The sequence below is a fragment of the Methylobacterium sp. XJLW genome, from assembly GCF_003254375.1.
Taxonomy (GTDB): domain Bacteria; phylum Pseudomonadota; class Alphaproteobacteria; order Rhizobiales; family Beijerinckiaceae; genus Methylobacterium; species Methylobacterium fujisawaense.
This window is the reverse complement of record NZ_CP016429.1, coordinates 3,145,900-3,374,717: the sequence shown is the minus strand read 5'-3', so window position 1 is coordinate 3,374,717 and position 228,818 is coordinate 3,145,900. Positions and strand designations below refer to the sequence as shown.

At 68.6% G+C, this 228,818-nt stretch carries 203 protein-coding genes and 6 pseudogenes (2 of these 209 only partly in view); 120 read left to right on the top strand and 89 right to left on the bottom strand.

Annotated elements, in window-relative coordinates:
- Together A3862_RS15610 and A3862_RS15605 are read right to left on the bottom strand one after the other, a co-directional pair.
- Positions 1-419, bottom strand: the beginning of a protein-coding gene (locus A3862_RS15610) for an 8'-apo-carotenoid 13,14-cleaving dioxygenase (protein WP_111473712.1). 1,012 nt of this gene lie to the left of the window's left edge; only the first 419 of its 1,431 coding nucleotides appear in the window; the start codon lies at positions 417-419; its stop codon lies beyond the left edge, outside the window.
- Between the two features lie 99 nt (positions 420-518).
- Complete coding sequence (locus A3862_RS15605; RefSeq protein WP_043758601.1) at positions 519-1,154, bottom strand: NAD(P)-dependent oxidoreductase; 636 nt, start codon at positions 1,152-1,154, stop codon at positions 519-521.
- A 213-nt stretch (positions 1,155-1,367) separates the two neighbouring features.
- Between A3862_RS15605 and A3862_RS15600 the strand changes: the two are divergent.
- The 4 genes and pseudogenes from A3862_RS15600 to A3862_RS15585 form a co-directional block, all read left to right on the top strand.
- Positions 1,368-1,823 (top strand): annotated as a pseudogene (locus A3862_RS15600) (pirin family protein); the annotation flags it as partial.
- A 292-nt stretch (positions 1,824-2,115) separates the two neighbouring features.
- On the top strand, positions 2,116-3,336 hold the full coding sequence (gene oxlT / locus A3862_RS15595; RefSeq protein ID WP_043347292.1) for an oxalate/formate MFS antiporter: 1,221 nt from the start codon (positions 2,116-2,118) through the stop codon (positions 3,334-3,336).
- A 287-nt stretch (positions 3,337-3,623) separates the two neighbouring features.
- Positions 3,624-4,325 (top strand): GntR family transcriptional regulator, encoded by a 702-nt coding sequence (locus A3862_RS15590; protein WP_052083649.1) that lies wholly within the window; start codon positions 3,624-3,626, stop codon positions 4,323-4,325.
- A 27-nt stretch (positions 4,326-4,352) separates the two neighbouring features.
- Complete coding sequence (locus A3862_RS15585; protein WP_043347259.1) at positions 4,353-4,535, top strand: hypothetical protein; 183 nt, start codon at positions 4,353-4,355, stop codon at positions 4,533-4,535.
- A 396-nt stretch (positions 4,536-4,931) separates the two neighbouring features.
- Here the strand turns inward: A3862_RS15585 and A3862_RS31535 are convergent, their stop codons facing one another.
- The 6 genes from A3862_RS31535 to A3862_RS15560 all read right to left on the bottom strand — a co-directional run bounded on the left by A3862_RS31535 (position 4,932) and on the right by A3862_RS15560 (position 9,946).
- Entirely contained in the window at positions 4,932-5,069 is a 138-nt protein-coding gene (locus A3862_RS31535) for a hypothetical protein (RefSeq protein ID WP_164706370.1), read from the bottom strand.
- A gap of 543 nt (positions 5,070-5,612) precedes the next feature.
- A complete protein-coding gene (locus tag A3862_RS15580) occupies positions 5,613-6,779 on the bottom strand; it encodes a M24 family metallopeptidase (RefSeq protein ID WP_043758604.1) in 1,167 nt (388 codons plus the stop codon).
- 26 nt (positions 6,780-6,805) lie between these two features.
- On the bottom strand, positions 6,806-7,486 hold the full coding sequence (locus A3862_RS15575) for a GntR family transcriptional regulator (RefSeq protein WP_043347264.1): 681 nt from the start codon (positions 7,484-7,486) through the stop codon (positions 6,806-6,808).
- 71 nt (positions 7,487-7,557) lie between these two features.
- Positions 7,558-8,355 carry a transporter substrate-binding domain-containing protein gene (locus tag A3862_RS15570; RefSeq protein ID WP_111473711.1) on the bottom strand — a complete coding sequence of 266 codons (798 nt, stop codon included), beginning with the start codon at positions 8,353-8,355 and terminating at the stop codon, positions 7,558-7,560.
- 66 nt (positions 8,356-8,421) lie between these two features.
- Complete coding sequence (locus A3862_RS15565) at positions 8,422-9,105, bottom strand: amino acid ABC transporter permease (RefSeq protein WP_043758610.1); 684 nt, start codon at positions 9,103-9,105, stop codon at positions 8,422-8,424.
- Positions 9,106-9,139: 34 nt separating this feature from the next.
- Positions 9,140-9,946 carry an amino acid ABC transporter ATP-binding protein gene (locus tag A3862_RS15560; RefSeq protein ID WP_111473710.1) on the bottom strand — a complete coding sequence of 269 codons (807 nt, stop codon included), beginning with the start codon at positions 9,944-9,946 and terminating at the stop codon, positions 9,140-9,142.
- 204 nt (positions 9,947-10,150) lie between these two features.
- Here A3862_RS15560 and A3862_RS15555 point away from each other — a divergent pair, with 204 nt between their 5' ends.
- The 6 genes from A3862_RS15555 to A3862_RS15530 are packed head-to-tail and all read left to right on the top strand — an operon-like array spanning position 10,151 to position 14,638.
- The gene (locus tag A3862_RS15555) at positions 10,151-10,378 is read left to right on the top strand and encodes a hypothetical protein (RefSeq protein ID WP_043758614.1); all 228 of its coding nucleotides are present in this window, start codon (positions 10,151-10,153) and stop codon (positions 10,376-10,378) included.
- Entirely contained in the window at positions 10,375-11,631 is a 1,257-nt protein-coding gene (locus tag A3862_RS15550) for a Zn-dependent hydrolase (RefSeq protein ID WP_043758615.1), read from the top strand. Before A3862_RS15555 ends, A3862_RS15550 begins: the two co-directional genes overlap by 4 nt.
- Before the next feature lie 27 nt (positions 11,632-11,658).
- Positions 11,659-12,432, top strand: a complete 774-nt coding sequence (locus tag A3862_RS15545; RefSeq protein WP_043758616.1) for a LamB/YcsF family protein — start codon at positions 11,659-11,661, stop codon at positions 12,430-12,432.
- On the top strand, positions 12,425-13,159 hold the full coding sequence (gene pxpB / locus A3862_RS15540) for a 5-oxoprolinase subunit PxpB (RefSeq protein WP_111473709.1): 735 nt from the start codon (positions 12,425-12,427) through the stop codon (positions 13,157-13,159). Before A3862_RS15545 ends, pxpB begins: the two co-directional genes overlap by 8 nt.
- Entirely contained in the window at positions 13,152-14,186 is a 1,035-nt protein-coding gene (locus A3862_RS15535) for a biotin-dependent carboxyltransferase family protein (protein WP_043758618.1), read from the top strand. Before pxpB ends, A3862_RS15535 begins: the two co-directional genes overlap by 8 nt.
- A gap of 38 nt (positions 14,187-14,224) precedes the next feature.
- Positions 14,225-14,638: a VOC family protein gene (locus A3862_RS15530; protein ID WP_043357614.1), complete on the top strand. Its 414-nt coding sequence runs from the start codon at positions 14,225-14,227 to the stop codon at positions 14,636-14,638.
- 71 nt (positions 14,639-14,709) lie between these two features.
- Here A3862_RS15530 and A3862_RS15525 read toward each other — a convergent pair whose 3' ends face one another.
- The 10 genes from A3862_RS15525 to A3862_RS15480 form a co-directional block, all read right to left on the bottom strand.
- Positions 14,710-16,305 (bottom strand): ABC transporter substrate-binding protein, encoded by a 1,596-nt coding sequence (locus tag A3862_RS15525; RefSeq protein WP_043758622.1) that lies wholly within the window; start codon positions 16,303-16,305, stop codon positions 14,710-14,712.
- Positions 16,306-16,436: 131 nt separating this feature from the next.
- A complete protein-coding gene (locus tag A3862_RS15520; RefSeq protein WP_043758623.1) occupies positions 16,437-17,960 on the bottom strand; it encodes a class I adenylate-forming enzyme family protein in 1,524 nt (507 codons plus the stop codon).
- Positions 17,957-18,769, bottom strand: coding sequence for a VOC family protein (locus A3862_RS15515; protein ID WP_111473708.1), 813 nt, complete (start codon positions 18,767-18,769; stop codon positions 17,957-17,959). The genes A3862_RS15520 and A3862_RS15515 overlap by 4 nt, the downstream gene beginning before the upstream one ends.
- A complete protein-coding gene (locus A3862_RS15510; protein ID WP_043758628.1) occupies positions 18,766-19,185 on the bottom strand; it encodes a PaaI family thioesterase in 420 nt (139 codons plus the stop codon). The genes A3862_RS15515 and A3862_RS15510 overlap by 4 nt, the downstream gene beginning before the upstream one ends.
- Positions 19,186-19,250: 65 nt before the next feature.
- The gene (locus A3862_RS15505; RefSeq protein ID WP_111473707.1) at positions 19,251-20,267 is read right to left on the bottom strand and encodes a quinone oxidoreductase family protein; all 1,017 of its coding nucleotides are present in this window, start codon (positions 20,265-20,267) and stop codon (positions 19,251-19,253) included.
- A gap of 31 nt (positions 20,268-20,298) precedes the next feature.
- Positions 20,299-21,279, bottom strand: a complete 981-nt coding sequence (locus A3862_RS15500) for an ABC transporter substrate-binding protein (protein WP_043354698.1) — start codon at positions 21,277-21,279, stop codon at positions 20,299-20,301.
- Between the two features lie 64 nt (positions 21,280-21,343).
- Positions 21,344-22,159 (bottom strand): ABC transporter permease, encoded by an 816-nt coding sequence (locus tag A3862_RS15495; RefSeq protein WP_051044956.1) that lies wholly within the window; start codon positions 22,157-22,159, stop codon positions 21,344-21,346.
- Entirely contained in the window at positions 22,150-22,920 is a 771-nt protein-coding gene (locus A3862_RS15490; RefSeq protein WP_043758632.1) for an ABC transporter ATP-binding protein, read from the bottom strand. Before A3862_RS15490 ends, A3862_RS15495 begins: the two co-directional genes overlap by 10 nt.
- Entirely contained in the window at positions 22,917-23,693 is a 777-nt protein-coding gene (locus A3862_RS15485) for a GntR family transcriptional regulator (RefSeq protein WP_083936126.1), read from the bottom strand. The genes A3862_RS15490 and A3862_RS15485 overlap by 4 nt, the downstream gene beginning before the upstream one ends.
- 343 nt (positions 23,694-24,036) lie before the next feature.
- On the bottom strand, positions 24,037-24,555 hold the full coding sequence (locus A3862_RS15480; RefSeq protein WP_043758634.1) for a MarR family winged helix-turn-helix transcriptional regulator: 519 nt from the start codon (positions 24,553-24,555) through the stop codon (positions 24,037-24,039).
- A 121-nt stretch (positions 24,556-24,676) separates the two neighbouring features.
- Between A3862_RS15480 and A3862_RS15475 the strand changes: the two genes are divergently transcribed.
- The 11 genes from A3862_RS15475 to A3862_RS15425 all read left to right on the top strand — a co-directional run bounded on the left by A3862_RS15475 (position 24,677) and on the right by A3862_RS15425 (position 36,565).
- Positions 24,677-25,960 carry an amidohydrolase/deacetylase family metallohydrolase gene (locus A3862_RS15475; protein ID WP_043758635.1) on the top strand — a complete coding sequence of 428 codons (1,284 nt, stop codon included), beginning with the start codon at positions 24,677-24,679 and terminating at the stop codon, positions 25,958-25,960.
- Positions 25,961-25,970: 10 nt separating this feature from the next.
- Positions 25,971-26,840, top strand: a complete 870-nt coding sequence (locus A3862_RS15470) for an alpha/beta hydrolase (RefSeq protein WP_043761321.1) — start codon at positions 25,971-25,973, stop codon at positions 26,838-26,840.
- On the top strand, positions 26,837-29,191 hold the full coding sequence (locus A3862_RS15465; protein ID WP_043758636.1) for a xanthine dehydrogenase family protein molybdopterin-binding subunit: 2,355 nt from the start codon (positions 26,837-26,839) through the stop codon (positions 29,189-29,191). Before A3862_RS15470 ends, A3862_RS15465 begins: the two co-directional genes overlap by 4 nt.
- Positions 29,188-30,057: an FAD binding domain-containing protein gene (locus A3862_RS15460; RefSeq protein ID WP_043758637.1), complete on the top strand. Its 870-nt coding sequence runs from the start codon at positions 29,188-29,190 to the stop codon at positions 30,055-30,057. The genes A3862_RS15465 and A3862_RS15460 overlap by 4 nt, the downstream gene beginning before the upstream one ends.
- Positions 30,054-31,253, top strand: coding sequence for a xanthine dehydrogenase family Fe-S subunit (locus A3862_RS15455; protein ID WP_043758638.1), 1,200 nt, complete (start codon positions 30,054-30,056; stop codon positions 31,251-31,253). Before A3862_RS15460 ends, A3862_RS15455 begins: the two co-directional genes overlap by 4 nt.
- Before the next feature lie 34 nt (positions 31,254-31,287).
- Entirely contained in the window at positions 31,288-32,436 is a 1,149-nt protein-coding gene (locus A3862_RS15450; protein ID WP_043758639.1) for an ABC transporter substrate-binding protein, read from the top strand.
- A 397-nt stretch (positions 32,437-32,833) separates the two neighbouring features.
- Positions 32,834-33,706: a branched-chain amino acid ABC transporter permease gene (locus tag A3862_RS15445; protein ID WP_111473706.1), complete on the top strand. Its 873-nt coding sequence runs from the start codon at positions 32,834-32,836 to the stop codon at positions 33,704-33,706.
- The gene (locus A3862_RS15440) at positions 33,703-34,737 is read left to right on the top strand and encodes a branched-chain amino acid ABC transporter permease (RefSeq protein ID WP_043758643.1); all 1,035 of its coding nucleotides are present in this window, start codon (positions 33,703-33,705) and stop codon (positions 34,735-34,737) included. The genes A3862_RS15445 and A3862_RS15440 overlap by 4 nt, the downstream gene beginning before the upstream one ends.
- Positions 34,734-35,549: an ABC transporter ATP-binding protein gene (locus tag A3862_RS15435; RefSeq protein ID WP_043758645.1), complete on the top strand. Its 816-nt coding sequence runs from the start codon at positions 34,734-34,736 to the stop codon at positions 35,547-35,549. The genes A3862_RS15440 and A3862_RS15435 overlap by 4 nt, the downstream gene beginning before the upstream one ends.
- The gene (locus A3862_RS15430) at positions 35,542-36,246 is read left to right on the top strand and encodes an ABC transporter ATP-binding protein (protein ID WP_043347345.1); all 705 of its coding nucleotides are present in this window, start codon (positions 35,542-35,544) and stop codon (positions 36,244-36,246) included. Before A3862_RS15435 ends, A3862_RS15430 begins: the two co-directional genes overlap by 8 nt.
- The gene (locus A3862_RS15425) at positions 36,239-36,565 is read left to right on the top strand and encodes a Rieske (2Fe-2S) protein (RefSeq protein ID WP_081948780.1); all 327 of its coding nucleotides are present in this window, start codon (positions 36,239-36,241) and stop codon (positions 36,563-36,565) included. Before A3862_RS15430 ends, A3862_RS15425 begins: the two co-directional genes overlap by 8 nt.
- A gap of 453 nt (positions 36,566-37,018) precedes the next feature.
- Here A3862_RS15425 and A3862_RS15420 read toward each other — a convergent pair whose 3' ends face one another.
- Positions 37,019-38,305 (bottom strand): hypothetical protein, encoded by a 1,287-nt coding sequence (locus tag A3862_RS15420; protein WP_124262980.1) that lies wholly within the window; start codon positions 38,303-38,305, stop codon positions 37,019-37,021.
- Between the two features lie 290 nt (positions 38,306-38,595).
- Here A3862_RS15420 and A3862_RS15415 point away from each other — a divergent pair, with 290 nt between their 5' ends.
- A complete protein-coding gene (locus A3862_RS15415) occupies positions 38,596-40,113 on the top strand; it encodes a GumC family protein (RefSeq protein WP_158498460.1) in 1,518 nt (505 codons plus the stop codon).
- A 37-nt stretch (positions 40,114-40,150) separates the two neighbouring features.
- Here A3862_RS15415 and A3862_RS32610 read toward each other — a convergent pair.
- Positions 40,151-40,328 (bottom strand): annotated as a pseudogene (locus A3862_RS32610) (IS3 family transposase); the annotation flags it as partial.
- Positions 40,329-40,465: 137 nt separating this feature from the next.
- Complete coding sequence (locus A3862_RS15410) at positions 40,466-41,623, bottom strand: DegT/DnrJ/EryC1/StrS family aminotransferase (RefSeq protein WP_052083650.1); 1,158 nt, start codon at positions 41,621-41,623, stop codon at positions 40,466-40,468.
- A 623-nt stretch (positions 41,624-42,246) separates the two neighbouring features.
- On the opposite strand from A3862_RS15410, the gene A3862_RS31530 reads away from it, so the two are divergent.
- Positions 42,247-42,408, top strand: a complete 162-nt coding sequence (locus tag A3862_RS31530; RefSeq protein WP_159020337.1) for a hypothetical protein — start codon at positions 42,247-42,249, stop codon at positions 42,406-42,408.
- A 430-nt stretch (positions 42,409-42,838) separates the two neighbouring features.
- On the opposite strand, the gene A3862_RS15405 is transcribed toward A3862_RS31530, so the two are convergent.
- From A3862_RS15405 to A3862_RS15380, 6 genes are all read right to left on the bottom strand, one after another.
- On the bottom strand, positions 42,839-43,261 hold the full coding sequence (locus A3862_RS15405) for a GtrA family protein (protein ID WP_051044675.1): 423 nt from the start codon (positions 43,259-43,261) through the stop codon (positions 42,839-42,841).
- A 1-nt stretch (position 43,262) separates the two neighbouring features.
- Positions 43,263-44,759 carry a UbiA family prenyltransferase gene (locus A3862_RS15400; RefSeq protein ID WP_236961290.1) on the bottom strand — a complete coding sequence of 499 codons (1,497 nt, stop codon included), beginning with the start codon at positions 44,757-44,759 and terminating at the stop codon, positions 43,263-43,265.
- 268 nt (positions 44,760-45,027) lie between these two features.
- Positions 45,028-47,436: a WD40/YVTN/BNR-like repeat-containing protein gene (locus A3862_RS15395; RefSeq protein ID WP_205782287.1), complete on the bottom strand. Its 2,409-nt coding sequence runs from the start codon at positions 47,434-47,436 to the stop codon at positions 45,028-45,030.
- A 382-nt stretch (positions 47,437-47,818) separates the two neighbouring features.
- Positions 47,819-48,862 carry a glycosyltransferase family 2 protein gene (locus A3862_RS15390; RefSeq protein WP_236961288.1) on the bottom strand — a complete coding sequence of 348 codons (1,044 nt, stop codon included), beginning with the start codon at positions 48,860-48,862 and terminating at the stop codon, positions 47,819-47,821.
- A gap of 20 nt (positions 48,863-48,882) precedes the next feature.
- Positions 48,883-50,058, bottom strand: a complete 1,176-nt coding sequence (locus tag A3862_RS15385; protein WP_236961286.1) for a glycosyltransferase family 4 protein — start codon at positions 50,056-50,058, stop codon at positions 48,883-48,885.
- Between the two features lie 104 nt (positions 50,059-50,162).
- A complete protein-coding gene (locus A3862_RS15380) occupies positions 50,163-51,047 on the bottom strand; it encodes a WecB/TagA/CpsF family glycosyltransferase (protein ID WP_236961284.1) in 885 nt (294 codons plus the stop codon).
- Between the two features lie 1,393 nt (positions 51,048-52,440).
- Between A3862_RS15380 and A3862_RS15375 the strand changes: the two genes are divergently transcribed.
- Together A3862_RS15375 and A3862_RS15370 are read left to right on the top strand one after the other, a co-directional pair.
- The gene (locus A3862_RS15375) at positions 52,441-53,109 is read left to right on the top strand and encodes a sugar transferase (protein WP_052083651.1); all 669 of its coding nucleotides are present in this window, start codon (positions 52,441-52,443) and stop codon (positions 53,107-53,109) included.
- A 137-nt stretch (positions 53,110-53,246) separates the two neighbouring features.
- Positions 53,247-54,290 (top strand): NAD-dependent epimerase/dehydratase family protein, encoded by a 1,044-nt coding sequence (locus A3862_RS15370; protein ID WP_158498462.1) that lies wholly within the window; start codon positions 53,247-53,249, stop codon positions 54,288-54,290.
- A 1,452-nt stretch (positions 54,291-55,742) separates the two neighbouring features.
- Here the strand turns inward: A3862_RS15370 and A3862_RS31090 are convergent.
- Positions 55,743-56,081 (bottom strand): hypothetical protein, encoded by a 339-nt coding sequence (locus A3862_RS31090; RefSeq protein WP_124262979.1) that lies wholly within the window; start codon positions 56,079-56,081, stop codon positions 55,743-55,745.
- Positions 56,082-56,846: 765 nt separating this feature from the next.
- On the opposite strand from A3862_RS31090, the gene A3862_RS15365 reads away from it, so the two are divergent.
- From A3862_RS15365 to A3862_RS32090, 3 genes are all read left to right on the top strand, one after another.
- Complete coding sequence (locus tag A3862_RS15365) at positions 56,847-58,136, top strand: O-antigen ligase family protein (protein ID WP_100793991.1); 1,290 nt, start codon at positions 56,847-56,849, stop codon at positions 58,134-58,136.
- A gap of 829 nt (positions 58,137-58,965) precedes the next feature.
- A complete protein-coding gene (locus A3862_RS31085; RefSeq protein WP_124262978.1) occupies positions 58,966-60,960 on the top strand; it encodes a hypothetical protein in 1,995 nt (664 codons plus the stop codon).
- A gap of 416 nt (positions 60,961-61,376) precedes the next feature.
- A complete protein-coding gene (locus A3862_RS32090; RefSeq protein ID WP_236962150.1) occupies positions 61,377-61,622 on the top strand; it encodes a hypothetical protein in 246 nt (81 codons plus the stop codon).
- A gap of 1,771 nt (positions 61,623-63,393) precedes the next feature.
- Here A3862_RS32090 and A3862_RS32320 read toward each other — a convergent pair.
- Positions 63,394-64,709: pseudogene (locus A3862_RS32320) on the bottom strand (OmpP1/FadL family transporter).
- Between the two features lie 821 nt (positions 64,710-65,530).
- On the opposite strand from A3862_RS32320, the gene A3862_RS15340 reads away from it, so the two are divergent.
- From A3862_RS15340 to A3862_RS15315, 6 genes are all read left to right on the top strand, one after another.
- Positions 65,531-65,947, top strand: a complete 417-nt coding sequence (locus A3862_RS15340; protein WP_078947327.1) for a MerR family transcriptional regulator — start codon at positions 65,531-65,533, stop codon at positions 65,945-65,947.
- Between the two features lie 196 nt (positions 65,948-66,143).
- The gene (locus tag A3862_RS15335; protein ID WP_111473703.1) at positions 66,144-67,280 is read left to right on the top strand and encodes a thiolase family protein; all 1,137 of its coding nucleotides are present in this window, start codon (positions 66,144-66,146) and stop codon (positions 67,278-67,280) included.
- Entirely contained in the window at positions 67,280-69,601 is a 2,322-nt protein-coding gene (locus A3862_RS15330; RefSeq protein ID WP_111473702.1) for a 3-hydroxyacyl-CoA dehydrogenase/enoyl-CoA hydratase family protein, read from the top strand. The genes A3862_RS15335 and A3862_RS15330 overlap by 1 nt, the downstream gene beginning before the upstream one ends.
- A gap of 5 nt (positions 69,602-69,606) precedes the next feature.
- Complete coding sequence (locus A3862_RS15325; RefSeq protein WP_043758656.1) at positions 69,607-71,397, top strand: acyl-CoA dehydrogenase C-terminal domain-containing protein; 1,791 nt, start codon at positions 69,607-69,609, stop codon at positions 71,395-71,397.
- A 49-nt stretch (positions 71,398-71,446) separates the two neighbouring features.
- Positions 71,447-71,755 carry an SCP2 sterol-binding domain-containing protein gene (locus A3862_RS15320; protein WP_051044774.1) on the top strand — a complete coding sequence of 103 codons (309 nt, stop codon included), beginning with the start codon at positions 71,447-71,449 and terminating at the stop codon, positions 71,753-71,755.
- A gap of 320 nt (positions 71,756-72,075) precedes the next feature.
- On the top strand, positions 72,076-72,639 hold the full coding sequence (locus A3862_RS15315) for a fasciclin domain-containing protein (RefSeq protein ID WP_043758657.1): 564 nt from the start codon (positions 72,076-72,078) through the stop codon (positions 72,637-72,639).
- A 91-nt stretch (positions 72,640-72,730) separates the two neighbouring features.
- Here the strand turns inward: A3862_RS15315 and A3862_RS15310 are convergent, their stop codons facing one another.
- Both A3862_RS15310 and A3862_RS15305 read right to left on the bottom strand, forming a co-directional pair.
- The gene (locus tag A3862_RS15310) at positions 72,731-73,426 is read right to left on the bottom strand and encodes an anti-sigma factor (RefSeq protein WP_043758659.1); all 696 of its coding nucleotides are present in this window, start codon (positions 73,424-73,426) and stop codon (positions 72,731-72,733) included.
- Positions 73,423-73,977 carry a sigma-70 family RNA polymerase sigma factor gene (locus A3862_RS15305; RefSeq protein ID WP_043350396.1) on the bottom strand — a complete coding sequence of 185 codons (555 nt, stop codon included), beginning with the start codon at positions 73,975-73,977 and terminating at the stop codon, positions 73,423-73,425. Before A3862_RS15305 ends, A3862_RS15310 begins: the two co-directional genes overlap by 4 nt.
- A 420-nt stretch (positions 73,978-74,397) precedes the next feature.
- Here A3862_RS15305 and A3862_RS15300 point away from each other — a divergent pair, with 420 nt between their 5' ends.
- From A3862_RS15300 to A3862_RS15285, 4 genes and pseudogenes are all read left to right on the top strand, one after another.
- Positions 74,398-75,051 carry a peroxiredoxin gene (locus A3862_RS15300; RefSeq protein WP_043385835.1) on the top strand — a complete coding sequence of 218 codons (654 nt, stop codon included), beginning with the start codon at positions 74,398-74,400 and terminating at the stop codon, positions 75,049-75,051.
- Positions 75,051-75,332: pseudogene (locus A3862_RS15295) on the top strand (ArsR/SmtB family transcription factor); the annotation flags it as partial. The gene A3862_RS15300 and the pseudogene A3862_RS15295, both read left to right, overlap by 1 nt.
- A 104-nt stretch (positions 75,333-75,436) precedes the next feature.
- Positions 75,437-75,856 carry a YeeE/YedE family protein gene (locus A3862_RS15290; RefSeq protein WP_043385829.1) on the top strand — a complete coding sequence of 140 codons (420 nt, stop codon included), beginning with the start codon at positions 75,437-75,439 and terminating at the stop codon, positions 75,854-75,856.
- Positions 75,853-76,299 carry a YeeE/YedE family protein gene (locus tag A3862_RS15285; protein WP_043758664.1) on the top strand — a complete coding sequence of 149 codons (447 nt, stop codon included), beginning with the start codon at positions 75,853-75,855 and terminating at the stop codon, positions 76,297-76,299. Before A3862_RS15290 ends, A3862_RS15285 begins: the two co-directional genes overlap by 4 nt.
- A 42-nt stretch (positions 76,300-76,341) precedes the next feature.
- Here A3862_RS15285 and A3862_RS15280 read toward each other — a convergent pair whose 3' ends face one another.
- The gene (locus A3862_RS15280) at positions 76,342-78,024 is read right to left on the bottom strand and encodes a bifunctional protein tyrosine phosphatase family protein/NAD(P)/FAD-dependent oxidoreductase (protein ID WP_043761338.1); all 1,683 of its coding nucleotides are present in this window, start codon (positions 78,022-78,024) and stop codon (positions 76,342-76,344) included.
- A gap of 215 nt (positions 78,025-78,239) precedes the next feature.
- On the opposite strand from A3862_RS15280, the gene A3862_RS15275 reads away from it, so the two are divergent.
- Both A3862_RS15275 and A3862_RS15270 read left to right on the top strand, forming a co-directional pair.
- Positions 78,240-79,025 (top strand): sulfite exporter TauE/SafE family protein, encoded by a 786-nt coding sequence (locus A3862_RS15275; RefSeq protein ID WP_043758665.1) that lies wholly within the window; start codon positions 78,240-78,242, stop codon positions 79,023-79,025.
- A gap of 140 nt (positions 79,026-79,165) precedes the next feature.
- Positions 79,166-80,050, top strand: a complete 885-nt coding sequence (locus tag A3862_RS15270; protein ID WP_043758666.1) for an MBL fold metallo-hydrolase — start codon at positions 79,166-79,168, stop codon at positions 80,048-80,050.
- Between the two features lie 88 nt (positions 80,051-80,138).
- Here A3862_RS15270 and A3862_RS15265 read toward each other — a convergent pair whose 3' ends face one another.
- Entirely contained in the window at positions 80,139-80,939 is an 801-nt protein-coding gene (locus A3862_RS15265) for a pentapeptide repeat-containing protein (RefSeq protein WP_043758667.1), read from the bottom strand.
- 185 nt (positions 80,940-81,124) lie between these two features.
- Between A3862_RS15265 and A3862_RS15260 the strand changes: the two genes are divergently transcribed.
- Positions 81,125-81,799: a Crp/Fnr family transcriptional regulator gene (locus A3862_RS15260; protein ID WP_043758669.1), complete on the top strand. Its 675-nt coding sequence runs from the start codon at positions 81,125-81,127 to the stop codon at positions 81,797-81,799.
- A 312-nt stretch (positions 81,800-82,111) separates the two neighbouring features.
- Complete coding sequence (locus A3862_RS31080) at positions 82,112-82,387, top strand: hypothetical protein (protein ID WP_124262977.1); 276 nt, start codon at positions 82,112-82,114, stop codon at positions 82,385-82,387.
- 339 nt (positions 82,388-82,726) lie between these two features.
- Here A3862_RS31080 and A3862_RS31075 read toward each other — a convergent pair whose 3' ends face one another.
- Positions 82,727-83,116, bottom strand: a complete 390-nt coding sequence (locus A3862_RS31075; protein ID WP_124262976.1) for a hypothetical protein — start codon at positions 83,114-83,116, stop codon at positions 82,727-82,729.
- Positions 83,117-83,727: 611 nt separating this feature from the next.
- Here A3862_RS31075 and A3862_RS15250 point away from each other — a divergent pair.
- From A3862_RS15250 to ppk2, 4 genes are all read left to right on the top strand, one after another.
- Entirely contained in the window at positions 83,728-84,342 is a 615-nt protein-coding gene (locus A3862_RS15250) for a hypothetical protein (protein ID WP_335645376.1), read from the top strand.
- Positions 84,343-84,558: 216 nt separating this feature from the next.
- A complete protein-coding gene (locus A3862_RS15245; protein ID WP_111473701.1) occupies positions 84,559-85,677 on the top strand; it encodes an efflux RND transporter periplasmic adaptor subunit in 1,119 nt (372 codons plus the stop codon).
- 4 nt (positions 85,678-85,681) lie between these two features.
- Positions 85,682-88,864 (top strand): efflux RND transporter permease subunit, encoded by a 3,183-nt coding sequence (locus A3862_RS15240; RefSeq protein WP_111473700.1) that lies wholly within the window; start codon positions 85,682-85,684, stop codon positions 88,862-88,864.
- A gap of 43 nt (positions 88,865-88,907) precedes the next feature.
- A complete protein-coding gene (gene ppk2, locus A3862_RS15235; RefSeq protein WP_111473699.1) occupies positions 88,908-89,750 on the top strand; it encodes a polyphosphate kinase 2 in 843 nt (280 codons plus the stop codon).
- On the opposite strand, the gene A3862_RS31825 is transcribed toward ppk2, so the two are convergent.
- The 5 genes from A3862_RS31825 to A3862_RS15210 all read right to left on the bottom strand — a co-directional run bounded on the left by A3862_RS31825 (position 89,702) and on the right by A3862_RS15210 (position 93,478).
- The gene (locus tag A3862_RS31825) at positions 89,702-89,956 is read right to left on the bottom strand and encodes a hypothetical protein (RefSeq protein ID WP_205782285.1); all 255 of its coding nucleotides are present in this window, start codon (positions 89,954-89,956) and stop codon (positions 89,702-89,704) included. The two genes, ppk2 and A3862_RS31825, sit on opposite strands and share 49 nt — an antisense overlap.
- Before the next feature lie 128 nt (positions 89,957-90,084).
- Positions 90,085-90,588 carry a hypothetical protein gene (locus tag A3862_RS15225; RefSeq protein ID WP_075380660.1) on the bottom strand — a complete coding sequence of 168 codons (504 nt, stop codon included), beginning with the start codon at positions 90,586-90,588 and terminating at the stop codon, positions 90,085-90,087.
- Positions 90,589-90,604: 16 nt separating this feature from the next.
- The gene (locus tag A3862_RS15220) at positions 90,605-91,822 is read right to left on the bottom strand and encodes an acetate/propionate family kinase (protein ID WP_111473698.1); all 1,218 of its coding nucleotides are present in this window, start codon (positions 91,820-91,822) and stop codon (positions 90,605-90,607) included.
- A 3-nt stretch (positions 91,823-91,825) separates the two neighbouring features.
- Positions 91,826-92,005: a hypothetical protein gene (locus A3862_RS15215; protein WP_075380662.1), complete on the bottom strand. Its 180-nt coding sequence runs from the start codon at positions 92,003-92,005 to the stop codon at positions 91,826-91,828.
- Positions 92,006-92,065: 60 nt separating this feature from the next.
- Positions 92,066-93,478, bottom strand: a complete 1,413-nt coding sequence (locus A3862_RS15210) for a cation:proton antiporter domain-containing protein (RefSeq protein ID WP_111473697.1) — start codon at positions 93,476-93,478, stop codon at positions 92,066-92,068.
- 444 nt (positions 93,479-93,922) lie between these two features.
- Here A3862_RS15210 and A3862_RS15205 point away from each other — a divergent pair, with 444 nt between their 5' ends.
- Complete coding sequence (locus A3862_RS15205) at positions 93,923-94,288, top strand: hypothetical protein (RefSeq protein WP_043758683.1); 366 nt, start codon at positions 93,923-93,925, stop codon at positions 94,286-94,288.
- A 264-nt stretch (positions 94,289-94,552) separates the two neighbouring features.
- Positions 94,553-94,786 (top strand): hypothetical protein, encoded by a 234-nt coding sequence (locus tag A3862_RS15200; RefSeq protein WP_043385796.1) that lies wholly within the window; start codon positions 94,553-94,555, stop codon positions 94,784-94,786.
- Between the two features lie 769 nt (positions 94,787-95,555).
- Here A3862_RS15200 and A3862_RS15195 read toward each other — a convergent pair.
- Complete coding sequence (locus A3862_RS15195; protein WP_124262975.1) at positions 95,556-95,888, bottom strand: hypothetical protein; 333 nt, start codon at positions 95,886-95,888, stop codon at positions 95,556-95,558.
- Positions 95,889-97,000: 1,112 nt separating this feature from the next.
- Here A3862_RS15195 and A3862_RS15190 point away from each other — a divergent pair.
- The gene (locus tag A3862_RS15190) at positions 97,001-99,145 is read left to right on the top strand and encodes a M48 family metallopeptidase (protein WP_236961276.1); all 2,145 of its coding nucleotides are present in this window, start codon (positions 97,001-97,003) and stop codon (positions 99,143-99,145) included.
- Entirely contained in the window at positions 99,142-99,669 is a 528-nt protein-coding gene (locus A3862_RS15185) for a hypothetical protein (protein WP_236952967.1), read from the top strand. Before A3862_RS15190 ends, A3862_RS15185 begins: the two co-directional genes overlap by 4 nt.
- A gap of 346 nt (positions 99,670-100,015) precedes the next feature.
- Here the strand turns inward: A3862_RS15185 and A3862_RS15180 are convergent, their stop codons facing one another.
- Together A3862_RS15180 and A3862_RS15175 are read right to left on the bottom strand one after the other, a co-directional pair.
- On the bottom strand, positions 100,016-100,570 hold the full coding sequence (locus tag A3862_RS15180) for a glycosyl transferase (RefSeq protein ID WP_236961268.1): 555 nt from the start codon (positions 100,568-100,570) through the stop codon (positions 100,016-100,018).
- 282 nt (positions 100,571-100,852) lie between these two features.
- Complete coding sequence (locus A3862_RS15175; protein ID WP_236961266.1) at positions 100,853-102,202, bottom strand: O-antigen ligase family protein; 1,350 nt, start codon at positions 102,200-102,202, stop codon at positions 100,853-100,855.
- A gap of 418 nt (positions 102,203-102,620) precedes the next feature.
- On the opposite strand from A3862_RS15175, the gene A3862_RS15170 reads away from it, so the two are divergent.
- The 3 genes from A3862_RS15170 to A3862_RS15160 all read left to right on the top strand — a co-directional run bounded on the left by A3862_RS15170 (position 102,621) and on the right by A3862_RS15160 (position 107,485).
- Positions 102,621-103,019 carry a hypothetical protein gene (locus tag A3862_RS15170; protein ID WP_043351879.1) on the top strand — a complete coding sequence of 133 codons (399 nt, stop codon included), beginning with the start codon at positions 102,621-102,623 and terminating at the stop codon, positions 103,017-103,019.
- 193 nt (positions 103,020-103,212) lie between these two features.
- Positions 103,213-104,322, top strand: coding sequence for an efflux RND transporter periplasmic adaptor subunit (locus A3862_RS15165; protein ID WP_205782284.1), 1,110 nt, complete (start codon positions 103,213-103,215; stop codon positions 104,320-104,322).
- Positions 104,315-107,485 carry an efflux RND transporter permease subunit gene (locus A3862_RS15160; RefSeq protein ID WP_111473695.1) on the top strand — a complete coding sequence of 1,057 codons (3,171 nt, stop codon included), beginning with the start codon at positions 104,315-104,317 and terminating at the stop codon, positions 107,483-107,485. Before A3862_RS15165 ends, A3862_RS15160 begins: the two co-directional genes overlap by 8 nt.
- Before the next feature lie 42 nt (positions 107,486-107,527).
- Here the strand turns inward: A3862_RS15160 and A3862_RS15155 are convergent, their stop codons facing one another.
- The 3 genes from A3862_RS15155 to A3862_RS15145 form a co-directional block, all read right to left on the bottom strand.
- Complete coding sequence (locus tag A3862_RS15155) at positions 107,528-108,310, bottom strand: ABC transporter ATP-binding protein (protein WP_043758691.1); 783 nt, start codon at positions 108,308-108,310, stop codon at positions 107,528-107,530.
- A 97-nt stretch (positions 108,311-108,407) separates the two neighbouring features.
- Positions 108,408-109,187: an ABC transporter permease gene (locus tag A3862_RS15150; RefSeq protein ID WP_236952970.1), complete on the bottom strand. Its 780-nt coding sequence runs from the start codon at positions 109,185-109,187 to the stop codon at positions 108,408-108,410.
- A gap of 8 nt (positions 109,188-109,195) precedes the next feature.
- Positions 109,196-110,176 carry an aliphatic sulfonate ABC transporter substrate-binding protein gene (locus tag A3862_RS15145; protein ID WP_205782282.1) on the bottom strand — a complete coding sequence of 327 codons (981 nt, stop codon included), beginning with the start codon at positions 110,174-110,176 and terminating at the stop codon, positions 109,196-109,198.
- An 848-nt stretch (positions 110,177-111,024) separates the two neighbouring features.
- Between A3862_RS15145 and A3862_RS15140 the strand changes: the two genes are divergently transcribed.
- From A3862_RS15140 to A3862_RS15130, 3 genes are all read left to right on the top strand, one after another.
- Complete coding sequence (locus A3862_RS15140; protein ID WP_236952971.1) at positions 111,025-111,552, top strand: DUF4188 domain-containing protein; 528 nt, start codon at positions 111,025-111,027, stop codon at positions 111,550-111,552.
- 147 nt (positions 111,553-111,699) lie between these two features.
- A complete protein-coding gene (locus tag A3862_RS15135; RefSeq protein ID WP_236961256.1) occupies positions 111,700-113,055 on the top strand; it encodes an LLM class flavin-dependent oxidoreductase in 1,356 nt (451 codons plus the stop codon).
- A gap of 147 nt (positions 113,056-113,202) precedes the next feature.
- Positions 113,203-114,693 carry an HWE histidine kinase domain-containing protein gene (locus tag A3862_RS15130; protein WP_043356402.1) on the top strand — a complete coding sequence of 497 codons (1,491 nt, stop codon included), beginning with the start codon at positions 113,203-113,205 and terminating at the stop codon, positions 114,691-114,693.
- A 27-nt stretch (positions 114,694-114,720) separates the two neighbouring features.
- On the opposite strand, the gene A3862_RS15125 is transcribed toward A3862_RS15130, so the two are convergent.
- The 6 genes from A3862_RS15125 to A3862_RS15100 all read right to left on the bottom strand — a co-directional run bounded on the left by A3862_RS15125 (position 114,721) and on the right by A3862_RS15100 (position 121,006).
- Positions 114,721-115,287, bottom strand: a complete 567-nt coding sequence (locus tag A3862_RS15125) for a cytochrome b (protein ID WP_111473694.1) — start codon at positions 115,285-115,287, stop codon at positions 114,721-114,723.
- The gene (locus tag A3862_RS15120) at positions 115,284-116,432 is read right to left on the bottom strand and encodes an acyl-CoA dehydrogenase family protein (protein ID WP_111473693.1); all 1,149 of its coding nucleotides are present in this window, start codon (positions 116,430-116,432) and stop codon (positions 115,284-115,286) included. The genes A3862_RS15125 and A3862_RS15120 overlap by 4 nt, the downstream gene beginning before the upstream one ends.
- 280 nt (positions 116,433-116,712) lie before the next feature.
- Positions 116,713-117,603 carry a LysR family transcriptional regulator gene (locus tag A3862_RS15115; protein WP_111473692.1) on the bottom strand — a complete coding sequence of 297 codons (891 nt, stop codon included), beginning with the start codon at positions 117,601-117,603 and terminating at the stop codon, positions 116,713-116,715.
- A 79-nt stretch (positions 117,604-117,682) separates the two neighbouring features.
- Positions 117,683-118,147, bottom strand: coding sequence for a nuclear transport factor 2 family protein (locus A3862_RS15110; protein ID WP_111473691.1), 465 nt, complete (start codon positions 118,145-118,147; stop codon positions 117,683-117,685).
- Between the two features lie 121 nt (positions 118,148-118,268).
- On the bottom strand, positions 118,269-120,332 hold the full coding sequence (locus A3862_RS15105; protein ID WP_111474348.1) for a 2Fe-2S iron-sulfur cluster-binding protein: 2,064 nt from the start codon (positions 120,330-120,332) through the stop codon (positions 118,269-118,271).
- Between the two features lie 56 nt (positions 120,333-120,388).
- A complete protein-coding gene (locus A3862_RS15100) occupies positions 120,389-121,006 on the bottom strand; it encodes a glutathione S-transferase family protein (protein ID WP_043356393.1) in 618 nt (205 codons plus the stop codon).
- 339 nt (positions 121,007-121,345) lie between these two features.
- Here A3862_RS15100 and uraH point away from each other — a divergent pair, with 339 nt between their 5' ends.
- The 13 genes and pseudogenes from uraH to eutC all read left to right on the top strand — a co-directional run bounded on the left by uraH (position 121,346) and on the right by eutC (position 133,636).
- Positions 121,346-121,699 carry a hydroxyisourate hydrolase gene (uraH, locus tag A3862_RS15095; protein ID WP_043758697.1) on the top strand — a complete coding sequence of 118 codons (354 nt, stop codon included), beginning with the start codon at positions 121,346-121,348 and terminating at the stop codon, positions 121,697-121,699.
- Positions 121,700-121,947: 248 nt separating this feature from the next.
- Positions 121,948-123,102, top strand: a complete 1,155-nt coding sequence (locus A3862_RS15090) for a transporter substrate-binding domain-containing protein (protein WP_043758700.1) — start codon at positions 121,948-121,950, stop codon at positions 123,100-123,102.
- Entirely contained in the window at positions 123,099-123,740 is a 642-nt protein-coding gene (locus A3862_RS15085; RefSeq protein ID WP_043385772.1) for an ANTAR domain-containing response regulator, read from the top strand. The genes A3862_RS15090 and A3862_RS15085 overlap by 4 nt, the downstream gene beginning before the upstream one ends.
- Positions 123,741-123,775: 35 nt before the next feature.
- On the top strand, positions 123,776-125,023 hold the full coding sequence (locus A3862_RS15080) for an urea ABC transporter substrate-binding protein (RefSeq protein ID WP_043385770.1): 1,248 nt from the start codon (positions 123,776-123,778) through the stop codon (positions 125,021-125,023).
- Positions 125,024-125,085: 62 nt separating this feature from the next.
- The gene (locus A3862_RS15075; RefSeq protein ID WP_043356373.1) at positions 125,086-125,958 is read left to right on the top strand and encodes an ABC transporter permease subunit; all 873 of its coding nucleotides are present in this window, start codon (positions 125,086-125,088) and stop codon (positions 125,956-125,958) included.
- 4 nt (positions 125,959-125,962) lie between these two features.
- Positions 125,963-127,027: a branched-chain amino acid ABC transporter permease gene (locus A3862_RS15070; RefSeq protein WP_374701374.1), complete on the top strand. Its 1,065-nt coding sequence runs from the start codon at positions 125,963-125,965 to the stop codon at positions 127,025-127,027.
- Positions 127,024-127,770: an ABC transporter ATP-binding protein gene (locus tag A3862_RS15065; protein WP_075380671.1), complete on the top strand. Its 747-nt coding sequence runs from the start codon at positions 127,024-127,026 to the stop codon at positions 127,768-127,770. Before A3862_RS15070 ends, A3862_RS15065 begins: the two co-directional genes overlap by 4 nt.
- Positions 127,763-128,473: an ABC transporter ATP-binding protein gene (locus A3862_RS15060; RefSeq protein WP_043356375.1), complete on the top strand. Its 711-nt coding sequence runs from the start codon at positions 127,763-127,765 to the stop codon at positions 128,471-128,473. The genes A3862_RS15065 and A3862_RS15060 overlap by 8 nt, the downstream gene beginning before the upstream one ends.
- A 33-nt stretch (positions 128,474-128,506) precedes the next feature.
- Positions 128,507-129,499 (top strand): acetamidase/formamidase family protein, encoded by a 993-nt coding sequence (locus tag A3862_RS15055; RefSeq protein ID WP_111473690.1) that lies wholly within the window; start codon positions 128,507-128,509, stop codon positions 129,497-129,499.
- Positions 129,500-129,520: 21 nt separating this feature from the next.
- Positions 129,521-130,282, top strand: coding sequence for an SDR family NAD(P)-dependent oxidoreductase (locus A3862_RS15050; RefSeq protein ID WP_043352173.1), 762 nt, complete (start codon positions 129,521-129,523; stop codon positions 130,280-130,282).
- A gap of 315 nt (positions 130,283-130,597) precedes the next feature.
- Positions 130,598-131,302, top strand: coding sequence for a L,D-transpeptidase (locus A3862_RS15045; protein WP_043385757.1), 705 nt, complete (start codon positions 130,598-130,600; stop codon positions 131,300-131,302).
- Between the two features lie 140 nt (positions 131,303-131,442).
- Positions 131,443-132,845, top strand: a pseudogene (locus A3862_RS15040) (ethanolamine ammonia-lyase subunit EutB).
- Entirely contained in the window at positions 132,842-133,636 is a 795-nt protein-coding gene (gene eutC / locus A3862_RS15035; RefSeq protein WP_043758707.1) for an ethanolamine ammonia-lyase subunit EutC, read from the top strand. The pseudogene A3862_RS15040 and the gene eutC overlap by 4 nt, the downstream one beginning before the upstream one ends.
- Before the next feature lie 24 nt (positions 133,637-133,660).
- Here the strand turns inward: eutC and A3862_RS15030 are convergent, their stop codons facing one another.
- On the bottom strand, positions 133,661-134,617 hold the full coding sequence (locus A3862_RS15030; RefSeq protein WP_043758709.1) for a GlxA family transcriptional regulator: 957 nt from the start codon (positions 134,615-134,617) through the stop codon (positions 133,661-133,663).
- A gap of 203 nt (positions 134,618-134,820) precedes the next feature.
- On the opposite strand from A3862_RS15030, the gene solA reads away from it, so the two are divergent.
- From solA to A3862_RS15005, 5 genes are all read left to right on the top strand, one after another.
- The gene (solA, locus tag A3862_RS15025) at positions 134,821-135,984 is read left to right on the top strand and encodes an N-methyl-L-tryptophan oxidase (protein WP_043758710.1); all 1,164 of its coding nucleotides are present in this window, start codon (positions 134,821-134,823) and stop codon (positions 135,982-135,984) included.
- Positions 135,985-136,055: 71 nt separating this feature from the next.
- Positions 136,056-136,898, top strand: coding sequence for a transporter substrate-binding domain-containing protein (locus A3862_RS15020; protein ID WP_043758711.1), 843 nt, complete (start codon positions 136,056-136,058; stop codon positions 136,896-136,898).
- A 37-nt stretch (positions 136,899-136,935) separates the two neighbouring features.
- A complete protein-coding gene (locus A3862_RS15015) occupies positions 136,936-137,685 on the top strand; it encodes an amino acid ABC transporter permease (RefSeq protein WP_043758713.1) in 750 nt (249 codons plus the stop codon).
- Positions 137,682-138,533 carry an amino acid ABC transporter permease gene (locus A3862_RS15010; protein ID WP_043389208.1) on the top strand — a complete coding sequence of 284 codons (852 nt, stop codon included), beginning with the start codon at positions 137,682-137,684 and terminating at the stop codon, positions 138,531-138,533. The genes A3862_RS15015 and A3862_RS15010 overlap by 4 nt, the downstream gene beginning before the upstream one ends.
- Before the next feature lie 4 nt (positions 138,534-138,537).
- On the top strand, positions 138,538-139,317 hold the full coding sequence (locus A3862_RS15005; RefSeq protein ID WP_043348798.1) for an amino acid ABC transporter ATP-binding protein: 780 nt from the start codon (positions 138,538-138,540) through the stop codon (positions 139,315-139,317).
- Between the two features lie 27 nt (positions 139,318-139,344).
- On the opposite strand, the gene A3862_RS15000 is transcribed toward A3862_RS15005, so the two are convergent.
- From A3862_RS15000 to A3862_RS14985, 4 genes are read right to left on the bottom strand one after another with little or no spacing between them, the layout of a single operon-like run.
- Positions 139,345-140,235, bottom strand: coding sequence for a polysaccharide deacetylase family protein (locus tag A3862_RS15000; protein ID WP_043758715.1), 891 nt, complete (start codon positions 140,233-140,235; stop codon positions 139,345-139,347).
- 12 nt (positions 140,236-140,247) lie between these two features.
- Positions 140,248-142,716: a branched-chain amino acid ABC transporter ATP-binding protein/permease gene (locus A3862_RS14995; protein ID WP_043758717.1), complete on the bottom strand. Its 2,469-nt coding sequence runs from the start codon at positions 142,714-142,716 to the stop codon at positions 140,248-140,250.
- Positions 142,717-142,720: 4 nt separating this feature from the next.
- The gene (locus A3862_RS14990) at positions 142,721-143,590 is read right to left on the bottom strand and encodes a branched-chain amino acid ABC transporter permease (RefSeq protein ID WP_043758719.1); all 870 of its coding nucleotides are present in this window, start codon (positions 143,588-143,590) and stop codon (positions 142,721-142,723) included.
- Positions 143,591-143,598: 8 nt separating this feature from the next.
- Positions 143,599-144,780: an ABC transporter substrate-binding protein gene (locus tag A3862_RS14985; protein ID WP_043758721.1), complete on the bottom strand. Its 1,182-nt coding sequence runs from the start codon at positions 144,778-144,780 to the stop codon at positions 143,599-143,601.
- Positions 144,781-144,977: 197 nt separating this feature from the next.
- Between A3862_RS14985 and A3862_RS14980 the strand changes: the two genes are divergently transcribed.
- Positions 144,978-145,394 carry a nuclear transport factor 2 family protein gene (locus A3862_RS14980; protein ID WP_043758724.1) on the top strand — a complete coding sequence of 139 codons (417 nt, stop codon included), beginning with the start codon at positions 144,978-144,980 and terminating at the stop codon, positions 145,392-145,394.
- Between the two features lie 10 nt (positions 145,395-145,404).
- Here the strand turns inward: A3862_RS14980 and A3862_RS14975 are convergent, their stop codons facing one another.
- Positions 145,405-146,106, bottom strand: a complete 702-nt coding sequence (locus A3862_RS14975; protein WP_043389194.1) for a GntR family transcriptional regulator — start codon at positions 146,104-146,106, stop codon at positions 145,405-145,407.
- A gap of 609 nt (positions 146,107-146,715) precedes the next feature.
- Here A3862_RS14975 and A3862_RS14970 point away from each other — a divergent pair.
- From A3862_RS14970 to A3862_RS14930, 9 genes and pseudogenes are all read left to right on the top strand, one after another.
- Positions 146,716-147,060, top strand: coding sequence for a hypothetical protein (locus tag A3862_RS14970; RefSeq protein WP_052083653.1), 345 nt, complete (start codon positions 146,716-146,718; stop codon positions 147,058-147,060).
- Positions 147,061-147,646: 586 nt separating this feature from the next.
- Positions 147,647-148,510 (top strand): annotated as a pseudogene (locus A3862_RS14965) (outer membrane protein).
- Positions 148,511-149,014: 504 nt separating this feature from the next.
- The gene (locus tag A3862_RS14960) at positions 149,015-149,908 is read left to right on the top strand and encodes a LysR family transcriptional regulator (RefSeq protein WP_043758727.1); all 894 of its coding nucleotides are present in this window, start codon (positions 149,015-149,017) and stop codon (positions 149,906-149,908) included.
- Positions 149,909-150,067: 159 nt separating this feature from the next.
- The gene (locus A3862_RS14955) at positions 150,068-150,889 is read left to right on the top strand and encodes a putative hydro-lyase (protein ID WP_420845387.1); all 822 of its coding nucleotides are present in this window, start codon (positions 150,068-150,070) and stop codon (positions 150,887-150,889) included.
- A 43-nt stretch (positions 150,890-150,932) separates the two neighbouring features.
- Positions 150,933-152,204 (top strand): MFS transporter, encoded by a 1,272-nt coding sequence (locus A3862_RS14950; protein WP_043758731.1) that lies wholly within the window; start codon positions 150,933-150,935, stop codon positions 152,202-152,204.
- 28 nt (positions 152,205-152,232) lie between these two features.
- The gene (locus A3862_RS14945) at positions 152,233-152,994 is read left to right on the top strand and encodes a 5-oxoprolinase subunit PxpA (RefSeq protein WP_043758733.1); all 762 of its coding nucleotides are present in this window, start codon (positions 152,233-152,235) and stop codon (positions 152,992-152,994) included.
- Positions 152,991-153,722 (top strand): 5-oxoprolinase subunit B family protein, encoded by a 732-nt coding sequence (locus tag A3862_RS14940; protein WP_043758735.1) that lies wholly within the window; start codon positions 152,991-152,993, stop codon positions 153,720-153,722. Before A3862_RS14945 ends, A3862_RS14940 begins: the two co-directional genes overlap by 4 nt.
- A complete protein-coding gene (locus A3862_RS14935) occupies positions 153,722-154,738 on the top strand; it encodes a biotin-dependent carboxyltransferase family protein (protein ID WP_043758737.1) in 1,017 nt (338 codons plus the stop codon). The genes A3862_RS14940 and A3862_RS14935 overlap by 1 nt, the downstream gene beginning before the upstream one ends.
- A gap of 94 nt (positions 154,739-154,832) precedes the next feature.
- On the top strand, positions 154,833-155,621 hold the full coding sequence (locus A3862_RS14930; protein ID WP_043758738.1) for an aldolase: 789 nt from the start codon (positions 154,833-154,835) through the stop codon (positions 155,619-155,621).
- A 7-nt stretch (positions 155,622-155,628) separates the two neighbouring features.
- Here the strand turns inward: A3862_RS14930 and A3862_RS14925 are convergent, their stop codons facing one another.
- Positions 155,629-156,924, bottom strand: a complete 1,296-nt coding sequence (locus tag A3862_RS14925; protein ID WP_111473689.1) for a lytic murein transglycosylase — start codon at positions 156,922-156,924, stop codon at positions 155,629-155,631.
- Between the two features lie 134 nt (positions 156,925-157,058).
- Between A3862_RS14925 and A3862_RS14920 the strand changes: the two genes are divergently transcribed.
- The 3 genes from A3862_RS14920 (at position 157,059) to A3862_RS14910 (ending at position 159,329) form a co-directional block, all read left to right on the top strand.
- On the top strand, positions 157,059-157,553 hold the full coding sequence (locus tag A3862_RS14920) for an SRPBCC family protein (RefSeq protein WP_043758740.1): 495 nt from the start codon (positions 157,059-157,061) through the stop codon (positions 157,551-157,553).
- 139 nt (positions 157,554-157,692) lie between these two features.
- Complete coding sequence (gene pyk, locus A3862_RS14915; RefSeq protein ID WP_043382905.1) at positions 157,693-159,105, top strand: pyruvate kinase; 1,413 nt, start codon at positions 157,693-157,695, stop codon at positions 159,103-159,105.
- Positions 159,106-159,200: 95 nt separating this feature from the next.
- Positions 159,201-159,329 carry a hypothetical protein gene (locus tag A3862_RS14910; RefSeq protein WP_043354815.1) on the top strand — a complete coding sequence of 43 codons (129 nt, stop codon included), beginning with the start codon at positions 159,201-159,203 and terminating at the stop codon, positions 159,327-159,329.
- A gap of 96 nt (positions 159,330-159,425) precedes the next feature.
- On the opposite strand, the gene A3862_RS14905 is transcribed toward A3862_RS14910, so the two are convergent.
- Positions 159,426-160,613: a patatin-like phospholipase family protein gene (locus A3862_RS14905; protein WP_043758741.1), complete on the bottom strand. Its 1,188-nt coding sequence runs from the start codon at positions 160,611-160,613 to the stop codon at positions 159,426-159,428.
- Positions 160,614-161,048: 435 nt separating this feature from the next.
- Here A3862_RS14905 and A3862_RS14900 point away from each other — a divergent pair, with 435 nt between their 5' ends.
- Entirely contained in the window at positions 161,049-161,585 is a 537-nt protein-coding gene (locus A3862_RS14900) for a GcrA family cell cycle regulator (protein WP_043758742.1), read from the top strand.
- 12 nt (positions 161,586-161,597) lie between these two features.
- On the opposite strand, the gene A3862_RS14895 is transcribed toward A3862_RS14900, so the two are convergent.
- Positions 161,598-162,488: a TAXI family TRAP transporter solute-binding subunit gene (locus tag A3862_RS14895; RefSeq protein WP_236962024.1), complete on the bottom strand. Its 891-nt coding sequence runs from the start codon at positions 162,486-162,488 to the stop codon at positions 161,598-161,600.
- 338 nt (positions 162,489-162,826) lie between these two features.
- Here A3862_RS14895 and cysK point away from each other — a divergent pair, with 338 nt between their 5' ends.
- From cysK to A3862_RS31525, 5 genes are all read left to right on the top strand, one after another.
- Positions 162,827-163,801, top strand: a complete 975-nt coding sequence (gene cysK / locus A3862_RS14890) for a cysteine synthase A (RefSeq protein WP_111473687.1) — start codon at positions 162,827-162,829, stop codon at positions 163,799-163,801.
- Positions 163,802-164,105: 304 nt separating this feature from the next.
- Positions 164,106-164,603 carry a hypothetical protein gene (locus A3862_RS14885; protein ID WP_111473686.1) on the top strand — a complete coding sequence of 166 codons (498 nt, stop codon included), beginning with the start codon at positions 164,106-164,108 and terminating at the stop codon, positions 164,601-164,603.
- 91 nt (positions 164,604-164,694) lie between these two features.
- Positions 164,695-164,874, top strand: a complete 180-nt coding sequence (locus A3862_RS14880) for a hypothetical protein (protein WP_043346758.1) — start codon at positions 164,695-164,697, stop codon at positions 164,872-164,874.
- On the top strand, positions 164,874-165,188 hold the full coding sequence (locus A3862_RS14875; protein ID WP_075380696.1) for a hypothetical protein: 315 nt from the start codon (positions 164,874-164,876) through the stop codon (positions 165,186-165,188). Before A3862_RS14880 ends, A3862_RS14875 begins: the two co-directional genes overlap by 1 nt.
- The gene (locus tag A3862_RS31525; protein ID WP_164706369.1) at positions 165,185-165,343 is read left to right on the top strand and encodes a hypothetical protein; all 159 of its coding nucleotides are present in this window, start codon (positions 165,185-165,187) and stop codon (positions 165,341-165,343) included. The genes A3862_RS14875 and A3862_RS31525 overlap by 4 nt, the downstream gene beginning before the upstream one ends.
- 422 nt (positions 165,344-165,765) lie before the next feature.
- Here A3862_RS31525 and typA read toward each other — a convergent pair whose 3' ends face one another.
- Positions 165,766-167,589, bottom strand: coding sequence for a translational GTPase TypA (gene typA, locus A3862_RS14865; RefSeq protein WP_043346753.1), 1,824 nt, complete (start codon positions 167,587-167,589; stop codon positions 165,766-165,768).
- A 429-nt stretch (positions 167,590-168,018) separates the two neighbouring features.
- Here typA and A3862_RS14860 point away from each other — a divergent pair, with 429 nt between their 5' ends.
- Positions 168,019-170,667 carry an ABC transporter transmembrane domain-containing protein gene (locus A3862_RS14860; RefSeq protein WP_111473685.1) on the top strand — a complete coding sequence of 883 codons (2,649 nt, stop codon included), beginning with the start codon at positions 168,019-168,021 and terminating at the stop codon, positions 170,665-170,667.
- A gap of 77 nt (positions 170,668-170,744) precedes the next feature.
- Complete coding sequence (locus A3862_RS14855; protein WP_205782343.1) at positions 170,745-172,181, top strand: cytochrome P450; 1,437 nt, start codon at positions 170,745-170,747, stop codon at positions 172,179-172,181.
- Here the strand turns inward: A3862_RS14855 and A3862_RS14850 are convergent.
- The 5 genes from A3862_RS14850 to minC (A3862_RS14830) form a co-directional block, all read right to left on the bottom strand.
- Positions 172,171-173,055 carry an alpha/beta fold hydrolase gene (locus A3862_RS14850; RefSeq protein WP_111473684.1) on the bottom strand — a complete coding sequence of 295 codons (885 nt, stop codon included), beginning with the start codon at positions 173,053-173,055 and terminating at the stop codon, positions 172,171-172,173. The two genes, A3862_RS14855 and A3862_RS14850, sit on opposite strands and share 11 nt — an antisense overlap.
- Positions 173,056-173,223: 168 nt before the next feature.
- On the bottom strand, positions 173,224-173,565 hold the full coding sequence (gene minE / locus A3862_RS14845; protein ID WP_043346685.1) for a cell division topological specificity factor MinE: 342 nt from the start codon (positions 173,563-173,565) through the stop codon (positions 173,224-173,226).
- Positions 173,562-174,377 (bottom strand): septum site-determining protein MinD, encoded by an 816-nt coding sequence (minD, locus tag A3862_RS14840; protein ID WP_043346690.1) that lies wholly within the window; start codon positions 174,375-174,377, stop codon positions 173,562-173,564. The genes minE and minD overlap by 4 nt, the downstream gene beginning before the upstream one ends.
- Positions 174,378-174,390: 13 nt before the next feature.
- The gene (gene minC / locus A3862_RS14835) at positions 174,391-175,119 is read right to left on the bottom strand and encodes a septum site-determining protein MinC (RefSeq protein WP_111473683.1); all 729 of its coding nucleotides are present in this window, start codon (positions 175,117-175,119) and stop codon (positions 174,391-174,393) included.
- Between the two features lie 198 nt (positions 175,120-175,317).
- A complete protein-coding gene (gene minC / locus A3862_RS14830; RefSeq protein ID WP_075380698.1) occupies positions 175,318-176,082 on the bottom strand; it encodes a septum site-determining protein MinC in 765 nt (254 codons plus the stop codon).
- Positions 176,083-176,197: 115 nt separating this feature from the next.
- On the opposite strand from minC (A3862_RS14830), the gene addA reads away from it, so the two are divergent.
- Positions 176,198-179,695: a double-strand break repair helicase AddA gene (addA, locus tag A3862_RS14825; protein WP_111473682.1), complete on the top strand. Its 3,498-nt coding sequence runs from the start codon at positions 176,198-176,200 to the stop codon at positions 179,693-179,695.
- 204 nt (positions 179,696-179,899) lie between these two features.
- Entirely contained in the window at positions 179,900-180,223 is a 324-nt protein-coding gene (gene trxA, locus A3862_RS14820; protein ID WP_010682902.1) for a thioredoxin, read from the top strand.
- Between the two features lie 120 nt (positions 180,224-180,343).
- Here the strand turns inward: trxA and A3862_RS14815 are convergent, their stop codons facing one another.
- The 4 genes from A3862_RS14815 to trpA all read right to left on the bottom strand — a co-directional run bounded on the left by A3862_RS14815 (position 180,344) and on the right by trpA (position 184,626).
- Positions 180,344-181,243 carry an outer membrane protein gene (locus A3862_RS14815; protein ID WP_043346698.1) on the bottom strand — a complete coding sequence of 300 codons (900 nt, stop codon included), beginning with the start codon at positions 181,241-181,243 and terminating at the stop codon, positions 180,344-180,346.
- 233 nt (positions 181,244-181,476) lie between these two features.
- Positions 181,477-182,802 (bottom strand): bifunctional folylpolyglutamate synthase/dihydrofolate synthase, encoded by a 1,326-nt coding sequence (locus A3862_RS14810; RefSeq protein ID WP_043346700.1) that lies wholly within the window; start codon positions 182,800-182,802, stop codon positions 181,477-181,479.
- A 7-nt stretch (positions 182,803-182,809) separates the two neighbouring features.
- Positions 182,810-183,706, bottom strand: coding sequence for an acetyl-CoA carboxylase, carboxyltransferase subunit beta (gene accD / locus A3862_RS14805; protein WP_043346702.1), 897 nt, complete (start codon positions 183,704-183,706; stop codon positions 182,810-182,812).
- A gap of 80 nt (positions 183,707-183,786) precedes the next feature.
- Complete coding sequence (gene trpA, locus A3862_RS14800) at positions 183,787-184,626, bottom strand: tryptophan synthase subunit alpha (protein WP_043758751.1); 840 nt, start codon at positions 184,624-184,626, stop codon at positions 183,787-183,789.
- Between the two features lie 210 nt (positions 184,627-184,836).
- Between trpA and A3862_RS14795 the strand changes: the two genes are divergently transcribed.
- The 3 genes from A3862_RS14795 (at position 184,837) to A3862_RS14785 (ending at position 189,170) form a co-directional block, all read left to right on the top strand.
- Positions 184,837-185,502, top strand: a complete 666-nt coding sequence (locus tag A3862_RS14795) for an HAD-IA family hydrolase (protein WP_043346706.1) — start codon at positions 184,837-184,839, stop codon at positions 185,500-185,502.
- A 109-nt stretch (positions 185,503-185,611) separates the two neighbouring features.
- Positions 185,612-186,394, top strand: coding sequence for a fumarylacetoacetate hydrolase family protein (locus A3862_RS14790; RefSeq protein WP_043758753.1), 783 nt, complete (start codon positions 185,612-185,614; stop codon positions 186,392-186,394).
- Between the two features lie 103 nt (positions 186,395-186,497).
- Entirely contained in the window at positions 186,498-189,170 is a 2,673-nt protein-coding gene (locus A3862_RS14785) for an MGH1-like glycoside hydrolase domain-containing protein (protein WP_043758755.1), read from the top strand.
- Between the two features lie 39 nt (positions 189,171-189,209).
- On the opposite strand, the gene A3862_RS14780 is transcribed toward A3862_RS14785, so the two are convergent.
- Positions 189,210-189,617: a MucR family transcriptional regulator gene (locus A3862_RS14780; protein WP_043346732.1), complete on the bottom strand. Its 408-nt coding sequence runs from the start codon at positions 189,615-189,617 to the stop codon at positions 189,210-189,212.
- Between the two features lie 302 nt (positions 189,618-189,919).
- On the opposite strand from A3862_RS14780, the gene A3862_RS14775 reads away from it, so the two are divergent.
- Positions 189,920-191,017, top strand: coding sequence for an NAD(P)/FAD-dependent oxidoreductase (locus A3862_RS14775; protein WP_043758756.1), 1,098 nt, complete (start codon positions 189,920-189,922; stop codon positions 191,015-191,017).
- Between the two features lie 4 nt (positions 191,018-191,021).
- On the opposite strand, the gene A3862_RS14770 is transcribed toward A3862_RS14775, so the two are convergent.
- The 7 genes from A3862_RS14770 to A3862_RS14740 form a co-directional block, all read right to left on the bottom strand.
- Complete coding sequence (locus A3862_RS14770) at positions 191,022-191,738, bottom strand: LrgB family protein (protein WP_043346714.1); 717 nt, start codon at positions 191,736-191,738, stop codon at positions 191,022-191,024.
- Between the two features lie 3 nt (positions 191,739-191,741).
- Positions 191,742-192,146: a CidA/LrgA family protein gene (locus A3862_RS14765; protein WP_043346716.1), complete on the bottom strand. Its 405-nt coding sequence runs from the start codon at positions 192,144-192,146 to the stop codon at positions 191,742-191,744.
- A gap of 15 nt (positions 192,147-192,161) precedes the next feature.
- Positions 192,162-192,623, bottom strand: coding sequence for a tellurite resistance TerB family protein (locus A3862_RS14760; RefSeq protein WP_043346719.1), 462 nt, complete (start codon positions 192,621-192,623; stop codon positions 192,162-192,164).
- 114 nt (positions 192,624-192,737) lie between these two features.
- Entirely contained in the window at positions 192,738-193,547 is an 810-nt protein-coding gene (locus tag A3862_RS14755) for a DJ-1/PfpI family protein (RefSeq protein ID WP_043346721.1), read from the bottom strand.
- Positions 193,548-193,563: 16 nt separating this feature from the next.
- A complete protein-coding gene (locus tag A3862_RS14750; RefSeq protein WP_193376697.1) occupies positions 193,564-194,262 on the bottom strand; it encodes a TenA family protein in 699 nt (232 codons plus the stop codon).
- A 3-nt stretch (positions 194,263-194,265) separates the two neighbouring features.
- Positions 194,266-194,940 (bottom strand): response regulator, encoded by a 675-nt coding sequence (locus tag A3862_RS14745; RefSeq protein ID WP_043346723.1) that lies wholly within the window; start codon positions 194,938-194,940, stop codon positions 194,266-194,268.
- The gene (locus A3862_RS14740; RefSeq protein WP_043346735.1) at positions 194,937-196,418 is read right to left on the bottom strand and encodes an ATP-binding protein; all 1,482 of its coding nucleotides are present in this window, start codon (positions 196,416-196,418) and stop codon (positions 194,937-194,939) included. The genes A3862_RS14745 and A3862_RS14740 overlap by 4 nt, the downstream gene beginning before the upstream one ends.
- A 277-nt stretch (positions 196,419-196,695) precedes the next feature.
- On the opposite strand from A3862_RS14740, the gene A3862_RS14735 reads away from it, so the two are divergent.
- On the top strand, positions 196,696-197,565 hold the full coding sequence (locus A3862_RS14735; RefSeq protein WP_043758759.1) for a hypothetical protein: 870 nt from the start codon (positions 196,696-196,698) through the stop codon (positions 197,563-197,565).
- A gap of 54 nt (positions 197,566-197,619) precedes the next feature.
- Here A3862_RS14735 and A3862_RS14730 read toward each other — a convergent pair whose 3' ends face one another.
- Complete coding sequence (locus tag A3862_RS14730; protein ID WP_043382876.1) at positions 197,620-199,371, bottom strand: DEAD/DEAH box helicase; 1,752 nt, start codon at positions 199,369-199,371, stop codon at positions 197,620-197,622.
- A 349-nt stretch (positions 199,372-199,720) separates the two neighbouring features.
- Between A3862_RS14730 and A3862_RS14725 the strand changes: the two genes are divergently transcribed.
- Complete coding sequence (locus tag A3862_RS14725; protein ID WP_043346728.1) at positions 199,721-200,818, top strand: calcium:proton antiporter; 1,098 nt, start codon at positions 199,721-199,723, stop codon at positions 200,816-200,818.
- 133 nt (positions 200,819-200,951) lie between these two features.
- Here A3862_RS14725 and A3862_RS14720 read toward each other — a convergent pair whose 3' ends face one another.
- Positions 200,952-201,701 carry an FAD-binding oxidoreductase gene (locus tag A3862_RS14720; RefSeq protein WP_236962016.1) on the bottom strand — a complete coding sequence of 250 codons (750 nt, stop codon included), beginning with the start codon at positions 201,699-201,701 and terminating at the stop codon, positions 200,952-200,954.
- Complete coding sequence (locus tag A3862_RS14715; protein ID WP_043758763.1) at positions 201,676-202,281, bottom strand: sulfite oxidase-like oxidoreductase; 606 nt, start codon at positions 202,279-202,281, stop codon at positions 201,676-201,678. The genes A3862_RS14720 and A3862_RS14715 overlap by 26 nt, the downstream gene beginning before the upstream one ends.
- Before the next feature lie 159 nt (positions 202,282-202,440).
- On the opposite strand from A3862_RS14715, the gene A3862_RS14710 reads away from it, so the two are divergent.
- Positions 202,441-202,743, top strand: a complete 303-nt coding sequence (locus A3862_RS14710; protein WP_043382873.1) for a hypothetical protein — start codon at positions 202,441-202,443, stop codon at positions 202,741-202,743.
- On the opposite strand, the gene A3862_RS14705 is transcribed toward A3862_RS14710, so the two are convergent.
- The 3 genes from A3862_RS14705 to A3862_RS14695 all read right to left on the bottom strand — a co-directional run bounded on the left by A3862_RS14705 (position 202,713) and on the right by A3862_RS14695 (position 205,314).
- Entirely contained in the window at positions 202,713-203,681 is a 969-nt protein-coding gene (locus A3862_RS14705) for a DMT family transporter (RefSeq protein ID WP_052083654.1), read from the bottom strand. The two genes, A3862_RS14710 and A3862_RS14705, sit on opposite strands and share 31 nt — an antisense overlap.
- Entirely contained in the window at positions 203,678-203,953 is a 276-nt protein-coding gene (gene infA / locus A3862_RS14700; RefSeq protein WP_012320343.1) for a translation initiation factor IF-1, read from the bottom strand. Before infA ends, A3862_RS14705 begins: the two co-directional genes overlap by 4 nt.
- A 224-nt stretch (positions 203,954-204,177) precedes the next feature.
- Entirely contained in the window at positions 204,178-205,314 is a 1,137-nt protein-coding gene (locus tag A3862_RS14695; protein ID WP_043758765.1) for a branched-chain amino acid ABC transporter substrate-binding protein, read from the bottom strand.
- Between the two features lie 202 nt (positions 205,315-205,516).
- On the opposite strand from A3862_RS14695, the gene A3862_RS14690 reads away from it, so the two are divergent.
- The 3 genes from A3862_RS14690 to A3862_RS14680 all read left to right on the top strand — a co-directional run bounded on the left by A3862_RS14690 (position 205,517) and on the right by A3862_RS14680 (position 210,385).
- Positions 205,517-206,722, top strand: coding sequence for an amino acid aminotransferase (locus A3862_RS14690; RefSeq protein ID WP_043761359.1), 1,206 nt, complete (start codon positions 205,517-205,519; stop codon positions 206,720-206,722).
- A gap of 4 nt (positions 206,723-206,726) precedes the next feature.
- The gene (locus A3862_RS14685) at positions 206,727-207,764 is read left to right on the top strand and encodes a hydroxyacid dehydrogenase (RefSeq protein ID WP_111473681.1); all 1,038 of its coding nucleotides are present in this window, start codon (positions 206,727-206,729) and stop codon (positions 207,762-207,764) included.
- A 617-nt stretch (positions 207,765-208,381) separates the two neighbouring features.
- The gene (locus A3862_RS14680) at positions 208,382-210,385 is read left to right on the top strand and encodes a TonB-dependent siderophore receptor (protein WP_111473680.1); all 2,004 of its coding nucleotides are present in this window, start codon (positions 208,382-208,384) and stop codon (positions 210,383-210,385) included.
- Positions 210,386-210,401: 16 nt separating this feature from the next.
- Here A3862_RS14680 and A3862_RS14675 read toward each other — a convergent pair whose 3' ends face one another.
- The 3 genes from A3862_RS14675 to A3862_RS14665 form a co-directional block, all read right to left on the bottom strand.
- Positions 210,402-211,199 carry a hydroxypyruvate isomerase family protein gene (locus A3862_RS14675; protein WP_111473679.1) on the bottom strand — a complete coding sequence of 266 codons (798 nt, stop codon included), beginning with the start codon at positions 211,197-211,199 and terminating at the stop codon, positions 210,402-210,404.
- Between the two features lie 3 nt (positions 211,200-211,202).
- Entirely contained in the window at positions 211,203-211,874 is a 672-nt protein-coding gene (locus A3862_RS14670; RefSeq protein WP_053609490.1) for an aspartate/glutamate racemase family protein, read from the bottom strand.
- Between the two features lie 86 nt (positions 211,875-211,960).
- Positions 211,961-213,001 (bottom strand): LacI family DNA-binding transcriptional regulator, encoded by a 1,041-nt coding sequence (locus tag A3862_RS14665; protein ID WP_043382860.1) that lies wholly within the window; start codon positions 212,999-213,001, stop codon positions 211,961-211,963.
- Positions 213,002-213,224: 223 nt separating this feature from the next.
- On the opposite strand from A3862_RS14665, the gene A3862_RS14660 reads away from it, so the two are divergent.
- The 5 genes from A3862_RS14660 to A3862_RS14640 all read left to right on the top strand — a co-directional run bounded on the left by A3862_RS14660 (position 213,225) and on the right by A3862_RS14640 (position 220,236).
- On the top strand, positions 213,225-214,532 hold the full coding sequence (locus A3862_RS14660; protein WP_111473678.1) for an alpha-hydroxy acid oxidase: 1,308 nt from the start codon (positions 213,225-213,227) through the stop codon (positions 214,530-214,532).
- A gap of 355 nt (positions 214,533-214,887) precedes the next feature.
- Positions 214,888-215,718, top strand: coding sequence for an NAD-dependent epimerase/dehydratase family protein (locus A3862_RS14655; RefSeq protein WP_043758771.1), 831 nt, complete (start codon positions 214,888-214,890; stop codon positions 215,716-215,718).
- 134 nt (positions 215,719-215,852) lie between these two features.
- Entirely contained in the window at positions 215,853-216,554 is a 702-nt protein-coding gene (locus A3862_RS14650; RefSeq protein WP_043354784.1) for a substrate-binding domain-containing protein, read from the top strand.
- A gap of 543 nt (positions 216,555-217,097) precedes the next feature.
- Entirely contained in the window at positions 217,098-218,729 is a 1,632-nt protein-coding gene (locus A3862_RS14645) for an ABC1 kinase family protein (RefSeq protein ID WP_043382852.1), read from the top strand.
- Between the two features lie 265 nt (positions 218,730-218,994).
- A complete protein-coding gene (locus A3862_RS14640) occupies positions 218,995-220,236 on the top strand; it encodes a sensor histidine kinase (protein WP_043382849.1) in 1,242 nt (413 codons plus the stop codon).
- Positions 220,237-220,257: 21 nt separating this feature from the next.
- Here A3862_RS14640 and A3862_RS14635 read toward each other — a convergent pair whose 3' ends face one another.
- Positions 220,258-220,599 carry an Hpt domain-containing protein gene (locus A3862_RS14635; RefSeq protein WP_043354763.1) on the bottom strand — a complete coding sequence of 114 codons (342 nt, stop codon included), beginning with the start codon at positions 220,597-220,599 and terminating at the stop codon, positions 220,258-220,260.
- A 507-nt stretch (positions 220,600-221,106) separates the two neighbouring features.
- Between A3862_RS14635 and A3862_RS14630 the strand changes: the two genes are divergently transcribed.
- From A3862_RS14630 to A3862_RS14595, 8 genes are all read left to right on the top strand, one after another.
- On the top strand, positions 221,107-222,084 hold the full coding sequence (locus A3862_RS14630; RefSeq protein WP_043758773.1) for an ATP-binding cassette domain-containing protein: 978 nt from the start codon (positions 221,107-221,109) through the stop codon (positions 222,082-222,084).
- Positions 222,081-222,404, top strand: coding sequence for a low molecular weight protein tyrosine phosphatase family protein (locus A3862_RS14625; RefSeq protein WP_043758775.1), 324 nt, complete (start codon positions 222,081-222,083; stop codon positions 222,402-222,404). The genes A3862_RS14630 and A3862_RS14625 overlap by 4 nt, the downstream gene beginning before the upstream one ends.
- Positions 222,405-222,596: 192 nt before the next feature.
- A complete protein-coding gene (locus tag A3862_RS14620; protein ID WP_043349166.1) occupies positions 222,597-223,382 on the top strand; it encodes a YfdX family protein in 786 nt (261 codons plus the stop codon).
- A 72-nt stretch (positions 223,383-223,454) separates the two neighbouring features.
- Positions 223,455-223,808 (top strand): hypothetical protein, encoded by a 354-nt coding sequence (locus A3862_RS14615; protein WP_052083656.1) that lies wholly within the window; start codon positions 223,455-223,457, stop codon positions 223,806-223,808.
- 149 nt (positions 223,809-223,957) lie between these two features.
- Positions 223,958-224,161 carry a hypothetical protein gene (locus A3862_RS14610; RefSeq protein WP_043382839.1) on the top strand — a complete coding sequence of 68 codons (204 nt, stop codon included), beginning with the start codon at positions 223,958-223,960 and terminating at the stop codon, positions 224,159-224,161.
- A gap of 237 nt (positions 224,162-224,398) precedes the next feature.
- Entirely contained in the window at positions 224,399-225,862 is a 1,464-nt protein-coding gene (locus A3862_RS14605) for a sensor histidine kinase (protein WP_043758777.1), read from the top strand.
- On the top strand, positions 225,847-227,247 hold the full coding sequence (locus A3862_RS14600) for a sigma-54-dependent transcriptional regulator (RefSeq protein ID WP_111473677.1): 1,401 nt from the start codon (positions 225,847-225,849) through the stop codon (positions 227,245-227,247). Before A3862_RS14605 ends, A3862_RS14600 begins: the two co-directional genes overlap by 16 nt.
- A 147-nt stretch (positions 227,248-227,394) precedes the next feature.
- The gene (locus A3862_RS14595; RefSeq protein ID WP_043758780.1) at positions 227,395-228,714 is read left to right on the top strand and encodes an MFS transporter; all 1,320 of its coding nucleotides are present in this window, start codon (positions 227,395-227,397) and stop codon (positions 228,712-228,714) included.
- Between the two features lie 103 nt (positions 228,715-228,817).
- Here the strand turns inward: A3862_RS14595 and A3862_RS14590 are convergent, their stop codons facing one another.
- Position 228,818, bottom strand: a 1-nt sliver of a protein-coding gene (locus A3862_RS14590) for a hypothetical protein (protein ID WP_043350951.1). The gene runs 218 nt beyond the window's last position; just 1 of its 219 coding nucleotides falls inside the window; its start codon lies off the right edge, out of view; only part of the stop codon is in view: it crosses the right edge, with 1 base visible at position 228,818.

The following is a 228,818-nucleotide window of genomic DNA, read 5'->3' as shown; positions in this document are numbered from 1 at the left end:
ATATCGACGACGTTGGTGTTGACGGTGTCGTTTGCGCCCCGACGCGGGCCGGGTGCGGCGGGCCGACCGAGGGCGGCGGCGGCCGTGCGCGAGCCGATCCACCGATTGCGGTACCACAAGGCTTTGCCATCCTTGATGGCGAGACCGTGCACCATGCCGTCGCCGAGAAACCAGTTGTGACCGCCCGACGCGGGCCGCACGGGGTTCGCGCCCATCTTGAGGTACCGACCGTCGAGCTGGGTCGGTATCGAGCCGATCACGGCGAGATCCTGCAGCGTCAGTTCCTCCCGCATCGGCTCGTGGATGCCGATCACGAAGGGGTTCGGAGTCTTTGGCAGCCGCGCCCGGTTGTAGGCAGCCACCAGTTCGACGCCGCCTTCGAGGACAGCGCGGACGGCGGATCGAATGGGATTTGGCATCGGGAGCAATCCCTTGGGTGCGTCATGGGCAGAGATGCCCTCATGTCGAGGGCGACCCGGCTCCGACGATGCGGAGCGGGTAAGTCTGCGACCTCCGGCCTACCGGACCAGGACGACGGCTTTCCGCTCGTGGGACGGATGGTCGATCTGGGCGACGATGTACCCTGCCACGTCGGCTCGAGAGATCAGGCCGTTTCGCCAGGACGCGGGCTCGGTCAGGACCTTGTAGCGGCCTGTCGCGGCGCCGGGCGTCAGGACGCCGGGCCTGACGAGCGTCCAATCGAGGCTGCTCCTGCGGATGCGCATCTCCTGCGCGTCCTTGTCGTCGTAGGCGCGTCCGAACACCAAACGGAATGGCAGTTGCTGGAGAAGTCCGATCGCATCCCGGCTGTCGCCCGCACCGAAACCGGTGACGGCGATCAGCCGTTTCACCCCGGCGGTCTCCATTGCGGGCACGAGAAGGTTGGTCGCTTCAGAGAACAAGCGGACGGGCCTGATGAGATCCCTGGTCGGTACGCCCAGCGCCTGCACCACGACATCCACGCCATCGAGGGCGGCGGCGACATCGGCCGCATTCACCGCGTCGCCCGTAAACCGTTCCAAGCTCGGATCCGACAGACCGATGCCGGCTGCGGACCGCGCGAAGGCGCGAACACGGTGCCCGGCCGCCAGAGCCGCCTTTGTGGTCTCCAGGCCGATGCCCTTGCTAGCGCCTATGACGAGAACATGTGCCATGCTTGGTTCCTCACCACCGTGGTGTTCGACAAGACCGCATGGCGGGAAGCCGCGCTATGTGGCCCCTTGACCGGGGCCTGTCGGGTCTGAGTGGCCCGAAGGGGGATCGCGCTTGTTCACAGGCCTTTGGCAACGATCGTGGGCGGCCGAACCAGACCGAGAGTATGACGCCATGAGCGGGAGCAAGCTCTGGAACCGCGTTGCCACAATGGGGTGGGCGTCGACGCGACCGAGACGCTCATCAGTCTCCGTGCAAGGGATCGCGGCGGCTTCGAGATTCGACGCGCCGTGCCGGCACCGGATCGCCGCACGGTCCCGCCATGCAGTGTCTTCCACCAAGCCGGCCCCGCCGCACGTCTGACGGGCCAGGGTATCGATGTCTGGCCGCATCCGCAGATCGCTCTCACCACCGTGACCGGCCTCTGCCGCGGCGACGTCCATCGCCGGACCCGCCCCGGGGCCGATCGAGTCATCCGTCCGAGCGCATTGGACTGGATGGTCGCGGGCCGCGGAGTCGCCCATTCGGAGCGCATTACGGCGACGGCGCGCGGCGGGCCGAACAGCCTGTTCGGGATCCGGACTGGGTTCGCTCTGCCGGAGAGCCACGAGGACGCGGCGTCGACCTTCGCGTGTCACGCTGACGAGCCGCCACCGCCGATCGGGATGCACGCGCAGAACCGACTTTTCATCCCGCGCTTTCTACAACAAAAAATGAATTATTTCGCTTGCCATATGATCCTGGCACACAGAATAATGCATGCCGCCAAGTCAATCTCGGAACCCGCGAGATGGTTCCGGCACGGGCAAGCAACCCGCCGACGTGCACGCCAATACTACAGCACGTCGCCGAATGTCAGCGCAGGGACGAGGGAGGAAGCTCATGGCCATGCCAGATGCCGTGCCGGGTACGGCAACGCCCAATACCAATCGATGGCTACAAATTGTGCTTGGCGTGATCTGCATGGTTGCAGCGGCCAACATCCAGTATGCGTGGACGCTGTTCGTCCCCGAGATTCAAAAGACCTTCAACTGGGACCGCGCCGCGATCCAGGTCGCCTTCACGATCTTCGTCGTCGTCCAGACCTGGCTGACACCGATCGAGGGGTACTTCATCGACAAGTACGGTCCCAGCCGCGTCGTCATGTTCGGCGGTCTGATGACGGGCCTGGCCTGGGTCATCAACTCCTACGCCACGAGCTTGAGCGGCTTCTATCTCGGCTCCGTGGCCGGCGGCATCGGCGTCGGCTGCGTCTACGCCACCTGCGTCAACAACGCGCTCAAGTGGTTCCCCGACAAGCGCGGCCTGGCGGTCGGCCTCACGGCGGGCGGCTACGGCGCCGGCTCCGCACTCACCATTCTGCCGATCGCCAAGATGATCGACGGCGGCAATTACGCCCAGGCCTTCTTCATCTTCGGTCTGATCCAGGGCGCGATCATCATGGCCGCCGCCATCGCCATGCGCGCGCCACTCAAGAACCAAGTGCCATTCTCCACCAAGGTTCTGCAGTCACGGCGCGACTACACGCTGGCCGAGGCGCTGCGCACCCCCGTCTTCTATGTGATGCTGCTGATGTTCACCTGCACGGTGACGGGCGGCCTGATGGCGGTGGCCCAGCTCGGCGTGATCGCGCAGGATCTCGGGGTGAAGAACTTCCAGGTCAACCTGTACTTCTTTGCCATGGCGGCGCTGCCCTTTGCGCTGATGCTCGACCGGATCATGAACGGCATCTCGCGCCCGCTCTTCGGCTTCATCTCGGACCGGATCGGACGGGAGAAGACCATGTTCATCGCGTTCGCGATGGAGGGTATCGGCATCGTGGCACTGGGCTATTTCGGTTCCAATCCGTGGGCCTTCGTCATCCTGTCCGGGGTGGTGTTCCTGGCCTGGGGCGAGGTCTACTCGCTGTTCAGCGCCACCGCTGCCGACACGTTCGGCTCCAAGCACATCGGCAAAATCTACGGCGTGCTCTACTGCGCCAAAGGCTTCGCGGCGCTGTTCGTGCCGGTGGGCAACCTGATCATGCAGGCGACCGGCACCTGGGCCACGGTCCTGTATACGGTGGCGAGCATGGACCTGATCGCCGCCTTGCTGGCGATCGCGGTGCTGCGGCCGATGCTCAAGCAGCACCACAAGGCAAACAACGACGCGGCGGCTCCCAAGCTGGCGCTGGCTCACGCCTGAACGTCGGGCTCGGCCACGCCGAGGCCCGGCGAAAGCCTCAAGGCCCCGGCTCCGGAATTCCGGAGCCGGGGTCGTGCTGACCGGCCAAGTTGCGGCATCCGCATGCTATCGCATCTCCGGGACGCATGCGCGTCGCAGACAGCCCGGAACACTCGGGCCTCCAGCCACCATCGCTTCAGGCACCGCTTTCCAGGTCCCCCATTTTGAAGCGGCCTCCCAGGTGCGCTCCGGCGCGTTCCTCGGATTTGATGCCAAGATCGATTTTTCGGCGCTCTCGGAGCTCGACTGTGCTGCAGCCACCTGAGACCTCTTTGGGTCTAATCTCGATCGGACAGACTGTGAGCCTGCGTGAGCAGGCCTACGACCGCATCAAGCGATCGATCCTCGCGATGGATATCTACGACGGATCGGCACAGATCCGGCTGAACGAACACCAGATTGCGCAAGATCTCGGCATCAGCCGAACGCCAGTCCGAGAAGCCCTAACGCTTCTGGAACGGGAGGGCTTCGTAAGCACGGTGCCACGCCGCGGACTCTTCGTGACGCGCAAGACCAAGCGCGAAGTCATCGAGATGATCAGGGTCTGGGCCGCGCTGGAGGGCTCGGCAGCTCATGCCGCCGCCACGCACGCCACGGACGCCGATCTCCGCGACCTGAGCAAAGTCTTCCAGGATTTCGATCCCTCGGCATTGCCTGTTCATTTGACCGCTTATGAGGAAGCCAACCTCGATTTTCACCAGATGATCATCCGTCTCGGCGGCTGTGGATTGATGGTCGAGATGACGACCAACCTGTTCATCCACATGCGGGCGGTTCGATCGGCCTTCCTCCATCGGTCGGGGCGGTATGAAGTCTCGATGCGCGAGCATGCCGCCATCATCACCGCGCTGCAGGAACGCGACGCCGATCAGGCTGCGGTCCTCGTTCGCGATCATGCACTTGGTTTGATCGCCCACGTCGAAGCACATTGGGCGTGGCCAGAAGAATAAGGGACATCTCTGACGGAGGATCGACCCATGCTACCGTCCGTTCAGACCACCGACCTGCTCGGCCTCGGCTTCCTGATCATCGGACTCGTCGGAGCGGGCGTTGCCAGCGCAAGCCGGTCGCCGCGTTTTGCAGAAGAGCCGCGTGAGGAACTCGCGGGCGGAGCGGTGCTTGTGGCGATCCTCGGGCTCGCCTTCGTGCTTGCCGAATGACAGACACAGCGCAAGCAGGATCGGCCTCTTCGCGTGCGGCAGCGAACCAGCCCAGTGCCTCCGACGGTCGATCGGTCCGCTCCCGATGCGTCTGGAGGGCCTTCCGGCGTCTGCGGAGTGAGATGTCCGTCACACCACTTCCGGGACAGACATGCCCTGAAGCGGACGGCGTCTCCGCGCCTCCTGTGGAGACCAACGGTGCTTCGTCGGGGACAAACGCGAACGGCCAGGATCGAGGCGGCTTCCGTGCACGGGCAGCCTCTCGTCCGTTGACGCCCCGGGCATTCGCTGAGGTGGTCACGCAGGCGGGCGAATGAATCCCGGAGCCTCACCTGCCGGCCGAACCGAACTCCGGGACATCCTCAAGCGAGGCCGCGTGACGCGGCCCGTCATGGCTCAGGCCAGGGTCGGGACCGGGCCGGTGAAGCCCGCGGCCGGCTTGTCGCCGTCGAAGTGATTGGCGAGCGCGACCACGACTGCGAAGTTGGCGATGGCGGCAACGGGGAGGAAAGCGAGAGCGGCGAGCAAGGTCATCGGCGGCGTCCTGTTGTGCGGTGCGCAAGAAGCGATATCGCACTGCACGCCTTGTCTGGTATGCCACATACCTCAAACCCGATATGCAGAGATTGCATGAGCAGATCGGGATGAGGGGCGTCTGCCGAGTGCCGTCATGCGAAGCGTCAAGTCGGGGTGACGCAAAGGCGGCCTGTCGAGGCGACAACAGGGGCTCTATTCGCGTTGCGATAACTCGATCATCTGCTTTCATTCCCGCCTCACTTGGCGGTCAGTCGCATCACTGTGAAAGTATAACACGCGGGCTTTTCGTACCAATCTACCCCAAGTCGACGTTGCGGAACGGCCGACGGACAGCCGATTTCGGGATCTGTTCGCGGTAGTCTGCGCGGCCGGCATGGATTGATAGGAGGTTGCCCGCCTTTTCGACCGGTCTTCTCCGAAGCGGCCGTTACACGTTCGGCCAGCCTACGCCATGCTGGATCAGGGTCAGTTCGGTCGCTGACGCTGCAGACGGTCCGACCTCACGTTATGCCCCTACAGAAAGCGATGATGGGGTGAGCCTCACCGCAGCGACAGGGTGCGGGGGAGGTCGGACAGGGGCTCGACCCCTTTGGCGGTGACGATCACGGTCTCCGAGGCGCCGACCGTCCAGGCGCCGTAAGAGCGCAGGGTCGCCGGCAGGTGGAAAACCATGCCGGGCTCGATGGGCCGGTCCTGTCCGGTGAAGAGCGAGAGCAGGCCGCCCTCCCCCCAGTCCGGGGCGAAGGCGACACCCATGGAGTAGCCGATCCGCTTGCGGAAGGCCGGGCCGTAGCCCGCCGCATCGATGATGGCCTGTGCCGCCGCGTGCGGGGCGGCGCAGGGATGGCCGGGGCGGATCGCCGCGAGCGCCGCGTCGAGGGCGCGCAGGGCGCAATCCATCATCCGCAACGCCTCGGCCGGCGGCGGACCGATCCAGACGGTGCGCATCAGCGCTGCGTGGTACCGGGCGTGACTGCCGGCGAGTTCCAGGAAGACGGCGTCGCCCGGCTCCAGCCTGCGGCGCCGCCACGTCATGTGCGGCAGCCCGCTGCGCGGGCCCGACGCGACCAGGGGCTCCATCGCCACGGCTTCGGACCCGGCTGCGATCGCGGCCCCCAGCATGGCGGCGGCGACGGCATTCTCGTCAGTGCCAACCGCGCAGGCGTCGAGTCCTGCGGCGAGCCCGGCCTGCGCGTATCGGGCGGCGGCCCGAATCGCCTCCAGCTCAGCCGCCGACTTCACCGCCCGCAAGGGGGCGAGGAGGCCGGAGCCGTCGGGCAGCGGCCCACTTCCGAGCGCGGCATCGATCCGCCCCGCGAGCAAGGGCGAGACGAACCAGCCGTCCCGCTCCAGGGCCGGCCGGGTGAGTCCGCGCCCGCGCACGAGGGCCGCCAGGGCCTCGGCCGGGTCGGCGCCGTCCGGATAGGCCTGGATGTCGTCGAGCCAAGTGTTGGCGGCCGCGCCCGGCAGTTCGAGCTGCCGGACCAGGAGGGCCGGGTTCCCCTCCACCGGTACGAGGAGGGCCTGGAAGGCGAAGTAGCCCGCCGTCTGGCGGCCGGTCAGCCAGAAGATCGTCTCCGGGCCGGTCACCACGAGGGCGTCGTGGCCGGCCGCCGCGATGGCGGCCCGGGCCGCCGCCTGCCGGGCGGCGAACTCCGCCTCCGGAAAGGCCGCCTCGCGGCCGCGCAGGCCTGTGAATTCGTGCATCGCGCCACCCTCGCCCCAAACTCCGCTCAGACTTCGCTCAGGCGACGGATGATGCCCTGCTTGAAATTCTCGAGATGGGCCGCGATGGCGTCCGCCGCCGCCGCCGCGTCCTTCGCCCGCAGGGCGGCGACCACCGCGAGGTGCTCGCGATGGACCGCCTCGAACCGCTCAGGCATCCGGCTCAGGTTGAACATCTGCGTCTTGAGCCGCAGATCCTTGATCGTCTTGGCGAGGATCGCGTTGTGGCTGTGATCCGCGATCAGGTCGTGGAAGCGCCGGTCGACCTCCCAGTTGCCCGGCGCGTCCGGGTCGCCCGCCGTCAGCAGCGCCTCCATCTGCCGCTGCAGATCCGCCAGCACCGCGTCGGCGATCCGGCCGGTGGCCAGCATGACGCTCTCCCGCTCCAGCAGACGGCGGACATGCAGGATCTCCACCAGTTCGCGCAGGGAGAATTCCTTGACCACGAGCATCCCCCCGGGCTGCCGTTCGATCAGCCCCTCGGTCTCCAGCCGTGACATCGCCTCGCGGGTCGGGGTCCGGGAGATGTCGAGCATCTCGGCGAGGCGGCGCTCGTGCAGCACGGTGCCGGCCGGAAGGTCGCGGCGGACGAGCATGTCGAGCAGCCGGTCGTAGGCCATCTGGCCGAGGCTCTGCTCGCGCCGGGCATTGAGCGCCGTCGTGTACGACGCGGCGTCGAGGGTTTTCATCGTGTCCTCCCGGAGCAGCCGGCCAGGCTGCTCCCCGTTTTCTTCTTCTCCGGCGCCGGCCTCGCGCCCGCCTACATGGCGGGCGTGCGGATCGGCGCCTTCGGGGCCGGGTCATAGCCGATCAACGGCGTGATGAGCTTGGCGTAGGTACCGTCGGCGACCATCTCGGCCAGGGCCTTGTTGACCGCGGCGTGCAGGTTCGGCTTGCCCTTCTTGATGGCGAAGCCCTTCTGGACCGTGCTGAGCGGGGTCTCGATCATCACCAGGGGGAGCTTGCGCGCCTTGATGGCGTAGTTGCCGGCCACCGCATCGTTGATCACCGCGTCGATGTTGCCGCCGACGAGGTCCTGCATGGCGTCCGCGGCGGTCTTGTAGCTTTTTAGGGTGGCGCCGTGCTCCTCGGCGAGCTTGCCGAAGGTCGAGGCCGAGAGCGCGCCGACATTGCGGCCCTTGAGATCCTCCGGCCCCTTGATGCCGGTATCCTTGCGGGTGACGATCCGCGCGCCGGATTCGAGCCAGCCGTCCGCGAAAGCGACCTGCTTCTGCCGGGTGGGAGTGATGTCCATCGATTCGCTGGTGATGTCGTACTGATCGGCCATCAGGCCCACCAGCAGGGCGTCGAACTTGATGTTGACCGGACTGTACGCGAGCCCGAGCCGGCGGCAGACTTCGCGCATCACCCGGACTTCCAGCCCGTCGAGCTCGCCGCTCGGGGTGCGCATGCTGAACGGCGCGAAGGTGCTGTCCGTCGCCACGATCAGCTTGCCGGGCTCAATCAGCTCCAGCTTGCCTTCGGCCGCGCGGGTCACGGGGGCGGCGAGAAGTCCCGCGCAGAGGGCGGCGAGGGCGAGGACGTGGCGACGGTTCATGGTGATCTCCGGTCTCGAGACGGGGCGGGAAGTGTCGGCCGCGGCCCGTCCCGCGGCGGGGGAGGCTCAGGAGAGGCGGGCGTAGCGCCGCTCGAAATAGGCCGAGAGCTGCGACAGGATCGACGTGAGGCCGAGGTAGATCAGCGCCGCCGCGATGTAGAAGTCGAACGGCCGGAAGGTCGTGGCAATCATGAGCTGCGCGTAGAGCGTCAGCTCCACGACCGTGATCGTCGACAGGAGCGAGGTGTTCTTGACCGCCGAGATCGCCTCGTTGGTCAGCGACGGCAGGATCATGCGGAACACCTGCGGCAGGACGATCCGCACCATCATGATCCGCGGGTTCATGCCCAGGGCGAGCGCCGACTCGACCTGACCCCGGGGGATAGCCGCGAGCCCGGCCCGGATCGTCTCGGCCACGTAGGCGCCGCTGCTGACCCCCAGCGCGATGATGCCGGCCGTGATCGGCGAAAGCTTCACCCCTATCTGCGGCATGCCGAAATACACGATGAAGACCTGGATCAGGGTCGGCGTGCCGCGAATGAACCAGACGTAGAAGCTCGCGAGCGCTCGGAAGGGCGCGAAGGACGAGCGCTTGCCCAGCGCACCGAGCAGGCCGCAGACCCAGCTCACCAGGATGCTCGCCACCGTGACGCCGAGCACCACCAGGGTCGCCGAGAGGAAGCCGGGGCCGTAGGTGACGACCTCGTCCGAGAGGGTGAGCCACCATTCCTGCAACGTCGCGACGCTCATCGCTGTCCGATCTCCCCGGTGATGGGCCGGCGGCTCACGCTGTCTGTCCGAGCGCGGCGGGCTGGTGCAGCACGCGCCGGAGGAACTGGCGCAGCCGCTCGCTCCGCGGCGCGCCGATGATTTCGTCGGGCGGACCGTCCTCGGCGATCACGCCGCCGTCGAAGAACAGGGTGCGGGTGCCGACATCCCGGGCGAAGGCCATCTCGTGGGTGACGAGCAGCATCGTCATTCCGTCCGCCGCGAGGGAGCTGATAAGCGCCAGCACCTCGCCCACCAGCTCCGGATCGAGGGCCGAGGTGACCTCGTCGAACAGCATCACCTTGGGCGCCATCGCCAGGGCGCGCACGATCGCCACGCGCTGCTGCTGCCCGCCGGAGAGCTTCGACGGGTAGGCGTGCCGCTTCTCGTAGAGGCCGATGCGCTGGAGCAGCGCCTCCGCCTCCGCGACGGCCTGACGGCGCGGCATCCGCCGCACCCGGATCGGCGCCTCGATGACGTTCTCCAGCACGGTCATGTGCGGCCAGAGATTGTAGCTCTGAAAGACCATGCCGATCCGAGTGCGCAATTCGCAGAGCTGCTGCGGCGTCGGCTGGCGGCGGGCGCCCTGCTCGTAGTCGAAGGCGAAGCGCTCGAAATCCATGAAGCCGGATGTCGGCGTCTCCATGAGGTTCAGGCAGCGCAGGAACGTGCTCTTGCCCGAGCCGCTCGCGCCGATGATCGACACGACCTCGCCCTCGTGGATGTCGAGGGAGATGCCCTTCAGGACCTCGTTGGCGCCGTAACTCTTGTGCAGCTTCCTGATCTTCAGGAGCAAGGGCGCGGCCGTCTCGATCTGAGCCATCGTCAAACCTGATGTTATGGGATCACGCGCCGAATGATTGCTTATACCTGCGCATTATTTGCGCCATTATAACAGATATTTACTCATCAAAACTCTCAAGTTGGGGATTTTATTTCGATTTTGACGCGGTTTTACGTTGCCAAATCCGATACCATGCCTTAGCAGAGCCGGTATACCGCCGGCATTCAAGCGGTATTTTTGAGCATGGCTGCCTCCAACATGGTCATCGAGCCCATGGATCCCGGTATTCCCTGCGCGAGCGCGCCTGGCGCGTGCCTCATTGTTCAGCCGATCGACCGGGTCGGTCCGGCGCCGCGGCGGGCTCCGGCCGCAGAATCCCGGGGCGGCAACGGCCGCGCTCCCGCGATCCGCGCCGAACCGGACGTCGGGGAACGGCAGCTGGACGATGCGCGCACCGGTCAGCCGGCATGACCGGCCTCGCGATCGACCCGGATTTCTGCGCGGCGCTCTTCGCCGAGCTCCTCGGCTTCAGCCAGCACGCACCCGGCGTGACGCGGGCAGCCTACGGCGCTGGCGAGGAGCGCGCACACGCCCTGATGCGGGCCACCGGGCTGGCGCTGGGGCTCACCGCCGAGACCGACGCGGGCGGCAACCTGTTCCTGACGATGGCGGGACGCGACCCGACCCTGGCGCCCTGGATGGTCGGCTCGCACGTCGACACGGTGCCCCACGGGGGCAATTTCGACGGGGCGGCGGGCGTGATCGGCGGCCTCGCGGCCGTGGAGGCCCTGCGCCGGGCGGGCCTCGTGCCGGCGCGTCCCGTGACGGTGGCGGTGTTCAGGGCCGAGGAGAGCGTCTGGTTCCCGGCCTCCTATGTCGGCAGCCGGGCTGCCTTCGGCCTGCTGCCGCCGGAGGTTCTCGACCTGCCCCGCGCCGATACCGGCCGGAGCCTGCGGGACCACATGGCCGACCTCGGCCTGCGTCCGGAGGCGGTGGCGCGGGGCGAGCGGCTCCTCGATCCGGCGCGGATCCACGGCTTCGTGGAGATGCATATCGAGCAGGGACCGGCGCTGGAGGCGGCCGGGAGCCCGGTGGGGTTCGTCACGGCGATCAGCGGCAGCTTCCGCTATCGCAAGGCCGCCTGTTTCGGCCGCTACGGCCATTCCGGCGCCGTGGCGCGGAGCGAGCGCAGCGACGCCGTCTTCGCCCTCGCCGACCTGATCACCGGCCTGGATGCCCTCTGGGGAACGCTGGAGGCGGAGGGCTGCCCGGCCACGATCACGCTGGGCGAGGTCGCCACCGACCCGGTCCAGCACGCCTTCGCCAAGATCCCCGGCGAGGTCCGCTTCTGCCTCGACGTGCGCAGCACCGAGCCGGCCGTGCTGGACCGGGTCGAGGCGGCGCTCGCCGAGCGCGTCGCCGCCATCGAGGCCGCCCGCGGCGTGCGCTTCGTCCTCGGCGAGCGCACCGGCAGCACCCCGGCGCGGATGAGCGCGGCACTCGTCGAGGCCCTGTCGGGCCACGCGCGCCGGCTCGGGATGCCGTTCCGCACGATGGCCAGCGGGGCCGGGCACGACACCGCGACGCTGGCCGGCCAGGGCGTGCCGAGCACGATGATCTTCATCCGCAACCAGAACGGCAGCCACAACCCCGACGAGGCGATGCGGATCGAGGATCTCTGCGCGGCCGCGACCCTGGTGGCCCACCTCGTCGCGGAAGCCTGAACCCCGCGCGCAAGAAAGGATGCACCGATGATCGTCGATCTGAACTGCGACATGGGCGAGGGCTTCGGCGTCTACCGCTTGGGCGACGACGCCGAGATGCTGACCGTGGCGACCTCGGCCAACATCGCCTGCGGCTTCCACGCCGGCGACCCTCTGGTGATGCACGAGACCCTGAGCCGCGCGGCCGCGAACGGCGTGCAGGCCGGCGCCCATCCGAGCTTCCTCGACCTCTGGGGCTTCGGCCGGCGGCCGATTCAGGGCGAGCGCCCGGCCGACATCGAGAAGGCGGTCCTTTACCAAGTCGGCGCCCTCCTGGCCCTGGCGCAGGATGCCGGCTGCCCGGTGCGCCACGTGAAGACCCACGGGGCGATGGGCAACATGGCCAACGAGGATGCCGACCTCGCCCTGGCGGTGGCCCGGGCGATCCGCACCCTCGACCGCGACCTGATCTTCGTGGTCATGCCCGGCCTGGAGACCGAGAAAGCCGGCGAGAAGCTCGGGCTGCCGATCGCGCGGGAGATCTACGCCGACCGGGCATACGCGGATGACGGCACCCTGGTGTCGCGCAAGCTCCCGGGCGCGGTGCTGCACGATCCCGATTCCGTGTCGGAGCGCGTGGCGCGGATGCTAGAGGACGGGGCGATCATCTGCCTGTCCGGGCGGCGCATCCCGACGCGGATCGACACGGTCTGCGTCCACGGCGACACGCCCGGCGCCGTCGCCATGGCGCACCGCCTGCGCGACGACTGCGCCGCCAAGGGGATCGCCCTGCGGCCGATGGCCGAGGTGCTCGGTGTCTGAGCCCGGCTACCGCCTCCTCGATAGCGGCGACCGGGCGCTCACGGTGGAGCTCGGCCGCGCGGTCGACCCCGCGATCAACGCGCAGGTCATCGCCCTCGACACGGCGCTCCGCGGTGCCGGGCGCCCGGGGCTCCTGGAGACCGTGCCGACCTACTGCTCGCTCCTCGTCCTCTACGATCCGGACCTGCTACCCCGGGCCGATCTCGCGGCGCTGATCGCCGCGCACTGGCCGCCCCCGGACGGGGCGACGGGATCGCTGCGCCGCTGGCGGGTGCCGGTCCATTACGGCGGCGCGCACGGCGCCGACCTCGCCGACCTCGCCGCCGGGGCCGGGCTCACCCCGGAGGCGGTGATCGCCCTCCATGCCGGCCGCGACTACCGCGTCTACATGATCGGGTTCGCCCCCGGCTTCGCCTATCTGGGCGGCCTCGATCCCCGGCTCCACGCGAGCCGGCGCACCGATCCGCGGCCCAGGACCCCGGCGGGCAGCGTCTCGATCGGCGGCAACCAGACCGGCGTCTCCCCGCCCCTGGAGCTGCCGAGCGGCTGGCAGCTCATCGGCCGCACGCCCGCGCGCTCCTACGATCCGGCCCGGGCCGAACCGTTCCTGTTCGCGGCCGGCGACCTGATCCGGTTCGAGCCGATCGACCGCGCCGCGTTCGACGCCCTCAGCGAGGCCGCCCGCGCCGGCGAGACCGTCGCGACCCTGGAGCGGATCGATGCCTGAGGGACTGCACGTCATCGCCCCCGGTGTTTCCGCGACCCTGCAGGATGGCGGGCGGCCGGGCTACCTGCGCTACGGCATCTCGGGGTCCGGGGCGATGGATCCAGACCTTCTGGCGCTCGCCAACGGCCTCGTCGGCAACCCGCTCGACGCCGCGGTAATAGAAATGGCGATGGTCGGTCCGACCCTCGTCTGCGAGACGGAGGTCTGCCGCGTCGCCCTCGCCGGGGCACCCTTCGCGATGAGCCTGAACGGCCGCGCCCTCGATCCGTTCACCGCTCACGACCTGCGGCGGGGGGATCGACTCATCCTCGGCGCCCCGCGGGAGGGCCTGCGCGCCTGCCTGGCGGTCGCCGGGGGCTTCGCCGTCGCGCCGATGCTCGGCAGCGTCGCGACGCACACCCGCACCCGTCTCGGCGGCCTCGACGGCAACCCCCTGGCCGCGGGCGACCTGCTGCCCCTCGCGGCGCCCGCGCCCCGCGACCGCCCGCTGACCCTGCCGCCGGCCCACCGGCCGACCTTCGGCGGTCCGATCCGTGTGGTGCTCGGGCCGCAGGCCGACGGCTTCACCGATGAGGGCCTGCGGACCTTCCTGTCCGAACCCTACACCCTCACGGCGCGGGCGGACCGGATGGGCTGCCACCTCGACGGGCCGCCGATCGCCCACGCGGACGGCTTCAACATCGTCTCGGACGGGATCGTGAACGGCTCCATCCAGGTACCCGGCCACGGGCGGCCGCTGATCCTGCTCGCCGACCGGCACACCACCGGCGGCTACCCGAAGATCGCCACGGTGATCTCGGCGGATCTCGGTCGCCTCGCGCAGGTGCGGCCGGGCGAGACGATCCGGTTCGCGGCCGTCGCCGTCGCGGAGGCCCAGGCCATCGCCCGCGCGGCGCGGCGCAGCCTGGACGCGCGGCTGGCGGCGCTGGTGCCGGCCGGCGGCGACGCTCTCGACAGCGCGTTCCTGCTGTCCTGCAACCTCGTCGGCGGCGTCGTCTCGGCGCGCGCCCCGGATCCGGCGCCCTGACAGCGCCACCCCCTCCCCTGCGAAGCAAGAGACCGTCGATGCTCACGCCGTTCCATCTCGCCTACCACGTCACCGATCTCGACGCGGCCCGCCGCTTCTACGGCGGCGTCCTCGGCTGCCAGGAGGGCCGCAGCACCGAGACCTGGGTCGATTTCGACTTCTTCGGCCATCAGCTCTCGCTGCATCTGGGCGAGCCCTTCACCACCACCCGGAGCGGGAAGGTCGGCAATCACACCGTGATGATGCCGCATCTGGGCGTCGTGCTGCCGCTCGAGGCCTGGGAGGCACTCGCCGGCCGCATCGAGGCGGCCGGCATCGCCTTCGACATCCCGCCGGTCGTCCGCTTCGCCGGGGAGCCCGGCGAGCAGCGCACGATGTTCTTCTTCGACCCGAGCGGCAATCCCATCGAGATCAAGGGCTTCCGGGATCTGGCCGCCGTCTTCGCGCACTGAGGCTCAAGCGCACTCCCCGTGGCAACGGCCCGTCGCCGGAGCGGCGACGGGCGGCCGGGGCGCGCCGCCCGTCAGACGCGGCGGGCGTTCCAGAAGACGAACTGGCCGTCGACCACATCCCGGAGATCGCGCCGGAAGGCTGTCCGGTAGAAATACTGGCCGGTCGGCAGGTACGGCACGTCGCGCATCGCCAGCGTCTGCATCCGGGCCGCGATCGTCTTCCGCGCCGCCTGATCCGGCGCCTCGATCCAGGCCTCGCGCAGGCTCTCCAGCTCGGGCAGGTCCGGCCAGCCGAAGAAGCCCTTGGGGCCTCCGCAGCGCAGGACCTGCTCCACGACCGGGTTGGCCATGTCGAGGCCGGTCCAGGTCGTGTTGAAGATGTTCCAGCCGCCCTGGTCCGGGGGCGCCTTGCTGGCGCGGCGCGTGACCAGCGTGCCCCAGTCGGACACGACGTATTGCACGTTCATCCCGAGCCGCTGGAGCAGGTCGTGCATGATCTCGCCGAGGGCGCTGAGCACGGGATTCTCGCTCGTCGACATGAGCACGACGCGCTCGCCCGTGTAGCCGGCGGCCACGAGGTCGCGCTTGGCCTTGGCGAGATCGCGCGGCCGGGTGAGCACGTCGAGCCCGGCATCGGTGGCCATGGCGGTCCCCGGCGTGAACAGGCCGACATCCTTGCGCCACAACTTGGGATCGTCACCGGCCGCCGCCGCCATGAAGTCCGCCTGCGACAGTGCCTCGAGGACCACGCGACGGACCGCGGGCTTGTCGAAGGGCGGATAGAGGTGGTTCATGACGCCGGTGCCGAGATTTCCGAGCGGCGAGGCGAGCTGCGTGGCGATCTGCGGGCTGGCCTGGAGCGTCGGCACGAGATCGCTGATCGGGTTCTCCCACCAGTCGACCTCGCCGTTCTGGAGGGCAGCGGCCGCGGTTCCGGGATCCGGCATGACCTGCCACTCGACCCGCTCGAAATGGACCCGCTTCGGCCCCGCCACCCAGGACACCGGACCGTCGTCGCGGGGCCGGTAATCCGGGTTGCGGTCGTAGACCACGCGGGCGCCGACCAGCCGCTCCTTGGTGTTAAACCGGAACGGCCCGGAGCCGATCAGCTCGGGTATCTGCTGGGCCGGGTCGGTGGCGGCGAGACGCTCGGGCATGATGACGAGCACCGGTGGACCGAGCTTCGCCAGGGTCTCGAGCATCAGCCCATAGGGGCGCTTCAGGCGAATGACGAAGGTCCGGTCGTCCGGGGCCTCCAGGGCGTCGGTGCGGGCCATCAGGGCCTGCCCGAGGCTGTCGCGCTGCGCCCAGCGCCGGATCGACGCGATGCAGTCAGGGCCCCGCACCGGCTCGCCGTCGTGGAACTTCAGTCCTTCGCGCAGCCGGAAAATCCAGCGCCGACCGTCATCCTCGACCGTGTGCCCCTCCACCATCTGCGGCTGCGGCGTGAACTGCGCGTCGAGGCCGTAGAGCTGGTCGAACACCATGAGCGCGTGGTTGCGGGTGACGTAGGCGGTGGTCGTCACCGGATCGACGATGGTCAGGTCGGATTGTGGCACGAAGCGCAGGACGCTCGCCCGGCCGCCCTGGGCCAGGGCCGGGCGGGCCGGCAGGAAGGGGGCGGCGGCCGCGGCGGCGGCACCGCCGAGGAAGGTTCGTCGCAGCATGGAGGTCACTCCTGGCTTTCCGGATCAGGCGGGCGGGGACGGTTGCGCCGGGCGGCGCTTCGCGAGGCAGCCTTCTGCGGGCGCGCATGCCGCGGGAACACAACCTGCAAGCGCCGTTCCGCCCGGGCCGGTCACGGGGCGCGGACGGCCTCTTCGGCGCGCCGGCGCAGGGCCGCGCGGTCGATCTTATTGGTCGAGGCGAGGGGCAGCGCCTCGACGAACCAGACCCGGCGCGGGTGCTGGTAGGCCGGCGCGTGGGCGAGCGCGTGCGCCTTGAGGGCGGCCTCGTCGACGGTGGCGCCGGGCCGGCGGACCACGAAGGCGACGGGCTTGGTACCCTTGATGGAATCCTCCACAGGCACCACGCAGGCCTGGAGCACGTCGGGGTGGCGCTCCAGCACCAGCTCGACCTCGCCGGGGAAGATGTTTTCGCCGCCCGAGACGAACATGTCGTCGGTCCGGCCGAGAAAATAGAAGAACCCGTCGGCGTCGCGGCGGAACACGTCGCCGGTGTCGTAGAATCCGTCCGCGGTGATCGGAACGGGGACGTCCGGCCGGTTGTGGTAGCCGAGCATGATCGCGGGGCTGCGCATCTGCAGAACGCCGGTCTCCGGCGCGTCTGGCCCGTCGAGGCGCACAGCGACCTGGGGATGCGGCGCGCCGACCGACGCGACCGGCGTCGGCAGGCCGTCCGGATGGTCGCCGAACACGACCGGGCCGCCCTCGGTGGTCCCGTAGGCGTTGAGGATGCGGGCGTTCGGCAGGAGTGCGCGGATCTGCCGGGCCAGGGCGTCGTTGACGGGCGCCGAGCCCATCCGCACCGTCCGCACGCCGGTGAGGTCGGCCTCCGCCAGGAGATCCGGCTCCCGCAGCATCATGGCGATCATCGGCGGCACGGCGGTGAGCCACGTGCAGCGATGGCGATCGATCGCCGCAATGTAGGCCCGCGCCTCGAATTGCGGCAGCAGCACCATCGTGGCGCCAGCCGCGCAGACGAGGAGCGCCAGGGCCAGCGCGTTCATGTGGTAGAGCGGGGCCGCGACGAGCAGCCGGTCGTCGCGCAGGTTCGTCTCCGCGGCGCGGGTCCGCGCCACCCAGAGGTGGCTCGCATGGCTCAGTCGGACGCCCTTCGGCCGGCCCGTGGAGCCGGACGTGTAGAGGAACAGGGCCGCCTCGCCGGGCTCCGGCACGATCGGCACGAAGGGTCCGGGATCGAGCCAGGCCGCAAAACCCTCCGGCCCGTCATCGTCGAACCCGGCGATCCGGATATCGGGGTCGAGCCCAGCCAGCATCGCCCGGCGCGGGCGGTCGCAGAGCACGAGCCGCGCCCCGCAATCGGCGAGCACGGCCGCGATCGTGGCCGGCGGGAACTTGTGATTGACCGGGACCGGGACCACGCCGGCCCGCATCGCGCCGAGCAGCGCCGCGACGGTGTCGGGCCGGTTGGCCGAGAGGATCGCGACCCGCGCGCCGCGGGAGATCCCGCCGCGTACGAGGCCGCGGGCGAAGGCGTCGGCCCTGGCATCGAGGCCGGCGCGGGTCATCACCTCGGGCCCGCCCTCGGGGGCGACGCCGATGATGAGTGGCCGGTCCGGCGGCCCGGACCGGTCAACGAGGTCGCCGAGATTGGTCGCACCCGTGGTCGCGCACGTCATAGGGCCGCCCGGCACGCGAGATGGAGGTCGAAGGCCGGCAGCGTCAGATCGGCCGCGTCCGGCCCGTGCCGGACCCAAGTCGCCTCCGGGAGGACGGCCGAGCGGGCTTCGAGGGCGTCGAGGCCGCGAAAGTGCAGGCCGAGGGCGGCGAAACGGGCGGCCGGCCCCGGCACGATCACGATCCGCGTCTCCCCGACCCGGATCGTGAAGCCGGCGCCCACGGCCTCGGCCGGAGCGCCGATCGCGGCCGCGTAGAGGGAAGCGTCGGCCTCCGGCGCCGGGCTCTCGATCGTCAGCGCGTCGATCCCCGAAAAGCCGTTCGGATGGTCGAGCCATTCGGGGCGCCAGACGAGATCCGGGGTCAGGTGCTCGCAATGGTAGAGGCGACCCGCCGGAAACAGGTGTGCCGGCACCCGCACCGTGCGGAATTGGGCCTGTTCCGTGCGGCCGTCGACGGTCACCGGGCGCGAGAAGGCGACGGGCGGACCGGCCGCGAGCCCCACTGCCGCCAGCCGCGCATGGGTCGCGTCGGCGACCCGGCTCGCCACCACGAGCCCGTTCAGGCCGAACGGGCTGTCCAGCACGTCCTGCCGCTGCGGCCCCATTTCGGGCACGCCGACAAGCTCCAGGTAGGGGCCTGCCGTCATCATCAGGTGGTTGATCGAGCCCAGCGAGTGGTGGCCGCGGGGTGTCAGCGAGAAGCCGAGGGCGGCGAACAGGTCCGCCGCCTCGTCCATCCGCCGCAGCACGTTGATCACGACGTGGTCGAGGGCCCCGTCCGCCGGGGCGCCGGGGGGCGGCCCCGTCATTTCGCCAGCGCCGTCATGTAGACGCCGCGGCCGCTCGCGAGCAGGCGCCCCGCGTCGTCGAGGATCTGCGCCTCGGCCACCGAGAGCTGGTTGCCGAACTTCACCACCGTGCCGCGGCAGGTGAGATCGCCCTGCATCGCGGCGCGGTGATAATCGACCCGCAGGTCCACCGTGGGGACGCCACGGCCGGTCTTGGAGACCAGCGCCCAGTCGGCAGTGAGGTCGACGAGCGTCGCCAGGATGCCACCGTGGACGTAGCCTCGCTCGGCGTTGACGACCCATTCGGGCCGCCACGTCGCCTTCAACTCGATCGTGCCCTCGCCGACGGCGACGACGGAGAGGCCGAGCCACTGGTGGAACGGGCCGCGCAGCAGCAGCGCCTCGACCTGCTCCTTGCTGAGGGGGGTGTCGGACATGGCTTCGGGATCTCCTCGGGCGGGGCTGGGGGCGACGACGCGCGGCGGACCGGCCTCGGACGGTGTCAGGGGGTGACGACGATCTTGCCCATGACCTCGCGGTCGCGGATCATCCGCAGGCCCTCGGCGGCCTCTTCGAGGGGCATGACCTTGTCGATGGTCGGCTTCAGCGTGCCGGCCTGGATCATGTCCATCAGCGCCGACAGGTCGTCGTCGTAGAAGCTGTTCGAGCCGATCACCTTGAGCTCGAAGCTCCAGATGTAGCGAAGATCCTCCTTGGGATCGTGTCCCGCGGTCGCTCCGCAGACGAGCAGCGTGCCGCCGCGCTTCAAGCACTTGAGCGAGGGCACCCAGGTGTCGCCGCCGGTGAAGTTGATCACCACGTCGACCCCGCCCTCGTAGGTCCGGCGCTGCGGCTTGCCGTACTGCTGGATCGCCCACTTGGAGAAGTCGGTCTCGCGGTAGTTGACGACGTGGTCGGCGCCGAGCGCCGTCAGCGCCGCCATCTTCTCCGCGCTGCCCGCGCAGGCGATCACCTCGGCGCCGAGCTGCTTGGCCAGCATCACGCAGCCGGTGCCGACGCCGCCGCTGGCGCCCAGGATCAGGACCTTGTCGCCGGCCCTCACGGTGTTGTGGGTGATCAGCATGCGGTGGGCCGTTCCGTAGGCCACCGGCAGGGAGGCGGCATCCGCGTAGCTCACCTCCGGCGGCATCGCGATCAGCTGGCCCGTCGAGACCCGGCAATACTCGGCCATGCCGCCGTCGAGCATCTCGCCCATCAGGCCCTTGGTCTTGTTGAGCGGGTTGACCAGCACCCGGTCGCCGACGCGCCACTTCGCGACGCCCTCGCCGAGCTCGACGATCTGTCCGGCCATGTCGAGGCCGATCACCACCGGCATCGGCACCTTGATGCCGGGCATGCCCTTCACGGTGAATACGTCGTGGTAGTTGAATGAGGACGCGCCGACGCGGATCAGAACCTCGCCCGGGCCGGGGGACGGCTTCGGATAGTCGTTCACCACCTTCAGCGTGTCGATGTCGCCGTGCGCCTCCAGCACGAGCGCCTTCATCATCTCAGCCATCGGGAAAACCCTCTTCTGCAGGTCGGAAAGGCTACGGGATCGTCTTCGACCGCTCGTAGGGGCCGGGAACCAGGGCGGTGTCGGGCAGGCTGCCCTGGACGGCGCCGACCGCCTTGAACACGTCGAATTCGCGCTTCAGCGAGGCGATGTCGGCAGGCTCCAGGCTGACCGTGTAGATGCCGTCCCAGAGACCCGCGTAGGCCGCGGCGTCGGCATCGCTCAGGTTCGCGGCGGCCTTCAGGATCTTGGCCACCCCGGGCTTGTCGGCCTGGCCGAACGCGTAGGCCTTGCGCATCGCGGCCACGACCTTGGCGGGCGCGTCCGGATTCTGGGTCATCCAGGCGTTGCGCATCAGGCCGACGCCGAGGACCGGCGGCGCGTCCTGCTGGGTGAGGCGCTTCCACTCCTCCCGGAAGGTGCCCAGACGGCGCAGCTTGACGTCCGGCAGGAGCGCGAGGGTCACGGTGCGCAGGGCCGCCGCGTCGATGTCCTTCTGGACGAGGAATTGCGCCAGCCGGGAATCGTTGCCGGGCACGGCCTGGTAATCGGCGGGCTTCAGACCGTGATTGGTCTCCAGGATCGCCGCCGCGATGGCGGCGGTGCCGCTGCCCGCGGGCGAAGTGCCGATCTTCTTGGCCCTAAGGTCGGCCATCGTCTTGATCGGCGAGTCCTCAAGGACGACGAAGTCGAGGTCGGCCACCTGCGTCGCCAGGACGATGCTCATCGGCAGGCCGTCGGCGGTCACGCTCAGCGCCGTTCCCGCGCTCGCCGCGATCGCGAAATCGATCGCCCCGGCGGCCATGGCCTTGGTGGGCGCGTTCACGTCCGGAAACTTGACGTATTCGGCCGTCAGCCCCTCCTTCTCCATGAACTTGCCGGCCTCCAGCACGGCGCCGAAGCCGAGGCTGATGCCGGAGCTCCAGTAGCCGATGCGCACCGTCTCGGCGCGCGCGAGGGCGGGCAGGCCGACCGCGCAGAGCGCGGCGACGGCGAGGACGCGGATCCGTTTCAAGGCGTTCTCCAGGGGGTGCAAAGAGAGGACGTGCGACGGGCGTTTCCCCGCGTGGCTTCGGCCGTCACGGCTGCGCCACCTTCTTCCAGGCGAACAGGCGCTGCTCGGCCGGCTTCAGGACGAGCGTCTCGAGTCCGATCATCAGGGCGACCAGGGTGAGGGTCCAGGCGAAGACCTGATCGGTTTGGACGAGGTCCGCCGCCTGCCGCAGGCGGTAGCCGATGCCGCTGCTCGCCCCCAGCGACTCCGCCACGAGCACGACCCGCGCCCCGAAGCCGATGGCGAGACGCGCGCCCGAGAAGAAGGCGGGCAGGATCGTCGGCAGGTAGATCTTGGTCAGCACCTTGTGGCGCGGCATGCGGAAGGTGCGGGCGAGTTCGAGATGCTCGGCGCTGACCGTGCGCGTGCCCTGCCAGACGTTGGTCAGGATCAACGGCATCGCGGTCATGAACACCACGAAGATCGTGGTCCAGTTCGAGAGACCGAACCAGATCAGCGCGAAGATCGCCCAGATCGCCGACGAGACGGTGTTGGTCACCGTCAGCACCGGCTCGAAGAACCGGCCGAGGCGAGGGCTCGCGCCGAGCAGCAGGCCGAGCGGCAGCCCCACCAGGGCCGCGAAGGCGAGGCCCGCGCCGATCCGGCCCAGCGTGATGCCGAGATCGGCGGCGAAACTCGGCGTGGCGACGAGGCCGAGCCAGGCGTGCCAGACCCGCGCGGGGCTCGGCAGGACGAAGCTCGGCGCGTGCAGCGATCCGAGCTGCCACGCGGCCAGCGCCAGGGCGAGGAGGGCGAGCCTCTGGAGGAGCACGCCCGCCCGGCGTCCGGCGCCGGACGTCCGTGTCTGCCGGATCAGGCGCCGCGGGGTCTTCACGAGCATCGCGCGCTCGCGGCGGAGAGGCTGATGCGCAGGCGCCGGACCTCCTCGGCGACCTCCGCCGAGAGGGGGTCGCGGGGATACGGCAGGTCGATCGCCCGGACCGCACCGATCCGGCCCGGACGCGGGTGAAGAACGACCACCTGGCTCGCCAACACCACCGCCTCCTCGACGTCGTGCGTGACGAAGACCAGGGTCATCGCCCGCAGGTCGGCGATGCGCAGCAGCTCCGCGTGCATCTGCGCGCGGATCTCGGGATCGAGCTTCGAGAACGGCTCGTCGAGGAGCAGGATCCGGGGCTCGGTAACGAGGCTGCGCGCGAGCGCCACCCGGCTGCGCATGCCCCCCGACAATTCGTGCGGGTAGGCGTCGCGGAAGGCCTCGAGCCCGACGAGCCGCAGGGTCTCGTCGACCCGCCGCGCCCGCTCCGCCCGGCCCATGCGTCCGGCCTCGAGCCCGAAGGCGACATTCTGGGCGGCCGTGCGCCAGGGCAGCAGCCGGTCCTCCTGGAACATGTAGGTCATCGCCCGCCAGTCGCGGAAGGCGTGTGACGGGATGCCGTCGAGGAGGACGGCCCCCTGATCGGGCTCGACCAGCCCGGCGATCATGTTCAGGAGGGTGCTCTTGCCGCAGCCCGACGCGCCCAGGATCGCGACGATCGCGTGCTGCGGGATCGCGATGTCGATGGCGTCCAGGACGTGGAGCGGCCCGCCCTCGCGCCGGTCGAACCACTTGCTGACATGATCGAGCGCGACGGCGTTCACGGCTCGCCTCCGTCGGCCATCGGCGCCTGCATCGGCGGCTGCACCGGCGCCACCACCGCGGTGTCGCGCAGGCTGGCGATGACCTTCTCCAGGGTCATGTCGCGGAACGTCTCGACGTGGCGGCGCGCCACCAGGGCGGCGCTGTCGGCATCCCCCGCCACGAGATGCTCGATCATCGCGGTGTGGTCGTTCTCGATGTTCGGCCTGACCCCCTGCACGCCGAAGCCGAGGGCGACGAGGCGGGTCATCTCGTCGAGGAGGCCCGACAGGGTCCGGTACAGGCGTCCGTTCCCGGCCGCGGCGGCGATCGCGAGGTGGAAACCCCGGTTGGCCTCCAGGAAGAAGTCGATCTGGTTGCCCATCTCCACCGTGATCTTGCGGCGGCAGGCCTGCTCGAGGCGCTCCAGATGCGCCCGGTTCACGCGGCCGGCGGCGCCCCGGGCCGCGAGGGGCTCGAGCTCCATCCGGAGGGCGAAGACCTCGTCGACATCCTTCACGGTCACCGGGCTGACCCGGTAGCCGTGCCGCGGCATCGAGCTGACGAAGCCTTCCTGGGCCAGGCGCTGCAGCGCGATCCGGCAGCTCGCCTTCCCGATCTCGAACCGCTCCATCACCTCGGCCTCGGTGAAGCGCGTGCCGGGCAGGAGGCGGCAGGCGACGATCTCGCGCCGCATCAGGTCGTAGGCCTGATTGCCCTTGCGCGTGGCGTCGGGGACGGCGAGCACCGTCGCCATCGAGCGAGCCGGCCCGGACCTGTCATCGCGCGTCGTCATGGCCCCTCGCTGTTCGGGCATTGAGGATCCCACAGCATACTGTGAGCAGCTCACCGCACGCAGGACATGTGCCAAGCACGCGTCCGCCCGGCCGCGCCCATTAGGCATTGGTGAGCAGAACGATTGTCGGATGCCGGCATTCGCCCCAGGCTGGGAAGCTCAGATTCGCCGGGTGATCAGCTCAGCACGCCCTGTGGGCATGTCATGCCGTATTTATGCGCAACCGGCGCGCGCTCTGTAAATGAAATACCCGTCCAATTTTCCCGAAGGTATTGGGATAAGGAACCTTTCAAAACTCTTCGACGCAGAACAATCTGTGTCTTCTTTGGGCAGGCGCCGCGCCCTACACGATGTCGGGCTGGCCGCGCCGGTGCTCGTGCCCCGCGATGACGCGGCGCAGGAGCCGGGTCAGGGTGTCCTGCTCCGCCGGGGTGAGGGCCTCGACGGTCAGGGCGTGCGCGGCCCGCGCCGCCGGCTCCATCGCGCTGTGGAGCGCGGCCCCAGCTTCGGTCAGCCGACAGACCTGCGCGCGGCGGTCGAGGGGCGAGGTCGAGCGGCTCACCAGGCCGCGCGCCGCGAGGCGTTTCAGGGCGCCGGTCGTCGTCGTCCGGTCGAGGGCGACCGCGCTCGCGAGGGTCGTCTGATCGGCCTCCTCCAGGTCCCGCAGCAGCGACAGCAGGCTGTACTGCAGCGGAGTGACGCGAAACGCGGCACAGCTCTCCGCGAAAAGGCTGACGTGGATCTGGTGCATGCGGCGGGCGAGGAAGCCCGGGCGCTCGCCCAGGGGCCAGTGCCGCGTGTCCACCGCCCCGTTCGCCTTTGCCGACCCCGCCGCGAATCCGGCGTCCAGGCCCTCATCCATCGTCCGACTCCGCAGAACGGTTCCAGTCTTGGCACGCCGCGTGCAACGCCGGAATACGAAGCATGCTTCGCTTTTGGCAAGGGCGAGGCCGGCGCGCGCCGGCCGGGACCACGAGGTCGACATGGACAATCGCCGCTACGATCTGGTTCTGCGGGGCGGGCGGGTCATCTGCCCGGCCTCCGGCATCGACGGCATCCGCGACGTCGCGGTGCGGGACGGGCGCATCGCCGCCGTGGCGGAGGCGATCCTGCCCTCGGCCGCCGCCGAGGTCATCGACGTCACGGGCAAGCTCGTCCTGCCCGGCATGATCGACACCCACGCCCACGTCTACCAGTACGTCACCGGCCGGTTCGGCCTGAACCCCGACATGGTCGGCGTGCGCTCGGGCGTCACGACGGTGGTGGACCAGGGCGGCCCGTCCTGCATGACCCTGCCGGGCTTCCGCCACTTCATCGCCGAGCGGTCGCAGACGCAGGTGCTCGCCTTCCTGTCGGCCTACCTCGTCGGTGGCCTGGAGGGGCATTTCTACCCGAACCTCTACAGCCCGGACGGCGTCGATATCGACGCGACGGTGAAGTCGGCCACCGAGAACCGCGACCTCGTGCGCGGCATCAAGGGCCATGCCGAGATCGGCGGCTTCGCCCGCTGGGGCATCAAGGTGATGGAGATGGCCGCCGAGATCAGCCGGCGCGCCGACCTGCCGCTCTACGTGCATTTCGGCCAGCTCTGGGGCCTCCCGGAAGTGGGGGCCAACGGCGAGGATGCCGACACCATCGTCGAGCGGGTGATCCCCCTGCTGCGGCCGGGCGACGTGCTGGCCCATCCCTTCACCCGCCACCCGGGCGGCTTCATCAACGAGCAGGGCGAGGTGCACCACATCATCCGCCGGGCCATGGAGGCCGGGCTGAAGGTCGATGTCGGCCACGGGAGCCACTTCTCCTACCGCGTGGCCCGCGCCTCGCTGCCGGCGGGCGTGATCCCCTACACGCTGGGCGCCGACATGCACGGCTACAACACCGAGGTCCCCGAGGTGAAGAAGCCCGCCGGCACCCCGGACGAGCACCACGACGACGAGAACCATCCCTTCCTCGGCCAGGCCCGCTTCAGCCTGACCCAGGCGATGAGCTCGATGATGGCGCTCGGCATCCCGCTGGAGGACGTGGTGCCGATGGTGACGTCGCATCCGGCCGAGATGCTGCGCATGGGCGACCGGATCGGCGCCCTCAAGATCGGATACGCGGCCGACGTCTCGGTGCTGCACGACGACCGCGGCCGCTTCCTGCTGCGCGACAACGAGGACACGCGGGTGATCGCCGACCGCCTGCTGCGCCCGGCCTTCTGCCTGCGCGCGGGGAAGCGATTCGAGGCCGACTCGCCGATCCTGCCCCAGGCGATCGCGGCCTGAGGTGGCGCCGATGCCCGCCATCGTCCTCGACGACCCGACACCGCCGGATCCGCGCCACCGCTGGGACAGCCTGGACGCGGCGGCCCGGGGCGCCTGCTACGACAACAACGCGGGCGTGCCCGACAGCGCCGCGCAGGTCGCGGCCCGCAACGCGGCCTCCGCGACCTACCGGGCCGCGCATCCGGACTGGCTCGACATCCCCTACGCCGCCGGAGCGCGCACGGGCTTCGACCTCTACCCGGCGACGGAGACGGGTGCGCCCTGCCTCGTCTTCGTCCACGGCGGCTACTGGCAGCGCAACGCCCGGGCCGATTTCGCCTGCTTCGCGGAGGGCCTGAACGCGGCCGGCTGGTCCGTGGCGATGCCGGGCTACACGCTGGCACCCGAGGCGAGCCTCACCGGTATCGTCGCCGAGATCGGGGCCGCCCTCGACTGGCTCGCCGTGCACGGACCGGCGCGCGGGATCGGCGGCCTGACGATCCTTGCCGGCTGGTCCGCGGGGGCGCACCTCGCCGCTCTCCATCTCGGACATCCCGCCGTGTCCGCGGTCCTGGCGATCTCCGGCGTCTACGACCTCGCGCCGATCCGCGAGACCTACCTGAACGAGAAGCTCGGGCTGACCGAGGTCGAGATCGAGACGCTGTCGCCCCTGCGGCTGGCGGTCACGCCGAAGCCCATGACGATCGCCTACGGCAGCCGGGAGCTGCCCGCCCTCGTCCACGACGCACGCAACCTCCACGCCCTGCGCAGCGCCGCCCACGCGCCGGGCGCCCTGCTGCCTGTGCCGGGCGCCGACCACTTCTCGATCCTCGACGGATTCCGCCGGCCCGACGGCATCCTGGTCCGGGCCGCGCAGGACCTTCTCGGAGGCGCCCGATGAGCCGCGAGGGCGTCGGGGCCTCCCTGCCCCGCAAGGAGGACGACCGCCTGATGCGCGGGCGCGGCCAGTATGTCGGCGACCTCCGGTTACCGGGCCTGCAGGACGTCGCCTTCGTGCGCAGTCCGATGGCGCATGCCCGGATCCGCGCCATCCACGTGCCGGAAGCCTGCCGCGACCGCGTCTTCACCGCCGCCGACCTCGAAGGGGTGCTGCCGATCCGGGCCGTCTCGGGGCTGCCCGGCTTCAAGGTCTCCGAGCAGCCGGTGCTCGCCACCGGCAAGGTCCGGCAGGTGGGCGAGTTGGTGGCGATGTGCGTCGCCCCGACCCGCGCGGAGGCCGAGGACATCGCCGCCTCCGTAGTGCTCGACCTGGAGGAATTGCCCGCAATCCACGACATGCTGGCCGCGCGCGAGCCGGGCTCCGCCCTCGTCCACGAGCACTGGGGCGACAACGTCTTCCTGGAGACCCTGGTCGACGTCGGCATCGAGAGCGCCCTCGACGCGCCGATCCGGGTCAGCCGCACCATCTCGACGGGGCGGCAATGCATGGCGCCGATCGAGGGCCGCGGCACCGTCGTGCAGCTCGATCACCGCCTCGACCAGCTCGTCGTCCACACCGCGAGCCAGATGCCGCACATCGTGCGCAACGGTCTCTCGGAGTGCCTCGGGATCGAGCAGGGCCGCATTCGCATCGTCTCGCCGGATGTCGGCGGCGGTTTCGGCTACAAGGCCATCCTGCTCGCCGAGGACGTGGCGCTGGCGTGGCTCGCGCTCCGCTGCGGCCACCCGGTCCGCTGGCTGGAGGACCGGCGCGAGCACCTGACCGCCAACGCCAATTGCCGCGAGCACCATTACCGCATCACCGCCTACGCGGAGCGGGACGGGACCCTGCGCGGCATCGACTGCGAGGCAACGGTCGATTCCGGCGCCTACTCGGCCTACCCGTTCTCGGCCTGCCTAGAGGCCGCGCAGGTCGCCAGCATCCTGCCGGGGCCCTACGATTTCCCGGCCTATCGCTGCCGCACGTGGTCGGTGGCGACCAACAAGTGCCCGATCCTGCCGTACCGGGGGGTGGCGCGCACCGGCGTCTGCTTCGCCCTGGAGCTCGTCCTCGACGCCGTCGCCCGCGCGGCCGGGATCCCGCCCGAGGCGGTGCGCGAGAAAAACCTCGTGCGGCCCGGGCAGATGCCGTTCGACAACATCACGAAGAAGCACTTCGACAGCGGCGACTACCCGGAGGCCCTGGCCCGGGCGCTGAAGGCCGTCGACGTGGAGGCGGTCCGCGCCCGCCAGCGTCAGGGCGAGCCGGACGGGCGCCGGATCGGCCTCGGCCTCGCGATCTACTGCGAGCAGGCCGCGCACGGCACCTCGGTCTATTCCGGCTGGGGGATCCCGATGGTGCCCGGCCACGAGCAGGCCAGCGCCCGCCTGACCCCGGACGGCGGCCTGGAGCTGCGGATCGGCGCCCATTCCCACGGCCAGGGCCTGGAGACGACCCTCGCCCAGGTCGCCCACGAGATCCTGGGCGTGCCGGTGGCGCGCACCCGCCTCGTCCACGGCGACACGGCGATGACACCCTACTCCACCGGCTCCTGGGGCTCGCGCGTGATGGTGATGGCCGGCGGCGCGGTCGCGGCGGCCTGCGAGGAACTGCGCGCCCGCGCGGTGCGGATCGGCGCCCACCTGCTCCAGGCGCGGCCCGAGGAGTGCCGCTTCGAAGGTGGCCACGTCGTCGGCCCCACGGGCGACGTCCCGCTCGAGGCCATCGCCCGCACCTGGTACCGGCGCCCGCAGGATCTCGCGCCCGACACCGATCCCGGCGGCCTCGAAGTCACCGCCGGCTACAAGCCGGTGCGCGATTCCGGCACCTTCTCGTACGCGGCGCACGCGGCCGTGGTGGCGGTCGATCCCGATCTCGGAGCGGTGGAGATCCTCGACTACGTCATCGTCGAGGACGGCGGCACGCTGGTGAATCCCCTCGTGGTCGACGGCCAGATCTACGGCGGCCTCGCCCAGGGGATCGGCACGGCGCTGTTCGAGGAGGTGCGCTTCGACGGGCGCGGCCAGCCGCTCGCCTCGACCTTCGCCGACTACCTCCTGCCCGGCGCCGCCGACGTGCCGATGGCGCGCATCGACCACATGGAGACGCCCTCGCCCTACACGCGCTTCGGCCAGAAGGGCATCGGCGAGGGCGGCGCCATCGCGCCCCCGGCGGCGCTGGCCAACGCCGTCAACGACGCGCTGGCGCCGCTGGGCGTCGAGATGCTGCATTCCCCCGTCACCCCCCGACGCATCGTGGAGGCCGTGCTCGCCGCCCGCGCGCCCGCCGACACCGCGCGGGAGGCCGCATGAAGCCCGCACCCTTCGCCTGGGAGCGGCCGGGCAGCCTCGCCGCGCTCCTGGACCGCCTCGCACAGGCCCCCTGCAACGTGAAGCTGATCGCGGGAGGGCAGTCCCTCGGGCCGATGCTGAACCTGCGCCTCGTCGAGCCGGATCTCATCCTCGACATCACCGGCATCCCCGAGCTCCGGGAAGCCCGGGTCGAGGGCGACACGCTCGTCCTCGGGGCCTGCGTGACCCATGCCGACATCGAGGACGGGCGCGTTGCCGACGTCACCGGCGGCGCCCTGCAGCGGGTGGCGTCGGCGATCGCCTACCGGCCGGTGCGCAACCGCGGCACGGTCGGCGGCAGCCTCGTCCACGCCGATCCGGCCGCCGACTGGGTCAGCGCCCTGACGGCCCTCGGTGCCGAGGTCGAGATCGCGGGCCGGAACGGCCGCCGCACCCTGCCGGTGGAGCGCTTCGTCACCGGCGCCCTCGAAGTGGCGCTCGGCGCGGGCGAGATCCTCGTCGCCGTGCGCGTGCCGGCTTTGCCGGCGGACGCCGCCTGGGGCTACGTCAAGCACTGTGCGAAGATCGGCGAGTTCGCCCACGCCATCGGAGCCGTGCGCCTCGAACCCGGCGCGGGCCGGGGCCGGGCCGTGATCGGCGCGGTCGAGGGGCCGCCCGTGCTCCTGGCCGATGCGCGCCCGCTCTTCGGCGGCCGCATCGGCGCCGACTTCGCCGCGCGCTTCGATCCCCGGGTCGCGGATCAGGCCCTGCGGGAGGCCGGGATGGCCGACGCGGTCGAGCGGCACATCCACGTCACCGTCCTCGCCCGCGCGGTGGCGGCGGCCGGGCCCGTTCCCCACGCCAAGCCCCTTCCGGAGGCCGCATGAGCGCCGCGCTGGCCGAACCCGGGGCGTCCCGCATGGCCCTCGCGCTGACGGTGAACGGCCGCGCCGTCCGGGTCGCGGCCGAGCCACGCAGCCATCTCGGCGACGTGCTGCGCGACGGGCTCGACCTCACCGGCACGCATCTGGGCTGCGAGCACGGCATCTGCGGCGCCTGCACGGTGCTGCTCGACGGCGAGCCCGCCCGCGCCTGCCTGACCTTCGCGGGCGCCTGCGCGGGCGCCGCCGTCACCACGATCGAGGGCCTCGACACGGACGCGATCACGGACGAGCTGCGGGCCGCCTTCAACCGCGAGCATGCGCTCCAGTGTGGCTACTGCACGCCCGGGATGCTGGTGGCCGCCCGCGACCTGGTCCTGCGGCTGCCCGAGGCCGACGAGCGGCGGATCCGCGTCGGCCTGTCGGGCAATCTCTGCCGCTGCACCGGCTATGCCGGCATCGTCCGGGCCGTGATGGCGGTGATCGCGGACCGGCGCGGGCGCGGCATCCCCCCGGAGACCGGCGCGGGGCGTGCCCTCGGCCCGGTCGGCGCGCGGGTCGGCGAGGCGATGGTCGCGCCCCTGACTCCGCCGGCCAAGCCCCTCGCCCCGGTCGCGCCCGCCGCGGTGGCGGATCTGTCCGACACCTTTGAGCCGGCTCACAGCTTCACGCAGGCGCTCGACCTCGCGCATCCGCCGGAGGCCGTCTTCGCGCTGCTGGGCGATATCGACGCGGTCGCCGCCTGCCTGCCCGGCGCGGTCCTGACGGCGCGGCCCGCGCCCGACGCCGTGGAGGGCGGCCTGCAGGCGCGGATCGGACCGATCGCCGTGACGTTCCGCGGTCGCGCCCGCCTCACGCGGCAGGAGGCGGCGCGGACCGGCTCGGTCCACGGCGCCGGAACCGACTCCGGCGGCCGCTCGGTCACCGAGGGCCGGATCCGCTACCGGGTCGAGGCTGGACCGGCGCCGGGCACCGCCCGGGTCGCACTCGACGTCGGCTACACCCTGACCGGGCCACTCGCCCAGTTCGGCCGCCCCGGCCTCGTGCGCGACCTCGCCGGCCGCATCGCGGCGGAGTTCGCCCGCAATCTCGATGCCCGGCTCTCGGGCGTAGCGGCCCCGGCCCCCGCCGGCCTCAAGCCGCTCCGCCTGCTCCTCGGCCTCGCCCGCGCGCGCCTCGCGGCGTGGTTCGGCCGCGCCTGATCCCACCCCGCCTCAACGCACTGGAGACACGCGAATGCCCAGCAGGTTCACCCTCACGACCGCGATCCTGCTGGCGCTGACGGCGACGGGCGCCCGGGCGGACGCGATCCGCATCGGCGTCAACGAGCCCCTGACCGGGCCGTTCGCGGCCTCGGGCACCTACGTGGTGAACGGCGCCAAGATCGCCGCCGACGAGATCAACGCCAAGGGCGGCGTCCTCGGCAAGACGCTGGAACTCGTGATCGAGGACAACAAGAGCAACCCGACCGAGGCCGCCGCGGTCGCCGAGAAGCTGATCACCAGCGACAAGACCCCGGTGATGATGGGCGCCTGGGGCTCCAGCCTGACGCTCGCCGTGATGCCCAAGCTCGCGGATTACGAGACGCCGATGCTGGTCGAGACCTCCTCGTCCGGCAAGATCACGACCTCCGGCAACCCTTACGTGTTCCGGATCTCGCCGCCCTCATCGCTGGAGGCCGAGACCTTCGCGCCGATGATCGGCCGCCTCGGGCTGAAGAAGGTCGATTTCCTCGTCCTCAACAACGACTTCGGTCGCGGCGCAGCGACCGATTTCGGCAAGATGCTCAAGGACATGGGCGTCGCGGTCGGCCTCGTCGAGACCATGGACCAGGGCGCGCAGGACATGAGCGCGCAGCTCGCCAAGCTGAAGGCTTCGGATTCCGACACGATCATGATCACGAGCTCGGTCGATCAGCTCGTGCTGCTGTTCAAGCAGATGGCGGCGCTCGGCCTGAAGAAGCGGGTCATCACCACCGGCGGATCGCAGAACCCGGACCAGATCATCGCCCAGGCCGGCGCGGCTGCCGACGGCACGATGCACCTCACGACGTTCCTGCCCTGGTCGCCCGACAGGACGCCGGACCCGAAGGCCACCGAGGCCTTTATCGCCGCGTGGAAGAAGCGCGGCTTCGACTTCGCCGGCGTGACCGAGAGCTTCCGCGGCTACGACGGCATCCGCGCGATCGCCCACGCCATCGAGAAGGCGGGCTCGGCCGATCCGGCCGCGATCACCAAGGCCTTCTGGTCGGTCGACTTCGTCGGGCTCAACGGTCCGATCCGCTTCGCCAAGGCCGGCCCCGCCGGGAAGGAGAGCGGGCAGAGCAAGCCCGACGTCTACCTCATCGAGATCAAGGACGGGAAGGTGATCGTGCCGGCACTGTAGGGCTGCCACCGCGCGCCGTCCCTCCCCCCTCGGCGGGGGCTTACAGAATCACACATCGGGTTCGGCCACGCGGTTTCAGGACCGAGCGCGGGTCCGCTCTCCCGAGCGGGAGAGGGATAGGGTGAGGGACGAGAGCTTTCAGAACGAGGCGCGTCCTGTCGCGCATCGATCGCGCGCTCGATCCGAAGAGTTCTCATCCCTCACCCCAACCCTCTCCCGCACGGGAGAGGGGGCCTGTCGCGCTCTGCCGCCCGCGGCGGTGCAAAACGAAGATGTGTGACCATCGTCGCTGCGGGGGAGGGAGACGCGCAGTGCCGGCTCCCGAATTGGCAACCCGCGTGTCCCCGCACGCAGCGAGGCGCCGGTCGTCCGGCACGCAACCTGCCAGGAGAAGCCCATGAACGAACTGGTCCAGCACCTCGTCAACGCGCTCATCCTCGGCGGTACCTACGCGCTGCTGGGGATCGGCCTGACGCTGATCTTCGGGATCATGAACGTCGTGAACTTCACCCACGGCGCGCTCTACACCGTCGGCGCCTACGTCATGTACCTCGCGGTCGCAGCGCTGGGGCTGAACTTCTTCCTGGCGCTGCCGGTGGCGATCCTCGGCGGCCTCCTGCTCGGGGCCGCGATCGAGCTGGTGCTGCTGCGGCCGTTCCGGGGCTCGGACATCGACACCACCATGCTGGTGATGATCGGCGCCGGGATCATCCTGCAATCGGGCACGCTCTGGACCTTCGGGGGCGTCGCCAAGGCGATCCCCGCGCCCTTCCCCGAGGCGCCGCTGCAGATCGGCCCGGTCTCGGTGTCGTGGCTGCGGCTGTTCGTGCTCGGCGCGGCGCTGACCCTGATCGCCCTCACCTACGCGCTGATCAACCGGACCAGGCTCGGGCTCGCCATGCGCGCCGCCTTCCAGGATTCCGACACGGCGGCGCTGATGGGCGTCGACGTCCGCCGGATCTACACCGCCACCTTCGCGCTGGGCTCGTCGCTCGCCGCGGCCGCCGGCGCGCTCCTCGGTCCCGTCTACGTGGTGTTCCCGCAGATGGGCGGCCTCGCCGAGCTGAAGGCCTTCGCCGTCGTCATCCTGGGCGGGCTCGGCAACGTCACCGGCGCGGCGATCGGCGGCTTCATCCTGGCGCTCGCCGAAGAACTGGGTGCCGGCTACGTCTCCTCCGGCTACCGGGACGCGATGGGCTTCCTGATCATCATCGCGGTCCTGCTCTACAGGCCGACCGGGCTGTTCGCGAAGGCGGAGCGCATCGGATGAACCGGCTTCTCCCCCTCGCCCTGCTCGCCGGCCTCGTCGCCCTGCCCCTGGGTCTCGGCGCCAACCCCTACCTCCTCAACGCGCTGATCGTGACGGGCATCCTGACGATCGGCGCCATGAGCCTGAACCTGCTCCTCGGCTTTACCGGGCAGCTCAGCCTCGGCCACATCGCGTTCTTCGGCATCGGCGCCTATGTCAGCGCGCTGACGAGCCTCGGCTTCGACGTCGATCTCGGGTTCGGCATCCGCGCGGTCCACGAGCCGTGGCCGGCGGTGGCCGGCCTCCTGCTGGCGACGGTGGCGGCGGGCGGCTGCGGCTACCTGATCGGGCGACTCTCCTTCCGGGTGCGGGGCGCCTACTTCGTGATCGTCACGATCTCTTTCGCCGAGGTCGTACGGCTCGTGGCCCTCAACTGGGTCGAGCTAACGCAGGGACCGTTGGCGCTGACCAACATCCCGGCCATCACCCTCGGTCTGCCCGGCCTCGGCATGTGGACCCTGAAGACCAAGCTCCAGAACTACTACCTCGTGCTGGCCGTCGGCACGCTGTGCTGGCTGATCATCGCCCACCTCGTCGGCTCGCGCTTCGGCCGGGCGATGCGGGGCCTCAAGGAGAACGAGTCCCTGGCGCTCTCGGTAGGCATCAACGCCACCCGCACGCTGACCATCGCGGCCGTGATCTCGGCGGCGATGGCCGGCGCGGCCGGCAGCCTCTACGCGCATTACCTGCGGATCATCGATCCTGACGTGTTCCTGTTCGCCACCACGGTCACCATGGTCATCATGGTGGTGGCGGGCGGCAAGGGCAGCCTGATGGGCCCGGTCGTCGGCGGCCTGATCTTCGGTCTGCTGCCGGTGGCGCTCCGCCCGGTCATGGCGCCGGAGGCGCAGTGGATCGTCTACGGCCTCGTGCTGATCGTGATCCTGTTCGTGATGCCGCGGGGCATCGTGCCGGGACTGTCGGCGCTGCTCGGCCGCCGGCAGGTCCGGTCGATCCCGGTCCTCGAAGCCAACCCGGCGGTGCAGCGATGAGCGCGATCCTCTCGGTCGAGCATGTCGGCGTCCGCTTCGGCGGCCTCGTCGCCATCGCCGACCTGCATTTCGACGTCCAGGCCGGCGAGATCGTCAGCCTGATCGGCCCGAACGGGGCTGGCAAGACCACGGCCTTCAACATGATGACGGGCTTCCTCAAGCCCAGCCAGGGCGATGTCCGCTTCCGCGGCACGTCGCTGAAGGGCCTGCCGCCGCACGCGATCACGCGGCTCGGACTCGCCCGCACCTTCCAGCGCACCAGCGTCTTCCCGGACGACACGGTGTTCGACAACGTGATGATCGGCCTGCACCAGATGGGCGCCGCGGCGGGCCGCGCGCCCGTTCTCGACGCGCTCCTCGGCCGCGCGGGGGCCGGCGAGAGGAAACTGCGCGCCCGCGCCGCGGCGCTGCTCGACTGGGTCGGGCTCGCCGGCCGGGCGCAGGAGAAGGCCGGCGCCCTCGCCTACGGGGAGCAGCGCCTCGTCGGCGTGGCGCTGGCGCTCGCCACCGAGCCCGCCATGCTGCTCCTCGACGAGCCGGTCTCGGGGATGAACGCCTCCGAGACGCGGGTCTTCGTGCGCCTGATCCGGCAGATCCGGGAGCGCGGCGTCACCATCCTGCTCGTCGAGCACGACATGCCGATGGTGATGGAGGTCTCCGACCGCATCGTCGTCCTCAATTACGGCCGCCTGATCGCCGAGGGGCCGCCGGACCGGATCCGCAGCGATCCGGCGGTGATCGAGGCCTATCTCGGCCAGGGCAGCGCGGCCCGGCAGGCCGCCGCTGCCGCGCAGGAGGCGGTCCATGCTTGAGATCCGCGACCTCGTCTGCGGCTACGGCCACGTCACGGCGCTCAAGGGGCTCACGATCGACGTGCGCGAGGGCCAACTCGTGGCCCTCGTCGGTGCGAACGGGGCCGGCAAGTCCACGACGCTCCGGGCGATCTCCGGCCTCGTCGCGCCGCGCTCCGGCACGATCCGGTTCGCCGGCCGGGACATCGCGGGGGCGGAGCCCCGCCGGATCCTGGCGGCGGGCATCGCCCATTGCCCGGAGGGCCGGCGCGTCTTCCCGCAGATGACGGTCGCCGAGAACCTCGCCATGGGCGCCTATCTCCGCCGCGACCGGGCGGCGGTCGCGGCGGACCTGACGCGCATCTACGGGGAGTTTCCGCGCCTCGCGGAGCGCCGCGACCAGGCGGCCGGCACGCTGTCGGGCGGCGAGCAGCAGATGCTGGCGATCGGCCGCGCGCTGATGGGGCGCCCGAAGCTCGTGCTGTTCGACGAGCCTTCCCTGGGGCTCGCTCCCAACATCGTCGAGCGGATGTTCTCGGTGATCGGGGCGATCCGCGATGCCGGCACGACCGTGCTACTCGTCGAGCAGAATGCGTTCGCGGCCCTAGAACTCTGCGATTACGCCTACCTGCTCGAAACCGGCCGCATCGTCCTCGCGGGGCGCGGGCAGGACCTCATCGCCGATCCCCACGTGCGGGACGCTTATCTCGGTGGCTGAGACGGACGGGCCAGAGCGGATTTGCCTCGGCCCGCACGACCTTCTCGCCGGGCGGAACTCGGTGGCGATCACCGTCCGAGGATACCATCTGCTTCTCGTGCGCGATGGCGAGCGGATCGTAGCCGCCGAGCGGGCCTGCCCGCACGAGGGGGCAGACTTGTCTCTCGGCCAGTGCGTCGGTGGACGGCTGCTCTGCCCCAGGCATCTCGCCTCTTTCGATCTCCGAGATGGCTCCGTCTCACCGGGCTGGTCGTTTCGTGCCCTTCGCCTGTTCGAGATCGAGTCGGCTTCGGACGGGCTATGGCTCAGGATGAAATGATGTGTCTCGAGCCGTCCCGACGCTGCACGGCGTTCGCGCCGCGCAGGCGCCTCAGCGCGGCAGCCGTGCCCTCCAGCCGCTCTGCGGGTGCCGCGTCCATCTCGCGATCACGCGGGCCGTCGATCCCGTTGCGCACGGTCGGGAGCCTGACGCCGAGATCGGCGGCCGCAGCGCAGCGAGACCGTCCGCTCATCTGAGCAAGACAGACCGCCGCGGCACCAGACTCAAGTGTGGACGGCCTACGCGTTCACGGAAAGCGCTCTCCGGGGCTCCGAGGTGAGTCCACAGTTCATTTGCGGCCCATCCTCGGAATGGTGAAACGGGGCCGGGGCAGGCGTCGTGCCGGGCGCGGCGACCGTCAGCGGCGCAGACCGGCGCGACCCGTGCCGCCCGGGCGCGTCCGGCTGACCACGATGAGCCGTCTGCGGCGGTGATCGCGAAGACTGCACGCGTTCACGGCAACTGCACGTGCGGAGACGCCTGCCTGCCCTTCCAGCGCCAGGCACGCGCGACGCGCCATACAGCCAGCGTGAAGATCGCCTCGCCTGCGAGAACGCCGACCATCGAGTACAGCGGCCCCACCACCCAGACCATGACAACGACGAGGATGACTGAGATTACGGACGAGTAGACGCTTGAGAAAGCCAGCACCCGGAACTGCCCTGCGGCTTGCAGTAAGATGCTTTCCGGGGTGCGGACAAGGCGGAGGCCCATGATCGCCAACCACAGGACAAATGCCTTCTGAACATAAAGCAGATCGTAGTCTTTCGAAAACAGAAGCGAGGGCGCGAAATAGGCAACGATGACGCCGAGGCCCAAGGTTGCGAACCAGCCGCTCATGAGAATGAATCGAAACAGGGACAGCGTGCGATCGACGTCGCTCCATCGCTGTTGGGCGACGAGCCGTGCGAGACGCGGTCTCTCGAATTCTCCGAGGGCGTTCATCAGGATGATGGCCGGCCGGATCAGGAGTGCGCTCGCCGCGAGCGCCGCAAAGGCGACGGCACCCGAGATCAGGGTCACGAAATAAGCATGTGCGTTGCCGGTGGCCTCCGTCGTGACCAGTCCGAGCAGCGACCAGCTCGAATGCTCTTTCCAGACGGCACCATAGCGCGACAATTCTTCGAGGCGGGGCAATCGAAGCTGTTCCGCGAGATGACGAGGCCCGAACGCCAGCAAACCGCCGGCTGCACTGAGCATCAGAAAACCGTAAGCGAAGAGGGGGGAAGCGCTGCCCTGCCACGCGATCAACCCGATGCCGACGCCGAGGACGACGCCGGATACGATATCGGACAGGGCGGCACGTTGCGGCAGGCCGATCGCATACACATAGGCGCGACCGAACCAGCGCAGCATTGTCAGGCTTGCGAATCCTCCGAATAGGGCTGCAGGTAGAATTTTAATCCCGAGAGCAGCACTGAGCGCGGTAATCACCACAAAAACCAATAGTCCGATAATAATATTCACACCAAACAAACACTCGACGGTAGCGGCATCGCGTGTGTTGCTGGCTCTCGCCATCACGACGGGAAGGGGAGCACACAGAAAGGCGCCGGAAAAGCTCATCAGAAATTGTGATGTCACCATAAGGAACGAAAAAGTGCCAAAATCCTTCGGGCTCATCAGATGGACAAGAACGACTGACAGAACGAATTGTGTCGCTGACAGCACCAACGGACCGGATACGGCAAGCATGTAGGGCGCGATGATTTGCACGGCTTGTGCAACGGCGATCTTCATGGAAATATTTCGTTTCCAAACGAGCATTCCAGCACCAATTCAAATATAATACGTCTCGCCTCGAAGGGCGAATAAAGAGCGTTGTTGCAATTCAGGCATGAATCCTGCTAAGGTCACGATATCCTTGAGCACTAGCGATTAAGAGCCGACTTTTGAATGAACGCCTAATCGCAGAAAATATCAAGTCCTTAAAATGGAGTAACGCTCGCAGTAATTTGTGCGCTTTTTAGTTTAGCCGTTGAATCGGCGGCTCGAATATAAATAGAGCGCACGCCAGCAGGATGTCGTTTATGCTGCACGATCAAGACATGAAGCCTTCGATAGGCACGGTGTTGCGATGCATGTGGAAACATAAGGCATTGATGGTCCTGGCGGTGGGCGCCGGTATTGCCCTGTTTTTATCTGCTTATTTGTTGATCGCACCGGTCTATGAAGCATCGACATCGCTTCTTGTCAGTCAAGCTTCGGAGAATATTTCCGATGGCAGCCGGAAGCAGCTTGAGTTGATCACCTCTCAAGCTCGAATCGCGGAAAGCGAGGATGTCGTTCGCGGCGCAATCAATCGCGTCGGGCTCGATAAATTCAAAGGCGTCGGCCTATCCCGCCTTCCCGGATTGGGAGGATGGCTGAGGCAGATCGTCCATGGCCGGCGTGACACAGAGGGAGTAGTCCCGGAGCACGCTGGGGATAAGGACTCCGGCATCTCCGATATCGATCTGGTCGCTTCCGTCCTGAGCCGACGCCTCACGGTGCGGACTGAACCCAATTCCGAGGTCCTGAAAATCTCGTTTCAATACACGGATCCACGTCTGACGGCGGCGTTCGTGAACGCCGTCGCCGAATCGTTCATCGAGCGCCAGATCCGTCTCGCCGATACGCCGGGCGCCATCGATTTCTTTCGCGAGCAGAAAAAGCGATTCAACGAAGAAGTGGAGATGCGCTCCCGACTGTTGGAGCATTTCTCCCGCCGGGAACGAATGTACTCCGTGGAGGATGAGCGAAGCCTGCTTTTGCATCGGGCCAGCGACATTGCGGCGGCTCTGACGGCGACGCGCAGCTCGCTGGTCGATAAACAGGGTCAAAAGGGGGCGCTCGTCGCACAGCTGCGACTTCTCAAGCCGGTGACACAATCTCCGTTCGTGTCGAATCTGGTCGAAAATCTCGGCGGTGACGAGAAAGGTCGGTCGCCGTCACGCGGCCCTTCAGAGAACACGGCCGGCGCGGGCGACCCGCCTTTGTTGATGGTGCGCGTCTATCAGGACTCGATGGTGGCGCTGCTGAAGGTCAATTCCGAGATCGCCGGCCTTCTCGATCTCGTCAAGCAGCAGGAGCAGGAGATCAGCACCGTCAACCGAGACCTGACGACGCTTGTGAGCAAACAGACCGAATTCGAGAGGCTGAAACGCGATGTCGCCCAGGCGACCTTGAATGCGGAACTCTACGCGAAGCGGACCACCGAAGAGCAAATCAATGCCGATCTCAGATCGGCAAAGCTGACGAACATTCGTGTGATTCAGTCGGCGACGACTCCGCTCCGGGCCGTGTTTCCCAACGGGGCTCAATTCCTCGGGCTCGGCGTCGTGTTCGGTCTGATCCTGGGTGCATCGGCGTCCCTGATGCTCGAAATGTACGGCCCGCGACCGGTGTCCGACGCGACGGCCCCGGACGCACCGGCCGCTCCCGGTCGCTTCGCCGCCGCACACGCCTCGACACCCGGCGCGCAGGCCAATGAGCTTCTCCGGAAGGCGGCGGCCTATTTCGCGATGGCCGACCTCAAGCGCCGCGCACGGACGCAGTCGGGATCTTAGAGCGCTGCTCAAGCCTGGGTGATGCCGTTGCCGTGACGGCGACGCTCACTCGGGCCTCTCCGCGAAGATGCCGATGGCCATTCTTGCACGTCGCGCTCCGCGGGCATTCGGTCGCGCATACGACGCGACCGCGCGATCTCGGCAGCCTGATCGGACAGGGACGCAACCGGGCGGGAGGAAGAAGCCCGCATCGATCCTGCCGACCGGGAACGCGGGGCGAGCGCCCGTGCAGCGAGGTACGCTACGGCTTCGCATTGGCCATCGGGCGTGAACGCCCGACTTGTCCCGGCCATCCGACACCGTTGCCGAACAGCTGGAGCACACCCGAGGGATGCGAGACACCGAGGTGTTATCAGAACGCGATCGGTGCAGGCTCGGCGCCCGATAAGCCCGTTGTCGCAATGGAACGCCGCAGGGCCGCGATGACTTCGTCCTGCTCATCCTCACGCAGGCTCGGGTATAGCGGAAGCGAGAGCGTACCTTCGCCCCAGTGCCAGGAGATGGGAAAACGAAGCTGCGCTTGCGCAGTGCGGTACAGGCTCAGCGCGGGAACACAGCGATAGTTCACGGTCGCACCGATCCCGGCCTCGCCGAGAGCATTCAAGACGGCATCCCGCGCCCCGCCCGGAACGTGGATCGGGAACAGATGCCGCGCCGAGACAGCGTCGGCGTCGATGGTCGGCCATTTGAAGGGCGTGCCCGCGAGTGCAGCCTCATACCGTCTGCAGAGACGTTCCCGGATCTGCAGTTGCAGGTCGATCTCAGCGATCTGCGGCTCCAGAAGGACCGCGAGCAAATCCGGGAGGTTGGCCTTCGTCCCCAAGCGGGCGATGTCCCAATGGCGGTAGGTGTGCCCCTCGAAACGCCGGGCCGCGCTCGCCGACATGCCGTGTTGAACGGTCTGAGCCAAGGCATCCGCCAGAGCCAAATCGTTTGTGACGACGGCGCCGCCTTCGCCGCAGGTCACATTCTTGGTCGCGTAGAACGAGAAGATCGCCGCATCGCCGAGCTGGCCCGGACGCCGGCCGTCTCGCGTGCCTTCGAAGCAGTGCGCCGCGTCTTCGATGATTTTGACCGACTCGGGGATCACGGCCCTGAGCGACGGTATATCCACCATCTGGCCATACAGGTGAACCGGGATGACGGCTCTGGTCCTCGTGGTCACCGCCTGCCCTGCCTGGGTCAGGTCCATGAGCAACGTTCGCGCATCAACGTCCACGAAAATCGGTGTCGCTCCAACTTGCCGGACGACATTGGCTGTCGCGGCGAATGTCATGGCAGGAACGATGACCTCGTCGCCCGGTCCGATATCGAGGGCGAGCAAAGTTGCGACCGCGCCCTGCGTCCAGCTTGACGTCAGCTTGGCGCTCCCGACCCCGAAGAAGCGGCGCAGCGTCGTTTCGACCTCCTGGCACCGCGGACCGCTCGTGAGAAAGGGACTCGCGAGAACCGACGCGACACGTTCAGCGTAGCAAGCCGGGAGGGCGTGTCGATAAAATGGGACAGCCATTCAGCTGACCTCGCTGAAGGAGGGTTGTTCGGTATCAGTATACACCGTCCGGGCAGTCGGAATACCGCGCGGTATAACAGATCAAGCCCCCCACGAGACGGCCGTCCGATCGTCTGATCTGCTCTGATGTCTGTCGACGCGCCGCGCGTCAGGCTCGCGCGGGCCGACACGACCGAGGCCGCTTTACGCCTTTGGTCCGGTCGCCACGGGTCGCGGCCCCCTGAGCATACGGCGCACCCGCGGCGCAGAGCCCAAACACGCGCCGACTCAATGAAGGCCCCCGTTGCCTAAGCGGTTCCCCGCAGATGCCATCGGGTTTCTCGCGCGAGGCGATCGCTGCTGCCTTGCTCAAGTCCAAGCTGCGGACAGGAGATCCCGATTGCCGTGCCGGCGGGGACGTCGTTGAGACCGGGGGCCGAGCTCGGCGCCGTCCTCCGTTGCATCGGCTGAGGCGCGACGCGGTCCAGTTCACCGTTCATGAGCGTCGTCGCGATAGGGGTCCGGTGGTCGGCCTTACCGAGGTGCTGCGCTGGCAAATTACTGTTTACGCTTCTGTAACGATTGACGAGGAGAGTTCGCGATCGGCGTGAGCTGGCGATTGCTCCAAGCGAGGATGCCCAGACATGGTCTTTATCATCGCCTCGGCTTTCGCAGCGGCTCTCGTTGCGTTCATCTCCACGATCGGCAGCGGCTTGGTTTTCTCGATCCTCGCGGTCTTCATCTCTGGCAATTGTGCCGCTCTGCTCGCTGGATGCTGGCTCATGCGCCAGCGGGGCGCGGCTTAACGGGATCGGTTGCTAGCGAACCGACCGCTCGACCTCCTGATCGCTCGCGACGCGCAGTACAACCTGGCTGCGCGGCAACGAATCGACCGCCGGTTCCGGGGATAAGCGCGCGGTTCCAGGATCAAGACGACCGCGCCAGCCGAAGCCGCTCAGACCACCGTTCGACACGACGTTGCCGACACCTCAGCGATCGCGAAATCGCGGCGTCTGGCTCGGGTTAGCCGCTGCATCCCCGGCCTTCCGGAACGGAGGACTCCAGGCGGCGCGATTCGACCGGACCGGCGCGGCTTCGGCGGGTCTCGCGCCGCTCCAGCCGACGAACGTGCGCGGCAAGGCGCGAGGGGATGATCCGCGGATGCGCGACAGTCCGTTTTGACGCCGCGCGCGGGAAAGCAGCACGGGGGCATGATCAGCGCTCTCGGAGGAGCATTCAGGCCGTCCTGAAGGTGACCGTCTTGTGTCCAATATAGTTGGCGACGGCACCGGCCATGATACCGATCGCGTGCGCGGCAGGCGCCGCGATCTCTGTAAGGCCGAGCGGCATCAACAGCCCATCGCGTGCGACAATCGCCACCGCCACGGTGACGAGTCCCCCGATCAGATTGACCAGGAGGAACCCCCCGAGTTGCGCGGCAAGGGATCGCGACGAGCCCGGGAAGACGAAGCTGCGGTAGATCAGGAAGCCAATCACCATGCCGAGCGCGGTCGCTGTGGCGACCGCAAGCGCGAACGGCATTACGGTGTTGAACAGGAAGCGTGATGCCCAACTCACGCCCGAGGCGAAGCCGCCCGCGAGCAGAAATCGGACGCGCTGGTCGAGGCGGATGAGGTCCTGCAGGTAGAGCCGCATCATCTCAGACCGAAAAGCCCGCCCAAGCCAGCACGAAGCACATCGCGAGCGCACTGCCGGCCGTCAACGCCAGCCGGTCCGTCAGCGCGAAGACAACCGGATCATCCTGCAGCGTGCCGCGCTGGCACGCGACCCAGATTCGCCCCAGGATGATCGACAGCGCCAGGGGGAAGCCCCAGAGCCATGCCACATCGCCATAGAAGGTCTGCTTGAACGCGTCGTCGATCACGTAGAACACCAAGATCAGGAGCGCGGACGTGCCCGCGGCGACACCGGCGGCCAGCACGAGGGGCAAATCCACTGCCACGTAGCCGCGTCCGTTGATCTGAGCCGCGCCGCGCGCCGTGGCACGGGCGATCTCTGTGTGGCGCTTCGCCAAGGCCAGTGAGGTGAACAGGAACATCGAGAACACGAACAGCCACGGCGAGGCGATGGCCTCCACAGCGGCGGTGCCCACAGCCAACCGAATCGTGAAGAGGCTGGCGAGCGTCAAGGCGTCAAGCAGGACCACCCGCTTGAGATAGAACGAGTAGGCGAGCGTCAGCCCGGTGTAGGCTGCCAGCGTGAGAACCACCTTCGGGCCAGCCAGCGCGCCGAGCAGGAATCCGGCTCCCAGACCGGCCGGCACGGCGGCGAGGCCGTAGACGATCGGAAACTGGCCGCTGGCGAGAGGACGGTTCTTCTTCGACCAATGCCGACGATCGTCCGCCACGTCCCAGATGTCGTTGAGGATGTAGGTCGCCGAGGCGATCAGGCAGAGCGCCACGAAGCTGATCGCGAGCGACCCGAGGGCGGACGGGTCGAGGAAGCGGTTGGCCAGGACTGCGGGCACGAGAACAAGCGCATTCTTGGCCCATTGATGGGACCGCATGCTCTTGAGGAGCAGGCGACCATAGGGCGGGCGCCGGAAGACGCCGGCGACGTCGGCCGCTCTGCCGGCCGCGCGCTCCACCCCCGGGGAGGCGCCGACCACGATCGCCTGCCGGGCGGCATGCCACACCGGCAGATCGGCGCGGCTGTCGCCCGCATAGTCGAAGCCGAGCGGGAAACGGCGGGCTAGCTCAGCCGCTTTGGCGGACCCTTTCAGATTCGTCTGCCCGTCGCTGGCGATGACGCTGCTGATGAACGGGAAGCGGCGGGCGATCTGGGAGGCCGTCACATTGTCGGTGGCGGTCGACATGTGAATCGGCCGGCCTCCCTTGGCCTCGGCCTCTGCGAAGGCGACCAGCTCGGGGTTTTCCGGCAGCGCCTCGATGTCGAGCGTGACAGCCTGGGCCATGCGCCGCTTCAGGTGGGCGCGGCCGCCCATGGCCCAGTAGAGCATGCGCAGGACGTTCAGCGGATCGGCCCGCACCAACGCAAGCGCCTTCTCGTAGAGGACATCAGTCCGCAGGAGCGTTCCATCGAGATCGAGGATGAGGGGAACCTCGCGAGACCCGAGTTTCGGCCAAGCCGGGTGCCGAACGGCCTCGCCCCCCGAAGCGATGTGCCCTGACAGCAAGGACCCGGCTCCCAAGCTCGTAGACCGACCATACTGAATCCGGCGGGTGAGATCGTGCAGAACAGATCGCATCATCACAGATCGAAAGCTCCGCTACCGATTTGAACAGGGCCACCTCAATCAGGACTGCTGAATTGCCGAGATCCATGTCCGGCTGGTCAGGTCCCGACTAAGATGACGATTTCCCAGCCGGAGACTCATTGCCGGAGTCGCCACAGCGCCGATCTTCGGGGCCACACGGGGACCGGAGAGGCCGCGTTCGCGGGTCTCAGCGCAGCGAAAAGCATTCTGCGTCCTCTCCGAATGCGTAGGGCTTCGCTTTGCAGTCGGCCGGTTCCCCGACCAGGAAACCGGACCCCATGTAACCCACGTAGACACGGCCGAAATGATCGGTGTCGGCGCCGAGAACAGTGACCTGATCCAAGCTGCCGACGGGGAAAGCCCCTATCTTCGTCCAATTCTCACCTTCATCAATCGATCGCCAGAATCCATATTCGCCATTCAGCCGACCGGATAAGAAAATTGTAGGATAACCTGCCTGATTAGGTCGACCAAAAGCGATATCATCCACTTGGCTGACACCGCGGATCGAGGTCCAGGTTTCCCCGCCGTCGCGGCTGCGCCTCAGGGGCGTCCCCGTTGCGTACGGGATGCCCGACGTGAAGAAGAGCTCGCCCGGTCGACCTGGCACGGCGCGGAGCTTCGCGGCGTACCCGGTGTTCGGCGCGATCTCACCCTTGAAGACGTGGCGCCAAGTCTCGCCACCGTCGCCCGTCCGCCAAAGCCCTTGGAGCCGCTGATTCGCCCCCTCCCCACTGTGGACGAGATAGAAGACGCCGGGCCGCGTGCCGTCCGCCGTGAGTGTCTTCCGCGACAGGTATATGTGCGGATGTGAGCCCGTGAACGGAAGGGACTCGCCGCTCAGTACCACCCGTCGCCAGCTTCGGCCGAGATCTTTCGTGTAGAACGGAGCGCGGTTATAGGTCGGCTCCCAGACGATGTTGTTGGTGTCGCCGGCCGAGACCGCGATCGTACCGAACGCCATGCGCCAGGGGTCCTCGGGACGGGTCCCCGGCGGGGTCGGAAGCGCGGCGAATTTGGTCCAGCTGTCGCCGCCATCCAAGCTGTACCCGGCCAGCACGGCATCGCCGTCTTCCGAGCAGCAGGACGTTCGGGTATCGGACGCATTCGTCACGACGAATCGCGGATTGGCGGGTGTCAGCGCCACTTGCTGTGCTGCGATCAGCACACGCTCTTTCGGACCGTATGACGTTGAGTACGCCGTCAGGTCCCGCTTGACGTGAATACCGAAATCCCAGACCGCAAACAGCGGGGCCTGCCCTGGGGCTTGGTTGACGTCGTTCGCGACGAGCTCCTCAATCCCCCGGGTCTGGCTGACCCACGTCACAGTCCGCGAAGAGTCGGAGAGGTCGGCGTAGAACACGCCCATGCCTGCGCCAGCCCAGAGCCGATCCTTCTTCACAGGATCGAACATGATACGGCTCATGGCGAAGTAGGACGCATTGCTGACGCGAAGCCATGGCGGGTCGCCGGACCCGACCCGGGACTCATGCGCCAGTCGTGTCCACAACCGTCCTCCGTCATTCGATCGGAACACCGTCCCGCTTTGATCGATGACGAGGATGCGTGAATCGTCCGGGTCGATCGCCACGGCTGCGAAGGGCAGACTCGGCAGGCCTCCGTTGGATGTAAGGCTCTGCCATGCACCCCCGCGATAACGCCAAGCCATTCGTGTCTCGCGATCGACACCGAAGAAGGTCCCGTCGCGCGCGAAGGCGCCCTGCGTCAGAAGCGACGGCCCGCCCTGCCCGTCTGATGCCAGACGGGAAAAGCTTCGGCCGCCGTCGGACGAGGCGAAAAGGCCGTTTCCGGCCGACATCGCCCAGACGCGCCCTGCGACTTGGCCGCCCGGTTTCTCGAACCACGTGATGATGCCGGGGCTCTGATGGCCGTCCTGAGCCGGGCGTAGATCAATCGCCGGAGGCACGGTCGGGACGCGTGACCACGTCACGCCGCCGTCATCGGTACGCCAGAGACCATCGGCCGGAGTTCCGAAGAGCGCAACGTCCGGACGCACAGGGTCGACCGAAATGAACGGCCCGTAATTGCGGAACTCGCTATTCGGATCGAAGCCATGCTCGAACGGAGCTGTCGATGAGGCGGCGAATGACCGCCCTCCATCCCGCGAGGTAAGGACCCTTCCCTTCAGAGCCAGATAGATCCGGCGCGCGTCGGACGGGGCAACGACGACCTCGTACACCCCCTCGTTGAGCCCGTTCTGAACGTGAAACGTCGACGGCATCGACGCGGTGGTCACCAATTGGACCCACCGATTGGCCGTGTCGCTCCAGATATAAGCTCCGTACACATCCGCTCTGACGACGCGCGTCGACCCGCTGGCATCAGATGAGTATCCGGTTATGAATCCACCGCCGCCGATCTTCACCGGCCGCCAGAGATAGGTCTCCGCACGAGCGACGGGCAGCACCACGAGCCCCCAAAGCAACAGGGCGAAACCGCGTAACGACACGGACAGCGACAGGCGCATCATCGACGAGCGTCCCTGATCGAACGGCCGACCGAGCCTCCACATGCGATGCGCGACCAAAGATCGCCCGGTCATCTTCGGGTCCGCAAGACCGAGTTCAGCCAGCATCAACTCAACCAACATTGGCTGGAACCATGAACCCTAGTGCAGCTACGGACCGCCAATTGACCCGATCCCAGCACCACACAGGGATTTGCCAGACCTGTCGGTCGCCGATCGATCCGCACCCGCGCCTTCCGGAGAGCATCGCGGTGTTCGGCCGCATCGCGAATTGAACCGAAGCGAACAATTGGCCTACCCCTGATTCAGTTATGGTCAGGACGCCCACAATCAGCCTCGCCTTCCATTTTTCTCGATTTCCGAAATACAAACTCAAGCACTTAAACACAGCCATCGAGATAACGGCCAAGGCTTTTAGATCCACGTCTTGCGCGAATGAGACATCAAGCCCGAATTTTGCCAATATCAGCAACTGTGACTTGCCATTTATTCAACCCCTGATGATCACCGCCTCCAATCGTTCCGTCGGCGATCGGCGCGATGCGGCGAACCCCGCAAAAAAGCCAATTGCAACCGTGTTCCACGCCACGAACGAGTATAGCCCGGCTTGCACTGAGCCGCGCCGCAGCATGAGAAACAGCACGGGTAGGACAATCGCCACGAGCAGGTATGCGAGGTAATGCCAGTCTGAGACCGCCAAGACCGTCAATGTGAGGATTGCGGCCCACCAGATCACGACGACAGCGCATGTCCAAAACTGCGTAAGTTTAGAAAGCGCTTGCCGACTGCGAGGCCGGGCGAGGATCGCCCGAGAAACTTGGCCCACGCCGTTCGCGTAGCCAGATAGAAATCGAGCCCGCAGGAGCTTATAGCTTTCTGACGTATGCCCATAATGCACGACGGCAGGAACATCGAGCCGGGTGAGTTTCCAGCCATCCGCAATCAATCGCGAAGCGAGCTCAAATTCTTCAAATGATTTCAAATTTCGGTCTGCGAAATACCCGCTCTGCTTTACCGCCGAGACGCGATAAAGCCCCCCACAATCGAGACGGTCGATCAGACGAGGGTAATAAGCGCATCTCCTTTCCGCATTGATTTTCCGTGTGCGGAATTCATGGTTCTCGACATTCGCCTCTTCGACACGGCCCCCGACCCCGGCGAAATCCGGATGCGTCTCCAAAAATGGTATCGCACACGGCAGGAATGAAGGATCGATCTCCATATCACCGTCGAGAAGGTAGAAGAACTCTCCGCGGGCGAACATATACGCGAGTTGGGCACCAGCGCCGCACGAGCGCTCGGCTGGATTCGCCAATTGGACGATCTTTACGTCGTACCGCAACGCAATCTCCAGCGTACCGTCCGTGGATCCGCTATCAGCGATCAAGACTTCACCACCGTACGGAGCGGCGGCCTCAAGCGCAGTTTCGATCGCCCGCCCGATCCGGGCGGCCTCATTGAAAACCTTAATCCCGATTGTAAGCTTCATTGCCAATTCCGTATCGAAGGACTCTTTTGGACGAACGTCACCCATTCCTCGGCCAAAAACCGACGTTAAGACACAAGATCCTCGTAGAGTGACATGGTTTTATCGAATGAAAGTGCTGCCGCGATATGTCTTGATCGCAAAGCCATGTCCTCATAATATTCATGATCAAAATACAATCGGTCAATCGATCGGGCCAAACTACGCGCATCGTCGATATCAACTGAAATGCCGCAGTGTCGGCCGATTTCGTCAGTTATAAATTCCAATTGAACTGGGATATTCGAAACGACAAGCGGCAACCCAAGTTTGGCCGCTTCGATGAGTGCGAGGCTATGGCCTTCGAAGCGACTCATCTGCACGAAGACATCGGCCGCCGCGAGCATGCGAAGTGCATCTTTGCGGCCCATGAGTCCGAGAAATTTTACCCGATCCGTTACACCGAGGCAGTCAGCCAGTGACCGCAGTCTCGTCTCCTCAGGTCCATGCCCTATGATGCTCACAATCACGTTTGGCATGTACAACGCCGCTTTGATCAAGACGTCGTAATTCTTTTGCGCTGAGAGGCGGCCGAGGCTTATAACGCGAAAAGGGGCATCACCCCCGATGCGCGGTTGCCTCATCCGGAACAATTCCGAAAGATGCTGCTCGATCGCAGGAGAAAGCGCGTTGCTGATGACCCGCTGCTTTGATCGCAACCACCCCCGCCCCCGGTGATACGACGTCGCGACCGTCTTCGAGACACTGACTGACGCCGAGACGTTCGGCGGCACAGAGGCATATCGATCAAGCCAATTCATAGGCCATTTCAACGTATTCGCAGGCGTATGATGCGATGTGATAGCTCGAATGCGCCGGTAGGAAAGCAAAGCCGCCGCGGGCACCAATAGGTTTGTGGCAGGCATCGCTGTCACGACACAATCTGGCGTATCCTTTCTGAAGAGCAGAACAAGATCTCTGACCAAGCAGAGAAGACGGCGCATCGATCGTGGCCTCTCAGAGACCACGTGGTGCCAAGGGACGCGTTCATCGCCAGCCATCGATGTGTCGGCACTCGGCCAAAGCGCGATGAGACGTGTTCGAAATCCCTTAGCCGCCAATCCAGCAGCCAGATCGCTCCACAGCTCACCGACACCACCGGATGACGAATGGTTGGCAAAAAAGTAAACGGTCGGCTGCGACCGTATCGAGGCTTTCCGTACGGAACGCTGGATCGGCTCCGTCAACGATACCGCAGCGCACATCCCAATCCGCCTCATTGATTGTCACCTAGCCCGGCACCTGAGCATGGATCCGGTTTTCTGTAATTAGTCCACAATCAATATTCGGATATAGATAAGATATGATATCATTTTAGTACAACTGGTCCACGATAGATCGGATCGTCGTACGTTTTGGTCAAAAGATAAAATAATGCGACGGGGTTAGACCATAAATAGCGAAACAATAATCGTCTCGGCTCCTGATAAATCCTGTAAAGCCACTCAAGACCGATATCTTGCATCCATCGCGGCGCTCGCGGAACGTCCTCAGCGATGTGATCGAAGAGCCCGCCGCAGGTTCTGATCCAGGCCAAACCGCCCAGTTTCTTCTGCCATGAACAAGCGATCTCTTCCTGCATCGGACTGCCTAGACCGAGCCATAAGACCTGCGCTCCTGTGCGGAGTATCTCAGAACAGATCTCATCCTCGTCGGCGCGATTGAAATACCCGTCGCGGCACCCAACCACCTGTAGATTCGGAAAAATCAGCTTCAACTTTTGCGATGCACGCAAAGCCACCTCAGGCTTTCCGCCCAGAAAATAAAAACGTATGCACTTCTGGGATGCTAGATCGGCGCAATCATGAATGAGATCAGTCGTCGCCACCCGCTCGGGCAAGGGACTTCGACAGAACAGGCGCGACGCAAAGACGAGCGATGCACCGTCAGCATCGACGATTGAAGCCTTGGAAATCAGCCGCCGAAAGTCTCTATTCAGATGAAATCTCGCAATTACCGATCCATTTGACGCGACGATTATTCGGGGCTCAGCAAGATGCCCCAGAGATACCAAACGGCAATCCTCATCCATGCGGCGTGCCAGTTGTTTGCGCGATAGCACTGCGGTGGGAATCCCACCAACACGGATCAGGGACGTTCGACCACTGGATTCATTGAGTAGCGCACCGTGAACCAGCTGCCGCTGAAAAGTGTTGTCGTCACGAGAACCGGAACGACTGTCGTTCAGTCGCACGGCCCCGTCTGCACGGAGCCGGCGCTGCACAGCACCTGACCATCTAAAGTATGTCGACAACCGGCCAAAATGCGACATCTCTACATCCCTCCTATAGCGCTCGGGAGTAGGGCCTACACGGCTTCTTAACAGTTTGTTAACCTATATCCAGGCGATCACCGGAACGCAATACCGAATTCGATGGACCTAAAAAGGCACTTTGAGTCGAGTCTCCGCCCTCATCGAGAGCGGAAACTGGATTGATCAAACGCGCCTCAAATCCCTGGTTAAAAAATTGCCGCTCCGCTCATAATATCGGCAATCTGAGGACATCTAGCCGGCATCAAACGGCTTGATTACCATCTTCCGATCACTCGGCTCACGAGAAACATCCCAGGGCCCTCAACCGCCAAACCGTTTTAACGTCACCGCCGATCGCGAGCAGCATTCGCGCGACAGGGTTCGGCTATTCGACGCGAAAGACAGAGCGATTGAGCGCTTCTGGCTGCGTTATTTATCCGTCTCGTAGCCTGCAGTGAAGTGCGCTTTTGCTTTCGTCGGCAGAGCGACACGAACGGCGTGACGCGGTGCCATCCATTTGTCAGATTTGGGCAACCTTCTCGCAAAATCTGCGAAGAAAAGGGCCCTTCGGTTCCGCCAAGCTCAACACGCGATATCGGTTTTCATATTCTTTGTGACGGTATAATAATCTGATGGTGTATCCGCGAGCCGATTTACTCCAGACTCGTATTATCGCAGCAGCGGAAAATGGTGCGTATGCACTGGTCATCCTGCCATCATTGACATGACTTTGACCGTTTCTATGGACCATCCCTCATGGGCCGCACACCTAATCTAAACATCAATCATTTATCTACTAAAACCGATTTTTAGCGCCAGTAAATGCAAGCAATGTATGAAAATTAACCCTATTGCCAGACGGCGTGATAGCCGATATAGAGAATTCGGCCGCGTTATCAAGGCCGCACACCAAGTCCGAGATGCGGCCCGGATGTCTAGAGTGGGCTGTCTATTAGCGCGCGCCGCGCACCAGTGCTTTTGCGAGTTCTGGGGACACGTCGAGTTGCGAAGTCATTCCTAATAAATACCGAAACTGCGAAAACGCCAAACAGCAGTCTTCAGCGATAGTATCTCGCAGCGTTCGTATGGTGCAATCTCGCGCGAAGCCGTTTTCTTCAAAAGAGCTTAATACAATAAACGGACAATTTAAGCTTATGTGAACAATATTGAAGAATAAATTATACTCTTAGTCATTGGCAACATACAACCAAGCGTCGAAAAGCCATCATTTTATATTTATTTTCGGGTGATATGAAATAAATCCGGGAGGATATTTTCAATACGCCGCTTTGACTCAATCGATTATGTGAAATAGATCGAGGAGACTTAAGCGATGAGTTCTGCTGAACACGGATTGCTTGTGACCTCAGGTCCTGAAGCTCGAGCGGGGGCTGACCACACATCCAATATTCGGCACAGCGCGCATGTCGCAATCGATATAACTGTTGCGGCAGCTGCCATCCTCCTTCTTATGCCGCTTTTCGTTTTGATCGCCATTTTGGTCTCGCTCGACAGTCCTGGACCTATTTTGTTCCGGCAGGAACGTACTGGACTGAAGGGTCGCAAATTCAATATATATAAATTTCGTACGATGCATGTTCAAGAAAACGGACCAATCGTGCAACAGGCGAGTCGCAGCGATGTGCGCGTAACTCGGATCGGAAGATTTCTAAGACGCAGCAGTCTCGACGAACTTCCACAACTACTGAACGTAATTAAGTGTGAGATGGCTATTGTAGGACCTCGTCCACACGCTGTTTCCCACGACATTTACTATGGAAAAATAATCCCCAATTACAATGCTCGGTTCAATGTGCGCCCCGGTATCACCGGATGGGCACAGATTAGTGGGTCACGGGGCGCAACGCCTTGCTCTGCCGATATGGAAAAGCGCGTTGCGCTCGATCTTTGGTATGTATCAAACGCCAGCCTTATGCTTGATTTCAAGATTATCGTGAAAACTGTTTTGATGTGCCTCGCATTCAAGCTGGATGCTTACTGAAATCGCAATCTAAAATGAATGCAACGATTTTTTGTTCGCGCCTGAGATTAGAACGGATGCTGGGTTCCCCGGGACGCGCTGCACATATTGGCGCCTCGGCGTCCCGAAATCCGATAGCTCCAAGCGAGGTTTTCGCGATGCAGAAGACAGTTGCTGTTACTGGCGCCGCAGGATATATCGGTTCTGTTCTCGTCGCACAGCTTCTGAATGTCGGCTACCGCGTTCGAGCAATCGATGCTTTTTTTTTCGGGCATCAGTCATTGCGTAACCTTCAAGACCATCCCGCGATGGAGATTCTGCGGTGTGACATCCGCAATTATCCGCCAGGGGTTTTCGATGATTGCGACATTGTTGTTGATTTAGCCGCATTGTCGAATGACCCGTCCGGAGACCTCGATGCTGAACTAACGCGTTCGATCAATGAGCAGGGGCGGATCGCCTCGGTGATGCTCGCTGAGCGGGCTGGGGTCAAACGCTATCTCTTTGCAAGTTCCTGTGCCGTCTATGGTGAGCATATTGGCAGCGACGTGAGTGAGGATTCAACGCTTCGACCGCTCACATTATATGCGGAGACGTGTGCAAAAGCCGAAGAGGTCGTATTGAGCCGAAACAGATCGGATTTCACCACCGTATCCTTGCGGAATGGTACCGTTTTTGGCCTTTCGCCAAGGATGCGGTTCGACTTGGTGGTCAATAAAATGGCGCTCGATGCTTATGAACTCGGCTGCATCAGTGTCGTCGGAAATGGCGCACAATGGCGCCCTCTCATTCACGTCGAGGACGTCGCGCGAGCGTTTTTGCTTACCCTTGATGCGCCCGACCGGTCCATTGCCGGCCAAGTGTTCAACATAGGGCGTGAAAATTGCCAGATCTCGGAAATTGCATACCAAGTCTGGTTAGCGAGTGAGGCCGCACCAGCGATTTCCTATTTGGGTGTCGGTGAAGATCGTCGAAACTATCGCGTCAGCTTTGCCAAGGCTGAGAAAGGACTCGCGTTTCGGGCGCATCGGTCGATTGGGTGCGCCGTCTCGGACGTCCAAAAGGCGCTCCGAGATGGGCGGGCCGGTAATGCGCCTTGCTGTCATACGGTCGAATGGTATCGCTCCCTTTTAGCGACGAAGGGCACCGGTCTCGGTTTCGGGCCCCGGCATGTGAGCGGCAATATGACTGCGATCCGGTGAACGGGTCCAAGCTAAAAGCGAGTTGTGGAGCGCCGACGAAATTCGAGGCAATCTGGCTTCAGGTGCCCAGAAGCGACTTTACCGAGCCGAACTTTCATAGATGGAAACACCGTTTTCTCGATAAAGGCCGCAGGTGACGGGCGGTCGCTACCGCAAAGATTCGAAAGATGAGGCTTGGGCTTTTGGTCGCCTCTCCGATGTCTACGGCGATATATCGGAGGCTTTTGTGTCCTTTCTTATGTGCGCCAATCGATATTGGTAAATATAGAATGTTCCCAGCGCGCTGGCGAACTGCACCAACCCGCGCTGGTGTCAACGCGTAATCAGTCGTCTTGCAGATTACAGTCCCTATCACGGCAGGATTGCCAACGAATGATTTTGGCCTTGTGAGCACAGATCGGATACCGAAGCTGGCATCTGGTCGCACGGCACCGGCCTCAGAGCCCGTGATTCGGATGGACGCACAAAGCTGATTTCGTCAGATTGCGAAAGTTCGCATCGACTTTATAAGGAAACGCAGCAATCGCAAGTAACAATCAAAGAGGCCAATCACAGTGGCCCCGCTCGCTCAAATCAATCAGCGCCAAGATCGAATCTCTTGAATCACAAGCGAGCTAAAGCGATGCCACACAGCGAGAGATCTGTATGCATTTAGCGGGACAATAGCCGGAAAGATGCGATGTATCGTCAGATATAGTACGGTCGCGCAGAGCAGTAGCATCGACGCAATACATAAAATCGCAATGATCAAACCGTCAGCAGCCCGAGCCGATCGAGATCGGGATCCGTGGGTGCTGTTCTGAACTTCAAGTGCGGGCTGAGCTTGGCGCAAATCCGGACACTCTATTATTCAGCAGGTGATTAACTACGCATATCTAACGCTCCATGTCGATACCGAGCCGACGAAAATATCGCTCACCGGAGAACAATCGAGCTCCCGTCACTCGGTATATACTGCGGCGAGACACAATGCTGAAGCCGCTTCGACTGGCCCGCTCGATTGCCACTGCAGAAGGTATACTGCCCCCTGGGACGGCATGGGAATGGGTCTCAATTGCCCGACACCAGAGCCCTCAGGGTCACTGAATAGGCTGGCTGGTGCGCGGATGAAACGTGTTGTTCGGTTGCAAGCCAGCTCGACAGAAGCCTTTTGCCGGTCGCCATGCTAGGCCGGGTGGTGGATTGATTCCAGCGGCGCCTCAAGGATGAAGAATTCACCGGCATCTGGTGGGCCAGAGGGCCTCGGCCCCACATGGGGTCGCCTTCGATCGCAATGGTGCCGTGGGCCGGCGACGACCCAACCCGCCCTGTGATCCATCATTGTCCGGGCGCGGGCTGCGTCGTTTGTGTCATTGTTCTAGGCACCTCTCAGGTTGCTCACGCTCACTGAAGATCGTTCTCGGCTCTGATGGCAGGACCGAGTCCCGCTCTCAGTGCCGGAACGCCGAACATTCAATTCTGGCATCCTTCGCAGATGGATCGAACAGACTGCCGAATGAGGACCTCCGCCTGACGATCCCGCTTTGCAATCTCGGCGTTGCTGACCTGACGGCGCGGTGCCTGAATACGCCGTTGCGAGCCTGCCGACTTCGGCTCGTTCGTCGAGGGCGCAGCCGCAAAGGCCGGCAGGCGTTCGACCGTTGTGACGGCTGCAGCACCCATTCGATCGTGGGTGCGATGAGCGAGCACGGCTATCGGGTCGACGCCATTGCCGGTCTGACGTCGGCGGGGCGCTTCGAGAACCCCACTGTCATCGAGATCGGCCACCGGTGCGGAATCCACGGTTGTCATGGAAGGGCTCGATTCCAAAACCGTCAAGCTCAGACATCCACCCAAACCTCCGCTCAGACAGATCGAAAGACTGAAGGAGGCGATTCGCCATTGCTTCGAAGCCATTTCGGGCCCTCATGAACGAGATCTAGCCAGGACAAATTGGGCCGACGACGGATCGTCGGTATAGGTAGTCCTCCGGCGATACGCTTACCAAATCGGATTGCAGAACGCTGATCGAATTGTGCAATTTTTGCGCCCTTACTGCTTTCGATGGGTCGAGTAGATAACAAAGCTTGCAGGCATTCCGGTACGCAAACGGCTTTAAAGAGAGACGCGACACAAGTGCGGGCCAACCGGCGCCAGCCTTTCCACTGGTGCTTGATCAGTTCGAAGCGTCGACCGGCGGCGCCGGCGTCGCTCGATCCAAGATGGATTTCAGCTATCTCTGCATCGCGTGAGAGAATTGAACCCTCGTCTAGTTCGCCTTCAAGGTCCGCTTGCAAATCTCAGCCGGGAATGAGCCATGGATAAACGCGCATTTCAGACCCAGGAAAGGTCCTGGCGATGATGACAATGATTGTGAGCGCCACCGACTATATCGATCTAGACAGGTCGACGCTGACGATATAAAGTCGAAATAAGTGAATTTGGCTTAGACTTTTGTCGCCTCGTTTATCCGCAGCTGCAGCAAGGCGGGACTCGCAAGTCTTTTGGAATGGGATTTTCGTTGATTGCGCTGAGCTAAAACTTATTTGTTTTCCCAGAGAGGACGAAAACAGATCTATGAGGACAGGTTCACTCAGTGCCGTTGAGAAAAATTTGCGATCGTCCGCTCATGAGAGCGTCGTATCAATCGCTTTTTTTGCACTTTGCATTATGGTCGTCACTGCGCCAATCACCCAGGATGGGTTGAGCGGCGGCACCGCTTCCATGACCGAAGGAAATCCGTTCCGACAGCTTGGATATGTACTGATTTTATTAATTATACTGGCTGGAACGGGCATCCATCGCGACTTTCGAGGCTTGTCCGCGCTTCCGGGAAACGTTCGTGTAATATTGGCCTATTGTTGGCTGAGTATCGTTTGGGCAATAGATCCATCAATTGCGACCCGTCGCTTGGCCTTGACGACGATCGTTGCTCTGTCCGTTGCTATTGCCATACAATCGCTCGGTGTCGCGAAGAGCATTGCGCATATCCGTATCGCTCTGACTTTGGCGCTCTTCGCAAGCTACGCAACCGTCCTTTTCTTCCCGAGCGTCGGTATACACCAGCCGGAGGCGGGCCGAGATGTCGCTCTCATTGGTGATTGGCGGGGAATTTATCCCGAGAAGAACTTTATGGGCGCACTCTGTGCGATAACCGTGCTGTGTTTTTACTTCATGGAGCAAAAGCACCTGTCCTTTCTAAGATGGATCGTTATCATTGCGGCTTTTCTATTTTTGATGAAGACCGGATCCAAAACTTCGACCGCACTTGCCTTATTGGCCCTGCTATCGGGGCATGCATTTCGTGCCAACAATCATCGGGATTGGCCGCTTGCTTTCGCAGCGGCAATGACGAGCGCCTTCTGTTTCGGTGTCATTCTGCTGTGGTACGGCGAATGGCTGATGGAACCCTTGGATCGCGATGATACACTGACAGGTCGTTCACAAATCTGGCGCGTATTGATAGCTTATATTTCCGATCACTGGCGTCTTGGTGCCGGATATGGTTCTTTTTGGTACATCGGAGATGTTAGCCCGGTCTATGATTATGCGAAAGGAGGAAGCTGGTTCGAAATTGCCTCTCAGGGCCATAACGGATACTTAGATATCGCGTCACAGATCGGTTTGCCTGGCCTCGCGATCGCATTATACTTTCTTATTGTCAATCCTGTCGCGACGTTGTTGAGCCATCCCGCCTACAACAACAAAACTGGTGCTCTTTTTATAGCTATATTTGTATTTTGTGTGGGTCACAATTTAACAGAGTCCACACTCCTTTCTCGTGATCATGTTCTTCAATTTATGATTATCGTCGTTATCTGCATGATACACACAATAGATCGAAATTATCAGCACCATCAATTTTGATATTTGTTCAAATGGCGAGAAAATATGCTAATGATTGTTTCTGTCGCGATCTTGATCTTATCTGCACAAAACGATTTACGACCGGGCTGCGACCACGAAGCTCATATATGGGATTGCGTAGCCAAGCTCGTCTGGTAGCATTTGCCGACAAGATGGCCCGCATCGGTTAGTTCTGGCCCGATCTTCCCTGACCGGACCCAACCCAAGACGCAAGTACGCTTTCGAATGCATCGCAGGCACCACGGGACCAGGCGCTTCCCTCGCGTCTGACCTGTCCAGAGTTCGGCGCCTCAAACATCGGAACCACCGGGGGGTACGCCTCCATCCGTTCGGACGTGCCAGGAGCCGTCGCGCACCACGTTGGAGCGTTCAAGCCATGAGGGGGATCGACAAGGCCGAGGTCGCCCGGCTTGTGAAGCCGCCAGGGCGAAGAACCCTACCGGCACGATCGATTCGCGGAGCGTAATTCGGTCTCCTGATCACCTGATGACGTGATCGCACGATCTGCTTTTAACGTCCGAAGATCCGAGGCGCAATCGATCGCTTTCACTCTCTCGCTATCAAAAATGTTTGCGAGCCTCCAAGTTTGTTGGCATCATACGCCAAATTCTACGAAGCGAGAGAGCCCTGACGGCGCACAGCCGAGCGTCATTTTATCTTATATAGCTTCTGTTTAGCGAGCAATATCTAGCCAAGACAGAAAATACAGCAGTTGCATTAGTTTCGTATATCGCTTTTCGACTGGATTTTTGGTTCCATATACCATTCCTACCAAGTTGCGCTTGCGTGCTTTTAATTATATCGTTGCCTTATAAGCAGCAGTTCTCCCATGGGCACCATGTCGACGATTGCGTCACAGGCTGTGAATCTCCTTCTCGCCGGGTCCTCGGTGATAGCGCCGGGATTGCTATTGGTCGCCTTTCTAGCCGACGTGATTCCAATACGAGTGAGACTTTTGGCAGCTTTCGTGCTGTCGCCGGGACTTTTGTCTCTTGAGCTCTTGGTCTCAATAGCATTCGGTTTAGGATTCAGTCAGTTTACATACTTAGCATGCGCGCTGAATGCTCTCGTAGCGGGCGCTCTTATTCTTTACTTCCGCCCAAGATTTAGTTTTCGTGGCTGCGGGTATTCCGCGCTTCTGGCTTGCGCTTTGGCGGCCCCGATCATCTTTACGGTTCTAAAGGAAACATTCAGAACGGATTACAGTTGGCACAACATGATGCAGATTTCGGCTATACAGCAGATCAATTTGCTGCCGCGATTGCCGGAAGAGTTTGAGATGGCTGGTCTTCGGCTGAATTATGGTTGGCTCGGGTGGACACAGCTGTCTCTTATTTCAAACCTTGTCGCGATTTCGCCAACGAGACTTTTCTTACCGCTAAATATTTTGCACTTTATTTCGATGTTCATCATCATCGTAGAGTGTTCGATCTTTTTCCTTGGTCAGCGCCATAACTCTACGAAGGTAGCCGCAAGTACCGCAATTGCACTCCTCGCCGTCGGTCTACCCGATATCATACTGGGCATAGCCAAAAATGAATACCATGCATTGGGAGACGCACGCATAACGCCAATGATGGAAAAAATTCAGAACATGGACACGATGGTTTTCGGGTTGTCTTCGTTTGCCTTGATGGTCTTTGCAGTACTGGGCTACCTTAATTTCAAGCGGTCTTCATTCCTCATACTTGCGATCATAGCGTCTTTTGTGAGTTCTTTGGTCTATCCGCTTTTCTTACCATCATGCATGGCGGTCGCCGCGGCACTGATTGCCTTTGAAATCCTGCAACAAGTCCGTGGAGTGGGATCGTCCGATCGTCGAGCTCTAATCAAGACCAGCCTGATTTTTGCCCTTTGGATCGCGAGCTTCGGCATAGTGGTTCTCTATGGGCTTTTCCTCGGACGGGATTCGGAAATTCCGCCCTTCAGTCTTGTGAAGCTTCGTGACTTGCCCCTCCAGTTCATCAGGTGGGGATGGATCTATTGTGCAATAGACGCGATATTACTGTCAGTTCTCATATTTCGACGGAAAATCATATCCTGGCCGACGTTATTTTTCATCGGCGTGACATTCGGACTTCAGTTGGCCTACGTCGTGATCGCGGTTCGCGACGGCGTCGGATATAAATTCCTCTTCACGGCGCTGCTGTTCGCGGCCCCCGTGGTCGCGGCTGAAATTACCCGATGGGCGGACAGGGGATTGAGATCCTCAGTCGTGTCGGGCGTATTGATCGTTTTGTTTCTGTCGTGCGTGGTCTACGAGTTTCCTCGCTGGACCAATCCCGATTTGCGCTACGCGACCCCCTTGGACATCTATGCATCGGATATCGCGCCTGACGCGAAGGCGATGCCATCCTGGCTTCGGGTCGTTCGCGAGAAAGCGCCGCCCGATGCCGTGCTTTTTACTGCGCCCGACGAGCGGCCGATCGCGGTATTTGCCGGGCGTGCCCTATACGTGTGTGGCGATGTTCCGGTTCCGACATCTCGAGCCGGGTACTCCATGAGTTGCACCCGGGAACTCACGTCTGTGAAGGGCTACTCTCCAAAGAGGGTGGCTGACAGAATGGAGCTTCTGAGCCTAGCGCTCAAAAAGGAGATCAGCGATGCCGAAGCGGAGACGTTGATGAAAGCGTTTCGCGCGCTTAGCCGGCCGATGATTTTCCATACTAGCGGCTTTTCAGGATTTACGCGCTGGCTCAGGGAGAAGGAAATTGGCCGACCGATTTTCGTTTCCGAGACGGATGTCGTCTGGTCGGTCGACAAAACTGGTGCTGGGCTCGATCCTGCAGACAGTGCTGCCTCGTACAGGCAGGGGCCCACATGAATCGAGCGGGCGCGAATGAGCACCAGTTTTGGCCGGCCGCCTTAGGTGCCACTGAACGGCTGCGCCATAGGATCGCTTGGATTTCAAGGCACGGAAAGCGGAGTGCGCAGCCGGTAAGGCTGCACGATGAACAGAGCCGCTAAGCCCGTCATCCCTTTCGGGCCCGCCGGGCATCTCCGCGCGTTCTGTAAGGAAGAGAGTTCGGCCGCTTGTTCCGAGCAGGAAGGTTTCGACGGCCTCGGTGGAACAGGGCTAGACGATCCGCTTCGGTGGCGGCACGGACGGATCCTGATTGTGCAGAGATCAGTACCTGTCTTCCGGGCTCACACCATCACTCGCTTCGGGTTCTTCACCAAGATTGGGGGTGCTCGCGCCTTGCCGGTTGGGAGCGGCCTTTGGCGCCGGACGAAGGGGCAATGTCCGGGCTACTGTGGGCCGCACTGTTGCAGGTCGGCCTGGTGGACCAGCCTTGCCGGCGGGGCCTGCTGGCCCGGCAGGCCCTCGCGGGCCAGCAGGCCCCGGCGGGCCAGCAGGCCCCGGCGGGCCAACGGGTCCCGGTGGGCCGGCGGGCCCCGGTGGGCCAACGGACCCTGGCGGCCCGCTCGGTCCTGGTGGCCAGGGGGGGCCGGCAATGGCCGTTCTGGATGCCCCTGATCCGCTGAGCTCGGACGGCTTGGTACCGTCCATCCTGTCTCCCTGTTCGACCCTGCTGCTGTGTCCAGTCGCGGCCGCAGCGCCCGGCGGTCCCGGAGGTCCGGCTGGTCCTTGCTCGCCGCAATTGGCAACCACGATCTTGCGCTCTTGACGCGCTGTGCGCAGCGTCGCGATACACGTAGCCGGGTGATAGATGACGCGGAATTCGAAGTAGCCCCGATGGTCGATCTGACGTGAAAAGCGGCCATCCAGACTAATATCCGTATCTTTCTCGTCTGAATATCCTATAATCCATAGTTCACCACCAGTGACCTTGGCGTCCGCCACACCGATATCGGCCGTCGCCACCGATACTGGGGCGAGATAAATCATTTGCGCCCAAATCAGCATTGAGAATTTGCCGTAGGCGGCCATAGCTGGTTCCATCACGCGCTTGCAACCAGTATATCCACGGATTGATGGGGAGCAATGATCGCGCTCTCACCAGCTGAACGGCGGGATCACACCACAAACGACCGAGAGCCCCGCGCGCAGCGGCGACGCCATCGCCTCGACCCTCAACGGTGCTCGCCTGACACGCGCGCACCAACGCGACGAGGGTTGCGGAGCGGCACATCGTTCAAGCCGATCTCGGCTTCGAGTAGGCCCAGCGCGACCCATCGGCCGCCTCTCGCGCGATGGCGTCTGTCACCTGCCAACGCCTCCCCTCGGAACGCGATCAATGGATCCGTCGCGCTTTGCGCGGAGGTTGCCCGGCTTCGGAAGGAAGTCGCGGCCGCTTTGTTCGAGATTGTTACGGCCCGGGCGGTGACCGGGCAGAGGCGTCAGTTGGGCTCTCTGCGAGGCGGTGAGGCGCCGCGCCCGCGGCCTCATCTGCCCCCTCGGCGAAAAGCTCGTCGTCCCGGCTGGCGGGCGAGCATGCATCGTCATACGCGATGCGCTCCTTTGCGTGAACCGGGTCGAGCGCGGCGACCGCGTCCGTGGCCGGCGTGGAATCTGCGACTTCGGCGCCGAAAGCTCGGCGGGTCTGACGGAGCCACGGGCTTGGCGAGCGGAGAGGCGAGGACCTCGAAGGCGAGCTTGTTGTCGACGCCGACGGGCTGCGGCACGGCGAAGAGCGACGTCAGGGTCCGTTTGATGATGTCCCGGACGGCACCCCGGATGGCCAGCATGGCGGCGATGGTAACCGGATTACCGAGACCCATACGCTCACTGATCTCCGCGGCTGCCCTCGCATCCGCTCGCTGACGCCCGGCAACGTCGTAACTTGACAATCGTCCCGGCGGCACTGGCCGGGGCGCAAAGCCGGACACGGCGCTTGGCCCCCGGCTCAGGCTGCGATGCCGTCTGGTTGTGCGCGAACCGACGCAAGGGCAGGATCACGCGGGTCATCCGGGGCACGCGCGGCCACAAGCGGAAGATCCGGCACGGTGGGCCCCGCTCCCGCGAATGCGTGAGGTCCCTTTCAACCAAAGCAAGGACCGACGCCGCTTCGCAGCCCGCAACGACAAGCTCGCCCACAAGGACGCCTCGGCCGTCGCCCTGGCGGCCGACGCCGCCTTCTGGGCCCATCGCGACCAGACCCTATCAGGACCAGGGTCCGAGCAGCCCGCGGTTCGCCGCGTCGTCGGGGATCTCGTCGTCGTGGAAGGCGGTCAGGCGGCAGACTCGCCGTCGCCGCCTGACCGCTTCAGGATGTGCCGGTCGACCGTGAGGTCGAAGCGCGGATCGCGGCCGTCCTCGAGTGCGAGCGTCGCCCGGGCGATCCGCGCAGGCGCATCACCATTTCCGCACGAGGGGCGCGGGGGCGGGGGCGGGCGGCGCGCCGAACACGTAGCGGAAGCCCACCGAGACGATGTCGGCGCTGGAATCCACCACCCCCGCGAAGGCGATGTTGCCGACGTTGTAGTCGCGGCCGAGGCCCGCCAGGATCCGCGACCGGTCCAGGAAGAAGTGCGAGTAGGCGAGGTTCAGCGTCAGCTGCCGGCTCCAGCGGTAGCTGGCGCCCACCGAGGCGATGTAGCGGTCCCCGTCCGGCAGCCGCACCGAGCGGTTCCGGAAGTCGATCGGCGAGGTCTCGTAGGCGAAGCCCGTGCGCAGCGTCAGGTTCGGCGAGGCGTCGTACTCGGCGCCGATCGCATAGGTGAACCCGTCCTTGTAGTTGAGCGGCAGGGTGTTCACCGGCAGGCCGAGGGTCTTCGACACGATGCCGATGGTCCCGAGCCTCGACCAGTTGTCCCACTCGAAGCCGAGGTTCACCCGCGCCACCGGCGAGACCGCCTGGGTCAGGCCGACGCTCAGCTTGTCGGGGTGTTCAGCCTCGCCCGGACCTGGCCGGCGAGCGGGGCCAGGGCGAGCAGCGGCACGCCGATCGAGCCGTCGATGTCGTGGTGCACCGAGGAGCGGTAGCCGATGCCCAGCACGGTCCCGTCGCGGGGCGTCAGCGTGGCGCCCGCGGTGAAGCCCACCCCCCAGGATTCCCCCTTGAGGAACGAGCTCGGATAGGCGGTCGGCAGGAGGCCCGGGACCGGCAGCGCCTGCCGCAGGGTCAGGCGGAAATACTCGATGTTCGGCCCGGCCGCGATCGACAGCCATTCGTTGACCTTGAAGCCGATCACCGGGTTGATCGCCAGGGAGAAGATCCGCGACGAGCGTCCGTAGACCTCCCGGCCCAGACCTGGTTGGGCTTGGTCACGAGCCGAAGGGCGCGCCGGTCGAGAGGCCGAGCCACAGGCGGTCGTTCAGCTGGTACGAGGTCGCGCCCGCCGGCACGAGGGCGCCCTGACCGAGCTCGCCCGAGCCGCCCAGCCGCGCGAAGCCCGGATTGGTGCCCGGCGCCGGCGGATCTCCGAGGACAGGCCGATATAGGTGAAGTTCTGCTCCGCGACGAAGCCCGGATTCATCGTGATGGTCGCGGGGTTCCAGAACATCGACGACACGCCGCCCGATCCCGAGGCCGCGCCCGCAAACGCCAGCCCCTGCGCCTGCGTGCTCTGCTCCCGCAGACCGAACGCCCCAGCCTGAACCTCGGCAATCGTGGCGACAGACGCACAGAGTGACGCCGTTCCGGCGGCCACCAGAAACCGAAATCTCATCACGATCCTCCCCAAGGTTTACCGCGCATCCACTTCCGGTTTCGGGCGGATGTCATGTTTTCTGAGTTTTGTGCCGCCAGAACCATCGGCGACACCGACACTTTGCGCGGCCGCCACTATCACGATACTGCCGGTACGCGCAGGCATTACCCCTTCCCAATAGGTCAGGACGCTGCCGAAAGCGGCAAGAAAATGCAAGCGCGAAGCGGTGCGCTGAAGAACTCCGGCGTCCGGCCGGCGCAGGGAAGGCGCTGGTGTGACAATTCGGTTTCACGCCGCGAGGCGGAGGCGCTGGATGGCGGGCGGCGGACCGCGTCGAGGACGCCGATGGGCCGCCTTGTACGGCACAGGGCTTCGGGTGCGGCGGCGCGAATACAAAGCTTCGCCGAGTGTCACAGCGGCCCTCGCGACATCGTCTGACCCGCTTGCGACCTGCTGACGCTTTGGGATAGAAGCTAACCTATACGTCAATCCTGGCCCGGTCGATCATGCACGCTCCGCGAGAGAGCGAGGCCGGTGAAGGGAGGGAAAGGTGGGAACCCAGCAGGGCATAAGGAAATGGGCCGGCGAAGCCGACGCTCAGGGTCCGCGCCATCGACGGACGCTTTGCGACGACACTCCGGAGACGCTTCCGGCGATGGGCGATCGAGATCCGCACGACCCTGCCCAAGACCGGGGTCGGCAGGCTGTCGGAGACGGAGCGCGTGGCGGACGAGCGCCGGCGGGCCGATGCGGGGCCCATCAACATCCGAGTATCGGCACGACGTTGACCGCTCGCGCGCACCGGGAATACGGTGAATTCTCCGAAGAGAAGGTCACCTGTGTCCGATACGCTGTACACCGTGACCCAGCTCGCCAAGGACCTGGGGGTGACGGCGAGAACGGTCCGCTTCTACGAGGACAAGGGTCTCCTGACGCCTCAGCGGGCCGGGAACACGCGGGTCTATACGCATCGCGACCGGGCGCGACTGATCCTGATCCTGCGCGGCAAGCGGCTCGGGTTCTCACTGCGCGAGATCAAGGAATATCTCGACCTCTACGACGCCGATCCGACCCAGCAGGAACAGCTGCGCGCCCTGCTGAAGCGGATCCAGACCCGGATCGGCAGCCTCGTCGATCAGGAGCAAGCCCTCGTCGAGACGCTGGCCGAGCTGCGCGCCATCGAGCAGCAGGCCCAGGACGCCCTCGCGGCTCTGGCCTCATCCGAGGCGCCGGCGAAATCACGCCGCGCCCGCTAGGGCATACCGCGTCGTCAGGGCGACCGGTTCCGCGGGCCGAGGCCGCGCGGCCGGAATCGGCCCGCGCGTCTCACAATCGCCTTCCCCGTTCTCGTGCGTGCTCCCACGCCGGACTTGTGCGCGCCGGGTCAGGGCACGTCCGGGTCGGCGGGCCGCCCGTGTCGCAGATCCTTCGTGATCGTTCCGAGAGGACAGCATGACCAACGCGGTTATCGTGGGCTACGCCCGCTCGCCCTTCACCCTCGCCAAGAAGGGCGCCCTGGCCCGGGTCCGCCCCGACGACCTCGCCGCGCAGGTCGTGCGCCGGCTCGTCGCCGAGGCCGGCATCTCGTCGAACACCATCGAGGACCTGATCGTCGGCTGTGCCTTCCCGGAGGGCGAGCAGGGGTTCAACGTGGCCCGCCTGATCGGCATGCTGGCCGATCTCGATCTCAGCGTCGGCGGCGTCACGGTGAACCGCTTCTGCGGCTCCTCGATGCAGTCGGTGCACATCGCCGCCGGGCAGATCCAGCTCGGCGCCGGCGAGGCCTTCATCTGCGCGGGCGTGGAGAGCATGAGCCGCGTGCCGATGATGGGCTTCAACCCGATGCCCAACCCGGCGCTCCATGCGGCGCGCCCTGGCGCCTACATGGGCATGGGCGACACCGCCGAGAACGTGGCGCGCCGTTGGCAGATCAGCCGGGCCGACCAGGAGGCCTTCGCGGTGACGAGCCACCGCAAGGCCGCCGCGGCCCAGGCCGCCGGACGGCTCGCCGCCGAGATCGTCCCGATCGCCACAAAGGCCGGCACGGTCGAGACGGACGGCTGCATCCGGCCGGAGGCCAGCGCCGAGGGACTCGCCGCGCTCAAGCCCGCGTTCCAGCAGGACGGCAGTGTCACGGCCGGCACCTCGTCGCCGCTGACGGACGGCGCCTCGGCGGTCCTCGTCTGCAGCGAGGCCTATGCCCACCGCCACGGGCTGAAGCCGCTCGCCCGGATCGCCGCGATCGGCGTCTCGGGCTGCGAGCCGGAGATCATGGGCATCGGTCCGGTGGCCGCGTCCCGGAAGGCGCTGGCCCGCGCCGGCATCGCCGTCGACGCGGTGGGCGTCGTCGAGCTGAACGAGGCCTTCGCCAGCCAAGCGCTCGCCTGCATCCGGGAACTCGGCCTGCGCGCGGAGACGGTCAATATCGACGGCGGCGCGATCGCGCTCGGCCATCCGCTCGGTGCGACGGGGGCGCGTATCGTCGGCAAGGCAGCGGCGCTGCTCGACCGCGAGGGCGCCCGCTTCGCGCTGGCGACCCAGTGCATCGGCGGCGGCCAGGGCATCGCCACCCTTCTGGAGCGTGTCTGATGAGCGGGATCCGCAAAGTCGCCGTCATCGGCGCCGGAGTGATGGGCTCCGGCATCGCCGCCCATGTGGCCAATGCCGGAGTGCCGGTCCTGCTCATGGACATCGTGCCGGAGGGCGCAACCGACCGGAACGGTCTTGCGGCGGCCGCCATCGCCCGGATGCTCAAGACCGAGCCGGCGGCGTTCATGACCCCGCGGGCTGCCAAGCGCGTCGAGGCCTGCAACGTCGAGGACCATCTCGACCGCCTCGCCGAAGTCGACTGGATCATCGAGGTGGTCATCGAGCGCCTCGACGCGAAGCGGGCGCTCTATCGGCGGATCGACGCCGTGCGCCGGCCCGGCACGGCGGTCTCGTCGAACACCTCGACGATTCCGCTCGATGCGCTGGTCGACGGCATGCCCGAATCCTTCCGGCGCGACTTCCTGATCACCCACTTCTTCAACCCGCCGCGCTACATGCGGCTGCTCGAACTGGTGACCGGCCCGCAGACCGATCCGGCCCTCGCCGAGACGGTCGCCGACTTCGCCGACCGCCGGCTCGGCAAGAGCGTCGTGCGCTGCAAGGATCGACCGGGCTTCATCGCCAACCGCCTGGGCATCACGTGGATCCAGAACGCCATCGCGGCCGCCGACGACCTCGGCGTCCCGGTCGAGGAGGCCGACGCCATCATGGGACGCCCCTTCGGCATCCCGAAGACCGGCGTGTTCGGCCTCGTCGATCTCGTCGGCCTCGACCTGATCCCGCACACCACCGCGAGCCTGCGCGCGGCGTTGCCGCCGGAGGACGCCTTCCACGACTCCTATCGCGAGATGCCGCTCGTCAGCCGGCTGATCGCCGCGGGCTTCACCGGGCGTAAGGGCAAGGGCGGATTCTACCGCCTGAACCGCACGGGCGGGCAGAAGACCAAGGAGGCCATCGATCTCGCGAGCGGCGCCTACCGGCCCGCCCGGAAGGCGGACCTGCCGGAGCTGAAGGACGCGAAAGGCCCCCGCGCCGTGCTCGACCTGCCTGGCCGGGCGGGCGCCTACGCGTGGCGCGTCATCGGCGCGACCCTGTCGTACGCCGCCGGGCTCGTCGGCGAGGCGAGCGACGACGTCGCGGCGATCGATGAGGCGATGCGCCTCGGCTACAATTGGAGATGGGGACCGTTCGAGCTGATCGACCGGATCGGCGGCGCCTACTTGGCCGATCGCCTCGCCCGCGACGGTCGGCCGGTCCCGCCGCTCCTCGCGGGTCTCGACGGCCGCAGCTTCTACCGGGTCGAGAACGGCCGCCGGCAGGTGCTCCAGCCCGGGGGCGGCTACCGCGACATCGTCCGGCCCGACGGCGTGCTGCGGCTCGCAGACATCAAGCTCGGCCGAGAGCCGCTCCTGACGAACGGCTCGGCGGCCCTGTGGGACATCGGCGACGGCGTGGTGTGCTTCGAGTTCACGTCGCAGAGCAACGCCCTGGACGAGCAGGTCATGATCCTGCTCGGCAAGACGATCAAGCTCGTGAAGGACCGCTACAAGGCGCTGGTCGTCTACAACGAGGGCACGAACTTCTCGGTCGGCGCCAATCTCGGGCTGGCCCTGTTCGCCGCCAATATCGCGGCGTGGGGGGAGATCGAGAAGCTGGTCCATCTCGGCCAGCAGACCTATCGGCAGCTCAAATACGCGCCGTTTCCGGTGGTGAGCGCACCCTCCGGCATGGCGCTCGGCGGCGGCTGCGAGATCCTGCTGCACAGCGATGCCGTCCAGGCCCATGCGGAGAGCTATATCGGCCTCGTGGAGTGCGGCGTCGGCCTCGTGCCGGCCTGGGGCGGCTGCACGGAGATGCTGGGCCGCTGGCAGGCCTCCGGTACGCTGCCGAAGGGGCCGATGCCGGCCGTCGCCAGGGTGTTCGAGACGGTCTCGACCGCAACCGTGGCGAAGTCGGCCGAGGAGGCGCGGGACCTGCTGTTCCTGCGCCCGGACGACGGCATCACCATGAATCGCGACCGGCTTCTCGCCGATGCCAAGGCCAGGGCGCTGTCCCTGGTCGCAGGCTATGCGCCGCCGAAGCCCGTGCCTCTGACCCTGCCGGGTTCCGCGGGCGGCCTCGCCCTGCGCATGGCCGCCGAGGGCTTCGCGCGGCGCGGCATCGCCACGAAGCACGATCTCGTGGTGTCGGGCGAACTCGCCTCCGTCCTGTCCGGAGGAGAGGCCGACATCCTCGATACCCTGGATGAGGATGCCATCCTCGAACTCGAGCGCGACAGCTTCATGCGCCTCGTCCGCACCGAGGCAACCCTCGACCGGTTCGAGAGCGTGCTCGAGACCGGCCGGCCGGTGAGGAACTGACGATCATGCAGACCTACAAGGCCCCGCTGCGCGACATGCGCTTCGTGCTCCACGAACTGCACGCCGATCCGGGTTCCGAGCCGCTGCCCGGCCTGGAGGAGATCACGCCCGACGTCGCCGACGCCATCCTCGAGGAGGCGGCGAAGTTCTGCACCGAGCGGCTCCTGCCGCTCAACGCCTCCGGTGACGCGGAGGGCTGCCGCCTGGAGAACGGCGTCGTCCGGACGCCGAAGGGTTTTCCCGAGGCCTACGCGGCGTTCCGCGCGGGCGGTTGGACCGCGATGGGCTCCGACCCCGCCTATGGGGGCCAGGGCCTGCCGGAGACGATCAACAAGCTCGTCGAGGAGATGATCTGCTCGACCAACCTGTCCTTCGGGCTCTATCCGGGCTTGAGCCACGGTGCCTACAAGGCGATCGCCGGTCATGCGTCGGAGGCGCTGAAGGCGGCCTACTTGCCCAAGATCGTCGACGGCACGTGGTCGGGCACCATGTGCCTGACCGAGGCCCATTGCGGCACGGATCTCGGCCTGCTGCGGACCCGCGCGGTGCCGCAGGACGACGGCTCCTACCGGATCACCGGCTCGAAGATCTTCATCTCGGCGGGCGATCACGACCTCACCGAGAACATCGTGCATCTCGTCCTCGCGCGGCTGCCCGATGCCCCCAAGGGCGTGAAGGGCATAAGCCTGTTCCTGGTGCCGAAATTCCTGCCCGCGCCGGACGGGACGCCGGGGGCGCGCAACGGCGTCACCTGCAGCGCCCTCGAGCATAAGATGGGCATCAAGGCCTCGGCCACCTGCCAGCTCTCCTTCGACGACGCCGTCGGCTGGCTCGTCGGCGAGCCGCACAAGGGCATGCGCGCGATGTTCACGATGATGAACAGCGAGCGCCTGTCGGTGGGAATTCAGGGGCTGGGCGCCGGCGAGGCGGCCTACCAGGGCGCCGTCGCCTATGCCCGCGAGCGCCTGCAGGGGCGCGCGCTCTCCGGTGCCAAGCGGCCGGACCTGGCCGCAGACCCGATCATCGTACATCCGGACGTGCGGCGCATGCTGATGACGATCCGCGCCTACAACGAGGGCGCCCGGGCGCTCGGCGGCTGGGTCGCCCGGAGCCTCGACGTGATGGAGCGCCATCCCGATCCGGCCGAACGGCGGCGGGCGGAGGATTTCTCGGCCCTGATGACGCCGGTGGTGAAGGCGCTGTTCACCGATCTCGGCTTCGAGGCGGCCAGCATCGGCCTGCAGGTCTACGGCGGCCACGGCTTCATCCGAGACCACGGCATGGAGCAGTATGTCCGCGATGCCCGGATCTCGATGATCTACGAGGGCACCAACGGCGTGCAGGCCCTCGACCTCGTCGGCCGCAAGCTCCCGGCCCATGCCGGCCGGCTGCTGCGCGGCTTCTTCCACCCGGTCCTCGCCTTCCTCGACGCGGCGCTGGAGGACGATGCCCTGGCGCCCCTCGCCCTGCCCGTGTCCAAGGCGTTCGGTGCGCTCCAGCTCGCCACCGCCCACATCGCGCAACGGGGCCTCAAGGATCCGGACGAGGCCGGCGCCGTCGCGACCGATTATCTGCGGCTGTTCGGCCTGGTGGCGCTCGGCTTCATGTGGGTGCGCGCCGCCAAGGTGGCGCAGGCGGCGCTGGCCGACGGAACGCCGGAGCGGGACTTCTACGAGGCCAAGCTCGCCACCGCCCGCTTCTTCATCGAGCGCATCCTGCCCCAGGTTGCCGGCCTGCTGGCGGCGATCAAGTCCGGCAAGGGCGCGATGATGGCCCTCGACGAGGCGATGTTCTGACCGCCCCGGACCTCCGGGGAATCCTCATGCGACTGATGGAGTGGAACGGATGGCGGATCTCGGCTTGCTGGTCGACTCGATCGAGGAACGGTCGGGGGCCTTGAGCGCGCTCGGATACCGGGTGCGGTTCGACCTCACCGATGGCGGCGGCATCCTGCTCGACGCCACCGGCGGCACGGTCGCCGTGTCGATCGCCGAAGAGGGCGAGGCCGATGCCGTGATGCGCTTGAGTTCCGACAATCTGCTCAAGCTCGTGGAGGGCCGGCTCAGCCCGATGATGGCCTTCTCGACCGGCCGCCTGAAGGTGCAGGGCTCGCAGGGCGTGGCGCTGAAGCTCGCCGGTCTGCTCGATCAGTAGCCGTCCCTGCGGGTGCGCCCCCCTCATCCGCACCCGGCCATCGCGGGAGGCGCCACCGGAGGATCCGCGAGACCGTCCGAAGAATGAGCCGTGGCGGTGCAGGTGCCCGCCGCTTGGGTCGCTGTGGCGACATCGAGACCCGCGTGAAGGCCGGCGGCTCCGGGGGCCCATCGCCGACACGACGATGGCCATGCTCCCATTAAGGGGGAGCGCCGCCGAGCCGACCGGCGCCGGTCTGCGACCGCTACGAAACTTTCCGTCCGGCGCCCCCGTAAGGGCGGGTGCTACCCCTGCGTCGGGGTCGGATGGAAGGAAAAACGATGCCCACAGCGAACAGCCCCCGCATGAAGGCGCTTGCTCTGGCCCTCGCGCTCGGTCTCGGAGCGAGCAGCGCAGCCTACGCCAAGAACCCGATGGTCGGCGGCGCGCCGATGTACGCCCAGAAGACCATCGTCGAGAACGCGGTCAACTCGAAGGATCACACCACGCTGGTCGCCGCCGTGAAGGCCGCCGGCCTGGTCGACACGCTGAACGGTCCGGGTCCGTTCACGGTGTTCGCCCCCACGAACGCCGCCTTCGCCAAGCTGCCGCCGGGCACGGTGGAGAACCTCGTCCAGCCGCAGAACAAGGCGACGCTGACGAAGATCCTGACCTACCACGTGGTCCCGGGTGTCTACACCGCCAAGGATCTGATGGCGCTCGCCAAGAAGGGCGGCGGACAGGGCACGCTCACCACGGTGGCGGGCGAGCCTCTCGCCGTCGAGGTGCAGGGCAAGAAGGTCTATGTGACCGACGTGAAGGGCAACACCGCCACGGTGACCATTCCGAACGTCATGCAATCGAACGGCGTCATCCACGTCGTCAATGCGGTGCTGATGCCCTGATCCACCCGGACGGTCCGGCGTCGGCGGCCCTGATCCGGCTGCCGACGCCGATTTCTCGCAAACGTTGACCGCTGCGGCTGCCGAGATCGCGTCAGTCCGCGATGAGCTTGCCGGTGTAGACTACCGGACCTGTCGGCTGGCCGGTGGGCGAGCCGCCGGGCGGCTCCACCGAGACCGCGATCACGCCATCCGGAGCGGCCCCCGCCGGCAGCCTCATCTGGCTCGCCGCCGTGCCGACAAGGCCGAGCGGCCGCGGCCCCTGGGCACCGACATACCACACTTCCAGGCTTCGATCCGCGGGTGCCTCGGCGCTGACGGGCCTCACCATTGCGACGCCGGTGCGCGTGTCGACGCGCACGATCAGCGCCGGGAGCGTACCCCCGCCTTGCACCACGGCCAGATAACGGCCATCCGACGGCCTCTGCCAGGGTCCGAGCGTCAGGACCAGAGCGAGGCCAGCCGCCAGCAGCCCGGCCCCGCCCGCGGCAACCCGCCACCGCCGAAGCTGGGAGCGCAGGGCTTCGATTTGATGCAACTCCGCGCGTCCCGCCGCCGGAAGCCTCCGCAAGAGTGCAGCGCGGACATGCAGCGGCGGTGTCTCGACGGGGATCACCATCGCGAGCGGGCCGAGGCGGCGTTCCCAAGCCTGGATCCGTGCCCGTGCGACCGGATCGCGCGCGGCCTCGCCCTCCATGGCCGCACGCTCCTGCGCGTCGAGCGTTCCGAGGACGTACTCGGCCGCACGCAGATCGGGATCGTCGGGGTCTGGCGCCCTCGTACCGCTCACGACACCGTCTCCAGGCAGGTCTTCAAGGCGGCGAGCGCCCGGTGGAGCCAGGTCTTGATCGTGTTCACGGGACGATCGAACCGTGCGGCCAGTTCCTCACGCGAGCGCCCCTCACAATAGGCCAGCACGACGCAATCCCGGTGCGACGGTTCGAGTCGGCCGAGACATGCCACGAGGGCATTGCGGTCTTGAAACGCGCCCGCCTCGTCGTGCGGATCGATCAGCAGGTCCACCCAATCCTCGCCGCTGTCCAATTCCGGCCCCTGCACCTCCGCCTTCCGGCGTACGCTATCGATGGCGCGGTTCCGTGCGATGGTAATAAGCCAGGGCAGCGGCGGACCGGCTTCCGGCCGATAGCTGCCCGCTGCCTGCCAGATCCGCATGTAGACGTCCTGGAGTACGTCCTCGGCCAAGCCGCGGTCGCGTTGGATACGCAGGATCAGCCCGTAAAGTTTCGGGCTTGAGACATCGTAGAGTTCAGCGAGCCGGTCCGCCTCACCTCGAGCGATTCCTGCAAGCAGCCGGCGCAGCGTGGCGTCGTCGGCCAACATGGGCCCCCGCATAGTTCGAGGCGCCTGCCATCGGACGCCCTCCCGGATGATGCTCTTAGACCAAGCCTCGGGACTCTGACGATCCCCCTCGCATGCGGCCGGAGGGGGCGCCACAGACGGACGATCCGGCCGCGCCGGTCCAGGTCACAGGGCGTCGGCGTGCTTGTTCGCCCGGTGCCGGCGTGGCCACCCAGGGGCGGAGAGAGATCGACCTTCGCTGAAGGCCGGTTCGCGGCGCAAATTCGCGCAAGCCTCGAATCGTCCCAAGACGCGGCGCGGGACACTGAGCCATGGCCCTCCCGGCATCGCCCGTGCGTCAATCCATATTTCGCGTTGTCTGAAGCAGTGATCCATATAAAATCGAGATTGACCGGTTCGACTCATCAACGGTCAGAGCCGCGCCTCCCCTCAGGTCGCTTCATGGCTATCGATATCGACAGCGGCGTCACCGCTGTGCCTCACCCCGCCGGCCCGCCCATTATCGGGGACGGCGCACCGAACTTCCGGGCCCGCACCACGATGGGCCCGCGCACGCTCTCGTCCTATCGGGGCCGCTGGCTGGTGTTCTTCTCGCATCCCGCGGACTTCACGCCGGTCTGCACCAGCGAGTTCGTGGCTTTCGCCCGGGCCCACGAGGCGTTCCAGGCCCTGGATTGCGACCTCCTCGCCCTCTCCGTCGACAGCCTGTCGTCGCACTTGGCGTGGCAACAGAGCATCGAGCAGCGTTTCGGTGTGCGGATGCCGTTCCCGATCGTCGAGGATCCGGCCATGGGCATCGCCCGTGCCTATGGCATGCTGCCGGCGGGAGCGGCGTCGAGCGCCACGGTGCGCACCACGTTCGTCATCGATCCGGAGGGGATCGTGCGCGCCCTCGTGACCTACCCGCTGACGGTAGGGCGCAGCGTCGCCGAGATCCTGCGGCTTGTGAGGGCGCTTCAGGCCTCCGACGCAGCCGACGTCTCGACGCCCGAGGGATGGCAACCGGGCGAGCCGGTGCTGGCGAATCCACCGATGACGAGCGAAGAGATCGGCGGCTGCGGGACCGACTGGTATTACAGGTTGGAAAGCGTCTGATGGCACCCGGCACGGACGAGACCAAGGCGAGCGCGGCCGCCGAGTTGCTCAAGCTCGTCGCAAACCCCAACCGGCTGCGCATCCTCTACCTGCTGACGGAGGGCGAGCGCTCGGTTTCGGAGATCGAGCAGCGCCTCGGCATCCGTCAGCCGACCCTGTCGCAGCAGCTCGGCGAATTGCGCAACGCCGGGACCGTCACCACACGGCGCGCGCACAAGGTCGTATTCTACAGCCTGACGGAGGCCCGCACGCGTGCGCTCCTCGATGCAATCGAGGATATCTTGATCGTCAACCGGCCGCAGCGGCGCCTGGCGGCGCGCGGCCCCGACGCGCGAGAACGGGCCCTCGGGCAGGCCGCGATGTTCGGCCAGATCGGAGACGCGCCATGAATGCCTTTCTCGCCCCCCTCGCCGGTGGTGCCCTGATCGGCGCCTCGGCGGCCCTGCTGCTCCTCGCCAATGGCCGCATCGCGGGGATCAGCGGCATCGTCGGCGGATTGCTCGGCCCGGCCTCTCGGGATTGGGCTTGGCGGGTGGCCTTTCTCGTGGGGCTCTTCGCCGGCCCTGCCCTGTTCAGAGCGACGGCGGGCCATTGGCCGCAAATCCGCATCGATGCCTCCTGGCCGATGCTCGTCGGGGCCGGGCTTCTGGTCGGGTTCGGGACGCGTCTGGGGTCGGGGTGCACCAGCGGCCACGGGGTCTGCGGCCTCGCGCGGCTCTCGCCGCGTTCCCTCGCAGCGGTCGCGACGTTCATGGCCGCCGCGATCATCACCGTCTTCCTCGTTCGGCACGGCCTGGTCCGATGAACACCCCGCGCCTCCTCGCAGCCTTCGCGAGCGGCCTGCTCTTCGGAGCGGGGCTCGCCCTTTCGGGCATGATGGACCCCGCACGCGTGCTGGGCTTCCTCGATGTCGCGGGGGCCTGGGATCCCAGCCTCGCCTTCGTCCTGGCCGGGGCCGTCGGCGTCTCGGCCCTCGGCTACGCGGTCAAGGCCCGGATGCCCCGGCCTGCCCTCGCGGACCGGTTCGAGATACCGGCGAACCGGAGCGTCGATGCCCGCCTGCTCGGGGGCGCCGTCCTGTTCGGAATCGGCTGGGGACTCGCCGGCTTCTGCCCCGGCCCGGCCCTGGCCGGTCTAACACTCGGCCTGCCGGAGGTCGCGCTGTTCGTTGCGGCGATGCTCGCCGGGATGCTGCTCTTTCGGTTCATCGCCCCGCGCTCGACGGGACCGATCACGGTGAGCCGCTGAGGGCGGAGGCGCCAGCCCGTAGGCGGGCACCGGCCTCCCCGATCAGGCGGTCCGTTCGGCTCGCTGCGGTTTCGCCATCCACTCTCGGCCCTTCAGCATAGCCTTCCAGTACAGCGGGGGCAGCATCCGTTCCTTGAGCAGCCACGCCACGCGGCTCGGCTTCGTGCCGTCGATCAGCCAAGCCGGGAAGCTCGGCATCAGCGTTCCGCCATATCCGAATTCCGCGAGCAGAATCTTTCCGCGCTCAACCGTCAGGGGGCACGACCCGTAGCCGTCGTAGGCGACCTCGGCCCCGCGCAGATGCCCCATCTCGACGAGGAGATTGTGGGCTACGACCGGGGCCTGTTTGCGCGCGGCGGCGGCCGTCTTGGCATTGGAAGCGCCGATCGCATCGCCCAAGGCGTAGATCGCGGGAAAGCGCGCGTGGCGCAGGCTCGCGGGATCAACGGCGATCCAGCCGGCCGCGTCGGCGAGCGGGGACGCACGGATGAAATCGGGCGCCTGTTGCGGCGGCACGACGTGGATCATGTCGAAATCGGTCTCGATCGTCTCGCAGATGCCGGTCTCGGTCTGGCGGGAGAACCACGCGCGCTTGGCGGGGCCGTCGATCCGCGTCAGCGTATGGCGAAAGTTCAGGCGCGCATCGTAACGATTCACATAAGTCATCAATGCGGGGACATAATCCTCGACGCCGAACAGCGCCGGACTGGCCGTGTAGAATTCGACGTCGATATCTTTGAGCCGGCCCTGGCGTAGCCAGTGATCGGCCGAGAGATACATCGCCTTCTGCGGGGCGCCGGCGCATTTGATCGGCATGGGCGGCTGCGTGAACAGGGCGCGGCCGGCCCGCAGGGTCTGTACGAGTTCCCAGGTGTAGGGCGCCAGATCGTAGCGGTAATTCGAGGTGACGCCGTTCCGCCCGAGGGTTTCGGTCAACCCCGCGACACCGGCCCAATCGAGCGTCAGACCGGGCGCGACGACGAGTCGATCGTAGCGCACAGTTTGGTGCCCCTCCAGGATCACGGTGTTCCGATCCGGCTCGAAGGCAGCCACAGCGTCCTTGATCCAGCATACGCCTGTGGGAATCAGCGAGGCCATGGTCCTGGCTGTGACGGCGGGCGAAAAGATTCCGCCGCCGACCATGGTCCAGCCTGGCTGGTAATAGTGCACATCGGCGGGCTCGATCAGCGCGATGTCGAGATCGGGCTTGCGCGCCTTGAGACTGGCCGCCACGGCGATGCCGCCGGCCCCACCGCCGATGACGACCACGCTGTGGAACAGATCGGCCGATGCCTTCCGGATGCGGCCGCCCGCGGCGATGCGCCCGACAACGCCGGACAGGTCGTAGCCGGCTGCCTTCGCCGTTGACACGATCTCCGGCAGAGGACGGCCGCGGGCCGCCTCGTCGAACGACCACAGCGTCGCCGAACGCATTCCCGTGCGGCAATAGGCGAGGAGAGGCTTGGGCAGCGCCGCGCGCGCGACGCCGAATGCCGCCGCGTTCTCGTCGGAGACCTTGCCGGACACGACGGGCAGATCGTGGGCCTCGAGCCCCGCGGCGTGAGCAGCGGCCTCGATCTCCGCGAAATTCGGCTGATCCACGCCCTCTCCGTCCGGGCGATTGCAGATTACGGCCCGGAAGCCGGCCTGCGCGATATGCACGAGATCGGCAGGAAAGATCTGCCCCGCGACCGACAGATCCGGCGTCAGGCGCTTTGATTCCATCGTCGCATCCATCATTCTATATTATACGTATATGATAAGCTGAATCGATAAGATCACACATTGACAGCAGCGGCAACGGATCGCCATATGCGCGGAGAGACTCTGGCTCGGGCCTCTCGATATATTCTTATGTGAAATGAACGACGGCTCAGGGCGCGTCCTGCCCTGCCACCCGTCGGATGTCGGTTTAGCGGAAGATCGGAGAGACACTGCAGATGAGTGCTCTTCCTGCTGTTCTTTCCGGCGCAGGGGTCGGATTTACGCTCGGGCTGATCGGCGGCGGCGGCTCGATCCTGGCAACGCCGCTGCTGCTTTACGTGGTGGGCATTGCCCAACCGCACCTCGCCATCGGGACAGGAGCGCTCGCGGTCGCAGCCAACGCGTTCCTGACGCTCATCGGGCATACCAGGGCCGGCAACGTGCGCTGGCGCTGCGCCCTTGTCTTCGCCCTCGTCGGCATCCTGGGCGCCCTCGTCGGGTCATCCCTGGGCAAGGCCGTGGACGGACAGCGCCTGCTGTTCCTCTTTGCGCTTCTGATGGTAATCGTCGGCATCCACATGCTGCGGGGCCGGACACGACAGGAGGGCTCGGCCGAGCCGGTCGGCTGCGGCCCGACACCGAGCGGAAGAGTGGTGGGCATCGCCTTTGCCGTCGGCATGCTATCGGGATTCTTCGGGATCGGAGGCGGGTTTCTGATCGTGCCGGGCCTCGTCTTCGCGACCGGCATGCCGCTCATCACAGCGGTCGGCACCTCGCTGCTCGCGGTCGGCGCCTTCGGCCTCGCGACCGCGCTGAATTACGCCCTGTCGGGCCTGGTCGATTGGGCGGTCGCGGGCGAGTTCATAGCCGGCGGACTTGCCGGCGGCGTCCTCGGCATGCGCCTTGCCAACCGACTCGCCGGCTACAAGGGCGCGCTGAATACAGTCTTTGCCACCGTGATCTTCGGCGTCGCCGGCTTCATGCTCTACCGCAATGGCAGTGCCTTCGCCGCGGCTCCGTGAGCGTTGCGGGCGCGGGACTTGCGCGGGGCCGGGCTGGCGGGCGCCAGCCCGGCCGCCACGTCCGCTAAGATCCGCATCTGCCGCAGCCAGATCCGCCACGCGTCAATCCCGGAACGCCCGACGCCGACAGGAGAGATCACATGACCGAACCCGTCATCCGCGCCTTCTTCGATGAGCCCACCAATACGGTGAGCTACATCGTGGCCGATCCCGAGACCAAACAGGCCGCCTTCATCGATCCCGTGCTCGACTACGACCACAATGGCGGCAGCGTCGACACGCGCTCCGTCGCGGCGATGCTGAAGGCGGCCGAGGAGGCGGGCTTCTCGGTGGTCTGGACGCTGGAGACCCACGCCCATGCCGATCATCTGTCCGGCTCGCCCTTTGTGAAGGCGAAGACCGGCGCGCGGATCGGCATCGGCGAGCACATCAAGGACGTGCAGAAAATCTTCCGTCCGGTCTTCAATGCCACGGACCTGAAAACCGATGGCAGCGATTTCGATTGCCTCTTTGCCGACGGGGAAACCTTCCACATCGGCAATCTCGCCGTCGAGGTGCTCTACACGCCCGGCCACACGCCGGCCGATATCTGCTATCGCATCGGCAACCATGTCTTCGTCGGGGATACGCTGTTCATGCCCGATTTCGGCACCGCGCGTGCGGATTTCCCCGGCGGCGACGTACACGCCCTCTACCGCTCGATCCGCAAGCTCCTCGCGCTGCCACCCGAGACGGTCTTGCATCTGTGCCACGACTACAAGGCACCCGGGCGCGACGTGTACGCCTGGGAGACCACGGTGGGCGAGCAGCGCGCACGCAATGTCCACGTGAAGGAGGGTGTGACCGAGGCGGAGTTCACCGCGATGCGAACCGCCCGCGACGCCACGCTTGCGGCGCCGCGCCTGCTGCTGCCGTCGATCCAAGTGAACATCCGCGCCGGCAAGTTCCCCCCGGCGGAGGCGAACGGCGTCCGCTACCTGACCATCCCGGTCAAGCTGAAGGGCGGGGCCGAGGCCGGTCTGTAACTTCGCGCCGGGCTCGTGAGCCCGGACGGCCAACGGCCTCCGATGCCTCGATCCACGGAGCCGGCCGGAGCGGCCGCCGATCGGAGCTTCACGGGGAAACCCGGGTGACGGCGCGGTCGGCATTCACGCGTTGGGCCCAGCCTTTGGCGCTGGCCTCGCCCTTGAGGTCGAGCAGTTTGGCGCCGCTGACATCGACGTTCTTGAAGTCCGCGCCGGCGACCGTGGCACCGGTCAGGTTCGCACCGGACAGGTCCGAGCCCATCAGCACCACGTCGGTCAGGTCGGCATCCTTAAGGTCAGCATATTCCAGGCGCGACCGCCCCAGGTCGGCCCCTTTGAGATTCGCCCCCGAGAGGTTCACCGAAGTGAACACCGCCCGCATCAGGCCCATGGACTGGTTCCTGATGTCGGCGCCGCCCTTGAGGTCAACCAGCATCCCACCGCTCATATTGGCGCCTTTGAAGTCGCCGATCGGCGTGGATCGGCTGAGATCGGCGCCGCTCAGGTTGGCATCCCGGGCGGTGATGCCGAACATCCTCGCGTCGGCGAGTTTCGCGCCGGAGAGATCGGCTTTCAGGAACCACGCCTGTTCGAGGTTCGCCCCGCTGAGATCCGCCCCGCGGAGATTGGTGCCGTTCAGGCGCGCCGTCCGCAGGTTGGCGCCCCGGAGGTTCAGCCCGGACAGGTCGAGGCCCGACAACGCCTTGTCGTGCAGGTCGAGGGGCTTGCCGTCCGAGGCCCTGATCATCGCCTCGATGTCGGCGCGGCTCATCTCTGCCTTCGTCATCGCGGGGGAGGCCATGTCGGCTCCGAGCAGCAGATCCTGTTCGGCCGCAGCAGGGCCGGCGGCAAGGGCAGCGATCATGAAGCTGAAGGCGAGACGGCGCATCGGTTCACTCCCGGCAGACGCCACGCAACGCTGGCGTCCATATCGTGTTCAGTGTGCCGCAATGCTATCCCGAGCCGCCGCGCCCGGTCGGTGACCCCGGTCACACAAGTCCGACGTGGCGGGAGAAACACGCACCACGTGCCGGACGATCAGCCCGTCGTCACGGCCGGAGAACGACGCCAGCCATGACGGACGCGCAGAAGCTCGAGCGCTGGATCGCGCGCTTTCCTCCGATTCAGGCGCTCAGTTCCGCGCATCTTCAGATCGCGCGGGGCACCGTGCAATTCCCGGTGCTCGAGGCCGGCGCGACGGCCTACGAACTCCATGGCGAGTGCGCCCACTACCTGATGTGTCTCGAAGGACGGACGCGTATCTTTCGCATGTCGGAGAGCGGGCGTGAGGTTCTGATCTACAAGGTCGGGCCGGGCGGCACCTGTGCGCTGACGACGCAGTGCCTTCTGTCCGGCGGCACTTTCCCGGCCCAGAGCGTGGCCGAGGAGAGAACCGAACTCGCAGCCCTTCCGGTTGGCACATTCCAACACCTGAGGGGTGAAAGCGCAGCCTTCCGCAGCTTTGTTCTCGGCGACTACACGCGGCTGATGACCGGCCTGTTCACGCTGATCGACGAGGTCGCGTTCTCGCCGCTCAAACAGCGGCTCGCCCAGCGGCTGCTGTCCGAAGCCGGTCCGCAGGGCGTGGCCGCGGTAACCCACCAGAAGCTCGCGGACGACATCGGTAGCGTGCGTGAGGTGGTGAGCCGCATCCTGGCCCAATGGGCCGAGGCCGGTCTGATCGCGTTGCGACGGGGTGCCGTCGAGATCGTCGACCGAACCAGCTTGGCAGCGGCCGGCCGGCGGTGACCTGCCGGGCCATTCGGATCAGCCTGGCAGTCGGGCCCTGCGGGACGGACCGGCCGCTTCCAGTCCCATCCGATGACTTCCTCGCGCTGGCCCGGCACGGGATGTGACCGTCACGCGCCAACGCGTGGCGGGGCCTCGTATCGGCCAGTGCGATCATCGGCGCAGGTTGAACGTCGCACGCGCCCCGATCGCGACGGTCGAGACCGAGAAAAGGTGGATTGAAGACTTCATAAGCGTCGCGACAGCTTGGCCCTGCTCGCATGTCTGCAAGCCCTGGGCGCGCACCGCCTCGTGGAACCGGATAAACACCTCTTGAGTATGCTCGTCCACCCTGATAATAGTTTAATGAAATCGCTTCGAACGGTGAAGCGTAAGGAAAAAATACTTTTGGAGGCGGATATGATTGTATTCGCTGGTATTTTTTCAGCCATGGCAGGCTTCGGCCTACTGCTGGGCCTCGGCGCGATCGAGTATCCTGTGGCGCCCCATATCAGCAGCTATGGCTGGGCCCTCTTCGTGAATGCAGCGGCGATATGTGGTTTGCTGCTGTTCAATCTCTATCATCGTCACAGTCAGCGCTTGCACTGATCCTGTGAGAGACACCCGAATTCGGGTCGCCGGACGAAGCTTGACCTTTGTCTCGCGACGGGCGGGCGTCACAATGCGATCGAATTGGCGCGCCGATCCGGGATCGCTATCGGCCACCCTTGGCCCAGGGCGGAGAGCGGCTTCCCGTCTCGAAGACCGGGCATCCGGCGAGGTCGGGCGGCCGAACGATCCCGTCGGCCGGGCCCCTGTTCCGGCTCGCGCCCTCGTCGCGCTGGAAATGGCTTGGTGGCCCCATCCCCGGGAGTTTCGACGGCGCGCCGTCCGACTTGACCCGTCAGGGAAGTTCCAGGCGCCGCGGATCCCGGCATGTCCCTCTATTCACCGACGGAGGACCTGTACGACCTGACGCGAATCCAGGTCGACGATGACCGCGCGATCATCGAAAGAAATGTAATAGCCGTAGTAGCCGACCGGGTTCAGGCCGGGCATCGCGACGTTCTGGAACGATCCGAGTTCCAGCCATCCCGGAATTTGACTGCCCCGGCCGACGCGCACACCGCTCGGATCGCTATACCGCGGCCCCGTGTCGAAAAGCGTTTGGATCGTGCCGGGTTCGTTGCCGAACATGAGGACATCTTGCTGGGCCAGACGCGGGTTGACCCTGACGATGAGCGGTTGGGCAGATGCCGGAAAGCAGGCGAAGCAGCTTACGGCCGCAAGCATGGCTCCGGACAAGGCCGACAGCGCAGGTGACCGACGAGCAATCATGACGCCCTCCGAAGCCTTGCAGCAAATGCCACGATCAGTACGAATGTTTACATAGAGACAAGCCGAATTTGATGCTTGATGATTTGGGACAATCTTGATGTTTTGGTGTCGGCGCCCTCCCAGCAGCGCCCGGATGTTGCGGGGGCAAGACCGGTCCGCGGCGCCGTTCCGACAGGTTCAAGGCACCCGTCAGACCCCGGCAACGCCTTGCCGAGCGGCGCTGCCGAACGCCGGGATGGCGCGGTCGAACCACATCGGCCGGCATACGATCGCGATCGGAGCCGGAAAGCAGACACGCCATGAATCGGGTGCTCCCTCGAATTCACGACGTCTCACCCGATCAAGCCGCTCACGCGAATGTCTGCAATTTTGAACAGGCTCGCACTGCGTCAAATCCAAAATGGGGCTTGGCCAATACCGCGGAGCGGCCAGACAGGAACCCTGTCGAAAATTGTCCGGCGGGTGTCGCATCCAGCCGCGCGTCCGTTCCGCGTCAGGCATAGATCGAGACGCGAGCCATCGGACGGGCTTCACCGTGAAACACCTTGAAAGGACGACACATCGCCCGAAGGCGCCGACAATAGCCTGACGCTCGGTCGCTGGATCGAACCATGATCACTTCACACCCTCGCATTTCGGAAGGCGATGCCGACGGATCAAATCATCCGAAATCCAATCGCCGCAATCGAATGAAAGGCATCGGAACAAGAATTTTAGCAGAACTAAAGAGTTTTATCGGTATATTTGTTTACTTATGGGTCATATTTGGCATTCTGATCCTGCACGAGCATGCCGTCCTGTCGCGTCACGGCATCGTCTATAGATTTTATGGGCTGGCCTTCCTCAATGCGTGGATCTTGGCGAAGATCATGCTGATTGCCGAGCATTTCGACACCCAGACAGCCGTTCGGAGCGGTCCACTGCTCTATCCGATCCTGACCCGGTCCGGCCTCTTCGCGTTGCTGATGGTCTGTTTCTACGCGCTTGAGGATATGGCAATCGGGCTCTGGCGGGGAAAGACGCTGGTCGACAGCGTGCCGATGATCGGCGGCGGGGGCGTCCTCGGCTGGGCGTCCGTCGTCCTGATCATGACCGTCGCCCTGATCCCGTATTTCACGTTTCGAGAGCTTGGCCGCGTGCTCGGCCCTGGGCGGTTGCAGGCGCTCTTGTTTCGCGACGGGAGTCACCTGGACCTGCCGGATCAGGACAAGGCCGGACGGGGCTGAAGCGCCGGATGTCGCAGCAGCCGCCACGCGGCCAGCGCGCACGACCACGCTCACCCTGGCACGGGGCGTTTCATGCGGGAGCGTCGGTCACGGACCGAAACGCGCTGGGGGAGGCCGCAGCTTCGGCTCGGACGCGTCCTGCTCGATCAAGCGATCCCGCGGAAAGCTGCCAGAATACCACCCCGCAGCCGTGAGACGGTGCGGCAAGGCTTTGCGATGGTCCGCGTCCCCCTTCTCGTGCTGGTTGCCCTGCTGATCACCGGTCCCGGCCCCTCGGCGCGTGGCGAGGGAGAGCCCCCTGCCGCGCTGGCGGTCGGAACGGTGACGGCGCAGCGCAAGGCCTTGGACAGGGCGCTGGACTTCGTCGGCCGGGTCGAGGCGGTGGGGCGCGTCGAGGTGCGCGCCCGCGTGACCGGCTATCTCGAGGCGGTCCTGTTCAAGGAGGGCGATCCGGTGAAGGCAGGGGCCCCTCTGTACCGGATCGAGCGCGATCTGTTCGTAGCCGCCGTCAGGCAAGCCGAAGGCGCCCTGGAGCGCGGCAGGGCGGCGCAGGCTCTGGCCGCCATCCAACTGCAGAGGGCACAGGAGCTGCTCGACCGGAATTCGGGGACCGTCGTTGCCCGCGATCAAGCACGGGCCGCCCTCGATCAGGCGAAGGGCGCCGTCACGGGCGACGAGGCCAATCTCCAGACCGCCCGCATCAACCTCGGCTACACCGATATCACCGCCCCCATCGCCGGCCAGATCGGCCGAACGAGCGTGACGAAGGGCAACGTCGTCGGGCCCGACAGCGGCGTGCTGACCACGATCGTCAGCCAGGACCCGATCTACGTCACCTTCCCGGTGAGCCAGCGCGAGTTCCTGCGCTACCAGCAGGGCGCGAAAAGCCCCGACCGCAGCAAGGTCGGCATCCGGATCCGATTTCAGGACGGATCGGAATACGGCCGGGTGGGACGGGTCGATTTCGTCAACATCAGCGTCGACCGCACGACCGACACGGTCCTGGTGCGCGCCGTCATACCGAACCCGGCGGGCGTGCTGCGCGACGGGCAGCTGGTCCAGGTCGCCCTTCAGATTGGGGAGCCCGAGCAGAAGATCGTCGTCCCGCAAGCGGCGCTCATCGCCGACCAGGGCGGGGTCTACGTCTTCGTCGTCGAGGACGGGCGGGCCGTGACCCGGCGCGTCAAACTCGGTTCCGCCGGTACCGGCCCGGATGCCGTCATCGACGAGGGCCTGTCGGCCGGGGAGCTCGTCATCGTCGACGGCCTGCAGCGGGTGCGGCCCGGAATCACCGTGCAGGCGAACCCGATCGCCCAGTCGGCCGGCAGGATCTGACGCCATGGTCTCGGCGATCTTCGTCGACCGGCCGCGCCTCTCGGTGGTGATCGCGATCGTCACGTCGATCGCCGGAGCGCTGGCGCTGTTCACCATCCCGGTGGCGCAATACCCCGACATCGTGCCGCCCCAGGTCTCGGTGACGACGACCTATCCCGGTGCCTCCGCCGAGGTGGTGGAATCGACCGTCGCACAGCCCATCGAGTCTCAGGTCGTGGGCGTCGACAAGATGATCTACATGAAGAGCGTCAGCGGCAACGACGGCAGCTACACGCTCACCGGGTCCTTTGAACTCGGCACCGATCCGGACATCAACGCCGTCAACGTCAACAACCGGGTTCAGATCGCCTTGGCCAAGTTGCCCGAGGACGTCCGCAAGCAGGGCGTCACGGTCAAGAAGAAATCTTCCGCGCTGCTGGGCGTGCTGGCGGTCTACTCGCCCCAAGCTATGCAGGACCCGCTCTTCATCTCGAATTACGTGACGATCAACCTGCTCGACCGCATCAAGAGCACGCCCGGCGTCGGCGACGCGACCCTGTGGGGGCCGCAGGATTATGCGATGCGGGCCTGGGTGCGGACCGACCAGCTCACCGGTCTCAACCTGACCACGGGCGATGTCATCGCAGCGATCCGCACGCAGAACGTGCAGGCTCCCGTGGGCCGGATCGGCGCACGCCCGATTTCGGACGAGCAGCAGCTCCAGCTCAGCATCCAGACGCAGGGGCGCCTGAACTCCGCGGAGCAGTTCCGCAACGTCATCCTGCGCACGAATCCGGACGGGTCCGTGCTGCGGCTCGGGGACGTCGCCCGCATCGAGCTCGGCGCCGCCAATCTCGACCGCGAGACACGGCTGAACGGGAGCCCCGCCACGGTGGTGGCGATCTACCAGTCCCCCGGCGCGAACGCCCTCGCGACCCTGAAGGAAGTCCAGGCCCGGGTCGGCGCGCTGGCCAAGTCCTTCCCCGAGGGGCTCGCCTGGAAGGTCACCTACGACCCGACCACCTTCATCACCGAGACGGTGCGCGAGGTCCGCAAGACCCTGATCGAAGCCTTCGTGCTCGTCGTCGTGGTGGTGTTCCTGTTCCTCGGCAGCCTGCGCGCGACGCTCATCCCGACGCTCGCCGTGCCGGTGAGCCTGATCGGGACCTTCATCGCCCTGAAGGCGGTGGGCTACTCGGCGAACTCCGTCTCGCTCCTCGCCCTGGTGCTGGCCATCGGCATCGTCGTCGACGACGCCATCGTGGTCGTCGAGAACGTCGAGCGCGTGATGGAGGAGCATCCCGATCTCTCCCCGCGGGAGGCCACCAAGCGGGCGATGGCCGAGATCACGGCGCCGATCATCGCCATCACCCTGGTGCTGCTCTCGGTCTTCGTGCCGGTCGCCTTCGTCCCCGGCATCTCCGGCGAGCTCTTCCGACAATTCGCGGTCGCCGTCGCGGTCGCGATGCTGATCTCGGCCGTCAACGCGCTGACCCTGTCGCCGGCTTTGTGCGGCGTGCTTCTGCGGCCGCATCAGGGTCCCCGCCGCGGGATCATGGGCGTCGTCATGCGGGCGATCGACCGGGTGCGCGACGGCTACGGTGCCGTGGTGGCGCGGATCGTGCGCTTCTCGGTGATCGGGCTCGTACTCGCCGGCGCGGCCGCCTACGGCGCGCTGCAGCTGGCCAAGATGACGCCCACCGGCTTTCTGCCCGAGGACGATCAAGGCGCCTTCTTCGTCGTGGTGCAGCTGCCCGAGGGCGCCGCGGTGGGACGCACCGCCGAGGTGGTGGCGCATGCCGAGGCGATCCTGCGGCAGGAGCACGTGGTCGCCGACACGACATCGGTGATCGGCCTCAACTTCATCGACAACTATTCGCAGGGCAACGCGGCCTTCCTGGTCGTGACCCTCAAGCCGTTCGAGGAACGCACCGGAGCCGCGGACGGGGCGGCGGCCGTGATCGCCCGGCTCGGCCGTCAGTTCCGAGACATCCCGGGCGGGACCGTGGTGCCCCTGGCGCCGCCTCCCGTCATCGGCCTCGGCACCGGCGGCGGCTTCGCCTACGTCCTGGAGGACCTGCGCGGCGGCGATCCGAAGGACCTCGCCCAGGTCGTGCGCGGGCTGATCGTGGCGGCGAACGACGAGCCGAAGCTCAACCGCGTCTTCAGCACGTTCTCGGCCACGAACCCCTCGGTGTTTCTCAACATCGACCGCAACAAGGTGCAGATCCTCGGGGTGCCGCTGGAGAACGTGTTCCAGGCGCTGCAGGCCTCGCTGGGCGGCTATTACGTCAACGACATCAACCTGTTCGGCCGCACGTGGCAGGTGCAGGTCCAGGCCGAGGCCGCCGATCGCACGCGGATCGACGACATCTACCGCATCAACGTGCGCAACAAGGACGGCGAGATGGTGCCGCTGCGCTCCCTCGCGGAAGCGCGGATCGTGGTCGGACCGCCGGCGCTGATCCGCTACAACAACCTGCGGGCGGTCACCGTGCAGGGCTCTCCGGCGCCGGGCATCTCGTCGGGCCAAGCGCTCGCCGCCATGGAGGCGGTCGCGGGCCGCACCTTGCCGGCGGGGTTCGCGGGCGAGTGGACCGACACGGCGTTCCAGGAGAAGCGGGCCGAGGGCAAGACCGCGATCATCCTCGGCTTCGCCGTCCTGTTCGCATTCCTGTTCCTGGTCGGCCTCTACGAGAGCTGGACGATCCCCGTCCCGGTGCTGCTGTCGGTCACCGTCGGGATCCTGGGCGCCTACGCGGCGATGGTGTGGGGCGGGCTCACCCTCGACCTCTACGCGCAGATCGGCATGGTGGTGCTGATCGGACTCGCAGCCAAGAACGGCATCCTGATCGTCGAGTTCGCCAAGGAGCAGCGCGATCGGGGCGTGCCGCTCCACGAGGCGGCGACCGAGGGCGCGCGCCTGCGTTTCCGGCCCGTGATGATGACCTCCTTCGCCTTCATCCTCGGCCTGTTTCCGCTGGTCATCGCCGCCGGCGCCTCGCAACTCGCGCGGCGCAACGTGGGGACGCCCGTCTTCGGCGGAATGATCGCCGCGTCCTTCATCGGGATCTTCGTGATCCCGCCCCTCTACGTGCTGTTCCAGAGCCTGCGTGAGCGGGCCTGGGGCCTTCTGGGCGGGAACGGGACGCGGCACGACGCGGCGGCGGAGCCGGCCGGAACGCAGGAGCACATGCCGGCCGAGTGACCGTGCGCGGTCGAGCCGGGCAGGATGAGGAGGCTGGGCGGTGATGGACGATGCGACACGGGCACAGGAGCCCGAGACCGACGACGAAGCCACCGACGAGGGGCTGGCGCAGCCCAAGCTCAAGCGCAAGGCGTACGAGCGGGAACTCCGCGCGCTGCAGGTGCAGCTCTGCCATCTGCAGGACTGGGTCCGGAGATCCGGCGCGCGCATCGTCGTGGTCTTCGAGGGACGTGACGCTGCCGGCAAGGGCGGCACGATCAAGGCGCTCACCGAGCGGGTGAGCCCGCGGGTGTTTCGCGTGGCCGCGCTGCCGGCCCCCTCCGACCGGCAGAAGACCCAGATGTTCATTCAGCGCTACATCGAGCACTTCCCGGCGGCCGGCGAGATCGTGATCTTCGACCGGAGCTGGTACAACCGCGCGGGCGTCGAGCGCGTCATGGGGTTCTGCAGCGACGCTGAATATCGCCGCTTCCTCGATCTGTGCCCGCGGATCGAGCGCTTCATCGTGGGCGGCGGAACGCAGCTGATCAAGTTCTGGCTCGAAGTCGGCCGGAAGGAGCAGAAGCGCCGCTTCCTGGCCCGGATCGATGCCCCTCTCCGGCAGTGGAAGCTCAGTCCCATGGACCTCGAGTCCTACAGTCGCTGGTACGACTACTCGATCGCCCGGGACGAGATGTTGGCGGCGACCGATATCGATGAGGCGCCCTGGCATATCGTCCGCTCAGATGAGAAGCGGCGCGCCCGTCTCAACTGCATCGCCCATCTGCTGAGCCTGATCCCCTACAAGGAAGTGAAGCGCGAGGCCGTGATCTTGCCGAAGCGCCTCAAGGACAAGGCCTACGATGACACTCTCACCAAGGGGCATTTCGTTCCGGAACTGCACTGAGGTGAAGCCGCGCGCCCGGACATCGACCCTTCAAAGCCGGGCGCGGCCTTGAACTCTTCGAGCCGGGCGATCGAGACATCGAAACGGGCCCGCATCGCCTCGTCACGCGTCGCATCCCGCTGCGTCTGGAGCTTCAGGATCTCCGCGTCGATCTGGTCGCCGTTCAGCTCCTCGACGGAGAGAACCCGCGCGGCCAGGATCGTCACCCGCTTCGCCGTGACCTCGGCCAGCGCTCAGCAACGCGAAAAGATCCGGGAGCGCAGGTCGTTCACCCGCTGAGGTGGCGGTCTGTGTCCGCTGCTCGGTCATGATCGCCATCCCGGGGCGTCCTGAATCACACGTGAAGTTTTTCCCAGGTCAGGAAGAAACCAACATCGCCCGGCATGCCGTCGGGCCAGTCGACGATCATCGCCGACAAGCCATAGCCGAGGGGGCGCAGTCGCTCGCGCCAGAACTCGTATGCCTGCCGGGGCCGCCCGGTCAGGGTGTCGGGCCAGTCCGCCTCGGCATTGTTGATGGCTCGCCCGCTGTCGGTGCACATCGCGTTCGGGAAACGCATGACCAGCAACTCGTTCTTGCCCTGCTCGGCCGCGACCCGGAGCTTGTGCAGGAGAGGCCGCGTGATCTCCTGGACCTTCTCGGGCGTGAGCTCGATGGTCTTGGACAGAGTCTTGATCAGCTCGGCCCGCGCCTGGCTCGCTTGGTCCTCGGCCTTCAGCGCCTTCATGGCTTTGGCGGCCTTCAACTTGGCCGTGTAGGCACCGAGTTCGGCGGCCGACATGAAGGTCTCGTCGGCGAGTTCGAGATCGGCCGGCGACCTGGTTCTCACGGCGTCCATGGCAAGCTCCCGTTGTTCAAAGCGCCGGCTGCGGCCGGCTGCTCCTGGGCCGAGACAACACGGCGCGCGTGCCGCGCGCGATCATCAGTTCCTCGTCCGTCGGAATGACCCAGGCGGTCGGCCCGGGACCTCGGGTCACGCGGGGGCCGCCGGAGGCGTTGGCCGCGTCGTCAAGTTCGAATCCCGCCCATGCGGCACCCCGCAGGACCTCCGCACGGGTGGCGGCGTCGTTCTCGCCGATGCCGGCCGTGAAGATGAGGGCGTCGATGCCGCCCAGTGCGGCGACGAGGGAGCCGAGTTCACGACCGATCCGGTAGACGAACAGGTCGATGGCTCGGCGGGCATCGGGCTCGCGCGCCGCGACGCGGCGCAGCGTGCGCATGTCGTTCGAGATCCCCGACACGCCGAGCAGGCCCGACTGCGTGTAGAGCATGCGCTCCGCCTCGGCCGGGCCGAGCTTCATCTCGCGGAGCATGTAGAACACGATGCCGGCATCGAGGCTGCCGCAGCGCGTCCCCATGGGCAGCCCGTCGAGGGCGGAGAAGCCCATCGTGGTGGCGACGCTGGCGCCGCGGTTCAGCGCACACAGGCTGGCGCCGTTGCCGAGATGGGCCACGACCACGCGTCCAGCCGCCAGGGCGGGATCATACTCCGCCAGCACGGAGGCAATGTAGGCGTAGGACAGGCCGTGGAAGCCGTAGCGGCGCACGCCGCCCTCGATCATCGCGTTCGGCAGGGCGAAAAGCCGGGCGATCTCCGGTTGACCGGCATGGAAGGCCGTGTCGAAGCAGGCGACCTGGGGCAGATCGGGAAAGCGCCGCCGAAAGATGCGGATCGGCTCGAGATTGTGCGGCTGGTGGAGGGGAGCCAGCGGCACGAGGCGCTCCAGGGCCTCCAGGACCTCCGCAGTCACGCGCACGGGCTCGCAATAGGTCATCCCGCCATGGACGATCCGGTGCCCGACGGCGACCAGATCGAAGCCGCCACTGTGCGCGCGCATCCAGGCGGCCACGCGCAGGAGCGCGTCCTCGTGGCCGAACGCCCCGTCGCTGCCGAAGTCCTCGTCGGCCACCGTCGTGCCGGTCCGATCACGGATCCGCAGATGGGGCGCTTCACGGAGCCCCTCGAACAGGCCCCGGAAGATACGCTGCGGCTCTTCGCCATCGCCGAGGGTGAAGACTTGGAACTTGAGGCTCGACGAGCCCGCATTCAGGACGAGCAGGACCGGGGTCATCGGCTAGACCTTGGGCATCAGACGCGCCGCCCGCTGCCCGGCGACGAACAGGGAGGCCACGGCGCAGGGATGGGCGACCGCCACCCGAAGCTCCGGCAGCGCCTGCGCGGCCGTGATCAGCCGATCGTCCTTCTCGTGGCGGCGCGTGTCAGACGATGGCCGTGCGGGAGCCAAAGTCGGCATCGTGAATTCTCCTGGCGGGAGAGACAGTACGCCGCTTCGCCAGCGCCCCCTTGAGCGAGATCAAGGATCAGGCGCCCTCGCTCTCCGAAGCGCACCGCAGTGTATGGCGTCACCGGTCGCCCGCTTGATCGGCCGAGACAGCATGTGGCCCCTGTCGGCGCGCGACGCTCCGTTCAGGGGCCGTCTCAGGACCGGCCGAAGGAGCCTTGCCGGCTTGCGCCGGATCGGCGGCGCGGCGCGGCGCGGCGCGGCGCGGCGCGGCGCGGCGCGGCGCGGCGCGGCGCGGCGCGCGAAGGCTGCGGAGAGCGCGTTCGCGGTCAAGCCGTGCGCGAGGATGCTGAGGATGATGGTGGCCGCGACCGTCGTCGTCAGGACCTGACGTCCCGGAAGATCGGCCGCGAGCACGATGACGGCGAAGACCACGCTGGCGAGCCCTCTCGGACCGAACCAGCCGACGAACAGCTTGCCGTCCGTCTTCAGGCCCGTGCCCGTCAGAGCCAGCCAGACCGGAAGCATGCGGATCACGGTGAGGCTCAAGACCGCGTAGACGATGACCGCCCAGGTCAGCCGCTGCGGGACCTGCGCGATCACGACGGCCCCGAAGAGCACCCAGGTCGACAGGGCCAGGACGTCGCCGGCCCCCTCGGCCGCGCAGAGCAGCTCGTGCTTGACCACGCGGTGCCGCGCCATGCCACCGGCGACGAGGCCGCCGACGAAGGATGCAATGAAGCCGCTGCCGCCCAGAGCCTGCGCGGCCGCGAACGCCGTAAGCGCGAGCGCCACCGCGGGGAGTTGCCGCCAAGCCGAGCCGATCCAGCCGCGATTGCCGGCATAGCGCAGGGCCCCGACGCCCAGAACGGCCAACCCGCCGCCTACGACGAGGCCGACACCGATCTCCGTGCCGAAATGGTGGACCGCAAGATCCAGCGGGGGCCGCCCCGGATCGGATCCCGCGGCGAGCGTCAGGAAGATCAGAAGGACCGGGACGCAGATGCCGTCATTCAGGCCGCTCTCCACATTCAGCCCTTCGCGCACTGGGCCCGGGAGGTCCGGATTCGTGACCACTGCCTTTCCGAAGGCCGCATCCGTCGGCGCCAGGATCGTCGCGAGAAGGGCGCATTCGAGGAAGCCCAATTCCGGGAATAGAATGGTACCGACCAGGAAGCCGAACAGGATTGTAAGCGGCAATCCGATGAGCAGGAGACGTCCGGGGATCGCGTATGAGCGTCGCAGCACGCCGAGGTCGGCTTTGGCGGCATCCGTGAACAGTACGAGGGCCAGCGTGAACTCGGCCAACCGTTGAAGAAGATGGGCCTCGGCGTTCACCGTGATGATGCGCAACCCGGCCGGCCCTGCAGCGAAGCCGAAGGCGGCGAAGATCACGGCGCCGGCCAGTGGACTGCGCTCCAGCGGGACCGCCACGAGGCTGTAGGCGAAGACGAATGCGAACAGGACCGCGATGGTCTGGTACATCAACAAAACCGATGGAGCCGCCGTTGTCTTGCGGCGGTGACCGTTGTCGGATTACGGTTTTGACATTCCGGAAAGCGTATTTATCGGGGACATGATTTGATTTAGGTCAAGGCGCGAGAAAAATTGTTTCGCAATTTGGAAATGACAGCGCAGGAGCTGGACTTAAAAAATTTCGCGTGAAACACGATAATAAGTTTCTTTCATCAGCCTCATAAGCCAGTCGCGATCGATATTCCGGCTCCGCTTGAATCGTTTCATTTGGCAATGTGCCGCTTCGAGCGCGGTGCGGAAAAATTCGGATCGACCGCGTTTTCGACGGCGGGAGGACGGACACTCTGAGGTCAGCCCCCGCCGAGATGGCGGGAGGGCAGCCCGGATCGATCCGGATGCCTCACCGGGCCTGCGTCGGAACGCTATCTGCCCGTAGCCAGGAAGGCGCGTCAGATGTCGCGACATCATACCGGCCGGATATGCCTGCTGGCTCTGATCGCGCTTGCGCGCACGGCAACCGCCCAGGAGCTTCGCTCGCCGCTTATGGACCGCGGAAATTCCGTGATCCAGGAAAACGCCGCGTCTCTGATGCCCACGCTGCGCGGGCGGCATCTCTATGCCGATCAGGGTGTGCGCGTCGGGCGCGTCCGCGAAGTCAGGGTCGGGCAGGACGGGACCACGCTCCTGGCGATCGTCGCCCGCCGGCGCTTGTTGGGAGGCGGAGAGATCGGCATTCCTGTGTCCACTCTCAGCCAAGTCGGCCCTGTGCTGACCATGCGGGGTACGCGCGACACCATTCGGGCCATTCCACCGTTGTGAGACGGGGATGGATCAGTTCTCGATGCCCATCGGCGCGGCCCGCTCGACCGAGCGCGTGCAGTCGATTTTCGGTCCGGCGAAAGCAGGGCGCGACTTCGGACGACAGGGAAGCGTAGCCCGTATGGGAGGCCCATGAGCCGAAGCACGCGGATCCGGCGGATCCTCTCGGCGGCCCGGGAGGCGAAAGTTCGATCGTTGCGCTGGATCAAAGACTGGGACGCCGGTGTTCCGCCAAAAGGGCAATCCTGAGGGAGGGCCCTGCCGATGCGAGAGCAACTGCGCGACGCCTACAACGTGTTTTGCCGCAAGCATAAGCCAGGCCTGTGCTGCGCCGTGCGCGAGGACCGTCCGGTTCCGAGCTTCCTCGACGCGGAGAGCTGGGCATTCGGCTACACGGTCCGCAGCAAGTCGGATGGGCCGGTCAGTTTCCAGTCCAAAGCGGCCCAGGAGGCGAATAGCCGCCTCGGCTTCTATCTTTTCCACGACGTCTGCGCCTGAGCCCTGCGGAGAATGGGCACCGCCCGGGGCGATGATCCGTACCGACACGGACTTGGCCGCACATCGAACATCGTCAGATGCCGGGCGCGCACAGGACCGGCACAACAAGAGCCGGCCATCGTACCGAAGCGGCTGAGCCCGATCGCCGAGCACGGACACAACGCCGTTCGGCATAATCCGCGATGACGCGCCGCTATAGAGGGGCGACCGAAGCGGCCCCGTCGACCCTGTATCGAGAGAGTGCCCCTCGGGGTTGCGCTTGAGCGTCGCACAAGCCTTGGCGGCAACGGCGCCGATCATGTCCCGTCTGCAGAGCCTTCAGAGCCCTGGCACGAGCCGGCTTTCCCACGCCCGCCTTCGTATTGAAGTCGGTCGCACCGTGATCGCCCGCACGCCCGCAACCAGCGCGCGACGGGTCGCGATCAGGCGGGGCGGTCGTGCGCAGGGATGCCGTTTGCTTGAGACGCTGCCTCTTCAATGCAGGTCGATTGAAAGCGCACCGACGAATGCCGATAATTCACGAACAGATCCCACCGGGAGTGGGACTTTTCCGCTGAAAATCTCGAGACACCACACCGTCTGCAAGATGTCCTGTCCAGTGCAACGCGCCCGCAGATCGCAGAGACGAGCATCGAGACCCAGACCATTCTGCGCCCGCGGCTTGAGACCGGCCTGTCCGCGGCGTCTGCCCAAGCCCTGGCCGACCTGACGCGTGTCCAAACCGCAGCCTCTGCCAGCGGCCTGATTTCTGCGCCACTGCGCTCACGATCTACGGGCCCGTCCCGTCACCAACCACAACGGTCAAGATCGGACCCGTCGAGACCTCCGTGAACGGCCGTTCGAGGCTGGCGAGGAGATCCGCGATGACATCGTCGAGTTCGGAGGCTGCGGTACCGTAGAGCTGAAAGGCGCACCGGTGCGCCGCACGCGCGGTGGGATCAGAGAGGTGGGCCATGGCGGCTGCCTCGGACCGGCCTTTCTGTCGAAGCGTCGCGGCAAGTTGGCGATACAGGGCCAAGACGTCGGCACCGACGCGGGCGGCTTTGGACTGCACGACGGCCTGATCGATATCGGCTGAAGGTGATGCAATTTTGCCTGTCACGGGCCCCTCCGATTATTGTATATGCAACCGATCCAAATATTCTCGCGCTGATCGGCACCGAATTTTATTCGTCGAGACTGCATCGATTGCATATCCCGAACCCGTCTGCACGCGTGCCATCGACGGTTCGGACGAACCGGCCGAGAGCCGTTCGAAGCCGGGCCGCTCTGTCCCGCGTCAGGAGAATTTTCTGCTCGACGACCGACGTGCAGGCCGTCGGCGCGAAGCGCCGCGATTCCTGCAACCGGGCCTGCGGGATGAGGCGCACATGCGCCGCACCCGTGCACCCCGCGCGCACCCGCCACGGACAGACGCGCCGGTCGCCGCGCGCGTCCCCGCCCCGGCCTCACCCTGGGCTGCGCTGGATCGACACGTCGCCTTGCGCTGCCGCGGCGGAATGGCTGGGTGCGGGCAGATACTCCGGAGGGGGCCTGTGTCGGCTCGGCGCCATGATCAAGGTTTCTCCTCGCGGCGGAAGAAGACGGGTCTCGTGCGAGAAGCTGGCCTGAGCGCCCTGCGGCGCAGATCGCTTGAACAGCCGCGCCGGGTCGCAACTCGCAATCGCGGCATTCTTGATCATAATACCACAGCTGAGCATTGATCTCTCTCAATATACTGCGCCGCCGCCCACCCGTCGGATTCAGACGAGCCGGCAGCATGCGCCCTGCGACATCGGCCGAACGACAGGCCGACCGACCGCTCGGAGTGCATCCGATGTCTCCGATGACCGCGCCGGCCGACCGCGCCGAATGGATCTGCGACAGCCGGAGCTGAGCCCGGAGCGCGAGACGCGCGAGATTGGACGGCGCTCATCACGGCCTTGCCCGCAGCCAGGTTCGCCGACACGCGCCGGCAGATCCGACTGAACCCGGCAGCATTCTATTGACGCGATTCATGGATTGGGTAGAAATCCCGAACCCATGTCGGATATCAGATCGATTGCGCCCAATCTTTATTGCCTCTCACCATGGTTATATCTGGTCCAATCTCGGTCTCCACGTTGACTGATCATCCGCGTGGCCAGCCTATTGGCTGGGCGCACGGCCATCGTGCCGACGACACTTCAGGAGCGAGCCATCGCCGAGGAAACGTCCCTGCCAGAGCGCTCGCGTATGCGCATCCTTGCGAGCCTCATCCTGGCCACCGTGTTGCTGCCCCTCGCAATCCTGCTGCTCGGACTCTGGCAGGGCCAGCGCGGAACCGACGATTGGAGGGAATTCGCGACCGAGCATGACCGGCTCGCCGCGGCTGTGGCGGATCTGGAGGCCCGCGCTCCCCGGGACGGGCGCCCCGATTTCCGCCTGCAGTTCCGCCACGACGGCCACCTCTATGGCGGCCCCTACGCCGTGGTGAAGGCACGCGAGGCCCGCGACGAAGCCGGCACCCTCGCTGCGGTGATGGATTGGCGCCGCACGCTGCCGCCGGTGGCGGTCCTCGGTGGCGGCATCGCGGCAACGCTCTCCCTGCTCGTCCTGGTCGTCGGCGGTGTGCTCGGGCAGATCGGACGCACCTCCCGCCAGACGCTGGTTCATGGCTTTTCGCTGGTGCGGCGGCTGCTCCCCGTCGTGCTCGCCGCTCAGATCGTCGCGGCGACCGCAGGCTTCGTCGCCATCGTTCTCTTCGAGGCAGGCTTGCTCATCCAGGGCGGCTTCACCGGCGGGGGCACAAAGCTCCTGGGCCTCGCGGCCGCTGCGGCCGGCGGCACGATCATCGCCGCGGGGGGCGCACTGATCGGCCTGCGCCAAGCGCTCGTTGCCTTCGAGCCCGAGCCTCTGCCGATCCTCGGGCGCCAGATCGCGCCGGCCGAAGCTCCGGGTCTCTGGCGCCTCGTCGAAGCGATTGCCGATCGGATGGGCGCGCTCAAGCCCGAGGCCCTGGTCGTCGGCCTCACCGAGGGCTTCTTCGTCAGCGCGGGTCCGGCTGTACTCGAACCGGGCGGCACGCGTCTCGAGGGCCGGATCCTCTACGTACCGCTTCCCTATCTCGCCCTGATGCGCGTGGACGAGACGGCGGCGATCATCGGGCACGAACTCGCTCACTATGCCGGCGGCGACACCGCCTACAGTCAGCGCTTCCTGCCAATCTACACGGGCGTCGGGCGTTCCCTCGATGCGCTCCTGGAGCGCGAGCGCGGCGGTCTCGGCCTGCTCGGACCGTCGGTGCGGCTCGGCCTGTTCGTGATGGAGCGCTTTCACCTTGCCGTGCGCCATTGGAGCCGGAAGCGCGAATTCGCCGCCGATGCAGCCGGCGCGGCTGCGACCTCGTCCGCCGCCTCGGCCCGGGCGCTCCTCCGCTCCGGCGCCGTGCGTCCGGGCATCGTGGCCGTTCTGGAGACCGCTGCCGCTGCGCCGGCCGCGGCTTCCTCCGATCTCGTGGCGGCGGCTCTCGACCGGGCGATGGCGCGCGGCCTCGACGACCCGGCAGCGCGTCTCGAAGACGGACAGGCCCACCCGACCGACACCCATCCGCCGACCCGCGAGCGCATCGCGGCCCTCGGCCTGGCGGTCGATGCGGACCTTCTGACGGCGGCTAGAGCCCCGCCTCCGGCTCGCGCCCGCGAACAGCTCGCAGCCTATTTCACCGATCCGTCCGGCCTGTGCCGGGCCGCAACGCAGGACTTCCTTGGCGCAGTCCAGGCGCGCGAGGCAGCCGCGCGCGCCCATCTGGAGGCCACCGCCGCGGAAGTCGGTCCCGAGGATCGGGTGCTGCGCGCCAGCCACCGTGCCCGCGGCCTCGCGTTCGCGGTGAGTGGCGGCTTCTTCGCCGCCGCCGCGCTGCCGCTCGCGCTGGTCCGCATTCCCGGCCTGTCGTCTTACGAGGCCCGCGTACTTCTGGTCGTGATGCTGGCCCTTGCCGCTGTTTTCTGCGTTGCCGGCACCTTCGTGCTGGCGCGGGGGGAGCCGATCACATTGATCCTGAGTCCGACCGGGCTGACGGCGCCGGGCCTCGACCGCGTGATACCCTGGGCGGCCATCGCGGATCTCGACATGACGCTGAGCCGCGGCGGGATCGCAATGCGGCTGTTGCTGCCGCCCGGCGCCGACTGGCCGGAGCGGGCACCAGGCCGGCACGCGATGAAGCTCGACCCCAAGCGCCGCATCGTGACCCTCACGGTCGGGCTGCCGCGCAAGATGAAGCCGCAGGATTTCGCCGATCTGATCGCCCGCTATCAAGCGGCCCATCAGGCTCGCCGCCTTCTGGCCGAACGTGCGCCGATCGCGACCCCCGCCGTCCCTCTCGAAACCCATCCTGCTTGAGGATCGCCATGACTCCCCCTGCGAAGACAGAGGCCGAGGAAACCCTGCGGCTGCCATCGGAGCGCACCAGCTGGACCGTGATCTTCGGAGTGCTGTTCGGCTTCGTCCTGTTCAGCGGCATCCTGGCAGCCAGCGCGCTCTACACGGCGCCTGTCTTGATTTCGGACTGGCAGGTCCGCGAGACGGCGCAGCCTGTCCCGCGCGCACGGGTGGCAGATGGCAAGTGCAACGCCAAGCTCGTCATCCACATCTGCAATGCGACACTGACGCTATCCACGCCTCGGGGCAGCACGACACGGCGGGTGAACTACGTCTTCTCCGGCCCGCAGGCCGCCAATTTCGACCTCGTGGTGATGGCCGACCCGGCGCGGCCCGATATCGTCACCACAAATCTCGGTCTCGACCGGTTATGGAATCGGACCATCACCCTTCTCGTGATCGATGGAGCCATCTTGGCCTGTATCGTCGGAGCGTTGGTGTCGATCATCCGCAACGGGCGCGCGGCCTTCCGGGTCGCCATGTGACCGGCAAACCGCTCGGCCGAACCACACCGGGCGATCAGGGGGGCTGCCGCTGCGCAAGCCGTCGACGGGACAGGATGCTTGTCTTCGCCGCGGCGGATGGCGGCCTCCGGCTGCGAACGTCGAGCGGACGCTTCCGCCGCGCATCACGGCGGACAGGTGGAGCGACAGACCCGGACAGACCCGGACAGACCCTCATTGAAACGTATGGTCATCCAGTATTAGTGCACATAAAACGAATTTGTTTAAATATTTTTGACGGACGGGCAGCCTGCGCAGCCAGTCTTAAAATCGTAAAGACAGCGTAGAATTTTCCTTCGACCCGATCCGGGCTCGGGTACGGCTCATGTCACGCGAAGGGTGAAATCTCGTTCGTGAAGGTCATATTGACGGGCATCTTTTCCGTCAGGACCCTGCGCCGCGCAGCAAGCAGGGGTTTGAATAGGGCATTGCTCTTCAAGAATGCGCCGAGCTTCGAGCCGGACACGAAAATCGTGGACTCGAACGGCTTCAAGGCGACAACATTCGGTGAAACCACGCGACCGCGTGTGAGTGCGCCGTTCTCGAAGAAATAGTTCCAGTTGTCTGACGTGACCACGACGGGTCGATTGACGCGCAGGATTCCCTCGGCGGCCTCCCGCGTGATCACATAGGCTGCCGTGGAGCCGAGACCGCTCATCTGCATGGGCAAGCACAAGCGGTGATTGCCAATCCGCACCGCATCGACGGTACTGAAAACCCCGATGTTCTTCGGCCAGTTGAACATCAAGACGACATCGCCCGGCCGAAGGGCGGCCTCGATGCCAGCCACGATCCCGTGGATCTGCGGCGGCAGGACGACGTCATCCTCGACGATGAGCGCATAGGGCAGATCGCGGGCGATCAGGCGTTCGTAGGCGGCCATGTGGGACATCGCACAGCCGATCTGCCCAGGCGACAGATGAGGCGGGGGCGGAACGCGCGGATCCGGGACCGCTCCCTCGTACCCGGCAACCTCGAAATCCGGCCCCCAGGCTGCGGCGAGATGACGGGAGATGTACGCGTGCCGTTCCGGAAAACGACGCAAGGAAATTCCAAAACAATACATCGTGTTCACCTCTGTGTGGTGCCGGCTCACGAGACGGGGGGCCGTCGGAGTTCGTGGCCGCGTCCGCGTCCAAGCCCCGCCGCCTCAGTCAGACACGGCTCAAGCCCGAAAGGCCGCACGCCCATGAATCGTCCGCCCCGCGACGTTCCCTGCCCCCATGACCGGCAAGAGCGCCGCGAACAGGAGTTGGTGCAGACCGTGATTGATGAAGAGCGGGCATTCCAGGCAGATGAGGACGCAGAGCTGGCTCATGAACAGGATCGGCCAAGCCTCCACATATCCGGACGAGCGCGCGAAGTGCGCGATAACCCGGCGCCCCATATCGAGGAACGTCACCGTAAAGACGATGAGACCGACGATGCCGAACGCGACGATGGCGTCGATGAAGTTGTTGTGGAAAAACCAAAGCTTTTGCTTGGTCACGAAATGCAGATATGCGGCCGTTGTGAGCGGGCTGTCCCAGTAAGCTCTGTATCCGACACCGATCAGCGGCTCGCGCCAGAATTGATCGAGTCCGAACTGCCAGAGGATCGTACGGCCCGTCAGCGTCTTGTCCTTGCCGAGGTCTGAGAGCAGGCTCGCCGAGATGTCTGCGCCTCGCGCGGCGAGCACGACAATGCCAATGCCCGCGAGTGCGATGACGAGGCCGAGGCAGAAGCCCGTCACGTGCTTGCCCTGCCGCCACGCGAAGATAGCGGCAAGGGGCGCCAGTCCCACCATCGCCGCCACCAGCGCCGTGGCCGAGTGGGTTGCCACGAGAAGCGCCAGCGCGAGGCCGAACCCCACAGCGGTGAGGAGTCGGTTCCAACCCTGGAGGAACAGGCAGGCTGCGCACAGGATTTGCAAGCTCGCCATGGAGCCCAGAACGTTCTTATGTGAATAGATGCCGGCCCAGTCACCGTTCATCCCGCGTGTGAGGCTCGGGGCCACGACCGTGAGGATGGCCGACAGGATCTGAGCGAACAGAAGACCCAGGAAGACAATCCGGATAATGCGCGACAGACCCATCGTGGTGCGCAGCGCAATGCCGGCCACGATGGTCGCGAGCAATTGCAATCCGTAATAGGCCGAGAGGCCGGGTGTCAGGGACCACAGAGCCGACACGATCGCCAGGAGCGGCCAAGTCAGCAGCAGCAACCGACTTCCGAACAGGGTCGCGGCAAGGTCGCGGCGCAGGACCAGGAACACCAGGGCGGCGAGATCGGCACAGGCCCAGATCAGCCTTTCGAGACCCGGCAGCTTGATCTGCTCGCCGATCACGGGCGCGAAGACGAACAGGGCGATCCACGGGATGGCGGCGACGCCGAGCTTCGGCATGGCATCGGTCGCGCCTTCGTCGCGCGCCGCGCCGTTCCAGCGAGGACCGACGCCGGACGGGCCGAACGGTGACCACGCCACGCCCGCCGCATGTCCGGTTTCGAGGGTGGCCAAGTCGCGTGGAAACGCCATCGTTCGATCTCGGGTCCCCGGATGAGGCGGTGCCATCTCGGACGCGCGAGACCTCTACGGCCCGACGCAGCCGCGGACTCGGCCCCTCGCGATCCGACGCTAGCCCGACCGATGCGGGCGCTGAACTCGACCAAACGAGGTAGGGGCGGCTCGCGCGGCGGACGCCGTTGATCGACCGAACCGACGCCGGATCACGCTCCGGCGGCACCGCCCGAGTTACGATGCCGCACCCAGGCCCGGCGGGGCGACCCATGCGCGCCCCCCCTGCGACGAAGGTCTGTTTTCACCAGCTCGGGGCACGTCAAACGCGCAGATGTCCCGATCGGACCCGACCGTTTCGAAGATCTTAGACAATCGGCACGGAACTCATGGGACGATTAGGCACTTGGACGTTCGTTGAATCTTGGAGGAGCGTTTGATGAAGGTCTCACGTCTGGCGGGCGCGGTTGCGCTTCTGGCCGTCGCTGCCGGTCCCGCTTTCGCGGCCCCGTGCAGCACTGGAACCACAAAATCGAAGACCCCTGATCAGCAGGCTTCCAACCCGAACAGCTCCGATGTCGACAAGTCGAGCAAGAATCTGGCCGGCGGCCAGCAGCCCGCCTCGCCCGGCACGGTCGGCGCCATGAACAACGCCGGCGCGACGCAGACTGCGGATCGGCAGGCCCCGACCGATGCGGGTGCGAAGTCGAAGTCGACGGACCCGGCTGCCGCGAATCTGGCTGGTGGCCAGCAGCCCGCCTCGCCCGGCACGGTGGGCGCCATGAACAAGGCCGCTGCGGACAGGCAGACCGCTCCGGTCTCCGACGACGGCTGCTGATCCGAACCGTACCCTTTCCCGCTCTAAGAAAGCCCGCTTCGCAGTGTCGAGGCGGGCTTTTTCGTTCCTGTCCTCCGGCCGCGGCGAACCCGGGCTCCCGATCGAGCGATCCGGTTTGAACCGGCCAAGTTCGGGTGTATCTGGCATCGAAACCGGGTAGATTCGGCAATCGAGGTTAAGGGAGGAGTGCGACGTGGGTGGTCGCCGGGCGATGCTGCTCATCGGAGGGATGGTGCTCGCCGCGGCCGGTCTCGCCGTCACGCCACCGGGCCAAAGGCTGCGGGCGGATGCGGGCCCGATCATCGCGGAGATGCGGGCGCGGGCAACGGCGCTCGTCCCCGATTGGCGCGATGGTCCACCTGCAGCGGCACAGCTTCCGGCGCCGCGCACCGCCGTCGAGGATGGACGGACGGTGGTGCGGCTGACGGCAGCCGAGCGCGCGCGGATCGGGCTCGTGGCCGAGTCACGGCCGGCCGTGCTTCACCGGCAGGAGCTGACCGCCTACGGCAGCGTCCTCGACCTCGCCCGGATCACCGAACTCACCAACAGCTATGCGGGCGCCGTCGCGGCGCTCCAGACGGCGCGCGCCCGTGTCGAAGTCTCGGCCAGTGCTGCCCGCCGGGCCCGTAACCTGGGCGCCGGCGTGGTGGCGGTGGCGCAGATCGAAACCGCCGAGGGCACGCTCCTGACCGATCAGGCGTCGATGACGGTGGCGGAGTCGCAGTTGCGGACGCTCGCCGCCACGGCGCGCCAGGAATGGGGTTCGGTGCTCGGCAAGGCGATCATCGAGCGGTCTCCGCTGGTGACGCGCCTGATCGAGCGGATCGATTTCCTCATGCAGGTCACCTTACCGCCCGGGGAGACGCTTCCCGAAGCGCCGCAGGCCGCCTTCGCAGAGGTGCCGCCCCAGAGCGCGCGGGTTGCCCTCCGGCCGGTCTCGCCCGCGACGCGGACCGATCCGCGGATCCAAGGGCAGAGCTTCTTCTACCTGGTCTCCGGCGAGAGCGGCCTCCTGCCCGGCACCAGCACGATGGCGTTCCTGCCGGCGTCCCGCGCGGTCAAGGGCGTCCTCGTGCCGGAGGATGCCGTCGTCCACGGAGAGGGCGGCACCTGGGTGTATCGCGGCACCGGCGACGGCGCCTACGTGCGCCATCCGGTCCGGCCGGATGCCCCGATGTCGGCCGATGCCTTCGTCGTCGAGGACCTGCCGGACGGCAGCGAGATCGTGCTGCGGGGGGCGCAGGCGCTCCTCTCGGAGGAGATGAAGAGCCGCATCCGCGTCGTGGGCGACGACGATGACTGAGCCCTCCCCTGCAGCCGGCCGCGGCGGCGGTTTGCAGGCCGCACTCGTGGGCTTCGCCGTCCGTCTGCCGCGGGTGGTCCTCGCGCTGGCCTGCGCGGTCCTGGTCTTCGGGCTCTACGTCCTCGCGGGGGCCCGGTACGATGTCTTCCCCGAGTTCGCGCCGCCGACTGTGACGATCCAGACCGAAGCACCGGGCCTCGATTCCGAACAGGTCGAGGTGCTGGTCACGCAGCCCGTCGAGGTGGCAGTCGGCGGCCTGCCGGGCCTGGAGACCCTGCGCTCCACCTCGATCCAGGGCCTGTCGGTGATCACCGCGGCGTTCAGGCCCGGCAGCGACGTCGACCGGATCCGCCAGCGGGTCAACGAGCGTCTGGCGGCACTGGCCGGCCGCATGCCCGACGGCGTGGCAGCCCCCGCCATGACCCCGCTCACTTCTTCGACGCTCACCGTCCTCCTCGTCGGGCTGACCGCCGAGGCCCGCGACGCCATGGACCTGCGCCAGATCGCGGAATGGACCGTGCGCCGGCGGCTCCAGGCGGTGCCCGGCATCGCCCAGGTCTCGCTCTATGGCGGCGGCGTGCGCGCCTTGCAGGTTCAGGTCCGCTCCGACGACCTGATCCGCTTCCAGATCGGCCTCAACGACGTCCTGGCGGCCGCCCGAAAGGGGACCGGCGTGCGCGGGGCGGGCTTCGTCGACACGCCGAACCAGCGTGTCCTGCTCCGGACGGAGGGACAGTCCCTCACGCCGGAGGCGCTCGGACAGATCGTGCTGCACAACGACGGCGGGGCGAGCGTCGTGCTCTCGGATGTGGCCACCGTCACGGCCGCCCCGGAGCCGGCGATCAGCGCGGCCCTCGTGGACGGCAAGCCCGGCGTGCTGCTGATGGTCGGCGCCCAGGTGGGCGTCGACACGCGCGCCGTGACGGCCCGCCTGGAGGCGGCCCTGGACGAGCTGCGCCCGGTTCTGAAGCGCGAGGGCGTGAGCCTGCGGGCGGACCTGTTCCGGCCTGCGAACTTCGTGGATGTCGCCACGGGCAACGTGATCCAGGCGCTGGCGCTGGGCGGCGTGCTGGTGATGATCGTACTCCTCGTCTTCCTGGCGGATTGGCGGGCGGCGGTGATCAGTGCAGCGGCGATCCCGCTGTCGCTGATCACCGCCGCGCTCGTTCTCCAAGCCTGGGGCGAGAGCCTCAACACCATGACGCTGGGCGGGCTGGCCCTCGCCATCGGGGAGGTGGTCGACGACGCGGTGATCGGCGTCGAGAACGTCTCCCGCCGCCTGCGGGAGGCGCGGGGCGGACGGCGCAGCATCCCCCGCGTGGTTCTGGCCGCGATGCTCGAGGTGCGGACGTCGGTCGCCTACGCGACGCTCGCGGTGATCCTGATGTTCCTGCCCATTCTCGCGTTGACCGGCGTCGCCGGCCGGCTGTTCGGTCCGCTGGCGCTGGCCTACATCGCGGCGGTCGTCGCCTCGCTTCTGGTCGCGCTCACGGTCACGCCGGCCCTCGCGATCCTGCTCCTCGGCAGTCGTATGACGCGCCATGCGGGCGCCGCTCCGCCCGACCCGCCGGTGGTGCGCTGGAGCCGGGCTGCCTATCTGCGGCTGCTCGCCGGCATCGGGCGGGTGCCGCGGATCGCCATGGCCGGCGCGCTGCTGGTGACCCTTGCGGGGGCCGCCATCCTGCCGACCCTCGGAGCGGTGTTCCTCCCCGACCTGAAGGAGGGACACATGATCCTGCACATGGTGGCCATTCCCGGCACCTCCCTGCAGGAATCGCAGCGGCTCGGGACCCTGATCACCGGCGATCTGAAGGAGATCCCCGGCGTGCGCGCCGTGGCGGCGCAGATCGGGCGCGCCGAGGCCGCCGAGGATACCGCCGGGCCGCATTACAGCGAGATCCACATCGATCTGGAGCCCGGCCTCGACGGGGCTGCCCAGCGCCGCGTCGAGGCCGGCGTCCGGACGCTGATCGCCGGCTTCCCGGGGGCGGCCTTCTCGCTCAAGACCTTCCTGACCGAGCGCATCGAGGAGACCGTCTCGGGCTTCACCGCACCGGTCGTGGTCAACGTGATCGGCAGCGATCTCGACCGGATCGAAGCGGCGGCCCGCTCGGTCGCGCAGGAACTCTCGGAGGTGAAGGGTGCCCGGGACGTCCAGCAGGCCTCGCCCGCCGGGCTGCCGCAGGTCACGGTGGCGCTGCGCCCGGTGGATCTGCGGCATTGGGGCCTCGATCCCGTGGAGGTGCTGGAGGCGGTGCGCACCGCCTACCAGGGCGACACGGTGGGCCAGACCTATCGCGGCAACGCCGTGTTCAACGTGCTGGTGATCCTCGACGCACGCGTGCGGGATCGCCTCAGCGCGGTGGGGGACCTGCCCCTGCGGGCCCCCGGCGGGCGCTATGTCCGCCTGTCGCAGGTCGCCGACGTCTACGAGAGCGCCGGCCGATACCAAGTGCAGCATCTCGGAGCACAGCGCGTGCAGGCGGTGACCGCCAACGTCGCCGACCGCGATCTGGCGGGATTCGTGGCGGCGGCCAAGCGCAAGATCGCCCGCGAGGTTCGGCTGCCCGAGGGGGTCTACGTGACCTTCTCGGGCGCCGCCGAGGCCCAGGCGGCCGCCCGCCGCGACCTCCTCGTCCATGCCGGGCTCGCCGGCTTCGGGATCGTGGTGCTCCTCGCCATGGTGACCGGTTCGGCGGCGAACCTGCTGCTGGTGCTCGTCAACCTGCCCTTCGCCTTCGTGGGCGGCGTGGCCGCGGCGGCGCTGACCGGCGGGGTCTTGTCGCTCGGCTCGATCGTCGGGTTCGTGACCCTGTCGGGCATCTCGCTGCGTAACAGCGTGATGCTGATCGCCCATTACGAGCAGATGGTCACCCGGGACGGGCGATCCTGGGACGCGGCCACGGCGGCGGAGGGCGCCGCGGACCGGATGGTGCCGATCCTGATGACCTCCCTGGTCACGGGTCTCGGTCTGCTGCCGCTGGCGCTCGGCGCCGGCGAGCCCGGCCGTGAGATCGAGGGCCCGATGGCGCTCGTGATCCTCGGCGGCCTCGTCACCTCGACGGTGCTGAACCTGCTGATCCTGCCGGTGCTGGCGCTCCGCTTCGCCCGATTCCGGCGCGTGGATCCCGCGGATCTGGAGCTGACCGCGATCGGGTCCTGACGGCCGGCCGATCCGGCCTCGCGCCGCAGGTCGCCGCTGGTCCTACCACCAGCTCGCGCGGGTCTCGGGGGCGGCCGGCCGGTTGGCCGAGGCCGGGCGCAGGGAGTGATCGAGGGCGGCCAGCACGCGGCGCACGGCGTCCTCGTAGGTCGCCGCCACCGGTTCGCGCGGCCGGGCGAGCCCGATCGGCACGGTCTCGTCCAGGCGTCCCGGCCGCGGCCGCATCACCACCACCCGGTCGGCCAGGGTGACGGCCTCTCCGACATCGTGCGTGACGATCAGGATCGTCGGCTTCGACTCGGCCCAGAGATCGAGGAGCTGCTCGTGCAATCCCTTCCGGGTGAAGGCGTCGAGGGCGGAGAACGGCTCGTCGAGGAGCAGGACCCGCGGCCGCGCCACGAAGGCCCGGGCGATGGCCACGCGCTGCTGCTGGCCTCCGGACAGTTCCCGGGGCCAGCGGCCACCGTGCTCGGCGAGGCCGACCCGCTCCAGAGCATGGGTCACGCGCGCCCGGCGCTCGGACCGCGGGAGGTCGGCGAGGCCGAAGCCGACATTGCCGGCCACGTCGAGCCAGGGCAGCAGCCGCGGCTCCTGGAACACGACGCCGACGCTCGGATGCGGCGCGCGGATCGTCTCGCCGTCGACCTGCACGGCGCCTTGGCTCGCCTGATCGAGCCCCGCGATCAGCCGGAGCAGAGTCGTCTTTCCGCAGCCCGAGCCGCCGATCAGCGCGACGATCTCGCCCTGCTGGACCGACAGGTCGATGCCCGACAGGGCCCGCGTGCCGTCGGCATAGGTCTTGGAGAGGTCGTCGACGGTCAGCACGGGCGTCTCTCGCGCGGTCGCGGGATGGGGATCGGATTGGAACCGCGGCGCGGGACCGTCCCCGGTTCCGCGCCGCGCGTCAGCCCCAATCCTGCGGTCACAGGCTGTCCCGCACGGTATCCTGCCATCGGGTCAGGGGCCGTGTCAGCGTCAACAGGGCCATGTCGGCCGCCTTGCCCACGAGGGCAAAGGCGATGATCGCCGCCACGATCTGATCCGGCTTGCTGAACTGCTGGCCGTCCACGAGCAGATAGCCGAGGCCCTCGGAGGCGCCCATCAGTTCCGCCGCCACGACGAACAGGAAGCCGAGACCGAGCCCCGTGCGCAGCCCGACGAGGGTCGCCGGCAGCACGGCCGGCAACAGGATCCGGCGGGCGAGAGCAAGGCGGGACAGGCGGAAGATCCGCCCGACCTCGACCAGCTTGCGGTCCACCGAGGCGATCGCCCCCGAGACGCCGACATAGACGGGGAAGAACACGCCCACGGCGATCAACAGCACCTTCGGCGTCTCCAGGATGCCGAACCACAGGATGAAGAGCGGCACCCAGGCCAGAGACGGGACGGCGCGCAGGGCCTGCAGGCTCGGATCGACGAGCCAGCGCAGCAGCGGGATCGTCGCGACGAGGGCACCCGCGATGATCCCGGCCGCCGCTCCGCACAGGAAGCCGAGGCCGACCCGCACGAGGGTCGCCTCGACGTGAAGCCAGAGATCGCCCGACACCGCGAGCTCCCAGAGGGTCGCGCCGATCCGGCTCGGCGGCGGGAGCAGCCGTCCGGAGGCCGCGCCCGTCGCCACCGCGATCTCCCAACCGATCGCCGCGACGAGCGGCAACAGAAGCCCCAAACCCGCGCGGCCGCCCCGCCGCAGCAGCGGCACGCTGCCGCTCACTGTCCGGCGACGGGATTGAAGCGCGCGTCGAGCAGGCCGTCGACGGCCGCGGCCACGTCGGTACCCGCCGGGATCACGCCCGCCTGCTGCAGGGCTGTTCCGGCCGCCTTGATCGACTGGGCCTGGGCTGCGCCGATCGCCGGCTGGGACAGGTCGGTCCGCTCGAGCTGACGGGCGATCACCGGCTCGGGCAGCTTCGTGGCCGCAACGAGGGACGCGGCGAGGGCCTGGGGGTTGGCGAGCGCGTAGGCGCGGGCCCGCTCGTAGGCGGCGATCACCGTCCGGACGAGGTCGGGATGGGCCGTCGCGAACTCCTCCCGAACGTCCAGCAGGCCCCAGGTGTTCGCGGCGGCATCCCGGTAGAACAGCACGTCGCCGTTCTCGATCTCGGCGGCCGCCATCATCGGATCGAGGCCGGCCCAGGCATCGACGTCGCCGCGGTCGAGGGCGGTCCGGCCGTCCGGATGCTGCAGCAGCACGAGCTTGGCGTCGCGCTCGGTGAGGCCGGCGCTCTGGAGCGCGCGGATCAGGAAGATGTGCGGATCGGTGCCCCGGGTGACGGCGACGCGCTTGCCTTTGAGATCGGCGGGCTTGGCGATGCCGCTGTCCTTGCGGGTGACGAGCGCGGTCCATTCCGGGCGCGAATAGGCGTAGATCGCCTTGATCGGATTGCCGTTGATCCGCGCCACGAGGGCTGCGGCGCCAGCCGCCGAGCCGAAATCGATGGCGCCGGCGTTCAGGAATTCGAGCGCCTTGTTGGAGCCGAGCGACTGGACCCAGCGGACCTTGATGCCCCGCGGCGCCAGCGCCTCCTCGAGGAAGCCCTTCTCCTTCAGGAGCAGGCCGATCGGATTGTAGGTCGCCCAGTCCAGGCGGACCTCCTTCGGATCCTCGGCCCGGGCCTCGCGCGACGAGAGGCTGCCCAGGCACGCCAGGGCGAGGCCGGCGGCCAGGAGGGATCGGCGGTTCGGGATCATGAAGCGGGCCTGGCGTCTGAAGTGGGTGCGGCGGAAGGCGTTCGGTCTGCGGCGCCGTAGCACAGGTCCCGGTTCGCGGTGCGATCCGAGCCGGTTCCTTCGAGGCGGCCGCGTTCGGGGAGTCAGCAGCGGCGGCGGATCAGCCGGACGGGTCTTTCGGACCGCGGCGAGGTTCGAGCGCGAACCGTACACCCGATCCGGACGGCGTCCCTGTTCGTCCCGGGGACACGACCGGACCGCCCATGCGTCTTCATCTTCCCTGCGCTGCCCTTACCGTGACAGTGAATACAAGATCCTGTCGGTCGGCCAAGGAGTCAACGAAACGGCTTTCTCTACTTTGCTGAATGAAAGCAAGAATGTTCGTCATTTTGCCACGGCACGAGAATATTTTGCGCTTGAACGGAGCGGCGATGCCACTGCGGTTCTCCGACCCTTCTCGGCATCCATTCAGGCCACCGACACGCCCTGCGTCCGACGACGGGGGCCTCTCGGCGCCATCGGGGACGTGCGCGGCGCGCAAGCGTGTCGAGCCTCCTGGCGGTCGCGCATCCCGGTTCATCGCGGCCGGTCTGCGCCACGCCGAATCCCGGGCGGACGTCCGGCAGCCGGCGTGCCCCGGCCTGAACCGACGTCGGATTGGATGCGACCCTCCAGTATCGTCGATGGCAGAGCCGGCTGCGTCGTCCCCCCGGGGGCCCGGCACATGGCGTCGGGATCGGCCTTCGTCATTCATCGCTCGATCACGAGATGTGCCGACCCTTCGTGCGCGAATATTGATTTGCAGAAAGGCCGGTGAATATTATCGGTTTACGGGTTCGGGCGAGTCACGCGGCGATACAGGCGCGATCATGGGGACGAGCATGGGCGCGAACCGGCACGAGCGGGTCCCGGACTTCTCGGGCTATCCGGATCTCGTCGTGATTTATCTCGGCATGAAGGTCCGGACGCTCGCCGGCGTCAGGACTCTCCTCGGCTTCGGACCGCGGATCGCCACGGTCGGCGCGGAACGCCCGGACGGCCTGCTGCACTACGAGAACAACATCATCTTCAGCCTGCGCCCGCTGCATCTGGGCATGCGTTGGTACTGGCGCGACATCGACAGCATGGTCGCCTGGGCGAAATCCGAGCCCCATCGGATCTGGTGGCGGGATTTCCTGCGGGACACGCGCGGCGTCGGCATCTGGCACGAGACCTACCACATGCGCGGCGGCATGGAGGCGATCTACAACGCAGTCCCGGGCGCGGTCGGTTTCTCGGCCTTCATGCCGATGCAGGAGGCGCGCGGCTCCCTGGCGACGCGGCACGCGCGGCATGCCACGTCCGATCTGCACGACCTTCCCTCGGGGAATGCGCCGGAAACGTCCGTGTCCCGCTGACGCGCGCCACGGGCCCTGCCCCGGTGCCGGCCGGTACCGTCCCAGCGGAAGCGGGATGAGCCCCGCGCGTACAACGCTGGGTTCGCTTGCACGGGTGGGTCGGCTAGACTCCGGCCTGCTCACGCGGCACGGAGCAGATCAGCCTCGATGACGGTCGGTTCGATGAGACAGGGCACCCTGCGCCTCGGCGCATTCTTCTACGCGACCGGCCACCATGTTGCGGGCTGGCGCCATTCCTCAAGCGAGGCCGACGGCGGTCTGGTCCTCGAGCGCTATGTCGGCTGGGCGCAGCGGGCCGAAGCCGCCAAGTTCGATCTCATCTTCCTCGAAGATGGCACCGGCATCCGCGACCTCGATCTCCGCTCCAGCGAGCGCACCGCGCGATCCACCCATTTCGAGCCGGTGACGCTCCTGTCGGCGCTCGCGGCGGTGACGAGTCGGATCGGTCTCGTCGCCACCACTTCCACCAGCTTCAACGAGCCCTACAACGTCGCGCGCCGGTTCGCGTCCCTCGACCACCTCAGCGGCGGACGGGCCGGCTGGAATCTCGTCACCTCCGCGACCGACGCCGAGGCGGCGAATTTCGGCGGCGACCGGATCGCCCGCCACGCCAACCGCTACGAGCGCGCGGAGGAGTTCGTGGACGTGGTCCTCGGCCTCTGGAACACCTGGGACGATGGCGCGGTGATCATCGACCGCGCCAGCGGGCAATTCTCGAAGCCGGATGGCTTCCGCCCGTTGAACCACCGCGGCAGCCATTTCGAGGTGCGCGGCCCGCTCAACATCTCGCGCACGCCGCAGGGACAGCCCGTGCTGGTGCAGGCCGGCTCCTCCGGGCCCGGCAAGGATCTGGCGGCGCGCACCGCCGAGATCGTGTTCACGGCCAATCAGACGCTGGAGGAGGCGGTGGCCTTCTACGGCGACCTGAAGGAGCGGATGGCGCGGTTCGGCCGCGCCCCGGACGATCTGAAGGTGATGCCGGGCCTGTTTCCCGTCGTCGGCCGCAGCGAGGCCGAGGCGCGGGCGAAGTTCGAAGCCCTGCAGGACCTGATCGATCCCGTCGTCGGCCTCGCCCTGCTCGGACGCATGATCGGCGGCCACGACCTGTCGGGCTACGATCCCGACGGGCCCGTCCCGGAATTGCCCGAGACGGACGGCATCAAGTCCCGCCAGCAGCTGATGGTCGATCTCGCCCGTCGCGAAGGCCTGACCCTGCGTCAGCTCTACCTGCGCATCGCGGGCGCCCGCGGCCACTCGCAGATCATCGGCACGGCCGCCCAGATCGCGGACGAGATGGAGGAGCGGTTCCGGGCTGGCGGTGCGGACGGCTTCAACATCATGCCCCCGACGCTGCCCGGCGGCCTCGAGGATTTCATCGCGCTGGTCCTCCCGGAGCTTCGCCGGCGCGGCCTGTTCCGCACCGAGTACGAGGGCCGAACCCTGCGGGACCATCTCGGCTCGCGCCCGCCGGCAGGCTTCGGGCCTCATCCAGCCAGGACCTAGGGGTGGCGGCCGGTCGCCGCGTGCAGCGACCGGCCTGCGGCGTCTTGGCCATTAAGATGATTGCGCACAAGCGATAATCCCTGTGATACGAGGAGCCATCACGGTCGAAGGCCGCCATGTGCAGGTCGTGGCAGGGGCGACGGGGCATTGACGGATCAGCAGGAACGCACCCGCTTCGAAGCGGAGTTTGCGCGCATCGGCGCGAGTTCCGACCCGTTCGTATCCGCCGTTCGGGCGACGCGGATGCCGATGCTGATCACCGATCCCAATCAGCCGGACAATCCCATCGTCTTCGTCAATGCCGCCTTCTCCACACTGACCGGTTACGCCCATGACGAGATCATCGGGCGGAACTGTCGGTTCCTGCAGGGGCCCGAGACCAACCGCGCCGATATCGCCAAGATCAGAGCGGCCATCGCGCGCCGGGTGCCGATCGAGATCGAGCTGTTGAACCACAAGAAGAGCGGTGAGCTCTTCTGGAATCGGCTCCTGATCTCGCCGGTCTTCGATCGCGACGGTGAGTTGACCTATTTCTTCGCGTCGCAGTTCGACGTGACCCTGGAGCGGGACAAGCTCGCGCGGATGCATCGCGACCGGCTGGCGCTGGAGCTGGAGGTGGAGCGTCGCACCAGCGACCTCACCCGCAGCGAAGAGCGGCTGCGCTTCATCCTGAAGGCCGGACGCTTCGGCTCCTGGACCCTCGATCTCGCCGACATGCGCCTGGTGGCCTCCGAAACCTGCAAGGAGAATTTCGGACGGGCGGCCGACGACCCGTTCAGCTACGAGGATCTGATCGCGGCGATCGATCCCGAGGACCGCCCGCGCATGCAGGCGGCGGTGCAGACCTCGATCCGCGAGCACAGCGACTACGACATCGAGTACCGGGCGCGCACGCCGCGTGGCGAGCTGCGCTGGCTGCAGATCCGCGGCCAGACCTTCTACGACGCGGTCGGCCAGCCGCTGAGCATGGCCGGCGTCTCCATCGACGTGACCGAGCGCAAGCGCGCAGAGGAACACCGCACCCTCCTGGCCGACGAGCTGAACCACCGGGTGAAGAACTCGATGGCGACCATGCAGTCCATCGCGCACCAGACTCTGCGCAACGCATCCTCCGTGGAGGAGGCGCACAAGACCCTCGACGCACGGCTGCAATCGCTCTCGGCCGCCCACGACGTTCTGACCCGCGAGAGCTGGATCGGCGCCACGCTGACCGTGATCGTGGAGGGCACATTGCAGCCGTTCCGCGGCGGCGCGGGGCAGAGGTTCCTGATCAACGGCCCGGAGGTGTGGCTGACGCCGCGCCTGACCCTCGCCTTCACGATGGCGCTGCACGAGCTGGCGACCAACGCGGTCAAGTACGGCGCCCTGTCGAACGACAGGGGACGGGTGATCCTGAACTGGGACGTGGTGGATGGGGCGAGGCCAGCCCACCTCTGGTTCCGTTGGGAGGAAATCGGCGGACCTGCGGTGACGGCGCCGGCCCGCGGCGGCTTCGGCACGCGCCTGATCGAGCGGGCGCTGGCCGCCGAGATGGGAGGCTCGGCGGAAATCGAGTACCGCCCCCGCGGCGTCGTCTTCACCCTGGACGCGCCGTTGCCCGACCGGAGACCAGCCGCAGCGGAGGACCCGACGGCCTGAGGACCTCGAGCGCCGGCGCGCCGCCGTTCACGTCATGCGCGTCAGGACAGCCTCGTTCCAGAACCTGCGATGCAGGAAGGCCATCGCGGCATGGCCGAGGACGACCGCCAGGAGCGTGAAGCCCAGCCAGTAATGGAACAGATCGGCGGGAAGCATCATCCAGGCGATCTTCGTGTCCCGCTCCGGCATCAGGGGGAGGCCGTAGGGCGCGAAGGGCTTGCCCGAACCGTACTGGCGCAGAAGCGCGAGGCCGGGGACGAGGATCATCAGCAGATAGATCAGGCCATGACCGGCCACGGCGGCGCGCCCCGGAGCGCCCGGATGCGACGGGCGCCGGTGGAGATTCGCGAGTCCCCAGGCCCCGCGCAGGAGCACGAGCACGAACAGCGTGAAGCCAAGGGTGAAGTGGCTCCCGCCGACGAGGCGCGTGAGCGCGGTGTCACCGATCGCGACGTAGAGCAGCGCGCCCGTGAATTGCCACGCGAAGAGGGCGGCCATCAGCCAGTGGAAGCCGCGGCTGATGCGGCCGTAGCGGTGCGGGGTGTCCAGCCAGACACTCTGCGGCGCGGCTTCGCGGCTCATCGGGCTGGTCATGCCGCCGTCTCGGTCCACAGGTCTCCGGCCATGGCGTCGGCTTGCAGGATCTCGGACGCCGCGGCGGTGAGCGCATGATCCGGTCCGGGCTGGCGCAGATAGGTGGCGAGGTCGCGCGCGAGCCGCTCCAGCCTATGGCCGCGCATGAATCCCTGCAAGCCGACCGAGCGCTGGGCCAGCTGGAGGACATCGAGGCCGGCGCGCTCGACCGCGAGGCGGACCAGGTTGATGTAGGCGACCACGCGTGCGGGCGGCATCCCGGCGTCCGATGCGACCTGCGCGCCGCGCTCGATCCAGAGCCGCGCCCCCTCGACCGCGATGGCTCCCTCGCCGAGGCGGGCCAATTGGTGCGGGTCGCCGCCCCGGCCGGTCCGGTTCAGGTGGCCGCGCCAAGCATCGAACACGGCTTCGATGCCGCCGAGCTGGACCGCCGCGAAACGCCACGCGCCGCCCGAGAAGGCCGGCTGCTGGAAATAATCGTCGGGCTGGCCCAGGATGTCGCCGGCATTGACGGCGAGACCGGTGAAATCGACCGTGCCGGTCGCCGAAGCGCGCATGCCCTGTGCGCGCCAGGCCGAGAGATCGGCCCGGGTGCCGGCCTCGAGCGGCACCACCATCATCGCCACGCCGGCCCGGTCCGGATGCCGGGCGGTCACGAGGGCGCGGGTGACGTAGCCGGCGCCCGACGCGAAGGTCTTCACGCCGAGGAGTCGTCCGTCGGTATCGCGGGCCTCGACCCGCAAGCCGCCGTCGGCCGGCTCCGTATTCCAGACTCCGAACAGATGACCGGCGTGCGCGTCGGCGAACAGGCGGCTTCGCTGGTCGGGCGTGCCGTACCGGGCAATGAGCTGGATGGCGTTGACGTGTCCCTCGTAGAGTCGGCCGAGGGCGAGGCTGCCGTAGCCGACCAACCGCAGAACCTCGGCCAGCGCGCCGGCTCCCGGCTCCGTCCCCAGGCCGGCCCCGCCCTGTTCCACCGGGACCGGGGCGGCGAGCAGCCCGAGCCGCGCGAGATCGGCAACATCGTCCTGCGGGAAGCCGCCGTCATGGTCCTGGGCATCCGCGCGCGCCGCGGCGGCGGCGGCAATGGTTCGGGCGGCCGCCTCGGAATCGTAGATCGGGTCCAGACGGGTCCACTGGTCCATGCGTCTTTCCCCTTCAAGTCGCGGCCGGGCGCGGCGAAGTGCGCAGACAGCACCGCCGATCCGTGCACGCTGAGCGCCTAGCATCGCGATCCGCGCGGCCGGTTACAGGAGCGCAGCCGCGCATGGTCGAGCGCTCGGATGTCGTCACGTCTCGCCTCCTACCCGCACTGGATGCGGAAGATCATAGAAAGCTAACCTGAGAGTGAACCACCCTTTCCTCATCCGGGGCTGCGACCAATGCGACCGCACTCAGCCGGGTCGGCGGCTGCGCCGCGATGGTTCAGTTCAAAGTCCGGTTGGCGCGCAGCTGCGACACCGCGAGGTCGACGAAGGTCCGCACCTTCGCGGGTGCGCGCCGGCCTTCGGGATACAGCACGTGGACGGGTATCGGCGCCTCCTCGTACTCGTCGAGCACGATCCTGAGGCGGCCTTCGAGCAGATCCGGGCCAATCTGGTAGTGCAGGACCCGCGTCAGCCCCCAGCCTGACCGGGCGGCGGCGATCGGAACCTCGTTGGTGTTGCTCTGAAGGGTGGGATGGACGACCACCCGCTCGTTCCCCGCGAACCGCCATTCCGGCGACGCCCAGGCGCCGGTGGAGACCGCGATCCGGTGCCGCTTCAGATCCGCCGGCGTCGTCGGCACGCCGTGCCGCGCGAAATAGGCCGGGGCGCCGCAGATGACATGGCGGACCGATCCGACCCGCGCCGCCGTCAACCCGGAATCGGTCAAGCGGCCGATCCGGATCGCGACATCGATCCCTTCCTCGACGATGTTGACGGGCCGATCGACGAACAGGGTCCGCGCCGACATGGTCGGGTAGGTGTCGAGGTAGTGGGTCACGATCGGGAGGACGTGCATCTTCCCGAACAGCACGGAGGCCGTGACCGCGAGCGTCCCCGAGGGCGTCGCATTGGAGCCGGCCGCCGCCGACTCGGCCTCGGCGATGTCGGCCAGGATCCGCCGGCAATCCTCGTAGTAGCGGCTGCCCGCCTCCGTGAGCTTCACGGAGCGGGTCGTCCGGATCAGGAGCCGGGCGCCGATGATCTCCTCGAGGGCCGCCACAGCACGCGTGACGGCCGGCGGGCTCATGTGCAGGAGGCGTGCGGTCTGCGCGAAGCTCCCCGTCTCGGCGACCTTGGCGAAGACGCGCATGGTTTGCCAACGATCCAAGGCCTCGCTCCTGGGCTTCGCGAAACGGACCGCGCCGCCGACGCCCGGTCCAGGCTCCCCTCACCCGCCGGGCCGGTGATCAGAAGCCGAAATGGCTCAGGCCCGGATGATCGTCCGGCCGGCGTCCGAGGGGCCAGTGAAACTTGCGGTCTACTTCCGCGATGGGCAGCTCGTTGATGCTGCTGTGCCGGTAGCGCATCAGCCCGTCCTCGGCGAATTCCCAGTTCTCGTTGCCGTAGGCCCGGAACCAGTGGCCGCTGTCGTCGTGGTACTCGTAGGCGTAGCGCACCGCGATCCGGTTTCCGGTGAAGGCCCAGAGCTCCTTGATGAGGCGGTAGTCGAGCTCCCGGTTCCACTTGCGGGTCAGGAAAGCCTCCACCTCCGCGCGTCCGTTCAGGAACTCGGCGCGATTCCGCCAGCGGGTATCGGTCGTGTAGGCCAGGGCGACCTTGGCCGGGTCGCGGCCGTTCCAGCCATCCTCGGCGAGGCGGACCTTCGCGATCGCGCTCTGCTCATCGAAGGGCGGCAGCGGGGGACGGGACATGGTGTACTCCTGGGGTGCGCGAGGTTGCGGGACCCGGGCCCGATATCGACGCCACGCACAATGATCGGCCGCCGACGATCCCGGAAGGTGGAAAACGGAGTCGGGTGAAGCGTGCCGGGCGTCACAGCGCGAGCTGCACCCGGTCCGTGCCTTCGGCGGGCACGGCCGAGCAGATCAGCACTTCGTCCTCAGTTACGGCGGCGCTCGGTTCCTTGCGATAGGTCACGGCGCCGGCGAGCAGCTTTGTGCGGCAGGTCCCGCAACTGCCTTCCCGGCAACTGAAGGCGGGTGCGAGGCCGCGGGCTTCGGCGAGGTCGAGGAGGCTACCGGACTCGGGGGTCCAGCGCGCCTCCTTGCCGGTGTCGAGGAAGGCGACGGGCACCGGTTTCGTTGAGACTGGCGGGCGGGGCGGCGCGACGCCCTCCGACCCCGCCGTCCGGACCAGCGCAGACGGGCCGAACGCCTCCGCGTGGATCCTGTCGTCCGACACGGTGTAGCCGCGCAACCCGTCATAGAGCGCCTGCGTGAAGGTCGGCGGCCCGCACAGGTAGAAGTCGTAATCGGCGAAAGCCAGGAAGCGCGTGAGCAGCGCCATGTCGATCCGGCCCGCGGCCTCGTAATCGACGCCGGCCCGGGCATCGGAGACGTCGCTCAGGACGCGCACGATCCGGACGGAGCCCTGTGCCGCTGCGGCCAGCTCGGACAATTCCGCGTCGAAGGCGCGATCGGACCGCGCACGTGCGGCGTAGATGAGCGTGGTCGGTCGGATGTTGCGGGTGCGCAGGCCCTCGTAGACCACGTGCCGGAGCATCGCCAGGAGCGGCGTTATCCCGACGCCGCCGGCCAGCAGCACCGCGGGGCGCGCCGCGTGGGCATCGAGGGAGAAATCGCCGCCGGGCGCCCGCGCCTCGATGATGTCCCCAACCTGAAGGCGGTCGTGCAGGTGCTGCGAGACGATGCCGTCGCGCTTCACGCTGATGCGGTAGGTCGGGTCGGAGGGCGCGACCGAGAGCGTGTAGGTGCGGATCACCGGCGCGTCCGCTCCGGGCAGCGTCACGCGGATCGGGAGATGCTGGCCCGCACGGTGCGGGAGCCGTCCGGCTCCGTCGTCCGGAGCCAGATGGAAGGACCGGATGGAGCGGCTCTCGTCGGTGATCTTCGTCACCCGGAAGGGCCGCCAATGCGCGGCACGCTCGGTCGCCCGGACGCGATCGGCCGCCTCCACCCAGTCGCCGGTCATCAGCGCGTTCGGCGACCATCCATCCGCCTGGAACGACCACCGCAGCGGGAGGGCGCCCCGCCGACGGATGACCCGGCGCGGCCGGAAGCTCCAGAGACGCTCGGCGCCCTGGAAGGCGGCGAGCTCGGGCGAATCCAGGATCACGGCGGCGTCGCCGGTCAGGTGGAGAAGATCACCCGTCGCGAAATCGGTGAAGACCAGCCCTGCCCTGCCGTTGAGGTGGATGTTGCCGAGGGTGGCGAAAAACAGGTTTCCGGCGAAGTCGGGGATCGTGAGCGTACCGTCTGCAGCGACACGGACGAAGCCCGCCTTGCCGCCGCGATGCGAGACGTCGACCTGGCGCCGGCCCTCGCGGTCGGCATACGACGCCACGAAGAACGTGTCGGCCGCCGCGATCAGGGACCGCGCCGCCTCGTCGAGATCCGCGCGCTCCTCGACCGGGGCAGCGACGGGCGCGCGAAGATCCCCGAGGACGGTCATGTCGCGGAGCTGGATGTACTGCGGACAGTTTCCGAAGCTCTGATCGACGTCGAAGTGCAGGATCCCGCCGGCCGTGGACCGGACGATCCCGTTGACGCGGTTCCGTCGACGGCTGTGCAGCTCGATCCCGAGGAGACCGATCGCGTCGCCCTCCCCCGTACCCTCAGCCGCGGGATCGCCCGGGTCGGGCCGCACGGCGATGTCGAGGGCCGTCGGTGTCGGTGAGGTGATGAAGCCCGGGCCGCCGGCGAGAAGCGTGGCCCAGGCATCGCCGCGCCGGTCGACGCTGCCGAGAACGACGAAGGGAATCTGCGCATAGAAGGCGCGGTGCTGATCGGGCATGAAGTCCCGCACCACCCTCTGTCCGATCATTTCCATCCGTTCGGCGGCGCCGACCGTCTCCTGAATGGACTTTTCGCCGGCATGCCAGGTCGGCAGCTTCGCAAAGGTCTGACCGTCATCCATCATGGCGCCCTCCGCTCGATTCCGCTCCCGGATGCGGTTGCATCCAGGCCTGCCGGTCACCCCGCGGCCGTGAGGCCGGCGGGTGTCTTCGCGAGAGGGACGAAGCCCGGCAGGCTTTCGACCCGGCGCAGGAACGCCTCGACGTTCGCATAGCTCGACAGATCCACGTTGCCCTCCGGGGCCCGGGCCAGGTAGCTGTAGAGTGCCACATCCGCGATGGTCGGCCGCTCGGCCGCGAGCCAGTCCCGCCCGTCGAGATGCGCCTCGAGCCGCGCCAGAAGCGTGTGCGCCCGGGCGATCACCTCCTCCGGATTGAACGTGGCGCCGAAGACCGTGATCAGCCGGGCCGCGGCCGGTCCGTAGGCGAGTTCACCCGCCGCGACCGACAGCCAGCGCTGGACCGCCGCCGCACCCTGCGGATCCTCGGGCAGCCAATCCGACCGGCCGAGCCGTTTCGCGACGTAGACCAGGATGGCGTTGGAATCGGAGACGATCACGCCGTCGTCGTCCAGCACCGGTACCTGACCGAACGGGTTCATCGCGCGAAAGGCCGGTGTCCTGTGCTCGCCCGCCTTCAGGTCGACCTCGACCAGCTCATGCGGCGCGCCGACCAGGGACAGGAACAGGCGAGCCCGGTGCGCGTGGCCCGAGAGGGGATGATGGTAGAGCTTCATGGTGGCGGTTCTCCGTCGGGGGCCGGGACTGCCCCGCGCCGCGACGGTAGAATGCTGCCGTCTCGGCTTCGGCGGAATGCACGTTCTGCGCAGCACATCATTCCGGAAATCGGAATAATCATCGGCGCCTGTCGCCGGCCTCGCACGAGAGCCGGGATCGCGACCAGTCCTCGGATCCGTGCCGGCGCGCTGATGCCGCGCGCGAAGGTTCGGAGACGTGAGGAGCGGTTGGAGGGATGACGTCCTCTTTTCGGGTTGCACCTGCGGGATCCGCGTGCTCGTCTTACCCGCCTTCGCCTCCGCCGGGCCCGCGGACGGGTCGTCGACAGGATTCTCGCCATGGGCCATCTCTCGACGCACGTGCTCGACACCACCTCGGGCAGGCCGGCTGCCGGCGTGGTCATCGAACTGCGCCGCCTCGCCGCCGACGGGACGGCGGAGCCTATCGCCTCGGCCGTCACCAATGCCGACGGGCGGACCGACGGTCCCTTGCTGGACGACGCGACCCTGTCGGCCGGCACCTACGAATTGCTCTTTCATGTCGGCGCGTATTTCGCCCGGACGGGTCTGGACGGATCGCCACCCTTTCTCGATGTCATCCCCGTCCGATTCGGGGTCTGCGACCCGGACGGGCGCTATCACGTCCCCTTGCTCGTCACGCCGTGGAGCTACGCGACCTATCGCGGAAGCTGACGTGGTCCCGCGCCGGAAGGAACCGGTGGCAGGGCTGAAGAGCCGCGTCGAAGGCCGCGAAGAGAGGAGCGGGACGCAACCTCCGAAAGGACCGCGCGGGCCTTGACACGGGCTTCATAACCGAAGAGCCTAGTTTTCAGGCGTGGGGCAAAGCTGCCCAGTTTCGCGCCACAATGTCTCGACCTTTCCCGGCGATGCCGCCCGCAGTGCTCACGCACTGGCGGGCTTTTTGCGTTCTGAAGGATTGCATGGGCCTCAGCCATCACAGCATCGGCATCCTGTTCTCCACGGACGGTCCCTACGGCCTCGTAGGGCGGGCCATGCTGAACGGGGCACGGCTGGCGGTCGAGGAGGTGAACGCGCAGGGCGACATCACCCTCGAGCCGGTGATCTGCGACCCGCAGGGCGCCCTCGCCGGATACGTCGCCGGCGCCGAACAGCTCCTCGGCGCGGGCATCCGCCACGTCGTCGGTTGCTACACCTCGTCGAGCCGCAAGGAGATCATCCCGATCTTCGAGAAGCGGGATGGATTGCTCTGGTATCCATCGCATTACGAAGGCTTCGAGACGTCGGCGAATGTGATCTACACCGGCGCCGCACCGAATCAGCACATCGTCCCCCTGGTCCGATACCTGCTCGCCCGGGGCGGCCGTACCGCCTTCTGCGTCGGATCCAACTACATCTGGGCATGGGAGAACAACCGGATCCTGCGCGAGACGCTGGCGATCGCGGGCGGCCAGGTCACGGGTGAACGCTATCTCGCAGTGGGCGAGACCGCCCTCGGGCAGGTGATCGAGGCGATTCTGGACGCGAAGCCGGACTTCGTCTTCAACACCCTGATCGGGACGTCGGCGTATCGCTTCTTCCGCGATTTCCGGAGCGCCTGCCGCGCGCGCGGCATCGACCAGCCGCGGACATTGCCGGTGGCGAGCTGCAGCCTCGCCGAGCCGGAATTGGAGGCGATCGGGCCGGAGGCGGTCGACGGTCACCTGTCGTCGAGCGTCTACTTCACGTCGATCGACTCTCCCCGAAACCGGGCCTTCACGGCCGCCTATGCGGCGCGCTTTCCGGACGGGCCGACCGCGTCGGCCGATACCGAATCCTCCTACATCGCGGTCCATCTCCTGGCGCGGGCGCTGGCGCGGGCCGGGACGGAGGACGCCGCGACGGTGCGCAGGACCGCCTGCATGGACGCGTTCGACGCGCCGCAGGGGCCGGTCCGTCTCGACGAGACCACGCTCCATGCCTGTCTGACGCCCCGGATCGGCCTCTCGACGGCGGCGGCCCGCTTCAGCATCGTGGCGCAGGCGGACGAGCCGGTGGCGCCGGATCCCTACCTCGTGCGCAGCGACCCGCGCGTCGTGCCGGTGAGCCGGCGTCCGCGCCTGCGGGTGGTGCCATGACGAATCCCCGCCTGATCCAGAACTTCAGTGGCGCGCAGGCCCTGCTGATCGCGCCGCCGGGCACCGCCACCGACGTTCTCGCCGGCACCCTGTTGAAGCTGGGGCTCACGGTCGCCTCGGTCGTCCCGGCCGGCGAAGCGCCCTGGCTCGATTTCGAGAGCCTCGACCCCGAGCGCCACATCGTCATCGTGGACGGCGACCTGCCGCTGCCGGGCATCGCGGCGAGCGCCGTCTCCGATCTGCCACCGGTGCCCGTGGTCGGGCTCGTCGGCGCCGAGGCGCCCAGCCGGCTCAAGGGGCTGCTCCAGCTCGGCGCCACCGGGCTGCTGCGCAAGCCGATCCACGGTGCCTCGGTCTACGCCGCTCTGTTCCTCGCGGTGAACGAGCACAACCGGCGGCGCGTGCTCGAGGAACGGCTGGCCCGCCACGAGGAGCGGCGGCGCGGCCGGCGCCACGTCGTCAAGGCGATCCTGCGGCTGATGCAGGAGCACGGCCTCGACGACGACGCGGCCTACGAGGCCCTGCGCCGCGAAGCGATGCGCGCCCGCCAACCCCTCGAAGCGTACTGCGAAACGCTGATCCGCGCCCGGCCGTCTCCCGTGGCGCCCACCGTGGCGCCGCGACTGGCCCGATCCTGAAGTTCTTTCGCCCCCCCGAAGACGAGGATGCCCTGATGCCGAGAACGCCCCGCGGATCCCGCCTGTCCGCCCTCGCGGCCGCCCTGCTCCTGAGCACACCTTTGGCCGCCCCCGCGGCCCGCGCCGCCGACCCAATCAAGCTCGGCGTCCTCGAGGACCAGTCCGGCGACTTCGCCCTCGCCACGATCGGCAAGGTCCACGGAATCCAACTCGCCGCGGACGAGATCAACGCCGCCGGCGGCATCGCCGGGCGCAAGCTGGAACTCGTGATCTACGACACGCAGTCGGACAACACGCGCTATCAGGAATTCATGCGCCGCGTGCTCCAGCGCGACAAGGTCAACGCCGTCTTCGCGGGCTTCTCCAGCGCGTCCCGCGAAGCCTACAGGCCGATCGTCGACCAGCTCGACGGCTTCGCCTTCTACAACAACCAGTACGAGGGCGGCGTCTGCGACGGCCACATGGTCATCACGGGCGCGGTGCCGGAGCAGCAATTCTCGACGCTGATCCCGTGGATGATGGAGAAGTTCGGCAAGCGGGTCTACACGATCGCGGCCGACTACAATTTCGGTCAGATCTCGGCCGAGTGGGTGCGCAACATCGTCAAGGAGAACGGCGGCGAGATGGTCGGGGAGGAATTCATCCCCCTCGGCGTGTCGCAGTTCTCGCAGACGATCCAGAACATCCAGAAGGCCAAGCCCGACATCCTGATGACGCTGCTCGTCGGCACCGCGCAGGCCTCCTATTACGAGCAGGCGGCGGCCGCGAACCTGAAGATCCCGATGGGGTCCTCGGTCAATATCGGCCAGGGCTACGAGCACAAGCGCTTCCAGCCCCCGAGCCTCGCCAACATGTACGTGACCACGAACTACATCGAAGAGGTCGACAGCCCGTCGAGCAAGGCCTTCCTCGCCAAGTGGAAGGCGAAGTTCCCGAACGAGCCCTACGTCAACCAGGAGGCCGAGAACTCCTACCTCGCGGTCTACCTCTACAAGCAGATGGTGGAGCGGGCGAACGGCTCGACCAAGCGGGCCGACCTGCGCAAGGTCATCGCGGCCGGCGACGTCTGCGTGGACGCGCCGGAGGGCAAGGTCTGCATCGACCCCAAGAGCCAGCACGCCTCCCACACGATCTCCCTCGCCAAGGTCGACGAGAAGCACGCGATCTCGTTCCCGAAGACCTGGGACAACATCCAGCCCTACTGGCTCGGGAAGGCCGGCTGCGATCTGACGCAGAAGGATCCGATGGCGCAGTACACGCCGAGCAACCCGCCCAAGCCCTGAGGCGCACGATACCGCCGGGGCCCGTGCGCCCCGGCCCCCTCCGTCATGATCGGGCCTCCTGGATGGATCTGCTGACCCACGCCTTCACGTTCCTCTACCAGATCGGCGACGCGTTCTCGTTCCTGGTGCTCTCCGCCTGCGGTCTCGCGGTGGTGTTCGGCATGATGGGCGTCATCAACCTCGCGCACGGCGAACTCATCATGTGCGGGGCCTACGTGACCGCGGCGACGACGCGGGCCGGGCTGCCCCTGCCCCTCGGCATCCTCGCGGGGGCGCTCGCGGCCGGCGCCGTCGGCATGGTGATGGAGCGCCTCGTCATCCGCCACCTCTACGGCCGGCCCCTGGACACGATCGTGGCAACCTGGGGCATCAGCCTCGCGGCGACGCAGGGCACGCTGATCCTGCTGGGCTCCAGCATGCCGGGGATCGGCACGCCGCTCGGCAGCTTCGCGGTCGGCGGCTACTCCTACTCGACCTATCGCGTGGTCCTGATGGTCGCCGCCGTCGCGGTGCTGGCCGGGCTCTACCTCGCCTTCAACGCCACCCGCTTCGGCACCCTGGCGCGGGCCACCATCCAGGTGCCGCACATGGCCGAGGCCCTCGGCGTCGACACGCGCACCGTCTACGCCCTGACCTTCGGCCTCGGCGCGGCGCTGGCGGGCCTCGCGGGCGGGCTCTACGCGCCGACCATGACCATCGTGCCGACCATGGGCACGACCTTCATCATGGAGGCCTTCGTCACCGTGGTGGTCGGCGGCGCCGACATCTTCCTCGGCACGGCGCCGGCGGCGCTCGTGCTCGGCACGGTGCGGGCACTGCTCACCACGTGGCAGGGCCAGCTCTTCGGGCAGATCGGGCTCCTCGTCGCGGTGATCCTGGTGATCCGGGTGCTGCCGCGGGGCATTTCGGGCCTGATCCTGCGCGAGCGGGCGTGAGGCCATGGTGATGAGTCTGGCGATGACCCTGCTCCGGCGCCTCGAAGGCCCGCAGACCCTGGGACGCGGGCCGGCCTTCTGGACCGCGTTCGCGATCGTGATCGCCGCCGCCATCGCCTATCCGTGGTTCGCGGACGGCTACACGGTCGGCAACACCGCCTACTTCTTCTGCTGGGTGTTCATGGCGCTCGGCCTGTGCCTGATCTGGGGCTATGGCGGCGCGCTGAGCTTCGGCCAGACCGCCTTCTTCGGCCTCTCCGGCTACGCCTATGGGGTGCTCACCCTCAATGTCGGCGCCGCCTACGGTTTCACCCTGGCGGCCCTGGTGCTGGCGGTGGCCCTCTCGGCCGTCATGGCGGCCCTCCTCGGCTATTTCCTGTTCTTCGGCCGGATCGGCGGCGTGTTTCTCGGCATCATCACCCTGTCGGTGACGCTCGCCCTGGAGCGCTTCATGGCGCAGACCGCCGGCCCGGAATGGAAGATCGGGGCGGCGCGCCTCAATGGCTACAACGGCATGAGCGGCATGCCGCCCCTGACCGTGCCGTGGTTCGACGGCGAAATCGTGCTGTTTCCCGACGTCGCCCTCTATTACGGCCTCCTGGGTCTGCTGATCGTCGTCTACCTCGCGCTGCGCATCCTGGTGAACGCCCGGTTCGGCAACGTTCTGGTGGCGATCCGCGAGAACCCGGAACGGGCCGAGATGCTGGGCTACGACGTTCGGCGCTACCAGCTCGCCGCCTTCGTGATCGGCTCGGCCCTCGCGGGGCTGAGCGGCACCCTCTACACCGCCTGGGGCCAGTACATCACGCCCTCCAGCATGGGCCTCACCGCCGCCGCGCTGCCGGTGATCTGGGTCGCGGTCGGCGGCCGCGGCGACCTGACGGCCACGCTGCTCGGCACGCTCGTGGTCCTCGGCGGCTTCCAGGCGCTGACGATCTACGGCAGCCAGTACGCCCTCGTGGTGATGGGCCTGCTCCTCGTCGTGGTGGTGCTGGCGGCGCCCGACGGCCTGGTGGTGGCAGCCATGCGCGGGCTCGGCCGCCTGCGCCGCCGGGAGGCCGGCCGATGACTCCGCTCCTCGAGACCCGCGCTCTCAGCAAGCATTTCGGCGGCCTCCACGTCACCAACGACGTGAACTTCGCCCTCGCGGCGGGGGAGATCCACTGCCTGATCGGGCCGAACGGCGCCGGCAAGAGCACCTTCTTCCGCCTGCTGCTGGGCGAATACACGCCGGAGCGGGGGCAGATCCTCTACGCCGGCGAGGACATCACCGCGCTCAAGCCCTTCGCGCGGATCCGCCGGGGCATGAGCGTCAAGTTCCAGGTGCCGGGCATCTTCCCGAGCCTGTCGGTCGCCCACAACCTGGAGATTGCGCTCCAGCATCATCTCGAGGGGGCCTCGCTCGGCGCCGAGATCCGCCGGCTGCTCGCCTTCCTCAACCTCAGCGCGGCGGCCTCCGAGCGGGCCGGCAATCTCAGCCACGGGCAGAAGCAGTGGCTGGAGATCGGCATGGCGATCAGCCTCAAGCCGCGCCTGCTCCTCCTCGACGAACCCACCGCCGGGATGTCGCCGGACGAGACCTTCGCCACCGGCGCGATGGTACAGGCCCTCAACCGCGACGGCGTCGCGGTGCTGGCCATCGAGCACGACATGGCCTTCGTCCGGCAGATCGCCCAGCGGGTGACCGTGCTCCATGTCGGGCGCATCTTCGCCCAGGGCACCACCGACGCGATCATCGCGGACGAGCGGGTGGCGGCGATCTACCTCGGCGAGACGGATGCGCCGCCCCTGCGGAGTGTCGCCGATGCCTGAGCCGCTTCTCGCGACCACCGGCCTGCGGGCCGGCTACGGCGGCAAGCCCGTGCTGCAGGGGGTCGACCTCGCGGTCCGGCCCGGTGAGATCGTGGCGGTGATCGGCCGCAACGGCGTCGGCAAGTCGACGCTGATGCGCAGCCTCGTCGGGCTGCTGCCCGCCTCCGGGGGCGGCATCGCCTTCCGGGGCGCCGCGGTCGAGGGCCTCGCCGCCCACCGGCGCGCCCGCCTCGGCATCGGTTACGTGCCCCAGGGCCGCGACGTCTTCCCGCGCATGAGCGTCGCCGACAACCTGACGGTCGGCGCGTCCCTGCTGCCGAAGGGCGAGCGGCCGGATTACGAGCGCGCCTTCGGGCCGTTCCCGATCCTGCGGGAGCGGCGCGGGCAGCGGGCCGGAACCCTCTCCGGCGGCCAGCAGCAGCAGCTCGCCATCGGCCGCGTCCTCGTCGGCGGACCCGCCCTGATCCTCCTCGACGAGCCGTCCGAGGGCATCCAGCCCTCGGTGGTGCAGCAGATCGGCCGCACCCTGGTCGATCTCAACCGCCGTACCGGGGTCACGATCGTGTTCGTGGAGCAGAACCTCGACCTGATCCGCGCCATGGCCCAGCGCAGCTACGTCATGGACAAGGGCCGGATCGTCGCGGAGCTGACGGCCCGGGACCTCGACGACCGCGACCTCGTCCGGCGCCACCTCGCCGTCTGACACCTCAATCCGTCAACCAAGGGAGAGACGACCATGCAGTGGCTCGATCAGTCCATCATGGCCCGCAAGGGTGTCGCCGGCGGCAAGTCCGGCCAGGAGCACACGATCACGGAGGCCGAGCAGGGCCGCTACCACTACGTCTACGGGCCCTTCGCCGAGCCGGTCCTCACCGTCGATCCGGGCGCCGTGGTCACCGTCGAGACCCACGACGCCTTCGAGGGCAAGATCCGCCACGAGACCGACAGCCCGACGCAGATCCTGAACTTCCCCTATCTCAACCCGCAGAACGGACCGATCTACGTCAACGGCGCCGAGAAGGGCGACTGCCTCGCGGTGGCGATCCGCTCGATCCGGCCGCGCGGCCCGCAGCCCTGCGGCACGACGCTGATCATGCCGGAATTCGGCGGCCTCGTCGCCACCGGCGACACCGCGCTCCTCAACCCGTCCCTGCCCGAGCGGGTGCGCAAGCTCGAGGTGACGGCTGAGAACGGCGTGCGCTGGAACGACCGGATCACGCTGCCCTACCAGCCGTTCATCGGCACGATCGGCACCTCGCCGGAGATCGAGGCGATCTCCTCGCTGCAGCCGGACTATTACGGCGGCAACATGGACCTGCCCGACGTCGGCGTCGGCGCGGTGATCTACCTGCCGGTGAATGCCAAGGGCGCGCTGCTCTATCTGGGCGACTGCCACGCCGCGCAGGGCGACGGCGAGCTCTGCGGCGTCGCGGTGGAGCACCCGACCCACACGACGGTGCAGATCGACCTGATCAAGGGCTGGACCTTCCGCTGGCCGCGGCTGGAGACCGCCGACTTCTACATGACGATCGGCTCGGCCCGGCCGATGGAGGACGCCGCGCGCATCGCCTACCGGGAGCTGGTCCGCTGGCTCGCGGCCGATTTCGGCTTCGACGAGATCGATGCCTACATGCTGCTCACGCAGTGCGGGCGCGTGCGGCTCGGCAACATGGTCGATCCGAAGTACACGCTCGGCGCCTCGATCACGAAGGCGATCGCCCACGCCTGATCGGCGACGGAGGAGGATGGCATGGATCTCGGGCTCAGAGGCCGCCGGGCGCTGGTGACCGGCGGCACCAAGGGCATCGGCGCGGCGATCGTCGACCTGCTTGCCGACGAGGGGGCGGCGGTCGCCCTCTGCGCCCGCAACGCCGCGGAGGTCGCCGCCAAGGTCGACGCCCTGCGCGCCAAGGGCGTGGCGGCGACCGGGCGCGCCCTCGACGTCGCCGATCCCGCCGCCCTGCGCGGCTGGGTCGCCGAGGCCGCAGGGGAGCTCGGCGGCCTCGACATCGTGGTGCCGAACGTGAGCGCGCTGGCCGTCGGAAGCGACGAGGCGGCGTGGCGCAGCGGCTTCACGGTCGACATGATGGGCACCGTCACGGCGGTCGAGGCGGCGATGCCGTTCCTCGAACGCTCCGAGGCCGGCGCGATCGTCGTCATCTCCAGCGTCTCCGGGCGCGAGATCGACTTCGCGGCCGGACCCTACGGCGCCTTCAAGGCGGCGCTGATCCACTATGCGCAGGGCCTCGCTTTCCAGCTCGCGCCCCGAAACATCCGCGCCAACTCGGTCTCGCCCGGCAACACCTATTTCGCGGGCGGCGTCTGGCACCAGATCGAGACCGGCAACCCGGCGCTGTTCGCCGAGGCGCTCCGGCTGAACCCGACCGGCCGGATGGCGCGTCCGGAGGAGGTGGCCCGCGCGGCCGTCTTCCTGGCGAGCCCTGCCGCGAGCTTCATCACCGGCACCAATCTCGTTGTGGATGGAAGCCTGACCCGCGGCGTGCAGTTCTGAGGCTTTCGAACGCCCTCAGGCGACATCCGGAAGCCTGAACCGGCGACGGGACCGGCCTGCCGCGCGTCGGCAGGCGGGATCGGGACACCGTCCCGAAGGACACGCGCTGCAGGCCCATGCGCATCGGATGTTCGGCGACGAAGTCTGGAGATCGCGGATATCGACCACACTTGCGACGCAATTCGCCTGCTCTCGGCTCTGTAGAGACAAGCTTGCCAGGCGCGCTGGCACGCGGCACTCTCAAGCTTGGCCTTTCGCGCGACGGAGGCACGTTGTGCGGTCGCGCCGGGCTGCAGGACAGGGAAGTCCAGGGCGATGATGACGGACGATCGCATGGCCGGCGGGCTCGACGAGCGCGGGCGCCCCGGACCCGACGCGGGGCTTCTCAGCCGCCGGTCGTTCCTGGCCGGCTCGGCTCTCGGAATCGGCGCCCTCTCGCTCGGCGGGTGCGGGACGACCGACACCTTGCTCATGGCCGAGGCGGCGAAGACCTACGGGCCGATGCCGAACGAGAAGTTCCCGATCCCGGCGGTCGACATCAGCAAGGTCAACCCGAAATACTATCGGCGGACCGTCCAGTACGCCTCGTCGGAGGCGCCCGGCACGATCGTCGTCGATCCCGCCAACTATTACGTCTACCGCATCGAGGGCGACGGCGCTGCCACGCGCTACGGCGCCAATGTCGGCCGTCAGGGCTTCCTGTGGAACGGCAACGCGTATGTCGGTCGCAAGTCCGAATGGGCGACCTGGACCCCGCCCAAGGAGATGATCCGGCGCCAGCCCGAGGCGGCGAAATACGCCCGCGGCATGCCCGGCGGACTCGACAACCCGCTCGGCGCCCGCACGCTCCACCTCTACCAGAACGGCGCCTATACGCTCTACACGATCTACGCCAGCAGCGACGCCGAATCGATCGGTACGGGCATCACCAGCGGCTGCGTCGGCCTGCTCAGCCAGGACATGATCCATCTCTACGCGCAGACGCCCGTCAAGACGAAGGTGGTCGTGCTCCCGGCCTGAGGGCGGGCATCCGCCGCGCGCGATCCCGAACAGAAGGCGTCAGTTTCGCCGATGGCGGTGCCGTTCGCGCTCCCCGGCGGCCTCGACATCCTGCAGGATCGGGTTCCCTGACGTCCGACAGCGCGCCGGGAGCGCCCGCCATGGCCTACGCGACGACGATCGAAGGCACACGCTTCACCTTCCCCGACCTGCGCCGCCTCCTCGCCAAGGCGACGCCGGAGCGGTCCGGCGACCAGCTCGCCGGCCTCTGCGCCGACGGGCCGGTCGAGCGCCTGGCCGCGCAGATCGCGCTGGCGGACCTGCCGCTGAAGACCTTCCTGGCCGAGGAGCTGATCCCCTCGGAGGAGGACGAGGTCTCCGACCTGATCGCCCGCCGGCACGACGCGGCGGCCTTCGCGCCGGTCTCGTCCCTCACGGTCGGCGCCTTCCGCGAGTGGCTGCTCTCCCCGCCGCCGACGCGCGGGCGCTCGCCGCCCTCGCGCCCGGCCTCACCCCCGAGATGGTCGCGGCGGTCTCCAAGATCTGCCGGCTGCAGGACCTCGTCGCCGTCGCCGCCAAGCGGCCGGTCGTGACGCGCTTCCGCTCCACGATCGGCCTGCCCGGACGCCTTGCCACCCGCAACCAGCCGAACCATCCGACCGACTCGTCCGAGGGCATCCTGATCTCGGCCCTCGACGGCCTGCTGATGGGCTCGGGCGACGCGGTCATCGGCGTGAACCCGGCCACCGATTCCCTGCCGGACTACATCCGCATCGTCGAGCTTCTGGAGACCCTGCGGCTGCGCCTCGACGTGCCGATCCAGCATTGCTGCCTCGGCCACGTCACCGTGGCGATCGAGGCCATGGCGAAAGGCGCGCCTGTCGACCTCGTGTTCCAGTCGGTGGCGGGCTCGCAGAAGGCCAATGCCGGCTTCGGCGTCGACCTCGCCGTCCTGCGCGAGGCCTCGGAGGCGGCGCGGGCGCTGGGCCGCTGCCCGGCGGGCGGCCAGGTCATGTATTTCGAGACCGGCCAGGGCTCGGCCCTTTCGGCCGACGCCCATTGGGGCGTCGACCAGCAGACCATGGAGGCGCGCGCCTACGCGGTGGCGCGCGAGTTCGACCCGCTCCTCGTCAACACGGTCGTGGGCTTCATCGGCCCCGAATACCTGTACAACGGCAAGCAGATCATCCGGGCCGGGCTGGAGGACCACTTCTGCGGCAAGCTGCTCGGCCTGCCGATGGGCGTGGACGTCTGCTACACCAACCACGCCGATGCCGACGGCGAGGACATGGACGCGCTCCTGACCCTGCTGTGCGCAGCCGGCGTCAACTTCGTCATCACCGTGCCGGGGGCGGACGACGTGATGCTGAACTACCAGTCGCTGTCCCACCACGACGCGGTCTTCGCCCGCGAGACCCTGGGCCGTCCGCCGGCCCCGGAATTCGAGGCGTGGCTCCGGGACGTGCGCATCACGGACGCGCAGGGCCGGCTCACCAGCGCCACGGGCGTGCTGCCCCCGGCCCTCGCCGCGGCCTCCCGGCTCCTGCCCGGGCGGGCCGCGTGAGCGACCCGACCGAGCCGGCCAAGCCGGCCCACGCGGGCACCCCGACGCTGCGCGATCTGCGCGGGCTGACCCAGGCCCGCATCGCCCTGGGCGCGCACGGCGCCGGCCTTCCCACCGGCGCGGCGCTCGCCTTCGGCCTCGACCATGCCCGCGCCCGCGAGGCGGTCTGGACGCCCCTTGACGCGGCCGCGATCGGCGCAGCGCTGCGGGCCCAGGGCCTGGAGTCGGTGGAGGTCCGCTCCGCCGTGTCCGACCGGACGGAGTACCTGCGCCGGCCGGACCGGGGCCGCAGCCTCGCTCCGGAATCCGCCACGGTGCTCGACGGTCACGGGCCGGGCTTCGACGTCGCCATCGTGATCGCGGACGGGCTCTCGGCGACGGCGGTCGCGCTGAACGCGGTCCCCGCCGCCACGGCGCTCGCGGCGCGGGTGCGCCGGGCGGGCTGGAGCCTCGCCCCGGTGGTCGTCGCGAGCCAGGGGCGGGTGGCGATCGGCGATCCCATCGGGGCGCGGCTGGGGGCGCGCTGCGTCGTGGTGCTAATCGGGGAGCGGCCGGGCCTGTCGGCCTCGGACAGCCTCGGCTGCTACGTCACGTTCGGCCCGGAGCCGGGGCTGCCCGATTCCCGGCGCAACTGCATCTCGAACATCCGGGAGGGCGGCCTTTCGGTCGAGGCGGCCGCCGGGCAGATGGAGGCGCTGCTGCGGGCGATGCTGGCCCAAGGCACCAGCGGCGTCGCGCTGCGCCGGGGGGATCCCGCCGATCCGAAGGCTCTCCCGGACGCGCGGGACTGACCGCTCGGATTGCCCGAACGGTCGTCACGCTCGCTCCGCGGACGGGCTGCAGCCGAACTGGGACCGGTAGCAGCGGGCGAAATGGGCCGCGCTCGCGAACCCGCAGGCGGTCGCGATCTCACCGATCCGGAGCGGGCTCTGGCGCAACAGGCGCCGTCCATGGGCGAGGCGGATGGCTTTGTACTGGGCCGAGAAGCTCAAGCCGAGCTTCTCGAGGAACAGCCGGTCGAGGTGACGCGGGCTGATCGCCGCGAGGCGCGCCATGGCGAGGCGGCCGAGCGGCGCCTCCACCGTCTTCTCCATCGTCTCCAGCACCGTCAGCAGGGCCGGATGGTGAATTCCATAGCGCTCGACCGCGGAGGCCCGCTGCGGGTCGTCGGCGGCGCCGATGGCGGTGTGGAGGAACCAGTCGGAGACGCGGCGGGCGAAGGCCTCACCCATGCGCTCGGCGATCAGGGCGTGGGCCATCTCCAGGGGCGCGACGCCGCCGCCGCAGGTCAGGCGATCGCCGTCGGCGACGTAGCGCGCCCGGTTCAGGCGCGCGTCGGGGAAGGTCTCGACCGTGGCGCCGGCATATTCCCAGTGGAGCGTGAACGCGCGATCGGCCAGAAGGCCCGCCGCGGCCATCAGGTAGGGACCGCCCGAGATGCCGCCGATGCGCACGCCGAGCCGAGCCATCCGCCGCAGGGTCGCGTGGATCTCGGGCCTGTCCCACCCGGTCGGCTCGCCGCCCGCGCAGACGAAGAGGGTATGGAGATGGCCGCGCTGGCGCGGCAGCGCCTCGGTGGGGACCTCCGCGCCCGACGAGGCGGCGACCCGGCCCTCCGCCTCGCCGAAGTAGCGCAGCCGGTAGAGCGGCCGCCCGGCGAGATCGTTGGCCGCGCGGAACGGCTCGCAGCCCGAGGCGAACGACATCAGCGCGAAGCCGGGCACGAGGATGAAGCCGATCTCCTGCGGTGAATCCGCGGTCTCTGCAGCCATTCCGCCAGCGCTCTCCGGCCTCACACGGCTCAGCCGTGCAAGAAACCGTCCGTCCTGGTCAAACGCGATGCGTGGCATCCATCATCCTGTGTGTCGTCTTCCCGTGCCGCGCGAGACCGCCTCCGGATGCCTCGACCTGCCGACTTGCCCCCGTTCCGCGCTGCGGCGGCGTCCCGTCCCGGCAGCCTCCAGGAGTGCCGGCCGTGAGCCGCCGCTACGACGTCGCCGTTCTGGGACTCGGCGCGATGGGCAGCGCCGCGCTCTACCAGCTGGCGAAGCGGGGCGCCGCGGTCATCGGGCTCGACCGCTTCGCGCCGCCCCACGCGCTCGGGTCCAGCCACGGCGAGACGCGGATCACCCGGCAGGCGGTCGGTGAGGGCGCCGACTACGTTCCCTTCGTCACCGCCTCGCACCGCATCTGGCGCGAGCTGGAGGCCGAGACCGGCGAGACCCTGCTGAACGCCTGCGGCGCCCTCGTCATGGCACCCGGCCACGGCACTTCGTCCCATCACGGGAAGCCGGATTTCGTCGGACGCTCGATCAGCGCGGCACAGGGGGCCGGCATCGCCCACGAGGTGCTCGAAGGTGCGGCGGTGGCCCGCCGGTTCCCGCAATTCCTCAACCTCGCGGGCGACGAGAAGGCTTATTACGAGCCGGGCGGCGGCTACGTGTTCCCGGAGCGCTGCCTCGCGGCGCAGCTCGGCCGCGCGGGGGCCGCGGGCGCCGAGATCCGCACGAACTGCGCGGTGGTCGGGCTGCAGCAGGACGGGAGCGGCGTCCGTATCGACACCGCGGAGGGGACCATCCTGGCCGACCGCGCCGTCGTGGCTGCGGGCGCCTGGACGGCCCCGCTGCTCGGGAGCCCATTCGACCGGCTCCTGACCGTCCGCCGTCAGCTCCTGCATTGGTACGCGCTGGCGGACGAGACCGCCTACGGGCCGCATTCGCCGGTCTTCATCTGGATGTACGGGACGGGCGACACCGAATACCTCTACGGCTTCCCGCCGCTCGACGGGTCCATCAAGGTCGCCACGGAGCAGTACGACACCATTACCAGTGCAGACGGGGTGGAGCGCCGCGTCGACTTGTCCGAATCCGCCGAGATGTACCGGCTGCGCGTCGCGAACCGGGTGGCCGGCGCGACCCCGGAGGTCGTCCAGGCCGCGGCCTGCGTCTACACGGTGACCCCCGACCGCGGCTTCATCATCGACCGGCATACCGCGATGGACCGGGTCACGGTGGTCTCCGCCTGTTCGGGGCACGGCTTCAAGCACTCGGCCGGCATCGGCGAGGCCGTCGCGGCAGAACTGGCCGGGACCGGCGGCACAGTCGATCTCACGCCCTTCGCCTTGGCACGTTTCAGTTGATGCGCCGGCTAATGGCTCGTGGATTGCTAGAAACCATGCCAAGATCGGTTGACCCGAGCAGGAAAGATCCGATGCGCCTCACGATCCGCACCCTTCTGACGACCGGTGCGCTGGCCGCGCTCGCGGCGTTCTCGGCCGTCGCGCTGCCCGGCCGGGCCACGGCCGCCGACGGCGTCGACGCGATCAAGAAGCGCGGGACGCTGATCGTCGGCGTGAAGGCGGATTACAAGCCGTTCGGCTTCCGCGACCCGAGCGGGACGATCATCGGCCTCGAGCCCGACCTCGCCGCCGACCTCGCCAAGCGCCTGGGCGTGAAGCTCGAACTCGTGCCGGTCGTCTCGGCCAACCGGATCGAGTTCCTGCAGCAGGGCAAGGTCGATCTGCTGATCGCCACCCTCTCGGACAAGCCGGAGCGCCGCCGCGTCGTCCAGGCGATCGACCCGAACTACTATTCCGACTTCGTCAACGTCCTGCTGCCCAAGTCGTCCGGCATCACCGACTGGGCGCAGCTCAAGGGCAAGCCGGTCTGCGCCACCTCGGGGGCTTGGTACAACAAGGACGTCGCGCGGACCTACGGGGCGGAGATCGTCGCCTTCGACGGATCCGAGAAGCCGCTCTTCGCGCTCAAGCAGGGCAACTGCATCGGCTACGTTTACGACCAGAGCATGCTGCAGGGTAAGCTGCTCGACGACGACTGGAAGGCCAACTACGCGCTGCCGCTCAAGGGCATCCTCGACGCCCCGTGGATGATGGCGGTGGCGCAGGGCAACACCACGCTCCAGGCCGCGGTCGAGGACGCCACCAAGGACTGGATGAAGACCGGCTTCATCGTCAACGAGGAGAAGAAGTGGGGCATCGAGCCGACCGCTTACTCGAAGGCGATGCACGAGAAATACAAGAACGCGACCAACTGATGCGCGCCTGCACGACGAAGCCGGGCGTTCACCCGCGATGATCGCCACGATCCAGGCGTGGTTCCAGCAGCTCTACGAGACCACGGGCTTCAACTTCACAATCTTCTACGATCCCTACGACTGGGACCGGTACGTGGCCGGCCTGCGGATGACGCTAATCCTCGGGATCAGCACCATCCTGGCGAGCCTCGTCATCGGCGCCGTCGGGGCGCTCCTGCAGAGCGGTCCGTCGCGCGTCCTGCGGGCGCTGGTCAACGGCTTCGTGGTGGTGTTCCGCAACACGCCGCCGCTCGTGCAGATCTTCTTCTTCTACTTCGGCCTCGGGACGCTGCTCCCGGACATCCGCTCGGCCGACGGCCTGCGCGCGCCGATCCTCACCAACGTCCAGTGGGCGATCATCTCGCTGTCGCTGTTCGCGGGCGCGTTCAACGTCGAGATCTTCCGCTCCGGCATCGAGGCCGTGCCCCGGACCACGATCGAGGCCGCCGAGGCCCTGGGCTATACCCGCTTCAAGGCCTACCGGTACGTCGTCCTGCCGCTGGCCCTGCGCGTGTGCCTGCCGGCCCTGAACAACAACCTCATCAACCTCCTGAAGACCACCACGTTGGCCTACGCCATCGCGGTCCCGGAGACCCTGTACGCAGTCAAGCAGATCTGGTCCGAGTCGCAGAACGTCCTGGAGATGATGCTGGTGCTGCTGGCGACCTACGCGGTCCTCGTCGGCGTGCTCGTCTGGATCATGCACCGCTGGGAGCGCGCCCTGCGCATCCCGGGATACGGCCGATGAGCGCCCCAGATTCGCAGGGCCGGCGACCGGGGGACCTGCCGGTCCTCCTGCCGTTCGCGCTCCCGAAGGACCGCGCAGCGTCGCGCCTGCGCCCGGCCCATCTCTGGCTGCTCGCGGGGCTCGCCCTCGTCGCCGTCCCGGCCTGGGCGCAGGGCGGGGCCGCCGCGCTGTCGCCGCTGGAGGTCGTGATCAAGTGGGCGCCGCTCCTGCTCACGGGCTTCGCCTTCAACGTGGCGATCTCGCTGATGGCGATGGCGATCGGCACGGTGGCGGGCATCGGGCTCGGGCTGGCCATGCTGGCGGAGGGGCGGATCCTGCCCCGCCTCGCGTGGTGCGCCACGCAGGTGTTCCGCAACGTGCCCTGGCTGGTGCTGCTGTTCTTCGTGATGTTCCTCGTGCCGTTCCAGATCACGGTGTTCGGCCTCCGCGTGCCGCTGCCCGACTGGGTGAAGGCGACCTTCGGCTTCAGCCTGCCGGTCATGGCCAACGTCGCCGAGATCGTCCGCGGCGCGGTGCGCTCGGTGCCGAACACCCAGTGGGAGGCCGCCGAATCCCTGGCTTTCACCCGTCGGCAGACGATGTGGCGCATCATCCTGCCCCAGTGCGCAAAGCGGATGCTGCCGCCCTGGATGAACGTCTATTCGCTGATCGCGATGGCGACGGTGCAGGCGTCGATCGTCGGCGTCACCGAGATGCTGACGCTGACCGCACAGGTGCACGCCGCCGAGGGCGGCCGCCCCGAGCTGTTCGCCCCGCTCTACGGCTTCGCCCTGCTCTGCTTCTTCCTCTACTGCTACCCGATCGACCGGTTCACCGCCGCCCTGGAACGCCGCTTCGAGACCCGTTGAAACCATGACGCGCGCGACCCTGGCCGAAACCCCGTCCCCGAATTGGACGCCCGATCAGCCGATCGTCCGCATCGCCGACGTGCACAAGTCCTTCGGGACGTTCGAGGTGCTGAAGGGGATCAGCTTCGACGTCCGCAAGGGCGAGGTCGTCTGCATCATCGGCCCCTCGGGCTCGGGCAAGTCGACGCTGATCCGCTGCATCAACGCGCTGGTGCCGGTCACCGCGGGCTCGATCGAGGTCGAGGGGATCGACGTCACCGATCCGCGGCTCGACAAGCTGGCGCTGCGCCGCAAGGTCGGCATGGTGTTCCAGCAATACAACCTGTTCCCGCACAAGACCGCGCTGCAGAACGTGATGATGGCTCCCATCCACGTCCTCGGTCAGGAGAAGCGCGAGGTCGAGGCGCGGGCGCGGGCGCTCCTCGCCAAGGTCCGGCTGGCCGGCAAGGAGAACGCCTATCCCGGCGAGCTGTCCGGCGGCCAGCAGCAGCGCGTGGCCATCGCCCGCTCGCTGGCGATGCGGCCGGACGTGATGCTGTTCGACGAGGTCACCGCCGCCCTCGATCCGGAGACGGTCAAAGAGGTGCTGGTGACGATCCGGGAACTCGCCGAGGAGGGCATGACCTGCATGCTCGTCACGCACGAGATGAACTTCGCCCGCGACGTCGCCGACCACATCTACTTCACCGACCGCGGCGTCATCGTCGAGCACGGCCCGCCCGCGACCTTCTTCGCCTCCGCCCAGGACGAGCGCACGCGCCGGTTTCTCTCGCAGGTGCTCTGAGGCCCTCCGGCCCGGACTGGGGCCGCGTCAGCGCGGCCCGGCCTCCTGCGCGACGATGTGGTCGGCGATCGCCCCGGCGGTGGTGAGCCAGATGTCGCCGCGGTGGTCGGCGATGTGCTGGAGCGCCCGCCGCAGGGGCCGCAGCCGGTGCGGTCGTCCGACGATGTAGGGGTGGAGCGCGATGCCCATGACGAGGGGCGCACGCCGGGACTGCTCCAACATCTCGTCGAAGGCGTCGACGATGGCGTCCGCGAACTGGCGGCCCGTCTCCTTGCGGGCGACGATGGCGGGGATGTCGTTGAGTTCCTGCGGGTACGGCACCGTCAGGATCCGGCCGCCGTTGCGGGTCGCGAACCACGTGGGCTGATCGTCGTGGTCCCAGTCCAGCAGGTAGCGGTAGCCTGCCTCGGCGAGCAGGTCGGGCGTCACCCGCGACTGCGAGATCCAGGGGCCGAGCCAGCCGGAAGGCGGGCGGCCTTCCCGCGCGGCGATCACCGCCGTCGTCTCGGCGATCAGGGCCCGCTCGGCGGCCTCGTCGAGGGTGCCCTGCCGCTCCGCGTTGGTCCGCCCGTGGCCGACGATCTCGTCGCCGCGGGCGCGGAACGCCTCGATCAGCCCGGGGCAGTCCCGGTAGAGGTTGCTGTTGACCAGCACGCTCGCGGGCATCGCCAGGGCGTCCAGCATCTCGGCGATCCGCCACGCGCCGACCCGGTTGCCCCAGTCGCGCCACGCGTAGTTGAGCACGTCCGGCTGCGGGCCGCCCGGCGCCAGCTCGGCGCCCAGGCCCTCGCCGAACGCGAAAGTCTCCAGGTTCAGCCCGACATAGACGGCGAGGCGCTTGCCCTCCGGCCAGTCGTAGACCGGCCGGTCCGGGAGCGCGCTGAAGCTGTAGCGGCCGTGGCCCGCATTCGTGTCCATGTGGAGACCCTGTTACGCCGCACCGAGATAGGCCGCTTCCAGCCCCTTGTCCGCCGACAGCGCCGCGGCGGTTCCGCGCGCGACCACCCGGCCCTGCTCCAGCACGTAGCCGCGGTCGGCGACCGTGAGGGCGAGCGCCGCCATCTGGTCGACGATCAGGATGGTGACGCCTTCGTCGCGCAGTTCGGCCACGGTGGCGTAGAGGGCGTTGATCATCGCCGGGGCGAGGCCCAGCGACGGCTCGTCGAGGAGCAGGATGCGCGGATGCGCCATCAACCCGCGGGCGATGGCCAGCATCTGCTGCTCGCCGCCGGAGAGCAGGCCCGCCCGGCTCGCTGCCCGGTCCCGCAGCCGCGGGAACCGGTCGAGCAGGCGCTCGACCTCGGCCGGGTCGATCGGCGTCCCGCGTCCGAAGGCGCCGAGGCGGATGTTCTCGATGACGCTGAGCTCCGGGAAGACCTGTCGGCCCTCCGGCACCAGGACGAGGCCGCTGCGGGCGATCCGGTGCGCGGGCAGCGCCTCGACGCGCCGGTCGTCGAACACGATCGATCCCGCCACCGGGCGCAGCAGTCCCGCGAGAGCCCGCATGGCCGTGGACTTGCCGGCGCCGTTGGCGCCCAGCAGGGCGACGGTCTCGCCCGGCCGCACGTCGAGATGGATGCCCTCGAGGACGGGCGCGGCGCCGTAGCCGGCCGTCAGGTCGAGGACGGAGAGGACGGCATCCGCCGGCCCCTGCCACGGCGTGCTTCGCGGCCGGGCGGGCGTGTCGGCGCCGCCGAGATAGGCGCGCAGGACCGCCGGGTCGCGCCGGATCTCGGCGGGCGTGCCGCGTGCGATCGGGCGCCCGGCATCCATGACGAGGATGTGGTCGGAGATGCCCATCACCAGCGGCATGTCGTGCTCGACCAGGACGACCGCGACGCCGCTGTCGGCGATCCGGCGGATCAGGCCGGCCAGCCGGTCGGTGTCGGCCCGCGACAGGCCGGCGGCGGGCTCGTCGAGAAGCAGCACCGTGGGGCCGCCGGCGAGCGCCCGGGCGATCTCCACGAGCCGCCGGTCGACATGGGGCAATTCGGCGGCCAAGCGGTCGAGGGCGCCCCGGTAGCCGACGAACGCGAGGAGCGACGCGGCCGTCGCGCGGTCCTGCGCCTGCGCGCGGCGCCACAGCCGGCCCGGCGCGAAGCCGAGGGCGACGTTGTCGACCACCGGGAGCGAGCCGAACAGGCGCGTGGTCTGGTAGGTGCGCGCGATGCCGGCGCGGGCGACGACGTGCGCCGGCCGGCCGGCGAGGTCGCGTCCGCCCAGGCGGATCGCCCCGGCGGTCGGGCGGTAGAAGCCCGAGATCATGTTCAGCACGGTGGTCTTGCCGGCCCCGTTCGGGCCGATCACGCTGGTGACCGCCGCCGGCTGGGCGGTGAGGTCGACCCCCTCCGCAGCCGTGATGCCGCCGAAACGGATGCCGATGCCCTCGAGGACCAGGGGATCGCGCGCCGTCGTGCCGGCCAGCGACACCTCTTCGCTGTCCCCGGCGGCCGGCGCGGCGCGGCCGCGGGGCAGCAGCCGGGCTAGGCTGCCGACCAGCCCCGAGGGCACCAGCCAGAGCACCGCGAGGGTCGCGACCCCGAAGAACAGCAGGCGGTACTCGGCGAGGCCGGACAGCGCCTCCGGCAGCAGCACGGTGACGAGCGCCCCGAGGAGCGGGCCGAGCACCGTGCCGGCACCGCCGACGATCACCGACAGGACGAACAGGATCGACTGCGAGAACGGGAACGAGCTCGGCGCGATGAACAGCATCAGCGGCGGCAGGACAGCCCCCGCGAGGCCGGTCAGGGCCGCGGAGATCGCGAAGGCCAGGGCCTTCACCCGGACCGGATCGAAGCCCAGCGCCGCGGCCGCGACGTCGGCGTCGCGCACGGCGCGCATCGCCCGGCCGAGGCGGCTGCGGGCGAGGAGGTCGAACCCGGCGAGGCTCGCGCCGGCCGCGAGCACCGCCAGCACCGCGAGCCCGGCCGCACTCACCGGCTCGCCGAGGAGCGTCGGCGCGTCCGTGACGACCAAGCCGTTCTGGCCGCCGGTCAGCTCGCCGCCCTCGATCAGGCCGTGCTCGACGATGAACCCGAAGGCGATCGTCAGCATGGCGAGGTAGGGGCCCTTCACCCGCATCGCAGGCACCGCCACGAGGCCGCCGACGAGCGCCGCGATCAGCGCCGCCGCCGGGAGTGCCAGCCAGAAACTGACGCCGTGGAGCGTCAGGATCGCGCTCGCGTAGGCGCCGATCGCGTAGAAGCCGGCATGGCCGAACGAGATCAGCCCGGTCAGGCCGAGGAGCACGTTGAGGCCGACCCCCGCCACCGTCGTCAGCGCCACGAGGGCGATCACGAAGTGGCTGTAGCCCGCGGTCAGCGCGACGAGGCCGAGCGCGGCGGCGGTGAGGCCGGCGATGCCAAGCCGCATCGCCGGAGCCGAGCGCAGGTACGGCATCGCGTCAGACCTTGTTGACCGCGGCGCGGCCGAGCAGGCCGTCGGGGCGGAGAGTGAGGGCCAGGACGATCACCGAGAACACCACGAGCTGCGTGTAGGTCGAGCCGAGGGTCGCGGTGACGCCGGCCTCGACGAGGCCGTAGAGCAGCCCCGCCAGGATCACCCCGGTGGCGGAGCCGATGCCGCCGAGGATCGCCACCGCGAAGGCCTTGATGCCGAACAGCGTGCCGAGCTCGGCCGAAACCGAGAAGAGCGGCGCGATCAGCAGGCCCGCGATGCCGGCCAGCACCGCCGAGAGCGCGAAGGCGCAGGCCACGGTGCGGCGCACGTCGATCCCCATCAGGCGGGCGGCGTCGGCGTTCTGCGCCACGGCGAGGAGGACGCGGCCGAGATCGGTCCGGCGGAACACCGTGCGGATCGCGAAGGCGAGCGCGATCCCGACCACCGGGATCACGAGCTGCAACGGGTAGATGCCGGTCCCGAGGATCTCAACGGGTTTCGTCGCCAGCGGCGAGGGCAGGCTGCGCGGCTCCTTGCCGAAGGTGAACAGCACGGTGTTGTCGAGGACGATGCCCCCCGCCACCGTCGCCAGGAGCCACGCATCCGAGCCGCGGGCCACGAACGGACGGACCAGCGCCCGCTCGACCACAAGGCCGAACAGGGCGCAGCCGGCGAGCGCCAGGACGATCGCGGCCGGCATCGGCCAGCCGAGGGTGACGCCGAGCGCGTAGGCCAGGACCGCGCCCAGGGTGACGACGCTGCCTTGCGCGAAGTTCACGGTCCCCGACACCGCGTAGGTGACGTGGAAGCCGAGCGCCACGAGCCCGTACATGCTGCCGAGGCCGAGGCCGCTGACGAGGATGGAGGTCAGCATCGCGGGGCTCAGTTGGTCACCGCGACGATCTCACCGTCCTTGAAGCGGGTGAACACGTAGTCGTTCGGGCCGAGTGCGTCGTGCTGGCCGGGGGCGAAGGGCTTGTCGTAGGTTTTGATCAGACCCGGATAGGTGCCGATCTTGTAGAAGCCGTCGCGGACCTTCGGGCCCTCGGTGGAACCCGCGGCCTCGATGGCGAGCGCCAGCAAGTGCGTGGCGTCGTAGGCGTTGGCGATGCCGACGGCGGGGGTGACGTCGGCCATCGACTTGATCGCCGGGTACTTGGCCTTGAGCGCGTCCAGCACCGTATTCGCCTTCGGCGACGTGTTGCCCGCGAAGGTGAAGGTCTGGATGAAGTGGACCTTGGCGGCGCTCGGGCCGGCGAGCTCGTCGAAGCGGCCGCCCGCCGGCCCCCAATGCGAGACGACCGGCACCGACCAGCCCATCCGGTCGAGGGACTTCACCACCTGGGCCGAGGGACCGACATTGCCGACGAGGAACAGCGCGTCGGCCCCGGCCTCCTTCAGCCGCGACAACTGGGGCACCATGTCGACGTCGTTGGCCTCATACTTCTCGATGCCCGCCGCCGGGAGGTTGGCCGCCTGCAGGGCGTCCTTGAGGCCCTTCTGGTTCGACTCGCCCCAGGCGTTGTTGACGAGGATCATGCCGGGCTTCTTCGCCCCGTAGGTCTTCACCGCGTAGGCGACCAGCGCCTCGTCGACGAGGGCATCGACCGCCGAGACCCGGAAGGCGTAATTGTCGGCGGCACCGTTGCGGGTGATGCCGGTGCCGGCCGCCCAGGGGCCGATGAACGGCACCTTCATCTGGTTGGCGATGGGCACAATCGCCATCGAGACCGGCGTGTCGAGGCCGCCGACCACCGCGACGACGCCGACCCGCTGGATCAGCTCTCGGGTCGCCAGCACGCCCTTGGACGGGTTGGCCTCGTCGTCGCGGGCCACCAGCTCGAGCGGACGCCCGAGGACGCCGCCCTTTGCGTTGATCTCGTCGATGGCAAGCCCGATCCCGCGGGAGATGGCCTCGCCGGATTTCGCGGACTGGCCGCTCAGGGCCGTCACGAGGCCGATCTTGACGGTGTCGGCCGCCTGCGCGGTCGAGACCGCGAGGCCGAGCAGCGCGCTCGTCGTCACCGCGAAGCGGCGCAGGGTCGGGGGCAGGAAGGAGGCCATGGCGTGTCTCCGGGGGCGGGTCGCCCCAGAAGACCGCAACCTCCATGCCAGCGAGATTCCGGTGCTCGGCCGCTCCCGGCGCCGCGTGCGTGCACCTTAGGAGGCATAATGTGCTCAATCGCGTGTCAAAGTGCATACACTTCCTGCATGCACGGACCGGCCTTTTGCGGCACGTTAGGGCCGACAGGAGGCCTGCCATGACCGATGTGACCCACAGCGCGGCGACCGCGCGCGACGCCGCCAACGTCACCGCCTATCTCGAGGCCTCGATGGTCCCGGATCCCGAGACGGCCGCCCGCTACATGGCGCCGGGCACCCGGATCGTGTTCACCGGCGCGCGGGTCTTCAACCATCCGTCCGAGGTCACGGCCTTCAATGCCGGGCGCTACGCCTGGGTGAAGAAGCGGATGGAGCGGCTGGACGTGGTCCCGGGCGACGGCGTCACGACGGTCTACAGCCTCGGGACGCTCTACGGCGCCTGGCCGGACGGCACGCCCTTCGAGGGCAACCGCTACGTCGACCGCTTCACCGTGCGCGACGGCCTGATCGTCGGCATGGAGGTCTGGAACGACAGCGCCGAGCGTCTGCTGGCGAAGCACGGCCTCACGGCCTGACGCCGAAGGCTCAAGCTCCGCCGCCCGCGACGTAGGGCGCCAGCAGGCGTCCGAGATCGCGCTCGCGCGGGGTCGGGGGCACGATGCGCGCCCGCTCGGCGACCGCGTCGAGGTGGTGGTCCATGAGCGCGGCGGCGCGTTCGGCATCACCCGCGACCAGGGCGGCGACGATGTCGCGGTGCTCGCTCACGGCGCAGTCCGAGGAATGCGGCCGGCTGTAGAGGGACAGGATCAGGGCGCAGCGATAGCCGAGTTCGGCGACATACCGGGTCAGCACGGCGCTGCCGGTCATCTCGGCGAGCATCAGGTGGAATTCGGTCGCGAGCCGGATCGAGAGCGCCTCGGGCCCGCCCCGGGCGGCCTCCTCGCGGGCGATCTGATCCAGCAGAATCTGACGCTGCTCGGGGCTGAGCTGTCCGGCGAGGCGGCGCACCACGAGCCGCTCCAGGCCGAGGCGCACGTCGAAGGTGTCACGCGCCTCCTCCCAACTCGGCGTCGCCACGACGGCGATGCGATTGCGGCGGAGGTCGACCAGGCCTTCCCCGGCCAGCCGCAACAGGGCCTGCCGGGCGATGGTGCGGCTCACGCCGAACCGTTCGCCGAGGGCATCCTCGGGCAGGCGGTCGCCGGGGGCCAGCGCCCGTTCCACGATGGCCCGGCGCAGGGCTTGGCAGATGGCGCCCACGCGATCGCCTTCGTCGGCCGCCTTCATCGATGCCGTCCGCGGCCGATCGCCGATACCTCTGCGCATTGGTGCGTCATGGTCCATTCTCGGTCGCGAGACGCTTCGATGCGTTCGCAGACGTATCGCGGCAGGGTTTTTGCCGATGGAGACCTTCAGGTGCAACGGTCACGCCAGCGCCACCGGATCGGTGGCAGCGGGACCGCGGTGGGCTGCGCCGAACGCCGAGGGGATCCGGGCGGAACGGGGTCGTCCGGCGCTCAGAACCGATCCCGCAGGCGGGCGGGTCGACGGCGAAGCCCGGGGCGTTCCGATTCGTCCCCGGATATGCCCCCTCGACACGCGCCATGTTCGACGAGCCTGACCGCCCATCGAGGTCCGCGCAACGACAGTCCGCGTCGCAACCGGCGAGGAGCCGTGGGAATGCCGCTCGGAGGCCCGAACATTGTCTGGAAGTCATCCGTCATCGGTCCAGCCGTCCCGGTGCAACCCGTGCGATCGGTCACACGATCGCGATAGATCGACCCGACCGGAACTTTCTTCGACATAAATTTCTATTTCAGGGCTGGTCCTTTGCGCCCCTTTAATTTGATAACGGCCGATTTTTGCAGACGACGCCATAGCCGATATCTGTACCGTATGTTAAGGATCCCCGCAGAAACACACGCCGAGAAGGTCGCGGCGACGTCGGTTTCGCCGATTCAGCTCAGCCATTTAACCTGTGCGCAGATCCGCGAAGAGGCGGGACGGGTCTCCGCGCGGGCGGCACAGGCGGTTGGGCCGCAGGATGAAAAGCGCCGCAGCGACCAAGTCGCCACGACAGTCGGTGCGGTCATCGTCCTGCCGGCCCTTCTCTTCATCGATGGCGACAACCATCAGACCGCCGAACTCACGCGCCGCAAGGGAGCGGTGAAGGCATTGGAGCAGGCCTCTGTCGAGAAGAGATGCGGTTTGGACTTCGAACCGCAGCCCCCGCGCCGGTAAGTCGACCCCGGCGCATCGTCATCGCGGGGCGCCCACCTCTATCCCAGCGCTTCGGAGACCGCAGGACAGGGTCGAGGCGCCGCCGGCCGGCGATCGGCCGCATCCGCGGCCCGCGACGCCGCCACGAGATCCGATCCCGAAAGCTGCAATCGCAAAGTGGCCGTACCGTATCGATCAGCTTTCGATCCGTCCGCGTACGTCGAGACGTACGAGAGGGGCCGTCGTGCCGGACCGCGGACGGACGGCGTGCGGCTGACCCTGGGCGACACCGGCGACGTGCGTCCGGGCGCCACCGCGCAGGTCTTCGTCAAAAATCTTCGCCGCAGGCCTCCAGGCTGCTTGGTCAGGCACGCCGACCAAATGCAGGCCGGCGCAATCCTGCGCGCCGCGGCTCGGAGCACAACCCGTAGACGACGATAGATCTTCCTGTTCGTGTTGGAGTAACATTTCTGCGGTATAGAACCGTTAAGGATGCCGAGATCGGGACGCGCGCGAATTTCCAAGTGTTGCCGGCGAGATACATCTTCCCGATCGCGCGCCTGATACGTCGAGATCAGCAGACGCTGCTAACGGAACCAACACGGACATGACCAAGATCCTGGCCTCTCTGGCTGCATTCACCGCTCTCACGGCCGCGGCGTCCGCCGCCGACCTGCCGCGCCGCGCTGCGCCGCCGCCGGTGTTCACGCCGGTGCCGGTGTTCACCTGGACCGGCTTCTACGTCGGTGTGAACGCCGGCTACGGCTTCGACGCCAACAGCCGCAACACCACCAGCTACGCCCTGCGGGCGGCTCGCTGATCAACTCCCCGGCACCTCGGGCGTCGTCAGCGTCAACAACCGCAACAACAACGACGGCTTCTCGGGCGGCGCCCAGATCGGCTACAACTACCAGTTCACGCCGGGCTCGGGCGTGGTGATCGGCTTCGAGGCCGACGCCCAGTACGTCGACTTCGCCCGCCGCGCCAACGCCACCCAGAACTACAGCTTCCTGGGCTTCCCCGGCGTCGCCTTCTCCAACCCGCCCGCCTTCGTCGCCACCAGCGGCAACGGCCTCGACTACTTCGGCACCGTCCGCGGCCGCCTCGGCTACGCCTTCGACCGCACCCTCGTGTACGGCACCGGCGGCTTCGCCTACGGATCCGGCCAGGACGACCAGAACTTCTCCGGCAACCGCTTCCGCGACAGCTTCCGCACCGGCTGGGCCGCCGGCGGCGGCGTCGAGTACGCCCTGCCCACCGACTCCTTCCTGAACTTCTTCCGCTCCTCGGCCGTCACCCTGAAGGTCGAAGGCCTGTACGTCAGCCTCGACCGCCAGAAGAACTCCGCCGGCGGCGTCTTCTACGGCAACCTCCTGCCCCGAACGGCACCGCCTACCTCAACGGCGCCGCCGCCAAGACCGAGTTCGCCGTCGTCCGCGCCGGCCTGAACTACAAGTTCGGCTCGTACTAAGCCGAGCGTGACTCGAGGGGCCATCGCCCCTCGCGGAGACTTGGCATGGGACTGGTCCTCTGCATGCCGGTCGCCGCGGGATGGCGATCCCCTCGCTCGACCCTTGCATCCCAGCCCGATCAACCTGGTCGCGAGGTCGACAAAACCCCGGGAGCATTCCGCTCCCGGGGTTTCCGCATGTGTGGGGCCACCCGAAACCGTTGCGCCCACACCTGAGCATTCCGCTCGCGATGTCAGGCTCTTGTCGGTGCTTCTGGAAGGGGTTTCACGAGGCCCTCAGGCTTCGCGCCTTCGCTGATTGGTGCCGCCCGAAGCGCCACGGGAGCGCCGGGCTTTCGGATTTTCCATCGCCCTGAACCGCGCCGTTGTCATCCGGGTGGACGTGAGGAACTCGCGGACGGATGGCCTGATCCCCGCGCCGACACGCGACGGCCGACGGCTTGCATGCCAGCGCGGGAGGGCGCGATATGATCGGCCACGACGGCGGAGCGGGACAATCGCGGGATGGCGGATTTCCGCAGCTTGGAGGTGTTTTACTGGGTTGCGAAACTCTCCAGCTTTCGCCGCGCCAGCGAGAAGGTGAATACGACCCAGCCGGCCGTCTCCCAGCGCATCGCGGCCCTGGAGCATGAATACGGCACGCTGTTCGAGCGCCGAAGCCGGGACGTCGCCCTGACGGAGCGGGGGCGTCTCCTCCTGGGTTTCGCGGAGCGATTCCTGGCTCTGCAGGACGAGATGAGCGCGGCCCTTCACGAGACCGGACGCACGCGGGGCACCCTGCGGCTCGGCGTGTCCGAGACGATCGTCCATCTGTGGCTGTCGCGCTTCATCGAGCGCATGCGCGCCGCCCATCCCGGGATCGGCGTCGACATCACCGTGGACATCTCGCCGAACATGCAGGCCGCCCTCGTCGCCGACGAGATCGATCTGGCACTCCTCGTGGGACCAATCACCCTGCCGAGCTTCGTCAACCGTGCCCTGTTCAGCACCCCGGTCGCGTGGATCGCCGCGCCGGGCCTGCTGCCGGGCGACGCGCCCCTGAGCCTCGGCGCGCTCCTGCACCATCCGCTCATCACCTACCCGCGCAACACCAGCCCCTATGTCGAGCTGCGCGACCTCGTCCTGCAGGAGAACCTCCTGCCGAGCCAGATCCACACCAGCGCCTCGCTCGCCACCATCGTGAAGATGGGCATCGAGGGCCTCGGGATCTGCGTGATCCCGCCGGCGGTGGTCGAGGCCGAGATCCGCGCCGGCACCCTCCGCGTCCTGCCGGCCGAGCCGCTGCTCTCGAATCTGACCTTCACGGCGATGCACATGAAGCGGCCGGCCCACCATTTCGTGGCGGATGCGGCCCGCCTCGCCCAGGACGTGGCCGAAACCTGGGCCGCCGGCCGATAAGACTGGTTTATCGCGCCTCATTCGCAATCACGATTGGCCTGCCCTGCGGCGCGATGGGATCGTTGCGGCAGGACATGAATCGCTGAAGCGATCGGGATCTTGCGGAATCCGGGCTGCCGACGATGCCGGCCCGGCGCTCGACAACCAGCCAGGGAGATCATCGCGGTGAGCCAGCACCTGGGCGCCGACGGCGCAGCACCTGTCTTCGCCGATGCGGCGGAAGCGCGGCGCGCGATCCGCGCGGGTCGGTTCCGGGGCCACACCTCGGGTCTCGTGCCCGCCCACGCGCAGGGCAACCTGATGATCCTGCCGCGGGCCATGGCGGAGGATTTCCACCGCTTCTGCCAGCAGAACCCGAAGCCCTGCCCGATCCTCGGCGTCTCGCAGCCCGGCGCCCGCACGCTTCCGACGCTCGGCACCGATCTCGACCTCGCCACCGACGTTTCCGACTATCGCGTCTACGAGGGCGGCGAACTCGTGGCGGAGCTGCCCGACCTGACCGGCGTGTGGCGGGACGACTTCGTCACCTTCGTCCTCGGCTGCTCCTTCTCGTTCGAGGCCGGCCTGATCGCGGCGGGCATCCCGCTCCGCCACGTCGCCCTCGGCCGCAACGTCGCGATGTACCGGACCTCGATCACCACACGGCCCTCAGGCCCGTTCCACGGCCCCCTGGTGGTCTCCATGCGGCCGATGAAGGCGGCGGACGCCATCAAGGCCGTGCAGGTCACGGCCCGGATGCCGGCGGTCCACGGAGCGCCGATCCATCTCGGCGACCCGAGCCTGATCGGTATCCGCGACATCGCGCGGCCGGATTTCGGCGATCCGGTCCCGATCGAGCCCGACGAGCTCCCGGTCTTCTGGGCCTGTGGCGTCACCCCCCAGGCGGTGGCGATGGCGGCGCGGCTGCCGCTCTGCATCACCCACGCGCCCGGTCACATGCTGATCACCGACCTCCTCAACCGCGACCTGCCGTTCCTGTGACCCTCCCGGCCGCATGACGGCCTGTCCGCCAAGGAGTTGCGCCATGTGGGTGAAAGACACGAGTCCGGCGGAGCGCCGGGTGCTAGGCGCGGCCTTCGCGGGCTACGGCGTCGATGCGTTCGACTACATGGTCTACACCTTCCTGATCCCGACGCTGGTCGTGGTCTGGGGCCTGACCAAGGTCGAGGCCGGCAACATCGCCACCGCCGCGCTGGTAACCTCGGCCATCGGCGGCTGGGCGGCCGGGATCCTGGCGGACCGCTACGGCCGGGTGGTCGTCCTGCAGGGCACCGTCGCGTGGTTCACCCTGTTCACGGTGCTCAGCGGCTTCACGCACTCCTACGAGCAACTGCTCGTCACCCGCGCGCTCCAGGGCTTCGGCTTCGGCGGCGAGTGGTCGGTGGGCTCCGTGCTGATCGCCGAAACGATCCAAGCCCGCTATCGCGGCAAGGCGGTGGGCCTCGTCCAGTCGAGCTGGGCGGTCGGCTGGGCCTGCGCGGCGATCGCCTTCTGGGCCGTGTTCGCCCTGGCGGAGCCCGCTGTGGCGTGGCGGATCCTGTTCTGGCTCGGCGCCCTCCCCTCGGTGCTGATCTTCTGGATCCGCCGCAACATCGAGGATCCGGAAGTCTACCGGCAGACGCGCGCCGCCATGCGCGACGTCGGCGATACGGGCAGCTTCCTCGACATCTTCTCCCGGCCGCTGATCGGCCGGACCGTGCTGGCGAGCCTGCTGGCGACCGGCATGCAGGGCGGCTACTACGCGGTGACCACGTGGCTCCCGACCTACCTGAAGACCGAGCGCAACCTCTCGGTCCTGAACACCAGCGGCTACCTGCTGATGCTGATCTTCGGATCGTTCGTCGGGTATTTGACCAGCGCCTGGCTCTCCGACCGCATCGGGCGCCGCCTGGGCTTCATTCTGTTCGGCTTCTGCGCCGGTCTCCTCGTCCTGGCCTACACGCTGATTCCGATCACCGACCCGGTGATGCTGGTCCTCGGCTTCCCCCTCGGCTTCTTCCTCTCCGGCGTATTCTCCGGGATGGGCGCCTTCCTGAGCGAGCTGTTCCCGAGCCGGATCCGCGGCTCCGCGCAGGGCTTCTGCTACAATTTCGGCCGCGCCACGGGCGCGATCTGCCCGGCCGTGGTGGGCCATCTCAGCGGCTCGCTGACACTCGGCATCGCCATCGGCGTCGTGGCGGCGGGCGCCTATTGCCTCGTGATCGTCGCGGCGCTTCTGTTGCCCGAGACGGCGGGCCGCGCGCTCGATTCTTGCAGCGCGGATCCGAGCGAGCCGGAGCCCGTTGCGGCCCTATGAGACCCGATCGGCACGCGGAGCGGCGGCGATGACCAGCGTGGACCTGAATTCCGACCTCGGCGAGGGCTACGGCGCCTATGCCTGCGGCGACGACGCGGCGATCCTCGGGATCGTCACCTCGGCCAACGTCGCCTGCGGCCTCCATGCCGGCGACCCCGAGATCATGGCCCGGACCTTCGCGCTGGCGAAGGCGCGCGGCGTCGCGGTCGGCGCCCATCCGGGCTTCCCCGACCTCTGGGGCTTCGGGCGGCGGCGGATGCCGTTCAGCCCGGACGAGATCGAGCGGCTCGTCGCCTACCAGATTGGCGCCGCCCAGGCGCTGGCCGCCTATGCCGGCCACCGCATCACCTACGTCAAGGCGCACGGGGCGCTGGCCAACGTCGCCGCCGAGGAGCGGCCGGTGGCCGACGCGATCGCCCGGGCCGTCCGTGCCGTGGACCGCGACCTCGCGCTGCTCGCCATCGCGCTCACCGCCCAGGTGCCGGCGGGCGAGGCCTGCGGCCTTGAGGTCCACCAGGAGATCTTCGCCGATCGCGGTTACACGCCGACCGGGCTCCTGATCCCGCGCAGCCAGCCCGGCGCGATGATCACCGATGCCGGCGAGGCGGCCGACCGGGTCCTGCGCATGGTCGAGGCGGGCGCGATCCTCACGGCGGACGGCCGGACGCTGCCGACGCCGATCCGCTCGATCTGCGTCCACGGCGATTCCGCCCACGCCGTCGCCACGGCCCGCGCGGTGCGGACCCGACTGGAGGGCGCGGGCGTCACGCTGGCGCCTTTCCGGCCGTGAGCGCGGTCGCGGAACCCCGGCTTCTCGACGCCGGCGAGGCGGCCCTCGTGGTCGAGTTCGGCAGCACGGTCGACCCGGCGATCAGTGACCGGGTCCTGGCGCTGGACGACGCCCTCGGGGCGGATCCGCCCGAGGGGCTGCGGGAGCGCGTACCGACCTACCGCTCCCTGATGCTGCACTATGATCCGCTGGTGCTCGACCGCGCGACGCTCGCCGAACGGGTCCGGGCGCTGGTGTCGGGCGCGACCGCGCGCGCGTCCAGTCCGACCCTGTGGACCCTGCCCTGCTGCTACGCTTCTCCGCATGGCGAGGACATCGCGCAGGTCGCCGAGCGCAGCGGGCTGTCGCCGGAGGCGGTGGTGTCGACCCATTCGGCCACGACGTTTCGGGTCTACATGTACGGCTTCGCGCCGGGCTTCGCCTATCTCGGCGGCCTGCCGGAGGCCCTGGCGGTGCCCCGGCGCGCGAGCCCGCGGCCGCCGCATCCGCGCAACGCCGTCATGATCGGCGGGGGTCTCGCCGCGGTGGCGACCGTGCCGATGCCGACCGGCTGGTACGTGCTCGGCGCGACGCCGGCCCGTCTCTACGCGCCCGAGCGCGACCCGACCTTCTTCGTCGCCGCGGGTGACCAGATCCGCTTCGAACCGGTGGATTCCGCGACCTTCGACGCCCTGACAGCCCGGGAGGCGGCAGGCGACCCGGTGGCCCGGCGCGGGGAGCCCCACTGATGCCCGCCCTCGTCATCGAGTCCGCCGGACCCGGCGTAACCCTGCAGGACGGGGGCCGGCACGGCTACCTGCGCTACGGCATCACGGCCGCGGGTCCCATGGACCCGCTGATGCACGCCGCCGCCAACCGGGCGGCATCGAACGCTCTCGACGCCACCGCCGTCGAGATCTCCACCGGCGGCGTCACCGTCTCGGCGGAGGACGGACCCGTCGGGATCACCCTGCTCGCGCCGGGTTTCCGCGTCGCGCTGGACGGGGTGCCGTTGCCCGATACGGTCGCGCTCACCCTGGAACCCGGCCAGAGGCTCGTCGTGCGGGCCGGCGATGCGGGCGCCTGGGGCTATCTGGCGGTCGCTGGGCGGCTCGACGTGGCGCCGGTCCTCGGATCGGCGGCGACCCATACCCGCTCGGGGCTCGGCGGCCTCGACGGGCGCGGCCTCGCTGCGGGCGACCGCCTGCCCGTCGCCGAGGGCCGGACCCTGGACGGGGCGCCGCAGCGGCTCGTCGCCCCCTGGCTCGACCGCGACGGACGGGTGATCCGGGTGGTGCTGGGCCCGCAGGACGATTATTTCGCCCCCGACCAGATCGAGGCCTTCCTGGCGGGTCCCTGGACGGTCTCGCCGCGGGGCGACCGGATGGCCTGCTTCGTCGACGGCACGCCGCTCAAGCACGCCAAGGGGCACGACATCGTCTCCGACGGCGTCGCCATGGGGGCGATCCAGGTCCCCGGCAACGGCCTGCCGATCATCCTGATGGCCGATCGGCAATCCACCGGCGGCTACCCGAAGATCGCCACGGTCATCGGGCCGGATCTCGGGCGGCTGGCGCAGGTCCGGGGCGGGGCGCGCCTGTCGTTCCGGCGCGTGTCGGTGGAGGAGGCGGTCGCGGCGCAGCGCGGCGAGCGCGATCTCCTGCGCGAGGCGGTGCCCCGCGAGCCGGTCATCCGCACGGATTTCGCGTCGGACTTCCTGCTCGGCCTCAACCTCGTCGGCGGCGTCACCGACGGCCGCAGCTGAGCGCAGATCGGCTGCGCTCAAGGGCGCAAGCAGATAGAGTGCGGCACCGGCCGAGTCCCCGGCCCGATCCCGAGACCTAGGAAAGCCCGCACGCATGGCGCACGCCGTTACCGCCCCGGGAAGCCCGCCCGCCCGCAGCAACGAGCCCCTGAACGCCGACAGCGTGCGTCGCGCCCGGATCGACCTCGCCGCCTGCCTGCGCTGGGCCGCCCGGAACGGTCTGGAAGAGGGGATCTGCAACCACTTCTCGGCGGTGCTGCCGGAGCGGCCCGACCTGTTCCTGGTCAATCCCTACGGCCTCGCCTTCGCGGAGGTCACCGCGTCGAGCCTTCTGCTCTGCGACTTCCACGGCAACGTCGTCGAGGGCGAAGGTCAGCCCGAGGCCACCGCCTTCCACATCCATGCCGAGCTGCACCGGCTGAAGCCCCGCGCCCGGGCGGCGTTCCACACCCACATGCCCTATTCGACGGCCCTCGCCATGCTGGAGGGCGAGCCGCTGCTATGGGCCGGCCAGACGGCCCTGCGCTTCTACGGCCGGATCGCCGTGGACGAGGATTACAACGGGCTGGCGCTCGACGGGTCCGAGGGCCGGCGGATCGCCGAGAGCGCCGGCGAGGCGGACGTGGTGTTCCTGAAGAACCACGGCGTGATGGTGCTGGGCGAGACCATCGCGGAGGCCTGGGACGATCTCTACTATCTGGAGCGCGCCGCGCAGGCGCAGGTCCTGGCCATGAGCACGGGGCGCACGCTCAAGACCGTGCCCGAGGCGATCGTCAAGCACGTGGCGGCCCAGGAGGCGGCGGGACGCGCCGAGAGTGCGCGGCTGCACCTGGAGAGCGTCAAGCGGGTGCTGGCCCGGGACGAGCCCGCCTTCCTGGCGTAGACGCCACTCAGGGCGTCGCCCGGACCCGGTCCAGCAGCGTGGCGTCGGCATAGCCGTCCGCCGGCAATCCGATCGACCCCTGGAAGGCGCGCAGTGCCGCCCGCGTCTTGAGGCCGATCTTGCCGTCGACCCCGCCGGTGGCGAAGCCGCGCTCCGTGAGCCGGGTCTGCAGATCGCGCCGCTCGTCGGCCGTGAGCGGCCGGTCGGCCCGCGGCCAGTCGTGCACCAGGCCCGGGTCGCCGCTCAGGCGATCCGACAGGAGCGCGACGGTGAGCGCGTAGGCCAGGGCCGTGTTGTAGCGCAGGATCACCGCGAAGTTCGGCTGCAGCAGGAAGGCGGGGCCGCGGATTCCGGCGGGCAGGATCAGGGTCGCCGCGGCCTCGTCCGGCATCGCGCGGTCACGCGCAGGCTTCACGCCGAGCGCCCGCCATGCCGCGATGGTGCGGACCGTCGTCTCGTCGGCGAGGGCCGCATCGAAATTCTCGGGCAGCGCCGCCTCGGCGCCCCAGCCCGCCCCGGGCTTCCAGCCGTGGGTGATGAGGTAATGAGCCGTCGACGCGAGCGCATCCGGCACCGAGGTCCAGATGTCGCGTCGTCCGTCGCCGTCGAAATCCACCGCCTCGCGCTGGTAGACGCTGGGCATGAACTGCGTGTGCCCCATGGCGCCAGCCCAAGATCCGGTGAGCCCCGCTTGCATCCGGTCGAGGGGCGCCTGGTTCCAGGCCAGGATCTGGAGCGCTGCCGTCAGTTCGTCGCGCCAGTAGGTGGCGCGATTGGGATCACTGCAGCCGAGCGTCGCCAGCGAGCGGACGACCGGCTTCACCACTGCCGCGTTTTCGAGCACCGCGCCGTAGCTCGATTCCACGCCCCAGAACGCCACCAGGATGTGGCGGTCGACCCCGTACCGGGCCTCGATGGCCGCGAGCGTGTCGGCGTGCTCGGCGAGCTTGCGCTGACCGGCCTCGATGCGGGCCGGCGTGACGCTGGCCTCGATGTAGTCCCAGATCGGCCGGACGAACTCCCCCTGGCTCTGCGTTGCGGCGAGCACGTCCGGATCGGGCGTCAGGGTGGCGAGCTGCGCCTCGGCGAGGCTCTGCGGCACGGCCCGCGCCGTGACCCAGGCGATCAGATCGGCCCGGCAGGTCTCGAAGGGCTGGGGCGTGGCCGGCGGGAATTGGTCCGGCCCCGCGGCGGCGAGCGTCGGCGCCACCAGACCGATCAGAAGTGAGGCTCCGGTCGTCAGGACCGTCCGCAGGGGGCCGCTCCAGGTCGCGGGCCGCATCGGCGCAGCGCGATCGTCCATGGGCATCTCCGGTGATCCAGATGCGCGCGACGTAGCACACCGAGCCCGCGACGGCACCTTCAACGGGGACTCGCCGCGACGGCGGCTCCGCCCCAAGTCGCGTCACGTCAGCCCGAACGCCAGGAGACCGAACCGTGCAACGTGCTTATCTCACGGCGATCGGTGCGGCCCTTCTGGCCGCCGGACCAGCCAGTGCCCTGGAAGTCACCCGCAGCCGCGACATCCCGGCCCCGCCGGCTGCCGTCTGGGCCCTGATCGGCGATTTCTGCGCGATCCAGAACTGGCACCCGCAGGTCCAGCGCTGCATCCTGTCGGGCGAGGACGACGACGACGGCATCCGCGCGCAGATCCGCGGCCTCGTCGTCAAAGGCGGCCTGGGCACGATCGCGGAAGTCGAGACCGCGCGCGACGAGACAGGCATGAGCTACAGCTACAGCTTCATTCAGGGCCCCCTGCCGGTGCGCGCCTACAACGCGACACTGGCGGTCCGCCCCAACGGTGAAGGGTCCACGGTGATCTGGAGCGCGACCTTCGACGCCGAGGGTATGAGCGACGCCGACGCGGTCGCCGACATCACCGGCGTGTTCGACGCCGGGCTTGCCGGGATCGCCCGGGAGACGGCCAGATAGGCGCCGGCCGAATCAGTCCGCCGCGCCAAACATCGCCTGGCCGGAGCCGCGGCGGTGCCGGGCACCGCTGTGTTCGGCGGCGGCGCGACCGAGCGCCCGGCTCGATTCCCAGAGACAGCCCCAGGAGGGCGAGACCCGCATGCGCCGTCACCGCCACGCCAAGATCGTCGCCACCGTCGGTCCCGCCAGCTCCACGCCGGACCAGCTCCGCGCCCTGTTCCTCGCCGGCGTCGACACGTTCCGGTTGAACTTCAGCCACGGCGTCCAGGCGGATCACGCCAAGGTCCACGCGGCGATCCGCGACCTGGAGAAGGAGGTGGGCCGGCCGATCGGCATACTGCAGGATCTCCAGGGACCGAAGATCCGGATCGGCACGCTGCAAGGCGGCCGGCTCGATCTTCAGGCCGGGGAGACGGTGCGCTTCGTCCTCGAGGGCGCCGACGGTGACAAGCAGGCGATCCCGCTGCACCACCCGGAGATCTTCGACGCCGTCGTGCCGGGCCAGGAACTCCTCATCGACGACGGGCGGGTGCGGGTGCGGGTCACAGGGCCCGAGCGGACTTCCATCACCGCCGAGGTGATCACCGGCGGACCGATCTCGAACCGCAAGGGCGTGAACCTGCCGGGCACCCTGCTGGATCTCTCGCCGCTCACCGAGAAGGACCGGGCCGACCTCGCCTTCGGGCTGGATCTCGGCGTCGACTGGGTCGCCCTGTCCTTCGTCCAGAAGCCCTCCGACGTGATCGAGGCGCGGGGCATCATCGGCGACCGCGCCGGCATCATGTCGAAGATCGAGAAGCCGCAGGCGCTGGACCGGATCGACGACATCATCCGGCTCTCCGATGCCGTGATGGTCGCCCGCGGCGATCTCGGCGTCGAGATCCCGCACGAGGACGTGCCGGCGCGGCAGAAGGAGCTGATCCGGGCCTGCCGGCTGGCCGTGAAGCCCGTGGTCGTGGCGACCCAGATGCTCGATTCCATGGTCAACGCCCCGGCGCCGACCCGGGCCGAGGCGTCGGACGTCGCCACCGCCATCTATGACGGCGCCGACGCGGTGATGCTCTCGGCGGAATCGGCGACCGGCCGCTACCCGGTCGAGGCGGTGGCGATGATGGACCGGATCATCCGCAGCGTGGAGGGGCACAAGCTCTATCACTCGATCATCGCGGCCTCGGAGCCGGGCGAGGAGGAGACGCCGCCGCATGCGGTGGCGACCGCCACGGCCGATCTCGCCGAGGCCGTGCGCGCCGCCGCGATCGTCGCCTACACGGCGAGCGGGACCACGGCGGCACGGGTGGCGCGCAAGCGTCCGGCCGCTGCGATCCTGGCCTTGACCCCGAACGTCGCAACCTCGCGGCGGTTGAGCCTGCTCTGGGGTGCGCACAGCGTCCTGACGGAGGATGTCGACAGCTACGAGGAAATGACCACGAAGGCCCGCCACCATGCGCAGGACGAGGGCTTCGCCAAGCCGAACGACATCATCGTGGTCACCGCCGGCATCCCGTTCCATTCGGCCGGCAACACCAACAACATCCGCCTGATGCAGATCTGAGCCGGCCGATCGGGAGCGTGATCTGGAACGCGGCCCACATCTCACCCGTTGATAGGAAGCTGCGCCATTTGGGCGCGATAACGGAGGGCCGAGCCATGAACCTGATCGGACGCATCGTCACCAAGATCCTCGGCAACGAGAACCGTCCCGTGTACCGCGACGACCGGAACGCCAGCTCGGCGACCCCGCTCGGCCGCCTCGTGACGAAGATCCTGGGCAAATAAGAGGTCGGCAGGACCGGGCCTGCGCCGGCAATCCGGCTCCGGGACCTGACATCGTCCACCGCGCGCCCTGCCGGGCGCGCGGAAAAACCTGTTCGATCAGTGCGCCACGACGCTCGCGGTCTCTCTGAGGACCGGCGAAGCCGGAACCGTGTGCTGCCAGAAGGTGCCGGTCCGGCCCTTCTCGAGGCCCGCATCGTAGAGCGCGCGCATGTAGGCGGTGTCGAAGCCCTTGGCGGCCGAGGCCTTGGGGCCGTTCTCGTCAATGTATGTCAGGTTGAAGCCGATGCCGTTGGCACGCGCGAGCGCGTAGGTCGCGGTGAGCGTGGCCCGGGAGCGCGCCCGGCTCGCCGTCGTGAATGAGCGCTCGACGATCGAGAGCGTGTTGTCCTTCGTGACCTCGAAATCCGGCTCGAGACGGCCGTTGATCACCACGTAGATCTCGGCCTTGCCGCCCGTACGGATCCGTCCGTCGCGCAACAGGAGGCTCTGCGGCAGGGTGAAGACCGGCGTCACCACCGAGCCGTCCACATGCATCTCCTGGAAACGCGTGTCGCCGGCCGAAACGTCGATGAACTGGGGCGGGAACACCGCCGGAATGCTGGCCGAGGCCGCCAACACGTCGCGGAACAGCTCCCGGGCGTTCGGCACGCCGCTCGCCGCGATGGCGCCCATGTTCCAGATCACCGCCCGCTGGGAATCGAGGTTCGTCGTCACCACGAGGAGGCGCCGCCCCTTGGCATGCTCCTCGGCAACCGCCTTGAGGAGATCCGCCGTGACGTAGCGGTCGATCAGGCTGCGCAGGCGTCCGTCACCGAACAATCCGGAGCCGAACAGCACGTTTGCCAGGTTGGGCGAGGCCACCAGCTCACCCGCGACGCCGCTGGTGTAGAACTCGGTCAGATAGGGATCGTAGGCCGGTCCCAGAAACGCGAAGGGGGCGATCAGCGCGCCGGTCGAGACACCGGACACCAGGGTGAATTCCGGGCGCTTGCCGGAGGCCGTCCAGCCGTTGAGCACGCCCGCCCCGTAGGCGCCGTCACCGCCGCCGCCCGACAGGGCCAGATACGTGAAGCCCTTGAGGCGACGCTCCGGATTGGCGGCGAGCGCCGCGATCGTGTCCACCGACGCGTCGGCGAAGACGCGCGCACCGGGGACGCCGGGGATGGTCGCCAGCGCGGCCTGCTCGGCGCTGTACGGAGTCCGCGGGACGCTGCCGCACGCCGCGACCTGCCCCGCCAGCCCGAACGCCACTGCCATGCGCAGGCTGACCTGACGAAAACCCATCGTCGCTTCCTTGAACCGCGTAACGCGCCCACTCTGCCACACGGAACGAGCTTGGCCGTACAGCCTGTTCCACCATAGCCGGCTGAGCAGGACGATATGGCCGCGCTGTTGCGGAGGGGTCACGTTTCCACGGGATCCGGGCACAAGCGTGGCCGCCTCGATCGCACGGCCGAGGGGCCATCGGCCGCCGCCATTGCCGGTGGACAGGCGCCGCGGCGGCCCGCATCGGGGGACCGGCCGCCCTTGCAACGCTCGCGAACGCCGCGCTAGGGTTCCCCCGTGGCCTGGCGAGACAGGGTGTCGCACGCGGTGCGGCAGCCGGCGCGCGAGGGCGCGGTCTGCGCGGCGACACGGTCGGCCGAGATAAGGCGTCCGGCGGCCCGAACACACGGCCTCGCTTTCGGGAACGCAGCCGAGCCGCAGGGGGCGGAGGGGATGATGGAACCGGTTCTCGGCTGGACGGATGATCGCGTGGCGCTGCTGCGCCGGTTGTGGGAAGACGGGCAGAGCGCCAGCAAGATCGCTGCGCAGCTCGGCGGCGTCACCCGCAATGCGGTGATCGGCAAGGTCCATCGCCTCGGTCTGGCCGGGCGTGCCCGGGGTGGCGAGGAGGCTCCCGCCGCCGCGCCGCCGTCGAAGTCCGTCGAGATCGAGACCGCCATCGCGGTGGTCGAGACACAGGCGCCCGAGCCGGTGGCGATCCTCGCCCATCGTCCGGCCCCCGAATTTCCCGCGCCCGCGCCCGTGCCGGCTCCGGAGCCTGTGGCTCTGGCGGTCTCGCAACGCGTGACCATCATGGACCTGCGGGAATCCATGTGCCGCTGGCCGCTCGGCGATCCGACGACCCCGGAATTCCGGTTCTGCGGCGCCCGGTCGATCACTGGGCTGCCCTATTGCACCCACCACGCCGAGATCGCCTACCAGCCGGCAGCCGAGCGGAAACGCGACCGCCGCGTCGCCTCCTTCCGCTGAAGCCCGGCGGACTCAGCGCAGGCTCACGCCCGCTTCGCGGAGGAGGCGGGCGGTCCCGGGATTGATCCTCTCCGCCGGGACGAGGCCGACGAGGTTCTTCGGCTGGGCGGTGGGCAAGTCCGTGCGCGCCAGCGCCGCCGCGACGCGATAGGCCGCGTCCTCGCGGAGTCCGGGCCGCGCGAGCACGAAGCTCCAGGATCCGACCGTCTCGATCGGGTCCGTCTGGCCGGCGAAGCTGCCCGCCGGGACCGTCAGGCGCCGCGTCGCCGCGCCCGGCTGCGCGAGGCGCGCGATCCCCGCCTCGGACGGCCCGAAGAAGCGGGCTCCGCCCGGATCGGCGGCCAGAGCATGGAAGCCCGGCCAGTCGAGGCCGCCGCCCCAGAGCGCGTCGGCGCGGCCCTCCCGCACCAGGGCCGGACCGTCGCCGGCCCGGTCGAGCAGCATCGGGCTGATGTCCCGCTCGGGATCGAGACCCGAGGCGCTGAGGGCGCTCCGGCCCATGACGGTGAGCCCCGAATTATGGGTGCCGAGCACGACCCTGCGCCCGCGCAGATCCGACACGGAGCGGATCGCACTGCCGGCCGGAACCACGAACAGGCCCGGCGTCGGGTACATCGGCGCCAGAACGGTCAGGTCGCCGCCTTCGGCGAGGGCCGGATAGGCGTACGCGCCCTGTACGAGGCCGAGATCGACCCGGCCGGTGCGGAGGATGCCGACATTCTCGGCCGACCCGCCGCTGGCACGCCGCTCGATCGCCAAAGTCGGGTCGACGGCCGCGATGGCGTGGGCAAGCGTTTCGCCGAAGGCTGGAAAGCCGCCGCCCGGCGTCGCGGTGGCGAGCACGAGGCGGACCACTTCGCTCCCCCAGGTCGGCCGCGCCAGGATCACCCCGAAGCCGGCCAACAGAGCGACCCGACGAGTCGGCCCTCGGGGCCGTCCCAGCCCTCCCGATGCGGACGACGCGCCGATCCCGCCGGTCATCTCGACGGGGGCTGGAGAATGAAATTCCATCAGGCGCGGACCAATCGATAAAGGCCTTCCATCCGGGGCCGAATGCCCTTGAAATAATGAAAAGAACTTTCGGTAAGGGCACTTAGCCCGATTGCTCCGGCCGCGGCAACGCGATATCGCAGCCTCCCGTCCGGAACCGGCCGGGCCGGCCTCGCGTGAGCGATCCCTTGGCGCGGCCCGTCCCGGACCCGAGATCTGTCAGATCCTTCAACACGCGCAGGAGTTCCCCGATGGCCGATACCATCAACGCACCGGCGAAGGTCGGCCACGGCCGGGTCTACGGCTCGATCACCGAGACGATCGGCAACACCCCGCTGGTGCGCCTCAACCGGCTGCCTAAGGAGCACGGGGTCGATGCCGAGATCCTGCTCAAGCTCGAATTCTTCAACCCGATCGCCAGCGTCAAGGACCGCATCGGCGTCAACATGATCGACGCGCTGGAGGCCTCCGGCAAGCTCCAGCCTGGCGGCACGCTGGTCGAGCCGACCTCGGGCAACACCGGCATCGCCCTCGCCTTCACGGCCGCCGCCCGCGGCTACCGGCTCATCCTGGTGATGCCCGAGACCATGTCGCTGGAGCGGCGCAAGATGCTCGCCTTCCTGGGAGCGGAGCTGGCGCTCACCCCCGGCGCACAAGGCATGAAGGGCGCGATCGCGAAGGCCGAGGAACTCCTGAAGGAGATCCCGGGTGCCGTGATGCCGCAGCAATTCTCGAACCCCGCCAACCCCGAGATTCACCGGAAGACCACCGCCGAGGAGATCTGGAGCGACACCGGCGGCCAGCTCGACGCGTTCGTGGCCGGCGTCGGCACCGGCGGCACCGTGACGGGCGTCGGCGAGGTGCTGAAGCCGCGCCTGCCGAACCTGAAGGTCTTCGCCGTGGAGCCGGAGGATTCCCCGGTGATCTCCGGCGGCCAGCCCGGCCCGCACAAGATCCAGGGCATCGGCGCCGGCTTCATTCCGGACAACCTTCACACCGACATCCTCGACGGCGTCCTGAAGGTCACCAATCAGGCCGCCTTCGAGACCGCCCGGGCCCTCGCCCGCCTGGAAGGCATCCCCGGCGGCATCTCCACCGGCGGCAACGTCGCCGCGGCGCTGGAACTGTCCAAGCGGCCCGAATTCCAGGGCAAGCGCATCGTGACCGTCGCCTGCTCCTTCGCCGAGCGCTACATCTCGTCGGCCCTGTTCGACGGAATCGGTTAGGCGCTATCGGAGCGGCCCTCGGGCCGCTCCAACACGGGTGTCCCGGGAATCGCGCCGGCACCGTTCGGCGCGAGCCATATACCCCACAGAGGCCGGATTTGGCGCACCGCCTGAATGGGACCACCACACCAAGAGAACTCTCGAATAGTGAAACTAATCTTTGTAAGATTAGTTTCAGGCCATTTTGCCTATAAACACTACAGATCAATTGGTATAGTTCGCGCCGCTCCGAAAAGCGCCGCATCTAGATCCGGAAAAGCCTTTCCGGTAACGCCAGACCCGTCGATCGGGTGGCGATTCTCTGATGCGCGGTCTCCTTGTTCTTATGCTCAGCCTCTGGGCTCAGGCCGCGCTCGCGCAGGGCTTCGCGCTGCATGACCTGACCGGGCTGGCCGAAGCTTCCAGAACCGCCCTCGGGCCGGAGGCCGCCGCGCAGGCCGCACCGCTTCATCTCGGCGTGAATTGTTCGTCCTGCAGGGGTTCGCCGACGATCGAGCTGCAGCTCGGGCGCCTGACCGACGGGACGGAAGAGCGGGTGCGCTCCGGCAGGACGTCCCTCGGCGCGCTCGAAACGCTCTGCGTTCGGCGGAACCCGGATTGCCGACTCTCGGCCCTGCCGGCCGGCCCGGCGATCGGCTGGCTGAGCGTCTACGCGCTGGAACGCGGTGCGGGCGCGACCGCCGTCATCCTCCGGGGTGGCGATCTGCTGACGATCGAGGCCCGCGCGGCGGATCGCGGGGCTGCCGAGGATTCCGTGCGTCGCCTGACTGAGGCCGTCCTGCCGCGGATCGTCGGTCCCTGACATCAGGGGACCGCCGGCGGTCGATCGCCTCGGCCCCCGCAACCCTCCTGCGCCGCCTCCGTTGTCCCTCCAAGAGGCAGCGAGGCGAGCCATGACAGAGCAGACCGGACAGACGCCGCGGGAAAGTCCTGAAGCCGACAAGGCCAGTGAGATCGGGGCCTCGCGCGAGAAGCTCGGCCAGATGGAAGACCAGGCTAGGAGCGGCACCGACCTTGGCGAAGCCATCGACCGTGCCACCGCCGCCGTCGGTCAGGACGACGGGAAGCGCTGATGAGCCGAGCGACGAGCGAGTCCGAGACGGTCACCCGCAAGCCTGACGACGCGGTCGGGTCGCGCGGAACCCCGCCGGCCGGGGGTGGTCACCAAACACCCGAGCAGGCGGCGATCACCGACATGGGATCCGGTGGAACGCCACGGAGCGAGCCGAAGGAGGGTTGGGGTTCGACCGGCGAGCCCGGACGCGCGCCGCCCGCCATCGGCGGTTCTTCCGGCGGCCATTCGGACCAGAAAGCCTCGCGGGGCCCGGCCGCGGACACCAAAGTCGCGGCCGGCCATTCACGCGCCGAGCAGGAGACCCAGGAATGACCGAGCGCCGCGAGACCGATCCGCAGCCGGAGAAGCCGAAGAATGTCGCCCCCGACGCGGTGAAGGACCCGAACGAGAAGACCGAGGGCAAGCCCGGCCTGGGCACGCCCTCCGGAGGCACGCAGAACGACGAGACCGATCCCGGCGGCAGCTGACGCGACAGAGCCGCACCGCGACGCGGTGCGGCTGCTCGCGGCTCAGGAGAGGCGGAGAGGGATCGGTCCGGCCGCCAGCGGCACGTCGCCGGGGCGGCAGCCGGTCTCGAGGCAGGCGTAGCGGATCGCATCCTGACGGCTGCGGAAGATGCCTCCGGCACGCCCACCAGCCTCCACGGCCACCCAATGCCCCTCGCCGTCTTGACCGACGAGATAGGAGGGCGGCGCAGAGGCGGCAGGCGGGAGCGACGGGATTGGATTCAACGCGACGGACATCGGTGTCACGGGGTTCACGCGGGCCTCTCGGGTCCGCCGCACCGAGGTATTGTCCCCGGCATAAGGGTTCGATGGGCCCGAGATCAGCCGGACATAAGGGCTGCATCAGCAACCGGGCCTGAGCGCCCGGTTGCCGGTCGTTCAGCTCAGGCGGCGTTTTCCTTGGAGCGCTCCGCCCGCTTGCGGTCGTTCGGGTCGAGGATCGCCTTACGCAGGCGGATCGACTTCGGCGTCACCTCGACGAGTTCGTCATCCTGGATCCAGGCCAGCGAGCGCTCCAGGGTCATACGGATCGGCGGGGTGAGGCGCACGGCCTCGTCCTTCGACGTGGTGCGGATGTTGGTGAGCTTCTTGCCCTTGAGCACGTTCACCTCGAGGTCGTTCTCGCGGTTGTGCTCGCCGACGATCATGCCCTGGTACACCTTCCAGCCCGGCTCGATCATCATCGGGCCGCGGTCCTCCAGATTCCACATGGCGTAGGCGACAGCCTCGCCCTGGTCGTTGGAGATCAGCACGCCGTTGCGCCGGCCCGGCATCTCGCCCTTGTAGGGCTCGTAGGCCTTGAACAGCCGGTTCATGATCGCGGTGCCGCGGGTGTCGGTGAGCAGCTCGCCCTGGTAGCCGATCAGGCCACGGGTCGGGGCGTGGAAGACGAGGCGCAGGCGATTGCCGCCCGACGGCCGCATCTCCAGCATCTCGGCCTTCCGCTCGGACATCTTCTGCACGACGACGCCGGAATGCTCCTCGTCGACGTCGATCACGACCTCCTCGATCGGCTCCAGGAGCCCGCCGGCCTCGTCGCGCTCGAACACGACGCGCGGCCGCGAGACGGCGATTTCGAAGCCCTCGCGGCGCATGGTCTCGATCAGGATCGAGAGCTGCAGCTCGCCGCGGCCCGAGACGTAGAACGAGTCCTTGTCGGCCGCCTCCTCGATCTTGAGCGTGACGTTGCCCTCGGCCTCCTTGAACAGGCGGTCGCGGATCATGCGGCTCGTGACCTTGTCGCCCTCGGTGCCCGCGAGCGGGCTGTCGTTGACGATGAACGACATCGTCACCGTCGGCGGGTCGATCGGCTGCGCCTGGATCGGGGTGTCGACCTGCGGGTCGCAGAAGGTATCGGCCACGGTGCCCTTCATGAGGCCGGCGATCGACACGATGTCGCCCGCCTCGCCCACGTCGATGGGCGCACGCTCAAGGCCGCGGAAGGCGAGGATCTTCGACACGCGGCCGGTCTCGACCACCTTGCCGGTGCGGTCGAGGACCTTGATCGACTGGTTGGGCTTCACCGAGCCCGAAGCGATCCGGCCGGTGATGATCCGGCCGAGGAAGGGGTTGGCCTCCAGCAGGGTGCCGAGCATCCGGAACGGCCCATCCTCGGTCTTGGCCGGCGGCACGTGCTTCAGCACGAGGTCGAACAGCGGCTCCAGGCCCACCGACGGGTCGGCCTCCGGGCTGTCGGCCATCCAGCCGTTACGGCCCGACCCGTAGAGGATCGGGAAGTCGAGCTGTTCGTCGGTAGCGTCGAGGGCCGCGAACAGGTCGAACACCTCGTTCACCACCTCGTTGATCCGGGCGTCCGGCCGGTCGACCTTGTTGATCGCCACGATCGGACGCAGGCCGATCTTGAGCGCCTTGCCGACCACGAACTTGGTCTGCGGCATCGGCCCTTCGGCCGCATCCACCAGCACGATCACGCCGTCGACCATCGACAGGATACGCTCGACCTCGCCGCCGAAATCGGCGTGGCCGGGGGTGTCGACGATATTGACGCGGGTGTCCTTCCAGACGACCGACGTCGCCTTGGCGAGGATCGTGATGCCACGCTCCTTCTCGAGGTCGTTCGAGTCCATCGCCCGCTCCTCGACCCGCTGATTCTCGCGGAAGGTGCCGGACTGAGCCAGCAGCTTGTCGACGAGCGTCGTCTTGCCGTGGTCGACGTGAGCGATGATGGCGATGTTGCGCAGATTCATGGCGGCCCGAAACGGGTTGTGCCGGCTCCCTGGCGGCCGCGCGGCGCGGCCGTCCGCGCCGGTTCAGGTACGGAGTCGTGGTGGTTGCGTCGCAATATAAGGACGCGCGCTCTTGAGCAAGGCCGCTGACGTCATGGGCGCACCGCGCGGGCCGGATTGCTGGGGGCGGCTCCCGACTGCGGCACCGGCGCCACGCCTGCGGCTGGGCCCGGCGCGAGCCGCCGTTGCAGGGCAGATCTGCATGCCCCCCGCATCGCAGGATACCCTATATGACGGCGCGATCACGCCGCGACCGGCGCGCCGCCGTCCGTATCGGGGTGTATTGGATGAAACCGGATCCCTCGGGTAGCGTATCGACCAGGGTCAAGCGTCCGACTGCGGCGATTCGGCCCTCGGGCCGCCAGGGCGGGCTTTCGTCGGAAGGACACGATGCGCGCGCTTGAGCCGCGGCTGTTCCCGTACATCTGGCGCTATTCGAAGGGCAATCAGCTCAGGATCTGCGCCGTCGTGCTGGCGTCGCTCCCGTTCTACTTCGCCTCCCTCGACCTGCCGAAGCGCATCGTCAACGACGCGATCACCGGCAAGGCCTACGCGCATGGCGAGGCGACCGCCCCATTCCTCGAACTCACCGTGGACTGGCCCGCGGCGCTCGGCGGCGGCACGACGCACCTGTTCGAGGGCTTCCAGCTCGACCGCTTCGAGCTGCTCCTGAGCCTGTCGAGCCTGTTCCTCGGCCTCGTCCTGATCAACGGCGCGTTCAAGTTCTGGATCAACCTGCAGAAGGGCATGCTCGGCGAGCGGATGCTGCGCCGCCTGCGCTTCCAGCTCTTCGCGCTGATGCTGCGCTTCTCGCCGGAGACGCAGCGGGAGGTGAAATCCTCCGAGACGGCGACGATCATTCGCGACGAGGTCGAGCCGATCGGCGCCTTCATCGGCGACGCCATCGTGGTGCCGGTGTTCCAGGGCTGCCAGGCCGCCACCGCGCTGGCCTTCATCATGATGCAGAACATCTGGCTCGGCATCGCGGCCGGCGGCATGGTCGCCGTGCAGATGATCGTGATTCCGCGGCTGCGACGGGAGATCATCCGCCTGAGCCGGCAGCGCCAGATCGCCTCCCGGGCCCTGGCCGGCCGCGTCGCCGAAGTGCTCGACGGGCTGCAGGCGGTGATGCTCAACGACACCGGCCGCTGGGAGCGGGCCGAGATCGGCGGACGGCTCTACGACCTCTACGACCTGCGGCTGAAAATCTACCGCCGCAAGTTTGCGGTAAAGTACCTCAACAACCTGCTCGCGCAGGTGACGCCGTTCCTGTTTTACGCGATCGGCGGGTACTTCGCCCTGAAGGGAGAGCTCGACATCGGCCAGCTCGTGGCGGTGCTCGCCGCCTATCGCGATCTGCCCCCGCCCCTCAAGGAGCTGATCGACTGGGATCAGCAGCGCCTCGACGTCGAGGTCAAGTACGAGACCGTGGCGGCCCATTTCGGCGCGCACCGCCTGCGGCCGGTGGAGCGCGAAGCCGAGCTGCCGCCGCCACGCCTCGGCAGCCCGCTGCGTCTCGAAGGCCTGTCCCTGCGCGATCCGCAGGGGGGCGCCCCGATCGAGGTCGGCGACGCCGAGATCCGCCTGCCGGGGCGGCTTGCCCTGGTGCCGGCCGGCCCGGTGGCGCAGGAATTCGCCCGGGTCCTGGCCGGGCTGCAGCTACCGCCCGGGGGCACGATCCGGATCGGCGATCACGACCTGTCCACCCTGCCGCGACGGGATCACGCGCACCGCATCGCGTATGCCGGCATCCAACCCGTGCTGTTCCCGGGAACGCTGCGCGACAATGTCCTGTACGGGCTGCGCGTCCAGCCGCTGCGCACGCACATCCTCGATCTCAGCAAGACGCGGATCAACGAGGCGGTCAAGACCGGCAATCCCTGCGACAGCGTCGACGATCCCTGGATCGATTTCGGACGCCTCGGGGTTCGCGACGCCCTGGATCTCGACGATCGTCTCCTCGACCTGCTCGGCCGGCTCGACCTCGGCGACGATCTCTACAGGTTCGGGCTCGGCGCCCTCAGTTCGGTGGCCCACGACACGCCGGTGGGCCAGCGGATGATCGCGGCGCGGGAGCACCTGCGGGAGCATTTCGCCCAGAAGGGCCTCGCCGACCTCGTGATTCCGTTCGCCCGGGGCCGCTACAACGATCAGGCGACCGTGGCGGAGAACCTGCTGTTCGGCGTCCCCCGGGATACGTCGCTGACGGATCCGCGCCGTCTCGCCGGCGTGCCCATGTTCCGCGAGGCGCTGGAGAAGGTGAAGCTCCTCGACGAACTCGACCGGATGGGCGTCGCAATCGCCAGCAACCTGAAGGACATTTTCGCCGACGTGCCGCCGGGCCACCCGCTGTTCCGGCGGTTCTCGCTGATCACCCCGGACGCGCTGCCGGATTACCTGCGCCGCCTCGGTCGCCTGCCCGCGGCGGGGCGCCTCAGCGAAGCCGACAGCGTGGCCTTCCTGGCGCTGGCCCTGGCCTATGTCGAGCCGCGGATGCGCTTCGGCCTCCTCAATCAACCGCTGACCAAGCGGATCGTCGGCGCACGGGGTGTCGTGCAGGGCTTCATGCACGGCGACGACGGATACGACGTCGAATCCTACGATCCGAACCGGATCAACCCGCGCAGCACCGTGCTGGACAACCTGTTGTTCGGCCGCATCGACACGGTGCGGATGCACGGCGAGACGCTGATCCAGCGGGAAGCCCGCGCGGTGTTCCGGGAATTCGACCTGGAGCGGCCGATCCAGCGGCGCGGCCTCGAGAAGGAGGTCGGAAATCGCGGGCAGCTCCTGCCGGAGCGGGTCCGGGTGCGAATTGGCCTCGCCCGGGCAATCCTGCGCGAGCCGGAGATCCTCGTGGTCGACCGGGTGGACGAGCATCTGGAGCGCGGCGTCGGGACGCTGCTCGACGTGACGGAGGCCACCCTGCCCCGGGCCAGCCTGGTGGCCAGCCTCTCGACGGACTCGGATCCGGCCCGCTTCCCCGCGCGATTGGCGCTCGGAAGTGCCGAAACGCGCCTGCGGACGGCCGCGGAATGACGTAGGCGTGACCGGTCCGCGCGGCGTGCCGGCGGCGGTTTACAGGCTTGCCCGTCTTCGGCACAGGATGGCGCCACATGCCCATACTTTCGGACGCGAGCGCGAGACCGGACCGGACGACCCCGAGCCTTGCCGGCCTGCCGCGCGTGGTGCCGCCGCACCGTGCGCCGCCGGAGCGGGAGCTGCTGCTCGCCGCCTACCTGCGCTCGATTCGCGACAACGCGCTGGAGGGGTTCCCCCGGCGCGCCTTCGAGGAGCCGGTCACCCGCCGGGGGCTTCTCGGACGGTCGAGCTTCGTCCTGAGCGACCCGGAGGCGATCCGCCGGGTTCTGGTCGAGAATCAGGCGAACTACGCCCGCACCACCGGAACGACCCGCATCCTGCGCCCGATCCTCGGCGACGGACTCCTGATCAGCGAGGGTTCGGCCTGGCGGCACCAGCGCCGGACCCTTGCGCCCGCCTTCACGCCACGGGCCATCGACGGGCTGGTGCCCCATATCGACGCCGCCGTGGCGGACGGGATGGATCGGATCGCCGCCGAGGCTGCGACGGGGCCGGTCGATCTGTTCACGTCGTTCTACAGGCTCGCCCTCGAGATCGCCGGGCGCGCCATGTTCTCGGTGGGCATGGACGAGCACGGCGCGGAGCTGCGCCGGTTCATCGCCGAATATGCCGAGCGGATGGGCCGGCCGCATCTCCTCGACATCGTGATCCCCCCGGGCTGGCCGGTGCCCCTCGACTGGTCCCGCGCGCGGTTCCGCCGCCGCTGGATCCCGTTCCTCGACCGGATCATCGCGGCGCGCCGGGACGCCGAGCGGGACAGGCCGCACGCGGGCGACCTCCTCGACCTGCTCGCGGCGGCGCGCAATCCCGATACGGGGGCTGCCTTCACCGCCGACGAATTGCGCGACCAGGTCGCCACCATGATCCTGGCCGGCCACGAGACCACGGCCGGCACGCTGTTCTGGGCGGCCTACCTGCTGGCCCTCGCCCCGGAGATGCAGGAGCGGGTCGCCGCTGAGGCGCGCAGCGCCGACCTGACCGATCCCACCGGCTGCCAGAGCGACGGTCGCCTGCCGCTCACCCGCGCTGTGATCGACGAGACGCTGCGGCTGTATCCGGCGGCGTTCGTGGTCGTCCGGCGGGCGCTCGGTCCCGATTCGGTTGCCGGGCATGCGGTGAAGGCGAGCGACATCGTCATGGTCAGCCCCTGGGTACTCCATCGGCACCGGACGCTGTGGTCGGATCCGGACGCGTTCGATCCGGGCCGCTTCCTGCCGGGCGCCCCCGCGCCGCGGCGCTTCGCCTACCTGCCCTTCGGAGCAGGCCCCCGGGTCTGCATCGGCGCGCAGTTCGCCCTGAGCGAGGCCGTCCTGTCCCTGGCGCGTCTGCTGGCGCGATTCCGGCTCGTGCTCGACGAGCGCGAACCGGTCCTGCCCCAGGCGGTGGTGACGACGCAGCCGGACCGGCCGGCGCGATTCCGTCTGATCCCCCGGGATCCGGTCAGCCCTTGATCCCGGTGATCGTCGCCGAGATCGCCCGGGGATCGCGCATCGGCCAGCGGCCGCTCTCCACCTGCGCCAGGAATTCGTCGAGGAGTCGATTGTAGGCATCCGGCTCCTCGACGGAGAGGGCGTGGCCGGTATTGGGCAGGACCGCGAGGGCCGCCGACGGGATCACCTGCTTCAGCATGAGGCTCGGGGCGAGGCAGGGCCAGTCCTCGTCGCCGGCGACGATCAGGGTCGGAACGGTCATGCGGCGCAAGGCGTCCGTGAGATCGTAGAGCGACGGGCGGCCCTTCTGCACGCCGGCCTGGGTGTTGGCCGAGCCGAGGGCCGAGTGCTCTGCGAGCATCCGCTTGAATTCGGCATGTCCGCGCGGATCCTTGGCCTCGAACTGCACCCGCGTCGGCCCGACGGCGTAGCGCTCGGCGAAAGCGGCCATGCCGTCGCGACGCAGCATCGCCGCGGTGGCGTCGGCCTCGGCGCGGAACATCGCCTGCCGCTCGGGTTCGGCGCCGTAGCCACAGCCGCCGAGACAGAGCGACAGCGCGCGGTCGGGATGCCGGAGGCCGAAATGCAGGGTTGCGAAGGCGCCCATCGAGATGCCGGCGACATGGGCCTTCGGCGCGCCGAGATGGTCGAGGATGGCCAGGATGTCGTCGGCGGCACGCGCCTGCGAGTAGGCGGTGACGGCCTCCGGGACGTCGGAAGGCGGGTAGCCGCGGGCGTTGAACGCGATCGCGTGGTAGCGCCTTCCGAAATGGCGCAGTTGCGCCTCGTAGCTGCGATGGTCGCCGGCGAATTCATGCACGAAGATCAGCGGCGTACCCCGACCGCTCTCCTCGTAGTGGAGCCGGATCCCGTCATCCGTCGCGGCGCTCGGCATGGCTACCCTTTCACCAATCTCCCCCGAGATTTGCGACATGGTGCGACGGCGCGCCCGGTCGAGAGCCAAGGCCGCGGATCGACAGGGGACCGGCACGACGAAGCCGCACCCGGCGGGCCGGGCGCGGCTTGCGGTCTACCGTGCCGGCGGGGATGGTCCCCGCCCGGCTCAAGCGGCCTTCTTGGAGGAGGCCGGCTTGGCCGACCCCTTGTTGGCCGCGACCTCGGCGAGCTTGGCCGCCAGCTTGGCGTCGAGCTTGGCCGAGGCACCGAGCGGAAGCTCGATGTCGAGGCCGAGGGTCGAGACGCCCTCGCCGCGCTCCAGGGTGACCTTCACCTTGTCGGGCTCGACCGCGACATGGTTGGCGATCACCGCCAGGATCTCCTCCCGGAGCTGGATCACGAGGTCGGGGCGACCCGACTCCGCGCGCTCGTGGGCGAGGATCAGCTGCAGGCGGTCGCGGGCGACCGCGCCGGAGCTGCGCTTCTGGAACAGTCCGAGGATGCTCACGCCGCCCTCCGCATGAACAGCTTGTCGAGGAAGGACTTGCGCTCGACCGGCAGGCTCATCGGAACGGTCTCGCCCTTGAGCCGGCGGGCCGCATCGGCATAGGCCCGCGCCGGGGCGCAGAGCGGGTTGTTGAGGGTCACCGGGCAGCCGAGGTTCGAGGCGCGCAGCACCTCCTGGCTCTCCGGGATGATCGCGAGCAGCGGGATCGACAGGATGTCGAGCACGTCCTCGGTCTTGAGCATGTCGCCGCGGTCGGCCCGCATCGGGTCGTAGCGGGTGAGGATCAGGTGCTTCTCCATGTCCTCGCCCTTCTCCGCCTTGGCGGTCTTGGAATCGAGGAGGCCGATGATCCGGTCGGAGTCGCGCACCGAGGAGACCTCGGGGTTGGTCACGACCACCGCCACGTCGGCGTGGTGCATGGCGAGCTGGGCGCCGCGCTCGATGCCGGCCGGGGAGTCGCAGATGACCCAGTCGAACTTGTCGCGCAGCTCGTCCATCACCCGGGCGACGCCCGCGTCGGTGAGCGCGTCCTTGTCGCGGGTCTGGGAGGCCGGCAGCAGGTGCAGGGTCTCCAGCCGCTTGTCCTTGATGAGCGCCTGCGGGAGCTTGGCGTCGCCGTTGACCACGTTGATGAGGTCGTAGACGACCCGGCGCTCGGCGCCCATGACGAGGTCGAGGTTGCGCAGGCCGACGTCGAAGTCGACGACGCACACGCTCTGCCCGCCCTGGGCGAGGGCCGCTCCGAGGGCTGCGGTCGTCGTCGTCTTGCCGACGCCGCCCTTGCCCGATGTGACGACGAGAACCTTTGCCACGCGTCGATCTCCCTTAATCCAGGCTTGCCATTCGGATGTTGCCGCCATCGAGCCAGACCTGGGCGGCCTTGCCGCGCAGGGCCGTGCCCATGTCCTCCGCCGTCCGCACGAGGCGGTCGATCCCCAGCAACTCGGGTTCGAATTTGCGGCAGTAGATTCGTGCGCGCGGGTTGCGCGCGGCTCCGGCGATCGCGCGACCGCGCAGGGCGCCGTAGACGTGGATGGAACCACCGGCCAGGATCTCGGCCCCCGAGGAGACCGAACCCATCACGGTCACGTCGCCGGTGGGATTGATGACGCTCTGGCCGGAGCGGACCGAGCCCTCGACGGTGATCGAGGTGACCACCTGCGGCTCCGGCTCGGCCGGGACGCTCGGGATCTCGACCTTCTCGGACGGGTGTCCCTTGACGAGAAGCGGCGGCAGGCCGTCCAGGACCGTGTCGGCGCCCTCGATGCCCAGGACCGCGATGCCGCGGGCCTTGAGTTCGTTCATTAACATTTCGAGGGCGTCCGGCTCGGGCTTGAGCTGGGCGCAATCCAGGATGACGGCCCGGCCTTTCAGCAGGGTCGGCGAGCGCTTGAGCGCCGCGTCGAGGCCCGCGAGCCACTCGGGAAGCGGCGGCTCGGGGGAGAGGGCCAGGGCCTTGAAGGCCCGTCCGCGCAGGCTGAGCGGCCGGGGCGTGGAAGGAGCCGCCGCGGGGGCGGTCTCCGGATCGATCGGCTCGGGGTGGGTCTCGCTCATGTCCGCCCGTTAAGAGTCCTTACCGGACCATTGACGGCGGGTATGGTTACCGAAGGGTTAAGTTTCTGATCCGGTCGGCAAATTCTGCCGGGATCCTTGTATCGGAGCAGCGGAGGACGCTTTCACGGCCCGCCCGCGAGCGGAGTCAGGCGCCCCGTCCTTCGACCGACGGCCCGAACGTCCGCGGGGAAACGCCGCTCAACCCCGCTCGAACAGGTTGAGCTTGATCGCATCCTCCAGCAGCCGCACCTCGACGGCCTGCCCTCTGAAGGCCGGGTCGAGGTCGTCCGCGGCGCGGTAGAGGCCGTCGATCGCCACCAACTCCGGCTCGAACCGGCGGCACCAGATCCGCGCCGTCGGGTTTCCGGCCGCGCCGGCGATCGCGCGGCCGCGCAGGGCGCCGTAGACGTGGATCGAGCCGCCGGCGATGACCTCGGCGCCCGAGGCGACGGCGCCCAGGACCGTGACGTCGCCCTCGAGGTGCAGCACGGTCTGGCCGGAGCGCACGGGGGCGTCGAGGATCAGCGAGCGGGCCGTCTCCTTGGGCTGGGGCTCGGTCGACGCGGACGCGTCCGAGGCGGATTCGTCCGGCGTGGCGACCTCGCCCGCGGGCCGGCCACCCGCGAGGGCCGGCGGGGCGCCCGCCCCCAGGAGCGACGGCGCCGCGCCCTCGATCCCCAGGACGGCGATGTTGCGCGCAGCCAGTTCGGCGAGCAGCCCGTCGAGATCCTCGCGGGTGAGCCGCAATCCGGACAGGTCGAGGATCACGGGCCGGCCGGCGAAGAAGTTCGGGGCGCGGCGATTGAGGGCGTCCAGGTCGCCGAACCACTCGGCCACCGGGGGTATCGGCGCCAGGACGGTGGCCATGAAGGAGCGGCCGCGGAAGCGGATCGGCGGGCGCGCCGGCTCGGATGTCGGCTGGGTCACGGGCGTGTTCGGTGTCGCGGACAGGATCGTCCGCATCCATGGGACGCCGCCGCGCCGGGGGCAATCCCGCAATGCCTGCTGTGACGCCTTGGCGGGCCCGCGGGCGCGTTTCTGTTGTAGAGAGACCCGGCAGCCGAGCCGGACCGGACCGTTGAGCAGCGCCACTTCGCACGCCCCCGCCCCTTTCGTCGTCGATGACCTCACTCGCGCCAACCAGCGGCGGGCGGCCGATCCGCGCGCCTCCGCCTGGGTCTCGGCCAATGCCGGCGCCGGCAAGACCAAGGTCCTCACCGACCGGGTGGTGCGGCTGCTCCTCGACGGTGCCCCGCCCGGGCGGATCCTCTGCCTGACCTTCACCAAGGCCGCCGCGGCCAACATGGCGATCCGCGTCTTCCGGCTCCTCGGCCGCTGGGTGACGCTCGACGACGAGACCCTCGCCGCCGAACTCGCCGACCTCACCGGCGAGCGCGCCGGGCCCGAGCGCCTGCGGCTGGCGCGCCGCCTCTTCGCCCGGGCGGTGGAGACGCCGGGCGGCCTCAAGATCGAGACCCTGCACGCCCTGTGCGAGCGGCTGCTGCACATGTTCCCCTTCGAGGCGAACGTGCCGGCCCGCTTCGTGGTGCTCGACGAGTCCAAGGCCCAGGAGCTGTTCGACATCGAGATGGCCAACGTGCTGGCCGATGCCGTGGCGAACGGCGACACGCCGCTCAGCGCCGCCCTGGCGCGGGTCACGCCCGAGGCGACGGGCGACACCCTGCGGTCCGCGATCCGTTCGGCCATGCGGGCCCGGAGCTTCATCGGCGATGCGGCAGGCCTCGAGAAAGCCTTCGGGCGGCTGCACGGGGCGCTGGGCCTGGCGCCGGAGGATTCCGCCGAACGGATCGAGGCCGGGATCCTGGACGGCGGCCCCGGGTGCCGTCCGGAGGATCGGGAAGCGCTGATCGCGGCACTCCGCACCGGCAAGGCCAACGACGAGAAGCTCGCCGACGCCCTGGCGGCCGCCGAGGCCGAACGGACCGGCTCCACGGATCTTCCCGACCGGTCCGAGGCCCTGGCCCTCTACCGCGCGGTCTTCTTCACCCAGAAGGACGAGCCCAAGGCCGACAGCAGCCTCGGGACCAAGAGCGTGCCGGCCGATGCCAAGGCGGCGTTGCTCGCCGAGCGGGATCGGCTGGAGCCGCTGTTCGACCGCCTGCGCGCCGCCCGGGCCCATGCCCGGACGCAGGCCCTGTTCCGGATCGCCGCCGAGATCCACCGCCGCGTGGAGGCCCAGAAGGCGCGCCTCGGCGCCCTCGATTTCGACGACCTGATCCACAAGGCGCTGGATCTGCTCGGGCGGGTCGGGGCCGGCTGGGTCCTCTACAAGCTCGATCGCGGGATCGACCACGTCCTGGTCGACGAGGCGCAGGATACGAATCCGGAGCAATGGGCGATCCTGCGGGCGATCACGCAGGAATTCGCCGCCGGCGAGGGCGCTCGGACCGGCAGCCGCACGCGCTTCGCGGTGGGCGATCCCAAGCAGTCGATCTACGGCTTCCAGGGTGCGGAGCCGCGGGAATTCGCCCTGACCCGCGCATCCTGGATCGCGGAATCGCGCTCGGCCGGGCTGACCTTCGAGGACGTGCCGCTCACCCTGTCGTTCCGCTCGACCGACCTCGTGCTGCGCGCCGTCGACGCGGTCTTCGCCATCGATGCGCACAATGACGGCCTGTCCTTCGAGGACACGGTGCGCACGACCGTGCATGCCAGCGCCCGACCCGGGGCGCCCGGCGCCGTGGAGCTGTGGCCGATCGCCGAGCCGGAGCCCGCCGCCGAGCCGGATGCCTGGACCGCTCCCGTCGACGCGCCGGAGACCAGCGCCCCGGCGATCGTCACAGCCCGCCGGGTTGCGCAGGCGGTGCGGACTTGGACCACGACGGGGGACGCCACCGGTCGGATCTGGCGCCCCGGGGACGTCCTAATCCTGGTCCGGAAGCGCGGGCCCGCCTTCGAGGAGGTGATCCGCGCCCTGAAGGGACTGGGCGTTCCGGTCGCCGGGCAGGACCGGCTGGAGGTCTCCGCCCATATCGCGGTCGCCGATCTGGTCGCCGCCGGGCGGGCGGGTCTCCTGCCGGCCGACGACCTGACCCTCGCCACCGCCCTCAAGACGCCGCTCGTCGGGCTGACCGACGACGACCTCGTGCGGATCGCCACCCGCCGCGACCTCGCAGAGACTCTGGAGGACGCCCTGCACCGCCATGCCGCCTCCGGCGACCCGGCCGCAAGGCGCGGGCTCGAGGCCCTGTCGGGGTGGATCGCGCTGGCCGGGCTCCACGGCCCGTTCGGCTTCTACGCGCGGCTTCTCGGGCCGCAGGGGGGCCGGGCGAAGCTTGTGGCCCGTCTCGGCGGCGAGGCGGGGGACGCCATCGACGTGTTCCTCGCAGCCGCCGCCCAGGCCGAGACCGGCGAGGACGCGCCGTCCCTCGGCGGCTTCCTCGCCCGCTACGTCGGTGCCGAGGCCGGTCACACCGTCAAACGCGACCTCGAATCGGGCCGCGACGAGGTCCGGGTGATGACGGTCCACGGCGCGAAGGGTCTGGAGGCGCCGGTCGTGGTGATCCTCGACGGCTGCGAGCCCCTGGGCCGCAACGATCCGCCCCTCCTGCCGCTCCCGGCGACGGAGATCGCCCTGCCGCCGGTCTGGTCGGGCGGGCGGACCCAGGATTGCGCCGCCACCGACGCCGCGCGGGCGGCCCTGCTCGCGAAGGCCCGGCAGGAGCACAACCGCCTGCTCTACGTCGCCATGACCCGCGCCGCCGACCGGCTCATCGTCGCGCCCTTCCGCGGCCACGAGCGCGAGAGCGAGGCGGCGTGGTGCCGGATGATCCATGCCGGCCTGGAGGCGGCGCTCGGGGCCGGCCGAACGCTGGACCTGCCCTACGGACCGGCGACGTTCTGGCAGGATGGCGCCCCGCAGATGCCGGCCCCGGCGGCGGCGGCCTCCGCGGCTACGCGGTCTCCGGAGCCGGAGCCGGACTGGCTGCGCAGCCCGGTCCCGCCGGAACCGGAGGTCGAGGCCCTGAGCCCGTCCGGCGCACTCCGGGCGGCGGACGGCGCGCGCGTACCGCCGCCGCGCCTCGCGGACGCGCAGGCCCGGCGGCGCGGGATCCTGATCCACGCCCTGCTCCAGCACCTGCCCCGCGTGGAGCCCGCCCGCCGGGAAGCGGCCGGGCTCGCCTTCGTGCGGTCCCGGGCGCCCGGCCTCCCGCGCGCGGCCCCGCACGCGATCGTCCGGTCGGTCCTTCGAATCATCGATGACCCGGATCTCGCACCTCTCTTCAGTCCGGATGCCCGCGCCGAGGTGGCCCTGTCGGGGCGTGTCCGGGCGGCCGGCGCGGAGCGCGCGGTTCAGGGACGCGTCGATCGCCTCGCGGTGACGGCGGACGTCGTCCGAATCGCGGATTTCAAGACCGGCCGCCCGCCCGAACCCGACGCCCCCCTCCCCGCGGCGGAGGCCGGCCAGATCGCCCTCTATGCGCGCCTTCTCGCGCAGATCTATCCGGGCCGGACGATCCAGCCGATCCTCGTCTGGACCTCGGGCCCGGTGATCCGCACCCTCGGCCCCGACGACGTTGCGGCGGCACTGGACCGGGTCGGCATCGAGGCGTGAATGGTCCGTTCCGGCCGTCCGGGCGAACACGGCGACCGGCATGCGGCACCGCACATCTGTGGTGCGCCCACCGCGACGGCCGCCGGGCCGGGGCAGCCGGACTTCTTGACCGCGCGCCGGGGCGTCGCCAATTCTGGCGGGACCGCACGGGCCCCTGCCCGTTCGACGCCGTCCGACGGACGGCGGCTTCCGAAAGGTAACGTTATGGCGACGGTGAAGGTAACCGACGCGAGCTTCGAGCAGGACGTTCTCAAGTCCGCCGAGCCCGTCGTGGTGGATTTCTGGGCGGAGTGGTGCGGCCCGTGCCGTCAGATCGGTCCGGCGCTCGAGGAGATCGCCACCGACCTGCAGGGCAAGGTGAAGATCGCCAAGGTCAATGTCGACGAGAATCCGCAGATCGCCGCCCAGTACGGCATCCGCTCGATCCCGACGCTGCTGCTGTTCAAGAACGGCGAGCGTGTGGACCAGAAGGTCGGCGCGGCCCCGAAGGGCGACCTGTCGCGCTGGATCGGCGCCCAGACCGCCTGAGCCACTCCCAAGACCTAGACGATAAAAAAGAAAGCCCGGCCGCGAGGCCGGGCTTTCTCGGTTTCGAGCCCAAGATTGTTGGTGGATCCCGGGGTCGAGCCCGGGATCCGGTATCAGGTCTTAGTACGAGCCGAACTTGTAGTTCAGGCCGGCGCGGACGACGGCGAAGGCGTTCTCGTTCCGGCTGATGCCGGAGAGCGAGTACACCGGCACGAGGCCGACCGGGGAGATCGCAGCACCAACCAGCGGCGCCTGGGCGCGGCCGTTGTTGTTGTCGAGGTTCACGTACAGACCTTCGACCTTCAGCGTGACGGCCGAGGAGCGGAAGAAGTTCAGGAACGAGTCGGTGGGCAGGGCGTACTCGACACCGCCGCCGACGGTCCAGCCGGTCTTGAAGTCGTTCCGGCGGCCAGCGAAGTTCTGCAGGCCGACGCGAGCGCCGTCATCCGTGCCGGTGGCGTAGGCGAAACCGCCGGTGGCGTACACCAGGGTCCGGTCGAAGGCCCAACCGAGACGACCGCGGACGGTGCCGAAGAAGTCGATGGTGTTGAGCGTGCCGTTGACCGGGATGAAGCCCGGGTTGATCGCCACGGCGTTGGTGGCGAAACGAGCGCGACGGCCGAAGTCGAGGTACTGGGCGTCAGCCTCGAAGCCGATCACGGCGCCGGAGCCCGGGGTCAGCTGCCAGTTGTAGCCGATCTGGCCACCGCCCGAGAAACCTTCGCGGCTGTCGTTGCTGTAGATCAGCGACGAGCCGTTCGGCAGCAGAGCCTGGTAGGGAACGAGACCGCCCGGGACGAGAGCGACCGGGTTGCCGGGCGTCTGCACGAAGCCGCGGGTCGAGTTGCTGCTGGCGTCGAACGCGTAGCCGGCGTTGATACCGAAGTAGGCACCGGTCCAGGTGAACACCGGAACGGGCGTGAACACCGGCGGCGGCGCAGCGCGGCGCGGAAGGTCGGCGGCCGAAGCGGCAGCGGTGAGTGCGGTGAAAGCCGCGAGAGACGTGAGAAGCTTCTTCATTACTGTGATCCCCAGCATAAGCCCGATCGCCGATGAAATTATGCGATCGAGCCCCGGGAGGATGTAGCTTAGCTGCCACAGCGGGAGGAAAGCGTGGCCGTGGACGGGTTTCCGTCCGCGCGATTGCGGCGATTCGACGGATTTTCGAATGCAAAATCCGGACTTCACAGATGTCCGGCGTTCCCGCCACTTGATACGGCGGCCGCGCGCAGGTCGGCCGCACTGGAGACGACTCAGACCGGCGGCGTGTCGTTGGCGGCGAGAACCATGCCGGCCAAGTAGAGGGATCCGCAGATCAGGATTCGCGGGGGGCGCTCGAAGGCGATGTCCCGCACCAGGGCGAGGGCGGCCTCGATGCTCGGCGCCGCGTAGGTGGAGAGACCCACCTCCTCGCCGATCCGCGCGACCTCTTCGGCCGGGCGCGCGGCCATGGTCCCGGTGATCGGGACGGCCACGAGGGCGCGGGCGAGTCCGACGAAATTGCGTAGGAACCCGTCGGCGTCCTTCGTGCCGAGGAGGCCGACCACGAGGACGAGCGGCACGTCGCTCTTCTCGCCGAGATCCGCCATGGCGGCCGCGAGGATCCGGCCGCCGTCGATGTTGTGGCCGCCATCGAGCCACAGCTCGGTGCCGGGATCGAGCTGGGCGGCCAGACGGCCGCGGCCGAGACGCTGCAGACGCCCCGGCCAATCGACCTCGGTGAGGCCCCGCTCCAGCGCCGCCGTGCCGATATCGCCGAATCCGGCGGCGCGCAGCGCGGTGATCGCCGTGCCGGCATTGACCAGCTGGTGGCGCCCGGCGAGGCGCGGCCGCGGCAGATCGAACAGGTCGGTCTCGTCCTGATAGACGAGGCGGCCGCGTTCCTCGTGCACGGAGAAGTCTTGGTTGCCGACGAACACCGGCCCGGCGCCGACGGCTTCCGCACGCCGGCAGAGGACGGCATCGGCCTCGGCGTAATCCTGGGCGGCGATCACCGCCGGGCAGCCGCGCTTGAAGATCCCGGCCTTCTCGGTCGCGACCGATTCGACCGTGTCGCCGAGATACTCGGCGTGGTCGCGGCCGATCGGCGTGACCACCGCGCAGGCCGGCCGGTCGATCACGTTGGTGGCGTCGAGCCGGCCGCCGAGGCCGACCTCCAGGAGCAGCACGTCGGCCGGGCTCTCGGAGAACAGCAGGAAGGCCGCGGCCGTGGTGATCTCGAACATCGTGATCGGCTCGCCGGCATTGGCCGTCTCGCAGCGGGCGAACGCGTCGGCAAGACGATCCTCGTCCACGAAGTGGCCGCCGCCGATCCCGCCGATGCGTATCCGTTCGTGGAAACGGACGAGGTGCGGCGAGGTGTAGACATGCGCAGCCAGCCCGCCGGCTTCCAGGATCGACCGCATGAACGCGATGGTCGAGCCCTTGCCGTTGGTCCCGGCGACGTGGATCACCGGCGGCAGGCGACGCTCGGGATGGTTGAGCCGCGCGAGCAGCCGCTCGATCCGGCCCAGGGACAGGTCGATGGTGCGGGGGTGGAGCGCCAGGAAACGCGCCATCAGGGCATCGGACGAGGCCATCGCCGGGTCAGGCCGCCTCGGAGGGTGCCGCCGGCGCGGCGGCCTGGGGCGCTTGGGTCAGGAGGCTGCAGAGACGCGTGATCGTCTCCTTGAGCTGGTGCCGGTGGACCACCTGATCGACCATGCCGTGCTCGCGCAGGTACTCCGCCCGCTGGAAGCCGTCCGGCAGCTTCTCCCGGATGGTCTGCTCGATCACCCGCGGTCCCGCGAAGCAGATCAGGGCGCCCGGCTCGGCGAGGTGGACGTCGCCCAGCATGGCGTAGGAGGCGGTGACGCCGCCGGTGGTCGGGTTCGTCAGCACCACGATGTAGGGGAGCCGCGCCGCGTTGAGCCGGCGCACCGCCACCGTGGTCCGCGGCATCTGCATCAGGGACAGGATTCCCTCCTGCATCCGCGCACCGCCCGACGCCGCGAACAGCACGTAGGGCGTGCGCTTCTCCAGCGCCGTCTCGGCGCCGCGCACGAAGGCCTCGCCCGCCGCCATGCCGAGGGAGCCCGCCATGAAGCCGAATTCCTGCGCCGCGAGCGTCATCGGCAGGCCGCCGACCCGGCCGAACCCGATCTTGAACGCATCCTGCAGGCCGGTCTTGGCCCGGGCCTCCTTGAGCCGGTCGACGTAGCGTTTCTCGTCGCGGAACTTCAGCGGGTCGGTGGCGACCTCCGGCAGCGCCACGTCGATCCAGGTGCCCTCGTCGAACATCATCTTCAGGCGCGCCTGGGCGCCCATCTTCAGGTGATGCTCGGAGCCGGGAATGACCCAGTGGTTGGCCTCCACCTCCTTGTGGAACACCATCTGCCCCGTATCCGGGCACTTGACCCAGAGGTTCTCGGGCGTCTCGCGCTTGAACAGGGTCTTGATCCGGGGGCGCACCACCTCCGAGATCCAGTTCATCGGTTCGACCATCGACTTGCGTCCGTCCGCTTCAAGCCCGCGCAGATATCAGGTGCGGCGCACGCCGCCGCCAGGGGTGCCCGCTCCGGCCGTCAGGCGGCCCGTCCGACGCCCGCCGCCCGCACGCCCGCGGCGAGTTCCCGCACCAGCTCCGTCACCGCCGCGACGCTTCCGGCCTGAGGCCGGCCCTCGCCGTCGAGGGAGCGCACCAGGGCGTCCACGAGGGCGGAGCCGACCACGACGCCGTCCGCGCCCTTGGCGATCGCCGTCGCATGGGCGCCGGTCCTGACGCCGAAGCCGACGACCACGGGCAGGTCGGTGTGGCGGCGGATGCGGGCGACCGCCTCGGAGACCTTGCCGAAATCCGGTGTCGCCGTGCCGGTGATGCCGGTGATGGACACGTAGTAGACGAAGCCCGCCGTGTTCGCGAGGACCGCCGGCAGGCGCCGCTCGTCGGTGGTGGGCGTGGCGAGCCGGATGAAGGCGAGGCCCTTGCCGAGGGCCGGCAGGCACAGCTCGGAATCCTCCTCGGGCGGGAGATCGACGACGATGAGCCCGTCGACGCCGGCCGCCACCGCGTCGTCGAGGAAGCGGTCGACGCCGTAGGTGTGGATCGGGTTGTAGTAGCCCATCAGCACGATCGGCGTGGTGTCGTTGCCGGCGCGGAAGCGGCGCACGAGGTCGAGGGTGCCCGCGACCGTCTGGCCCGCCTTCAGGGCCCGCAGGCCGGCGGCCTGGATCGCCGGACCGTCCGCCATCGGGTCGGTGAACGGCAGGCCGAATTCCAGGATGTCGGCGCCGGCACCCGGGAGCGCCGACAGCACCTCCAGCGAGGTCTCGGGATCGGGATCGCCCGACATCACGTAGGTGACGAGGACGGACCGGTTCTCCGCGCGGGCGCGGGCAAAGGTGGCGTCGATGCGGCTCGGCATGGTCGGATGATATTCGCGGTTGCAGGGCCGCCGACGGCCCGGGGTTGCACCCGCGCTACACCAAAGGCATCGGCCCGTGAAGCGGGCCGGGCTCCCGCGACAGCGCGCCGCTCGCGCGCCGAGTCGGCCCCGGAGGCTCGCCAGCCCGCGTGACGCGGCCATGCGCGCGGGTCGGTTGCCGGGGCGGCGGCGGCGGCCTAGCGGTCCCCCATGCCCGAGACATTTTTCCCGACACGTCCCCTGGCCGCGCTCCTGTTCGACATGGACGGGACGATCATCAGCTCGATTGCGTCGGCGGAGCGGATCTGGTCGCGCTGGGCCGAGGCGCACGGCCTCGACGTGGCCGCCTTCCTGCCGACGATCCACGGGGTGCGCTCGGTGGAGACGATCCGGCGGCTGAACCTGCCCGGCGTCGATCCAGAAGCCGAGGCCGCCGCGATCACCGAGGCCGAGATGGAGGATGTCGGCGACATCATCGCGATCCCCGGCGCGCGGTCGTTCCTGGAGGCGCTGCCGCGCGAGCGCTGGGCGATCGTCACATCGGCGCCCAGGCGGCTCGCCGAGCGCCGGCTCGCGGCGGCCGGCATGCCGGTCCCCGATCTCCTGGTCGCCGCCGAGGACGTGGCGCAGGGCAAGCCCGCGCCGGATTGCTTCCTGCTGGGGGCCGAACGCCTCGGTGCCGCGGCGTCGGAGTGCCTCGTCTTCGAGGACGCCCCGGCCGGCATCCGGGCGGCCGAAGCCGCGGGCGCAGGCATCGTGGTGGTCACCGCGACCCATCACGAGCCGGTGACGACCGGCCATCCCGCGATCGCGGACTACACCCGGCTACGCGTCGCGGCAGACCGAAGCGGGATCCGGGTGACACGGGCCGGCTGAGGATCCCCGACCAGGCCCGCATCCGCTGGCGGCCGGGGCAGCCCCGTCGTATCGCCGACCGAATTGTGCGGTCCGCGGCAGCACGCAGCCGGGCAGAAGGACGAAGGTCATGGCCACGATCAGCAGGCGTCACGTGCTCGGGGCGGTCGCCGTGGGCGGTGCCGGGACCCTCGGTCAGGCCGCTGCAGGGGAGGCGCAGCCGGGCACGCTGTTCGCGCTGCCACAGGTCACCATTCCGATCCTGGGCGAGGCGCAGGTCTTCCCGGTCCGGCGGATCTACTGCATCGGCCGCAACTACGCGGCCCATGCCCGTGAGATGGGCTCCGACCCGTCCCGCGAGCCGCCGTTCTTCTTCCAGAAGCCCGCAGACGCCGTGCAGGTGGTCGCGGACGGCCTCGCCGACCATCCCTATCCGTCGCTGACGCAGAACTATCACCACGAGATCGAGCTGGTCGCCGTGCTGAAATCGGGCGGCCGGGACATCCAGGTCGGGCAGGCGCTCGATCACGTCTACGGCTACGCCACCGGCCTCGACATGACCCGCCGGGATCTCCAGCGCGGCATGGGCAACCAGAAGAAGCCCTGGGAGATCGGCAAGAGCTTCGACCACTCCGCGCCGATCACGCCGATCCTGCCCGTCGCACGGGTCGGGCATCCGGGGCGCGGGCGCATCCGGCTTTCCGTCAACGGCACGCTCCGGCAAGACGCGGACCTGTCGGATATGATCTGGTCGGTGGCCGAGCAGATCGCCGAACTGTCGAAGGCCTTCGAGCTCAAGGCCGGCGACATCGTCTACTCGGGCACGCCCGAGAATGTCGGGCCGGTGGTGCGGGGAGACATCCTCGCGGGCTCGATCGAGGGCCTGCCGGACCTGTCGATCCGCATCGTGTGACCCGATCCCGCGCGGATCGGGCCGCGGCGCGGGCCCGGACTTTCTCTGCCGGCGGCGCGGCACTATCGGTTGATGCGACCGCGGGGGCAGGAGCAGCGAGCCTATGACCAAGCCCAACGGCGTGCCGCGCAACCTCTTCGAGACCGCCGAGGGACGCCGTCTCGTGGAGGCCCGCTCCGACCCGGCTTGGCGCCGCTGGGGGCCGTATCTCAGCGACCGGCAATGGGGCACCGTGCGGGAGGATTATAGCCCGGGCGGCGACGCCTGGGACTACCTGCCCCACGACCACGCCCGATCCCGCGCCTACCGCTGGGGCGAGGACGGGATCGGCGGCTTCGGCGACCGGCATCTGAACTGGTGCCTGTCCCTCGCCCTGTGGAACGGGCGGGACCCGATCCTCAAGGAACGCCTGTTCGGCCTGACCAATCAGGAAGGCAACCACGGCGAGGACGTCAAGGAACTCTACTATTACCTCGACGGTATCCCGACCCACGCCTTCATGCGGATGCTGTACAAGTACCCGCAGGCGGCCTTTCCGTATGAGCGGCTGGTCGAGGAGAATGCGCGGCGCGGTCTCGACGACCCGGAATACGAGCTCCTCGACACCGGCCTGTTCGACGCCGGCCGCTATTTCGACGTCGCGATCGCCTACGCCAAGGCGTCGCCGGACGACATCCTGATGCGGGTCACCGCCACCAATCGCGGTCCGGACCCCGCCGACCTGACGCTCCTGCCTCAGCTCTGGGCCCGCAACACATGGTCCTGGAAGCACGGCGTCCAGAAGCCGGAGCTGATGGCCGGTTCGGATGGCTCGGTCTGGGCGCGCCATCCCGAGATGCCGGGCCTGCGCTTCTTCGCCGAGGGCGCGGGCGAGCTGCTGTTCACCGAGAACGAGACGAACACGCATCGGCTGTTCGGCACCGGTTCGGCCGAGGGCTTCTACAAGGACGGGATCGACCGGTGCGTCGCGGGCGGAAACCGGGCCGCCGCCAACGCCCTGTCGGGCACCAAGTGCGCCGCCCGCTACGATCTCCATCTCGGCCCCGGGGAGACGCGGACCCTGCGCCTGCGCCTGCGCCCCGAGACCGCGCCGGGCGAGCCCTTCGCGGATTTCGACGCCGTCTTCGCCGACCGGGAGGCGGAGGCCGACGACTTCTACGGAGCGCTTCAGGCGCCGATCGCCGATCCCGAGATGCGGCTCGTGCAACGGCAGGCCCTCGCCGGCATGCTCTGGTCGAAGCAGCTCTACCACTACGACGTGCGCGAATGGCTCACCGGCGACCCGGCGCAGCCCGCACCGGCGCCGGAGCGGCGGCACGGCCGCAACAGCGACTGGGCCCATCTGCGGGCCAACGACATCATCTCGATGCCGGATGCCTGGGAGTATCCGTGGTTCGCCTCCTGGGATCTGGCCCTCCAGGCGATCGTGTTCGGGCTGCTCGATCCCGATTTCGCGAAGAACCAGCTGCTGCTCCTGGTCGACGAGGCCTACACCCATCCGAACGCCGCGCTGCCGGCCTACGAATGGGGCTTCGGAGACGCCAATCCGCCGGTCCACGCGCTGGCCGCCTGGCGGGTCTTCGAGCTGGACCGGGCGCTGACCGGCACGCCGGACCACGCCTTCCTGAAGCGGATCTTCAACAAGCTCACCCTGAACTTCACGTGGTGGGTGAACCGCAAGGATTCCGACGACCGCAACCTGTTCCAGGGCGGCTTCCTCGGCCTCGACAACATCGGCATCTTCGACCGGTCGAAGCCGGTGGGCGACGGCGCCTCGCTGACCCAGTCCGACGCGACGGCCTGGATGGCGACCTACGCTCTCAACCTGATGCGGATCGCCATCGAGCTGGCCCTCGAGGACCCGACCTACGAGGACATGGCCGAGAAGTTCTTCGAGCACTTCCTCCTCATCGCGGCTGCCACCGGCGCCGGTGTCTGGGACGAGCCGGACGGCTTCTTCTACGACGTGATCGAGACCCGTGACGGACAGCGCCTCCCGATCCGGGCCCGGACCATGGTCGGTCTGATCCCGATCTTCGCGGTGGCGGTCATCAATGCCTGCGATCTGGAGCGGCTTCCATCGCTGCGCGACCGGATGCTGTTCTTCCTGAAGAACCGCCCGGACCTTGCGACCCTGGTCTCGCGCTGGAACGAACCCGGCGAGGGCCAGACCGCGCTGCTGTCGCTGCTGCGCGGGCACCGGCTGAAGGCATTGCTGCAGCGCGCCCTCGACCCGAACGAGTTCCTCTCGAAGCACGGGTTGCGGGCCGTCTCCCGCGTCTATGCGGACGCGCCGTTCTGCTTCGCGTGGAACGGCAGCGACCTGGGCCTCGCCTACGAGCCGGCGGAGTCGCGCTCGCGCCTGTTCGGCGGCAACTCGAACTGGCGGGGCCCGGTCTGGATGCCGGTCAATTACCTGCTGATCGCCGGGTTGAACCGCTTCCACGACTATTACGGCCCGGATTTCCGGGTCGAGGCACCGACCGGTTCCGGACGGACCTATTCGCTGCGCGAGATCGCCGCCCACCTGTCACGGCGTCTGATCGGACTCTCGACCCGCGGCCCGGACGGGCGACGGCCCGTCTACGGGGACAGCCGGATCGAACAGGAGAATCCGCATTTCCGCGATCTGGTCCTGTTCTACGAATATTACCACGGCGACACGGGTCGCGGGGTCGGCGCCGCGCACCAGACCGGATGGTCGGGGCTCGTGGCCCTGCTGATCCAGGAGGTGGCGACCGCGGGCGCCGAGGTCCCGGCCTTGGACTGGACGTGACGGTCGCCCCTCGCCGGCACCGGCGAGGGATCGCGCCGGCTATTCCGCGGCCTGCTGCATCCGCAGGCGCTGCCCCTGCCCGATCTGGCGGGAGATCGTCGAGCGGCGGGCGCTGTAGACCGCCGAGACCAGCGGGTAATCGACCGGCAAGCCCCACTTGGCCCTGTAGGCCTCGGGCGTGAGGCCGCGCATCGTCAGATGCCGCCGCAGGGCCTTGTAGGGCTTGCCGTCCTCGAAGCTGATGAGCGTGTCCGGCCGGATCGAGGCGCGGATCTGTGCTTCGGTCGGGCGCTTCACCTGCGGCTCGACCGGCTGGTCCAGGGCGGTGATGGAGCGGTGAACCTCGGAGAGCAGGTCGGGGAGCGTTCCCGCCGGGACGCTGTTGCGCGTGACGTAGGCGCTCAGGATCTTTGCGGCGAGTTCGACGCTCGGCGATGTCGTCGGCATGGTCATCACCTCGGTTCGACGTTGTTCGGTTGTGGCTCTCGTGGCTTCCGTCGGATGCTTCGCCGCCGACGGCCGGATCTATGTTCGTGAGACGGTTTCGACCCCGGCCGGAGGCGGTGAATGACCCATTATGCGCCAGATCACCGTCGCCACAACCGAGACGCGCATTTGTGACGCCGATATTTCTACTTAGGATTGAGATTTAGGGTCAATGACGAATCAACGGACGCGTCGTGGTTCCGATTGAAGTGCGGTATTGAAGACTCACCTGCCCGTCGGGGCGCGATGGAGAGCCCGAAAACATGGAGGTCCTGATCGTCGGAGCCGGCGTCGTCGGTCTCGCCATCGGGCGGGCGCTCGCGCTGCGCGGACACGCCATCGTGGTGGCGGAAGCCGAGGACGCCTTCGGAACCGGCGTGTCGGCCCGAAGCTCGGAGGTGATCCATGCGGGCATGTACTATCCAAGCGGCTCGGAACGCGCGCATCACTGCGTCGCGGGCTCGCATCGACTATACAACTTTTGCGCGAGTCATGGTGTCCCGCATCGCGCCTGCGGCAAGCTGATCGTCGCGTCCGACGATGCCGAGGCCGACACCATCGCGGCGATCCGCCGGCAGGGCGAGGCCAACGGCGTGGCGGGCCTGGAGCTGCTCGACGGCGATGCGGCCCGGCGCCTGGAGCCCAATCTCACCTGCACGGTGGCGCTGCATTCGCCGCGCACCGGCATCGTGGACAGCCATGCGCTGATGCTCGCCCTGCTCGGCGAGATCGAGGATCACGGCGGCGCCCTCGCCCTGCGCACCCCGGTGGAGGGCCTGACGCAGCGGGACGGGCAATGGCAGGCCGCGTTCGGCGGTGCCGAGCCGGGGACGATGGCCTTCGACGCGGTGGTCAATGCCGCGAGCTTCGGCGCCCCGGCCCTGGCCGCCCGCACGGAGGGCTACCCGGCCGAGCGCGTCCCGAGGCTGCGCCTCGCCCGCGGCAACTACTTCGGCTGCACCGGCAAGCCGGCCTTCTCGCGGTTGATCTACCCGGCGCCGCGGATCGACGGCGGCCTCGGCATCCACCTGACCCTCGACCTCGCCGGACGCACCCGCTTCGGGCCCGACGTGGAATGGGTGGACGGGTTCGATTACCGGGTCGATCCCCGGCGCGCCGAGGACTTCTACGGCGCGATCCGGCGGTACTGGCCCGGTCTGCCGGACGGGGCGCTGTATCCGGACTATGCGGGCCTGCGCCCCAAGCTGACGGGGCCGGGCGAGGCGGCGGCCGACTTCCGGATCGACGGCCCGGCGGAGCACGGATTGCCCGGGATCGTGCACCTGTTCGGGATCGAGAGCCCGGGGCTGACCTCCAGCCTGTCGCTCGCCGAGGCGGTGGCCGACCGTCTGGACGCCTGAGGCCTCAGAACAGCAGGTGCAGCGCCAGGGGGGCGAGGATCGCCGTCACGAAGGCGTTGAGCCCCATGGCGATGCCCGCGAAGGTCCCGGCCACCTCGCTGACCTGGAAGGCGCGCGCCGTCCCGATGCCGTGGGCCGCGAGCCCGGCCGCGAAGCCGCGGGCGCGCATGTCGCGGATGCGCAGGAGGTTCATCATCGGCGTGACCAGGATCGCCCCGATGATGCCGGTGAGGATCACCAGGATGGCCGTGAGCGTCGGATCGCCGCCCAGCGCTTCCGCGATACCCATCGCCACCCCCGACGTCACGGATTTCGGGGCCAGCGAGACGAGGACCGGCTGCGGGATGTCGAGGAGCCGCGCGAGGGCGATGACCACGGCGAGCGTGGTGGCCGAGCCGGCGGCGAGGGCTGCGAGCATCGGCGCGAGGGCGCGCAGGACCGTGGCACGCCGCTCGTAGAGGGGCATGGCCAGAACCACGGTGGCGGGTCCGAGCAGGAAGTGGACGAATTGCGCGCCCTCGAAATAGGTTCCGTAGGGCGTGCCCGTGATGGCCAGGACCGCACCGACCAGGGCCACGGTGATGAGCACGGGGTTGGCGATCGGGTGCCGGCCCGTGGCCGCGGCGATCCGGTCCGCTAGGACGTAGGCGGTCAGCGTCACCGTCAGCCACAGGAGCGGCGTCTTGGCGAGATAAACCCAGAGCGAGAAATCGCCGCCCATGCCTCAGGGCTCTCCGTCGGGTCGACGCCGTTCGACCCGGGCGGCCACGGCACGGAAGACCAGGACGGTCACCAGCAGCGACAGCGCCGTCGAGACGATCAGCACGAGGGCGAGCTTGGCACCCTGGGCCCGCAGCAGGTCGAGGCGGCCGACGACGCCGACCCCCGCCGGAACGAACAGGAGCGACAGGTTCATCAGCAGGCCGCGCGCCGTCGTTTCGAGCGTCCCATCGGTGAGCGGCTTCGGCAGGAAGCGCGACAGGCCGAGCCCCGCGCTGTCGCGCAGCAGCAGGAACGCGAACATCAAGCCCATGCCGATCACCGGCCCCGGCACCGGCACGCCCGCGCCGCGCGCCAGGACCTCGCCCAGCAGCTGGGCGAGCAGGATCAGCGCCAGACTGGCGATCATGGCGGGACGCGAGGGCTAGGCGGCCGCGACACCCTGCTGACCGCTCCGCCGGGCGGCCGAGATGGCGGCCTCGTCGAAGCCGAGCAGGCGGCCGAGGCGCTCGACCAGGGCCTCCTCGAACTCGTCGACGTTGCCGTCCGCCGCCGCGACCGACCACGCCATGGTCAGCAGCTCTTCGCGCTCGGCCCGGTCGGCCTCGTGGGGGATCATCTCCACGAGGCTCGCCACGTCACGCACCTCCGAATCCATGGCGGCGGCCCGCTCGATCAGGGCCCGTGCCGCATCCGGCCCGTCGGCGTAATGACCCTGCACGAGGCGCGACAGGCGCTCGCTCTCGGCGGGCGCCAGAATGCCGTCGACGCGGGCGACGTGGACGAGGAGCGCCGTGGCCGCGAGATGCGTCTCGTCCACGGTCTCGGGGTTGCCGACGCCGAGAGCCTCGGCCGCGTAGGCGCGCAGGCGTGCGATCAGGGACATGGCGGCTCCGGGGGGATCGTGCAGCGCAACAGTTCGGTCCCCGGCGTCGCTCCGTCAAGCACGGCGCCGCACGTGGCGCCCGACCGTGGCGAAGTTGCATCGCCAGCGCGGCCCTCAACGGCGCGCCACGGCCTCGGCCCCCGTCACCAGCGGCGCGAGAATCGACTCGGCGGCCCGGACCACGGCCGGACCGGCCTCCGCCGGTGTGCCGGCCCGGAACGGCGGCGCCGGAGCGTATTCGGCGACGAGCTGCGCGGTGCGGGCGTAGTCGGCCCCGCGCAGACGGGCGGCGAGCGCCAGCCCGAGGTCGAGCCCCGCCGAGACCCCGGCCGCGGTGACGCGGTTGCGGTCGAACACGACACGCTCCGCCACCGGTTCGGCGCCGAGGAGCGGCAGCACAGCGTCGCGCACGCTCCAGTGCGACGTCGCGCGGTAGCCTCGCAGGAGGCCGGCCGCCCCCAGGATCAGCGATCCCGTGCAGACGCTGACGACCCAGCCGGCCCGGGCGGCGCGGTCGCGCAGGAAGGCGAGGAGCGCCGCATGGCCCATCTGGGCGGGCGTGCCGTCGCCTCCGGGCACGAACAGGACGTCGAGATCCGCCGGGCAGGTCGCGAAGCTGTGGGTCGCCACCAGGGCGAGGCCGGTATCGCTCGTGACGGGACCGGTCTCCGCACCGACGAGGTGGAGGCTGCCCGGAGCGAGGCCGGCCAGGAAGGTCTGCGGGCCCACGAGATCGAGGGCGGTCAGGCCCGGATAGAGCAGCATGGCGATCCGGACGGGGCGGTCCGGCGGGATCGGCTCCGGCGAAATCGGGTCCGGCGCGTCTGCAGAGCCGGCGGCCTGCGCCGGACGGAGCGGCCAGACCAGGGCGGCGGCGAGTGCCGCGGCGACGAGATCCCGGCGGCGAGCCTCCGGCGCGGTCACGGGCGCGCCGGGCCTGTCACAGGGACCAGGCCGCGTCGCGGTAGGCGCTGTCCCAGAACTGCCATTCCAGCCGGGTGGCCTGCGTGAAGGCCTGATGCATCCGCGCGCGCTCGGCCGCCGACGCGTCCCGCGCGGCCCGATCCGTGGCGGCGATCATGGCCGCCACCGCCTCGGCAAAGTCAGCCCCCGCATAGGTGTCGATCCAGGCGCGGTACGGGTTGCCGGGCGCGGCGCGGGCGAAGATGTCGTCGCCCACCGCCTTGTAGATCCAGAAGCAGGGCAGCAGCGCGGCACAGACCACCGCGAAGGGATCGGCATAGGCGGTGGCGAGCAGGTAGCAGACGTAATGATCGCAGGCCGGCGTCAGGGGCGTGGCCGCGAAGGTCTCCGGGCCGATGCCGTAGTCGCGGAAGAAGCCGCCATGGAGCGCGCGCTCGACGACGATCGCTTCCTGCGCGGCCCGGGAGAACTGCACGATCGCGTCGGGATCCGGCGCCTTCGCGGCGGCGAGGCTCAGCGCCCGGCCGAAGCCGATCAGGTAGTGCGCGTCCTGCACGATGTAGTGCCGGAACCGACCCTGCGGCAGCGTTCCGGCGGCGAGTTCGGCATTGAACGGCATCGCCCGGATGGTCTCGTAGGCGGCGGCGTTGCGCGCCCAGGCCTCCTGCGAGAACGAGACCGGCGCGCCCGCCTCGGCCAGTCCGAGAGACGCCACGCCCTAGCCCTGCCGCTGCGCGTGGGTGACGGCGACGTGGATCAGCTCGGCGAGGGTGCGCACGCCGAGCTTCTGGCGCATCTGCGAGCAGGCATTCGTCACGGTCTTGTAGCTCACCGACAGGTCGGCCGCGATGGCGCCGTAGGAGCGGCCCTGGGCGAGGCGCGCCAGGATCTGCTGCTCGCGGGGGGTCAGCTGCGATTCCGGCGCGCGGCGGGCGTCGGCGCGCAGCATCGCCACCTCGGTGGCCAGCCGCCGGTCGAGGTAGACCTCGCCGATACGCACCTTGGCGAAGGCCTCGAACAGCTCGGCGGAGGCGTGATCCTTGAGGACGTAGCCGAGGGCCCCCGCCTCGAGGGCGCGGGCGACGATCACCGGGTCGTTGTGCATGCTGAAGACGAGGATGCGCGTCTCGGGCGCCACCGCCCGGATGCGCCGGATCAGGCCGAGGCCGGCCATGCCGCTGCCCTGGAAGGTCAGGTCGCAGATCACCACCGGCGGACGGAGCCGGTGGAAGATCCGGTAGCCGCCGACGACGGTGGTCGCCTCCGCGATGGTCTCCACGCCGGAATCCTCCAGGACGCGTCGACAGCCCTGCAGGACGATGGGGTGATCATCGATGACGAGAACCGGCAGGCGCGTGGCGGCGGCGTCGATCTGGGATGCGATGGCGTTCATGCGCTCGGCGCGGTGCTGGTCTCGTCGCCCCGGTCAGGCGGAACGGGGATCATGATCCGGACGATCGCCCCGGGGCCGGCATTGTCAAGGGCGAAGGTGCCGCCGAGGGCCTCCACGCGCTCGCGCATCCCCGACAGACCGAGCCCGGTGCCGTGTTCCGGGGGGATTCCGGTGCCGTTGTCGCGGATGGTGAGGTCGAGCCGGCCCTCGGCCTCGGTCGCCTCGGCCTCCACCCGGGTCGCGGCGCCGTGCCGCACGGCGTTGGTGGCGCTCTCCTGCACGCAGCGGAACACCGTGAGGTCCACGAGGTCGCCGTAGCCCTTGGCCAGACCGTCGAACCGGCCCACGAAGCTGAGGCCGGGGTGGCGCTGCCCGAAGCCGCGCAGGAGCAGGTCCAGGCAGGTCGCGAGCGGCGCCTGCCCGAGCCCGTGCGGCCGCAGGCGGTTCAGAAGCTCCCGGTTGACCGTCTGGACCTGGCCGACGATGGCGCTGATCTCGGCCGCCCGGGCGGCGAGCTTCTCGCGGCTGGGCTCGGCGGAGCCGGAGGCGATACGGCCGATCGAGGCGGCGTTGGCCTCCAGGGCGAACAGGCAGGGGCCGAACTCGTCGTGCAGCTCCAGGGCTGTCCGGCGGCGCTCGTCGTCCTGGGCGGTCAGAAGCTGGCGGTTGAGGCGGCCGTTGGCGGCCCGGACCTCGCCCAGGGCCTCGGCGACCTTGTTGAACCGCTCGGCGATCACCGCCAGCTCCCGGGCACCGGGCGGCTCCAGGCGGGCCGTGTAGTCGTGATGCTCCAGCTGGGTCAGGCCGGCGCCGAGCCGCCGCAGCGGCGCGAGGATCCGGCCCAGGGCGATGTAGAGGGCGATCAGCATCGCGGCATTGATCGCCAGGGTGGTCAGCGAGAGCGCACGGGCATAGCCCCAGATCTCGTCGATCTCGTCCATCGGCTGCGTGGTGATCTGCGCCGTCCCGAGCCGACGCCCGTCGACGACGATCGGCAGGGCGTGGCGCTCGATCGGCGGCATGATCAGGTCGGCGAACCAGTGGGGTGCCTCCCGGTCCGCGCGGGTCGGCGGCAACGGCCGGCCGATCTGGTCGCCATCCGCATCGAGCACCGCGACCCGGACATGCCGCAGGACCTTGAAGCGGAGGTCGAGCGTCTGGAGCAGCGTGTCGGGGGAGGCCGTGTCGGACAGGCGGATCGTGTCGGCCACCAGCGACTCGACGGTGGCGAGGGAGGCGCGGGTCTCGACGCGCACCGCCGACCGGGCGTTCAGCACGATGACCGCGCAGGAGATCAAAGCCGCGAAGGCATCGATGAGCAGCACCACCGCGACGAGCCGCGCGCGCGTCGACCAGCCGGACCAGGGCCAAAGGCCGGGGCGGGGTCTCATCGGCGCGGCGGGTACCGCGGATCTCGGGGTCAGGGTCGGGCTCGTATCCACACCGTGACGCATAGCGACCGTGCCGGCGAAGTCCATGCCGCGCCCCGCGGCCGACCGGGCCATGGCCGCGCGGACCCCGACGCGCGCATCGGCACGGGCGGTCCGAATACCGATTCTTAAGCGGCGGCGCGTTATGTTGTGGATAGCCGGATCACGACTGGCTGGGCTGGCAATTCGGGCCGACATCATTGCGCCGTATTGCAGCTTCTCTATCGCCAACAGAGTCGAACCAGCTTCGAATCCTCGAAGAGTGGCGGCCGGTCATGGGGAGCCCGGTCGCGCGCGGCGTGTATCGAGTCAGAGACCCCGGACCATGATCGATCTCAACCTCGACCCGTCCGAGACCCGGCCCGACCGGAGGCCGTCGGCCAAGCCCGGGCCGTCGCTCAACCTCAAGGTCGTGCTGTTCGGCGTAGCCGGCGCGGGCGCGCTGGTGGGCTTCGGCGTTGCCGCCTCGACGGTGATGGCCGGCCTCGCGGCGCCGACGCCGGTGCGGATCGTCGCGTCCAAGCAGGCCGCCGATTGGCCAGAGCTGAAGGACGGGCTGCCCGTGATCAAGGGCTCCGTCCAGGCAGCGCCGGCGGCGGCGGTGCCCGCCAAGCCCGAAGCGCCGGCCCTGCGGATGGTCGCGCTGCCCGAGGCCTTCTCGCCCATCGTGACGCCCGCGAAGGCCCCCGCCGCCCCGCCCTCGGCCGCCTCACAGCCCGCCAAGGTCGCCGCGGCACCGGTCCCGCCGACGCAGCGCATCCCGGTCCCGACCCCTGTCATGCCGGTGGCGGCCACGCGGGAGGTCGCGCCGCTGGCGTCGACCCGCACGGCATCGCTCCAGACGCCCCGCGCGTCCGAGACGGTCCGGGCCCGCGAACTCGTTGAACCGGCCGTGCCGAATCCGGCTCCCGCGACCGAGCGGACCGAGCGCCCGGCGCCGGTCGAGCGCGCCCAGAAGATCGAGCGTCCCGAGAAGCCCGCCTCGAAGGCGGTGGCGACCCGCAAGGCGCCTGCGCCGGCGCGGGCGGCCGAGAAGGCCACCGGCCCTGCGCCCGCGACCGTGGCTCAGGCAGAACCCGCCGAGGCGGAGGACACCGAGGTGCTCGGGATCAAGCTCCCGTCCCTCGCACCGGCCGGTCGGAAGCTGAAGGAAAGCGTCGACGCCCTCGGCAACGCCGTGAAGAACGTGTTCTGACCTGCGGCTCCGGCCCCCACGCGCGGGGGCCGGGCAAGTCTTCCGATCCGGCGCTCAGGCCCGTCCGGAATGGCGCCCGGCCTTGTCGCTCTTCGGCCCGGTGCGATCCACCTTGCGCTGGTGCTTCCCGGCGCGCGGGCTCGCAAAACCCTTCGGACCACCCGGTCGGTCCCTGCGCTCATCCGGCCCCGCATCGCCCACCAGCGCCTCGACCTGGATATCCGGCGAGCCGTTGCGGGCGAACGCTTCGGCAAAGCGTGCCGCCGCGTTGCCCCGCACCTCGAACTTGGTCTCGCGGTCGAAGATCCGGATCGCGCCGATCTCCTGACGCCCGATGCCGCCCCGCCGGGTCAGCATCGGCAGCAGACGGCGCGGGTCGGCGTTGTCGCGGCGGCCGAGGTTGAGGCGGAACCAGACGGCCGGCCCCATGGCGGCGATCCGCTCCGGATCCATCGGGTCGTAGGGCGGCCGCTCGCCCCGGGGAGCGCGGCCCTCTCCGGGATCGCTGACCTCTTCGGGAGCCGGCAGGCGGGTGCGGTAGACGCGGGCCAGCAGGGCAGCCAGTTCCTCCGGGCTCTTGCCGGCGAGCAGCGTCTCGGCGAGCGCGACATCCTCCTCGGCGGGCGGCTCGGCGAAGAGCGGATCCGAGAGCATGCGCTCGCCGTCGAGGCGCCGGATCTCGTCGGCCGAGGGCGGCCCCGACCATTCGGGGCTCACCTTGGCGATGGCGAACATCTGCTCGGCGCGGCGTCGCCGGGAATTGGGGATGAGCAGCACCGAGGTGCCTTTGCGGCCGGCGCGACCGGTACGGCCGCTGCGGTGCTGGAGCACCTCGGCATCGTGCGGCAGGTCCGCGTGGATGACGAGGCTCAGGGACGGCAGGTCGATGCCGCGGGCGGCCACGTCGGTGGCGACGCAGACCCGGGCGCGACCGTCGCGCAGGGCCTGGAGCGCGGCATTGCGCTCGCCCTGGCCGAGTTCGCCCGACAGCGCCACCACGGAGAAACCCCGCTCGGTCAGGCTGGCCTGGAGATGGCGGACGGCGTTGCGGGTGTTGCAGAAGACGATCGCGGTCGCGGCATCGGCCTCGCGCAGGAGGTTGAGCACGACGTGCTCGGTCTCCCGCGGCATGATCCGCACCGCCCGGTAGGCGATGTCGGCATGTCCCTTGGTTTCGCCCTTGATCGCCAGACGGAGCGCGCCGTGCTGGTAGCGTTCGGCCAGCGTCTCGATCGCCTTCGGCAGGGTCGCGGAGAACAGGTAGGTGGCCCGCTCCGGCGGCGTCGCCGAGAGGATGAACTCGATATCCTCCCGGAAGCCGAGATCGAGCATCTCGTCGGCCTCGTCGAGGACCACGGCCCGCAGGGCCGTCGGGTCGAGGTTGCGGCGCTCGAGGTGATCGCGCAGGCGCCCCGGCGTGCCCACCACGATGTGGGTGCCCTCCGCCAGCATCCGGCTTTCCCGGCGTGGGTCCATGCCGCCGACGCAGGCCGCGACGCGGCCGCCGGCGGGTCCGTACAGCCAGGACAGCTCGCGCTGCACCTGCAGGGCGAGTTCCCGGGTCGGGGCGATCACGAGGGCCAGCGGCGCCGCCGGAGGTGGCAGCTGGTCGGCCTCCCCGATCAGGATACTGGCCATGGCGAGGCCGTAGGCCACGGTCTTGCCGGAGCCGGTCTGGGCCGAGACGAGGAGGTCGCGGGAGCCGGCGGCGGCCTCAAGCACGGCGGCCTGGACCGGGGTCGGATCGGCATAGCCGCGGTCGCTCAGGGCCCGCGCGAGGGGGGCGGGCAGGGTCGGGAAAGGCAAGCTTCGGAAACTCTCAACGGCCGTGCCGCGCCCGGCAGCGCGCCATCGCGCGGCGGGGGAATCAGGCGCCGGACTTTATTCGGGTGTCGAGACGGTAACGCGTCGCGAGCCGCCTGACCACTCCCGCCGCAGCATGGGGCGGTTGCAGGCGCTCAATCCCGGACGCGCCGGTTGCGGGGTGCTCGAACCTTCCACCGGACGACTTGCCGTGGACCGCGTCCTTGCGAGCGGTGCGAAGCCGTGACGAGGCCGGGACGAAGGGCCGACTCTGGTGCGGCGACCTGCTAAGGCACGGTCAAGTTTCGCCTGTCGCAGCCGCGACGCGCCCCGACCGGAGTACACGTTCATCATGATGGCAGCCCTGCGGGTGGCGGTAGCCTGGGCGACGGTTCTGGCCTTCGCGTGGTTCGGCAAGGACTGGCTCGGAGACCTGTCGCGGCCGCTCTTCGCCGGCGGCCTGTTCGCGTGGCTGCTCGCGGTGATCGTCTGGGCGGCCTTCGGGGTGGTGCACGAGGCCGAGGAACTGGCCCACCGTCTGGGCGAGCCCCTGGGCACCCTGGTGCTGACCCTCTCGATCGTCATCATCGAGGTGGCGCTGATCTCCGCCGTGATGCTGTCGGCCAAGGACGCGCCGACGCTGGGGCGCGATACGATGTTCGCGGTCCTGATGATCGTGCTGAACGGCGTGGTCGGGCTGGGCCTCCTGGTCGGCGGCCTGCGCCATCACCAGCAGCGCTACAACCTTCAGGGCGCCTCGGCCTTCCTGTCGGTGATCATCCCGCTCACCACCATCGCGCTGATCATCCCGAACTTCACCAGCTCCACCAGCGACGGCACCCTGACGATCCTGCAGGCGGTGACGTTCTCGGTGTTCACCCTCGCGCTCTACGGCGTGTTTCTGCTGATCCAGACCGGCCGCCACAGCGACTTCTTCATCGATGCGGAAGCCCGCGAGAGCGCCGAGGCGCCCCACGGCGCCGACTCGATCTCGGGGGGCGGCATCGCCAAGCATATCGGGCTGCTGCTCGCCAACGTCCTGCCGATCGTGATCCTCGCCAAGAGCCTCGCGGTGATCCTCGACCACGGCATCGCGGCCCTCGGCGCGCCCTCGGCGCTGGGCGGCGTGCTGATCGCCGCCATCGTCTTCACCCCGGAGGGGATCTCGGCGTTGAAGGCGGTGGCCCGCAACGAACTCCAGCGGGCGATCAATCTGTGCCTCGGCGCGGCCACCTCGACGGTGGGCCTCACCGTGCCGGCGATCCTGACCATCGGGCTGCTCACCGGCCAGACCGTGGTGCTCGGCCTCAAGCCCACCGAGATGACCCTCCTCGCCGTCACGCTGATCCTCAGCGCGCAGACCTTCTCGGGTTCGCGCACCACCGTGCTGGAGGGCGCGGTGCATCTCGTGCTGTTCTTCGTCTACCTCGTGCTGATCTTCAGCCCGTGATCCTCGCGGGGATCGGGTTCGTCACCGACGGCCTTTCCTCTGCGCACTCCGTGACGGGCTCCGTCAGGTCCTGAAGACGGGGACCCGATCGACTCCGCCCTCGCCCCGCCATGCCGGCGCGGGGCCCCGGCGCTCAGGCGCCGAAGCGCTCGGTGCGGATCAGGCCCGGCGCGACGCCCTCCGCCAGGATCAGGTCCGAGGCTGCGGCCACGAACCGGTTGGAGCCGCAGAGGAAGACCTTCCCGGGCGCCCCGATCCGCGCGAGGGCATCGGCGACGAGGGGCGCGTCGATCCGCTTGCCGCCGGGCTCGCGCGTCGTCGCAAGATGCAGGAAGAAGTTGGGATCGGCTTCCGCGAGCCGCTCCAGCTCGGCCACCGCGATGGCCTCCGCCCGGGTGCGGGCCGAATAGATCAGCGCCGCCGGGATCTGCCGCCAGCCCTGCGCCCGCCGCCGCAGCATCGCCAGGAGCGGCACCACGCCCGACCCGCCGCCGCCCAGGAGCAGCGGCCCGCCATCGGGGCCGTCCCAGGAGAACGAGCCGCCGATCGGCCCGCGCAGCTCGACCCGGTCGCCGATTTCGGCCAAATGCGAGAACCAGCCCGAGACTTCGCCGTCCGGCAGGGCCTCGATCATCAGCTCCAGTGTGCCGCTGCCGTCCTGGGCCGAGGCGATGGAGTAGCTGCGCTGCGCCTGGTAGCCGTCCTCGGCGGTGAGGCGGACATCGACGTGCTGCCCGGCCCGGTAAGCCTCGGCGAGGCTGCAGCGCAGACGGACGCTCCTCACGTGCGGCGTGACCGGCGAGAGCGCGGTGATCTCCGCCTCGTGCCAGCGGAAGACGACGGGCTCGATCACCGACTCAATCACCGATGTAGCGCTGCTCACGCCAAGGATCCCCGTACATGTGGTAGCCGCGCAGCTCCCAGAAGCCGGCCGTGTCCACCTGGGTGAAGCGCAGGCCCTTCACCCATTTGGCACTCTTCCAGAAGTAGAGGTGCGGCACGAAAAGCCGCGCCGGGCCGCCGTGATCGGGATGGATCGGCTGGCCCTCGTAGCGCGTCGCCACCAGGGCGCGACCGCCCACGAGGTCGGCCACCGGCACGTTCGTGGTGTAGTCGTCGTGGGATTCCGCGAGCAGGAAGTTCGTCGGCGCCTCGATCCCGGCATCCGCCAGCAGGTCGTCGAAGCTGACGCCTTCCCAGGTCGTGTCGAACTTCGACCACTTGGTGACGCAGTGGATGTCGCCCTTCCAGGTGGTGCGAGGCAGCGCCTCGAATTCCGCCCAGCTCCACGCCTTGATCGGCCGCGACCCCGCGCGCAGCGTGAACGTCCAGGTGGCCAGGTCAACGGTCGGGTTGGGGCCGATCTGGAGGATCGGGAAATCCTCGGTGAGATACTGACCCGGCGGCAGGCGCGCGCCCGTTTCCGGCGGCTGCCTGCGTCCGACGAAGCCCCGTGTCACCATGCCGGTCGCCGCCCCTCTCGCTCTCCCCCCGGGTTTGGTGCGGCGGAGCACCTCGCGTCAAGCCGGCATGTGCGGCCGAACAAACGCCCCAAAGCTCGGGTGTGCTAGCAGGACTGTGCCGATCGATCGGCGCGAATCGCCTGCTTTCAGGGGGATGTCATGAAGTACCTTCTCGCGACGAGCCTGGTCGTCGGGAGCCTCGCCACCCTCGCACCGGCCGCCCAGGCCCGCGACGGGATCGGTGCCGGCGGCGCGGCCGCCCTCGGCGTGCTCGGCGGCCTGGCGGTCGGCGGCGCCATCGCGTCGGCCAACAACGGCTACTATCCGGGCCGCCCGGTCTACCGCGCCCCGCCGCCGGTCTACGTCGAGGAGGATTACGGCCCGGTCTGCCACTTCGAGCGCCGCCGGACCATCGATCCCTACGGCGACGTCTACATCCGCCGCGTCCGCGTCTGCGAATAAGCGGCTTCCGGAGTCGCCTCCGCGGCGAGCGCCGGTTTCAGGCGCTCGGCGCAGGCGATCCCGGCCAACACCAGGGCCAGGGCGAGCGCTTGCGTCGCCCCGAACGGCTCGCCGACCAGCAGGACGGCGAAGATCGCGCCGAAGATCGGCACGAGGTTGACGAACAGGCCGGCGCGGTTCGGGCCGATCTGCTCGACGCCGCGCATGAAGAAGAGCTGCGCCAGAAGCGACGGCCCGAGGCCGACGAAGGCGACCATGATCCAGCCCGCGCGGTTGGGCCAGACGGCGTGCCCCGTCGCCCACTCGACGGCCAGGGGCGGCAGGGATGTGACGAACGCCGCGATGGCCATCGCGGCGAAGAACACGAGCGCCGGCACCTTCGGGCGCGTCGGCAGGACGACCGTGTAGCCCGCGTAGAGCAGGCAGGCCGCGAAGACGAGCACGTCGCCGCGGTTGAAGGCGAGGTTCGTCAGCACCGACCAATCGCCATGGGTGGCGGCGAGTCCCGCGCCGATCAGCGTCAGAACGACGCCGAGCACCTGCCCAGGCGTGACCGGCACCCGGTAGGCGAGCCGGTTCAGGACGATCACCAGGACCGGGATCGACCCCTGGAACAGGGCGAGGTTGATCGCGCCGGTATGAACGCCGGCCGCATAGAACAGACAGTTGAAGGCCGTGTAGCCCAAGCCGCCCATCAGCAGGATGCGCAGCCAGTGGGGCCGAAGCTCCGGCCAAGCGGCCAGGAGGCGGGTGCCGGCCAAGGGCATGAGGACCAGGCAGGCGACCGCCCAGCGAAGCGTCGTGATGACCTGGGGCGAGACGTGGCCGGGCGCCCAGCGGCTGGTGACGGCGTTGCCGGCCCAGAGGAGCGCCGTGACGGTCAGCAGCAGGTAGGCGGACGCGGCCGGGGAAGCCCGGCTCGCGCCCCGGATCCTCACCGGCGGCGGAACTGGCCGCCCCGCACGGGCGGACGGGGGCCGGACGAGCGCTCGTCCTTGTGGCGGAACACGAGGCGCCCCTTCTCGAGGTCGTAGGGCGACATCTCGACCGTGACCCGGTCGCCGGCCAGCGTCTTGATGCGGTTCTTCTTCATCTTGCCGGCCGTGTAGGCCACGATCTCGTGGCCCTGGTCGAGCTGCACGCGGTAGCGTGCGTCCGGCAGGATCTCGATCACGAGACCGTCGAACTGCATCAATTCTTCTTTCGCCATGCACCTTCTCCAGTCGGACCGTCCGGCAGCAGGCGTTCCGGCAATGCGTGTTCAGCTGTCATCGAGCTCGGGAAACGCCGCAGGGCGCGGATCCGATCCGGTGGACCGTCCGCGCCAGCTCAGCAGCACCGCCCGCATGTAGTCCCCGCGGGAACCCGCCGCAAGTCACGGACGCCGAACCCGTTCCGTCATCGACACGTTTCGCCGGTTTTCATCGCCGGCTTTCAGGGCTCCACGTCGTTGCCGGCATAGTCGAGGCGCCCATCCGCGGTCCGGCGCCAGATCCGGAGGGCGATCGGCGCTGCGGAGCGGTCGCCCCGGGCATCGAAGGCCACAGATCCGAGCAGCGTCCGCGACGGCCCCGCCCGCAGGGCCTCGGCCACCTTGCGGCCGTCGGCGATGCGGCCGGTCTTCGGATCGGCCGCCCGGGCGCGCTCGGTCGCCTGGGTCAGGAGCTCCACGGCCGCGTAGGCCCCGGCCGAGACGCTCTCGGCCTCGGGACTCCGCGGCGCCGGGCGGGCGCCGCGCGGTTCGGGCAGGCGCGGCGGATCGGGCGCCAGGGTCATCACGGTCCCGTCCCCGTCTGCGCCGGCCGCCGCGGCGAAGCTCGGGTCGAGGATGCCATCGCTCGCCACCAGGGTCGTGCCGAGGCCGGCCGCGCGCAAAGCGCGGAGCAGGGTGGCGGCATCGGGCGCGAGCCCGCCGAAATACACCGCATCGAGCCGCGCCGCCCTCAGCCGGGCCACGAGGTCCGAGAGATCGCGGCTGCCCCGAGCGAAGCCGTCGAACAGCACCTCCGGCGTGCCGGCCTCCTTCAGACGCGCCGCGACCGCGTCGGCGAGGCCCCGGCCGAAGGTGGAGCGGTCGCTGAGGATCCCGACCCGGCGCCCCGCGAAGGCCTTCGCCAGGTAGGCTCCGGCCGCCCGGCCCTGCTGGGCGTCGCTCGGGCCCAGGCGGAACAGGTTCCACAGGCCCCGGCCGGTGAGCGGCCCGTAGGCCGCCGCGGGCGCCACCATGACGGCCCCGGCCTCCTCGTGGACGGGCGCCGCGGCCGCGACCGCCCCGGATTCGAGCGGCCCGACCACGAGGCGCACGCCGTCGGCGGCGAACTTCCTGGCGTTCGCGGCGGCCTGCCGGGCCTCGCCGCCGTCGTCGGCGGGGACCAGGACCCAGCGCGGGCGCCCGCCGGCGGCGCGATTGAGATCGGCCACCGCCTGCTCGGCCCCCTGCCGGAGTCCCTGGCCGAAGGCGGCGTCCGGCCCGGTCAGCGGGGCCGAAAGCCCGATCCGGACCGGAGCCTGCGCGACGGCCGGGCTAGCCGCGAGGAGACCGGCGAGGATCGGGATGAGGCGACGCATCATGGCGGCACTCTAGGGCCGTCGGAGCCCCATCCGGAAGAGCAGCGTCACCGGATCGTTGAACGGATCGGGACGCTGATGCGCGCAGAAGCGCTGGCGGGCGGGCGCGATGTGCGGAATAAGGGCGTCGGCCCGGCCCGTCGCCGGGCGTGCCGGCGTCCCTTCACGCGTCGCCGGCCGAGACCCTCTGGGACGATTGACGATCATGACTTCGCTGTTCGCCGGCATCCAGGACGCGCCGCTCGACCCGATCATGCGCCTGTTCGAGGCCTTCAACGCCGACCCGAGCCCGAAGAAGCTCAACCTCGTCGTCGGCGTGTACACGGATGCGGACGGCAAGGTGCCGCGCCTGCGCGCCGTGCAGACCGCCGAGAAGCGCTGGATCGAGAAGGGCCTGCCGAAGACCTATCGTCCGATCGAGGGCACCAAGCCGTTCCGCGACGCGGTCCAGGAGCTGCTGTTCGGGAAGGGCGCGCCGATCCTGTCCCAGAACCGGGCGGCGACGCTCCAGAGCATCGGCGGCACCGGCGCCCTGAAGACCGGCGCGGACGTGCTGGCCAAGCTCTTCCCGAACGCCACCGTGGCGGTGAGCAACCCGAGCTGGGAGAACCACAAGGCCCTGTTCACCCAGGCCGGCTTCACCGTGGTCGACTATCCCTACTTCTCGGCCGAGACCGGCGGCGCCGACTATCCGGCCATGAAGGCCTATCTCCAGGATCTGCCGAAGGGGTCGATCGTGGTGCTGCACGCCTGCTGCCACAACCCGACCGGCGCCGATCTCAGCCTCGACGAGTGGCGCGACCTCGTGCCCCTGATGGCGGAGCGCGGCCTGATCCCGTTCCTCGACATCGCCTATCAGGGCTTCGGCAACGGCCTCGATGCCGATGCCGAGCCGGTGCGCCTCTTCGCCGAGTCGGGCCAGGAGTTCCTCGTCGCCTCCTCGTTCTCGAAGTCGTTCTCGCTCTACGGCGAGCGCGTCGGCGCGCTCACCATCGTGGCCGAGAATCCGGCCGCGAAGGCCAAGGTCGAGTCCTTCGCCAAGCGCCTCGTGCGGGCGAGCTACTCGAACCCGCACACCCACGGCGCCGCGATCGTCGAGATCGTGCTCACCGATCCGGAGCTGCGCGCCGACTGGGAGCGGGAGCTCGGCGAGATGCGGGACCGGATCCGCGCCATGCGTGAGCGGATGGCCGACAGCCTGCAGCAGCGCCACCCCGAGCGCGGCTTCGACGCCATCAAGACGCAGAAGGGCATGTTCTCCTACACGGGTCTCAGCCCCGCGGAGGCCACCCGCCTGCGCGAGGAGCACGAGGTCTACGCCCTGGAGACGGGCCGGATCTGCGTGGCCGCGGTCAACACCCACAACATCGACCACGTCATCGATGCGATCGACGCGGTGGTGAAGGGCTGAACATGTGGCGGCCCTCAAGCGCGTCTGCCGGTTCAACGTCTGGATCGATCCGGCCTTCGACGAACGCCTGAGGGCCGAGCCCGATATCGACCTGCAGGTGGGCGACCTGCAGGGCCCGGAGGACAAGCTCCGGGCGCTTCTGGCGCAGGCCCACGTCTTCCACGTCTCTCCGGCGCGGAACGAGCTGCCGCTCCGCTGGCACGTGAGCGACGCCCTGCTGGCCGAATGCCCGAACCTTCTGGCGATCTCGTCGGGCGGGGCGGGCTTCGACACGGTGGACGCCGCTGCCTGCACCCGGGCCGGCGTCGCGGTGATCAACCAAGTGGGCGGCAATGCCCGCTCGGTGGCGGAGCTGGCGATCGGCCTGATGCTCGCCGTCTCGCGCAAGATCTGCGTCTCGGACCGCCTGCTCCGGACCGCGCGCGGCTTCACCCGCGAATCGCTCATGGGCCACGAGATCGGCGGCGCGACCCTGGGCCTGATCGGGATCGGGCATACCGGCCGGGCGGTCGCCAAGCTGGCCCGCGGCTTCGACATGCGGGTCCTCGCCCACGATCCCCTGCTCCCGGACGCCGAGATCCGGTCCCGCGGCGCAGAGCCGGTGGACCGGGCGCGGCTGCTCGCCGAGTCCGACATCGTCTCCCTGCACTGCCCCCTCGACGACACGACCCGGGGCAGCTTCGACGCCCGGGCCTTCGCGGCGATGAAGCCGGGGGCGCTGTTCATCACCACGGCCCGGGGCGGCATCCATGACGAGGCGGCGCTCGCCGCAGCGCTCACCGCCGGACACCTCGCGGGGGCGGGCCTCGATGTCTGGACGCCGGAGCCGCCGCCCCTCGATTCGGTCCTGCTGCAGCTCGACACCGTGGTGGCGACCTACCACACCGCCGGCGTCACCCACGAGGCGCGGCGCACCGTAGCGGCCTGGGGCGCGGAGCAGATCATCGGCCTGCTCCGGGGCGAGACGCCGCCGCGGCTCGTCAACCCGGAGGTCTGGCCCGCCGTGCTGGAGCGTCTGGCGCGGCTGCTCGGCGGCGCCTGACCGGGAGCCGGTGCGGGGCTGAAGGGCTTCGCCTTCGCGTCGATGTTGGACGCCGGCTCAGCCGCGGCGTCGCGCCGTCATCCCGGGTCGAAGGCGATCCCGGCGCCGCAGGGGCATGCGGGAGGCGGGCGATCCGAAGCCGGGGTCCGTGCGAGATCTTCTCGCCTCGGTGGGTCTGGATCCCGGGCTCGGCGAAGCGGCCCGAGATGATGGGGCCGAACGGCTCCGATACATCCACCGCTCGCTCGTCCACACACGAGCACCGGAAGTTCGAGGCAACAACGGAGCTGCTCAACCGTACGCCGTGCGCTCCGCCAGCCCGGCCGAACTGTCGATCCCGCTCAGATTGTAATTATTCGAAATCTAGCTTTGCGAAACCTTTCGCAATCAAGCTTGACCGTGAATGTTTCTGCACCGTATCTGGCGCCATTCGAAACAGAACGGTCGACATCGTGGTATGGCGTAACTGTGCAAGATCTTGCACGCAGGCATCGCGCGGCGTTTCCAGGCACGCGGCCCGAATCTCTCTCCTCCTCGCTCCAGTATTTCTTCCGACTTCCGGCTGGGCACAACCTATCGTTGACAACTCCCAGGAGGTCCAGCTCGAGGAACTCTCGGTGGCCGGGACCGGCGACGGGCCGTCCCGCATCGACGGCTACCGGGCCACGCGGGCGGTGAGCGCCACGCGGACCGACACGCCCGTGCGCGAGGTGCCCCAGACCATCGTGGCGGTGCCGCAGGAGGTGCTGGAGGACGCGGCGGCCACGCGGATCGACACGGCCCTCGACCTCGCGGGCGTCGGCCGCGGCAACAATTTCGGCGGCCTCGGCCTGACCGAATTCACGATCCGCGGTTTGGCCACCGGCGAGTATTACCGCAACGGGTTCCCGATCAACCGCGGCTACCCGAACAGCCCCGACATCGTCTCCATCGAGCGCATCGAGGTGCTGAAAGGACCGTCGGCCTTCCTGTACGGCCGCGGCGACCCCGGCGGCACCTTCAACATCGTGACCAAGCAACCCCTCGCGGCGCGCTCCCTCACGGTCGGCACGCAGTACGGCAGCTTCGGCGCCAAGCGGAGCACCTTCGACGCCACCGGCGCCCTCGACGAGAGCGGGCAGGTTCTGGCGCGCGTCACCGGCGCCGTCGAGGACAACGGCAGCTTCCGGGACTTCGTCACCAGCGACCGCTACGCCCTCGCCCCGGTCATCGCCTGGAAGCCGAACGCGGACACGACCATCACCCTGGAGGGTGACTTCACCAGCACCGCGCAGACCTTCGACCGCGGCATCGTGCCAATGGGGGGCAACCTGCGCGCCCTGCCGCGCAGCCGCTTCATCGGCGAGCCGGGCCTGCCCCCGGCCCATGTCGACAACGCCCTCGGCCAGCTGCGGGTCGAGCACCGTTTCGACCAGGACTGGGTGCTGAACGTCGGCGCCCAGGTGCTCGGCGGGAACCTGTCGGGCTACGGCGTCGGCGCCATCGGCCTGCTACCGGATGGCCGGACCCAGAGGCGGACCCTGGAATGGCGGGACCTGACGTGGTCCGACCTCGACCTGCAGGCGAATCTCGCGGGCAAGTTCGACACCGGCCCGTTCCGCCACACGCTCCTGCTCGGGCTGGAATACGAGCTCTATCGCTATCGCGAGGTGTTCGACCGCTCGAATGTGGCGACGAACCCGTTCCTCCTCGATCTGCTCGCGCCCCGTTACGGACAGCCGCTGCCGCCGATCACCGCGCGGGTCACGAATTTCCTGCAGAAGACCGAGAGCTACGCCGGCTACGTGCAGGACCAGATCGACCTCACGCCCCGACTCCACGCCCTCGTGGGCGTCAGGGTCGAGGATCTCGGGCTGGTCTCGACGAACAACCTGACCAAGGCCACCACCGGCCTGCAGGGCCTGGTGGCGACGCCGCGCTTCGGCCTGCTCTACGACCTGACCGACACGGTGGCGGTCTACGGCAACTACGCGCGCTCCTTCCGGCCCAATATCGGCACGGATCGCAGCGGCCGGCCCTTCGCGTTCGAGGCGGGCGAGGGCTACGAGGCCGGCGCGAAGGTCAGCCTCCTCGACGGCCGTCTCGATGCCACCGCCGCCCTGTTCGAGATCCGGCGCTCCAACATCCTGAGCACCGATCCGGTCGACCCGAATTTCAGCGTGGCCACCGGCACGGTCCGCAGCCGCGGCTTCGACCTGACCGCCGCCGGCTACCTGGCCCCGGGCTGGCGCGTGATCGGGACCTACACGCGGGTCGACGCCACCGTCGCCCGCGACAACACCCTGCCGGTCGGCACGCGCATCGCCAACGTGCCCGCCAACAGCCTCGCGTTCCAGACCGTCTACGAGTTCCAGAGCGGCGACCTGAAGGGGCTCGGGCTCGGCGGCGGCCTCGACTTCGTCGGCCGGCGCGCCGCGGGAACGGCGCTCTCGACCTTCAACCTGCCGCAATACACGCTGGTCAACCTGATCTCGTACTATCAGATCGCGCCGGGCGTGCGGATCTACCTGAACGTCGACAACGTGTTCGACGCGACGTTCTACGACCGCGCGTTCCAGAACCGCTACGCGACGCCGGGGCAGCCCCGCACGATCATCGGCGGCGTCGCCGCCCGGTTCTGAGGATCCGGCCCGAACCCTAGATCGCCGCCGCCCGCATCCAGCCGAGCCCCGCCTCGGTGCCGGCGGCGGGGTGGTACTCGCAGCCGACGAAGCCGGAATAGCCGACTGCCTCCAGGGCGGCGAAGATCGGGTCGAAGGCGATCGTGCCGGTCCCGGGCTCGTGCCGTCCGGGATCGTCGGCGATCTGGACATGGGCGATGAGCGGCGCGTGCGCCCGGATCAGCGCCGCCGGATCGTGGCCGAGGCAGACGCAGTGATAGGCGTCGAACAGCAGCTTGACGTTCTCGCGGCCGATCGCCCGGATCGCCTCGAACGCCACCAGCGGGTCGTCGATCACGTAGTCGGCGATCGAGCCGGGGCCGATCGGCTCCACGATCACCGTCATGCCGCGCGCCGCGGCGGCGTCGGCCGCGAAGGCGAGGTTGTCGAGGTAGGTGTCCCAGAGCCGCGCCCGCTCGACCCCCGCGGGACGGACGCCCGCCATCGGGTGGACCATCCGGCAGCCGAGCTGCGCGACGTAGTCGAGGGTCGGCTCGATGGTGGAGCGATAGTACGCGACCCGGTCGGGCAGCGCCGCGAAGCCCTTCTCGCCCTTGGCAGCGTCCCCCGCCGGGAAGCCGGTCTGGACCAGCGGCACGCCCGCCCGCTCCAGCCAGTCCGCGACCTCCCGGGCCGGCGTCGCGAACAGGTTGGGATGCTCGACGGCACGGAACCCCGCCCGGGCCGCCGCCGCGAAGCGTTCGGAGAGCGGCAGCTCCGTGAACAGGAAACCGCAATGGCCGCTGAGACGGTCCTGGAAGGCACCGAGCTTCATGGTTCAGGCGCTCCCGCCGGTCTCGACCATCGCCCGCATCCGGTCCACCGCGGCATGGGGCGCGGTCAGGACCGGGACGTCCACGGCCTTGCGCACCGCCTCGGCCGCCCGGGAGGTGGAGAAATGCGCCAGCATGAGCGCGTCGCAATCGGCAAGCTCCGGTGCCCGCTCGGCGACCAGACGGTTGTGGGTCTCGGCGTCACCGGCGCGCAGACGCGCCATCGCGTCGTCCACCAGGATCGTCCGCAGGCTCGCCGGACGTCCGGTCTCGGCAACGAATTCCTCGAACTCGTCCGTCATCGTGCCGACCGAGGGGCCGAAGGTCGCCAGCATGCCGATGCGCTCGCCCCGGGCGATGGCGGCACGGAACATCGCCTCGTTCGGCTTGAGCACCGGCACCGGCACGGCCTCCATCAGCCGGTCGATGGCCGGCCCGAAAGCCGAGCAGGTGATCAGGATGCCGTCGGCACCCATGTCGTGGCCGTAGCGGCCGAACCGCACGAAGCGCTCGATCATGGCCTCCGAGATCGCGGCCGGCTCCTTCGCCCGATCCAGCGAGAGACCATCGTCGAGCAGGTTGACCGTCTCGGCCTCCGGCCAGTTCTCCGCGAAGGCGGTCTGGATCGGTGCCATGGCGACCGGTGTCGCGTGCAGGAGGACGATGCGGGGAGCCATGCCGTGTCCCGGGCTGGTCGAAGCGCCGGCCCGCGGCCGGTCGTGGTGTTGTAAGCGATTTCAAATGGGTAGCAAGATAGCGCAGGTCAGGTTCCGCGACGCCCGGGCGGAGCGGTGCTGGCGCGCAGGATCAACGCGGCGTCGATCTCGGTGAGGCGCACCACCGGCTTGCCCTGGATCCGAGCGATCAGGTGGTCGCCGGCGGCGTGCCCGATCTCGGCGGAGTGGATGCGGATCGTCGTGAGCGGCGGGTCCAGGAAGGGCGCGAAGTCGGAATCGTTGTGGCCGATCACCGACAGGTCTCCGGGGATGGAGAGCCCCCGCGCCCGGGCCTCGATCATCGCCCCGAAGGCGATCTGGTCGGTGCCGCAGATGATCGCGGTCGGCGGCTCTCCGCCGGCCAGCATCTGGCGGAATCCGTCGCGGCCGCCGCCGATCCCGTAGGAGATCTCGATGTCGTGCTCCGGGGCGAGACCGAGGCCGCGGGCAGCGAGCGCCGCCGCGATGCCCGTCACCCGGGCGCCGCCGCGATCGTTGTCCTTGCGCAGGCCCGAGATCACACCGATCCGGCGATGCCCGAGATCCATCAGGTAGTTGGCCGCCCGGGCCGCCGAGGCGGCGTTATCGAAGCCCACGCAGGGGCGCTCGCGGGACAGGCTGAAGGTCTGCACCATCGGGATCCCGGCGCGGGCGATCCGGGCATGGAGGTCCGGATGGTGGATGTCGCCGACCAGCATCAGCCCGTCGACGCCGCGCTCCAGCAGGAAGGTCGCCTCCCGCAACTCGTCCTCCAGGTCGTAGCCGGCATTGGCGGCGACCAGGGTGTAGCCCGCCTGCCGCAGCCGGTCCTGAAAGCTCGACAGGACACGCACGAAGGCTTCGTTCTCGATGTTGGGCACGACGGCGCCGACCGCCATGAACCGGCGCGTCGAGAGCGCCCGGGCCGCCCCGTTGGCGACGAAGCCGAGGTCCTGCGCGGCGCGCATCACGGCCTCCCGCTTGTCGGCCCGGACACCGGCGAAGCCGTTGAGCACCCGGGAGACGGTGGCGGTGGAAACACCGGCGCGGCGGGCGACATCCCGCGCCACCGGGCCCCGGGATGGCGGGTCGAGAATGTCTCCAGGCAAAGCCCCGGTCTGCTCCCGCGTCGAAATCGTCTGCTTCCCTCAGCCAGCATCGACGGTCAGCGCGATGCGCATCATCCCGGATCGACGGCATATCCGCAGCACGTCGATGCCAGACGCGGCCGGACCCTCGAACCGGCAGTATATTGACACCCCTCTCGCCTCCTGACTATCTGAAAGCGCTTTCAAGACAGCCGTGTATCGGGGCGGCCCGGAGGAGGATCCGATGGCGACGCTCGACCGGCCAGCGTCCGAGTTGAGAACGCCCGAGCGCGCGGCGCCAACCAACGGCGGCGCCGACGCGTCGGCGGCGGGCATCGCCGCCCCGCAGGCGATCGTCACCAGCCTGAAGCGCAGCGACGCGGTCACGCCCTACCGGTTCCGCGACCTGCTGGCGCTCGACGATTTCGAGCGGCACGCACGCAAACGCCTGCCGCCGATGATCTTTCAATACGTGGCCGGCGGGGTCGAGACCGGATCGGCCCTGGCGCAGAGCCGCGGTGCCTATGCCGATTACGCCCTTCTGCCCCGGCTGATGCGGGACACCTCAGGGCGCGACACCGCCACGACGCTGTTCGGCCAGACCTACGCGGCGCCCTTCGGCATCGGTCCACTGGGTGGCGCCGCCTTCATCGCCTACCGGGGCGACCTCGTCCTGGCCGAGGCGGCGCGGCGGATGAACCTGCCGATGTGTCTGAGCGCGTCCTCGCTGATCAAGCTGGAGGACGTGTACGCCCAGAACCCGCAGGCTTGGTTCCAAGGCTACCTGCCGGGGGATCAGAACCGGATCGACCGTCTGCTCGACCGGGTCGAGGCCACGGGCTACCGGACCTTCGTGGTCACCGCCGATACGCCGACGCTGGGCAACCGGGAGCACAACACCCGCAGCGGCTTCTCCATGCCGATCAAGGTGACGCCCAAGGTGGCGTGGCAGAGCGCGACGCACCCGCGCTGGCTCCTGGGCACCGTCGCCCGGACCTTCCTCCAGCACGGGGCGCCGCATTTCGAGAACACCGAGGCGACGCGCGGACCGCCGATGATGTCGCAGGGGGCGGTGCGCAACACCATCGCCCGCGACCAGCTCTCGTGGAAGAACCTGGAGGCGATCCGCAAGCGCTGGTCCGGCAACCTGCTGGTGAAGGGGCTCCTGGCGCCGGAGGATGTCGAGATCGCCCGGTCGTGCGGCGTCGACGGCGTGATCCTCTCGACCCATGGCGGCCGCCAGCTCGACTACGCCGTCGCCCCCCTCGACGTGCTGCCGGAGATCGCCGCCCGGAAAGGCGGCCTGAAGATCATCGTCGACAGCGGCATCCGCCGGGGCACCGACGTGATGAAGGCCCTGGCGCTCGGCGCCGACTTCGTCCTGCTCGGCCGGCCCTTCATGTTCGCCGCGGCGCTGGGCGGGGTGGCGGGCGTCGAACTCGCCATGCGGATCCTCAAGGAGGAGCTCGACCGCGACATGGCGCTGATCGGCGTGAACCGCCTGTCGGAGCTCAACCCCGATTTCCTCCGTCGCGTCCCGCGGCGGGGCTGAGGCAGGGGCGCCGTTGGCCATGAGCGTCGTGCAGCCGCGGGGCTCACCGCCACCCTCGCCGCTCGCATCGCCGTACCCGATTGCAGCCGACCGTCACGGACTGCGGGACAAAACCCGACATCCGGGACACGGTCCGTTCCGAACGGGCCGCGTGACCGGACGGGCTCCGAGCGGCGCGCGGATCTGCTTTCCCGCACGGGAGAGGGGCCCTGCGCGTCGCGAGGTGAGAACAGGATCGCTGCCGTGTATCGTGGCCCCGCCACCGCGCGCAGCTGTCTATCCCTATCGATCGCGCGTTCTCCCACGCCGCACCGAGGACACCGTCGGCCGAGAGCGCTCTCCGGAGCCGCATCCAATGACCACCGAGACCGTCCCGCAGAAACCCGTCCTCTTGACCGGAGCCTCGGGCGCGCTCGGGCGCGTGCTGACCCGCGCCCTCGGCGAACAGGGATGGACCCTCCGGCTCACCGACCGCGTCCCCTTCCCCGACCCCCTGCCCGCGGGGGCGCGCTTCCAGCTTGCCGACCTGGAAGACGGGCCGGCGATCCTGCGGCTGGCCGAGGGCTGCGGCACGATCCTCCACTTTGGGGGGATCTCGGTGGAGCACCCGTTCGAGACCGTGATCGGCCCCAATATCCGCGGCCTCTACCACGTCTACGAGGCGGCCCGCCGCGAGGGCGCGCGGATGATCTTCGCCTCCTCGAACCACGCCATCGGGTTCCACCCGCGCTCCGCGGTACTGGACGACGATTCCAGCCTGGCGCCGGACGGCTTCTACGGCCTGTCCAAGGCCTACGGCGAGCTGATGGGCGGCCTCTACCGCGACAAGCACGGGGTGGAGAGCGTCTTCCTGCGGATCGGCTCGTGCTTCCCGGAGCCCACAGACGCCAGGATGCTGGCGACCTGGCTGTCCTACGCCGACCTGACCCGGCTGATCGCCTGCGCCACCCTGGCGCCGAGCCTCGGACCGGCCGGTTCGGTGGTGATCTGGGCCGCGTCCAACAACAGCCGCATGACATGGTGGCGGCGGGACGGGCGCGCCGTGATCGGCTGGACCCCGCAAGACAGCGCGGATTCCTACGTCGCGGCTCTGGAAGGCAAGACCAGCGGCGACCCGGTGGTCGAGCGCTACCAGGGCGGCGGGTTCGCGGGGATCGATTATTCACGGGCTGCGCCACCGCGGTGACGGCGCCCAGGCTTCCGGGCGACGGCACGCCCATCCGGACGCCGCATCGTGATGAAGTCCGGGCGCGGAGCGTCCGGGAGCGGCCATCCGATCGGTGGATCGACAGTCGCCCACGCAACCCGATGGAACACGACATGGCAGACGCGCAGACGGTGACACGGCTGAAATGCGCCCTGGTGGTGCGCGGCGCCTTCGACGCGCATGTCATCCCGGCCTGCGAGGCTGCGGGTGGCCGGACGGCGATCCACTGGGCGCCGACCACCGTGATCATGAAGGCGCTCGCCGAGGGTGAGGCGGCCGACGCGGTGGTGGTTCTGTCGGACGCCATGGACCGGCTGATCGCGGAAGGCCGCGTGGAGCCGGAGAGCCGGGTCGATGTCGTCCGCTCGCGTTACGGCATCGCCGTCAAGGCGGGCGCTCCTCATCCGGACATCACGAGCGTCGAGGCGCTGAAACGCACCCTCGTGGAGGCGCGGTCCGTGGCTTATTCCCGGGCGGGGGCCAGCGGGATCTACTTCGCCGGCCTGCTGCCGCGGCTCGGCCTCGCCGACGCGGTCAACGCCCGGGCGACCATCATCCCGCAGGGGTTCACCGCCGAGAAGCTCGTCTCCGGTGAGGCGGACATCGCGGTCCAGCAGATCAGCGAGCTGATGGTGGTGCCGGGGATCGCGGTGGTCGGCCCCTTCCCCGAGCCGGTGCAGGAGGTGACGACCTTCGCGGCCGCGATCCTGCGCGATGCGACCGACCGGGCCGGCGCCGCCCGGTTCCTGGCCGGCCTGACGACGCCGGCGGCGGCTGCGGCGTACCGGGCGAGCGGGCTGGAGCCCGCCTTCTGAAACACACGACGCGGCCGGATCCGGTCAAGCTCTTGATCGTCGTCGGCACACCCTGCCCCGGAGCGCAGGGGGGCCGGATGAACGTCTCGCTGCCCGGGGCCATCCAGAGGCCATGGAGCCTGGAACCGAAGCGCAGCCGATACGGGCCGCGAAAGGCATGCGAGTGACTGTACGCGCGACCCGGTCCGACGCGATCAGGACAGCGTCGCCGAGGCCTGCGCGGCGGGCGCCACCGCGACGGCCTGTTCGACGCGTTCCGGATGCCGGCATCCCATCCCCGAACGGCGCCTGGACAGTGGGACGTCGAACCGCCCGTGCGCCCCCACTCACAGGCGCACGGGATCGACCCTGTCGCGGACGGCGCGGCTCTCCTGATCGTCCGCATCCTGCACGGGCGGAAGGATCGGGAACGCGCCCCCGCCTGACGCCTGCGGCGACGGCTCTCTCGGCCGCGACGGGCTTCCCGGGGTTCGCGACCGCAAAAAAGTCCTTATGCTCGTGCTGTCCGGACGCCCAATCCCGTCCGACCGGATCGCCCCACTCATGCTGAAGACAGCCTTCGTTGCCGCCCGCGACCGTCAGCGGCTGTCCGAGATCGCCACGATCCTGATCGGCTTCGGCGTCACCCGCGTCGTGGACCGGCTCGGCCTGCGCTACCTGCCGCTGGTGCCGCGCCGTCAGCCCCGGGTCGACGTCACCCGTCTGTCCGAGCCCGAGCGGCTGCGCCGGGCGATCGAGGCGCTCGGGCCGACCTTCATCAAGTTCGGGCAGGTCCTGGCCAGCCGGCCGGATCTCCTGTCGCCGGCCTGGACCGAGGAACTGCAGAAGCTCCACAGCCAGGTCGTCCCGGTGACGTGGGAGCAGATCGGCCCGCAGCTCGAACTCGATCTCGGCGGCTCGCCCTTCGAGGTCTTCGCCGAGTTCGACACCAACCCCATCGCCTCAGCCTCGATCGCCCAGGTCTACCGGGCACGGCTGCACTCCGGCGAGGACGTGATCGTCAAGGTGCTGCGACCGAACCTGCGCAAGATCATCGAGGCGGACCTGCGTCTGATGGCGCACGGCGCCCGCATCGTCGAGAACGAGTGGCCCGACATGGCCCGCTACCAGCCGCGGGAGCAGATGCGCCATTTGGCCGACGGGCTGAACGGCGAGCTCGACCTCTTGAACGAGGCCCGCAACTGCGAGCTGCTGGCCCAGATCTTCGAGGACCGCGACGACATCGTCTTCCCGAAGATCCACTGGGAATACTGCTCCGAGCGCGTGCTGGTGCAGGACTTCATCCACGGCATCCCGCCCAACGACGAGGCGGCCCTGCGCGCGGCGGGCATCGACAAGAAGCTGCTCGCCCAGAAGGGCACCGACGCGTTCCTGCAGATGGCGCTGATCGAGGGCGTGTTCCACGCCGATCCGCACCCCGGCAATATGCTGGCCCTGCCCGGCAACAAGATCGGCTTCATCGATTTCGGCATCATCGGCCGGCTGTCGCAGCGGCGGCGCTCGCAGCTGCTCGTGCTGATCGGCGCCATGCTCAAGCAGGATGCCGACGGCCTCATGGCCGTGCTCCTCGACTGGACCGGCACCAGCAACCCGGACCTGACCCGCCTCCAGGTCTCGGCCCAGTCCTTCGTGGAGAGCCACTCGTCGATTCCGCTGAATCTCGGACTGGTGCTCACCGACTTCATGAACATGGCCCGCGAGAACGACCTCGCCATGCCCACCGACCTCGCCATCCTGTTCAAGGGGCTGGTGACCGCCGACGGCGTGATGCGCCACCTCGACCCGAACTTCGACCTGTTCGCCGCCGCCGGTCCCACGGTGCGCGCCAGCATGCAGACGCAGTTCTCGCTCTCGGCCCTCAAGCAGAAGGCCGAGGCTCTGGGCGTGGGTCTGTATGGCGCCGCCTCGGAGCTGCCGACCCTGATCCACCTGATGCTGGTGCGCCTCAAGCAGGGGCGCGTCACCGTCGAGATCGAGGTGAAGGGCCTCGACAAGGTCACCCGCGGCATCGAGCGCGCCGCCGCGCGGGTCGCCGTGGCCCTGGTGGTTGCGGCCTTCGCCACCCAGCTCGCGCCCCGGCTGATCGACCTCGGCACCCCCGTCTTCGTCTCGATCGGATTAATTATTTTCATCCTGGGGATCGGCTGGCTCGTGCTGCTGATGCGAAATAAGTAACCGTCTTCGCGCCTGCACTCGGCGATTAAAACCGTCTCACCTGCGACCGAATACCGTACTCGTTTGATTATCCCGCGCGCCATGCTAGCGTGACACGTCCAGCGATTCGCTTGGCTGCGAGTGGCCAGACGGCACCAGAAGCGGTTCAGACCGCCAGTGCCGCTCGGGCTCCGACTTCGCGTCGCCGCGCCGCGTGATCGGGAGACCTCCGGCGGTGCGCCTTGCACGGGCGCCCCGTCGCGACGACGAGGGGGGAAGGCGGGCGATGGATGCGGACATCGTACGGCCGCGGATCGACGGGGTGGAGTGCCACGTCGAGACGCTCGAAGCGGAGAACATCCGCCTGCGCCACTTGCTCTCCCAGGCCACAACGCAGGCGGACCGGGAACGGCAGCGGAGCCGGCGGCTCGGTCGGATCGTCGAAGCGGCGAGCCGTGTTGAAGCCGGGCGCCTGGCGGCCGAATGGATTGCGACGCCGCACAGGCCGACATTCCGGGGAACTTCCGGGCTCGGCTCGGCGATGGCACCACGCGCCACCGACCGGCTGCTCCCGTCGGGGTCACAGCAAGCAACAAACGATTTCCTGGAACTGCTGGACCGTGACGGGTGCCTGATCACCGCCAGCGAGGACGGCCCGGCCCTGTCCGCCGCCGCGGACGAGGCGGAGGCGATCGGCCGGCCCTGGATCGAGGCCTGGACGCGCGCCGAGGATCGGGAGGCCGTGGCCGCGGCCCTGGACCGGGCGCGGATCGGACGCCCGAGCCGGTTTCAGGCCCAGTCGGAGACCGGCGGCACGATCCGGTGGTGGGACGTGGCCGTCACGCCGATCGGCGCGGCACCGGACCGGCCCGAGCGCATCCTGGCCGTGTCACGCGATATCACCGAGTTGAAGCTGACCGAGGCGAACCAGACGCTGCTGATGCAGGAACTCGCCCATCGGATGAAGAACACGATGGCCATGGTCCAGGCCGTTGCCACGCAGACGATGCGCAACGCGCCCTCGCTGGAGGCGGCCGGCGAGGCCTTGGCCGCGCGGCTTCTGGCCCTGGCCAAGGCCCACGACGTCCTGCTGCAGGGCTCCTTCGCCCGGGCTTCACTGACGGGCCTGGTCGAGGGAGCCGTGTCCCTCCACGGGGACGGCGTGGCGGGCCGCTTCCGCATCGCCGGCCCCGATCTGACGCTCGGCCCGCGGCACGGCATGACCCTGGCGCTGATGCTGCACGAGCTCGGGACCAACGCGGCCAAGTACGGCGCGCTGTCGGTGGCCGCAGGCTGGGTCCGCATCACCTGGAACGTCGCGGAGGCGGCGGGCGGACAGACGCTCCGGTTCCGGTGGGAGGAGAGCGGCGGACCGCCCGTCACGCCTCCGACCCGGACGGGCTTCGGCACCCGGCTCATCGCCCGCAGCCTCGCCCACAGCTTCGGCGGGACCGCCCACCTGAGCTATCCCCGCGAGGGCGCGGTGCTGACCTTCGAGGCGCCCCTCGACGCCGTGATGGCGGCCTGATCCGGACTTTGCTGCCCGGCGCTAGGCGCTGAGCCGGGTCTGCGCCCGCAGGTCCCGGAGGGCCGCGATCGTCCGGTCGCGCAGGGTTCTGAGGTCGATCAGCGATCCAGTCAGATCGTCGCCGGCCTTGGCGGATTCCTCAAGACCGCGGCAGGCCCGGGACAGCTCGGCGCAGCCGAGCATGCCCGACATCGAGACCAGCGTATGCGCCTCGCGGCCGTAATCGTCATTGGCGCGATCCGGCCCCTCGAAGGCGGTGGTGAGACTGACGACGAACCGGTCGAGGAGGCCGACGAGCTTCTCCGCGCCGATGACGGCCGTGAGTTCATCGAGCGCGTCCCGGTCCACCAGGGAGTGCGACACCGTCCGTCTCCAATTGCGGATGCGTCGCAGCAATCAAGAAGCGCGCAACCAGGTCGTTGGCCAGAGGCCAGACTTGCACAGACATGTTTACACCGGCCTGCGTCAGCTTTTCAACAAAGCGTGACCGGTTGGCGCCCTCATCGGGACGGATCCCGGCGCGCCGGTCGGCGCGAGGCGGCCGCCCAGTCGACTGAGAAGCGTTCCGGGCGCGGCGCAACCCACATTGGCACGACCGTGCGCCGCGCGTTGCGAATCAGTTCGGGCTCTCCTAGCCTGGGAACTGTCGCGCTGGCATCGGGAGGGAGCTGCATGAGTGCTGTGTTTGCCGTCCTCCCCGCAGGACTTGACCGCGCCCCCGTGCGGGTCGGCTAAACGCTTCCCGCTTTCGCCCGGCCCCGCTGCCCGGCGCTCCTGAATACACGCCCGTCTCATTTCGCCGGCGCGCATCCTTCGCGATGGTGCGCCCGCGTCGCTCGGAGCCGACGCCTGCCCGCGTCGGGCACATGCATGTCTCTGTCCTCGCCCCGGCAGGCGGACGCGGTCCGTCGCGTCCTGGCCTTCGTCGTCCGCAGCTGGCACAGGCGCTGGCCCCTCGTCGCCGGTCTTACCGGCGCGATCACGCTCGTCACCCTGGCGGAAGTGTTGCTGCCGCTCTACGCGGGCCGCTTGGTCGACGCCCTTTCCGGCAGCGAGCGCCGCGCGGCGCTGGAGGCGGCGTGGCCCGCCTTCCTGGCGATGACCGGGCTCGGCCTCGCCACCGCGGTGCTGCGGCACGTCGCGTGGAGCCTGGTGGTGCCGCTCTCGCTGCACACCATGAGCGACATCGTCCGCAACGGCTTCGGCCGGGTCCAGCGCTTCTCCACGGAGTGGCACGCCAACACCTTCTCGGGCTCCACGGTCCGGAAGATCTCCCGCGGCATGTGGGCGATCGACGGACAGGACGTGGCGTCGGCGAGCCAAGCGAGCCTGCGGGCTCAGGTCGCCATCGTGCCCCAGGAACCGGTGCTGTTCCACCGCTCCCTGGCCGAGAACATCGCCCATGCCCGCGCCGGCGCCTCGGCGCAGGAGATCGAGCGGGCGGCGCATCTCGCGAACGCGCACGCCTTCATCGGGCGGCTGCCCAAGGGCTACGCCACGCTGGTCGGCGAGCGCGGGGTCAAGCTCTCGGTCGGCGAGCGCCAGCGCGTGGCGCTCGCCCGCGCCTTCCTGGCGGATGCGCCGATCCTGATCCTCGACGAGGCGACCTCGAGTTTGGATTCGGAATCCGGGGCGCTGGTGCAGGAGGCCATGATCCGACTGATGCGCGGGCGCACCGCCATCGTCATCGCCCATCGGCTGTCGACGGTGCGGGCCCTCGACCGCATCCTCGTCTTCGACCGCGGCCGCATCGTCGAGGACGGCCCCCACGCCACCCTGAAGCGTCGCCCGAACGGGGCGTATCGGGCCCTGTTCGAGCGGCAATCCGTCCTGGCGGAGGGCGTGTGAGGATCCTGTTCGTCTGCGGCCGGGCGCGCGCCCGCAGCCCGACTGCAGAGCGGATCTTCGCGCGCGTCCCTGGGATCGAGACGGCCAGCGCCGGCGTGTCGCCCGACGCCGACGAGCCGGTGGACGTCGACCATCTTGCCTGGGCCGAGATCGTCGTCGTCATGGAGCCCGCGCACCGGCGCAAGCTGATGCGGCGCTTCGGGGCACATCTGCGCGGGGTCCGCCTCGTCTGCCTCGATGTCCCCGACGCCTACGCGTTCATGGCGCCCGCGTTGGTCCGCCTGCTGGAAGCGCGCGCGGCCCGCTTCCTGCCGCGCTGAGCGCGCGCCGCGGAGGAACCCGCGACGCCGCCGAGGGATCGCCGTCCGATGTCCGATGCCGGCAGCCGCATTGCCGTTTTTTAATCTTGCGGACATGCCACCAAATCATCGCCGGTCTATTATCTGAACACGGAATGAATAAGGCCAATGCAGATGAAGGCCTTTTCTCCGGTAATAGAGGGATATTTCATTATGTCCTACCATAAATCCATGGTTGCGGCCCTCGTGCTCACCACAATCGTCGGCGGAACGGCCTACGCGGCGGAGCAGGCGGCCCAGCACAACGGCACGCAGGTCAGCGCGAGCCAGACCGCGATCGACAAGGATGTCGGCAAGCTCTCGAAGGACGGCGCGCAGGGCTTCAGGGATCTCCAGCTTACCCGCCTCGCGATCTTCGAGGCCAATCCCGGCCAAGCCAAGGACATGATCGCCAAGGCTCAGGCGGCCTTCGCGAAGGCCAAGTCCGATGACGCGGTGTTCACCAAGGCCGAGGCCGAGCTCAAGTCGCCGGCCGACATGGCCGCTCACAAGGCGACCGCGCCGGGGGACAAGGCCGGAGCCAAGCCGGCTTCCAAGGAGCAGGTCGCCTGGGTGCCTGTCGACGCGCAGCTGACCTTGGGCGACGATTTCGTGGCCACGCCCACCAAGGCCTCGGCGGTGACCGAGGCGAACAAGAACCTCGCACAGGGTGACCAGAAAGGCGCCTTGGAGAAACTCAAGCTCGCCCATGTCGACGTCAACTTCACGATGGCAGTCCTGCCGCTGAACACGACCATCGCAAATGTCGACCAAGCGGCGGCGCTGATCGGACAGGGCAAGTATTACGAAGCGAATGCGGCTCTGAAGACAGCCCAGGACAACATGCGCTTCGACGTGATCGATGCGGTCGCGGTGCCTCAGAAGGCGACCGCCGCCGCGGCCGACAAGGGCGCGCCGCAGGCCACGGGCACGACCGCGGGTGCCAAGACCGGCCAGTGAACGACCGCTGATGATGGCCGCGCCCGATGGATCTCAGGCGCGGCCCGGTCGGCACGTACACGGGAGGGTCGCGTGCGGCGATTCTGGATCTCGACCGTCCTGGGACTCGAACTGCTCCTCGGCGGAACCCTGACGGCGTCCGCGCGGGCGTCGGGGGTTCCGGTTTTCAATATCCGGGCGATCTGCGCGCCGGAGCACCGGGCGGGATCCAGCGCCGTCGATCGGGCGAGCTACCGGGGTTGCCTGTCCGACGAGGCTGCCGCGCGGCGCACCCTGATCAGGCGCTGGGCCACGTTCGACGTGGCGGAGCGCCGGACCTGTGCCGTGGAGAGCCAGATCGGCGGCGCCCCATCCTACGTGGCGATGCTGACCTGCCTGCAGCTCGGAAGCGACGCGCTGCCGGTCAACCCATCGGGTCCGCCCTGAGACGACGGCATCCGCGCGACGCCCGCCTGCACGCGCCAGGTCGACGCCGCTACGGACGCCGCAACGGATCGCACGTCCGTGATCCACGCATGAGGAACCAGCGACATCTCCAAGACGTCCTGCACTATCGATTGAATGGATGAGGCATCATGTTCAAGACTACGGCACGCGCTGCTCTTTGCCTGGCTTGCGTCTGGTCTATCACGCCCGCTCTGGCGGCCCCGAAGGAGATGCCCCAGGGCAAGCGTGATGAGATGTCGATGAAGGACACCAAGCACGAGGTGGCGATGCAGCGGAAGGAGAATAAGGAAGCCAACAAGAACGTCGACAGCCTGATCACGAACCGCAAGTGAGCGGTCGCGTTCCCGTCGACGACTGACTGTCTTGCTACCGAGAGGAACACCGGACGCGGTGCTCCTCTCCCGGCGGTCCCGGGCCTGGCTCGGGACGGCTCGCGCGCGGGGGCACTCGGCATCGCGGCCCGCGTGCGGTCTTCGAGTGGTCACCGGGCCGGGCCTTGGCTTAGGGATGGGTCCGGGCGCGCACGGCGCCGCCGCAGGAGCCAGCGCCATGCCCGGTCGGACTTCGTCGTGACGGCCTACAGCCTGCGCGCCCGGCTGCTCGCGCTCTGGGTCCTGCTGCTCGCCTCCGCGGCTGCGACCGCCTACCTGATGTTCGGCGTGTACAATCAATCGACCGGCGTCCAGGTGGCGCAGGCCGATCTCGCGGTCGGGCGCGCCTGCCGCGAGATCATCGACCGCTACGCCGCCCTGGTCCGCGCCCGCGGCCGCGGAATCACAGAGGGCGACCGCGTCGGCACCGTGTCCGCCGCGCTGGCGCGCTTCCCCGGCATCGAGGGCGGGATCTGGAGCGCCTCGGGCAAGTCCGTGGCCTACGCCTATCCGACCTACGAGGGGACCGGACCGAAGACCGACCTTCCGGCGGCCGAGCACGACGCCATCGCGGCATTGAACGCCCAGGCCCTGCGCGTCGACCACGCGGTCTCGGACCGCCGGCCGAGCCGGACCCAGGTGCTGATGCTCCAGGCCTGCCCCCTGCACGGGCCGGAGGCCGGCCTCACCGCGTGGGCGATGGCGCGGGCGCATGTCAACGACGGCCCGACCTACACGCGCTTCCTCGCCGGGCTCGGCTTCCTGGCCGCGACCGTGCTCGGATCGGCGGCCTTCCTGGGCTGGTTCCTGTACGGCTTCTCCGGGCGGATCGCCCGCCTGGAAGCGGCACTCGCAGCGCCGCGCCCGGACGGCGAGGATCTGCCGCATCTCGACCGCACCGGCGAGCGGGAGCTCGACCGGCTGGTGGACGCCCTCAACGCCGCAGGCGGTCGGCTGCGGGAGGCGCAGTCCCGCATCGTGGCGACCGAGCGCTTGGCTGCGGTCGGCCGGCTGGCGGCGAGCATCGCCCATGAGATCCGCAATCCCATCGCGGCGATGCGGCTGAAGGCCGAGAACGCCCTGGTCAGCGGCGATCCGCACCGCGCCGCCTCAGCCCTCGAGACGGTGCTCGGCCAGATCGCCCGGGTCGACACTTTGCTGCGCGACCTCCTCAACCTGACGCAGGCGCGGGCGCTCAACCGGACTCCCACGCCGGTGGCGCCCCTCCTGGCGGAATGCGCGCACCTGCACGAGGATCTGGCGCACGCGCGCTCCGTTCGGGTCGCGATCGCCGCCGACGGACTACCCGCCACGGACCATCCGCATCTCGACCGGGCGCAGATCGCCCGGGCCCTCGACAACCTGCTGCTGAACGCCCTGCAGCACGCGCCGCCGGGCGGCCGGATCCGCCTCGGGGCCGAACGGCTCACGGCCGACGGCGCCTTGCGGCTGCGCCTCAGCGTCGCCGATACCGGCGCCGGCATCGATCCGGCGATTCGCGCCAGCCTGTTCGAGCCCTTCGTCACCAGCCGGCCCGACGGCACCGGCCTCGGCCTCGCGATCGTCCGCGAGATCGCCCTGGCGCATCGCGGCGAGGCCAGGCTGGTCGCGGACGCCCCCGAGACCACCTTTGTCCTGGATCTGCCATGGCAACCATCCTGATCGTCGACGACGACAGAGCCCTGCGCGACGGGCTCACCGAGACGGTGACCGATCTCGGACATACACCGGTCCCGGTCGCGTCCGGCTCGGAGGCGCTGGCGCGGCTGCACGAGGGGCCGGTGGCGGCGGTGCTCCTCGACCTGCGCATGCCCGGCGACCTCGACGGCATGGCCACGCTGGAGCGGATCCGTGCCCTGCCGGAGCCCCCGCCCGTGACGGTGCTGACCGCCTTCGCGAGCCCGGCCAACACCATCGAGGCGATGCGCCTCGGCGCGCACGACCACCTCACCAAGCCGATCGGCCGCGCGGACCTCGCCGCGGTGCTCGACGCGATGCTGCGCGAGGCCCGGTTCGATCCGGGCAGCGCCGCCCCGCCGCCGGAGCATCCGGTTCTGATCGGATCGAGCGCGGGCATGCGGAAGATCCAGAAGACCATCGGCCTCGTCGCCGACAGCGCGTCGACGATCCTGATCCAGGGCGAGACCGGCACCGGCAAGGAAGAGGTCGCCCGGGCCCTGCACGCCTTCTCGCGGCGCCGCGCGCGGCCGTTCATCCCGGTGAACTGCGCGGCGATCCCGGCCGATGCCCTGGAGAGCGCGCTGTTCGGCCATGTCCGGGGGGCCTTCGCGGGCGCGATCGCGGACCGCGCCGGCGCCTTCCACGAGGCCGAGGGCGGCACCCTGTTCCTGGACGAGATCGGCGACATGCCGGCGGCGATGCAGGCCAAGATCCTGCGGGTGATCCAGGATTGCGTCGTGACCCCGCTGGGGGGTCGGTCCACCCGAGTCGATGTCCGCCTCGTGGCGGCGACGCATCGCGATCTGCCGCAGCTGGTCGCCGAGGGTCGGTTCCGGGCCGACCTGTTCTACCGGCTGAACGTCGTGCCGATCACCCTGCCGCCCCTGCGTGAGCGCCTCGCCGACATCGTGCCCCTGGCCGAGCATTTCCTCGTGCCCTCGGGCAAGCGCCTCAGCGGTGGAGCCGCCTCGCGCCTGCTGGCCTACGAATGGCCCGGCAACGTCCGGGAGTTGCGCAACGTCGTGGAGCGGGCGGCCATGCTGGTGCGCGGTGGCGCCATCGCGGCCGAGGCGATCGACCTGCCGGCGATGCGGACCGACCGGCGTGGCGGCGATACGGCGGACAGCTGGCTGGCCGGGGATCTGCCCGGCGCCGTCGCCCGCCTGGAGCGGACCATGATCGCCGCCGCGCTCCGCGAAGCCGACGGCAACCGCGCCCGCGCCGCCCGCCGCCTCGGCATCCAGCGGCAGCTCCTCTACGCCAAGATCGAGCGCTATGGCCTCGCTGCGCCAGGGGCCGATCTGTCGGAAGAGACGACAGAAGCTGTCGGGAATCCGGACGCTGCGCGGGACATCGACCCGAGCTGACGCCTCTGGGACCGGAGAAGCGTTCACATCCGGCGTGAGGACTGCCGCGGCCGGGAACCGTTGGCACGCGCGGGCGTCGAGCCCCGCATGCGACGGCGCGGCCCGGATCGGGACCGGGCCGTCCGTCGGTCGGGGGATCGCGGCGGGATGGACAGGATCGAGACAGGCGCGGGCGCGCGCGGCAGCCGGACCACCTCCGCGAAGGCTTTGCGCGGCCTCGACGCGCTCAACTTCTTCCTCGCGGACGTGCGTGACGGCCTCGGCCCCTACCTCGCCATCTACCTGATCGCCGTGCGCGGTCCCGACCAGGGCTGGAACGAGGCCACCACCGGCCTCGTGATGACCATTGCGGGGATCCTTGGCCTCGTAGCGCAGACGCCGGCCGGGGCGCTGATCGACGCCACCAACCACAAGCGCGCGGTGGTGATCGGTGGTGCCATCGCGGTGACGGCGAGCTGCCTCGTCCTGCCGTTCATCACCAACTTCTACCTCGTCACCGCCACCCAATCGATCGCCCACGTCGCCGGCACGATCTTCCCTCCGGCGCTCGCCGCGATCACCCTCGGCCTCGTCGGCCCGAAAATGTTCGCCAAGCGGATCGGCCGCAACGAAGGCTTCAACCATGCCGGCAACGCGGTCTCCGCCGCGCTGGCGGGCGGTCTGGCCTATTTCTTCGGGCCCGTGGTCGTGTTCTGGCTGATGGGCATCCTGGCGGCGCTCTCGATCGGCGCCATGCTAATGGTGCCGGCAGACGCCATCGACAACGACCTCGCCCGGGGCATGACCGAGGAGGAGGAGCAGGCGCAGGAGAAGCCCTCGGGCCTCGCCACCCTGCTGCAGAACCGGGCGCTGCTCCTGTTCGCCGTGCTCTGCGCGATCTTCCACCTCGCCAACGCGGCGATGCTGACCTCCGTGGGCCAGTTGCTGACGCACCTGTCGGGCAAGGACCACGCGACGTCGCTGATCGCGGTCTGCATCGTGGCGGCGCAATGCGTGATGGTGCCGGTGGCGATCTTCGTGGGCGCCAAGGCCGACGTGATCGGCCGAAAGCCGATCTTCCTGACCGCTTTCGGGATCCTGGCGCTGCGCGGCGTGCTCTACACCCTGTCGGACAACCCGTTCTGGCTGGTGGGCGTGCAGCTCCTCGACGGGATCGGCGCCGGCGTCTACGGCGCGCTGTTCCCGATCGTGGTGGCCGACCTGACCCGCGGTGGCGGCCGGTTCAACGCGGCCCAGGGCGCCGTGGCCACGGCGCAGGGAATTGGCGCCTCGTTGAGCGCCACGCTCGCCGGCGTCATCATCGTGTCCGCCGGCTATTCCACCGCCTTCCTGGCGCTGGCGGCCATCGCGGCGCTCGGCTTCGTCCTGTACTTCGCACTGATGCCCGAGACCCGTGGCGCGGTGCGCGCGGGCAGCGAGCCCGAGAGCGGCGGGGGCAGGACCCCGGCTGTGCCGGTGCGCGCCTGAACGCGGCGCTTCGACCCCGAAGCCACGACGGCTTCTGCCGTCCGTGTCGATGCCTGGCGCCGCAGGCGAAGCCGAAAGCGGCGCCGTTCCTGTCGGCCGGGCCT

What these genes read in the sequence shown, in the direction of transcription:
- A3862_RS15605 (WP_043758601.1), bottom strand. Translation starts at nt 1,154, where the DNA reads ATGGCACATGTTCTCGTCATAGGCGCTAGCAAGGGCATCGGCCTGGAG.
- oxlT (WP_043347292.1), top strand. Translation starts at nt 2,116, where the DNA reads ATGGTTGCAGCGGCCAACATCCAGTATGCGTGGACGCTGTTCGTCCCC.
- A3862_RS15585 (WP_043347259.1), top strand. Translation starts at nt 4,353, where the DNA reads ATGCTACCGTCCGTTCAGACCACCGACCTGCTCGGCCTCGGCTTCCTG.
- A3862_RS31535 (WP_164706370.1), bottom strand. Translation starts at nt 5,069, where the DNA reads ATGACCTTGCTCGCCGCTCTCGCTTTCCTCCCCGTTGCCGCCATCGCC.
- A3862_RS15580 (WP_043758604.1), bottom strand. Translation starts at nt 6,779, where the DNA reads ATGCACGAATTCACAGGCCTGCGCGGCCGCGAGGCGGCCTTTCCGGAG.
- A3862_RS15575 (WP_043347264.1), bottom strand. Translation starts at nt 7,486, where the DNA reads ATGAAAACCCTCGACGCCGCGTCGTACACGACGGCGCTCAATGCCCGG.
- A3862_RS15570 (WP_111473711.1), bottom strand. Translation starts at nt 8,355, where the DNA reads ATGAACCGTCGCCACGTCCTCGCCCTCGCCGCCCTCTGCGCGGGACTT.
- A3862_RS15565 (WP_043758610.1), bottom strand. Translation starts at nt 9,105, where the DNA reads ATGAGCGTCGCGACGTTGCAGGAATGGTGGCTCACCCTCTCGGACGAG.
- A3862_RS15560 (WP_111473710.1), bottom strand. Translation starts at nt 9,946, where the DNA reads ATGGCTCAGATCGAGACGGCCGCGCCCTTGCTCCTGAAGATCAGGAAG.
- A3862_RS15555 (WP_043758614.1), top strand. Translation starts at nt 10,151, where the DNA reads ATGGCTGCCTCCAACATGGTCATCGAGCCCATGGATCCCGGTATTCCC.
- A3862_RS15550 (WP_043758615.1), top strand. Translation starts at nt 10,375, where the DNA reads ATGACCGGCCTCGCGATCGACCCGGATTTCTGCGCGGCGCTCTTCGCC.
- A3862_RS15545 (WP_043758616.1), top strand. Translation starts at nt 11,659, where the DNA reads ATGATCGTCGATCTGAACTGCGACATGGGCGAGGGCTTCGGCGTCTAC.
- A3862_RS15535 (WP_043758618.1), top strand. Translation starts at nt 13,152, where the DNA reads ATGCCTGAGGGACTGCACGTCATCGCCCCCGGTGTTTCCGCGACCCTG.
- A3862_RS15530 (WP_043357614.1), top strand. Translation starts at nt 14,225, where the DNA reads ATGCTCACGCCGTTCCATCTCGCCTACCACGTCACCGATCTCGACGCG.
- A3862_RS15525 (WP_043758622.1), bottom strand. Translation starts at nt 16,305, where the DNA reads ATGCTGCGACGAACCTTCCTCGGCGGTGCCGCCGCCGCGGCCGCCGCC.
- A3862_RS15520 (WP_043758623.1), bottom strand. Translation starts at nt 17,960, where the DNA reads ATGACGTGCGCGACCACGGGTGCGACCAATCTCGGCGACCTCGTTGAC.
- A3862_RS15515 (WP_111473708.1), bottom strand. Translation starts at nt 18,769, where the DNA reads ATGACGGGGCCGCCCCCCGGCGCCCCGGCGGACGGGGCCCTCGACCAC.
- A3862_RS15510 (WP_043758628.1), bottom strand. Translation starts at nt 19,185, where the DNA reads ATGTCCGACACCCCCCTCAGCAAGGAGCAGGTCGAGGCGCTGCTGCTG.
- A3862_RS15505 (WP_111473707.1), bottom strand. Translation starts at nt 20,267, where the DNA reads ATGGCTGAGATGATGAAGGCGCTCGTGCTGGAGGCGCACGGCGACATC.
- A3862_RS15495 (WP_051044956.1), bottom strand. Translation starts at nt 22,159, where the DNA reads ATGCTCGTGAAGACCCCGCGGCGCCTGATCCGGCAGACACGGACGTCC.
- A3862_RS15485 (WP_083936126.1), bottom strand. Translation starts at nt 23,693, where the DNA reads ATGACGACGCGCGATGACAGGTCCGGGCCGGCTCGCTCGATGGCGACG.
- A3862_RS15480 (WP_043758634.1), bottom strand. Translation starts at nt 24,555, where the DNA reads ATGGATGAGGGCCTGGACGCCGGATTCGCGGCGGGGTCGGCAAAGGCG.
- A3862_RS15475 (WP_043758635.1), top strand. Translation starts at nt 24,677, where the DNA reads ATGGACAATCGCCGCTACGATCTGGTTCTGCGGGGCGGGCGGGTCATC.
- A3862_RS15470 (WP_043761321.1), top strand. Translation starts at nt 25,971, where the DNA reads ATGCCCGCCATCGTCCTCGACGACCCGACACCGCCGGATCCGCGCCAC.
- A3862_RS15465 (WP_043758636.1), top strand. Translation starts at nt 26,837, where the DNA reads ATGAGCCGCGAGGGCGTCGGGGCCTCCCTGCCCCGCAAGGAGGACGAC.
- A3862_RS15460 (WP_043758637.1), top strand. Translation starts at nt 29,188, where the DNA reads ATGAAGCCCGCACCCTTCGCCTGGGAGCGGCCGGGCAGCCTCGCCGCG.
- A3862_RS15455 (WP_043758638.1), top strand. Translation starts at nt 30,054, where the DNA reads ATGAGCGCCGCGCTGGCCGAACCCGGGGCGTCCCGCATGGCCCTCGCG.
- A3862_RS15450 (WP_043758639.1), top strand. Translation starts at nt 31,288, where the DNA reads ATGCCCAGCAGGTTCACCCTCACGACCGCGATCCTGCTGGCGCTGACG.
- A3862_RS15445 (WP_111473706.1), top strand. Translation starts at nt 32,834, where the DNA reads ATGAACGAACTGGTCCAGCACCTCGTCAACGCGCTCATCCTCGGCGGT.
- A3862_RS15440 (WP_043758643.1), top strand. Translation starts at nt 33,703, where the DNA reads ATGAACCGGCTTCTCCCCCTCGCCCTGCTCGCCGGCCTCGTCGCCCTG.
- A3862_RS15435 (WP_043758645.1), top strand. Translation starts at nt 34,734, where the DNA reads ATGAGCGCGATCCTCTCGGTCGAGCATGTCGGCGTCCGCTTCGGCGGC.
- A3862_RS15430 (WP_043347345.1), top strand. Translation starts at nt 35,542, where the DNA reads ATGCTTGAGATCCGCGACCTCGTCTGCGGCTACGGCCACGTCACGGCG.
- A3862_RS15420 (WP_124262980.1), bottom strand. Translation starts at nt 38,305, where the DNA reads ATGAAGATCGCCGTTGCACAAGCCGTGCAAATCATCGCGCCCTACATG.
- A3862_RS15415 (WP_158498460.1), top strand. Translation starts at nt 38,596, where the DNA reads ATGCTGCACGATCAAGACATGAAGCCTTCGATAGGCACGGTGTTGCGA.
- A3862_RS15410 (WP_052083650.1), bottom strand. Translation starts at nt 41,623, where the DNA reads ATGGCTGTCCCATTTTATCGACACGCCCTCCCGGCTTGCTACGCTGAA.
- A3862_RS31530 (WP_159020337.1), top strand. Translation starts at nt 42,247, where the DNA reads ATGGTCTTTATCATCGCCTCGGCTTTCGCAGCGGCTCTCGTTGCGTTC.
- A3862_RS15405 (WP_051044675.1), bottom strand. Translation starts at nt 43,261, where the DNA reads ATGATGCGGCTCTACCTGCAGGACCTCATCCGCCTCGACCAGCGCGTC.
- A3862_RS15395 (WP_205782287.1), bottom strand. Translation starts at nt 47,436, where the DNA reads ATGCTGGCTGAACTCGGTCTTGCGGACCCGAAGATGACCGGGCGATCT.
- A3862_RS15390 (WP_236961288.1), bottom strand. Translation starts at nt 48,862, where the DNA reads ATGGGTGACGTTCGTCCAAAAGAGTCCTTCGATACGGAATTGGCAATG.
- A3862_RS15385 (WP_236961286.1), bottom strand. Translation starts at nt 50,058, where the DNA reads ATGTGCGCTGCGGTATCGTTGACGGAGCCGATCCAGCGTTCCGTACGG.
- A3862_RS15375 (WP_052083651.1), top strand. Translation starts at nt 52,441, where the DNA reads ATGAGTTCTGCTGAACACGGATTGCTTGTGACCTCAGGTCCTGAAGCT.
- A3862_RS15370 (WP_158498462.1), top strand. Translation starts at nt 53,247, where the DNA reads ATGCAGAAGACAGTTGCTGTTACTGGCGCCGCAGGATATATCGGTTCT.
- A3862_RS31090 (WP_124262979.1), bottom strand. Translation starts at nt 56,081, where the DNA reads ATGACAACCGTGGATTCCGCACCGGTGGCCGATCTCGATGACAGTGGG.
- A3862_RS15365 (WP_100793991.1), top strand. Translation starts at nt 56,847, where the DNA reads ATGAGGACAGGTTCACTCAGTGCCGTTGAGAAAAATTTGCGATCGTCC.
- A3862_RS31085 (WP_124262978.1), top strand. Translation starts at nt 58,966, where the DNA reads ATGGGCACCATGTCGACGATTGCGTCACAGGCTGTGAATCTCCTTCTC.
- A3862_RS32090 (WP_236962150.1), top strand. Translation starts at nt 61,377, where the DNA reads ATGTCCGGGCTACTGTGGGCCGCACTGTTGCAGGTCGGCCTGGTGGAC.
- A3862_RS15335 (WP_111473703.1), top strand. Translation starts at nt 66,144, where the DNA reads ATGACCAACGCGGTTATCGTGGGCTACGCCCGCTCGCCCTTCACCCTC.
- A3862_RS15330 (WP_111473702.1), top strand. Translation starts at nt 67,280, where the DNA reads ATGAGCGGGATCCGCAAAGTCGCCGTCATCGGCGCCGGAGTGATGGGC.
- A3862_RS15325 (WP_043758656.1), top strand. Translation starts at nt 69,607, where the DNA reads ATGCAGACCTACAAGGCCCCGCTGCGCGACATGCGCTTCGTGCTCCAC.
- A3862_RS15320 (WP_051044774.1), top strand. Translation starts at nt 71,447, where the DNA reads ATGGCGGATCTCGGCTTGCTGGTCGACTCGATCGAGGAACGGTCGGGG.
- A3862_RS15315 (WP_043758657.1), top strand. Translation starts at nt 72,076, where the DNA reads ATGCCCACAGCGAACAGCCCCCGCATGAAGGCGCTTGCTCTGGCCCTC.
- A3862_RS15305 (WP_043350396.1), bottom strand. Translation starts at nt 73,977, where the DNA reads ATGTTGGCCGACGACGCCACGCTGCGCCGGCTGCTTGCAGGAATCGCT.
- A3862_RS15300 (WP_043385835.1), top strand. Translation starts at nt 74,398, where the DNA reads ATGGCTATCGATATCGACAGCGGCGTCACCGCTGTGCCTCACCCCGCC.
- A3862_RS15290 (WP_043385829.1), top strand. Translation starts at nt 75,437, where the DNA reads ATGAATGCCTTTCTCGCCCCCCTCGCCGGTGGTGCCCTGATCGGCGCC.
- A3862_RS15285 (WP_043758664.1), top strand. Translation starts at nt 75,853, where the DNA reads ATGAACACCCCGCGCCTCCTCGCAGCCTTCGCGAGCGGCCTGCTCTTC.
- A3862_RS15280 (WP_043761338.1), bottom strand. Translation starts at nt 78,024, where the DNA reads ATGGAATCAAAGCGCCTGACGCCGGATCTGTCGGTCGCGGGGCAGATC.
- A3862_RS15275 (WP_043758665.1), top strand. Translation starts at nt 78,240, where the DNA reads ATGAGTGCTCTTCCTGCTGTTCTTTCCGGCGCAGGGGTCGGATTTACG.
- A3862_RS15270 (WP_043758666.1), top strand. Translation starts at nt 79,166, where the DNA reads ATGACCGAACCCGTCATCCGCGCCTTCTTCGATGAGCCCACCAATACG.
- A3862_RS15265 (WP_043758667.1), bottom strand. Translation starts at nt 80,939, where the DNA reads ATGCGCCGTCTCGCCTTCAGCTTCATGATCGCTGCCCTTGCCGCCGGC.
- A3862_RS15260 (WP_043758669.1), top strand. Translation starts at nt 81,125, where the DNA reads ATGACGGACGCGCAGAAGCTCGAGCGCTGGATCGCGCGCTTTCCTCCG.
- A3862_RS31075 (WP_124262976.1), bottom strand. Translation starts at nt 83,116, where the DNA reads ATGATTGCTCGTCGGTCACCTGCGCTGTCGGCCTTGTCCGGAGCCATG.
- A3862_RS15250 (WP_335645376.1), top strand. Translation starts at nt 83,728, where the DNA reads ATGATCACTTCACACCCTCGCATTTCGGAAGGCGATGCCGACGGATCA.
- A3862_RS15245 (WP_111473701.1), top strand. Translation starts at nt 84,559, where the DNA reads ATGGTCCGCGTCCCCCTTCTCGTGCTGGTTGCCCTGCTGATCACCGGT.
- A3862_RS15240 (WP_111473700.1), top strand. Translation starts at nt 85,682, where the DNA reads ATGGTCTCGGCGATCTTCGTCGACCGGCCGCGCCTCTCGGTGGTGATC.
- ppk2 (WP_111473699.1), top strand. Translation starts at nt 88,908, where the DNA reads ATGGACGATGCGACACGGGCACAGGAGCCCGAGACCGACGACGAAGCC.
- A3862_RS15225 (WP_075380660.1), bottom strand. Translation starts at nt 90,588, where the DNA reads ATGGACGCCGTGAGAACCAGGTCGCCGGCCGATCTCGAACTCGCCGAC.
- A3862_RS15220 (WP_111473698.1), bottom strand. Translation starts at nt 91,822, where the DNA reads ATGACCCCGGTCCTGCTCGTCCTGAATGCGGGCTCGTCGAGCCTCAAG.
- A3862_RS15215 (WP_075380662.1), bottom strand. Translation starts at nt 92,005, where the DNA reads ATGCCGACTTTGGCTCCCGCACGGCCATCGTCTGACACGCGCCGCCAC.
- A3862_RS15210 (WP_111473697.1), bottom strand. Translation starts at nt 93,478, where the DNA reads ATGTACCAGACCATCGCGGTCCTGTTCGCATTCGTCTTCGCCTACAGC.
- A3862_RS15205 (WP_043758683.1), top strand. Translation starts at nt 93,923, where the DNA reads ATGTCGCGACATCATACCGGCCGGATATGCCTGCTGGCTCTGATCGCG.
- A3862_RS15200 (WP_043385796.1), top strand. Translation starts at nt 94,553, where the DNA reads ATGCGAGAGCAACTGCGCGACGCCTACAACGTGTTTTGCCGCAAGCAT.
- A3862_RS15190 (WP_236961276.1), top strand. Translation starts at nt 97,001, where the DNA reads ATGCGCATCCTTGCGAGCCTCATCCTGGCCACCGTGTTGCTGCCCCTC.
- A3862_RS15180 (WP_236961268.1), bottom strand. Translation starts at nt 100,570, where the DNA reads ATGGCCGCCTACGAACGCCTGATCGCCCGCGATCTGCCCTATGCGCTC.
- A3862_RS15175 (WP_236961266.1), bottom strand. Translation starts at nt 102,202, where the DNA reads ATGGCGTTTCCACGCGACTTGGCCACCCTCGAAACCGGACATGCGGCG.
- A3862_RS15170 (WP_043351879.1), top strand. Translation starts at nt 102,621, where the DNA reads ATGAAGGTCTCACGTCTGGCGGGCGCGGTTGCGCTTCTGGCCGTCGCT.
- A3862_RS15160 (WP_111473695.1), top strand. Translation starts at nt 104,315, where the DNA reads ATGACTGAGCCCTCCCCTGCAGCCGGCCGCGGCGGCGGTTTGCAGGCC.
- A3862_RS15145 (WP_205782282.1), bottom strand. Translation starts at nt 110,176, where the DNA reads ATGATCCCGAACCGCCGATCCCTCCTGGCCGCCGGCCTCGCCCTGGCG.
- A3862_RS15140 (WP_236952971.1), top strand. Translation starts at nt 111,025, where the DNA reads ATGGGGACGAGCATGGGCGCGAACCGGCACGAGCGGGTCCCGGACTTC.
- A3862_RS15135 (WP_236961256.1), top strand. Translation starts at nt 111,700, where the DNA reads ATGACGGTCGGTTCGATGAGACAGGGCACCCTGCGCCTCGGCGCATTC.
- A3862_RS15125 (WP_111473694.1), bottom strand. Translation starts at nt 115,287, where the DNA reads ATGACCAGCCCGATGAGCCGCGAAGCCGCGCCGCAGAGTGTCTGGCTG.
- A3862_RS15120 (WP_111473693.1), bottom strand. Translation starts at nt 116,432, where the DNA reads ATGGACCAGTGGACCCGTCTGGACCCGATCTACGATTCCGAGGCGGCC.
- A3862_RS15110 (WP_111473691.1), bottom strand. Translation starts at nt 118,147, where the DNA reads ATGTCCCGTCCCCCGCTGCCGCCCTTCGATGAGCAGAGCGCGATCGCG.
- A3862_RS15105 (WP_111474348.1), bottom strand. Translation starts at nt 120,332, where the DNA reads ATGGATGACGGTCAGACCTTTGCGAAGCTGCCGACCTGGCATGCCGGC.
- A3862_RS15100 (WP_043356393.1), bottom strand. Translation starts at nt 121,006, where the DNA reads ATGAAGCTCTACCATCATCCCCTCTCGGGCCACGCGCACCGGGCTCGC.
- uraH (WP_043758697.1), top strand. Translation starts at nt 121,346, where the DNA reads ATGGGCCATCTCTCGACGCACGTGCTCGACACCACCTCGGGCAGGCCG.
- A3862_RS15090 (WP_043758700.1), top strand. Translation starts at nt 121,948, where the DNA reads ATGGGCCTCAGCCATCACAGCATCGGCATCCTGTTCTCCACGGACGGT.
- A3862_RS15085 (WP_043385772.1), top strand. Translation starts at nt 123,099, where the DNA reads ATGACGAATCCCCGCCTGATCCAGAACTTCAGTGGCGCGCAGGCCCTG.
- A3862_RS15080 (WP_043385770.1), top strand. Translation starts at nt 123,776, where the DNA reads ATGCCGAGAACGCCCCGCGGATCCCGCCTGTCCGCCCTCGCGGCCGCC.
- A3862_RS15075 (WP_043356373.1), top strand. Translation starts at nt 125,086, where the DNA reads ATGGATCTGCTGACCCACGCCTTCACGTTCCTCTACCAGATCGGCGAC.
- A3862_RS15070 (WP_374701374.1), top strand. Translation starts at nt 125,963, where the DNA reads ATGGTGATGAGTCTGGCGATGACCCTGCTCCGGCGCCTCGAAGGCCCG.
- A3862_RS15065 (WP_075380671.1), top strand. Translation starts at nt 127,024, where the DNA reads ATGACTCCGCTCCTCGAGACCCGCGCTCTCAGCAAGCATTTCGGCGGC.
- A3862_RS15060 (WP_043356375.1), top strand. Translation starts at nt 127,763, where the DNA reads ATGCCTGAGCCGCTTCTCGCGACCACCGGCCTGCGGGCCGGCTACGGC.
- A3862_RS15055 (WP_111473690.1), top strand. Translation starts at nt 128,507, where the DNA reads ATGCAGTGGCTCGATCAGTCCATCATGGCCCGCAAGGGTGTCGCCGGC.
- A3862_RS15050 (WP_043352173.1), top strand. Translation starts at nt 129,521, where the DNA reads ATGGATCTCGGGCTCAGAGGCCGCCGGGCGCTGGTGACCGGCGGCACC.
- A3862_RS15045 (WP_043385757.1), top strand. Translation starts at nt 130,598, where the DNA reads ATGATGACGGACGATCGCATGGCCGGCGGGCTCGACGAGCGCGGGCGC.
- A3862_RS15030 (WP_043758709.1), bottom strand. Translation starts at nt 134,617, where the DNA reads ATGGCTGCAGAGACCGCGGATTCACCGCAGGAGATCGGCTTCATCCTC.
- A3862_RS15020 (WP_043758711.1), top strand. Translation starts at nt 136,056, where the DNA reads ATGCGCCTCACGATCCGCACCCTTCTGACGACCGGTGCGCTGGCCGCG.
- A3862_RS15015 (WP_043758713.1), top strand. Translation starts at nt 136,936, where the DNA reads ATGATCGCCACGATCCAGGCGTGGTTCCAGCAGCTCTACGAGACCACG.
- A3862_RS15010 (WP_043389208.1), top strand. Translation starts at nt 137,682, where the DNA reads ATGAGCGCCCCAGATTCGCAGGGCCGGCGACCGGGGGACCTGCCGGTC.
- A3862_RS15005 (WP_043348798.1), top strand. Translation starts at nt 138,538, where the DNA reads ATGACGCGCGCGACCCTGGCCGAAACCCCGTCCCCGAATTGGACGCCC.
- A3862_RS15000 (WP_043758715.1), bottom strand. Translation starts at nt 140,235, where the DNA reads ATGGACACGAATGCGGGCCACGGCCGCTACAGCTTCAGCGCGCTCCCG.
- A3862_RS14995 (WP_043758717.1), bottom strand. Translation starts at nt 142,716, where the DNA reads ATGCCGTACCTGCGCTCGGCTCCGGCGATGCGGCTTGGCATCGCCGGC.
- A3862_RS14990 (WP_043758719.1), bottom strand. Translation starts at nt 143,590, where the DNA reads ATGCTGACCTCCATCCTCGTCAGCGGCCTCGGCCTCGGCAGCATGTAC.
- A3862_RS14985 (WP_043758721.1), bottom strand. Translation starts at nt 144,780, where the DNA reads ATGGCCTCCTTCCTGCCCCCGACCCTGCGCCGCTTCGCGGTGACGACG.
- A3862_RS14980 (WP_043758724.1), top strand. Translation starts at nt 144,978, where the DNA reads ATGACCGATGTGACCCACAGCGCGGCGACCGCGCGCGACGCCGCCAAC.
- A3862_RS14975 (WP_043389194.1), bottom strand. Translation starts at nt 146,106, where the DNA reads ATGAAGGCGGCCGACGAAGGCGATCGCGTGGGCGCCATCTGCCAAGCC.
- A3862_RS14970 (WP_052083653.1), top strand. Translation starts at nt 146,716, where the DNA reads ATGTTAAGGATCCCCGCAGAAACACACGCCGAGAAGGTCGCGGCGACG.
- A3862_RS14960 (WP_043758727.1), top strand. Translation starts at nt 149,015, where the DNA reads ATGGCGGATTTCCGCAGCTTGGAGGTGTTTTACTGGGTTGCGAAACTC.
- A3862_RS14950 (WP_043758731.1), top strand. Translation starts at nt 150,933, where the DNA reads ATGTGGGTGAAAGACACGAGTCCGGCGGAGCGCCGGGTGCTAGGCGCG.
- A3862_RS14945 (WP_043758733.1), top strand. Translation starts at nt 152,233, where the DNA reads ATGACCAGCGTGGACCTGAATTCCGACCTCGGCGAGGGCTACGGCGCC.
- A3862_RS14935 (WP_043758737.1), top strand. Translation starts at nt 153,722, where the DNA reads ATGCCCGCCCTCGTCATCGAGTCCGCCGGACCCGGCGTAACCCTGCAG.
- A3862_RS14930 (WP_043758738.1), top strand. Translation starts at nt 154,833, where the DNA reads ATGGCGCACGCCGTTACCGCCCCGGGAAGCCCGCCCGCCCGCAGCAAC.
- A3862_RS14925 (WP_111473689.1), bottom strand. Translation starts at nt 156,924, where the DNA reads ATGGACGATCGCGCTGCGCCGATGCGGCCCGCGACCTGGAGCGGCCCC.
- pyk (WP_043382905.1), top strand. Translation starts at nt 157,693, where the DNA reads ATGCGCCGTCACCGCCACGCCAAGATCGTCGCCACCGTCGGTCCCGCC.
- A3862_RS14910 (WP_043354815.1), top strand. Translation starts at nt 159,201, where the DNA reads ATGAACCTGATCGGACGCATCGTCACCAAGATCCTCGGCAACGAGAAC.
- A3862_RS14905 (WP_043758741.1), bottom strand. Translation starts at nt 160,613, where the DNA reads ATGGGTTTTCGTCAGGTCAGCCTGCGCATGGCAGTGGCGTTCGGGCTG.
- A3862_RS14900 (WP_043758742.1), top strand. Translation starts at nt 161,049, where the DNA reads ATGATGGAACCGGTTCTCGGCTGGACGGATGATCGCGTGGCGCTGCTG.
- cysK (WP_111473687.1), top strand. Translation starts at nt 162,827, where the DNA reads ATGGCCGATACCATCAACGCACCGGCGAAGGTCGGCCACGGCCGGGTC.
- A3862_RS14885 (WP_111473686.1), top strand. Translation starts at nt 164,106, where the DNA reads ATGCGCGGTCTCCTTGTTCTTATGCTCAGCCTCTGGGCTCAGGCCGCG.
- A3862_RS14880 (WP_043346758.1), top strand. Translation starts at nt 164,695, where the DNA reads ATGACAGAGCAGACCGGACAGACGCCGCGGGAAAGTCCTGAAGCCGAC.
- A3862_RS14875 (WP_075380696.1), top strand. Translation starts at nt 164,874, where the DNA reads ATGAGCCGAGCGACGAGCGAGTCCGAGACGGTCACCCGCAAGCCTGAC.
- A3862_RS31525 (WP_164706369.1), top strand. Translation starts at nt 165,185, where the DNA reads ATGACCGAGCGCCGCGAGACCGATCCGCAGCCGGAGAAGCCGAAGAAT.
- typA (WP_043346753.1), bottom strand. Translation starts at nt 167,589, where the DNA reads ATGAATCTGCGCAACATCGCCATCATCGCTCACGTCGACCACGGCAAG.
- A3862_RS14860 (WP_111473685.1), top strand. Translation starts at nt 168,019, where the DNA reads ATGCGCGCGCTTGAGCCGCGGCTGTTCCCGTACATCTGGCGCTATTCG.
- A3862_RS14855 (WP_205782343.1), top strand. Translation starts at nt 170,745, where the DNA reads ATGCCCATACTTTCGGACGCGAGCGCGAGACCGGACCGGACGACCCCG.
- A3862_RS14850 (WP_111473684.1), bottom strand. Translation starts at nt 173,055, where the DNA reads ATGCCGAGCGCCGCGACGGATGACGGGATCCGGCTCCACTACGAGGAG.
- minC (WP_111473683.1), bottom strand. Translation starts at nt 175,119, where the DNA reads ATGAGCGAGACCCACCCCGAGCCGATCGATCCGGAGACCGCCCCCGCG.
- minC (WP_075380698.1), bottom strand. Translation starts at nt 176,082, where the DNA reads ATGCGGACGATCCTGTCCGCGACACCGAACACGCCCGTGACCCAGCCG.
- trxA (WP_010682902.1), top strand. Translation starts at nt 179,900, where the DNA reads ATGGCGACGGTGAAGGTAACCGACGCGAGCTTCGAGCAGGACGTTCTC.
- A3862_RS14815 (WP_043346698.1), bottom strand. Translation starts at nt 181,243, where the DNA reads ATGAAGAAGCTTCTCACGTCTCTCGCGGCTTTCACCGCACTCACCGCT.
- A3862_RS14810 (WP_043346700.1), bottom strand. Translation starts at nt 182,802, where the DNA reads ATGGCCTCGTCCGATGCCCTGATGGCGCGTTTCCTGGCGCTCCACCCC.
- accD (WP_043346702.1), bottom strand. Translation starts at nt 183,706, where the DNA reads ATGGTCGAACCGATGAACTGGATCTCGGAGGTGGTGCGCCCCCGGATC.
- trpA (WP_043758751.1), bottom strand. Translation starts at nt 184,626, where the DNA reads ATGCCGAGCCGCATCGACGCCACCTTTGCCCGCGCCCGCGCGGAGAAC.
- A3862_RS14795 (WP_043346706.1), top strand. Translation starts at nt 184,837, where the DNA reads ATGCCCGAGACATTTTTCCCGACACGTCCCCTGGCCGCGCTCCTGTTC.
- A3862_RS14790 (WP_043758753.1), top strand. Translation starts at nt 185,612, where the DNA reads ATGGCCACGATCAGCAGGCGTCACGTGCTCGGGGCGGTCGCCGTGGGC.
- A3862_RS14785 (WP_043758755.1), top strand. Translation starts at nt 186,498, where the DNA reads ATGACCAAGCCCAACGGCGTGCCGCGCAACCTCTTCGAGACCGCCGAG.
- A3862_RS14780 (WP_043346732.1), bottom strand. Translation starts at nt 189,617, where the DNA reads ATGCCGACGACATCGCCGAGCGTCGAACTCGCCGCAAAGATCCTGAGC.
- A3862_RS14775 (WP_043758756.1), top strand. Translation starts at nt 189,920, where the DNA reads ATGGAGGTCCTGATCGTCGGAGCCGGCGTCGTCGGTCTCGCCATCGGG.
- A3862_RS14770 (WP_043346714.1), bottom strand. Translation starts at nt 191,738, where the DNA reads ATGGGCGGCGATTTCTCGCTCTGGGTTTATCTCGCCAAGACGCCGCTC.
- A3862_RS14765 (WP_043346716.1), bottom strand. Translation starts at nt 192,146, where the DNA reads ATGATCGCCAGTCTGGCGCTGATCCTGCTCGCCCAGCTGCTGGGCGAG.
- A3862_RS14760 (WP_043346719.1), bottom strand. Translation starts at nt 192,623, where the DNA reads ATGTCCCTGATCGCACGCCTGCGCGCCTACGCGGCCGAGGCTCTCGGC.
- A3862_RS14745 (WP_043346723.1), bottom strand. Translation starts at nt 194,940, where the DNA reads ATGAACGCCATCGCATCCCAGATCGACGCCGCCGCCACGCGCCTGCCG.
- A3862_RS14740 (WP_043346735.1), bottom strand. Translation starts at nt 196,418, where the DNA reads ATGGACTTCGCCGGCACGGTCGCTATGCGTCACGGTGTGGATACGAGC.
- A3862_RS14735 (WP_043758759.1), top strand. Translation starts at nt 196,696, where the DNA reads ATGATCGATCTCAACCTCGACCCGTCCGAGACCCGGCCCGACCGGAGG.
- A3862_RS14725 (WP_043346728.1), top strand. Translation starts at nt 199,721, where the DNA reads ATGATGGCAGCCCTGCGGGTGGCGGTAGCCTGGGCGACGGTTCTGGCC.
- A3862_RS14715 (WP_043758763.1), bottom strand. Translation starts at nt 202,281, where the DNA reads ATGGTGACACGGGGCTTCGTCGGACGCAGGCAGCCGCCGGAAACGGGC.
- A3862_RS14710 (WP_043382873.1), top strand. Translation starts at nt 202,441, where the DNA reads ATGAAGTACCTTCTCGCGACGAGCCTGGTCGTCGGGAGCCTCGCCACC.
- infA (WP_012320343.1), bottom strand. Translation starts at nt 203,953, where the DNA reads ATGGCGAAAGAAGAATTGATGCAGTTCGACGGTCTCGTGATCGAGATC.
- A3862_RS14695 (WP_043758765.1), bottom strand. Translation starts at nt 205,314, where the DNA reads ATGATGCGTCGCCTCATCCCGATCCTCGCCGGTCTCCTCGCGGCTAGC.
- A3862_RS14690 (WP_043761359.1), top strand. Translation starts at nt 205,517, where the DNA reads ATGACTTCGCTGTTCGCCGGCATCCAGGACGCGCCGCTCGACCCGATC.
- A3862_RS14675 (WP_111473679.1), bottom strand. Translation starts at nt 211,199, where the DNA reads ATGAAGCTCGGTGCCTTCCAGGACCGTCTCAGCGGCCATTGCGGTTTC.
- A3862_RS14670 (WP_053609490.1), bottom strand. Translation starts at nt 211,874, where the DNA reads ATGGCTCCCCGCATCGTCCTCCTGCACGCGACACCGGTCGCCATGGCA.
- A3862_RS14660 (WP_111473678.1), top strand. Translation starts at nt 213,225, where the DNA reads ATGGCGACGCTCGACCGGCCAGCGTCCGAGTTGAGAACGCCCGAGCGC.
- A3862_RS14655 (WP_043758771.1), top strand. Translation starts at nt 214,888, where the DNA reads ATGACCACCGAGACCGTCCCGCAGAAACCCGTCCTCTTGACCGGAGCC.
- A3862_RS14650 (WP_043354784.1), top strand. Translation starts at nt 215,853, where the DNA reads ATGGCAGACGCGCAGACGGTGACACGGCTGAAATGCGCCCTGGTGGTG.
- A3862_RS14645 (WP_043382852.1), top strand. Translation starts at nt 217,098, where the DNA reads ATGCTGAAGACAGCCTTCGTTGCCGCCCGCGACCGTCAGCGGCTGTCC.
- A3862_RS14640 (WP_043382849.1), top strand. Translation starts at nt 218,995, where the DNA reads ATGGATGCGGACATCGTACGGCCGCGGATCGACGGGGTGGAGTGCCAC.
- A3862_RS14630 (WP_043758773.1), top strand. Translation starts at nt 221,107, where the DNA reads ATGTCTCTGTCCTCGCCCCGGCAGGCGGACGCGGTCCGTCGCGTCCTG.
- A3862_RS14620 (WP_043349166.1), top strand. Translation starts at nt 222,597, where the DNA reads ATGTCCTACCATAAATCCATGGTTGCGGCCCTCGTGCTCACCACAATC.
- A3862_RS14610 (WP_043382839.1), top strand. Translation starts at nt 223,958, where the DNA reads ATGTTCAAGACTACGGCACGCGCTGCTCTTTGCCTGGCTTGCGTCTGG.
- A3862_RS14600 (WP_111473677.1), top strand. Translation starts at nt 225,847, where the DNA reads ATGGCAACCATCCTGATCGTCGACGACGACAGAGCCCTGCGCGACGGG.
- A3862_RS14595 (WP_043758780.1), top strand. Translation starts at nt 227,395, where the DNA reads ATGGACAGGATCGAGACAGGCGCGGGCGCGCGCGGCAGCCGGACCACC.